This window comes from Janthinobacterium sp. 64, from assembly GCF_002813325.1.
Taxonomy (GTDB): domain Bacteria; phylum Pseudomonadota; class Gammaproteobacteria; order Burkholderiales; family Burkholderiaceae_D; genus Janthinobacterium.
In genome coordinates, this window is record NZ_PHUG01000001.1 from 1,310,134 (window position 1) to 1,540,819 (window position 230,686).

Here is a 230,686-nt window from a genome sequence, read left to right on the forward strand (position 1 = left end):
ACCGCCAGCACTGCACCCACGCAAGCCGGATGCTCGGCCATCACGGCCTGGAAACCCTCGGCGCGCATCAGGCGCGAGCTGACGCCCGTCAAGGGCGGCGCGACGAAGGCGATGGCGTCGAACCCCTGCTCGATCAGATGCGCCGTGGCCAGCCGGCCCGCCTGCACATTGTCCAGCCCCACCAGGTCGAAATCGGCGCCCTCGATGCGGCGGTCGACGAGCACGATGGGCATGTCCGCCTGCTGCAAATCGGACGATTCAATATTGCGCCCTTGCGTGTTGACGATCAGCCCTTCCACGCTGTACGAGCGCAGCGCGGCCAGCGACTGGCGTTCGCGCTGTTCGTCATTGCCGGTATTACACAGAATCAAGGTATAGCCATGTTGCTGGCAAGCCGCTTCCACGCCTTGCAGCACGGCCACCGTGTAAGGGTTCAGCATATCGGCCACGACCATGCCGATCAGGCGCGTGCGGCCCCGCTTGAGGCCGCGCGCCATCTGGTTCGGCTGGTAGCCGAGGCGCGCGATGGTGCTGGTGATCTGCTGGCGGATGTTCTCGGACAAAGCGTCGAGCTCGCCGCCGAGAAAGCGCGACACGCTGGTCTTCGACACGCCCGCCTCGCGCGCCACCTGGGCGATGGTCACGGGCCGGGCCGGCTCGCCGGAGAGGTTTTTTTTGCTGCCGCGTACTGAATCCAAGGTCTATCTCCACTACCTGTTGATCTGCATATTTTTATTTTGGAACCGGTTCCAAAGATAGCACCCACGCATCGATGACGCAAGCGATTTGATTGCCTGTGGCGGCGAAGGAACACGATGGGGGCATCAATGAAAAAACGCCGCCCGCCCCCGGCAAATGCTGAGGGCGGGCGGCGCTGGCTGAAAAGTTACTGGATTACTGTATAGCAAGGCACGTACGCCGTGCCCGCCAGTTTCATGCGGTGCTGCGCCACGAACGAGGCCAGCAGCGCATCCATGGGGCCGGCGATGGATTTGTCGCCGTGGATCTCGAAGTTGCCGTGCTCCTCGATCGAACGGATGCCGTCATCCTTGACGTTGCCCGCCACCACGCCGGAAAACGCGCGGCGCAGCTGGGCTGCCAGCAAGTGCGTGGGCTGGTTCTTGTGCAGGCTCAAGTTGCGCATGTTTTCATGCGTGGGCTGGAACGGCTTCTGGAATTCGTGGTCGATCTTCAGCAGCCAATTGAAGTAATACGCATCGCTGTGCGCCTTGCGGAATTCGCGCACCTGGCGTATGCCTTCGAGCATTTCGCGCGCCACCAGTTCCGGGTCGTCGATGATGATTTTATAGCGCTGCTGCGCTTCCGGGCCCAGCGTGTCGCTGATGAACTGGTTGATCTGCACGAAATACTCGCGCGACGTTTCCGGCCCCGTGAAGATCAGCGGGAACGGGATGTCGGCATTGTCCGGATGCAGCAGGATGCCGAGGATATATAAAATCTCTTCGGCCGTGCCTGCGCCACCGGGGAAGACGACGATGCCGTGGCCGGCGCGCACGAACGCTTCCAGGCGTTTTTCGATGTCCGGCATGATGACGAGGTCATTGACGATGGGGTTCGGCGACTCGGCAGCGATGATGCCCGGCTCTGTGATGCCCAGGTAGCGGCCATTGTGCAGGCGCTGCTTGGCGTGGCCGATGGTAGCGCCCTTCATGGGGCCTTTCATGGCGCCGGGGCCGCAACCGGTGCAGATGTCGAGGCCGCGCAAGCCCAGCTGGTAGCCCACTTCCTTCGAATAATTGTATTCGGCGCGGTTGATCGAATGGCCGCCCCAGCAGACGACCAGGTTCGGGTTGAGCTGGGTTTGCAGCACGTTGGCGTTGCGCAGGATGTGGAAGACGGCGTCCGTCACGCCTTCCGTGCTCTGCAAGTCGAATTTCGGGTTGCCCGTCACTTCATCGCTGACGAAGATGATGTCGCGCAGCACGGCAAACAGGTGCTCGTGGATGCCCTTGATCATCTTGCCGTCGACAAAGGCGATGGCCGGCGCGCCCTTGATGTCGAGCTTGATGCCGCGCTCGCGCTGGATGATGGAGATTTCAAACGATTGGTAGCGCTCCAGCAGGGCGCGGCCATCGTCGATGGTGCTGCCGCAATTCAAGACCGCCAGCGCGCAGCGGCGGAAAGTGTTGTACAGGCCGCCCTGGCTGGTGTCGAGCAGTTTGTTGACTTCAGTCTTGGAGAGCACGTCCAGGCGGCCTTCCGGTGAAACCAGAGTATCGATAACGTCGTGTTCCATAATGCGAAAAATCCCTTTAAAAATCGATGCTCGAAGGTCTTGCAGCCTTAATATACGACAAGTCGGGCAAGTTGTGCTGTGCCGCCACAAAATCACCGGGGCCGCCCTTGCCTGCAAACCGGTTTGATTAATATGAAACAGTCATTCTTGCTAATGCGAATGGAAACCTTCGCTCAGCGCAATTTGTAGATTAGAATGCCAGCCTATTGGAATTCCCGTGCGTGAGGTTCTTCATGAGAGTCCCCGCCGCCCGCAGGCTTCCATAAGTTCGTTGTATCGATTGACTATAATAATTTTTCAGGAGGAACCGCATGAGCGGTGCGACTACGCCCAACAAGGAAGCCGTTATTCCCGAGTTCAAGCAGATTATGGGCCATCCAAGCCCATTGTGGATGTTGTTCATGACTGAATTCTGGGAACGCTTCGCGTTCTACGGAGTTCGCTGGGCGCTGGTACTGTACATCGTGGCCCAGTTCCATGCTGGCGACGGTTCGGGACAGGCAGCGGCCAACCTGACCTACGGTTCCTTCCTCGCGCTGGTGTATGCCGGCGCCCTGTTCGGCGGCTACATCGCCGACCGGGTCATCGGTTACCAGCGTTCGATCCTGCTGGGCGCCATCTTCATGGCAGCCGGCCTGTTCTGCATCTCGGTGCCGAACCAGGACATCTTCAACCTGGGCCTGGCCACCATGATCGTCGGTAACGGCATGTTCAAGCCGAACATCTCGACCATGGTCGGCAAGCTGTACACGACAGCCGATCCGCGCCGCGACAGCGGTTTCACGATCTTCTACATGGGCATCAACATGGGCGCCATGGTCGCGCCCGTCTTCACCCAGTGGCTGGCCGAGTCGATCTTCGGCACCAGCGCCATGCCTTCGTACAAGATGGTCTTCATGGCGTCCGGTTTCGGCATGCTGATCAGCCTGGTATGGTTCTTCATCGGCCGCCGCGCCCTGAAGGGCATCGGCGCACCGGAAGCCGGCGCCGGCAACCCGATGCGCGTCGTCTGGGTCGCCCTGGGCTGCCTGTGCGTGATCCCGCTGATGTACTTCCTCTTGACCGTCGGCGCTGAAAAGCTGCAAATCGTCCTGACCGTGCTGTTCGTCGGCCTGGCCGTGATGCTGATGATCGAAGGCATCCGCAACGGCAAAGTGGCGCGCGACCGCGTCATCGCCATGCTGCTGATCTTTGTCTTCAACATCCTGTTCTGGATGTTCTTCGAACAGGCTGGCAGCTCGTTTACCTTCCTGGCCGACAAGATCGTCAACCGCGACCTGGGCTTCTGGATCTTCCCGACCGCCTACTTCCAGACCGTCAATTCGGTCGCCATCATCGTCTTCGCGCCGATCATCGCCGCCGTCTGGGTCTACCTGGCACGCCACAACGTCAATCCGTCGATCCCGCGCAAATTCGGCCTGGGCTTGCTGGGCAATGCGCTGGCCTTCGGCCTGCTGATCTTCGCTCTGTCGAGCCTGGTTGGCGCAGACAACAAGATCCCGTTCTGGACCCTGACTACCGTCTACGTGCTGCAATCGATCGGCGAGCTGTGCCTGTCGCCTATCGGCCTGTCGATGGTCACCAAGCTGGCGCCAGTGCGCCTGGTGGGCCTGGGCATGGGCGGCTGGTTCCTGTCGACCGGTATCGGCAACAACCTGTCGGGCATCTTCGCCAGCCACGTCAGCGGCGAAAGCGGCATGTCGGTACAGTCGGCCCTGTCCGGCTACACCTTCGGCTTCTGGTCCCTGCTGGGCGCCGGCGTGATCCTGTTCCTGATCGCACCGCTGATCAACAAACTGATGCACGGCGTGAAGTAAGCGTCTTGCTGTAGATCGGAACGGCGGCCTGCGGGCCGCCGTTTTGCATTCCGGCGCCGGCTTTCCCCTTGCCGGGCGGTACAATACGGCCAGGGCCACCGGCCACTCCACCCACATCACCAAAGAATATTATGTCCAGCATCTCCACCACCTCGCCCCTCTCCGACGACGAATACGCCGAACTTGACACCTTGCTGGCCGCGCCCGCGCTGGCCGGCCGTGCCATGGACGTGTCGATGCTGGAAGGTTTCCTCACGGCCGTCGCCCTGAGCCCGAAACAGATCGCGCCGGAGCAATGGTTGCCATGGGTGTGGGACAAGGCTGCCGGCGCCACGGCACCCGCACAAGACGAGGCCAGCGAACGGGCCGCCAGCCTGGCGCAGCGCCACCACGCCTACATGGTCGAATGGCTGGCGAAGGACCCGGACAGCTTCGAGCCCATCTACGTCTGCGGCCCCGAATGGAGCGTACCCGCCTGGTGCGCCGGTTTTGTCCTTGGCACCAGCCTGGACAAGCCCCAGTGGGCGGCCCTGGCCGTCAGCCATCCGCAATACCTGGCGCCGTTCCAGCACCTGGCCACAGCCAGCGAACTCGATGACGATGCAGCCGAAACGGCCATGGATGGCGTGATTCCCGCCGTCATCGCCATCAACGCGGCCTGGGCGCGCCAGCGCCACCTGAAAAGCCAGGCGCAAAGCCAGTCCGGCGCCACGGTCTTGCGCGACCTGCCGAAAACGGGCCGCAATGACCCGTGCCACTGCGGCAGCGGCAAGAAGTACAAGAAATGCTGTGCCGACGCCGATAGCGCGGCGACCTAAGGCGATTCCTCCTTGCGCCAGCTGCTGACGGCCATCCTGCGCTTCCTGCTGCGCCACTTGCTGCAGTTCGCGCTGTTCATCGTCATCCTGCTGGCCGGACGCCTGCTGCTGGCCGAATGGCGCGCCTACAGCGCCGGCAGCGAGGCCATCGCCGCACTGCGCCAGGCGTCCGACAGCGCCGGCAGCCATGGCGCCGGCCTGGCGGATGCCGCCACAGCCAGGGTCAACGCCTTGCAAAAAACCTCGCAAACAGCCATCGCCGCGCGCCTGGCGCAAGTCCAGGCGCAATTGACGGCCTTGCACGCGCGGCAGCAAGCGTCGCTGTTTACCCTCCCCCTGCCCGACACGCACACGCTGGCCCTGCACGCGCAGGAAGAAGCGGCGCGCCGCGTGGAAATCGAAGTGCTGGCGCAGGAAGCCCGCTATCTGACGGCCCTGCAGGCGGCGATCAGTGGCGAAGATGCGCGGCACACGCTGGCGCGCATGCATGCGGAACATGTGCGCGCGTATGCGGCACTGCAAAATAATCTGCGCCAGCGTCGGGAACTGGAAGCGCAGCACCCGCTGGCGGCGCACCTGCCTGGCAGCGACGCTTACGCGCAGCTGTCGCGCCTCGAAGCCGAGGGGCAGCGCTGGCGCGAGATCAACCTGCAAGCGTATCGCGCCTGGGCAGCGCAGCGCGCGCGCACCAACAATGCGGCCCGCCCCGCGCCATTCGCCATCGATGGCGCGGCGCTGGCCGGCGCGCTGGCGCCCGTGCAGGCGGCCATCGCCACGAGCGAGGCGCAGCTGGCGCGCAACTGGATCGCCCGCTGGCGCGCGCCCGTCATGGACGTGGCGCCCACGGCCGCCCTGCTGGTGCTGTCGGCCATGCTGCTGCCCGTCGCCATCAAGGCCTGCTTTTACTTCCTGCTGGCGCCCGTCGCTTCGCGCCTGAAACCCTTGTCCATCGCGCACGAACTGCAGCTGTCGGGCAGCGCCCTGCCTCTCCCGCCGCTTGGCAAATCGCGCATTTCCGCCGTCTCGCAAGCATTGCTGCTGCAGCCGGGCCAGCAGATGCTGATCCACCCCGCATACCTGCAGTCGTCGCCCGTCAGCAGCACCAAGCGCACGCAGTGGCTGCTGGACTGGCGCTTTCCCTTCACGAGCCTGGCGGCCGGCATGGTGGCGCTGACGCGGCTGGAAAGCAGCGAGCCGGCATCCGTGACGATATCGGCCAGCGACGATCCGCTGCTGGAAGTGGCCGTCGTGCACCTGCCGGCCGGCAGCGCATTGGTATTCCAGCCACGGGGATTGGTCGGCCTGGTCTGCGACGCGGACCAGCCGCTGGCGATATCGAGCCACTGGCGCCTGGGCAGTCTGCACGCCTGGCTCACCCTGCAGCTGCGCTTCATCGTCTTTCGCGGTCCCGTCACGCTGATCGTGCGCGGCTGCCGTGGCGTGCGCCTGGAACGGGCTGGCCAGGGGCGCTCCATCAGCCAATCCGCCACCCTGGGTTTCAGCACCGACGTGCTGTATTCGACCCTGCGCAGCGAAACCTTCATTCCCTACCTGCGCGGCCGGCAGGCGCTGCTCAACGACCGCTTCGATGGCGACAACGGCGTCTACCTGTACGAAGAAACCCCGCGCCACGGCAAGCAGCCGGGCAAGGTGGGCAGCTGGTTCGAGGGGTTCACCGACGCGATATTGAAAGTGTTCGGCATCTAGCCGGAGCAACCCTATGAACAATTTCCTGTTTGCCGATTTTCTCGAAGACCAGGCCATGTATGCGGCACTGCAAGCGTACTGGCAGGCACGCCTGGCCTTCCTCGATGACCAATGTGCGCCGTATCTGCGCACCGCGTTTGCCAATGGCCAGCCGTTTTATGACGGCAATCCCATCGTCAACCTGGCCGACCGCAACGCCGGCAAGGCGGCGCGCATCGTGCAGCAATGCCCGCGTGAATTCGGCCACGACTACACGAGTTTCGAGCAAGCCATCGAACTGGCCGACGGCGATGGGCATCGCCCGGCACAGGAAAAGATCATCGTGCTGACCTTGACGCAGGCAACGGCGCAAAGGGCCGAGGATGAACTGCGGGCCTGGTTCATGCCTGACTAAAGGCCACATCCTCCGGCACAAAATCAGGTTGCAGCAAACCAAAGATGTGCAGGTCGACAAACACGCCATTTAACAGCTCCCCCTGCCGCAGCACGCCTTCGTGCACAAACCCCAGCCGCTCGGCCAGCGCCATGCTGGCGTGATTACCGGCCGCGCACTGCAATTCGATGCGGTGCAACTGCAGCGCGCCAAATGCATGCGCGAGGACGGCCCGTACCGCGGCGCTGGCGATGCCCCGGCCCTGGTACTGGTGCCCGAGGTAATAGCCAATTTTCGCTTTCCGGTCCTCTGTGTCGATGTCTTTCAGGCGAATGCTGCCGCACAAGACCGTGCCGGAGAAAACATGCCATTCCAGGACTTCGCCGCTGGCCGCGCGTGCGGCAGCGGCCTGCAGATAGGCCTGCGCCTCGCCGAACGAGTCCAGCTGCACCACGGCGGGCAAATAAGCTTGCAGGTGCTCACGGTTTTGCGACACCAGGGTGGCCAGCGCTTGCGCGTGTTCAGGCAAGGTTGGAACAATGGAAATATCAGGAAATGCTGAAAGATTCGGATGCATAGATCCCTGGCGGGCCGGTAAAGTTAAGGTAGAAACACACAGCCGTATCGCTACGCCGCAACCGAATGCGACACCGTCAGCCACTCGCCCAGCTGCAGATTCGCCGCCGCCTCGCGGGCGGCCAGCACGCTGTCGGGGTCCAGGTCCGAGCGGTTCAGCTTGTAGGAATAGGCGAAATCGTCAGCATCGAATGCCTGCCCCGCCTTGACGTAATACTTGAAGCCGACAAAGGAGTCGGGATTGGTGACGACCGAATACTCAAGCGTGACATTGTTCATGGCGGGCCTCGTCGACGACGGTGAAGTAGCCATTATGCGTCAATTCCGGCGGCAGCGAATCCTTGCGGCAAGTCAATAGCCGTGCGGGCTGCCAGCGCTAGAGTAGCCTGAGCCAATCACCAAATGGAATGCCATGCGCACCTTGCTCACGAAGATCCGCAACACACTGGCGCCGCAGGCGAGCCTGCCGGCCGCGGCGCGCATGGAGCGGCTATCGGACCGGCGCGGCCTGCCCGCCTTTGACCCCGGCCCGCAAGCCGTCGTCCAGGCCTGCACGGCCTGGCTGTGCGCGGCGCAAGACCATTCCAGCTCACACGACGGCGGCGTCGCGCGCGACTACAATTTGCTGACGGGCTGGTCGAGCTCCTACCCGGAGACCACCGGCTACATCATCCCCACCATGATCGCCCTGGCGCAGCGCACGGGCGACCATGGTGAAGATGATGCCCTGCACGCACGGGCGCGGCGCATGCTCGATTGGTGCGTGGCCATCCAGTTCCCGCAAGGCGGTTTCCAGGGCGGGAAGATCGATTCCACGCCGCGCGTGCCCGTTACCTTCAACACGGGCCAGATTTTGCTTGGCCTGGCCGCCGGCGTGGCAGCGTATGGCGAAGCCTACGAGGACGCCATGCACCGCGCGGCAAGATGGCTGCGCGACAGCCAGGATGCCGACGGCTGCTGGCGCCGCCATCCGACGCCGTTCGCCGGCCCCGGCGACAAGGCTTATGAGACGCATGTGGCATGGGGCCTGTTCGAAGCGGACCGCATCGCACCGGGCCACAGTTATGGCGCGGCCGGCTTGCGCCAGGTCGACTGGGCGTTGACCAAACAGCGCCCCAACGGCTGGTTCGCTTCCAACTGCCTCGACAACCCGCTCCTGCCTTTGACCCACACCATCGGCTACGCCTTGCGCGGCGTGCTTGAAGCGCACCGCTTTTCGGCGCGCGCCGACCTGCTGGACGCCGCCGTGCGTACCGGCACGAGCGTCGCCAACGCCGTGGCGGCCGATGGCTACCTGGCGGGCCGCCTCGGCCCGGACTTCCAGCCGGGAGCCAGCTACGCCTGCCTCACGGGTTCCGCGCAAAATGCGCATTGCCTGTTCCTGTTGTACCGGCTCACGGGCGAGCGGCGCTACCTCGACGCGGGGCGCCGCCTGAACCGTTACGTGCGGCGCTCGATCAGCATCGACGGTCCCGCACATGCACGCGGCGGCGTCAAGGGCTCGTTTCCCGTCGATGGCGACTACGGCACCTGGGCTTACCTGAACTGGGCCGCCAAGTTCTGCATCGATGCGAACCTGCTGGAACTGGAACTGGCACGGGAGGCCGGCGATGCTTGAGCGAGCCAAAGACGCCGCCAGGGCCGCGCTGGAAGCGTGGCGCCGCACCGGCAGCGCCAGGCACATGCGCCACAGCGCCCGCCACGTGACGCGCTCCGGATTGGTCGCCGGCCTGGCGCGGCTGGGCATCGCGCAGGGAGACACGCTATTCATCCATTCTTCGCTGAAAAGCCTCGGCTACGTGGAAGGCGGCGCGCTCGCCGTGGTACAGGCCCTGCAGGACGCCGTCGGCCCGCAAGGCACCGTGCTGCTGCCCACCTACTACCTGCCCGGCGGCACCGTGCGCGCCACCTGTGAAATGAAAGACTATGTGTTCGACCCGCGCCGCCATGGCACGCACATGGGGCGCTTGCCCGAAGCGTTTCTGGCAAGCGGCAATATCCACCGCAGCATCCACCCTACTCACTCCGTGTCCGCGTGGGGCCGCCATGCCGTCGCTCTCACCGAGGCGCACCACCGCGCGCCCTCGATCTTCGGCACGGGCTCGCCCTGGCAGCGCTTCATCGGCTGCGACCAGGCGAAGGTGCTGGGCCTGGGCATTTCCATGGGGCCGGTGACGTTCTATCACGCGCTGGAAGACGCGATGGGCGACGCCTTTCCCGTGCGCGTGTGGGAAGACGATACCAAGCTGCTGGCCTGCCTGGACCACGCCGGCCGGCGCTGGGAGGTGCCCGTGCGCCCGTTCGACCAGGCAGTCGCCCAGCGCCGCATCGACCATGCAAGCCGGGATGATTTGCGCGATTATTTTGCGCGCGAGTTCGATGCAGCCGGCCTGCGCATGAACGGGCAAGTTGGCGATGCGGCATCGTGGGCCATTCCGGCTCAGGCCTTCTTCGAGCACCTGCGCCAGCTGGCGTCCGACAACGTGACGATCTACGCCAGCGCGGAGCAACTGGCGGTGCGGCCCATCGCTCGTGCATAAAAAAACCGCCCGGTTCGTCATGACGCCGGGCGGTTTTCCTTGGGCTGGCTACAACATCAAGCCTGCGGGCTGTTTGCCTTTTTCTCTCTTGCGACGACATACAGCAACACGATGATGACGGCATACGGCAGCAGCGACAGCGCGTCCGAGTGCAAGCCTGCGTAGAACGGATTGCCATGCTCGGCCCAGTCGGCCATCATCTGGTCGAAGTGCGTCAGCACGCCGGCCGTAATCGCAATGATGATGCCGGCCAGCGCGCCGCCGGCGATGTAGCCGGAGGCCAGCAGCACGCCCGAACTGCGGTCGCCCGCCAGCTGGCGTTCTTCCTCGTTCAGTTTGGCGTTGTGTTCCAGCTTGTTGTTGCGGCGGTCCGCCAGCCAGCGCACCAGGCCACCGACGAAGATCGGCAAGGTCGACGACAGCGGCAGGTACACGCCCACGGAAAACGCCAGCGACGGGATGCCGGCCATTTCCAGCACCACGGCGATCATCACGCCGAACAGCACCAGGGTCCACGGCAGCTGCTGGTCGAGGATGCCCTTGATGATGTAGGACATCAGCACGGCCTTCGGCGCATCGTATTTCTTCACTTCCGAACCGTCGGGACGCTTGCTGTAGTGACCATTGATGCCCGGATCGACCAGGTAGGCCAGTTGGCCATCGTCCTTGACGAAGTACTTGCCGGCCGGGCCACCCACGGTGTCCGTCTTTTGCCAGACTTTATACGTATTGTGGTCGGTCTCGGCTTGCGGGCCATGCAGCTCGCCCGTCACCGTCAGCTTCGACGCATCGACCGTCAGGCCAGGCGCCACTTGCGCGGCCGGCACGTAGACGGTGCTCGCTTCGTTCAGTTTCAGCAGAATCGGTCCCAGGATCAGCGCCGACGACAGCGCGCCGGCCAGAATCGCGTACTGCTGCAGCCGTGGCGTGGCGCCCACCAGGTAGCCGGTTTTCAGATCCTGCGACGTGGTGCCCGCATTGCTGGCGGCGATGCACACGATGGCGCCCACCGACAGGGCCGTCACATAATAACGTCCGCCCGTCCAGCCCATGATCAGGAAGATCAGGCAGGTAAACAGCAAGGTGGCCACGGCCATGCCGGAGATCGGGTTCGACGACGAGCCGATTTCACCCGTCAGGCGCGACGACACGGTGGCGAACAAAAAGCCGAAGACGAGGATCAGCAGCGCGCCGAGGAAGTTCATGTGCAGCGGCGTGGCGAAGGTGATCACGGCGATGATGGACAGACAGCCGATGATGACCCATTTCAGGGGGATATCCTGGTCCGTGCGCAAGGTGGAAGTGTTCTTGACGCCCTTGCCGATGCCTTTCAGGCCGGCCGACAGGCTGCGCCAGATCATGGGCATGGCGCGCACCAGCGAAATCAGGCCGCCGGCGGCCACGGCGCCCGCGCCGATGTACAGCACGTAGGCGCTGCGCACGTCGTCGGCGCCCATTTCGCTGATCAATTTGGTGCCCGGCGAGAGCACGGTGGTCAGGCTGTCGCCGAAGAACTTGATCATCGGGATCAGCAGCAAATACGACAGCACGCCGCCGGCCGCCATGGTGGCGGCGATGCGCGGGCCGATGATGTAGCCCACGCCCAGCAATTCAGGCGAGATCTCGGCGCCGATGGAGCCGCCCTTGAGCGGCGCGGCAAATTCCACGCCCGGCGTGTCTCTCCAGCCCTTGAACGAGATATTGAAGACTTTATACAGCAAGCCGACGGCGAAACCGCCGAAGATGATCTTCGCGCGGCGCTTGGCGTCCAGTGCGGCAGCCGAGTCTTTCTCGATGCTTTCACCGGCGGCGATACGCGATTCTTCCGTGGCGGCCGCCTTGAGCACTTCGGCGCACGCCGTGCCTTCGGGGAATTTGAGTTCCTTGTGCTGATCGACGATCATGGTGCGGCGCATGGGGATCATCATCAAAATGCCCAGCAGGCCGCCGAGGATACCGACCAGCATGACACGCGAGATTTCCAGGTCGAAGCCGAGGATCAAAATGGCGGGCATCGTCACGCCCAGGCCGAAGGCCAGCGATTCGCCGGCCGAACCGGCCGTCTGCGTGATGCTGTTTTCCAGGATCGACGAATCCTTGCCGCCGACCTTCTTGGCCAGGCCGAACAGGGTGATGGCGATCACGGCGACGGGGATCGAGGCACTGACGGTCAGGCCGACTTTCAGCACCAGGTACAGCGAGGAGGCGCCAAAGACCATCCCCAGGATGACGCCCATGAACAGCGCGCGGAAGGTCATCTCGGGCAGCTTCGCATCGGCCGGGATGTACGGCTTCACGACGCTCGGTATTGCATCTTTTGCCATGGATATTTCCTTAATTTTTAAAAATAAACAGCCCGGATTGACGCCCGGGCTATTTGATTGAAGCCGAGACTATCGCACAGCCGCGTTTCGATGAAAAGGTTTTTTGAGATCCATGACGCCGCCCCGCCCGCACGGGAGGCGCTGGCGCATTGGTCTATAATCGCTGCCACCGTGCCCTGCACGCTCACGTGAGACTGCCTTGACTGCCAAACGATCCGGATTTCCCTGGCCTTCCCGCCGCGCCACCGTGCGCGCCATCATCATCGCCGGCTGCGCCGCGCTGACCGCCGCCGTGCTGCTGGCCGCTTATCTGTTCCTGTACGTGCGCCCGCGCCTGCCCGAGCTGGACGTCATCACGGACTACCAGCCAAAGATCCCGCTGCGCGTGTACACGGCCGACAATGTGCTGATCGGCGAATTCGGCGAGGAGCACCGCGACTTCGTGCCGATCGCGCAAGTGCCGGAAATGATGAAAAAGGCCTTGCTGGCCATCGAGGATGGCCGCTTCTACGAACACCACGGCATCGACTTCGTGCGCGCCGGCGGCGCCGTGCTGTCGAACCTGCGCCACGGTTTCGGCCATGGCGGCGGCTCCACCATCACCATGCAGGTGGCGCGCAATTTCTTCCTGACGCGCGAAAAAGTCGCCTCGCGCAAGCTCAATGAAATCATGCTGGCCCTGAAAATCGAATCGGCCCTGTCGAAAGAGCAGATTCTCGAGCTGTACATGAACCAGATGTACCTGGGCCAGCGCTCGTTCGGCTTCGGCAGCGCGGCGCAGACGTACTTCGGCAAGCCGTTGTCGGAACTGTCGATCGCGGAAATGGCCATGCTGGCCGGCTTGCCGCAAAACCCCTCGCGCCACAACCCGATCAGCAATCCGAAGAAGGCGCACGCGCGCCAGCAGCTGGTGCTGAAACGCATGCGCGAACTCGATTACATCAGCGAAGGCCAGTACCGGCAAGCGCTGGCGCAGCCGCTGCGTTTCAATACCCGCGGCAAGCAGGGTTTCGACACGCACGCCGAATACGTGGCCGAACTGGCGCGCCAGGCCGTGTTTGCGCAGTTCAAGGAAGACAGCTACACCAAGGGCATCAGCGTCTACACGACGATCCTGAAAGCCGACCAGGACGCGGCCTACGCCTCGACGCGCCGCAACGTCATCGCCTACGACCAGCGCCACGGCTACCGCGGCCCGGAAACCTTCATCGACATGCCGCAAGACCCGGAACAGCGCGACGACGCCATCGACGCCGCGCTGCAAAAACGCCCGGACAGCGACGGCCTGATCGCCGCCGTCGTCACGGACGTTGCCAGCGGCAAGGTGGTGGCCGACACAGGCGACGGCGACGCCAAGGCCATCACGGGTGAGGGCTTGCGCTTTGCCGCCCCTGCGCTGTCCGCCAAGGCCAGCGCCGGCATCAAGCTGCGTCCGGGCGCCGTGATCCGCATCAGCCAGGATGGCAAGGGCAACTGGGCCATCACGCAAGTGCCGCTGGTGGCCGCCGCCTTCGTCTCGCTCGACGCGGACACGGGCGCCTACCACGCCATGGTGGGCGGCTTCGATTACAACCTGCAAAAGTTCAACCACGTCACGCAGGCTTGGCGCCAGCCCGGTTCGGCCATGAAGCCCTTCGTGTATTCGGCAGCGCTGGAAAAAGGCTTTTCGCCGGCCACCCTGATCAACGACGTGCCCCTGGAAATGCAGGCGGGCGGCAAGGTGTGGGCGCCGCAGAATGACGACTTCAAGTTCGACGGCCCCATCACCATGCGCTACGCGCTGGCGCAATCGAAGAACGTGGCTTCGGTGCGCATCCTGCGCGCGCTGGGCGTGTCATACACGCACGACTTCATGGAAAAATTCGGCTTTGATCCGGCCCGCCAGCCGAACAACCTCACCATGGCGCTGGGCACGGGTTCCGTCACGCCCGTGCAGATGGCGGGCGCCTACGCCCTGTTCGCCAACGGCGGCCACCAGGTGGAGCCGTACCTGATCGACCGCATCGTCGACGCCAGGGGTACCATCCTGATGCAGACCAGGCCGCCCGCGCCGAACGACGACAAGACCCTGGCGCTGGACCCGCGCAACGCCTTCGTGATGGACAGCATGCTGCGCGAAGTGGCCCGCACCGGCACGGGCGCGGCGGCGACGAAAAAACTGGGACGCAGCGACATCGCCGGCAAGACGGGCACCACCAGCGACGCCGTCGACGGCTGGTTCGCCGGCTACAGCGGCGGCATCGTGGCGGTGGCGTGGATGGGCTACGACGAACCCAAATCGCTGGGCGGACGCGAATTCGGCGCTACGCTGGCCATGCCGATCTGGATCGACTACATGCGCACGGCCCTGTCGACGCGCCCGCAAATCACGCGCGCCGTGCCGGCGGGACTGAGCCAGGTCGACGGCGAGTGGCTGTACGATGAATTCATCGACATGAACGGGGTCAAGACCCTGGATATGGACGTGGAGACGCCAACGGACCCGGCGGCCGTGCCGGAGACGGTGCCGGTGGAAACCACGAACTGATGAACCCGTAGGTCGGGTTAGCCGGAACGGCGTAACCCGACAAGCCGCCGTTGGCGGCGTTTTTACGCCGCTTTGACCATACTCAAATACCCGCGCACCGTACTGACGACGCTATCGGCGAAATCGTCGACATTGACCTTCGCCGCGCGGTACTTCCAGCGCTTCACGTACCAGTCCTGGAACAGGGCCAGGCAGTGAGCGGACAGCAAGGTAGGATCGCCCTGCGGCTTCGGTTCGATTTCGGCAATCGTGGCGGCGATCAGGGTCTGCACGTACAGTTCCGAATTCTTCGCCATGCTGCGCTGCTCCACCTGCAGCACGCGCGAATCCATGAAGACAAAATAAAACCACGGCTGCAGCACTTCGGACAGGTAGATCGACGAGCGTATCATCGCCTCCAGCCGGTCCAGCGGCGACTTCACGTCCACAAACAGCAGGGGCAAGGCTTGCGTGGCGTGGCGCACCACGTCCTCGATCATTTCGGCCAGTTGGTCCTTGCTGGTGATGTAGCCATACAGGCCGCCCATCGACAGCCCCGTCTCGCGGCACAGGTCGCGCAAGCTCATGGCGCGGAAGCCCACGTCATTGGCCAGGCGGAAGGTGGCGACGAAGATGCGTTCAAGATTTTCCAGCGCCGGCTTGCGGCGTTTGACGCCGATGCGCTCCGCATGGCGGTCGAGAATATATTCCCAGATGTTTTCGCCATTTAAAGGCGTCATCTGCTGAAACTGTTCAAAATTGAAATGGGTCGACAAGTGCATTCCCAAGTAACGGTGTATGAGCAATGTAAGACAGCGCCTGAGCGGCGCTGCAAGACGGCGGGACGGCGGATGCCGGGCCGATTATAGCTCAGGAAAACAACTATTTGACTTTTCAACTATGTAATGAGCGCGTAAGCCACGCCAAATTCCCACAGTTATTGCGCTGCATCATGCAATTCACAGCAATTTACATCCAGCAGTGCTACATTCGAAAAACCGAGCGCTCGCTATTTTTAATGCATCGAAAGAATGTGCAGGGGCGCACGGCACATCGCTACAGCATCGACATTTCCATATTATTCAAATAACGGAGACAAAATGAAGACTCGCTTTTGGCAACTGCTATCCACGCTTCTGCTTTCCCTCGCCATCCTGCCCGGCAGCGCCAGCGCCGCCGGCTACACGCAAACGAAGTACCCGATCGTGCTGGTGCACGGCCTGTTCGGCTTCGACAAACTCGGCCCCGTCGAGTATTTCTATGGCGTGCCCGCCGCCCTGCGCAGCGGCGGCGCGCAAGTGTATGTGACCACCGTGTCGGCCGCCAACAGCACGGAAGTGCGCGGCGAGCAGCTGCTGTCGCAGGTGCGGCAAATCCTCGCTGCCACCGGCGCGGCCAAGGTCAATTTGATCGGCCACAGCCACGGCGGCCCCACGGCACGCTATGTCGCCTCCGTGCGCCCCGACCTGGTGGCGTCCGTCACCAGCGTGGCCGGCGTCAACAAGGGCTCGAAAGTAGCCGACATCCTCAGCGGCGCCATTCCCAACACCAGCGGTGCGCTGGGCAATGCGCTCGCCTCGCTGATCGGTATTTTGTCGGGCAACAAGGGCTTGCCGCAAAACGCGGGCGCTTCGCTGGCGTCGCTGTCCACGGCCGGCTCGCTGGCGTTCAACAGCCGCCATCCGCAAGGCGTGCCCACCTCGGCCTGCGGCGAAGGCGCCTACCAGGTGCAAGGCGTGCACTACTTTTCGTGGAGCGGCGCGCAACCGTACACGAATGTGCTCGACGTGGGCGACCCGCTGCTGGCCGCCATCAGCCTGGCGTTTGGCGGCGTCAAGAACGATGGCCTGGTCAGCAGCTGCTCCAGCCACCTGGGCAAGGTGATCCGCGACGACTACGCCATGAACCACCTCGATGAAGTCAACCAATTCGTCGGCATCGTCAACCTGTTCGAGACGAACCCCGTCACCGTCTACCGCCAGCAAGCCAACCGCCTGCAAGGCCTGGGACTGTAAGGAGAAGCGCATGCACGCGAAATGGATCTTCGGCGCCAGCCTGGCGGCCCTGGCCCTGTACCTGGTGCTGCGGCCGGGCGAACCGCCCGCCCCGCCGCCGGAAAAGCCGGAGCCGGACCTGTTCGCGTTCGTGCGCTCGATGCAAGGCACGCGGCCCGACGGCAACGTGACGGTGGCCGCCGGCGACAAGCTGGTGGTCGACGCGGAACTGGGCCACCTGTTCGACTACTACCTGGCGGGCCTCGGCGAAAAGCCGCTGGCCGCCATCCGCAGCCAGATCGAGGCGGAACTCGACAAGCGCCTGGCGCCCGTCCCCGCCCGCGAAGCGAAGCGCCTGCTGGGCGCGTACCTGGCCTACAAGCAGGCGCTGGCCGGCGCGGAACAAGCCTTGCCGGCACAAACCGATGCGGCCCTGGCCGCGCGCGCGCGCCTGCAAGCGATGCGCGCCCTGCGCGGCAATTATTTTACGCCCGAAGAAAGCGCGGGCCTGTTTGGCGCCAGCGACGCGTATGACGACGATGCCGTGGCGCGCATGGCCATCCTCGGCGATGCGTCGCTCGATGAGGCGCAGCGCCAGGCGCAACTGGCCGCGCTCGATCAGAAAATGTCGCCGTCCCAGCGCGATGCGCGCGATGCACCGGCCAGGGTGGCGCAGCTGGATGAATCCGTGAAGGCGCTGCGGGCCCAGGGCGGTGGCGAGAATGAAGTCTACCGCCTGCGCGCCAGCACCTTCACGCCGGCGGCGGCGGCGCGCCTGGCGGAACTGGACCGCGAGGAATCGCAGTGGCAGCAGCGCATCATCGCCTATCAAGCGCTCAAAGCACAGAAAGCCGCCCTGCCCGGCGGCGCGCAGGATGCGGCAGCGCTGCAGCAGTTGCGCGACGCCAGTTTCACGCCGGAGGAACAGCGCCGGCTGGGCGCCTACGAATAACGCTCAAGCCAGCTGCGCCAGCAAAGCCGCCGCCGCCATCACGTCCGTCGTGTCGTACCCCTGCGCGTAGCCGGCATGGACGGGGGCCAGCACGGCGTGCGCGGCGGCGCGGCAGCCTTGCGCCTGCAGCACGGCTGCCAGGCTGGTGGCGCAGCGCAGCTCCCAGCCGGGCGCCTGCTGGCCCCTGGCCAGCAGCAGCGCCTCTTCCAGCTGCCCCCTTACCACTTCCAGGCCGGCCGCATCGCTTGGTGCCAGCGCGCGCCAGCGGTGATGCGCGTCGCGGCGCAGCACTTCCGGCGCGCTCCACGGCGCCTGACCCGTGCGCGCGCGCCGCAGCGCATGGCTATCGGCGGCCGCGTCGTGCAAGGTGGCCATCAAATCGATCTGTATCGGCCAGCTGCGCACCGAAGGCCAGGGGAACACCGTCAGCGCCTCGCCCGCATCGAGCAGACGCTGGTAGGCGGCGCCCCAGGCGCTCCAGTACAGCAGGCCATAACGGGCCGCATGCTCGCACAGCAGACAAGTCCAGGCATACGCCAGTTCCCGCTGCCCGCACCACAGGGCGACGGGAATGGCATTGATGGCCAGCGCCACGCACAGCGTGACGCCATTGTGTTCGAAGCCCACCGCCACCGCCTCGCGCACCAGGGCCAGCGCGTCGTCGGGACGGCCCTGTACCCACAGGCAGCGCGCCAGCGTGCCGCGCAGGCACACCTGGTGGTCGGCCAGCAAGGCATTGTTGAAACCAAGCTGCAGCGCGCCCTCGGGATGGGCGAGCACCATGCGCGCCAGCGCCGCCGACTGCGCGTACCGCCCGCGCAGAAACTCGCCAGCCGAGCGCATGCGCGCCAGTACCAGCCGCATCGCCGTGTCATCGCGCGCTGCGCACAGGACGGCCAGCTGCTCCACGTAATCGTCGGCGCCCAGGAAATCGGCCAGCTTCAGGCTGCAAACCCACATGCCGCAAATCGCCTCACAGCGGCGGCTGGCGTCGTCCGTGCGCATGGCCAGCGCATAGCCGCGCTGGAACGAACGCAGCATGGTGCCAGTGACGCCCTGCGTATGCAGCAGCAGGTGCGCCAGCGAGGCGTGCAGCCGCATCTCGCTGTCGGGGTCCTCCAGTGCATGCTTCTCCATGCATGCGAGCGCTCGCCCGACGCGCACGCGATACTCATCCATCAGCGACAACTGATAGAACAGGGTTTGCGCGGCCAGGGTCAGGGCCACGCCCAGCGCCACGTCGCCGTCCTCGCCGAAAGCCCAGTCGATGGCGGCGCGCAGGTCATCGACATGGCGGCCGTAGCGCGCGCTCCAGTGCGCCGGCGCCATGCTTTCCCAATCGGCGGCGATGCGTCCCGCCAGGCCCAGGCAATGGCGCGCATGGCGCAGCAGCACGGCGCCGGCGCCACCGCTTGCCGACAGCTGCGCCGCGCCGTAAGCGCGCGTGGTGTCGAGCAGACGGTAATACACGTGCTGGCGGCAAAACTCGATGCTGACGAGGGACTTGGCCGCCAGGTCGGCCAGCGTATCGAACACGTCGCAGCCCGCCACGGCGCTGGCCGACTCGAGGCGAAAACGGCTTTTGAACACGCTCAGCGCCTGCAGTACCTGGCGCTCTTGCGCATCGAGCAAGCCGTAGCTCCAGTCCAGGGTGGCGCGCAGGGTCTGGTGGCGCAACGGCATGTTGCGCGCGCCGCGCGTGAGCAGGCGAAAGCGGTCGTCGAGCTGGCGGCGCAATTCGTGCAGGCCGAAATGGCCGATGCGCCCGGCCGCCAGCTCCAGCGCCAGCGGGATGCCATCGAGGCGCCGGCAGATATCGACCACCACGGGCACGTCGGCGTCGGCCAGCACGAATGCCTCGTCGACGGCCGCGCAGCGTTCGCAAAACAGCTGCACCGCAGCGTAGTGCCGCGCCGCCGCCGCATCGGGCACGGCATCGGCCGGCGGCAATTCCAGCGCGGGCAGGCGCAGCAGCTGCTCGCTGGTGAGGCGCAGCGGCTCGCGGCTGGTGGCCAGCACATGCAGCAGTGGTGCGCCCTTGAGCAAGGCATCGGCCAGCGTGGCGGCAGCGCCGATCACGTGTTCGCAGTTATCGAGCACGATCAGCATGTGGCGCGGGCGCAGGTAGGCCAGCAGGACCGGCATGGCGTCGCCGGCCGGCACCGCCACGCCCAGCGCCGTGGCCAGCGCCAGCGGCACCAGGCTGCCCTCGTCCAGCGGCGCCAGGTCGACGAAACACACGCCATCGGCATAGCGGCGCAGTACGCGCGTGGCCAGGACGACGGCCAGGGTGGTCTTGCCGATGCCGCCCGGACCGGCAATGCACAGCAGGCGCAATTGCAGCAGCTGGTTGGCCATCGTTTGCAGCGTCTCGGCGCGGCCCAGCATGCGCGTCAGCATGACGGGCAGGTTATGCCGCGGCTCCACGCCCGCCATACCGGGCGCCGGCCGGCCCGTGTGCGCCAGCGGCGCCAGGAAGCCGTAGCCGCGCCCGGGAATGGTGGTGATGTAGCGCTGGCCATCGCGGCCATCGCCGAGCGCCTTGCGCAGCGCCGCCAGGTGCACGCGCAAGGTCGCGTCATCGACCACGGCGTGGGGCCAGACGATGGTCACCAGTTCATGCTTGTCGACGATGTCGCCGGCGCGCTCCAGCAGGGCCAGCAGCAAGTCCATGGCCCTGCTGCCCAGGCGCAGCGCGCGGTCGCCCTCGAACAGCACCCGCTCCAGCGGCAAAAGGCGAAACGGGCCAAAGACATAGGCCGGGACGGGACTGTTTATCATTCTTGCGTGGGGGAGTAGGTGTTAAAGCACGCGGCTTGCAGAGGACCTATTTTACTGAGCATCCGCGCCATGCCGCATGGCGCCATGTTGCGGCACTGTTACAAGGCCGGCGGCCAGCAGCGCGGCCACCTCGGCTGCGGGCGCCGGGCGGTGCAGATAAAAACCCTGCACCTGCGGGCAGCCGAGCCGCCGCAGATGCGTCAGCTGTTCCCCGTTTTCCACACCCTCGGCCAACGCTTGCAAGCCCAGGCCGCGCGCCATGGCAAGCGTCGAGGCGACGATGACAGTGTCACAATCTGCGCGGCCACTGCTGCCCAGATCATGGATGAAGGAGCGGTCGATCTTGATGGTGTGAATCGGCAGCAACCTGACATGGCTCAAGCCCGAATGGCCGGTGCCGTAATCGTCGAGTGAAATGGCCAGGCCCAGCGCGCGCAGCTGGCGCAATCCCTGCGCCGCCTGCGCCATGTCGTCGATGCAGCAGCTTTCCGTCACTTCCAGCTCCAGCAGGCCGGCGGGAATGGCGTGGCGCCGCAGGCAGCCCAGCACAAAATCGGGCAACTGCGGCTGGCACAGCTGGCGCGCCGAGATATTCACCGCGACCGGCACCACAGGCAGGCCCGCCGCGCGCCACTGCGCCAACTGGCGGCAAGCCGCACCGATGCCCCAGTTGCCCAGCGCGGCGATGGCGCCAGTCTGCTCGGCCAGGCCGATGAATTCGTTCGGATAGACCAGGCCGTGGCGCGGATGGTTCCAGCGCAGCAGCGCTTCCAGTCCGACCAGGCGCAATTGCGCCGTATCGAACTTGCCCTGGTAGTGAAAGCAGAATTCGCCGTCGTCGATGGCGCTGGCCAGGCGCCTCTGCAACTCGCGGCTGCGCGCCGGCGCCCGGCACAGCCGCGCCAGCGCGCCGTGCCAGAACCTTGCCAGGCGCGCCACTAGGCCAGCAGGCGCGGTACGGCCGGCGCAGTGCGGCCCGCCAGAACCGCCGGCCCCTGGCGCAGGCGAAACACGCTGACCACCAGCAGCAGCCTTGCCGCCTCGCCTTCCAGCGATTGCGATGCGGCCGCCGCCTCTTCCACCAGGGCGGCATTCTGCTGCGTCACTTCGTCCATCTGCACGACCGCCTGGCTGACCTGGCCGATGCCCGTGCTTTGCTCGGCGCTGGCGGCCGTGATGTCGGCCACCATCTGGCTCACGCGCCCCACGGCCGCCACCACGTCCTGCATGGTGGCGCCGGCCTGCGCCACCAATGCCGTCCCCGCATCGACCTGCAAGGTAGAATTGGCGATCAGGGCGCGGATATCGCGCGCCGCCGCCGCGCTGCGCTGCGCCAGGTTGCGCACTTCCGTTGCCACGACGGCAAAGCCGCGCCCCTGCTCGCCCGCGCGCGCCGCTTCCACGGCCGCGTTCAGGGCCAGGATATTCGTCTGGAAGGCCAGCATGTCGATCACGCCGATGATGTCGGCAATCTGCGCCGACGACGCACTGATGGCATCCATCGTATGGATCACCTGGCCCACGGCCTGCCCGCCGGCGCCGGCGATGTTCGCCGCCTCGACGGCCAGCACGCTGGCATGGCGCGCATTGTCCGCGTTCTGCTGCACGGTGGAGCTCAGTTCCTCCATCGCCGACGCCGTCTGTTCCAGCGAGCTGGCCTGCTCTTCGGTGCGCGACGACAGGTCGATATTGCCGGCCGCGATCTGCGACGACGCCGTGGCGATGGTGTCCGTTCCGCTGCGCACCTGCTGCACGATCTCGAGCAGGTTGCCGTTCATGATGCACAGTGCGTCGAGCAGCTTGCCCGTTTCATCGCCACCATGGCGACCGAAGGTCGATGTCAGGTCGCCGGCGGCCACGCTCTGCGCCACGCCCAAGGCATATTGCAGGGGCTTGACGATGCTGCGCGTGACCAGCCAGGCCGTGACGAGCGAAAAGAGCACAGCCAGCGCGCTCAGCGCCAGCAGCATGTTGCGCGCCGTGGCGTGTTCCGCGCGCACTTGGGCACCGGCCTGCTCCATCAGCTCATGCTGGTGCGTGATCAGGCTTTCCAGCGCCGCCATGTAGCGCAGCTGGTCGCCGCGCACGGTGCCGAGCAGCAAATTCGTCGCTTCGTCGCGCGCCCCTTCTTCCAGCAGGGCCAGCACCTTGTCGCGCCCGGCGTTGAAGGTGGCGCGCGCCTGCGTCACGGCCGCCATCTGCTGGCGGCCCTGCGGCGACAGCACCACCTTGTCCAGCTGCGCCAGGCCCTTTTCCGTTTCGGCGCCCGCGCGGGCGATGGTGGCGCGTTCCTGCGCCAGTTGCTGCGGCTCCGTCATCAGGAGCAGGTTGCGCGAGGAGCGCGCGATGATGTTGACATTCTTGATGATGTCGTTGGCCAGCACGGTTTTCGGATATTTGTCATCGATCACGTCGCGCATGCGCAGTTCCAGGCTCGACAAGCGCAGCACGCCCAGCAGGGCAGTTGCCAGCAGCAGCAGGGTCAACAATGCAAAGGCGCAGCGCAAGCGTGTGCCGATTTTCATATTTGCCATCTTTATTCGCATCCTTCAGTGTGGTGCATCGGTCATCGCGCCGGGCTCGCATGCAAGGCTGACGGCAATGGCTGCCGCCTGCCAGGTATGGCCGGACGCAACAGGCGAAGGGGTCAGCCGGGATGTGGCCGAGGCGGGAACAAGGGTGGTACGCCAGGCAGTGTGAGTTATCTCACAAGCAATGTCGCGTTAAGTTTTGAAAAGATTTGCTTAGATGGCAAAACAGCTATTTTTGTAACGCTGTTTTTTTAGTAAGTAGTAACCGCAGTGCACGCATGTGAAAACGGCCGCGCAAGGCGGCCGTCCGGTAGCGCAGGCTGGCGCCGTCACGCCATCAGAACACTTCCCATTCGTCGTCGCGCGGCGCGCTCTGGCGCGAGGACGGTACGGCGTGCAGGGCCGGGCGTCCCGCGGCAGGACGCGGTGCCGGATGCTTCGGCGCGGCGCTGGCCACCGCGCGGCGCGGCGCGGCCGCTTTGGTCTGCGTGGCAGGCGCCTGTGCGCCAGCGAGCTTGAAGACGCTGACCACCCCGGCCAGCTGGCCCGATTGCTCCTGCAGCGATTCGGCCGCGGCGGCCGCCTCTTCCACCAGGGCCGCATTTTGCTGCGTCACCTGATCCATCTGGCCGATGGCCTGGTTGATCTGGTCGATGCCCGAGCTTTGCTCCTGCGTGGCCAGGCTGATTTCCGCCATGATGTCCGTCACGCGCTGCACGCTGGAGACGATTTCGGCCATCGTACTGCCCGCCTCGGCCACCAGCTTGCTGCCTGCGTCCACGGCTTCCACGGAGTCGCCGATCAGGGTCTTGATTTCCTTGGCCGCCGCCGCCGAGCGTTGCGCCAGGTTGCGCACCTCGGTGGCCACCACGGCAAAGCCGCGTCCCTGCTCGCCCGCGCGCGCCGCTTCGACGGCTGCATTCAGGGCCAGGATATTCGTCTGGAAGGCGATGCCGTCGATGACGGAAATGATGTCGACGATCTTGCGCGACGAGTCGTTGATGGCGTCCATGGTCTCGACCACCTTGCCCACCACCTCACCGCCCTTGACGGCGACGCCGGAAGCACTGCGCGCCAGCTGGTTGGCCTGCTGGGCATTGTCGGCGTTCTGCCGCACGGTGGACGTCAGTTCTTCCATCGACGATGCCGTCTCTTCCAGCGAACTGGCCTGCTCTTCCGTGCGCGAGGACAGGTCCAGGTTGCCGCTGGCAATTTCCGACGACGCCGTGGCGATCGTTTCCGTGCCGCTGCGCACCTGGCCGACGATGTTGACCAGGCTGGAATTCATGTCTTTCAGCGCCTGCAGCAGCTGGCCCGTTTCTTCCGTCGTGTGCACCTCGATCTGGCTGGTCAGGTCGCCCGAAGCCACCGTTTGCGCCACTTTCACGGCCGAATTGATCGGCTGGGTGATGGCGCGCGTGATGTAGGCGGCGCAGCCGATGCCCAGCGCGGAGGCCAGCAAGCCGAGGATGACCATCAGGCTTTCCGAGCGGGTCACGGCCGCGCTGCCGTCCTTGATGCTGGCGTCGGCCACGCCGTTATTGAGCTTGATGATCTCGTTGAGCGTGCCTTCGGCCTTGCCGAACAGCGCGCGCGAGTCCTGGTACTGTTTGTAGAAGGCCACGAACAGCTCTTTCTGGCGCGACTCGTCGCGGTTGTCGGCCAGCTGGCGCAGGATGGCGCGCACCTTGTCGTCATCGCCCTTCCAGCCGGCCCATTCCCCCAGGAAGCGCTTCCACAGCACGACTTCCTCGGGCGTTTGCGGCAGCGGCTCGTACAGCTTGCGGCCCGCCTCGATATTGCTCCAGGCCTTGGTGCGCAGCTGCAGCGCTTCCGCGAACTTGTCTTGCGCCTGGTAATTGTTTTCATAGATGGCGGCCGTCAGGGTGGCGGCGGCGACGGCCGTCTGGCCCTCGTTCATCATCATCAAGCCCTGGATCGACGGCAGGCGCACCACGCCGATCTCGTTGACGGCGTTGCCCACGGTGGCGATGCCCGTGTAACCGCAGATGCCGACTACCAGCAGGGCCGCCATCATCACGGCGACGAGGGTCGCCAATTTCCATTTGATCAGTAAATTCTTAAACATGGCTAGGTCCTTTATTAGTCAAAACTGCTGCTGGCAAGGTTGAGGCTGGCATGTTCGGGTAGAACGGCTGACACTTGTATAAAGGTGGCGGGGTTGTGGCGTACGCTTCGTTACAATTGGCGAGAATTCATAAGAGGAAGCATAGTGGAAATTACGCGCGCTGGCTGCTACATACTTGATACAAAACAAGATTTATTTCTTTACTGTGGCGCGTGTTGCACAACGGACAAAAAAAATGGCCTGACGCCCTGCTTTGGTGCAAAATATCGCCACGTGCCACTATTGGCTGCGCAGTTGATAGTCGTATAAGATGGGCAACGAGCAAACAACAGGCAGACCATGGCATATCCTATCGAACACAAACTGGTGATCGGGGTCGCTTCCAGCGCCCTGTTCGACCTGGCTGAATCGCACCAGGTCTACCTCGACAACGGCCCCGAAGAATACCGCAAGTACCAGGAAACGCATATCGACACGGTCTTGCCGCGCGGCGTGGCCTTTCCCTTCATCCGCCGCTTCCTGAACATCAACAAACATTATCCGCGCCAGTCGCCCGTGGAAGTGGTGCTGTTTTCGCGCAATTCGCCGGAGACAGGCTTGCGCGTGATGCACTCGATCGCCCACTACGGCCTCGATATTTCGCGCGCCGCCTTCATGACGGGTAAGTCGCCCTACCCTTACCTGCCCGCCTTCAACGCCTCGCTCTTCCTCAGCGCGAATGAAGGCGACGTGCGCAGCGCGCTGGCCTGCAACTATCCGGCCGGCCTGGTGCTGCCGTCGCGCACGGAAGACGACGAGAACGACGAAGAACTGCGCGTGGCCTTCGATTTCGACGGCGTGATCGCCGACGACGAAGCGGAAACCGTGTTCAAGCGCAACAACGACGTCGATGAATTCCACGCGCATGAAACCCTGAACGTGGGCACGCCGCACCGCCCGGGACCGCTGGCCGGCCTGTTCCAGAAGCTGGCCACCATGCAGCGTCTGGAGGAAAGAGCCCAGCGGCGCGACCCCGGCTATAAAAAGATCCTGCGCATCGCCATCATCACGGCGCGCAATGCGCCTTCGCACGAGCGAGTCGTGACGACCCTGAAAAGCTGGGGCGTGGCGGCCGACGAGACGTTTTTCCTGGGTGGCATGGACAAGTCGCGCGTGCTGGCCGTGTTCAAGCCACATATCTTCTTCGACGACCAGCTGAGCCACCTCAAATCGGCGGGCGGGACCATCCCCATGGTGCACGTCCCCTTCGGCATTGCCAATATCCGTGCGGGCGATGGTCTATAATCTCGCCTGTCAGCGCCGTCACTGGCGGCGCTGCGCGCACCACAGCTGTCCCATTCAACTGCCTCTGCCACTAGTGTCATCGCCTGCATGTCCTTAGACTTAACAAAAGCCCTCCCCAAGCCCGGCAACCGCTATGCGCTGCCCGCCCTGTATGGTTCATCCGACGCCTATGCCCTGGCGCTGGCCGCCCTGGAATTGAAAGCGCGGGGCCAGATGCTGGCCGTGGTGGTGGCGCAGGCCAGCGACGGCCAGCGCCTGCTCGATGAAATCCCTTGGTTTGGCGGCAAGGAACTGCGCTGCCATTTGCTGCCGGACTGGGAAACGCTGCCCTACGACGCCTTTTCGCCGCACCAGGACCTGGTCTCCGAGCGCCTGGCCACCCTGCACGAAATCCAGACGCGCCAGTGCGACGTGCTGATCGTGCCGGCCACCACGGCGCTGGTGCGCCTGGCGCCGCCGTCGTTCCTGGCGGCCTATACCTTCTTCTTCAAGAAGGGCGAAAAGCTCGACGAGGCGCGGCTGAAGTCGCAGCTGACGCTGGCCGGCTACAGCCATGTGTCGCAAGTGATGTCGCCCGGCGAATACTCGGTGCGCGGCGGCCTGCTCGACCTGTTCCCCATGGGCTCGGCCCTGCCCTACCGCCTGGACCTGTTCGGCGACACCATCGAAACCATCCGCACGTTTGACGCCGACACCCAGCGCTCGCTGTATCCCGTGCATGAAGTGCGGCTGCTGCCGGGCCGCGAATTCCCCATGGACGAAGCGGCCCGCACCACCTTCCGCAACCGCTGGCGCGAACAGTTCGAGGGCGACCCTTCGCGCTCGGTCGTCTACAAGGACATCAGCAGCGGCATCGCCTCGGCCGGCATCGAATATTATCTGCCCCTGTTCTTCGAGCAGACGGCCACCCTGTTCGACTACCTGCCGCCCGACGCCTCGCTGGCCCTGGTGGGCGAGATCGACGCTGCCATCGGGCGCTTCTGGACCGATACCCAGTCGCGCTACCGTTTTTTGAAAGCGGACCGCGAGCGGCCTATCCTGCCGCCCGAATCGCTGTTCCTGTCCGACGAGCAGTTCTTCGGCCTGGCCAAGCCGTATGCACGGCTGGCGATTGCGAAGTCTAACGATGCGCTGGCGTCCGAACTGTCGGCGCCCGTGCCGAACATCGCCGTCAACCGCCGCGCCGACGACCCGCTGGCCAACCTGCGCAGCTATCTGCTGCAATCGGGCCGCCGCGTGATGATTTGCGCCGAATCGAACGGCCGCCGCGAAACCTTGCAGCAGTACTTCACCGAGTACGATCTGCAGCTGGCGCCGGTGGAGGGCAGCGACGGTTTTCTGCAATCAAGCGCCAAGCTGATGCTGGGCGTGGCGCCGCTGCACGCCGGCTTCGAGCTGTTCACGCCCGATGGCAACCTGGCCTTCATCACGGAAACGGAGCTGTACGCCGGTTCCGGCCGCCGGGTCGGCAGCAAGAAGCAGGAAGGCGTGACGCAGGTCGAGTCGATGGTGCGCGACCTGTCGGAGCTCAAAATCGGCGACCCCGTCGTGCACATCAACCACGGCATCGGGCGCTACATGGGTCTGACCAGCATGGACCTGGGTGTAGGCGAAACGGAGTTCCTGCACCTCGAATACGCGAAAGACACGAAACTGTACGTGCCCGTGTCGCAGCTGCACGTGATCTCGCGCTATTCGGGCGCTTCGCCGGAAGACGCGCCGCTGCATTCGCTCGGCTCGGGCCAGTGGGAAAAGGCGAAGAAACGCGCGGCCGAACAGGTGCGCGACACGGCCGCCGAGCTGCTCAACCTGTATGCGCGCCGCGCGCTGCGCCAGGGCCATTCGTTCGAATTCTCGTCGCACGACTACCAGCGCTTCGCCGACAGCTTCGGCTTCGACGAAACGCCGGACCAGGCCGAGGCCATCCACAACGTCATCAAGGACATGACTTCCGGTAAACCGATGGACCGCCTCGTGTGCGGCGACGTCGGCTTCGGCAAGACGGAAGTGGCGCTGCGCGCAGCCTTCATCGCCGTGATGGGCGGCAAGCAGGTGGCGATACTGGCGCCCACCACCCTGCTGGCCGAGCAGCATGCGCAGACCTTCGCCGACCGCTTCGCCGACTGGCCCGTGCGCATCGCGGAATTGTCGCGCTTCCGCAGCGGCAAGGAGATCACGCAGGCATTCAAGGGCATGGCCGACGGCACCATCGACATCGTCATCGGCACGCATAAGCTGCTGTCCGACGACGTCAAGTTTACCCGCCTGGGCCTGGTCATCATCGACGAGGAACACAGGTTCGGCGTGCGCCAGAAGGAAGCCTTGAAAGCCTTGCGCGCGGAAGTGGACGTGCTGACCCTGACGGCCACGCCGATCCCGCGTACCCTGGGCATGGCGCTGGAAGGCTTGCGCGATTTTTCCATCATCGCCACGGCGCCGCAAAAGCGCCTGGCCATCAAGACGTTCGTGCGCAGCGAAGGCGAAGCGATCATCCGCGAAGCGTGCTTGCGCGAACTCAAACGCGGTGGCCAGATCTACTTCCTGCACAACGAGGTGGAAACCATCCAGAACCGCCTGGCCATGCTGACGGAACTGCTGCCCGAGGCGCGCATCGCCGTGGCGCACGGCCAGATGCATGAGCGCGACCTGGAAAAGGTCATGCGCGACTTCGTCGCCCAGCGCTTCAACATCCTGCTGTGCACGACGATCATTGAAACGGGTATCGACGTGCCGACGGCGAACACCATCATCATGCACCGCGCCGACAAGTTCGGCCTGGCGCAGCTGCACCAGTTGCGCGGCCGCGTGGGCCGTTCGCATCACCAGGCTTACGCCTATCTGCTGGTGCACGACGTGCAGGGCCTGACCAAACTGGCGCAACGCCGCCTGGACGCCATCCAGCAGATGGAAGAACTGGGCAGCGGCTTTTACCTGGCCATGCACGACCTGGAAATCCGCGGCGCCGGCGAGGTGCTGGGCGAGAGCCAGTCGGGCGAGATGACGGAAATCGGTTTCCAGCTGTATTCGGACATGCTCAACGAAGCGGTGCGCTCGCTGAAGGCCGGCAAGGAGCCGGACCTGGCCGCGCCGCTGGCCTCGACAACGGAAATCAACCTGCACGTGCCGGCCCTGCTGCCGGCGGATTTCTGCGGCGATGTGCACGAGCGCCTGTCGATCTACAAGCGCCTGGCCAACTGCGCCACGCAGGACAAGATCGACGATATCCAGGAAGAGCTGATCGACCGCTTCGGCAAGCTGCCCGACGCCGTCAAGGCCCTGGTCGAAACGCACCGCTTGCGCATCGCCGCGAAAACCGTGGGCATCGTCAAGATCGACGTGCATGGCGAGGCGGCCACCCTGCAATTCATGGCCAAGCCCCCCATCGACCCGATGCGCATCATCGACCTGATCCAGAAGAACCGCCATATCAAGCTGCATGGCCAGGACAAGCTGAAAATCACGGCCGCCATGCCCGACCTGGCCGCGCGCGTGACGCAAATCAAGACCACCATCAAGCAATTGACGGTGTAGACCCTTCATACCATTTACGCAGAGCTGCCCCATGACCAACACGACTTCCATCACCATGAACCTGATCCTGCAGGGCCTGGACGGCGCCAGCGCCCGCCTCGAACGCATCGCCGCGCTGGCCGCGCCTACCTCCATCACGCGCCTGGGGCCAAACGCCGTGCGCTGCGAGCAGATCGCCTACTCGCCCGCGCTGCGCCCCACCATCGAAGTGGCGGCCCAGGCGGCGCAGCTGGACGCCACCTACATGATGGGCCAGCGCGAACTGCGTGAATTCAAGCTCGTGGCGATGGACATGGATTCGACCCTGATCACCATCGAGTGCATCGATGAAATCGCCGACATGCAGGGCTTGAAACCGCAAGTGGCGGCCATCACGGAAGCGGCCATGCGCGGCGAACTCGATTTCGCGGCCAGCCTGAAACAGCGCGTGGCTTTGCTCGAAGGCCTGGACGCATCGGCCCTGCAGCGCGTCTACGACGAACGCTTGAAACTGTCGCCGGGCGCGGAAACCATGCTGGCGGCCGTGCAAAAGGCCGGCCTGAAAACGCTGCTGGTGTCGGGCGGCTTTACGTTCTTTACGGAACGCCTGAAGGAACGCCTGGGCCTCGATTACACGCACGCCAATGAACTGGAAATCGTCGACGGCAAGCTCACGGGCAAGGTGTTAGGGGGCATCGTCGACGCCGAGGAAAAGCAGCGCACGGTGGAGCGCGTGTGCAAGGAGATGGGCATTTCGCCGTCTGAAACCATCGTCATGGGCGACGGCGCCAACGATTTGAAGATGATGGGCATCGCCGGTCTGTCCGTGGCCTTCCGCGCCAAGCCCGTGGTGCGCTCGCAAGCCGACGTGGCGCTGAACTTCGTGGGACTCGATGGCTTGCTGAACGTCTTGAGCTGAGTCGGCGCCTGGCGGTGCGCGCACGATGGCACAAGTTTGCTATATTGCAAACTTGTGACCATCCCGCCAACCCACCGTGAAAGTACACCGCATGCCGCCACCACTGCCAGAAGAGATACAACGCCACCTGGATGTGTTTGTCGCCGCCGCGCAAAGCGCCTTTGGTGACGACCTGGCCGCCGCCGTGCTGTTTGGCTCGGCCGCCGATGGCCAGGTGCGCGCCACTTCCGACGTCAACCTGCTGTTGCTGCTCAAGCGCTTTACGCCGCAGGCAGCCGATGCGCTGCGCGGGCCATTGCGCCTGGCGCATGCCGCCATCGATCTGCAGGTGATGTTCCTGCTCGACAGCGAACTGACGCAGGCCGCCGACGCCTTCGCCGTCAAGTTCGCCGACATCATCGCGCGCCACAGGGTGCTGCATGGCGTCGACCCTTTCGCTAGCCTGCACACGAGCCGCGACGCCGTGCTGCGCCGGCTGCGGCAAGTGCTGCTGAACCAGCAGGTGCGCATGCGCGAACGGTATATGCTTCTCAGCCTGAATGAGGAACAGCTGGCCGGCGCCATCGCCGACGCGGCCGGCCCCCTGCGCGCGGCCGCAGCCTCGCTGGCGCAGCTCGAGGGCAAGCCTGCACTGCCAGGCAAGCAGGCGCTCGAAGCGTTTGTCGACCAGCTGGGCGAGCCGGCCCTGCACTCCGCCCTGCAAGCCATGTCAACGGCGCGCGAAACGGCGCGCCTGGCGCCGGGGCAAGCCCTGCCCGCCTTCACAAGCCTGATGAGCATTACCGAGCGCCTGCGCGAACACGCGGAGCAGATGCGGTGAACGGCGTCAATCCGTTCGACTGGAGCGGGCCGTGGTTCCTGCTGGCCTACCTGATCTTCGGCGTGCTCGTGTACTTCCTCGCGCGCGAGCTGCTGATCCGCCAGGAATTGCGCAATCCGCACGCCCAGCTGTCGCTGGCCGATGATCCCTACCGCATCGCCTTCCTGCGCGCCGGCCCCCTCGAAGCCGCGAAGATCGCCGCCATCGTGCTGGTCGACCGCGGCTTGCTGCGCGCCGATGGCCCGCTGCTGGAGACGGCCAGCGCCGACAGCCTGCGCTTTGCCCGCCATGACATCGAACGCGACGTGCTGCGGCTGTACCTGGGCCGCCAGGGCCACAGCAAGGAACTGGCCGCGCAGGCCGAGATGCTGCCGTCGTGCCGCGCCTACCACGAGACCTTGACGCAGCAGGAATTGCTGGTCGGCCCGCCGCTGCTGCGCCGGCGCGAACGCATCACCTGGGCCGCGCACTGGCTGCTGCTGACGGTGGCTGCCGTCAAGGCCGTCATCGCCATCAGCCGCCAGCACTACAACCTGCTGTTCCTGGCGGTCCTGCTGGTGATTTTTCTCCTGATGCTGCGCGGCTTGCGCACCCAGGCGACCAGCTGGAGCGCGCAGCGGCTGCTGACCGACCTGCGCATGCTGTTTGGCCGCCTGAACATGCGCTCGTCGCGCCTGCACGCAGGCAGCAGCAGCGCCGACATGGCCCTGCTGGCCGCCATCTTCGGCCTCGGCGCCCTGCCCCTGTCCGTGTCCGTGTACGCCTATGTCGCCGAGCTGTACCCTGTGCCCCGGCAAAACACGGGCGGCGACTCCTCGTCCGACGGCACGGGCGACGCGTCATCGGGTGGCGGCGATGGCGGCGGCGGCGATGGCGGCGGCAGCGGCTGCGGCGGTTGCGGCGGTGGCGGCGGCTGTGGCAGCTAGCCAGGGGGCCGCACGCGACCGCGTCGGCCTGGGCTGGCGCGGCGAACTGGCTGCCGGCATCGTGTCCAACCTGGCACAGATCGACGTGCTGGAAGTGATCGCCGACGATTATTACCGCGCCCCGCGCGCTGGCATCGCGGCCCTGTGCAGCCTGGCGCGCCAGGTACCGGTGAGCCTGCACGGCGCGGGCATGGGTCTGGCCTCGACGATTCCCGCCGATCCGCGCCGCCTGCATGCGATGGCGCGCCTGATGCGGCAGGTGCAAGCGGAGTCGTGGTCAGAGCACCTGAGTTTCGTGCGCGCCGGCGGCGTTGAGATCGGCCACCTGGCCGCGCCGCCGCGCACGCCACGCAGCGCCGCCGGGGCGATCGCCAATATCGCACTGGCCACGCGCATCGTCGGCAGCGCGCCGCTGATGGAAAACATCGCTACCCTCGTCCAGCCGCCTGCCAGCACCATGGACGAAGCCGAGTGGGTGGCGCAGATTATCCACGGCGCGCACGTGCCGCTGCTGCTCGACCTGCACAACCTGTATGCGAATGCCGTCAATTTTGGGGACGCGCCGGAACAACTGCTGCTGCGCCTGCCGCTGGACAAGGTCGGCGCCGTGCACCTGAGCGGCGGCCACTGGATAGCGGCGCCGGGCGGCGGCCAGCGCTTGCTGGACGACCATCTGCACGACGTGCCGCCCGAAGTCTTCGATTTATTGACCGTGCTGGCGCGCCACGCGCCCCAGTCCCTGACGGTGATCGTCGAACGCGACGGCAATTACCCGTCGTTCGAGCATGTGCTGGGCCAGCTGGAGCTGGCGCGGGCGGCCTTGCGCGCGGGGCGGAGCGCATGAGCTCTCCCGCACTGGAAACGTTGCTGGCAAGGCTGTACACGGACGACGCCCTGCGTGCCGCCTTCCTGCTCGATCCCCGTGCGCAAGCCTTGCTGCATGGCTTGTCGCCAGAGGAAGCGGAGGCGATGGCGGCGATGGACCGCGTCGGCCTGCAGATGGCGGCGGCCAGCTATCGCGCCAAGCGCACCGCACACGGTACCCGGGCCGCACCGGCGCAACGCTGGTGGCGCCGGCTGATTGCTGGCTGGACCTGACGGCCTACAGCTGCCACATACGCAGCGGCAGCAATCCCCACCAGGCCAGCACCAGCAGCAGTTGCAAAGCCGCCAGCAAGGCCACCCAATCCCATTTCGCCCACGAGCCCGCCTCGGCCGCCGTGCCGCGGCTGCGCCAGCAGCGGGCCAGGCCGAACGCCGTCGCCAGCGGCAGCGCACCCGTCACCAATACCAGCAGCACACTGGCGATGGTGACGTCGCCCAGGCGCAGGTAGGACTGGAAATAGAAAAACGGCAGCGGCAAGAGCAGCGCCAGCATGGCCAGCAAAGGCGCGAACAGATGGTCGCCCCGCTCCAGGCTGCGCAGCGCGGCGCGCCACACGCCCACCACCAGTACGTACAGCAAGCCGGCCGCGCCCAGGGCCAGGCTGCCCCACAGCACCAGCATGCGCAACATCGACGCGCGCTCGTAGCTGCGCAAGCCGTCGCTGAGCACATGCTTGCCATCCTCCTGCAGCAGCACGTGCGATGGCGTGCTGCGGTCGCTGGCGCGGAACAGCAAGCCGCCCACCGGTTCCAGTTCCTTCGGCTCGCCCTGGAACGGGATCAGGAACAGCGACTCGCCATCCCATTTCAGGCGCGTAAAGCCGAAGACGGCGTCGACCCAGGCCATGCTGGCCATGGGGCTCGGTGACGGCACATACACGCCCTGCCAGTTTTCCACCGTGGGCGCGGGCGTGCCCTGCGGGGCTGGCGCGCGCAGCGGCAGCTCCAGGTCGCGCAGCAGCAGGCGGTTGAAGCGTTCATAATCGGCCGCTTCCGCATCCGTGTTGAAGGCCACGAAGAAGGCGCTGTCCTGCTCCGGATAGAGGCACAGCATGGCGCGAAAACCTACGGCCGTGCCAGGGTGGCAGGCGCCCACCACGTTGTGGCGGTCGCGCACGGCCAAGGCCAGTCCATGGCCCGTTGCCAGGCCCGCTTGCGCCGCATCCGTGTCGGCCGGTTCGGACAAGGCGCCCATCAGCGCCGGGTCGATGAAGTGCTTGCCCTGCAGCTTGCCGTCGCCCATCAGGAATTGCGCCAGCTTGCCCATGTCGGCCGCCGTGGTGGTAAATTGCGCGGCCGGACGCAGGTATTGCGGCACGGCCGGCTGCGCCACGCCATGCTCGAAGTGGCCCATTGCCAGGCGCGGGTCCGCCTGCGCTCCCGCCTGACTGACGAAAGCAAACGTGCTGTCCGCCATGCCCAGCGGCTGCAGCAGCTGCGCATCGAGGTAGCGTTCATACGGCTGGCCCGTGACCTTCTCGATCACCATGCCCAGCAAGCCATAGCCCATGTTCGAATACGCATAGCGGCTGCCGGGCCGGGCACGCACGCGCAGCAGATTGCGCCCGCCGTCAAAGGCGGCGGCCAGCGGCGTCTGCGGCGCCGGATGCATGCTGAACGCTTGCCAGAAGCGCACGTTATCGAGGCCGGAGGTATGCGCCAGCAGGTGGCGGATGCGCACGGGGTCGCTGGCCTGCCACGGATTGTTCAGCGCCAGTGCCGGCAGGACCTGCTGCAGAGGCGTGTCGAGCGTAAGCTTGGCTTCGCTGACCAGGCGCAAGACGCCCAGCGCCAGCGCCACCTTGCCCACGGAGCCCACTTGTACGCGCGTGTCGGCCTGCATCGGTAGGTGCTTGGCGGCATCGCGCAGGCCGGACGCACCGACTTTGACTGTGCCATCGGGCAAGACTTCGCTCCAGACGGCGCCCGCCAGGCTCTCTTCCTTCAAGCCGGCGGCAAACTCCGCCTCCAGCGCAGGCGCGGCCGCATGGGCCGCCGTGGCGCACAGCAGCAAGGCCGGCAAAGCCTGGCGCAGCCATGACCTGGCGCGTGCGGCCAAGGTGGGATGTGAATCTGCTTTCAACAATGTATTCTGCCTTTTTGCATGGACTGCGCTCCTGCCCCCGCTTTGCTTGTTACAATTAAAAATTGAGCAACGACGGGAGCTGTCATGTCACAAGATATTATTTTGGATACCCAACTCCAGCAGACCAAAAACCTGGCCTGGTGGTTGTACCTGATACATGGCGCCAGCTTTGTGTTTTCGCTGGGCGCGTTTTCCTTCATTCCGCTCATCATCAATTATGTGAAGCGGGGCGAGGCGGCCGGGACCTTCGTGTACAGCCATCACAGCTGGATGATCCGTTCCTTCTGGTGGTATGCGGCCTGGGTCGTTCTCGGCGCCGTGCTGTGGGTCACCATCATCGGCATTCCGCTGGCCTTCCTCGTGTGGGGCGTGGCCTGGCTGTGGAAAGCGTACCGCCTGCTGCGCGGCTTCATCGACCTGAACAACAACAGCCCCGTGCCCATGTAACGGCTATGCGGGCAAGCCGTCGTGCTTGCCCGCAACCCGTTACATCGCCGCGAACGCCCGTTCTATATCGGCGATCAAGTCCTGCGGATCTTCCAGCCCCACGTTCAGGCGCACGAGCTGGCCCGGCAATGGCCAGCCCTTGCGCATGGCGGCGATGCGGTACGGCATCACCAGGCTGTTCGCGCCGCCCCAGCTGTAGCCTATCTTGAACAATTGCAAGGCATCGACGAAGCGGTCCGTCTGCTGCTCCGTGTAGCGGGCATGGAACAGCACGGAAAACAGGCCGCCCGCGCCCGTGAAATCGCGCTGCCAGATTGCGTGGCCCGGGCAATCGGCGAACGCCGGATGCAGTACCGTGGCGATCTCGCTGCGTCCCTTGAGCCAGGCGGCCACCGCGCGCGCGCCCGCATCGTGCGCGTCGAAGCGCAGCTTCATGGTGGGCAAGCCGCGCAGCACCAGGTAGGCGTCGTCCGCCCCCACGCCCATGCCAAGGCGCATATGCGCCAGCGCCAGACGCTCATGCAGCGCCCTGTCCCGCGTGATCAGCGCGCCCATCAGCACGTCCGAGCCGCCCGACTGGTATTTCGTCAGCGCCTGCATGATGATGTCCACGCCCAGGTCGAAGCCGCGCAGGGCCAGGCCGGCCGACCAGGTGTTATCCAAAGCCACCAATACGCCGCGCGCGTGGGCGGCCGCGCAGATGGCGGGCAAGTCCGGCACTTCCATGGTCACGGAACCGGGCGCCTCCGTCCAGATCAGCTTGGTATTTTCCTGAATCAGCGCGGCGATGCCGGCGCCGATGAGCGGGTCGTAATAGCGGGCCGTGATGCCAAAATCCTGCGCCAGCCAGCGCCCCAGTTCGCGGTTCGGGTTGTAGATATTTTCCGGCAGTAGCACGTCGTCGCCTGTTTTGAGCAGCGCAAAGTCCGCCATGGCGATGGCCGCCAGGCCCGACGGCGCCAGCAGGCAGTACTTGCCCCCTTCGATCTCGGCCAGCCGCGCTTCCAGGGTGAACGTGGTAGGCGTGCCGTGCAAGCCGTAGGTGTAGGCGTTCTTCTCTTTCCAGTCGCCCGAACGCATGGCCGCCACGTCCTTGAACAGCACGGTCGATGCGTGATGGATGGCGTTGGGAAACGCGGCAAAGCCTTGCGGCGCCTGGTAATCGCTGTGGATCAGCGCCGTCTGGGGGGATTTGATTGTGGTCATGGCATCGTCGGCAAAATAAAAAGGCGGGCCAGTCTGTGCTGGTCCGCCTTGATTGTAAGGGCTTATGCCCTTTGCCTGCCGTACGTATGACAGAGTGTTACACCTGCGAAAAATATTTATTCCGCAGCGCCCCACAGGTCGTGCGCATCGGCGGATGTAATGGTCACGTCAACGAATTGCCCCACGGCCAGCTTGCGGTGCGGCTCGAATGGCGGTTTTACGTACACGACGCCATCGATTTCCGGCGCGTCGGCAGACGAGCGGCCCACGCCGCCAGAGCGGGTGACTTCATCGATGAGTACGCGCACGGTCTTGCCGACCTTGGCTTGCAGGCGTTTTTTCGAAATTTCTTCCTGCAGCAGCATCACGCGGCCGCGGCGCTCTTCGCGCAGCTCTTCCGGCACGGGATTTTCGATCGCATTGGCCGTCGCGCCTTCGACGGGCGAATAGGCGAAGCAGCCCAGACGGTCGATCTGCGCTTCCTTGAGGAAGTCGAGCAAGTATTCGAATTCCGCTTCCGTTTCACCAGGGAAACCGGCGATGAAGGTCGAGCGGATGGTGAGATCCGGGTTGATGGCGCGCCAGGCCTGGATGCGGTCGAGGTTTTTCTCGCCGCTGGCAGGACGCTTCATGCGCTTCAAGACATCAGGATGCGCATGCTGCATTGGAATGTCGAGGTAAGGCAAGATGTGGCCGCCGCTCATCATCGGGATGATCTGGTCCACGTGCGGGTACGGATAGACGTAATGCAAGCGTACCCAGGCGCCGTAGGTCTTGGCCAGCTCGCCCAGCGCTTCCGTCAGCTGCGTCATGTGGGTTTTCACGGGACGGCCATTCCAGAAGCCGGAACGGAATTTCACGTCCACGCCATACGCCGAGGTATCTTGCGAAATGACCAGCAATTCCTTGACGCCGGCCTTGAACAGGTTTTCCGCTTCGATCATCAATTCACCGATCGGACGCGAGACGAGGTCGCCGCGCATCGACGGGATGATGCAGAAACTGCAACGGTGGTTGCAGCCTTCGGAAATTTTCAGGTAGGCATAGTGCTTCGGCGTCAGCTTGATGCCTTGCGGCGGCACCAGGTCGAGGAAGGGCGCGTGCGGCTTCGGCAAGTGAAAATGGACGGAATCCATCACTTCGGCCAGCGCGTGCGGACCCGTGACGGACAGCACTTTCGGGTGCACCTTCATGATGATGTCGTCGCCGGCAGCATCTTTCTTGGCGCCCAGGCAACCTGTCACGATGACTTTGCCGTTTTCAGCCAGCGCTTCGCCGATGGCGTCGAGCGACTCTTGCACGGCAGCATCGATAAAACCGCAGGTATTGACGATCACCAGATCGGCGCCAGCATAGGATTTCGCCGTTTCGTAGCCTTCGGCGCGCAGTTGGGTCAGGATTTGTTCGGAGTCGACCAGCGCTTTCGGGCAGCCGAGCGAGACAAAGCCCACTTTCGGAGCAGCCCCTGGAATGATGGCGGCAGGGGTAGATTTGACTTCAGGAATACGGGAGATCGAATGCATGATAGAGTGCCGGGAAAATTTTGACCAATCGAACATTGTACATTATTCTGTGCTCTGTTCCATGCCAATATCCAGATAGCACCTCGCCCAGAACTTCTGCTTGTTGTTTTCACAGCTTTACGCATTGCACTTCATTGAGTCCAAGCAAAAGCAGCCAGTCAGAGCCGCGTCGCCCCCCCTGCCAGTCCCGCAATCCGCCCCCTATGCGCCACGACCTCCATGTGCATGGCGTAAATTAGCGCCCAACAGAAATAAAAGCGGCCCACATCGACGGATGGCGAAGTCGAATATCCTTATCGTGAAGCGACTGCAACATGGCATCACGTAATGCAAATGCGAAAGGCACCCTTGCTCCAGCATTCAGATACGAACGCATGGCACGTATCGTTAATGTCTCAGTTGCCCGGGATTCCACTGGCCATAAGCTGGCGACGACCGTTCTCGATCCAGCATACAAAAATGCACTAGTCAATCCCGAAAATCCTTCTGCGTCAATCGTTCCATCGCTTCCTGATGTGTCGCAGGCGCTCAGATAGACCAGGTCGGCATCAAGATGCAATTCATACACTTCCGTAGCAGACAGAAAGCTCTCCCTAGGTGGACCAGTCCCTCTGGAGAGTAACAGGCTAGGCCCAAGTGCCCCACTAATTTCTCCGCCAAGATAGCCATGTGTACTGAAGACGAGTATTCGATAGTTCTGCAACGGCAAAGCCATCAGCTTCTGTTTGCTAGCCTGCGGGCCGAGCAGAAGCCGCCTTGAACGCGAGGGGAACATATTCGCCAGCGCCTTGAGTTCCCTGGCAAACGCCGTTGATGTGGTGTCGGACTGGAAAGTCTCGTTGACAGTCGTTGAGCCCCGCAATTGAAATTCACGCATGCCATTCAACTCCTGACGAGTAAAAGAACTGCTGCCGACAGGATCACCAATACCCAAGAAGAGGTTTTTCGCATTAGTAGGAGCGCGCTCGCTCAAACTAGCCCACGCCAGGATCGACGGCGCAATGGTAATCGCCACCTTTTCCACAAGCCAGCACCCGCCTGCACTTGGTCTGCAGCTAGCCACTCGCAGTGCAGACCAGGGCAAGCGATCAAAAACAGCAGGGGGAGCCAATATCCAGCGTGTCTTGCCGACGATATTTGATGCAATATTACCGAACAGGGCAGTATGAAGTTGCTCTGCCGCAGCCATCGGGAAAGGCGGAATTTGCTCCGTATACCAGATATTTTTCAGGTTGTTCGCGGCAGACAGCTCAATACTAGCTTTGCGCAGCGCAGCCAAGGATTGGGAGATGACCTCCAGCCGGATACCATCAGTACTAATACAAACGATCATATTACCTGCGGGATGCAGTATCCATTGCCAATATGCATCCGACACAGCCAATGCTGGCGTCAAGCGATCCCAAGAAACAGTGCCAACGCTTGCGATAGCCTGGCCATTGGTCGTGGCTATTTTGTTCAAGTCCCGCTTCAGATCCTTTAACTCGCTCATGACTGATGCGAGGTCTTTTTGCAGCCACTCCCCCTCCTTTCCGTCTTTTTTCTTATCCATACTGACTGTAGCAAGTGCACTTCTTATGCTGATCAGGCTATGCAGCAACGCACCTTCGCGGTCGAGTAAACGCTGAACCACCTCATTACCTGCACTCGACCGTCGCGCTGCATGCTGCACGCCTTGCCCGAAACGTGATGCACTAAAGGTCTGAAGGATCGTCAATATCTCGTCCTTGGGCTGCGGATCGTTTACAGGCTGGGGAACGGTTTCCGCAATACTCTTTAGCAGCCTGGCACTAACTTCCAGAAGTAAACTATCAATCGGTAACCGTACTCGACCAAGCTCGTCAGAGCGCTCCAGCGCCTGCGATGCAATCAGCCTCAAACGCGCTGAGCGCCATAAGGACATTGCCTCGGCGTCCATGCCACGCTTGTAAGCAAAGATGGCCATTTCATTCTCTACCATGGCCATCAGCGTGCTTGCCTCGGCAGGCTCACTCAAGTTTCGCTGCGATCGCTTGTATGCCGATGCCAGTACTGCTTGTGCCTCGGCATTTCGTTCCAGTACGGAATACGCCCGCGCAAGCCGTATCAGCGTAAAGATGTGTTCGCTGCTAACCGTGTCATCTCCGAGCACCTTGATGACTTCTGAATAGTCGTCTAACGCGTTTACTGGATGATGTGACTCACTTATCCCGGCGCCGATCCTGATACTCTTCAAACCATTTTCCGCAAGTTCAAGCGCATATGCTGTGCGACCGGCAACTTGTAGCATGGGGATGAAGTTCATCGCCGTGTTAGCCCAGTAAGTGTCGCCCCAAGCCTTTTTGGCCGCGAGCAATTCGCGCACTTGGCGTTCAAAAAGTGTGAAATCCTGGCGCTGATAAGCGAGCCGTGCCTGAAAAGACAGGCCTTCGTCACGTAATTCAAAGGCACTCATCTGCCGCATAGTTTCCAGGCTACGTGCGAAGTCAGCTTTTTTTGCTTTAAGCAATTCTTGCTGATAATCCCGTTCAAGTTGCACTTTGCGCGCCACATCGTTCTCCGCCTTTCTGGCGGCGTCGAGCTGGCGCAATCGTAAGGCAACAATGCCGGGCTTACTCTCCCTTGCATCATCGAGCGGTGGTAATGCCAGTATCGCGGCGCTCAAACTGATCATGTTCCGCGCAGCCGATTCAGCAAGCATAATATCCCCGGCATTTTCGCTGAGGCGCAATAGCCTCATCCAGCGTCCGCCTTCGTTGATGACGTCGCCCCCACTGCTCGTCGGCCGCCAGCTGCGCATCTCCAACATCAACTGTTCCGCATCGACATAGCGGCCCAAGCCGAAGTAAGCACCAATAAGACAGTCAGCAGCTGCAGTGCGCTCCTCTTGGCTGACGGCGCGCGCAGCCTGATAATGACACAGCCTCATAACCTGCGGGAACTGCCCGAGTGTTGCATACATACCCTTGATCTGCTCAAAGATCAGCGATCTCAACCCTTTCGGGAACGGCTGCCCAGGCATATCCGCTTGCAGAAGAGCGCCAAACGTCTTTAATTCCATCTCTGCCGGCGCCCCCATCGGCGGCAAGGGCTTTGCCACGTCGGCAGCGACAGCTTGAACCAGTTCCTGGGGGCTTGCTTGAACAGGTGTGAGATGCAGGAAAATCAGCTCTGCCAGCAAGATCACGCGACACAGGCTGCGAAGGCAAAAGAAAACCATTATTTCTCTTCGTACGGTAAATGCAGAAATGTCAAGCTTGCCGAAACATCCTCCCCTTGCCTGCTGATCTTATATGCTATGGGTACCTTGCGTGAGACGGCACTGGCGACATTGGATTCATACGCGCCGCGCTTTTGCAATTTCTGCCTCAGACCCACGCTGGCGTTTCCCGGCTGACTGTCAATTTCCTGCCCGCCACTTTCAAGATCCGCTCTCGGGGCAAAAGACGCAAGGACCAACACTCTTTCGGTGCCGGCATGGGCATCGAGTCTCAGCGCCTGCTTCGGGTCGGCAGGAATGCGGAAGGTCTTCGACGGCTGTTCTTGCTTCACTCTCTTGGTAGGATAATAGCGCTCGATTATCCTACGGCTGCCTTCATTGAACACATAGATCCAGCACGGCCTTGTGCTACTGATCTGCAACGCATACATGTCGCCGGAGTATAAGGGCAGATCCATCGGCAATGGGGCACCATTCGGCGTCACTAATGCAATTTTTACATTAAATGGAATGTATTCATCGGCCACCAATTTGCGGATATGCGTGGCAACATATGCATACACATCGTCCGCCCGCGTAGCTGGCTTTACCAGATTGATATGGTCGCGTTCAAACGGCATTGCCGTTTCATCGCATCCGGTCAGGGCCCGGTTGCGCGCGACGATAACCATGTTACCAACTGCATATTTTTCATATGCACAAAAGCTTTTTGGGTACGGTGCCTCCACGGTGCGCCGTCGCAACAGCGCTCCCCAGCTGTCGTCTTCGGCTTGAAGGAATGTGTTCAGCTCAATTGGATTCATGTCATTAAACTGGGGATTGCGGGTTAGTACCGACATGATGCTGGCCACTTCCGCGCCGCCGCTCGGCGTGCCGAAAAAAAAGATCCCTGCAACCTTGGCATAATCTTCGGGATGAGAGATGCTCAGTTGTATCAACATCCGCCTTGCTACCAAGCCGCCCATGCTGTGGCTGACGAAGATTACCTTGTCAGCATGTTCGAACAACTGCTTGGTCCGCAGCCGCTCATTGAGCAGCACGGCGATTTCGTTGATATTGCTGGCGCGCCGCAGTGCTCCGCTTTGATACGCGAGACTGATGACCCGGGGAGCTTCTTTAAACCGCGGATCCGACGCAAGCATTACGGGCCAGCTCTGCTTGGCGGAATCGGCCTTGAAGCTCAATTCAGCATTGCCCATGACACCGTGAATAAAGACAACCGCTACATGCTCGGTGCGAGTACCCGAAATATCCAGGTCAACGCTGGCCGGAGCTTGCGTGACAGGTTCGCAGGCACATATCAGCAGGGTAGCAACAATGGCAACGATACGACGCCTATTTAAGTGCATTGCATACTCCTCTGACACGTTGACCATAGGCCATGCAGGTTCTTGCCATGTACCGGTTTCAACCTGCATCGATACGCCACGTTGCGACCAGCCTCTTATCGCCAAGCTACATGTCTGCACACCCCAGCGGATATTTTCTGATATCTCGCTTGCCGTTGATGTGCACCTCCGCCGGTGAGTGGCTAGCGCGTTCAGCGATACTGGGATGGCCTCCACCAGGCGGCACCACCCGGTCTTCACAATGGCTGAACCAATTCCCCGGCGAGTCTCCGACTGACCAATGCGACATAGCCATCACAGCGGCCCCGGCATCAGATGGAGGCGACCGCAAGGCGTAGTGCTGCTGCAACAACTCGCGCATCCAGCTCAATGTCAACAGCGATAACCGATTGTCATCTTGATAGCCGCCTCCGATATCGCTATGCGAGCCCGGGAACCACTTCTGGCTGATTTCGGTATATTGAGGATTTAACGGTTGACATACCAGTAATGGTGCAAAACGGCTGCGTTTTTCATCTGCGGAAACCGCATGTACGTAGGTCTTGATAGTTGGATAGGAATCGGATTTATACCGGTCGCCGACACGGCGATCCGCCTCCTCCCGACATGGTCCGAAAGTCTTAAACCATGAGCCAGGCACGGTATCCCATAGGCCGACAAACTCGATCCGGGCCGGGCGCATATCCAATTTGAGTTTGGCCAGCAATTCTGAGGCCAGCGGTGGGGCCTGCCCAGGATGCCAGCCTTTCCAGAACGGCAGAAAATCGATATCACTCACGTTGCGGGTAATGTCCAGCACGCTGTCCCATACGGCCATGCGCTGGCCGGCATCGATCGAGAGTGCTGCCGACAACGGCAGACCAGCATATGAGATTAACCCGGCGAGCGCCCGCGCCTCATGTCCGCCTCGACTGAAACCAAACAGGTAGATAGCATCGCCTTGTGCGTAATGGCGCGCGATGAAATCATAGCCCATCAAAATACGCTTTTTCATGCCAATGCCCAACGCCATGCCTATCAACTGGGTATTGGCACCGCCAACTCCCTCAATATATAGGCTCGTGGATTGTAGATCTGCATTGTTCGCTACCAACTCATAGATGCGCTGCACGTTGGTATTTGAAGATAGGTCATTACTGGTGCCGTCCATGAAAACAAAAATGCTCTTGGGCTTACCAGCGTCCCCCTGGAATGTGTGCTCGGCTACCCGTGGCGTCATCCACGAACAACCCCATAGACAGCAACACAGGAGCAATGTGGCACAGCGCTCGATCCACTGACTATTCATGGGAGCACTCCAGTCTCAAAATATCAACGATAGGATGTCTTTTGAGACTAGGACAACTAGCTGGCCATTACAATGGATGACACCATGACCTTTGCGCTAAATCAGCGGCGCGCCATATGTTTGATTTCAAGGATAACGGTTCAATGGCACCGGCAAAATGGCCGCGTTTTTGCCCCACCATGAAAAAACGGCACAGTGAAATTCCACCGTACCGCCTGACATCGGAATCAGCAAGTAACTTACTTTTTGTCGGTCGGCGGAACCGGCGGCACAAACGGGAACGTGCCGAACAGATTCTTGCTCTGGCTCTGCATCTGTTCCTGCATCTGCACGAACAGGCTCTTGCTCTGGTCGATGTAGTTGTTCATCATGCCTTGCATCATCGGGCCCTGGACATTCATGAACTGGGTCCACATTTCCGGGCTAAATGGCTTGCCTTCGAAGCTGCCGGCCGACGTGCCCGTGAATTTGTGCTGGATATCGGTGAACGCTTGCACGTTCTTTTCCAGGTAGGATCCCATCATGCCCTGCATGGCGTGGCCATAGTAGCGGATGATCTGCGACAACACGCTGCTCGAAAACATGGGCGCGCCGTTCGCTTCCTCTTCCAAAATGATTTGCAGCAAGATGCTGCGCGTCAAATCTTCACTGGATTTGGCATCGACGACCGTAAACACCTCATTGTCCAACACCAGCTGCTTGACGTCCGTCAAGGTGATGTAGGAACTGGTTTGCGTGTCGTACAAACGGCGGTTGGGATATTTTTTAATCAGGCGGTCTATACTTTTTTTTGCACTACTCATCACAAGTTCCACTTATTGCGCCGCAGCGCATACTGAGTTAATCCGAAAAAAAAGCGAACGTGGGTCCGCTTTCGCACCTGCCTACCTTTTCCATTATAGAGTGGAAAATGGCTCCATTGCACATCAGGGTAGTAGATTCCCATATTTATTGCAACGCAACTAAAAGTAGATTCCTGACAAGACCGGAGATTACGCCGGTCTTGTCAGGCAAGAAGCTTTTGCAAACTAGTCTGCCCTGACTTTAACATACCGCCCCGGCGCCGGCTCGATAGCCGCGTGGCGCTTGTTGCCCGGCTTGGCTGGCGCCTTCACCTGCGCGCCGCCGTGTTCGGCAAGGAAGGCGGCCCATTCGGGCCACCAGCTGCCCACGTGCTCGGTGGCGCCCTCCATCCACTGCTCGGCAGTCAATGGCTTGGCTTTCGCCGTGCGCGGCTTGTCGTTGCTCCAGTAACTGCGCTTTTTCTTCGAGGCAGGATTGATCACGCCGGCGATATGGCCCGAAGCACCGAGGATAAAGCGGTTGGCTTTCGGCTTTTTCGGGTTCAGCAAGGCCGTGCTGGCATAGGCCGCGCCCCAGGGCACGATATGGTCTTCGCGCGAACCGTAGATGAAGGCGGGCGCGTCGATGCTGCTCAGGTCGACCTTTTCCCCGGCCACCGTCAGCTTGCCCGGCACTTTCAGGCTGTTTTCCAGGTAAGTATTGCGCAGATACCAGCAGAACATGGGGCCCGGCAAGCCCGTACCGTCGCCATTCCAGTACAGCAAGTCGAACGCGGGCGGTTCCTTGCCCTTCAGGTAATTCGATTGCACGTAGTTCCACACGAGATCGTTCGGCCGCAGGCTCGAAAAAGTGCTGCCCAGGTCGCGGCCCGACATCAGGCCGCCCTTGGCCAGGCTTTGCTCGCGCAGCGCCACTTGCGGCTCGTCAATAAAGACGTCGAGCGCGCCCGTGTCGCAGAAATCGAGGAAGGTCGTCAGCAGGGTCAGGCTGGCGGCGGGACTTTCACCCCGTGCCTTGAGCACTGCCAGCGCCGTCGAGACGATGGTGCCGCCCACGCAAAAGCCGAACATATTGAGCTTGTCCTGGCCGGAGATTTCCTGCGTCACCTTGATCGCTTCGATCACGCCTTGCTCGACGTAATCGTCCCACGTCAGGTGCTGCATGCTCAGGTCCGGATTGCGCCAGGACATCAAAAACACGGTATTGCCCTGCTCTACCGCATAGCGCACGAGCGAGTTTTCCGGCTGCAAGTCAAGGATATAGAATTTATTGATGCATGGCGGCACCATCAGCAGGGGACGCTGGTGTACCGTGGGAGTGCTTGGCGTGTACTGGATCAGCTGGAACAGCGCGTTCTCGAACACTACCGTGCCCGGCGTGGTGGCCACGTTGCGCCCCACTTCGAAGGCCGATTCATCGGATTGCGAGATGCGGCCCTTCTGCATGTCGGCCAGCATATTGCTCAAGCCCTTGGTCAGGCTTTCGCCCTTGGTCTCGATCAGGGTTTGCTGAGCATCGGGATTGGTGGCCAGAAAGTTGGCCGGCGACATGGCATCGACGATTTGCTGCACGGCAAACGCAATCTTTTGCTTCTGGTGCGGCGTCGCTTCCACGGCATCGGCCATGGCGCTGAGAAACTCCGCATTGAGCAGGTAGGCGGCCGCATTGAAGGCCGACAGGGGGCTGGCGTGCCAGGCGGGAGCGGCGAAGCGGCGGTCTTTCAGTTCCGGCGCCTTGCCGGCCATAAAGTCGGCCCACAAGCCCGTCAGCTTGGCCACGTAGGCGTTTTTCAGTTGCTCGATCGCTTCGGGCTTGATGCTGGCGCCCGCATCCTGCAAAATGCCGGCAATCGGATTGCCCTGCGGCTGCGGTACCATGTTGAACCACGTCTTCCACTGCTCAGGATTGCTGATCTGCGCCATCCATTCCTTGGTCATCATTTGAGGATCGGGCATATTCATAGATGTAAAAGTCCATTAAGAAATTAAAACGTCGTCAAAAATAAATACTTCTGGATCAAAGCATGCAAACTCTTACTGGCTGCCAATACCAATGATGCTCATGACCGCTGTTGCCTGGATCTATGTCGTCGGCCTCATGGCGCTGACGGAACCGTCCATCGTCGCCGGGGTGATGACCTTCGTGCTGTACTGCGTCATTCCGCTGTCCATCCTATTCTATCTGACGGGCTCGCGGCGACGCAAACGCAAGGCTGAGCGCGTCGCTGAACTGAACGCGCGCGCACTCGCCTCAGCAGACGATAAAACAAAAACGGCAGACACATAAGTGTCTGCCGTGCAGATTATTTGCGCCAGATCAAGCTGGCCTGTCTTCCCGTGACGCCATCGCGCCGGTACGAGTAAAACTGCGCCGCATCACTGACGGTGCAATATTCCCCGCCCGCCACTTGCGCCACGCCATCGCGCAGCAGCATGGTGCGCGCCAGCGAATAGATGTCGGCCAGGTACTTGCCCTGCTTGCCGGCGATGGCGGTGAACGCAGCGCTCATCACTTGCCGCTCGGCAGCGTCGCGCGCGCCGTCGCGGAACGCTTGCAGCACGTCCTGCCCCACTTCGAATTGCTGTGGACCAATGGCCGGCCCCAGCCAGGCGAGGATGTCCGTCGCGCCCTGCGACCGCATGGCTGCCACCGTGCGCTGCAAGACGCCATTGGCCAGGCCGCGCCAGCCCGCGTGGGCCGCGCCGACGACGAGGCCATCGGTCGAACAGAACAGTACGGGCAGGCAATCGGCCGTCATCACCACGCACACGGCGCCGGGCAAGGTGGCGATGCTGGCGTCGGCATCGGGCACGCCACCGTGCAGGCTGGCCGCGTCCACCACGGCCACGCCATGCACCTGCGACAGCCAGGCCGGTTCGGCAGGCAAGATGGCCGCCAGCCGCGCGCGGTTGGCCGCCACGTGGGCAGGATCGTCGCCCACGTGCGTGCCCAGATTCAAGCCACCGCCGCCCTGCCCGTCACCATATGGTTCCTGGCTGACGCCGCCCGCGCGCACGCTCGACAGCGCGCCCACGTTCGCGGGCAAGCCGGGCCAATCGGGTACAAGGCAAGGCAACGGCGACGTCATCAGACCTGTTCCGGCTCGGGAATGCCGGCGGTGGCGATCAGCTCGGCGAAGTCATCTGCCAACGGCACGATCCATTCGCACGCTTCCAGGGTACCCGGATGCACGAGACCCAGGCGGCGCGCCTGCAGCGCCTGGCGCGAGAACACCGACACCAGGTGCTGCTTGCCGTACACGTAGTCGCCGACCAGGGCAAAGCCCAGATGCTGCATGTGCACGCGGATCTGGTGCGTGCGGCCTGTTTCCAGACGGCATTGCATCAGGCTCACGGGACGGCGGTCGAGTTCCCCGCTGCCGATCAATTCATAGTGCGTGATGGCAGGCTTGGCGGTGAAATTTTCAGACACTGCCATCTTGACCCGGTCGCGCGGGTGGCGCGCGATGGAGGCGTCGATGGTGCCCGCCATTTTCGGCGTGCCCCACACGAGCGCAAAGTATTCACGCTTGACGGTGCGCGCCTGCAGCTGGCGCACCAGGTCCGTTTGCGAAGCGAGGGTCTTGCCGACCACCATCAGGCCGCTGGTATCCTTGTCCAGGCGGTGCACGATGCCCGCACGCGGCACGCCCGCCAGTTGCGGACAGTGGTGCAGCAGGCCGTTGAGTAAGGTACCCGACCAGTTGCCAGGGCCCGGATGCACGACCAGTCCGGCCGGTTTGTTGATGACGATGATATGCTCATCTTCGTGCACGATGTTCAATTCCATCGCTTCCGGCTTAAAAGCCTCGTCTTCCGGCGCGCTTTGCGGCAGAATGACGATCTTCTCGTCGCCATAGGCGGTCATGTTGCGTTTGGCAACTTTTCCATCGACGGTCACGAAACCGGCTTCCAGCCACAGTTGCAAGCGGCTGCGCGAGTATTGTGGCACCAGTTGGGCGATGACTTTATCGAGGCGGTGGCCGCAGGCGTCCGGCGTCAGTTCCAATGTAATCGGGGCCATTTCCTCGAAGGCGTCGTCGGCGGCAAAATCGCCGTCAAACGCATCTTCGGCGCCATGGTCAGAAAGGGAGTCAAACGCGGAGTCAGCCAAATTAGGCTTCGGAGTTAATATCACAGCATTCCCATCGGCTATAATCAGCCTATTGTAAAATCTTGGTTAAAACCTTCTTGCAAAACGTCATGCAAAAAAAATTATCGTTGGTAGTCGCTTCAGTCGTTCTGCTCGGCATGTCCGCTTGCAGCTTGTTGCCTGAAAAAGTGGATGAGACCAAAAACTGGTCCGTTACGAAATTATACTCGGAGGCGCGTGAAGAAATGGCCGGGCAGCACTATGAAGCTGCAATCGGCCTGTTCCAGAAGCTGGAGGCTAACTATCCTTTCGGCAACTATGCTCTGCAAGCGCAGATGGAGATCGCTTACGCGTATTATAAGGCGGGAGACCAGGCGCAGGCACTGGCTGCCGTCGAACGCTTCATCAAGTTGCATCCGAACCACGCCAATGTGGACTATATGTACTACTTGCGTGGCCTGATCAGCTTTAACGACCAGATCAGCTTCCTGAACTTCCTGTACGAGCAAGATCCGACCGAGCGCGATCCGAAAGCCACGCGCGAAGCGTTTGCGGCCTTCAAGCAACTGGTCGACAAGTTCCCGAATAGCAAATACGCGCCCGATTCGCTGGCCCGCATGAACTATTTGATCGATGCCATGGCGAAATACGAAGTGCACGTGGCGCGTTATTACTACCGCCGCGGCGCCTACCTGGCTGCCGCCAACCGCGCGCAAACGACGGTCAGCGACTTTGCCGCTTCGCCCGCCATCGAAGAAGCGCTGTTCATCATGTACCGCTCGTATGACAAGCTGGGCTTGACCGACCTGCGCGACGACACCTTGCGCGTGCTGACCAAGAACTACCCGAACACGGCATTCCTCAGCCCGGAAGGGGTGAACAAGGAACGCAAGTGGTGGAAATTCTGGCAGTAAGCTGCAATAAAAAACCGGGCTAGCCCGGTTTTTTCTTAGCCCAACGGCAAAATCCGGGGTCGTACCCTGAGGGTACGACCCCAGCATTTGCTTTAGGGTTATTCTCCGACCTTACGCCGAAACACCCAGTTTTTGTCGTTCGACGCTTCCGGCACGAAACCGTAGCCATCGACATCGAACTGCTTGAGCTGCTCGGGATCGCGGATGGCGTTGACGGCCGCATAGCGGGCCAGCATGCCGCGCGCGCGCTTGGCGTAGAACGAGATGATTTTATACTTGCCGTTCTTCCAGTCCTCGAATACGGGCGCGATGACGGGCACGTGGAGCTGGCGCGGCTTGACGGATTTGAAATATTCTTCGGAAGCAAGATTAACCAGCACTGTCGCGCCCTGCTCTTGTGCCGTGCGGTTCAGGCGATCGGTGATGGTATCGCCCCAGAACGCATACAGATCCTTGCCGCGCGTGGTCGACAGCCGCGTGCCCATTTCCAGGCGGTGCGGGTGGATCAGGTCCAGCGGGCGCAGCAAGCCGTACAGCCCGGATAAAATGCGCACGCGCGACTGTGCGTAGTCGAGCTGCTCGGGCTGCAGGCTGCGCGCGCCGAAGCCCGTGTACACGTCGCCATTGAAGGCCATGATGGCCTGGTGCGCATCGGTCAACTGCGGGGTCCAGGACGCGTAGCGGGCCACGTTGAGGGCCGACAAGGCGTCGGAAATACCCATCAGGCTGCCCACTTCGCTAGGGGAAAACTGGCGCATGCGCTCGATCAGCTGCGCGGAATGGTCGAGAAAATCGGGGGTGCTGTGCAACGTGGTTGTTGGCGGCGTCTCCAGGTCGAGACTCTTGGCGGGCGAAAGCACGATCAACATAAATTATCACTACAGAATAGAATTGCCGACATGATACCTGCTCCACAAAAACTCGTCCTCGACACCAACGTTTGCCTCGACCTGTTCGTCTTCAACGACCCGCGCTGGGCGGGCCTGCTGGCGGCCATGGAAAGCGGCGCCGTGCACGCCATCACGCGCGAAGATTGCCGCGCGGAATATCTGGTCGTGTTGCATTACAAACATCTGCCGCTCGATGAAGCCAGCCGCGCCGTCGCCGCCGCCCGCTTCGACGCCCACATCACGGTCGTGGCGCCTTTCGCTTCCAGTGTGCGCCTGCCCGTCTGCACGGACAAGGATGACCAGAAATTCCTCGAACTGGCGCGCGACGCCAACGCCGACATCCTCATCACCAAGGACAAGGCGCTGCTGAAACTGGCCCGCAAGACGGCCAAGGCCGGCATGTTCAAGATCATGCTGCCGGAAGGCTGGGTCTTGCCAGGCTGAGCCTTTAAAGCCCCGCACGCAACGGGGCGCGCTGCGCTAGAATGGGACACGATTCCACTTTCCGCACCGCGCCCCTACCGTTCATGAACAGCCCGTCCCTGCCCCATCTGACTCCCACCCTGACCTCGCGCCTGCCTCTTGTGGGCACCACCGTGTTTACCCGCATGTCCAGCCTGGCGGCCCAGCATGGCGCCGTCAACCTGGGCCAGGGCTTTCCCGACTTCGATTGCGACCCGGCCTTGGTCGATCTCGTCAGCGATGCCATGCGCGCCGGCCACAACCAGTACCCGCAGATGACGGGCGCGGCCCCCTTGCGCGAGGCGATTGCCGCGAAGATCGCCAGCCTGTACGGCCACGGCTATGATGCCGGCACGGAAATCACCGTCACGGCCGGCGCCACGCAGGCGCTCACCACGGCCATTTTGTGCTGCGTGCATCCGGGCGACGAAGTCATCGTCATCGAACCGGCTTACGACAGCTATCTGCCCGCCATCGCGCTGGCCGGCGGCGTGCCCGTGCTGGTGTCCATGCAGGTGGGTGAACAGGGATACAGCGTGCCGTGGGACAAGCTGGCCGCCGCCGTCAGCGCAAAAACACGCTTGATCATCATCAATACGCCGCATAATCCGACGGGCACCATCCTGCGCCCTGCCGACGTGGCGGCGCTGGCCGACATCGTGCGCGGCACGCAAATTCTGATTTTGTCCGACGAAGTGTATGAGCACATGGTGTACGACGGCGTGCGCCATGAGTCGCTCGCGCGCCACCCGGAACTGGCGGCGCGCAGCTTCATCGTTTCCAGCTTCGGCAAGACGTATCATGTGACGGGCTGGAAAGTGGGCTATGTGGCGGCGCCCGCGGCCCTGACGGCGGAATTTCGCAAGGTGCACCAGTACAACGTGTTTACCGTCAACACGCCGATGCAACACGGCATCGCCAGCTATATGGCCAACCCGCAGCCCTGCCTGGACTTGCCCGCGTTTTACCAGCGCAAGCGCGACCTGTTCCGCGATGGCCTGGCGGGCAGCCGCTTTACCCTGCTGCCGGCCGACGGCACGTATTTCCAGTGCGTGCGCTACGATGCCATGTCGCAAGAGACCGAAGCGCAGTTCGCCGAATGGCTGACGGCCGAGATCAAGGTCGCGGCCATCCCCGTCTCCGCGTTTTATGCGCAGGGCAAGGAGTCCGGCATCGTGCGCTTCTGCTTTGCCAAGAAAGACGAGACCTTGCGCCTGGCGCTCGAGCGCCTGCGCAGCATATAACCGAGCACTGAGCATGGCTTCGCCACGGCGGAGCAAAGGATGACAAGCATGGTACAGCGTCGCATCGGCCCGGCCGACCTGGTTCCCGGCGAACCCCTGCCCTGGGATCTGTTTCTGGCTGACCATAGTGCCGGCCCGCAACTACGCAAGGGGCAGATCATCACGGACGGCGCGCAGCTGGGCCGCTTGCTGCAACTTGGTCTGTACGCGGGCACGCCAGAGCAGCCGTCGGTCTTGCGCTTGCTCAATCAAACGGCGCAACGCCTGGAACGCCTGCTGCTGGACTTGCGCAGCGAAAACAATGCCGAGCGCGACGTGCGCGACATCGCCCGCGACTTGCTGCGCGCGCTCGAACATGACGCCGACATCGCGCTGGCCAGCATCCTGCTCAACCAGATCGCCGCTACCTACGCCGTGCGCCACTGCATCGAAACGGCGCTGCTGGCCATGCTGGTAGGGCGCAGCATGCACAAGTCCCACGATGAACTATTGCTGATCGGCGCGGCCGCCCTGACCATGAACGTGGGCATGCTGCGCCACCACGACAGCTTCCAGGATCGGCGCGGCCCCCTGAATGACGAAGAAATGCGCATCGTGCGTCTGCATCCGCAGGAAAGCACGGAATTGCTGCGCTGCGCCGGCGTCGACGACGAGGAATGGCTCAGCTGCGTGCTCTTGCACCATGAAAACGACGACGGCAGCGGCTACCCGCAGGGGCGCACGGCCGATGAAATCCTGCAAAACGCGAAATTGATCGGCCTGGCCGACCGCTATTGCGCGCGCGTCTCGGCGCGCAACTACCGCCGCTCCATCGTGCCCGACCAGGCGCTGCAGCACATCTTCCTCGACCAGAACCTGCCCATCGACCCGCTGCTGGGGGAACAGTTCGTCAAGCTGCTGGGCAAATATCCGCCCGGAACGTTGGTGCGCCTGCGCAGCGGCGAACTGGGCGTGGTGACGCAGCGGGGCGCCGCCCACGTGCATCCGCTCAGCGACCCGCTGGGCGCGCCGCTGGCCGCCGCCCAGCTGGCGCAGATGACGCCGCGCGACACGACCGACAGCCAGTTCGCCATCGTTTCGTCGCTGCATGAAGATGACGCAGGCGTGCATTTCAGCATGCGCAATGTGTGGGGGGATGAGGCAAGGTTGTAGGCTGCCTGGACAACGCCGGGCGCCAGACCAAATGTCAGCTCACGGTTTCGGTGGGCGGATGCCTGTGTACTGTGCGTTGACCAGTAGCCATTGCTTGTCGACAAGCCGAGCCACATACCCGGCGCGCAGGGCGAAGGTACGGGCAGCCGCGTCCTGATTGACGCGGTAGGACAACCGTGCCGAGATGAGCGCCGTATCGCCAAAAAGACGCACCACCGGCTCATCGACCTGGAGTTGAGGACTCGGCCGTTTCTGCTCTGGCGCATAGAAGGAGAGCATTTTTTCACGCCCGTCCACCTCGCCGACCGGCGATATTTCCACATAATTCTCGGCCGTGGTGGCTTTCAAGGCAACTTGATCAAAATTATTCTGCGCCTGCGCATGGCGCTGCACCAAAGCCAGCAGTTCGGCATCGGCGGGAGCCGCTTGCGCACCACCGATCGCGCCCAAGGTGCCAAGCAGGCAGGTAGAAAGAATATGTGAAAGGGTCAATTTCATGCGTATTTCATCCGGGTCGAGGTCATGGAGAAGCATCCGTTGATGACTGCGGCAGCGCCAGTATCGAACACTCGCTTGCGGCCAACTCATCATGAGGAAGCCCACTGTATGCTATCCGGTTGCCATTTTCTGGCACATGCCAGTGCGACAAACTGCTCAATTGGGGGATTGAAACGCCATTTCGCCACCTCGATTGCACGCTCGCCATTGCGGTATCGGGATGCTCACCGCGATGCTTTCAAATACGCCCGCAAGCCGTGCGTCAGCACAAACGGAAACACGCTCGCATGGTCCTCGTCCTCGAACACGCGCAAGCGCGTTTTCAAATTCGGGAACTTGCGCGATGTCAGTTTTCCATCGAACTCGCGCAAATCGGCCAGCATGTCGGCCTCTTCTTCCGAGCGCGAACGCTTCTTGCCCGCCGCCAGTTTTTCCAGGCCGCCGATGCCGAAGAACACGGACGCGGGCAAGTCCTTGTGGCTGGCGGCATACGCCTGCTCGCGGTCGAACATGATGCCGGCGTCGTACCACAGCGACGGGCTGCCGAGGATGTAATGCTCGAAGGTGCGCGGTTCGGTGAGCAGAAATTGCAGGCCCAGCAGGCTGCCGTACGAGTGGCCGATAAACACCTTGCGCTGCATGTTGACGCGGTAATGTTGCGCGATGAAGGGAAACACCTCGCCCGAGATGAACTGGCCATACGCCTTCGCTTCACCGAACACCGGCTGGCGCCCCGGCATGTCCGAGCGGTAGTCGTGCTTGCGCGGCGTGGTGGGCGTGTAGTCGCGGCGGCGGCTGTACACCCCGCCATCGCCGTTGGCGTACGACAGGCCCACCACCACCACTTCTTCCATCCCAGCATGCTTGTTCAGGCGCTGCGCGATATTGCGCACGATGGCGAACGAGTAATTGGCATCGACGACGAACAGCACCGGATAGCGTTTATTGCCCTGACGGTAGGAATCGGGCAAGGCGACATACACCTGATAGTCGCGCTTCAGGGCTTGCGCGCGGATGTCGCGCACCTCCGTATTTTCCAGTTCGTAGCTGGCGGGCGCGGCAACTGCGCCGCTGGCCAGGCAGCAAAGGACGATGAGCAAACCGAAAGGTTTCAAGCTGGTTTCTTTCATTGAGATCAAAGTTACTTCGTCGCAGCCGCCGTCAGCTGCACCAGCTTGCGCTCGACAAACGCCTGCAGCTGCGGCGACAGGGTTTGCAAGCCCTTGGCCCGCTCGAACGCCTGGCGCGCCTGGGCCGGGTGGTTGTCGGCTTGCAATGCTATCCCCAGGCCCATCCACCAGACGCTGTTGTCGGGCGCTGTCTGCAGGGCCAGCTGATAGTGTTCGGCCGCTTCGCGGTAGCGCTGCTCGCGCTGCAGCACGCCGGCCAGGAAGGCGCGGTAGTCGCCGTTGTCGGCAGCATGCGGCAGGCTGCGCATGAGAGTATCGAGGGCCGCCGCACCGCCGTTGGCTTTGTCCAGCTGCAAGCGGGCCAGCATCATCGCCTGCGCCGGCTGTTTCGGGTCCAATGCCAGACTCAGCTGCAATTGGCGCGCCGCCTCGTCAGGGCGCTGCGCTTCGAGCAGCAGGCGCACCAGGGTTTCGCGCGCGCCCTGGTGGCGCGGGTCCAGCTGCAGGGTGTGCTGCAAGCCGGCCAGCGCTTCCGAGACGCGGCCATCCTGCAACTGGCCCAGCGCGCGCCGGTAGTCATTCTCCACGCGCTGCTGCGGCGTGACTTGTTTGCCGTCAAGGATACGTTCGCTGGCGGCGGGAACGGCCGTCTTTACGACGGGCGCCACGGCAGGCCTGGCGGGTTTTTCCGTGATGCGGCGCATTTCAGCAGCACGCAGCCTGGCTGGCGCGACCGTCTCCTCGGCCTGTAACACCGGCTCGGGTGCCACCGGCGCTGCAGCGACCGGCGCCGGCGCAGCGACTGGCACTGGCACTGGCACTGGTGCAGGCGCAGACACCGGCACGGGTAGCGGCGCCGCCACCGGCAGCGGCGTGTTGGCCACGCTGACCAGCACGGGCGGCACGGCCGGGCGCTTCAGGTAAACCCAGCCCAGGGCGATGGCGGCCGCCGTCAGGCCGGCCGCGCCGCCGAAGACCAGCGCGCGCGGCAGGCCCCGCTCGCGTTCGGGCACGGAGCGGATGCCGGCCGCGTCGCCGCGCCCATCGGGGGTGCCGCGCGCATCGAGGTCTTGCAACATCTTGTTAATCAGGCTCATCTACAGGCTCATCTTCGTCATCGGTTCAATAAGGTCCAGCTCACGCCGCAGGCGGCGGCCAGCACGCCGGTGCCGGCCAGCCACGGCCATGGCCGCTGCCAGAAGCGGCGCGGCTTGCTGGCCAGGGTATCGCTGGCGGCCAGCGCCACGTGGCGGCCGCTGACCTGCTGCCGGCCTTCGCCGTACGCCACCATCAGCGCCTTGTGCGCCATGATGTTGATCAGGCGCGGGATACCGCCGGAAGCCTTGTACAGCTTGCTCACGCCGCCACGGCTGAACAGGCGCGCGCCATCGAAACCGGCCACGCGCAGGCGGTGCGCCACATAAAAATCCACGTCGTCGCGCGACAAGGGGCCCAGGTGATAGTGAAAGGTGATGCGCTGCGTCAGCTGGCGGATCTCCGGCAGGGCCAGCTTGACGTCCAGCTCGGGCTGGCCAAACAACACGATTTGCAACAGCTTGCGCTTTTCCGTTTCCAGGTTCGTCAGCAGGCGCAAGGCTTCCAGGCTGTCGATGGGAATCGCCTGCGCTTCATCCAGGCACAGTAGCACGCGCCTGCCCTGCGCCGCCAGGTTGAGCAGGCGCAAGTTGAGCGACTTGAGCAGCTGATGCTGATCAGCATCTTTCTCCAGCAGTACATCGAGATCGTCCGCCAGCGCCAGGATCAGCGAACGGGGCGGCAAGTTCGGATTCGGGATATAGGCCGTGACGAAATCCGGCCCCAGCGATTGCATGAACTTGCGGCACAAAAAGGTTTTGCCGGTGCCCACTTCGCCAGTGATCTTGATGAAGCCCTCGCCATTGCGCGCCGCCACCAGCAAGGTGTTGAGCGCCTTTTGCGACTGCGGGCCGTTGAAGAAGAAACTGGTATCGGGCGTGAGGCCGAACGGCGCCTCGCGCAAGCCGAAATGGGCCTGGTACATTTAGCGCCGCTCCGATGGGCGGCGTGGGTCGAGCGCCTCGATGCGCTTGCCCGAATCGAGCAAGTCCTCGTTCCAGCTGCTGGCGCCCTCGACGATGGTGGGCTTGATCAGCACCACCAGTTCGCGCTTCTGTATCACCTGTCCCGTGTTGCGGAACAGCGCTCCGAGCACGGGAATGTCGCCCGCACCCGGTACTTGCGAGCGGTCCGAGGTGGTGGCCTGGCGCATCAGGCCGCCGATGGCGACGATACGTCCATCCTGGCTGCGCACCATGCTGTCCATCTCGGACGTGCTGGAGGCGGCCAGCGGCAATTTCAGCGAACCGGCGCTGCCCAGGTCGATTTGCTTGCTGACGGTGGTGACCTGGCTGACGGACGGATGCACGTGCAGGATGATATTGCCCTGCTCGTCGATCTGCGGCGTCACGTCCAGCACCACCCCGGAAAAGAAGGGCTGCAGGGTGACGTTCGGGCTGGAGGTGGTGCCGCCCGCCGTGCCGGTCGACGTCACGGTGGTGCTCACGCCGGTGACGAAGAATTCGTCCGTGCCGATCTTCAGCACGGCCTTCTGGTTGTTCATGGTGGCGATGCGCGGACTCGACAGCACGTGCACGGCGCCTTGCGATTCCAGGAAGGTAATCATGGCGGCAAAGTTGGCGGTCTGGAAAGCCAGGCCAAACATCGAGCCGGCCGCCGTGGCCGCCGAACTCAGGCCAAAACCGCTGCTGGCCGTCAGGCCGCTGCCATTCGTCATGTTCGGCGGCTGGCCGCCGTTGAACGGCAGCGGCGCCAGGGTGCCGCCCGGCTGGATGAAACCCGTCGAGATGCGGTTCGTGTGGCCGCTCTTGATGGAGGCAAACGAGGCCCAGTTGATGCCGGTCTGGAAATTATCGTTCAGTTCCACTTCGAGAATCTTGGCTTCCAGGATCACCTGGCGGTCCACCGACAGCTGCGTCGCCTTCAGGTACAGGTCGACGGCGCGCAATTCGTCGGGCATGCCGCGCACCACGACGACGCCCGACTGCGGGCTGATCACGACCTTGCGGCCATCGGCCGTACCGCCGATGATGGCGCCCAGCGATTCTTTCAATTCCGCCCAGAAATTGCTGTCGGACGTGGTGCTCAGATTGGAACTATCGAGCGCCACCTGGCTACCGGGCTGGCCTGGCTGGCCTGGCTGCTGCGGCTGGTTCTGCGAGCTGGACTGCCCCGACTGGTTATTGCTGGGACCGGCATTACCCACCGATGTCGATGACACGCGCAAATTCGACGTCCCCTTGCGGTTGCCCGTCAGGTAATTGACCTGGAACATGCGGGTTTGCATGGTGAGGGGCCGAATCGCAATGCGCGTGCCATCGACCTTGTAATCATAGCCGTACATCTCGCGCACGGCGTCGAGCGCCTCGAACAGCGTCACATCTTTGAGGTTGGCGGAAATATTGCCCTGCACATCAGGATGCACGAGCATGTTGTAGCGTGTGCCGTTGACCAGCGAGTGAAAGAACTGGCGCGCCGGAACGTTGTTGAACGCAACATTGAAACGCTCGTCGAGCACGCCGCGCGCCTTGGGCAACTGCGCTGCCAGCGCGGACGCCGGCGGCAGCAGCGCGTCTTCCACCGCTGACGACTGCGCCGCCGGGCTGGTGGTGGCCACTGCGCCTGCCACCTGCTCCTTGATCGCATTGTAGGTGTCGCGCTTCACAGGCGCGACGTTGCAGGCGCACAAACCCGCAGCAAGACCCAGGACGCTTGCCCGCTTGCTTATTTCAAATATCTTCCGCATTCCCGCCTTGTGTTTATTGGGTGACATGAACCTGTTTCCTTCGTACATGCATTGCATCATTTGCGTCGACCGTCTGCGGATACAGCCGCAGCGTTTCCAGACTCTTGTCGCGCCGCAGCACCACGCTCGCTTCGCCTATGCTGACGACGACTGCGCCGCCCACCTTGTCACCGGCGCGCACGCTGCGGCCATCGATCACGGCCAGGCGCCGTCCGCCAGGCTGATTGGAAATGAGCACCGATTGCAGCTGCGGCCGCGCCGCACCGGCAGAGGCTGCACTACCCTGGACAGGCGCCGCATCGGGCGGCCGCGTGGGATCGACCAGCGCCTGGGCAAACACCCCCGGCGCCAGGGCCAGCAACGCGCCCGCAAGGAGCAAGCAACGACGGGCGCGCATCACAGCGCGATCCATTTCTCGTCCAGGCTGAGCGTGTACAAGGTCAGGCTCAGCGTGGCATGCGGGTACTGCTCGACTTGCATATTGAGCTTGCCCCAGAACACATGGGACGGCATGGCTTCCACGGCATCCATATAATTCACCATATCCAGATAACTCCCACGCAATACGATTTCCACACCATGACGGTATAGCACGGCCGGCGCCTGCGCCGGCTCGGCGTCCGCTGGCGACTGCCCTGCAGGCGCGGCGGCAGATGCGGACGCCGCCGCCTTGCTGGCGACATGGCCGCCCTGCCCCATGGCGCCGGATGGCAGGGTGGCCAGCGACACCAGGCGCAAGCTGGCCTGCTGTTTCAGCAATTGCTGCAGCATCGGTACGATGCGCTCGGGTGCCACCAGGCCATTTTGCGTCGATTGCAGGGCCTGGCGCATCTGCTGGACTTCTTGCCTGATCCGTTCGAGCCGGACGCGGTCCTGCAAGTTGGGGTCGGCCGCATGCGCGGCCATCCTTTGCGCCATCTCGGCATCGATGGCCGCGACGGCCTGCTGCCGCTGGGCAATCGTGTCGGCCAGCGCCTTGCGCTTGTCCAACTGCGGATTGACGAACAAATACACCACCATGAAAATCAGCAGCGCGGCACTGGCGCCAAAGACCATGAGCCGTTCCCGCACGCTGAGCGCATCAAATTTCAGCGCAAATTGTTGCCATTGCTGTTTCATTGTTTGACCGCCCCTGCGCCGCTGGCGGGTGCCGCCGACGATTGCAAACTGAATTCGATAAAGCGCGGCGCCGATGCTGCACCCGGCAATGCCGGCGCTGGCACGGCGGCCTGGGCAGGAAGCTGCGCGGTCGCCATGTCCAGGCGCGCGAACGATTTGCCCTGCAATGCCGATTCCCTGGACAAGGCGCTGATGTACTGGGGCAGCAAGTCTGCTTGCACGACGCGCCCCTGCAAGCCGATCTCGATTTCCTTGCCGGCGCCGGCGATGCTCGCGCCCGTCAGCCACAAGCCATTGACCCTGGCGCGCGCGAAGGCGCGGAAATAATCGGCATAACCGTGTGTATTGCCCAGTGCGCCGCCCTGCAGAATTTGTCCGGCTTCCAGCAAGGCGCTGCGGTCAGCCTCTGCCTGGCCCAGCGCGCCCGCGATCAGCGGGTCCTTGCCGGGCACGGGAAAGCGCGCGAACACATCCGCGCGCCGCGCCTCGCGTGCATCGAGCACGACCTTGGCGTCGGCCGCCGTCCGCTCCAGCGCGGCCACCTGGCGCGCGCCGAACCAGACCACCGCGGCACTGGCGGCAAGGACCAGCCCCAGGCCCTGCAGCAAGCCCCGCGCCGACAGCGCCTGCTTGCGTTGTTCAAACGCCGGGTTGAACAGATTGATTTGCTGGCTCACGCTGGGATCTCCTCCTGCCGCAGGGCAGCACCCAGGGCCAGGAAAAAGCGCGTCTGGCCGACAGCACTCAACAGGTCAGGCACCCTGGAAAAATCAAACAGGGCCGTCAGATCCAGCGCCTCGACCGGCATGTACAAATTGTCCGCCAGGTAAGCATGCAGGCCGTCGCTGCCGGTCGGCGCCAGGACCAGCCTGGCAACGGAAATAAAATGGAATTGACGGTCGAAATGGTCAAACGAACGCTGCAATTCCAGCGTGATCTTGTCGTAATACTGCTGCCGCTGCTCGTCGCTGGTATCGGCCAGCTGCGCCACGGTCACGTCGATGCGGCGCGCCAGGTACAGTTCGCCATCGAACGTCACGGTCAACAGCCCCCCTTCGCCATCGAAAGACAGCATGGCCAGGCCGCGGCCCGGCGTTTCCATCAAGCCCGCGATATTTCGCTGGGCCATTTCCGGGATATCGATGACCGACAGGCCGATCTTGCATTCGCCATACAGCGCCTGGCGCTGGAGCACGGCATTGTTGCGCGCCGCGACGGCGAACAGCGATTGCGCGCGTCCCGGCCCGTTCTTGTCGGCTGGAATATCGATGACATCGACGGTGGCGTCGGCCGCCGGAAAGTCGAGCATGTCCTTCAGGCGCCAGCGCACGGCGGTCTTGAGCTCTTCCGGCGGCACGTTCGGCGCGTCGAGCGTGAGTATCTGATACTCGCCCGCGCCGAGCAAAGTGGTGTTGCGATACGACTGGGCATGCAGATCGCGATGCATTTTTTCCAGGGTCGCCGCCGCCAGCGGCTTGCGTCCGGGATACATGACCGCCGCCTGCACCAGCGGCTTGTCGTCCGCGCGCCGCTTGACCACGGCAGCACACACACCTTCCGCTGAGAATGAGGTCGCCAGCCAACCCTCGTGTTTTTTTGCTTTTGCGAATAAACCCATGCCACCGATCCAGAGAATGAAATGCGACGACAGCGGTGCCGTCCGAATGATGCATTGAATCAATTTTAATTCATAGCAGGTATGAACAGGCTAAAAAAGAAACAATTGACAACATATTTTCAGGAAAACACCACGATTGTCACGACGCGCCGGAAAATCGCCGCCCCTTCACGCCCCTTCAATATATTTCGCGCATGAAGAACACGGGCTCGCTCTTGAATGCGCCTATGGTTTCGCGCGCCTGTCCCGGCAGGTACGGTATCAGCGACTGTAGCGTGAGCGTCGCTTTTTTCTTCACGGGTGCGGCGGGTTTGGCCATCAGCACGCTGCCGCCGCCATGCAGCAGCAAGCCGCTGTCGAGCGGCAAGGTGCTCGCGGCTGGCAACTGCACATCCGTCAGGTTGAGATAATCCTTCAAGACAAACGTCTTGCGCAACAGGGCCGTGCAATTGTCCAGCGTATTGGCGGCATACGCGCTGCCGTTCCAGTATTGCGCGACCAGGGGCACCAGCAGCGCACGCTGTTCCGAGCCATACATATTGTTGATGCGCAGGCGGCCATGGCGCAGCCGGGTATCGCCGATGGCGACGCTGGCGGCGGGTGCGACCGCCAGGCCATTCACGCTGGAAATGAGCGCGCCGTCGCTGTCGCTGATGCCCACCACCAGCGAAAAATCGTCGTACGGGCCATCCTGGCCGCTGGCCAGACGGTCAAAGCTGTGCAGTACCGTGATGCCGGTCGCGCCGCTGGGAATGGCCTGCAGCAGGCCAGGCGCGGCGAGCGTGATGCTGCCCGCGCCGGCAGTGCCGGCCTGTACCGTGTAGATGGCGCCGTCGCCGCCGAACTTGATCAGTTCACCCGCCGACAGGCCGCCGCTACCGGCCACCACCACTTGCGTGCTGCCGGCGGCATACGCGCCACCATCGGTCGTATAGGAACGCCCGCTGCGCCCCTGGCTCCACACAAAGGCGGGCAAGGCTGGCGCCAGGCGGCCGATGGACAGTGCCGCGCCGGCATTGCCCGCGCCCACGCTGACGCTGGCGAGTCCGGGATAGGCGCTGCCGTAGCGCGCCAGAATCTGGTTGCCCTTGCTCAAGGCCGTCGCGCCCAGCACGACGCCCAGTTCGCGCTGGCCCAGGTAGGTGAAGTCGCCGCAGGCCGCCGTCAGCGCACCCGTGAGCGCGTAGTGGTCAGGAAAAAAGCGGCCAAAGACGGGGGCCGGGGTCTGCGCCTGGTTGGCGATATTGCAGCCGAACTTGCCATTCACGGCCGTCGTGCTGCTGCTGCCGATCACGCAGTCGCCAGGCTGGTCGACGCTGGTGTAGGCATTGTCGAGCACCGCCTCGGGCAGCATGCGGAAGGTGCCGACATCGCCGTACGTCACGCCGCTGTTGCTGGCCAGGCCGCTGGCCAGCACCGCCTGCCCCAGCGGAAACGGGCTGGCATTCGAGGCCGACGCGAGGCGGTCGGTGTAGTCGGTGACACTGAGGAAGCTGGTGATTTTCTGGCCGGCCATGGAATTATCGACCAGCGGCGTGCCGTTATAACCGGCCGCCGCGGCAGCGGCCAGGGTAAACTGGGCGCCCGCCGCCAGGCTGGGCGTACCGCTCAGGGCGCTATTGCTCATGTTCGAACTGAGCGTGAACTGCTGCGGCCGGACGGCAAAGCTGTCGGTCGAGCAGCCCACGTTGGCCGTGCCGCACTCGGCCGCGGTGCAAGTGACGCGCACGCGCACATCGCGGTAGGCGCTGTACCTGGGCGCGACGGCACTGAAGGCGCTGGCAGCGATGCTCACATTCGCGCTCGAATAGCCGCCCGTGAATGCCACCAGGCCCAGCGGAATCACGGCCGTCTGGCTGGCCGGGCAGTTATTCGCCCCCAGCGCCACCCCGGTAGCGGTATTGGCCAGCAAATCCACCGTGGCCTTGCCATTGAAGTTCGTTTCCAGGCTGGCGTCCGTTTTCAGCTTGACCAGGTCGAGCTTGAAGGCCGTGTCGGCCAGCTTGGTATTCAGGCGCGCATAGGTCAGGCTGCTGGTGCTGGGCACGCAACGGGGCGAGGTCGCCTCGCAGGCGTTGAAGCGGGCCACGGCGCACGCCTTGATCACCAGCGACTGGTCTTCCTGCTCCGTGAACTGCCCATCCGTCACATTCACGCTGACGGTGGCGGCCGTGCCGCTGCTCAGACCAAACACGGCCTGGTACTCGCCGTTGAACAGATAGGTCGCCACGCCGTCGTTCAGCGTGCCATTCGACAGCACGCCATAGCCCGCGATCAGGGCCCAGTCGCCGATGCCGTTCGAGGTCGTCAGCAGGATTTGCGTGGTGTTGTTCGGCATCACGATATTGTTGTGATTGACGTCATGCGCCGTGACCGTGACCGTGCTTTGCTGGCACGTCAGGCCCGACCCCGTATTCGTCACCGCGTAATGGCTCAGGCAGCCGGCCTGGCTGAGATTCTGGTCGCGCTGTACCAGCGCCAGGCCGCCCTCGTAATTATAGGCACGCAATTCGTCGATGGCGCCATCGGTGGAATTGCCGCTGCCGCTCTGTCCCGTCACCGCGCTGCGGTTGTCGCCAATGAACAGGCTGCCGATGCGCGGCGAGACCACCGCCGCGGTGGTAAACGCCGACTCCTTTTGCAGCACGCCATCGACGTAGATGCGCAGGCGGTCGCTATTGGCTGCCGCCAGCGCATTGAAGCTCCAGCTCACGGCGATATGCTTCCAGGTGCCGGCGGGCACGCTATTGGCAGCCGTTTCCACCACGCGCACGTTGCCCAGGCTGTCCGTGACGACGAAGCGCAGGGCGCCCGTGCTGCGCCGCACGAGAAAAAACCACTCGTTGTTGATCTGCGTGGCGTCGAGCAGTTGCGCATCGCGCGTGCCGCTGCCGGACCAGGCCGTATTGGCCTTGTACCAGAAGGTGATGGTGCCGGCGCCGCCCATGGTGGCGGGCACCGACAGCCCGCTGTCGACCGCGGCGATGGCGGCGGCGCTGGTATTGAGGGGGAAACTGGCGGCGCGGCAGACGCGGCCGGCAGCGATCGTCTGCGCGCCGCCCAGCACCGTGCCGTCGCGCCCGTTGCCACTGGTATCGGACACCTGCCCGGGTGTATTGTTCCAGCTGGGCTGCTCCATGCGGTACTCGACCACGGGGCGGGGAATGTAGAACTTGATCGCCGAATTGGTGACCGGAAAACCGGTTTGCGGCGTGTCGTAATCGTTGCTGTCGGCTTGCCAGCCGATCTGTCCCAGCTTGGCGGAAGGTCCCGCCACTGCCGTGCCGTACTGGTAGATGAATTCGCCGTTTTCCTGCAAGATCAATTGCAGGCTGTAAGAGCCAGTGGTAGTGGTGCCAGTGGTCCATTCCGGCACATTATTCCAGGTCACCACGAAGCTGCGGTACGGCGCCGTGCCGATGGTGGCGTAGCTGACGTAACAAGTCAGGCGGCTGGCGCAGGCGGTACTGTAGGTGGGCAGTTCCAGTTTCGAGGTGGGATCGAGGTCGTTGCCATAGATGCGCATGGTGTAGTTCAAGCTGCTGTCCGGATACGGCAGCGTCTGCACCGGGCTGCCGTAGCCGCAGGTGACATTGTTATTGAACTGCACCCGGCCATTCGTCATCACGCGCAAGGTGGTGAAGGCCACGCCCGAATACATGAAACTGAACCCGATGGGCAAGGCATCGCTGAGCGTGTCGTCGAGGATGGGCGGCGAGGTACCGCAGCCGGTGGAACCGTTGAATCTGTAGGGCGTGGTGTTATAGCCAAGCTTGGCATGATTGCTGGCGTCGATCCAGCTGTAGGCAAAACTGGTGTTGGCGTAGGTTGCCGCCTGGACCGGCGCGCAAGCAAGCAGGGCCACAACGGCTATCCATACGGCGATGAGTGCCTGCATATTGTTCCTTGAGAGTAGCGTATTTAAAACTCGGCCTGCACGACGCGCTGCACATAATCGGGATGGTTGGTGGCATTGGCAGTGGCGCACACGCCACCCACAGGCTGGTTGCAGGCGGTCGCAATCACCTGGAAACGGGGCAATGCGCCGGCCGCCTGCGTGCAGCGCACGGTCACGCTAAAGCCGCTCAGTGCGCTATTCGCGGGCAAGGCAAAATCGCGGCTGGCTTCGCAACTGCCGTTGACGCGCTGCCGGTACACGCCCCACTCCATGCCGGCGCGGGCCGCCTGGTAGGCGCGCGCGCCCTGCACGTCCAGCGCCGACTCGGCATGCTGCATGGTGGAAATGGAGAGCAGCGCCACGCCCAGCGCGGACAGCACCACCAGCAGGAAGATGGCGGTGACGATGCTGAAGCCGCGCGCCGGACGGCATGGCCGGCACCGCTGCGGCATGGAAGATAGGGATAGTCTCATGGCGAATTATTGACCTGTGCCTGTTGCACCAGCGTGATCTGGCCAGCGTTGCCGCCGGGTGCGCCCAGGGTCAGGCTGACACTGACCAGGCCGCGCTGCAGGTTGGGCAGCGTAGCGAAGGAAAAGTCGCAACGGGCCACCTGATTGGCCATCAGCGCCGCAGACGGCGCGCCGGTCAGCGCCGCTGTGCTCACCGGTTGGGCGGGCTGGATGTCATAGCCGGCATAGCGCGTCAGCGTGCCCGTGCCATTCGCATTCGGCGCGCAATGATAGGTCACGACGGTACTGACCACCTGGAAACGATAGCTGAGGGAAGGCATGGAGGGTGTTTGCGCGACAAAGGGGTTCTTGACCAGCGTGACATCGATGCCGCTGATGGAAGCGACCTGGGCGCGGTTGCACTGCCCGCTGCAATCATAGGCGTCCACAGGAGGCTGATCGCCCAGATTGTTGACGACGATAAAGTCGCCGGGAACGATGGTTTGCACGCCGGACGGCGCAGCGCCGACGATGGTAAATACATCCAGGTTGCCCGGCGTGAGGGGATCGAAGGCCAGCACATTGCCCGGTATCGTGTTCGGGTCGTCTTCCGACAGATAGCGCCCGCCCGTCTTGGTCAGCAGCAGCTCCAGATACTTCCCATCGGGCGTCACGCGCACGCTGTTGGGCAAGGCCAGGCGCACGTCGCGCGTGATGCGCCGCGATGCCAAATCGGCCGCGTCCGCCAGTTCGGCGCGGGCGCTGACATCGAGGTAACTTTGTATGGGGGCACGGATGAACACCGTCACCATGCCGGCGACGATGGCCGTAATGACGATCACCACGATCAGTTCGATCAAGGTGAAACCACACTGCCGGGGGCGTAAAGAAATCATCATGGCACGGCATTGCCTGCGTAGCGCGTGCGGTAGCCGGCCAGCACGAGCTGTTGATTCGCGCCATACGTCACGGTGACCGTGATGCGCAAGACATTCATGTTGACAGGCGGGGCGTCCGAAGGCAGCATGGCGCCGGCCGGCCCCAGTCCCGCGTCGGGGCTGATGGCCACGCTCACCTTATAGCCGTCAGGAAGCAATTTTCCGGCCACGTCCTCCTTGTAGCTCACGGCAGTGTTGAAGGCACGCACATAGTCGCTGACATTGTAATACGGCCGCCCCGTGGCGGGCACCGTCGCGCTGACATTTTGCGGCGTGTTGCAGCCGGTGGGATTGGTGGCACTGTCGAACGGTGCGGCATTCGTCGCCACATCGGCGGCCGGATCGGCGAGCGGGTCGCAAAACGTAAACCGTGCCCCTTCGATCTCATCGAGCATGGCTTCGGCGATGGCCAGCGCCTGCTTGCGCAATTGCGGATCGGCGCTGCTGGCCGTGGTGCGCGTAAAAATTTGCAGCAGGCCCACCACGGCGATGCTGACCACCACGATGAAAATGACAAGCTCGATCAGGGTCACGCCGCGCTGCCCCGGCCCGCGCGCCGCCATGGCGACGCCCTTAGTAGTGGACATAGCCCGTTTCCCCTTCGACGATGATGTTGCGCGTCATGCCGCCGTCCTTGATACCGATGCTGATGCGCGCGGGAAAAGTCGATACGGGTTCGGCGTCGGCCGCCTTGAACGGGCGGCCCAGGGCATTGAAATAAAAAGCGGCGATGTCCAACGGCGAGCTGTAGCTGATCTTGCCGGGTGCCGCTTCGCACAGCCATGCCGTGGTATTGGCGCAAGCGGTCAAGGTGGCTTTGCGGCCGCTGTTGCCGCCCGCAGGCGGCAAGACGCGGTTGGCCGCGTCGCAGGCAGTATTGAAACACAGGGCCATGCGGGTGCCGTCGAGCTGCACGAAGACGGGACGGTTTTGCGCGATCGCCAGTTTTTGCGCATAGCGCAGCATGCTCACGTTTTGATCGGCAAAGCTGCGCGCATCAAAACTGTCTTGCCGGAAGAAACGCGGCATGGCGACGGCTGCCAGCAGGCCTCCCACCACCAGCACGGCAATCAGCTCGACCAGGGTGAAGCCGCGCTGCCGCCGCCCACGGCTGGCAGGCCCGGCAAACATCAAACCTGCTGCAGACAGCATCGTGGACACCTGTGGCAATGAGCGGCATGCCGGAAGAAACATGCCCTGAAGAATGAAAAACGCCTGGCAAGCCAGGCGGATCGCCTGCGGCGCGCATGGCCGCAGCAGGCGGAGCTTACGTCATCAGCAATCTGTCTTGGCAGCGGCAGCGGTCGGCGCGGGACCCACCAACGCGGCCGCAGTGGCCGAGGCGAGCGTATAGGTAAACGCGCATTTGAGATGGTCGGCATCGGCGGCGATCGAGACGGGGCCCGTTCCCGAAAATTCGTAGTCATCCAAACCACCAGCCGCCACTACGATGCCGGCAGCGTCAGGATAGCCATTCGTCATGGTGATGTCCTGGCCTTCCATCTTCACTTTGACGGGCGCGGTGGTGGGTGAGCCATCGACCAGCCATTGTGCGTGAGCCAGGGAAGAAGCGGCCTGTACTGAGGCGCGGGCGCCGTTGACTTTCGCCAGGCGGGCGTCGGACGACAAACTGCTAAAACGGGGAATCGCGGTGGCCGCGAGGATGCCCAGGATGACGATGACGACGACTAACTCGATCAGCGTAAAGCCCGCTTGGCTACCTTGTTGAAAACGACGAATTGACTGCAGTTTCATGCTGATCTCCAAAAAATCAAAAAAACAATGCTGGCAAAATTTGCCGGCAGAATAGAAAAGCTATTTCAGCCCGCCCGCCTCGCCCAACTGTATCAGCGCCACCTGCGGCGCATCAACCGGCGTTGAGGGCTGGGTCCGGGTAGCGGACGCTTGCCGCAAGCTTACCTTGAATCGAAGCAACTCGGAATAGCTGGCACCGAAACTGTTGCTTCGATTTAATATATATATCAATTCTGCATTACTTCTATCAAAAAACCAATGACTTTGGGGAAGTTTTTCCATCTCCGGCGCGCTATAGGCGCCCAAATAATTGGCCGGCTTCTCAGCCAGCCAATCGATGGGGTTTTGCCCCGCCAGCGCCGGTAACTGGTTTTGCCGGTCGGACGCATACAGTTCCAGCACCTGCATGCGCAGCCCCGTGCGCAGCGCCAGCAGCGTTTGCTGCACGGCAACCCGCTCCGCTTCCTGCTGGACTACCTCCATTCGGCCCAGCAGCACGACCGCCAGCACGGCGATGACGGACGCCACGACGGCCAGCTCAAACAAGGTAAAGCCGCGCTGCCTTGCCTTGCCAGCCAAGATGTTGTTTTTTGACGCAATGCGCGGCCTCATTTGTGCAGGGCCACCTTGCCCAGGTCCCACACGGGCAGGAAGATACCCAGCGCCAGCACCAGCACCATGGCGCCAAGAAAAGCGATCAGGATGGGTTCGATCTGCGCGGACAAGGTCTTCAATTCGTAATCGACTTCGCGCTCGTACATCTGGGCGATTTCATCCATCAAGTCATCGAGCGAACCGGACTCTTCACCGACGGCGATCATTTGCAGCACCACCGGCGTGAAGACGCCTGCCGCCACCGAGGTGCGCAAGATGCTGTCGCCGCGCTCGACGCCGTCGCGCATCTGCTCGACGCGGGCGCACAGATAGGCGTTATCCACCGTCTGCGACACCACCGTCAGCGCCTGCACGATGGGCACGCCGCTGGTACTGGACAGGGCGAAGCTGCGCGCGAAACGCGCCATCGTGCCTTTCAGGATGATCTTGCCGGCGATAGGAAATTTCAACTTGTAGCGATCCCACGTATAGCGGCCAGACACGGTGCGCAGCCAGGCCTTGAATCCGGCGATCGCGGCGATCGTCAGTACCAGCAGCAAAGGCCAATACGCCACCATGAACGCCGACGTGCCGATCAGGATGCGCGTCATCAAGGGCAGTTCGGCATTGAAGCTGGCAAACACTTTCACGAACTGGGGAATCACGAACATATTGACGATGACCATGGCGATGATCATCGCCGCGATCACGAAGGTGGGGTAGCGCGTGGCCGACTTCACGCGCGCGCGCATGTCGCGGTCGAACTCCAGGTGGTCGAACAATCGCAGGAAGACTTCATCGAGGCGCCCCGTCATTTCGCCCACGCGCACCATCGACAGGTAAAACGGCGTGAACACCGTGGGGTGGCGCGCCATGGCGGCCGACAGTTCGCGGCCCGCGTCGAGCGATTCGCGCACATCCTTGATGATGCGCCCGAACGCGGGGCTGATGGCGGACTCCTGCAGGCCGGCCAGGCCGCGCATGATGGGCACGCCCGCCTTGAGCAGGGTGTACAACTGGCGGCTGAACAGCTGCACATCCATCGAACTGACTTTTTTCTCCGTCAGTTTTTGCCACCAGCCGATATCGGCGCCGGTAGTGGCGGCTTTTTTGGTCACCAGGATTTCCACCGGCGTCGCGCCGGTGGAAAACAACTGGTCGGCCACGGCGCCGCTGTCGGCGCCTTCCATCACGCCGGTCAGCAGCTCGCCGCTGGCATTGCGTGCCTTGTAGGAGAAAAATGGCACCTCAATCCTCGCTCTGGTTGCTGATGCGCATCGCTTCCATCACCGTCGTGCGTCCCTGTACCACCAGCTGCACGGCGTGGCGGCGCAGGGTGTCGCCTGCCATCTGCGCCGTCGCCACCTTCATGAAGTGGGACGGATCGGCATGGTTGGCGGCATCGGCCACGGCGCGCGTGATTTCCAGCAATTCGTACACGCCCGTGCGGCCCCGATAACCCATGCCATTGCAATGCGAACAGCCCTTGCCATGGAAATACTGGTTGCGCTCGACCAGCTCGCCCAGTTCCAGGCGCAGCCATTCGTACTCGTTCGGCGTGGGCACGTAGGGCGTGCTGCAGCTTTCGCAGATCACGCGCACCAGGCGCTGCGCCAGCACGGCTTGCAGCGAGCTGCCCACCATGTAGCGCGGCACGCCCATGTCCATCAGGCGCAGCGGCGTGCTGATGGCGTCGTTGGTGTGCAGCGTCGACAGCACCAGGTGACCCGTCATGGCGGCGCGCAGGCCAATTTGCGCCGTTTCCTGGTCGCGCATCTCGCCGACGAGCACGATATCGGGATCTTGCCGCAGGGCCGAGCGCAGCACGCGGGCAAAGCTCAGCTCGATCTTCTCGTTCACTTGCACCTGGTTGATGCCGGACAAGCGGTACTCGACCGGGTCTTCCACCGTGATGAGCTTTTTTTCCACGGAATTGAGTTCGGCCAGGGCGCAGTACAAGGTCGTCGTCTTGCCGCTACCGGTCGGCCCCGTCACCAGCACCAGGCCGTTCGGGCGGTTGACGATGGCGCGGAAACGTTCCACCAGCTGGGGCGGCATGCCGATGGCGTCCAGGCGCAAGGTCGTGCCGCCCTGGTTCAACAACCGCATCACCACCGATTCGCCGTATTGCGTCGGCATGGTGGAAATACGCACGTCGATGCGCTGGTTTTTCACGCGGATGGCGAAGCGGCCATCCTGCGGCAAGCGTTTTTCGGAAATATCCAGGTCCGACATCAGTTTTAGCCGCAGCGCCAGCGAACTGGCGATCTTGCTGTCCGCTTCCGTCTGCAGGTGCAGCACGCCGTCGATGCGGAAACGGATCTGCAGCCGGCCTTCCTGCGGTTCGATGTGGATGTCCGAGGCGCGCACCTGCGTGGCATCCTCGAACACCGATTGCAGCAGCTTGACGATGGGCGCCTCTTCCAGGCCCGGATTGGCGGCCAGCGCGCCAAAGTCGACGGACACGTCGCCCAGGTCTTGCTCCAGCTCGCGCGTCAGGGTGGAAATATCCTCCGTGCGGCGGTAGATGCGGTCGATGGCGGCCAGCACTTCCGTTTCATTGACAACAGCGAGCTCGATATGGCGCTTGACCAGGCGCGAGATTTCATCGTACGCGAACAGGTCGGTGGGATCGGACATGCCGACCAGCAAGCCCTCGCGCCGGTCTTCCAGCACCAGTGCGCGGAAGCGCCGCGCCTGGGTTTCCGGCAACAGCCGCACCAGTTCCGGATTGATGTTGAAAAATTTCAGGTTGATGTAGGGAATGTCGAGCTGGCGCGCCAGGGCGCCCGAAATCTGCTCTTCCGTGACAAAACCGTGCTCGACAAAAACGCGGCCCAGCTTGCGCCCCGAGCGCTTCTGTTCCGTCAAGGCCTGTCCCAACTGTTCTTCCGTCAGCAATTTCTGCTGCACCAAAATTTCACCGAGCCGGACTTTCTCTGGCCTTGCCATGCTTGCTCCTCGACAGATGCTTCAGACGATGCACACCAGCGGCGTGCGGGGGTATTTTATTCCAGAACCTGTTGTTTCTTAAAGAAAATACATTCCGTGGCTTGATTTTCGCGCATTTCAACACTCCGAAAGGAAACACTTGCCGCCCGTGCGCGCGCATGGCACTGCCTTTCGGCGAGCACGGGCAGCGTGCTGGCGAACGTACCCGATGGCAATGCCGGTGCTATCATTGCCCGCACCGCCGTGTTTTTCTGATAAGGCAGTCACTTTCAAAGGAATACCATGTCATTGCACCGTCAATTCATCGTCTCCCTGGCCGCCGCCAGCGCCTTGCTGGCCGGCAGCGCGCAAGCCCAATACGTGGGGCCGACGGCCGGCCCTACCGCGCCCAGCAGCGTAGCCGCCATCCTGAAAAATCCCGTCGATGACCAGGCTGTCGTGCTGCGCGGCCATTTGCTGCGCAAAGTGAGCAAGGAAAAATACACCTTCTCCGATGGCACGGCGGAAATCCGCGTGGACATCGACGACAAGGTCTTCATGAACCGCAAGATCGACGCCAAAACCCAGGTGGAAATCCGTGGCGAAGTGGAAAAAGACTTCATGGAAAGCCCGGAAATCGATGTCGACGTGCTGACCGTCGTTCCGTAAGCTGCATTGCCATCCCGCCGCCACGGCGGGATCGGTGTCACCCCTCTTCTGTATACCTTGCACAAGCTTTTTTCCATTCAAGAAGCTAGGCTTGTCAGCGCAATCAATTTCGTCTAGCATCTTTTCATTCAAGGTCAGCCAGCGCCTGCGTGAGCCTGCCTGTCGACTCATCCATTCTGGGAGCTTTCCGGGTGCAAGATTTGCCTTCGATACGCTCAAGAATTTCATGGCTGGTGCTCGCCTGGGTCATGCCGACGGCGCTCGTGTTTCTGCTGCTCGTGGCGCAAAGCTACACACGCGAACGCGAGCATGTCGTCAGCGAAACGGCGCAGGCGGCGCGGGCAGTCGCCGCCGCCGTCGAACGCGACCTGCACGGCGCCCAGATGGCCGCGCGCATCCTCGCCGCCTCGCCCGCCCTGCAGACGGACGACATCGGCGCCCTGCGCACTCTGGCCGACAGCCTGTTGCAGCCAGGCCTGGCCTTCATCGTCTCCGACGCCAGGGGACGCCAGTTGATCAATACGGCCCTGCCCGCCAACCAGGCACCGCCCCCCTTGCCGCAAAAATGGGCCGCCAGCATGGAACGCACGCGCGAGTACGGCAAGCCGCGGCTGACCAGCCTGCTCATGGCGCCGGACGAGGTGCCGCGGCTGGCGCTGAACCTGCCCTTGCCGCGTGCCCAGGGGGCTGCCCATGTGCTGACGGCGCTGTACCCGCCCGACTACCTGCCCGTGCTGCTGCGCGAACTGCACCTGCCTGCCTACCTGGGCGCGGCCATCATCAATGCCGACGGCATCAACGTGGCGCGCACCCTGGCGCCACAGCGCTACGTGGGCCAGCGCAGCGTGGCGCCCCTGCTGGAACAGATACGCCAGGCGCCCGAGGGCGTGCTGCGCCATGCCACCCTGGAAGACCTGGACGTCTACACGGGCTTTCGCCGCGCTCCCGACGACAGCTGGACGGTGGCCGTCACCATGCGCACCAGCACGGTGGCCGAGGCGCTGCTGGGCTCGGTAGTCACGGGTTCCGTCATCCTGGCCCTGCTGCTCGGTGCCGGCTTTGCCCTGGCCTGGCGCGTGGGCGGCCGCCTGGCCCGCACCCTGCAAGAACTGACTTTGCAGATCGACGCGCTGGCGCAGGGCAAACCCTTGCTCTCGAACAAGCACGCGGACCGCGAATCGGCCGACATGGCCAGCGCCCTGGGCGCGCTGGAACGCGACCTGCGGCGCCACCGCACGCAGCTTGAAAGCCTGGTGGCCGAACGCACGCTGGCTCTGGAAAAATCCACGCGCCTGCTGGAAACCGTGTACGCGACGGCACCGATCGGCATGCTGTTCGTGGGCCTGGACTTGCGCATCGTCATGATCAACCACTACCTGGCCGCCCTCCACGGCGCCAGCGTGACGCAGCATCTGGGCCGTCCCGTGGGCGCCATGCTGTGCGACGACGCCGTGCGCGCGGACGTGGAGCGCTGCGTGCGCCAGGTGCTGGCGACGGGCATGCCCATCGTCGACATGGAATTGAACGGCCACAGCGGCCGGCAGCGCGAACAGCTGAGTCATTGGATCATCTCGTATCACCCGATTTTCGGTCCGGAACAGCAGTTGCTGGGCGTGTCGGGCCTGTGGCTGGACGTCAGCGAGCGCAAGCGCAGCGAAGCCGAATTTCGCCACTCGAAACATTTGTTCGGCACCATCATCGAAAACATCCCGGCCATGGTCTTCGTCAAGCGCGCCGACAAGCTGAGCTTTGAAATGGTCAACCGCCACGCGGAACTGACCCTGGGACGCTCGCGCGAGCAATTGCTGGGCAAGACCGACCACGATTTCTTCCCGCCGCAGCAGGCGGCCGCCTTCGTCAGCGCCGACCGCAAGCTGCTGGCCACGGGGCAGATGGTGGAAATCGAACAGGAAGCGATCAATACGGCCGACGGCACCACGCGCCACTTCACCACGCGCAAGGTGGTCTTGCGCGACGATGCGGGGCGCGCCAGCCACGTGCTGGGGGTCTCGATCGACATCACGGAACGCAGGCGCGCCACCGAGGTGCTGCACGCCACCACCTGGCGCCTGGAACAGAACGAGCGCTTCATCCGCACCGTCACCGACAACCTGCCCGGCATGGTGTCGTACTGGGGCGCCGATCTGCGTTGCCGCTTCGCAAATAAATTCTATAACGAATGGTTTGGCCGCAGCAGCGCCGAACTGGCCGGCATCCACATGCGCGAATTGCTGGGGCAGGAACTGTTCGACGTGTATGCACACCATGTCGACGGCGTGCTGGCGGGCCGGCCGCAAAGCTTCGAGCGCGACCTGCTCGATCCCACGGGCCAGGTGTGCCACACGTGGACCAACTACATCCCCGATGTCGACGACGGCGGCGGCGTGCGCGGCTTCTTCGTGCTGGCCTCGGACGTCTCTGAACTCAAGCGCACGCAATTGCGCCTGCATGAACTCAACGAGCAAATGGTGCGCGCGCGCGACAAGGCCGAGGCGGCCAGTATCGCGAAGAGCGAATTCGTCGCCAACATGAGCCATGAAATCCGCACGCCGATGAACGCCATCATCGGCCTGGCGCGCCTGCTGGAAGAGTCGCCGCTGGAACGGCGCGAACGCAGCTATGTCGGCAAGATCCAGATGGCCACGCAGTCGCTGCTCAATATCGTCAACGACGTGCTCGATTTCTCCAAGATCGAGGCGGGACAGATGCTGCTGGAACAGCGCCGTTTCCAGCTCGAACGCATGCTGGGCAGCGTCAGCGTGCTGCTGGCCAACAGCGCCTGGGCGCGCGGCGTGGAGCCCGTCTTCGTGCTCGACCCCGGCGTGCCGGACGAACTGATCGGCGACGCCCTGCGCGTGGAGCAGATCCTCCTCAACCTGGTGGGTAACGCCGTCAAATTCACCGCGCATGGCGAAGTGGTGTTGTCCATCGGCATGCTGGCCGAGGATGCGGCCAGCGCCACGCTGGCGTTTTCCGTGCGCGACACGGGCATCGGCATAGCCGCGGCCGAACAGGAACGCATCTTCGACGCGTTTTCCCAGGGCGACAGCGGCACCAGCCGCAAATACGGCGGCACGGGACTGGGCCTGGCCATCTGCCGGCGCATGGTGGAATTGATGGGCGGCACCCTCAGCGTGACAAGCGCGCTGGGCGAAGGTTCCGACTTCCGCTTCAGCTGCCGCTTCGACAAGGCGGCACCACCGCCCGAGCCGCCCGGCAAGAGTACGCCCAAGGCCCTGTCGCTGCTGATCATCGACGACAACGCCAGCGTGCGCGCCATGCTGGCAGACTGGTGCGCGGCGCAAGGCTGGCACAGCCGCAGCGCCGACAGTGGCGCGGCCGGCCTGGCGCTGCTGCGCGCCAGCGCCAGCGGCCTGGACGGCTTGCCGCCGGCCGATCTTGTGCTGCTCGACGCGGCCATGCCCGGCATGGATGGCATTTCCATGCTCACCGAGGCGCGCGCCGACGAACACCTGGCGCTGCCGCCCGTGCTCATGCTGGTGGCCGACCAGGACAGCGAAAACCTCGAACGCCTGGCCGACAGCCTGATGCTGGCCGGCATCGTGTCGAAACCGGCGACCCCGGCGCGCCTGCTGGCGGCCGTCACCGCCGTGCGGGATGGACGCAATGGCCGTAGCGCCCCGTCCGCGCTGCCCGTGTCCACTCCTCTGTCGGGCTTGCTGGAAGGCATGCGCGTGCTGCTGGTGGAAGACAATGAAATCAACCAGGAAGTGGCGCAGTACATCTTGCTGCACTCGGGTGCGCGCGTGGCCATGGCCGCCAACGGCAGGCTGGCCGTCGACATGCTCACCAGCACGCCGCACGCCTGGGACGTGGTGCTGATGGATTTGCAGATGCCCGTCATGAATGGCTATGACGCCACGCTGGCCATCCGCGCGCTGGGCTTGCCGGACTTGCCCATCATCGCCATGACGGCCAATGCCATGCACGAGGACCGCCTGCGCGCGGTTGCCAGCGGCATGAATGCGCACGTGGCCAAGCCCATCGATGTCGACGACATGATCGAGACCCTGACGCGGCTGGTGCCGGCGCCCTTGGGTGCCGATAGCGCCTTGCAAGCAGCCGATGCAGCCACGCAGACGCCGGACCTGCCGGCCACGGTGCCCGGCATCGACCTGGCGGCGGCCCTGCAGCGCTTCGGCGGCGACTACGGCGCCTTCCTGGCCCTGCTCAAGCGGTTTGAGAATTCGCAAGGCGACGCCGTCGAAGAAACACGGCGCCTGCTGGCCGCTGGCCAGACACAGCAGGCGGCGCAGTTGCTGCACCGCGTCTGCGGCGTGGCGGCCAACCTGGGCGCCACGCACGTCGCCAGCCTGGCCGCCGAGGCGGAAAAGGCGCTGAAAACGGGGCCATCGCACGCCACGGCCGCCTTGCTGGGACAGCTGGAACGGGCGATGGCCGAAGTCATCAACGCGACGCGCACCCTGCCCTCGCCCCTGCGGCGCGGCCAGCCGCCAGCTGCCGCGCCCGGCAGCGCACCGCTCGACCTGCACGCCGGCCTGGCCGAACTGCTTGTATTGATCCGCAACAATAACCTGAAGGCGCTGGCGCACTTCCACGCCCTGCACCCCGCCCTGCAACAGTCAGACCGGGAAGCGGCCCTGGCGATGGCAAACGCGATCGAGACCCTGAATTTTTCCGAAGCGGAAAAACTCGTGCTCGATCAGCTGAAACGAGAGGAAAACAAGTGAGCTGGACCAACCTTGCCATGAACGGGCGCATCCTCATCGTCGATGACGCCATGGAAAACATCCAGATCCTGCACCAGTTACTGCGCGAGGAGCACGAGGTGCTGTTCGCCCTGAGCGGCGAGAAAGCGCTGGAAATTGCGCAGAATCAACTGCCGGACCTGATCCTGCTCGACGCCGTCATGCCCGGCATGGATGGCTATGCCGTGTGCAGCGCCTTGCGCGAATCGGCCCTCCTCTGCGCCATTCCCGTCATCTTCGTCACGGCCCTGAACCAACCCGAAGACGAGACACGGGCGCTGGAAGCGGGTGCCGTCGACTTCATCACGAAGCCGTTCAACGCGGCCGTCGTGCGCGCCCGCGTGCGCAGCCAGCTGACCATCAAGCGGCAAGCCGACGCCATGCGCGAACTGTCGCTGACGGACTCGCTGACGGGCGTGGCCAACCGGCGCAGCTTCAACGAGACCATGGACAGCGAATGGCGGCGCTGCGCGCGCGACGGCGTGCCGATGGCCCTCATCATGGCCGACATCGACCACTTCAAGGATTACAACGACACGTATGGCCACCAGGCGGGCGACCTGTGCCTGCAGCAGGTCAGCGCCGCCCTGCGCCGCTGCGCCGTGCGCCCGCCCGACCTGCTGGCGCGCTACGGCGGCGAGGAATTCATCATCCTGCTACCGCAGGAAACGCGCGAAGGCGCCGAGGTGGTGGCCCAGCGCATCCTCGACGAAGTGCGCGCGCTGGAAATTGCCCACGCCAGGTCCAGCGTCGGCCCCCACGTCACCGTCAGCCTGGGCATGGCCAGCGTCATGCCAACGGAAGGCATGGACCCCAGCGCCCTGATCCGCGCCGCCGACGCCCTGCTGTACCGCGCCAAGCATACGGGGCGGGACAGGTATTGCGCGTCGGAGGGGGCGTGAGATTGATTATTTACGGATAGCAGCGCATCAAAAACTCCGCCACGCACACGGGTTTCGCGTCACCTTCCCGCTCCATGGTGACGGCCCAGTTCACTTGCGCGCCTTCCGGCAAGTCCTCGACGGAAAGAATGTCGAGCCGCGCGCGCAAGCGGCTGCCGACGGGCACGGGGGCGGGAAAGCGCACCTTATTCAAACCGTAGTTGATGGCCATGCGGATGCCGGCCATATGCAAAGCGCCCTGCAGCATGGCGGGCAGCAAAGATAACGTCAGGAAACCGTGCGCCACGGTGCAGCCGTAGGGCGACTCGCGCGCGCAGCGCTCGGCGTCCACATGAATCCACTGGTGGTCGTCCGTGGCGTCGGCGAAGGTGTCGATGCGCTGCTGGGTGATGGTGAGCCAGTCGGAGACGGCCACATGCTGCCCCGCCAATGCCTGGAAACCGGCAATGCCGCCGATATCACGCATGGTGTTCTCCGGCAGGACGGCGGCCGAACATGCCCATGCCTTCGACGGTGGTCACCACCTCGCCGTGCTGGTTGCGCACGCTCCACACGGAAATGACGATACCGCGGTCCGGCTTCGACGTCGATGGGCGCACTTCCTTGACCTGGTAGGTCAGCTGCAAGGTGTCGCCGGCTCGCACGGGTTTGAGCCAGCGGATGCTGTCCAGGCCGGGCGAGCCCATGCTGGACGAGTGCTTGAGCAGATTGTCCACCACCAGGCGCATCATCATGCCGCAGGTGTGCCAGCCGCTGGCGATGACGCCTTTGAAGATGGTTTTTTCCGCCGCCGCATGGTCGACGTGAAACGGTTGCGGGTCGAAATCCGTGGCGAAGGCGATGATTTCCGCCTCCGTCACATGGCGCTGGCCCAGGTCGATTTCCAGGCCCTGCGTAAAGTCTTCGAAATACCAATGCTTGGGTTTGATTTCCGTCAATGCGGTCATGCGGCCTCCGTCGGCAAGAAGCCCGGCTGGGCGATAAAGCGCTCGATATGGTGCTCCACGTCGCCCAGGGTCAGGGCGATCATGGAGAGGCGCTTGAAATGGTGGGCGGCGGGCAATTCGTCCGTCACGCCCATGCCACCATGCAATTGCACGGCTTGCTGGCCGACAAATGTAGCGGCCAGCCCGACTCTCGCCTTGGCGGCGGACACCGTGCGGCGGCGCTCAGACGCATCCTCGCTGTCGACCTTGGCGGCGGCCAGCATGGCCATCGAACGGGCTTGCTCCAGGTGGATGAACATGTCGGCCATGCGGTGCTGCAAGGCCTGGAATTTGCCGATGGGCGCGCCGAACTGCTGGCGCGTTTTCAGGTATTCCAGAGTGGCGGCAAAGATGGCATCCATGGCGCCCACGGCTTCCGCGCACAGCAAGGCGGCGCCATAGTCGAGCGCTGCGTCCAGCACGGCCCAGCCCTGCCCCTTTTGTCCGATCAGGGCGTCCTGCCCCAGCACCACTTGCACCAGGGTCACGGTGGCGGCGCGCTGGCCGTCGATGGTGCGGTAATCGCGCACGGAAACGCCGGGCGCGTCAACGGGCACGAGGAACAGCGAAATGCCGTCCGTGTCAGCCTGGCTGCCGCCGCTGCGCGCCGACACGACGAGCGCGCCCGCCTGCGCGCCATGGATGACGACGGTTTTCTCGCCGTCCAGCACGAAACCGTCGCCGCTGGCGATGGCACTCGTGGCGATGTCGTGCATATCGTGCCGCGACTGGCGCTCGCCCAGCGCGCACGCGAGCTTCAGGCTGCCGCTGGCGACCTGTTCCAGCATGGCATCGTGGCCGCCCGCCAACGTGAGGAAACGCGCGCCCAGCACGGTGGCGAAATACGGTTCGACCACCAGGCCGCGACCCAGTTCCTGCATCACCAGCAGCATGTCGACGGCCGTGCCATCGAAACCGCCCGCGCCGGCCGGCAGCGGCAAGGCCGTCATGCCCAGCTCGGCCAGGGTGGCCCAGGCGGCATCGGACGTGCCCGTGGCCGAATGGATGATTTTTTGCCGCGTTTCAAACGGGTAATCTTTGTCGACCCAGCGCTTGAGCGCGTCGGCAAATTGCTGCTGTTCCTGATTAAAATGGAAGTCCATGTCGTCTCCTTCTGGCTTACAGGCCCAGGATCATCTGCGTGATGATGTTTTTCTGGATTTCATTCGAGCCGCCATAGATCGATGTCTTGCGGTAATTGAAGTAATACGCGGCCAGCGGCGCGGCCAGGTCGTCGCCAGCGCTGCTGTGCGGCGCGCTGCCGTCGAGAAATGCCGGGTCGAAGGGCAAGGCTTGCGGGCCGATGGCTTCCACCATCAGTTCCGTCAGCTGCTGCTGCAGCTCCGAGCCGCGCACCTTCAGCATCGAGGCCTGCGGTCCCGGCCCCTTGCCCTCGTCGCTGATGACGCGCAAGACCGTCATTTCCAACGCCATCAATTCGATTTCCAGGTGGGCCACCTTGGCGGCAAAGGCGGGATCGTGCAGCAGCGGCGCACCGCGCTTGGTTTGCTGCATGGCCAGCTGCTTGAGGAAAGTCAGCTCGCGCTTCGAGCGGCCGACGGCGGCGATGCCCGTGCGTTCATGGCCCAGCAGGTACTTGGCGTAAGTCCAGCCCTTGTTTTCCTGGCCGACCAGGTTGCTGACGGGCACGCGCACGTTGTCAAAAAAGACTTCGTTCACTTCATGTTCTTCATCGAGCATGATGATCGGGCGCACGGTGATGCCCGGCGTTTTCATGTCGATCAGCAAGAAACTGATGCCCTCCTGCTTGCGCACCGTGCTGTCGGTGCGCACCAGGCAAAAGATCATGTCGGCGTGCTGGCCCAGGGTGGTCCAGGTTTTCTGGCCATTCACGATGTAATGGTCGCCGTCGCGCTCGGCCGTGGTTTTCAGCGAGGCCAGGTCGGAACCGGCACCGGGCTCCGAATAGCCCTGGCACCACCAGTCGTCGCAATTCAAAATGCGCGGCAGATAATATGCTTTTTGTTCGGCGTTGGCGAAAGCCATGATGACGGGCGCCACCATATTGACGCCGAAAGGCAGGATGGGCGGCGTGGCGGCGCGCGCGCATTCGTCTTCCCAGATGTGGCGCTGCACGGCCGTCCAGCCCGTGCCGCCATGTTCGACGGGCCAGGCCGGCGCGGCCCAGCCTTGCTGCGCGACAATCTTGTGCCAGCGCACATAATCATCACGGTTCAGGCGCAGATGCTGGCGCACCTTGCGCTGCAAGTCCGCCGGCAGATGGGTGTCGAGGAAGGCGCGCAGCGTATCGCGGAAAGCCGTCTCCTCGGCCGTGTAATGCAGGTCCATGTCTGTCTCCTTGTTCTTATGAGTTGCCGTGATGACTGCACGCAAGGAAGCTCAGCGCACAAAAAAGCACGACCGTTCTCAATGATTGTACAACAGAATGGGAGACGCGCCAGCGGTTTTACGGTGGCTGGCGCGGCAAAGGGGAGCGGGTGGAACTGGCTGACTGCTGCCGTTGGCGGCTTGCGCCCAAAGCGGGCCTTGAATGGATGGAAAGGCTGGCCTCAGAAAAATCAAGACCACCATTCGAGCGGTCATGGAAGGTATCTACGGCGCTCCTGGCTGTATCGGCTACGTCCAGAAGAACTATCGCCATCATTCAGGAAGTCAGATTCATGCATTGTTTCGATGTCTGGCATTGACCGCCATCAGCCATACAGATGCAGCAACACTTGCACGGCAACGATCTTGACGATGGTCATGCTGGGAAAAATCATGGCGTAGCCCAGGTTCGGACGGTCCGACTTGGCCAGGCGGTTGGCGAACACCAGCACGGCCGGGTTGCCCGTGGCGCCGGCAGCAATGCCCAGCAATTCAGGAAACGGCAGGCGCAGGAAGATCTTGCCCAAAATCACCACGAGAGCCACCACCACCAGCACCGTCACGGCGCCGAGCACCAGCATGGGCAAGCCATCGGCGCCCACCTGCTGCACGAACGGCAAACCTGAGGCCATGCCGACGGAGGCGAGGAAAATCGTCAAGCCATAGTTGCGCATGACCAGGTTGGCCGACAGGGGCAAGCGCCAGCTGATCTTGCCGACGCGTCCCAAACGGCCCAAAATCAGCGCCATCACCAGCGGCCCGCCAGCCAGGCCCAGGCTGAACGAGCCTATCCACGGCAACGGGATCGGCACCAGGCCCAGCAGCACACCCAACACCATGCCCATGCCCAGCGAGACATAGCTGAATTCGGCCGTGGCCGTGATGGAATTGCCGAACAGCTTGCGCACGTCGGCCGCATGTTTCGCTGGCGCAATGGCCATCACCCTGTCGCCGAATTCCAGCGTCAGGAACGGGTGCGGCAGGATCATGGCGTCGCCACGGCGGATGAATGCGATCTGCAGCGGGAAGTCTTTTGCCAGGTTCAGCTCGCCCAGCGGCACGCCGACGATTTCCGCGTCCGACACGAACACTTCCGTGCCGTCGAACGCGCTGCGGTCCTTCATCAAGCGGCCCGGATCCAGGTGGCCCAGCGCCGTGCGTGCCGCTTCCACGCCTGCCACCGTGCCCGACACCATCAGCGCGTCGCCCACGCCGAGCACCAGGCCCGGATCAGGCAAGCGGTTCTGGTGGCCCTGGCGCACGCCGATCACTTGCACGCCCGCCAGCGGGCCATCGGCCAGTTCGGACAGGGCAGCGCCCGCCAATTTCGCTTCATCGATGGTAATTTCCGACACGACGATGGGCGCAGGCGGCGGCGTCAGCACGGGTTTTAGTATGCGCCCGGCCAGGTACAGGCCCAGCATGGGGCCGACGACGCCGAACGGATACGCGACGGCATAGCCGACGGCCGCGTCGCCATTGCCGTGCGACGCTTCCAGCGCCGCCTGCAGGGCCGCCGTGCTGGTCATGGCGCCGGCAAACACGCCGCTGGCCATACGCAGCGAGATATCGATCCACTGCCCGCCCCAGACGGACACGGCCAGGCCGCCCATGACGGCGGCAAAGGCGATCAGATTGTGTTTCTGGCCCGCGCCGCGCAAGCCGGCGAAAAATTGCACGCCATACTGCACGCCTATGCCATACAGAAACAGCAGCAAGCCGATGGAACCGACCATGGGCGGCGGCACGGAACCAGGAGCGAAGGCGCCCAGCGCCAGCCCCGCGAACAGCACGCCGCCCACGCCCAGCGAAAAACCGAACACGCTGATACGCCCCAGCGCATAACCGGCGCCAATGACGAGAAACAGGGCGAGGATCGGCGTGGACTCCAGCGTGTGGCGAAATAATTGAAGCATCAGGAACCTTGGTCTGGGGAAGGCCCAGTTTAACATGCACAAAAGCAACACGATGGCGATGACGCCAAGCAAGCGTGCGCAACTTTGCGCCTTCAAAACGGGCAAAAAAAAGCCCGCTGCGGGAGCGGGCTGAATCTAATTCCTGTGAGGAAGTAGAGGAGACAGGTGCAATGATGCCGCATCGCAACATATGAATCCAATTCTATGTTGTGATGATAGAAATATGTTTTATCAATATCTCGCTCAGGCCGTCCCAAAAATGACGAGTTTTCGCTGCGATCCTGGTTCACGCGTCACCATCACGCGGGCTTGCTCCACGCTTGCACAAGCCTGCGGCGCAAACCCCGGCGACACTGTTCCAGCAACTTGCGCGATGCGTTGCGGCTCAGTGATCACGTCATAATCGCCGCGTTTGAAAAACAGCTGCTCGATACCGGCGTCCCCTTCGGCCATCGGTTTGACGACGATCAGCGACCAAAGACCTTCCTCACCCAGAAAATGCTTTTCCTTCAGGAACGCGTTAACGCGATCTGCATGAGGCGCCGATTCGCTCAGTTCGCTCTCATAAAGGCCCAGCGGGCACAGCAGCGTGCCAGCCGGCCACCCCATATCGGGCAGCGCTGTGACCGTGTCCGGACGCAACTGGGCCAAATGGCGGTCGAACGGGTGCTTCTCCGCCGAACAGGCACCGAGCGCCATCAGCGCGAGCATGGCGCCGGCGCGAAACAAAGGCATCATCAACTTGTCTCCTTTATGTTTATGCTAAAACAAGCTTATCTTAAGGCATGCGGCCGTCGAAAAACAGGCAAAAAAAAGCCCGCTACAGGAGCGGGCTGAATCTATTTCCTTGGAGGAAGTAGAGGAGACAGGTGAATGATGCCGCATCGCAGCATCATTATCCAATTGCATGTTGTGATGATAGAAATAGCTATTCCCTATATCTGCCCTCTTCCCCCGGCCAGCCTCAGGCCGCGTTATCGCCGCGCAAGGTTTTCGCGGCCGCCACCATGTTGGCCAGCGCGGGTATGACTTCTTTCCAGCCCCGCGTTTTCAGGCCGCAATCGGGATTGACCCACAGGCGCTGGGCGGGGATGCGCTCGGCCGCCTTGCACATCAGTTTTACCATCTGTTCCTGGGCAGGAATATTCGGCGAGTGGATATCGTAGACGCCAGGGCCGATGTCGTTCGGATAGTTGAAATCATCGAAGGCGTCGAGCAATTCCATGTCGGAGCGCGACGTTTCGATCGTGATCACGTCCGCATCCATGTCGGCGATCTGCGCGATGATGTCGTTAAATTCCGAATAGCACATATGCGTGTGGATCTGCGTTGCGTCGGCCACGCCATTGGCCGTGATGCGGAACGCTTCCACGGCCCAGCGCAGGTACTCGGCCCATTGCGATTTGCGCAGCGGCAAGCCTTCGCGCAATGCCGCCTCGTCGATCTGGATCACGCGGATGCCGGCCTGTTCCAGGTCCAGCACTTCGGCGCGCATGGCCAGCGCCAGCTGGTAGCACGACACGGAACGGGGCTGGTCGTCGCGCACAAAGGACCAGTTCAGGATGGTGACGGGGCCCGTCAGCATGCCTTTCATCGGCTTGTCCGTCAGCGACTGGGCATACGTGCTCCACTCGACCGTCATGGCGCGCGGACGGCTGATGTCGCCAAACAAAATGGGCGGCTTGACGCAGCGCGAACCATACGATTGCACCCAGCCGAACTGGCTGAAGGCGTAGCCATCGAGCTGTTCGCCAAAATACTCCACCATGTCATTGCGTTCCGCTTCGCCGTGCACGAACACGTCCAGCCCCAGCGCCTCTTGTTCCTGGACGCAATGGGCAATTTCCGCCTGCATCAGTTTTTTGTAGCTGGCTGCATCGAGCTGGCCGCTGCGGAACTTGCTGCGGGCCTGCCGGATTTCCACCGTTTGCGGGAAGGAACCGATGGTCGTCGTCGGATACAGCGGCAATTGCAGCAGCGCAGCTTGCTTGGCGGCACGTTCGGCATAGGCTCCGGCGCGCTGGCCCAAAGCCGCATCGATGCGCGCCACGGCCGCTTTCACTTCCGGATTGTGCACGCGGCTCGACTGCCGGCGCGCCTGCACGGCCGCATGATTGGCATCGAGCGCCGCTTGCACGGACGCGCGGCCCTGGTTCAGCGCGCCGGCCAGGGTGTGCACTTCATCAAGTTTTTGACGGGCAAAGGCCAGCCAGGATTTGATATCCGTATCGAGCTGTTGTTCACTGTCCAGGTCGACGGGCACGTGCAGCAGCGAGCACGACGGCGCGATCCACAGGCGCGATTGCAGGCTGGCATGCACGGGTTCCAGCCATGCCAGCACGTCATTCAAATCCGTCTTCCAGATATTGCGGCCATTCACCACACCCAGCGACAAGACGCTGCTGGCGGGCAATTGGGCCATCACCTGCGCCACTTCATCGCGGGCATTGACGGCGTCAAGATGCAAGCCTTGCACGGGCAGCCTGCACGCCAACGCCAGATTGTCTTGCAGCTTGCCGAAATACGTGGCCAGCAGCAGCTTGACGTTCTTGACCTTGCGCAAGGTATCGTAGGCGGTGACCAGCGCTTGCTGCCAGGCGCCGTCCAGTTCCGTGACGAGGATCGGTTCATCGATCTGCACCCATTCCACGCCCTGCGCGGCCAGTTCCTGCAGCAATTGCACGTAGACGGGCAGCAAGCCATGCAGCAGCGCCAGCTTGTCGGAATCATCCTTGGCCTTGCCCAGCCACAAATAGGTGACGGGGCCGATCAGCACGGGCTTGGCTTTCACACCAAGCTGGCGCGCTTGCGCCAATTGCTGCAGCAAACGGCTGCTGTCGAGCTTGAATTGCGTCCCGGCCGAAAATTCCGGCACGATGTAGTGATAATTCGTGTCGAACCATTTCGTCATTTCGCCGGCGTGGACGCAGCTGCAATCGCTGTCGCTGGCCGAACGGCCACGCGCCACACGGAAATAGTTGTCGAGCGCCGCGCCTTCCAGGCCGCGCACACGCTGCGGCAGGTTGCCCAGTGTAAAGCTCAGGTCCAGCACCTGGTCGTAGAAGGAAAAGTCGCCCACGGGCGCCAAATCCAGCGCGTTCTGCTCTTGCCAGTGGCGCTGGCGCAATTGCGCGCCCTGGCCTTCCAGCGCGTCCAGGCTGCTTTGGCCTTTCCAGTAATCTTCCAGGGCGAATTTCAATTCGCGTTTGGCGCCAATGCGCGGGTAACCCAGATTGTGTGTCGTGACGGTCATGACGCTGCTCCTTTTGAAGTATGCACACATCATAGAAGGTTCAATCCATTAAAAATAATGATAATATTTTATATATTCATGAATTATACTCATGTGAAATCACGCTCGAACGCATCTGGCCGTCTTGCGCGGGTCACACCCGCCCCGCTTAAACGGATGACGGCTTAGCCAATCTGCACTGTGTGACGGCGACGGGCAAAAAAAAGCCCGCTACGGGAGCGGGCTGAATCTATTTTCTTGGAGGAAGATAGAGGAGACAGATGCATGATGCCGCGTTGCGGCATATCAATCCAATGACATGTTGTGATAGTGGAGATATGAATTATTCATATCTCGACCAGACAAGGAAAAATGCAGCGCCATCGGCAAAGAAATAGAGGGCAGCGTAGCGATGATTGTTCAATCCTGGGGCGGCGAACAAAACGCAAAGCGTTGCCGATGCATGCGCAGATAATATTTCTGTTCTTCCCTCAAAACGATGCGCAACGGAGCAGGCAAACCGATGAGTTCGCGATGCCGCCCCAGCAGCGAGGGGGAGCACAGCATGGCGCCATCGTCTGCAAAGCTGATCAGGCCCCGATCGAACAAGGCATCCAGGGTCGCGATCAGCGGCAAACCATTATGGGGATCAAGCCGCTGCTGATCAGTGGCTCCTTGCCAGGACAGCGCATGCGAAGCACGCAAAACCGGCTCAAGATCGCAACCCGTTACCGCACATTTCCTGTCCCACAATGCGAGCAATTCATCCCGATACCTGCCTTGGCCCCGCCGGGCCTGGCACAGTATTTCTATCTCCGTTGATCGCCCCTTCCCCCTCGACAGCAAATCATGGATATCATTTTGCTCCACCCTGCTGGCGATCAATGCGAGGATGGCTTCCTTCCCTTTGTTCAAGGCCCCGAAAGCTTGCCGCGGATTGGTGCCGTGAAAAACAACGACTTCGGCCGAGGAAACAGGCGTACTGCGCAGATCCGCATACCAGCGCACCATGCGGTGATACTCTTCTGGTTCATTCGGACTGACCACTCCCCCGCCGCGATACACAATGACTGGCGCGTCATCGAGCACCGTGCCAGCAGCAACAATACCGATCCTGTTTACCCATAACAGCAGGGTATCTCCGCGCTTGGGCCGCTTGATCTTTTCCAGGAACTCGGGGCCGCCACTGGTCACCGCAACGCCCCTGACTAACCATTCGTTATGAAAACTGAACTCATTATTTGACGTTGCATCGCTATTGATGAAAAACGTGTCCGCCTCAGGAACTTTTTGATGTCCTTTGCTGAGATTTTCATGTGCCATGGCGGACTTTCATAGGAGGATAGCCGCGTATTGAAACATGCATTGCCCATCGACGTCCACAAGAGACCCTTCAGACCGATGATGTTGAATTTTCAGACAAAAAAAAGCCCGCTGCGGGAGCGGGCTGAATCTATTTCCTTGGAGGAGATAGAGGAGACAGATGCATGATGCCGCGTCGCAGCATATAAAACCACTTTATATTCGTGATGTCAGAAATACGCGGCAGTGATATTACGGGCAACAGTTCATTCCATGCGGCAACTATTGTGCTGTCGCTTCCGTTTTCGCGTCGCCGGAACGCAACATATTCTTAATGCCCCGCAACGCCTGCCGCACGCGCGCCTCGTTTTCGATCAGGGCGAAGCGCACATATTCATCGCCGTACTCGCCGAAACCGATGCCGGGCGAGACGCTGACCTTGGCTTTTTGCAGCAGCAGCTTGGCAAATTCCAGCGAGCCCAGGTGCCGATACGCTTCCGGGATATGCGCCCAGATGTACATCGACGCCTTTGGCTTTTCCACCATCCAGCCCGCTTCATGCAAGCCTTTCACCAGCACGTCGCGGCGGCGCTGGTACTGGGCGCAGATCTCCGTCACGCAGCTTTGATCGCCTTCCAGCGCGGCAATGGCTGCCACTTGCACGGGCGTAAAACTGCCGTAGTCATGATAGCTCTTGATGCGCGCCAGGGCCGACACCAGTTCCGCGTTGCCGACCATGAAACCGATGCGCCAGCCCGCCATGTTGTAGCTTTTCGACATGGTGAAGAACTCCACGGCCACGTCGCGCGCACCGGGCACCTGCATGATGGACGGCGCCTTCCAGCCATCGAAGGTGATGTCGGCATACGCCAGGTCGTGTACCACCAGAATATTGTGCTGTTTTGCCAGCGCCACGACACGCTCGAAAAACTCCAGTTCCACGCATTGCGCCGTCGGGTTGGATGGAAAACCCAGCACCATCATCTTCGGTTTCGGGTAGCTTTCGCGGATGGCCCGTTCCAGTTCGGCAAAGAAATCCACGCCCGGCCCCATGCGCACGGAACGGATGTCGGCGCCCGCGATCACGGCGCCCCAGATGTGGATCGGGTAGCTGGGATTGGGCACCAGCACCGTGTCGCCACGGTCGAGCGTCGCCAGCATCAAGTGGGCAAGGCCCTCTTTCGAGCCGATGGTGACGATGGCTTCGCTGTCGGGGTCGATGTCGACCTCGTAGCGCTTCTTGTACCAGTGTGCAATGGCGCGGCGCAAGCGCGGAATGCCTTTCGACGCGGAATAGCCGTGCGTGTCGGGGCGTTTCACCGTCTCGACCAGCTTGTCGACGATGTGGGCCGGCGTGGCGCCATCGGGATTGCCCATCGACATGTCGATGATGTCCTCGCCACGGCGGCGCGCGGCCATCTTGAGCTCGGCGGTGATATTGAAAACGTAGGGGGGAAGACGATTGATGCGCGAAAAGCTGCGCGGAGCTTGGCTGTCGGTCATGGTATCTCTATACGTAAGCGCCCGGATCCGTCCGAGCGACGTTGGCGCAATGCGTGCGCCTGCAACGATACTAACCCGGCTTCGCAAGAACTGGCAAGTGTGTAGTCTAGCCGTTACAATGCAGGCTGATCGAAAATGAGCGCACCGGTTGGTAACCCGGTAAGTGCCCGGCACAGTCCGGCATGCTCCCGCCCACGCGGACCCACGGCGCTGACCTCTGACTGTACCACCAGCCGGGGAGGTGTTCTGGTTCGTGCATTTTCCCGCCGCGCCATCCCTCCCCTGTTTTTTACTTTAGGAATGAGACGGATGGCAACACACGACACCGCAGTAACTGGCATGACCCTGGACCGGGCCGGCATGGAGCAGCAACTGGCGCAATCAGTGCATCACTTCATCGATTGCGGCTTCGACGGCGAAGACTTGTCGCGCCTCGATTTGCAAGGTTGCACGTTTGAACGCTGCACCTTTGCCGAAACCAACTTGTTCGCCAGCAAACTGGCGCGCAGCACGTGGCGCCGCTGCCGCGCGGGCAGCGCCGATTTCGAGTCCGTCGATGCCGTCGATTCCACGTTCGAAGGCTGCGACCTGAACAACACGAAATGGCGGCGCGCCAAGCTGGCCTCGGTCACCTACCGCGGCTGCAAGCTGACGGGCGCCGCGTTCGAGGAAGTGGCCCACCTGGGCCTCACCTTCGAAGACAGCCTGCTGGTGGGCGCCGACCTGCGCGGCTTCTCGTTCCGCAAGGCGACATTAAAACAGCTCGATTTTTCCGACGCCTATCTGGCCGGCTGCGACTTCCGCGAAGCCGTCTTCGAAGGGGGCAGCTTGCGCAACGCCACCATCAAACTGGCAAAGTTCCAGGGCGCGGACTTGCGCGGCGCCGATATCGACGGTTTCAAATTGAGCGAAGCGGCGCAGCTGAAAGGCGCCGTCATTACGCATGCGCAGGCGGCCAACTTCATGCGGGCGCTCGACCTGGTGGTGATTTGATCTGAACAGACAAAAAAAAAGCCCGCTACAGGAGCGGGCTGAATCTATTTCCTTGGAGGAGATAGAGGAGACAAGTGCATCTTGCGGCATCGCGGCATATCACGCCACTTTATATTCATGATGATAGAAATAGCTATCAGTGATAATGAGCGGGCATCAGGGTTTCAAGCCGGGCGGCGCGCGGCCAGCGGCACAAATTCTGCCAGCCACACCAGCAGGGCCAGGCCCGGAAACGCCATGCCGGTCAGCAAGGTCGCTGGCCAGCCGTAGCTGGCGTACACCCAGGCGCCGATGGCCGAACCGGCCGCGCCGCCAGCGAAGAACAGCGCGAAATACAGGCCGTTCAGGCGGCCCCGCACTTCCGCGCCCAGGCTGAAGATGGCGCGCTGGCCCAGCACGAGATTGGCCGCCACGCCCATGTCGAGCACGATGGAAGCGAGCACCAGCAGCCCCAGCGCTACATGTTTCGATTCCGGCGCCAACATCGGCAAGGCAAACGCGACGATGCCCAGCGCCAGCGCGGCGGCCGTGGCCGGCAAGGTGTGGCCCGCATCGGCCAGGCGGCCGGCGATGGGCGAGGCAATGGCACCGGCCATGCCCACCAGGGCAAAGATGGCGATGCCCGTTTGCGACAGGCCGAACGCGGGGCTGGCCAGCACCAGCGGCGTGACGGTCCAGAACAGGCTGAAGGCGCCAAACAGGCCCGCATGGTAGGCGGCGCGGCGGCGCAGCACGGGCGTGCCCAGCAGCAGATGCCACAGCGAGGCCATCAGGGCCGGATATTTCATGTTCGACACGGGCTGGCGTACGGGCAAGGCGCGGCGCAACACCAGCGCCAGCAGCAGCATCAGCACGGCGGCGCCGCCAAACACCACGTGCCAGCTGGCGTGCGCGGCTACCAATGACGCCACGGGGCGGGCCAGCATGATGCCCAGCAACAAGCCGCTGACCACCTTGCCCACCGTCTGGCCCCGCGTCGCTTCCTGCGACAGGTGGGCGGCAAACGGCACGATCACTTGCGCCGCCACGGAACCCAAGCCGATGGCCAGCGCGGCGGCCAGGAACACGATGGCGCCCGTGGAAAGGGCCGCCACCACGAGGGCCGTGGCCGTCACCAGCAGGGCCGTGACGATCAGGCGGCGGTTTTCCAGCAAGTCGCCCAAGGGCACGACAAACAGCAGGCCCAGGGTATAGCCGACTTGCGTCAGCGTGACGATCAGTCCGGCCGCCTTGGCCGACAAGCCCGTCGAGGCGCTGATGGGCCCGACGAGGGTTTGCGCGTAATACAGATTGGCCACGATCAGGCCGGAAGCGACGGCCAGCAGCAACACCATGGCGGGCGCAATGTCGTGGGGAGTAATAGATGAGGCCTTGTTCATGTTGTTTCCTCGGTTCGGTAGGGATGTGGCCATTCTAAGCAAAACCGGGCCAAAGATAATCAGCGCATAATCCGTCTATACTTTTCACATAAGATGGACAATAAGATGAACAATTAACCGGAAGCTATCTCATGGACAAGATCAAGGCCATGCAAACCTTCGTGCGCATCGTCGAAGCCAACAGTTTTTCCAAGGCGGCCGAGACATTGAATTTGCCGCGCGCCGCGCTGACGGCCACCCTGCAAAAGCTGGAAGCCTACCTGGGCACGCAATTGCTGCAGCGAACCACGCGCCGTTTGTCCCTGACGCCGGAAGGGGCCGAGTACTTTCGCCACTGCATCGATATTTTGAAAGCCGTCGACACGGCGGAACTGGCGTTTCGCGGCCCCGACGCGAAAAAACCGCGCGGCTTGCTGCGCATCAACCTGCCCAATACCGTGGGCCGGCGCCTGATCATTCCCCATATCGCGCAATTCCACGCCGCCTGGCCGGACGTGCAATTGCAGCTGAGCCTGACGGACCGCCTGGTCGACCTGACGCAGGAAGGCATCGATTGCGCCTTGCGCGTGGGCACTTTGCAAGATTCCGCCTTCATCGGCAAGCAAATCGGCCTGATGCGCTTCGTCACGTGCGCCTCACCCGCCTACCTGGCGCAACATGGCACGCCGCACACCCTGGCCGATCTGGCAGTGCACCGGGGCATCATGCATTACTCGGGCCGCACGGGACGCGCTTTCGACTGGGATTTTCAACAAAGCAAGGAGGTCGTGCGCGTGCAGATGGCCGGCCCCATCGCCGTCAACGATGCGGACGCCAGCGTTGCCTGCGCCTTGCAGGGGCTGGGACTGGCGCAGGCGGCCATGTACCAGGTGCGCGAGTACCTCGACAGCGGCGCGCTGGTCGCCGTGCTGGCCGACCACCCGCCAACGCCCATGCCCATGTCACTACTGACGCCGCAAGGCCGGCTGTCCACACCCAAGCTGCAGGCGTTTGCCGGCTGGATCACGGCCTTGCTGGCCGCCCAGTTCGACGTGCAACTGCCCACGCACAATATCTGAGGCAAAAAAAAAGCCCGCTACGAGAGCGGGCTGAATCTATTTTCTTGGAGGAGAATAGAGGAGACAGATGAATTATGCTGCATCGCGGTATATCAATCCAATTGATTGTTGAAATGATAGAAATACGCGAAACCAATAACTACTGTTTACCCCAAAGCAAAAGCTGGGGTCAGACCCGACGGGTCTGACCCCGCATTCATTACTTCGCTGTCGCCGCCACCGGTGTCGCCTTCACATCGGCAGCATACGGCAAGACCTTGGATGCCAGGCGGGTGTCTGCCTTGATCAGCGCCACTTCGTCGGCCAGGATGCGCGCCGCTTCGTTCAGCAGCACGTCCTTGGCGCTCTTGGCAGCCGTTTCGGCATCGAGCTCGGCACTCAGCGCGCGCTCGTCACCCTGCAAGCCGTCGTCGGTGCGCAAGGCGCCCTTCACGGCGGCGATCTGCCTGGCCGTCTTGCTGGCCGCTTTCGCGCCTTTCAGCACGTCTTTCGGATCAGGAATCACCACCAGGTCGTCGGCAGGATTCGAAATTTGCGCGATCAGGCGTTTTTCACGCGCCTTGGCACGCGCTTCCTGGGCATCGCGCTCCTTGCGGCGCACGGTTTCATTGAGCGAAATCTGGTTTTCCTTGCGCTGCTTGACGACCAGAGCTATGTCATCGAGCAAGTACTGGAAATCCTTGTCCTTGGCCACGCGCGCTTCATGTTTCTTGTCCAGCAGCGGCACGATTTCTTTCAGGTCGCCAGTCGGGATGTAGGGCGCCGGCTTGATGGCCACCCATGGCAGGGCATTGTCATAGCTCGATTCGCCGAAGTTTTCCGTGTCCGACATGGCTGGCAGCTTGATGTCGGGGGTGACGCCGCGCAATTGCGTGGTGCCGCCATTGATGCGGAAGAATTGCGCGATGGTCATTTTCAGCTCGCCGAAACGGGCTTTCTCGCTGCCGCCGAAACGGTCGAGGTTGAACAAGGTCTGTACGGTACCCTTGCCGAAGCTGCCTTCGCCGATGATGACGCCGCGGCCATAGTCCTGCACGGCGGCGGCGAAAATTTCGGAGGCCGATGCGGAGCCGCGGTTGATCAGCACACCCATCGGACCATCCCAGGCCAGGCCCGCATTCGTATCGCTTTCCACGTCGACCTTGCCTTCGGCATTGCGCTGCATCACGACCGGGCCCTTGTCGATGAACAGGCCCGTCAGTTCGACGGCTTCGTTCAGCGAACCGCCGCCGTTGTTGCGCAAGTCGATGAGGACGTTGTCGACCTTATCCTTCTTCAGCTCGGCCAGCAAACGGCTGACGTCGCGCGTGGCGCTTTTAAAATCTTTGTCGCCACGGCGGCGCGCTTCGAAATCCTGGTAGAAGGTCGGCAGCGAAATGACGCCGATGCGGCGCTTGGCGCCGTTTTCACGCACTTCGATGACCGATTTCTTCGCCGCCTGCTCTTCCATGCTGATTTTCTTGCGCACCAGCGGCAACACCACGTGCTTGGCGTCCGGGCCGGCGTCGGCCGGCAGGATGTCGAGGCGCACCACGGAATCCTTGGCGCCGCGGATCAGCTGCACCACGTCGTCGATGCGCATGCCCAGCACTTCGGTGATGGGGCCGCTTTCGCCCTGCCCCACGCCGACGATGCGGTCGCCCACTTTCAGCTTGCCCGACAAGCCTGCCGGGCTGCCCGGCACAACTTCGCGCACCACCGTGTATTCATCGCGCGTCTGCAGCACGGCACCGATGCCTTCAAGCGACAGGCGCATGGCGATGTCGAAGTTGTCCGAAGCGCGCGGGCCCAGGTAATTGGTGTGCGGTTCGATCGACATGGCGTAGGCGTTCATGAAGATCTGGAACACGTCTTCGCTGTTGAGCTTGCGCGAACGGGTCGTGTAGCTTTCATAGCGCTTGTCCAGCGTTTCGCGGATGGCCTTGTCTTCCTTGCCCGCCAGTTTCAGGCGCAGCCAGTCATTCTTGACGCGCTTGCGCCACAGGTCGCGCACTTCTTCGTCGTTCTTCGGCCAGGCAGCCTTTTCGCGGTCGATCTGGTAGCTCTCGTCGGCGGCAAAGTCGAACTTGGTTTTGAGTAAGTCACGCGCATACGCCATGCGCTCGTCGAAACGCTGCTGGTACAGGTTGTAGATGGCGAACGGCGCCGTCAGGTCTTCGTTGATGATGGCATCGTCGAGCCTGGTGCGCAGCGGGGCGAAGCGGTCGATGTCGCCCTGCACGAAAAACAGTTTTTCCGCGTCCAGGGACTTGAAATAGCGGTCGAAGATTTTCTCCGACATGGCGTCGTCGAGCGGCGTGGCCTTGTAATGGACGCGCGTCAGGACGCGCGATGCCCACAAGGCGGCCTGCGTTTGCTGGGCCAGCGGCTTCATGGTGAGCGGAGGAGCGGCGCTCTTGTCCGTCTGGGCTGCGCCAGCGTGGGCTGACAGGGCGAGCACCAGGGTGACCAGCATCATTTGCTTCTTCATCGGCTTCTCCGAAAATTAGTTGAATCAATTCCAGGCGGCGCAGCTATGCATGCGCCAGCCAGCAAGACAGTAAGGGGAATACACGACTGGTCTGCATATTATTCTACAGGATACGGCCTGCACTCTCCCATGGAAGATCAGTTTCTTCCCGGAAGCTTAAACGCGGATTAAAGGCCGCGTCTCATTCATTACAAAGTGAAACATTCGTGACAAAAATCGCATCCCCTGCCAGCGACGAAGATCAACATGCCCCATTGAAATCAAAAAAGTCAATGGGACAGTTTTACAATCCTTGATGCAAGCGATGTTTTTATGCGAAAAAATGATTCCTGCGGGAAACACTTAGTAACAAAAGGCAAGCAACATGCTATCATCGCGGCCTGAAATTTTGCTTGCACGCGCGCAGCTCCCAAGCGGACACGCCTGCGCTTCAAGCGCATCCCCCACCAGATCCCCTCCCCACGTGTCATGTCATGACCAGGAATGGCCGAGCTGATTACCCTTTGCCAGACTCACACTATGCCTACAATTTCCTTCTCCCCCCGCCACTGTAGTGTCGGCGGCAAGATTACCGTTTTTACCGTTGCCCTCGTCAGCCTGATTCTCGCCAGCCTGACGACCTTGATCAGCATCCGCACCTCGACCGTACTGGAACAGCGCGCCGAAGCGGCCGTCACCAGCGAACTCAATAGCGTCATGACGACCACGCAAGTATTCCATACGGCCATGGTCAACGAGGCGGCCAGCTTCGCGCGGCTGTTCGCGGCCGAATTTCCCGGCCCATTCACAGTCGACGCGGGCGCCATGGTGGCCGTGGCCGGCAAGGCCACGCCGGCGCTGGCCAATGGTGGCAAGGTGCTCAACCTCGACACGGCCCTGGTCGACCGCTACACGGCGCAGACGGGCGTGATCGCCACCATTTTTGCTGCCAATGGCGATGAATTCGTGCGCATCAGCACCTCGCTGAAAAAACAGGATGGCGAACGCGCCATCGGCACCCAGCTCGACCACAATCACCCCAGCTTTGCGCCGCTGCGCGCGGGCCAGCGCTTCGTCGGCATGGCCACCTTGTTTGGCAAGCAATACATCACGCAATATGACCCCGTGCGCGATGCGGGCGGCAAGGTGGTGGGCGTGCTGTTCATCGGCCTCGATATCAGCAAGAATCTGGCCATGCTGAAAGAGAAGATTCGCCAGGTCAAGATCGGCCAGACGGGCTATATCTATATCGTCGACACGGCCCCCGGCGCCAGTTACGGCCAGCTGGTGCTGCACCCGAACAGCGAAGGCAAGAGCGCGCTCGACTTCAAGGCCAGCGACGGGCGCCTGTTCATCCAGGACATGCTGGCGCAAAAAGACGGCACCATGCGCTACACGTGGACGGCACCCGGCGAAACGGCTGCCAGCGCGCGCGAAAAGCAGCTGTATTTCCGCCAGTTCAAGGATTGGCAATGGATCATCGCGGGCGGCACGTTCACGGACGAGATCACCCTGGAAGCGCGCCAGATGCGCAAGCAGCTGGCCGTTTCCGGCTTCATCGCCCTGCTCGTCTTCGCCCTGCTGCTGTACTGGCTGGTGCGCACCCTCGTGTCGCGTCCGCTGGCCGCCGCCGAAACGGCCGCCGAGCAAATCGCCGCCGGCGACCTGACGGTGCACCTCGATACGACCAGGCTGGACGAAATCGGCCGCCTGCTGCGGGCCATGAACCGCATCAGCGACAACCTGTCGCAAGTGGTCGGCAACGTGCGCGGCAGCGCCGGGCAAATCGCCACGGCGTCCGGTGAAATCGCCAGCGGCAACCTGGACTTGTCGAGCCGCACGGAACAGCAAGCCAGTTCGCTGGAAGAAACGGCCGCCTCGATGGAAGAACTCAGTTCCACCGTGCGCCAGAACGTCGATCACGCCCAGCAGGCAAGCCGGCTGGCGCGCGACTCGTCGACCCTGGCAGCGACAGGCGGCGCGGCCGTAGCGCAAGTGGCCAGCACCATGGACGCCATCCGCAGCTCATCAAGCAAGATCGCCGACATCATCGGCGTCATCGACGGCATCGCCTTCCAGACGAATATCCTGGCCTTGAACGCGGCCGTGGAAGCGGCCAGGGCCGGCGAGCAGGGACGCGGCTTTGCCGTCGTCGCCACCGAGGTGCGCACCCTGGCGCAGCGCTCGACGGCAGCGGCGAAAGACATCAAGGACCTGATCCAGGCATCCGCCAGCACGGTCGACCTGGGCCACGCACAAGTGAGCCAGGCCAGCGCCACCATGGACACCGTGGTGGCCAGCGTGCAGCAAGTGAGCACCATCATGGCCGAGATCGCGCAGGCGAGCGACGAGCAGCGCAGCGGCATCGAGCAAGTCAACCAGGCCATCGCCCAGATGGACCAGGTGACCCAGCAGAACGCGGCCCTGGTGGAAGAAGCGGCCGCGGCCGCCGACGCCCTGCAAGAGCAGGCGCATGAGCTGAACCAGGTGGTGGGCGTGTTCAAGCTGTAAGAGCAATCCGGGTGCTAAGATGGGGACGAACCCACCTTGCCAGGAGACACGATGCACGACGACTACGTTTTAATAGCCCGGCTGATGATCCCCACGGATGCGCACGTCATCCGCGGCTGCCTGGCAGCGGCCGGCATCGACGTGCTGCTGACGGACGACCAGCACATGCAGGCCGACATGCTGCTGGCAGCCGCCATCGGCGGCGCCCGCGTCATGGTGCGTGAACACGATGTGGCGCGCGCCAATGAAATCCTGGCCGCCTTCGAGCGGGGCGATCTGGCGCTGGCGGACGATGCCGATGTGGGCGCGCCCGTCGCCGATTGATTTACGAGCAGATTTACGCGTAGAAACAGCGCCCGCACGCCTGGCGGTAACTCTCGTTGCCGCCTATGCTGATCTGCTCGCCTTCCTTGATGCGGCGGCCCTGCTCATCCACGCGGATGTTCATCGTGGCCTTCTTGCCGCAGGTACAAATATTCTTCAACTCCTCGATATCGTCGGCCAGCGCCAGCAGATAGGCCGAGCCGGGGAACGGTTCGCCCTTGAAATCCGTGCGCAAGCCGTAGCAGATGACGGGCACGCCCTTCACTTGCGCCAGCTGATGCAGTTGCTGCACCTGGGCCGTGCTGAGAAATTGCGCCTCGTCCACCAGCAAACAGGCCACCTGGGGAATATCGTCGAGGAAATTCGTGTCGGCGTGGAAGATGTCGACCTGGCGCTGCGGGCCCAGGCGCGAGGTGACCCGGCCCACGCCGTAGCGGCTGTCGATGGCGGCCGTGTACAGGCGCACCTGCTGGCCCTGCTCTTCATAATTGTGCGCGACCTGCAACAAGGCCGTCGACTTGCCCGCGTTCATCGCGGAATACCGGAAATAAAGTTTTGCCACTGCCGCCTGCCCTGTCTGTCTGATTATTCTGGATACTGTTCAGCACCTTTTCGAGGCGTGATTATAAATCGCAATGGTGCGCTTGCGGCAGCTTAATAGTCGTGCCTTTGGCGCGGCAAGCGGGTAAAAAACGGCGCATACTCGCATCGCGAACCTTGCCGCCGATATGCGATGAGCGCATATGCAAGCATATAAACATTCGTTCGCCGCACTCGTCCACCCGCCTACACTGCGCGGCACGGAAGGCGGCTCGGGACACAATCCGGAGCCGTTGTTTCTCTGACAGGAGCCACCATGAATGATCGAATGCCATCCCCATCCCAGCCGCCAGCGCTATACAAGCTGATCGGCAATACCCCGCTGATCGAAGTGACCAGGCTCGACACGGGCCTGTGCCAGCTGTTCCTGAAACTGGAATCGCAAAACCCCGGCGGTTCCATCAAGGACCGCATCGGCCTGTCCATCATCGAAGCGGCCGAAGCCGACGGCAGTTTGCAGCCGGGCGGCACCATCGTCGAGGCGACGGCCGGCAATACCGGCATCGGCCTGGCCCTGGTGGGCCGCATCAAGGGCTACCGCGTGATCCTCGTCGTACCCGACAAGATGTCGACGGAAAAAGTGCTGCACCTGAAAGCCCTGGGCGCGGAAGTGCACACCACGCGCTCGGACGTGGGCAAGGGCCATCCCGAGTACTACCAGGATTACGCGGCGCGCCTGGCGCGCGAACTGCCGGGCGCCTTCTTTGCCGACCAGTTCAACAATCCCGCCAATCCGCTGGCCCACGAAACGACGACGGCGCCCGAAATCTGGGAGCAAAGCGGGCATGACGTGGACGCCATCGTCGTCGGCGTCGGTTCGTCCGGCACCCTGACGGGCCTGACCCGCTACTTCCGCAAGGCACAGCCGAAGCTGGAATTCGTGCTGGCCGACCCGCAAGGCTCCATCCTCACCGAATACATCGACACGGGCAAGGTGTCGGACACCAGCGGCTCGTGGGCCGTCGAAGGCATCGGCGAAGATTTTATTCCCTCTATCGCCGACATGGACAGCGTCACGAAGGCCTACACCATCACGGACCAGGAAAGTTTTGACTCCGCGCGCGCCCTCTTGCGCGCCGAAGGCATTTTAGGCGGTTCGTCGACGGGCACCCTGCTGGCGGCCGCCCTCAAATACTGCCGCGAGCAGACGACTCCGAAGCGCGTCGTCACGTTTGTCTGCGACACGGGGACGCGCTATTTATCCAAAGTCTACAACGACGGCTGGATGCGCGACCAGGGCCTGTTGCAGCGGGCCGTGTCGGGCGACTTGCGCGACCTGATCGGGCGCCGCTACGACGAGGGCGACGTCGTCAGCGTGGCACCGAGCGACACCCTGCTCACGGCCTTCAACCGCATGCGCGCCAGCGACCTGGCGCAACTGCCCGTCATCGACGGCGGCCAGCTGGTCGGCATCCTCGACGAGTCGGACTTGCTGCTGCACGTATCAAGCGACGCCGCGCATTTCGCCGGTCTGGTGGGCGCCACGATGACGACGCAACTGGAAACCCTGGCGCCATCGAGCGGCCTGCCCGCCCTGCGCGCCACCCTGGACCGGGGCTTGACGGCCGTCGTCGCCGACGATACCGCCTTTTATGGCCTGATCACCCGCTTCGACCTTCTCAACCACTTACGCAGGACACTATCTTGAGCCAGGAAACCACCCGCAAGAGCCATCTCGCCACGCGCGTCATCCACGCCGGCCAGTCGCCCGACCCGTCGACGGGCGCCATCATGCCGCCCATCTACGCCACCTCCACCTTCGTGCAGGACAGCCCCGGCGTGCACAAGGGCCTCGACTATGGCCGCTCGCACAATCCCACGCGCTGGGCGCTTGAGCGCTGCGTGGCCGACCTGGAAGGCGGCAGCGCGGCGTTCGCCTTCGCCTCTGGCCTGGCCGCTATTTCGTCCGTGCTGGAATTGCTCGATGCCGGCAGCCATATCGTCGCCGGCGACGACATGTATGGCGGCACCTACCGTTTATTCGAGCGCGTGCGCCGCCGCTCGGCCGGGCACGCATTCACGTATGTGGATCTGACCAATCCCGAGAACCTGCTGGCCGCGCTGCGCCCGGAAACGAAGATGGTGTGGGTGGAAACGCCCACGAATCCCATGTTGAAACTGGCCGATTTGCGGGCCATTGCCGACATCTGCCGCGCACGGGGCATCATCGCCGTGGCCGACAACACGTTTGCCAGCCCGCTGGTGCAGCGCCCACTCGAACATGGTTTCGACATCGTCGTGCACTCGACCACCAAGTATCTGAACGGCCACTCGGACATCATCGGCGGCATCGCCATCGTCGGCGCGGAAGCACGCCAGGCCGAATGGCGCGAGCAGCTGGGCTTTTTGCAAAACTCGGTGGGCGCGATTGCCGGGCCGTTCGACAGCTTTTTGGCCTTGCGCGGCGTGAAAACCCTGGCCATCCGCATGCAGCGCCATTGCGCAAGCGCGCTGGCGCTGGCGCAGTGGCTGGAACAGCAAAAGGAAGTGAAAAAAGTCTTCTATCCGGGCCTGGCATCGCACCCGCAGCACGCGCTGGCGCAGCGCCAGATGGATGGTTTCGGCGGCATCATCTCGATCGACCTCGACACGGACCTGGCCGGCGCGCGCCGCTTCCTGGAGCGCTGCGAAGTGTTCGCCCTGGCCGAAAGCTTGGGCGGCGTGGAAAGCCTGATCGAGCACCCGGCCCTGATGACGCATGCCAGCATCCCGCCCGAACAGCGGGCCAAGCTGGGCATCGGCGACGGCTTGATCCGGCTGTCCGTGGGCATCGAGGACATCGAAGACCTGCGGCATGACTTGCGCACGGCGCTTGATGCGATCTGAAGGGGTGATTGTCGGATTACGCTGCGCTAATCCGACCTACGGCATGCCGGAGGGTACGACCCCGGCTCTTGCCGTGGGGCTGCCTCACTCCCCCGGCCGGTACCGGCGCTCCAGGTGCTTCGCGACATCCTCGGGATAAAACAACACTTCCTTGAACTCGCCCCGCGCGTACATGGCCGCCTGGTCCTTGAAGTGCGGCGATGTCGGGTCGCCGCTCTGGCCGCCGGCGAGGATGCTTTTCGCCTTGATGCGCGAACCGAATTCCACGGCCGCGACAAAGCTGTTGCCACGCTCGCCGTAAATCCTGCGCGTGGTGCTCTTGCTGCTCTGTCCATACGCGGCCAGCGCGCCCCAGTTGCCCGAGGCGTAAGGCACGGGCAAGCTCGGTCGCGCATCGTCAAACGGCTGCACCACGTCGCCCGTCAGGCGCTGAAAGCGGTTGATCTCGCCCCACGGTGTTTGCCAGTGGCCGAAATCGCGCTGCAGTTTATCGGCCGCCGTTGCCAGCGCGGCCAGGCGCTGGTCCGCACTGACCTTGTCAGTGGCCATGAAGTCGACCACCGGCACGCCCAGTTCCCGCGCCTGTTTCCCTGTCAGCTCGGCCAGCTCCTGGCCCCAGAACACGGCCAGCGAGGTGGCGGTGGACGTCAGCGCATAGCGCAAGTCCCACGCCCGCAACAAGGCGATTTTATCGGCCAGCGCCAGCTTTTGCGCAGAGTTCTCCGGCAGTGCATCGTATGCGGAAAACAGCGGCGGCAGCAGCGCTTCGAACGCCGTCAGTTCGCTGTCGTAGGACGCGGCGATCAGGCTGTCGAGGGTAAAACCTGTTTTATTTTGAAAGACCTTGACGGCGTGCAGGCCACGCGCGTTTTCGCCGTACACGGACATGTAGGCGGGGTAATCGCCCTGGCGCGGGCTGCAGGCGCCGGCCGCCGAATACGGCCAGTTGTTGGTGTTCTGTATCCAGCCATTCTTCGGATTGAACAGGGTGATGGTCTGCGCCACCGTGTGCAGCCCTTGCCATTCCGTGGCCGCGTCGCTGCCGTCGACGGGCTGCTTCCAGTTGAAGCGCGGGTCGCGCACGGGGATGAAATTGCCGTGGAAGTAGGCGATATTGCCGTCCGCATCTGCATATACCGTGTTGTTCGACGAATTCGTGCGCAGTTCCATGGTCTTGTAAAACGCCGCGTAATCGCGCGCCTTGGTGCGCGTGTACGACTGCGTGAGCGCCTTCAACGGTTCATGCATCAGGCGCACGGCCACCCATTTACCGTCCTGCGCGCGCACGACGGGGCCGTGATGGCTGTAATAGACGGTGATGGTTTTCGATCCCATGGCGCCGTTCGCCAGTTTATATGGCAAGGTCATCGCCACGGTCTTCAAGGGGCGCAGGCCGCCGTCATAGCGGTAGAACCAGGCGCCGTCCTTGTCGACGATGCTTTCCAGGTATTCGTCGATGACGTCGCCGCCGCCCGACGTATGCATCCAGCCGAGGCGCTCGTTGAAACCCTGGTAGACGAAGAACTGGCCCCAGGTGACGGCGCCATACGCGTTCAAGCCTTCGCCGCTGGTCATCTGTACTTCGGGACGGAAGTAAAAGGACGTGTGCGGATTGATCATCAAGAGCGCATGGCCGTTTTTCGTGATGGCGGGCGCGATGGCGAAGCCGTTCGAGCCGCTCGGTTCAGGTTCCAGTCCAGTCTCCACGCTGGCCAGCGCTACAGGTGCCGTTTGCTGGCCATAAAACGCTTCGAGCTGCGCCAGGTTGATCGATTCGATATCGCCGCCGATGCTGCCCTCGCTGAAACTCAAGGCCATCCACGGCTCGAAATGCGCGATCAGCCTGGGTTTGACCTGCGGGTGCGTGGCCAGGTAAAAATTGAGGCCATCGGCAAAGGCATCCATCAATTTGCGCAGCCACGCCGGGCTGGCGCGGTACTGCGCCTGCAGCGCAAGCGGGTCGATGAAGAGCTTCATGCGCAGATCGCGGTACAGCTCCCGTTCGCCCTCCACTTCCGCCAGGCGCCCCATGGCGTTGATGTAATTGAGTTCCACGCGCGGGAAATCGTCCTCGGCCTGCGCATACATCAAGCCAAAGACGGCATCGGCATCGCTCTTGCCCGTCACATGGGGGATGCCCCACGTGTCGCGCGCGATGCTGACGTTGGCGGCCTGCGCCTGCCAGCGGGCCATGTCCGTGACAGAAGCGGCGGGCGCCGCCAGCACAGGGGGAACTGCGACGGCGCCGCAGGCGATGGCGGCAAACAGGGTGCGGCGAGCCAGCATGCACTACTCCAGTAATCAGGATGCGTCGATCAGCGTGGCGATGCGCTGGTTGAGTTCCACATTTTCCGCCTGCAGCTGCGCCACCTTCTGTTTCAGGCTGGCGATCTCGCCGCGCAGGCGCTCCGCCTCAGCAGGCGCCTGGGCCGCGTTGTCCGCCCATGGCTCATTGCCCGTTTCCGGCGTGTCCTGCGACACGTGAGGCGCTTTCGGCTCGCGCGGCGTGCGTGTGGCAGCGCGCTGTTCGCGGATTTCCTTGGCCGCCTGGCGCAGCAATTTTTTGCCGCCGGCGACGGCCGCCACCTGCTCTTCCGGCGGCAAGGAAGCCACGGTGGCTGCCGCGTTGATGGAAATCGTGCCCGAACGGACGGCTTCCACCAGTTCCGGCGAGGCCGCCTTCTGGATTTTTTCGATCTGGCTGATCTGGTTGCTGCTCAGGCGCGCCGCCTTGGCGACTTCCTCGCGCGTGCTCATGGGGGGCTTCGGCGCGTTTTCGCCGTCCGGCGCGTCAGCCGCGCTGACGGGCGCCGGGCTGCGCGCGGCAACGATTTCCTTCTTGCGCAGGGCCAGCACGCCGCGCTGGAAGTCCGACACGCTGCGGCGCGCCAGGTGATTGTCGATCATCCACAGCATGACGTCGTCGAGCGAGGTAAAGCTGGTGTTCTGGATGGTCTTGAATTCGATGCCGTGCTGGCGGCAGATGGCGTAGCGGTTATGCCCGTCGATCAGCACGTCGTTCCACAGCACCAGCGCGTCGCGGCAGCCTTCGGCCAGCAGGCTGCGTTCGAGCGCCGCGTACTCGCTGGCGGTGAGCGGGTCGATATACGACTGCAGCACCTGATTGATAGTGATATTCATGGTTGTCCTCAATAGTGCGGCGCGATGGTCCGCGCCGGCACGAATGCTACACCATCCACCGCCCCTGGCCGGGTAAAATCACGGCGGCACAGCTCATACAAAAATACGGACCATGAAAAGAAAGTACGCCACCGCGATCATTTTTAGCGTCGCCGCCATCGGCTTCACCTGGGTCAGCCCCTACATCGCCATGTACCGCATCAGCATCGCGGCGAAATCCGTGCGCCTGGAAACCCTGGCGCAGCAAGCCGACCTGCCCGCCGTACGTGCCAGCGTGGCGCGCCAGTTGCGGGCGGCCGGCGAAACGGCCAATGACGAGGATTTCAAGGAAATGCTCGACACCATCGTCTCGCCGCCCGGCATCACGATATTGATCTTGCACGGCAAGCAGGGGGCGGATGGCAAGCGCCACGACTTCGGCATGGCGTACCGCTCGTGGACCGAAGTGGTGCTGCGGCGCAGCGGCGCAGGCCCCGCCGCCAGCCAGTTTTTGCTGCGCCGGCATGGCATCTGGGACTGGAAATTGACGGATATTACCTTGCCGCCGGAATTACTCTGACGAAACTTGATCTAAAACAACACTTACCTGAACCGCCATATTGAATTTAGGAAATATTATGTAGAATGCTAGCACTTCAGGCCCACCGGGTCGCCAGGTATCCGAGAGATTGCACGATGAAAAGAATGTTGCTTCTCGCCCTAGTGGCATTGGTCGCGCTGGCCGGCGCCTTCTATGGCAGCCCATATTTCACCATGAACAAAATCCGTACGGCGACCATGGACGAGGATACCCAGGCCCTGGCTGCGCAAATCGACCTGGCGCAGCTGCGCGGCAGCCTGGGGCAGCAACTGCATGCCCTGTTCTCGGCGCCGGAAGTGGCCGACGACATCAGCCCCGACGTCATCGACCCCTTGCTCGATACCATGCTGATGCCTGAAGGCATCGTTGCCTTGATGAAGCTCAATGACCGCTACGAAAAGCCGATCGCCAAGGTCAGCGACATCAGCGGCCGCAAGCGCAATGCCAAGCCCGACTACAAGCTGCGCTACACTTCCTGGGACAAGGTCGTGGTGCAGCGCGCCCACAGCAAAAGCCATATCGGCGAGCTGACCCTGACGCGCGACGGCCTGTGGCGCTGGAAACTGGTGTCGGTGGCGCTGCCCAGGAATCTGCTGGCCGACGCGTAACACGCCGGCCCGGCGTATCGGCAAACAGCGGCTATCCGAAACCTTACACTGCTATCATCGGGTTTTGATTTCCATCGGAGGCAGCATGTCAGACCTGGTACAACACGCACTGGCCCACGCGGGCAAACCGGCCACCACGCCCTGGGTGGTGACCCTGGTCAGCGGCGAAAAACTCACCGGCCCCATTTCTCCGCTCAGCGACGGCTGCTACGCCATCGGCCTGGGACAAATCAAGTATTTTTCCAGCGACAAGGTCGCCTGCCTGAATGTATCGGGCGCGGGCGCATTTCCCATCTGATCACGCACCGCCAGGGCCTGCGACCTGCAAGCCCTTTGCCGCTTGACCGTCTCGCCGGCCAGTGCCTCCCCGGCATTGGCCATCCATGCCAGATAGTTGTTTTTTGGCACGCAAAATCTGATTGATTTACGAAAATTTGTGTGCCACAATGATTTCAACAAATAAAACAAATACCAAATTTTATTATTAAAATTGGTTTTTACATAGCACGATCCTCACACCACGAATCCGTGTTCTGGATAGAGAAGCACTGCGCAGGGCGCCACACGTTGCCAGGCAAGCGCCTGCCACTGGTCCCACGCCAGCCCCCTTTCTAAACATCACCACGTATCTTGGGAGAGACATCATGGATAAATTCACCGTACGCACCCAACTGACCCTGGCTTTCGGCCTGCTGGTCTTCTTCCTCATCGGCATCTCAAGTCTGTCCGTGCGGAGTTTTTCTACCTTCAACACGGGCTTTGACCAGTATGTCAACGGCATCACGGCGCGCGCCAATACGGCGCACCGCGTGCGTGACGCGATCGACATGCGCGCCGTGGCGGCCAGGAACCTGGTGCTCGTCACCAAGCCGGAAGACCTGGAAACCGAACGCAAACAAGTCTTGCAGGCGCAGGCCGATGTCGTCAAGAACATGCAGCATCTGCTGCAGCTGGCACAGCAACCGGGGGTGTCCGACGAGGTGCGCGCCATCGTCAACAAGATCGACAACATCGAAAAACGCTACTCCCCCGTGGCGCTGGCCATCGTGGACCTGGCGCTGCAAAAGAAAAACGAGGAAGCCATCGTCAAGATGAACGAGGAATGCCGTCCGCTGCTGGCCGCCCTGGTTGCCGCCAGCAATGAATATTTCGCCCTGACGGACCAGCGCTCCGCCATCATCCTGCAGGAAGACAACGAGCGCTACATCCTCAACAGGAATATCCTCATCGGCGCCAGCTTGCTGTCCATCGTGCTGGCGGCCCTGGCAGGCTGGCTCATCACACGCAGCCTGCTCAAGGCGCTGGGCGCCGAACCGAAACAGCTGTGCGACGCCGTCAGCCTGCTTGCCGCCGGCGACCTGACAGGCCCACTCAACGTCGCACAGAACGATAGCGTCAGCGTGCTGTCGGCGCTGCAGCGCATGCAGGTGTCGCTGACTGCCGTGGTGTCCTCCGTGCGCCAGGATTCGGACACTGTGGCCCTTGCCGCTGCAGAAATTTCCAGCGGCAATAGCGATCTGTCGCTGCGCACGGAACAGCAAGCCAGTTCACTGGAAGAAACCGCATCTTCGATGGAAGAGCTCACCAGCACCGTGCGCAAGAATGCGGACAATGCCCGCGAAGCCAATGTGCTGGCCAGCACCGCAGCGGACGTCGCCAGCAAGGGCGGCGCCGTCGTAGGGCAAGTGATGGGCACCATGGACCTGATCAGCGAATCGTCGCGCAAGATTGTCGACATCATCAGCGTCATCGACGGCATCGCCTTCCAGACCAATATCCTGGCACTGAATGCCGCCGTGGAAGCGGCGCGTGCCGGCGAACAGGGCCGCGGCTTCGCCGTCGTGGCGACCGAGGTGCGCGGCCTGGCCCAGCGCAGCGCCAGCGCTGCCAAGGAAATCAAGACGCTGATCGACGATTCCGTGAGCCGCGTCGATGCGGGCGCCAGACTGGCGGCACAAGCGGGCACGACCATGTCCGAGGTGGTCGCCAGTGTCGCCCGCGTCAGCAACATCATCGCTGAAATCACGATGGCCAGCCAGGAACAATCCACCGGCATCGAGCAGATCAATCAGGCGGTGACACAGATGGATAGCGTCACGCAGCAAAATGCGTCGCTGGTGGAAGAAGCGGCGGCAGCGGCCGAATCCCTGCGCAACCAGGCCAGCCACCTGGTGCAAACCGTGAGCATCTTCAAGACGCACGACGCCCATGTGGCGGCACCTGCGCCAGTATCAGCACCGGCGCGCGCCAGCCACAAACCGCTGCGCCTGGTACCGGCTGCGGCCAGCAGCACCGTCAAGCGCCAGGCCGCACCGGCAAAACCCCGTGCGGCGCAAGCGCAAGCCGTGACGGCCGGCGATTGGGAAGAGTTTTAAACAGGTCGCACGCACAGGGGAGAGCCGTAATCGGTACCGCCCCTGTCGCGTTGCAATAACACACCCCTGACGAAAAAAATCCACGGCAACTGTTGTATATCCTGCCCCTGATCCGTGCACTACCACAAAATGCACCCGGCTTTTGTGCGCTACTGCAGGGAACCCCACTCTTAGGCCGCCAGCCCCCCGGAGCCCTGCTGCGTGAGTTCCGGCAAGCCGGCCAGCGCCACTTTCAAGGCGGCAAAACATTGCGCGTCGATGGCTGTGCCCACGGTCTCGGCCATGATCTCGAGCGCTTTCGGAATGGGAATTGGCCCCCGATATGGCCGGTCGGCCGTGATGGCGTCGAAAATATCGGCGGTGGTGATGATGCGCGTTTCCAGGCTGATGTCGTCGGCCGTCAAGCCGCGCGGATAGCCCTTGCCATCGAGCCGCTCATGGTGCGCAGCTGCCACGACAGCCAGTTCGGCGAACGCATCAATGCGTGACAAAATCGTTTCCGTATAGTGCGCGTGCTGCTGCACGGCCAGCCACTCATCCGCGTCGAGTTTGCCGGCCTTGTCCAGCACGCTATTGCTGACGCCAAGTTTCCCGACGTCATGCAGCAAAGCACCTCGCTTGAGCCAGCGACGCCGCTCCGGCGTCACGCCCAAGGTTTCGGCGATCATGTCCGCATACAAGGCGACCCGGGCGCTGTGCCCGCTCGTGTACGGGCTTTTCGAATCGACCACCTGACCGAACGCGGCAGCGATGTCGTCGAGATAGTCTTCATCCACCGGTACGGAGCGGTTGGCCGGCTCCAGCGCCGCCACCGCAGCCGTCAGGTCCTGCGAGCGCAACATGGACCAGAAGCCGGCCGACTGCGCCATCCGCTCGAACGCCTGCACCAGTTGCGGGTCAAACCAGCTGCCCGCGCGCTGGCGCACCTCGGCCTGGGCGGCGCGCGCGCCATCGGCCGTATGAAACACGTCGATCACCTGTGCCAGCAAGGCAATGCGCGAAAACAAGGGAATCGCCTGCCCTGCCAGTTTGTCCGGCTTGCCCTGGCCATTGTGGTGTTCGTCGAGGCTGTAGATGCCCTGCGCCACGGATTCCGGAAAGCGCAGCAGGCGCGCAATGTCGGCGCCGCGCTGGCAGCGCGTGGCGATCAGCTCCTGCGCGATGTGCGCGCCGTCGCGCAAGATCGTCATCACGGCGCGGAAGCGCTCGGCCAGGCCCGCCTTCAGGCCCGTGTGCTTGAGGACGAATTTGAGCACTTGCGGCAGGCTGTCGCCCACCGTCTTGAAGCCTTGTTTGAAAGACAGATCGTCCGTCAGATAGAGCTCGCAGATGCGCGCTGCATTGCTGCTGCAGCCCAGGTCCTTGAGCAGCAGCGTGTAATACAGATTCCACAGGTCTTCATCCGCCATGCCCAGTTCGCGTCCCACGTGCATGCCGATCCAGCAACAGCGGATGCAATGGCCTTCTGGCTGCCCCTCCGTGATATCCAGGGCCTGGCTCAGGGCGGCGATCAGTTCGGAAAGCCGGATGCCGTCAACGGGCGGCGTACTTGCGGATAAGATTAACATGGTAGAAATGTAAGTTTCTAATTTGCAATAAACTATATTCTACGCGAGATCTTGCCTGTAGATACCTTGTGACAACATCATTGTCCATGCATGCGCCGCGCCCAGCGGCTGGCAGGCAAGATGCCGTCAAACATGATTTTTCGTCTAGCGGACTTGCGCCTGCCTGGACCTTGCGAACAACCTTGGCCGACAAAAGCCGCGTCATGATGACACCGCATGCCAGCACAGTACGCCACACCTGAATTGCCCTGGCGATCACCGCCCAGCGGCGCGCGAAAAACATCAAGGACGTGCCCATGTCCCTCGCCCACCGGCACGGCGCAGGCACAAGATGGCGTGATGCGCATCACCTGTGCTAGAATCTCGCCGCGCTGCCCGGATGGTGAAACTGGTAGACACTGGAGACTTAAAATCTCCCGCCTGTAAGGGCGTGCCGGTTCGATTCCGGCTCCGGGCACCAAGAACAAAAATCGCATAGTAGTACAAAACCTGCTTTTCTCTATTTTCATAGGGGAAAGCGGGTTTTTTTTCGTCTGTAGAAAACGAAAAATGAAGCATTGCCCTTGGAATGCTGCGGCCAGTTGCCAAAATTTGCCAAAGAATTTACCAAAATGGCAACTCTAATTATGGATGGCAAGATCTGGCGATATCGCCTCATGCTCAAGGCCATTCGAGACCATGGTCGAGGCAGCGGCCTAAACGTCGGAACTCGAAATCGAAACCCGGGGCGGTGCCGATGGCGACATAGTCATCGGGAAAAACTATCGAGACGCATTTGACAGGTGTACGGAAGAAGTCTCAATCCACAAGCGCAGTGAGCGCTGGGAAAGGCTGCGCCTCAACGCCATCGGTGAAGTGCTCATTGGCGGCCAGAAAATCAAAGATATCAAACTGGCCAACGTGACACCTGAACTGCTCGGCGCCTGGCGCGATCAGCGCATGACAGGGGAAAGCAAGGTCAGTGGCGCCACCGTGAATCGTGAGCTGAACTTGCTATCCCACGTTTTTACGACTGCGCGTAGGGAGTGGAAATGGCTTGCGGCCAGTCCGACCAGCGACGTGCGCCGCCCCAAGCCTGCCGCCTCGCGCGAACGCATTCCTACCGAGGATGAAATCGAGCGCCTGTGCAACGCACTTGGCTTCACCGAGGAGCCTGTGACGACGAAGAGCCAGGCTGTGGCGGTCGCCTACCTCTTCGCCATCGAGACGGCAATGCGAGCCGGGGAAATTTGCGGACTGACGCCCGTCTGGGTTGACGGCGCCGTCGCCCGCCTCCCCGCCTCGATCAATAAAAACGGCGTGCGGCGAGACGTACCGCTATCGACGTGCGCGCTGGAACTCCTGTCGCTATTGCCAGACTCGGCGAGGCCCCATCGTTCGGCATTTCCACGGCCTCGCTCGATGCCCTGTTCCGCAAAGCGCGCGAACGATCGTGCATCGAGGGCCTGACCTTCCATGACAGCCGGCACGCGGCCATCACGCGATTGGCAAAAAAATTGAACGTGCTCGACCTCGCGCGCATGGTCGGCCACAGGGATTTGCGTATGCTCCAGGTCTATTACAACGAGAGCGCCGAGGATATAGCGGCTAAGCTCAGGTAGGCTCGACAGTGATCAAGCAATAAAAAACCGCCTTCGGGCGGTTTTTTATTGCTTGATGAAAGCGGTGCAATGCGAACAACTAGTTTTTATGCGGCCTTTACGAACAATTCAACAATCGTACCTACTAAACTACCTACGCACAAACATCGCTAGCAAAAAGTCCTCGTACCGCCCTCATGCACGATAGTTGCTAACGGCTTATGCAGGGCATGCGTACGATGTCGATTAGATACTGATAAAGTTATGCGTCGACAGCGGCCCGAAGGGCAGTGAGGCCAGCGGTCCACCGACGTCCAGCGCGCCGAGGTCAATCGGGAAGAATCCGGCAACTTCCATGATACCGCGCACCTCGGCCTTTGCGGCAGCGTCATCGCCAGAGTAAAACAATACGCGCTTGCCACCTGCCGTCTCCGGCTCCTTCAGCACATTGACGTCGTTATGATTGAATGCTTTGACGACCCGTGCACCAGGAACGAATTGCTGGATGATCTGGCTTGAATGCTTTCCGCCAAGATCGACCGCCTTGATCCCATATGCGGCGAGAGGATTGCTTATGTCGTTCGCATCCGGCAACGTTGCTGGATCGAAGAACTCCACAGGGTTAGTGCCGTCGATCACGATGCGACCGCTCCACGCCGGCAGGCTGCCCAGTACTTTCTCTGCATCGACCCAGCGGACCGCAACTAGCACCATATCGGCGCTTGCGGCCTCTTCCACTGTGCCGGCCTTGATGGATGGCCCCAGTTCTTCAACCAAGTCAGCCAGCGAGGCTGCTCCACGGCTGTTGGAGATGGTGGCCGATATCCCTTTTTTTGCAAGAATGCGAGCGAAGTTGGAGCCGAGGGCGCCCGAGCCAATGATGCCGATAGTCATGATTTTTTCCTTTGAAATTAAGTGAATAAACTGTTTGCTGAGTTGAATTTTAGGGCCTTGGTGTTTATTGCGTTAGTATCAATCAACTATAATCAGTTTCAATTATTACTTGAAGGTGAAATCGTGGAAACTCTCGCCAATCTGGAGTCATTCGTCCGCAGTGCCGAGAGCGGCAGCTTTTCTGCTGCAGCACGTCGGCTGGGCCTGACGCCAGCAGCAGTGAGTCGGAACGTCGCGCTTCTTGAACGGAACCTTGGCGTACGACTTTTCCAGCGTAGCACCCGTGGCCTGACGCTAAGTGAAGCGGGTGAACGTTTTCGGCAATCAGTACAGATTGGTCTCGACAGCATCCAGGGCGCAATTGCCGACATCAAGGTCAATGCCGGGCAACCGACCGGCGTGTTGAAGTTGAGCGCGGCACCTGGATTTGGCATGGATTATCTGTTACCTCTCATGCCGGCGTTTCTCGAAAGATATCCGGGAGTAACTCCCGATTGGGTTTTCGATAGCCGTCCGCTGGACCTGATCGCAGGCGGCTTTGATGCGGCGGTCGGCGCTGGTTTTGAGCTACCGCCCGGTATGGTGGCGCGCGAATTGGCGCGAATACATTTGATTGCAGTGGCATCGCCAGCGCTATTACAGGGCAAGCGTCGTCCCAAAGATCCAGCCGGACTTGCCGAATTACCCAGTGTTGTGATGCGCTCTCCATTGACTGGTCGCGTGCGGATTCAGGTCATGCGCAATAACGCAGGAGTCGAAGTCACAGCAAAACAGCAGGCGGTTATGCTGGTTAACGATCCGGATGCACTCAGCCGAGCCGTGGTGCTGGGCCTTGGCGTCGGATTGATACCAGTTCCCCACGCTGCTCCACATCTGGAAAGTGGTGCGCTGGTACGATTGCTGCCGAACTGGTATGGTGATGTGGGGGCGATCTCGTTGTATTTCACCAGTCAGAAACTGTTGCCGGCGAAGACGCGCGCCTTTGTCGATTTTGTTGTCGAGGCATTTCGTGTCCAGAAGCTGCCGCAAGTCCTCTCTGCTAAATAGCGCACCTTTGATATCAGACCACTGTCGTCGAACCGAAGCCTGGTTACCTACACAGACATCGAGGCATACCCAAGAACGCGCCAAAGTGCAGCATAGCGCGAAAACAACGCCGTTCCCATGTCGCAACACCACTCGCACGAAAGGCGCAAGAAAGGCGCAATGGTCAGGTCTGACATTTGGACACGGCCTCAGCTTTTATAGAGCTGACGTCGTGAAATTTACCCTGATTTCAAGCCCAAAGCTGCTAAAGCACCGCGCTACCACGTGCGTCCACACGCGCATTTTGGCATCATGCATTGCGTGAACGCAGGCCTATCCGGCCAAGCCATCACCATGGCCGTGGCCGTAAAACAAGCAAGCGTCGCACGCGCCCCCATCGACCTGACCAGTTGCCGGTACCCTGCGTGGAGGAAGTGCCGGACTTCGAAACCATCGCCGCAGCGAGCAAGAAACATCCAAGTAATCCTCGGGAAATTAGTGTGAACTTATGACGAACAGAACCGGATGCTATGCAAGGCGCTCGCTGCGACGCAGTGCGAGCACTGCTAGCAGTGAGCAAGCCTCGTCGGCCACCTTGCAGAGCGCCGGATATGGAAGTCAGAAATCACAATAATTTATTGGGGGTTACTTCGTCAGCCTGCTGCGTGAAGCCCGGCACGCGGCCGTCATAGCCCTGCCGGCTTTTATACAACACCACCGTGCCCCGCGCTCACTCCACGGCCCCCTGCTGATATAATACTTGCAACGAAGTAAGACTTCGAATTGTGCGCCTCAAGGCTCCCGCAACCGTCCGTGTACCGCTACAGCCCATGCGCTCCCTTTTCGACCACGAGATCATCCAACAGCTGCACAGCGGTGACCGCTCGCGGGTGTATCGCGCCAGGGCCGCCGATGGCACCGCGCTGATCGTCAAGAAGCCCAATCAGCAGTTCCCCTCCTTTCAGCAACTGGCACAATTCAAGCGCGAGTATGCGATCGCGCGCCGCTGCCGCCATCCAGGCGTAGTCCATCCGCTGGCGCTGCAGCTGCACGGCGGGTGCTGGACGATGCTGCTGAAAGACAGCGGCGGCCAGGCGCTCGACCAGGTGCTGCGCACGCAGCTGGCGGCGCGCAGGACGCCGGCGCAGCCTGCGTTGGCGCTGGACGATTTTTTCGACATCGCGCTGCAACTGTGCGCGGCGCTGGAAGCGGTCCATCGCCATGGCGTGATCCACAAGGACATCAATCCCTCCAATCTGGTGTGGAACGCCGACCGGCGTCTGCTGCAGCTGACCGATTTCGGCATCGCCTGTGAGCTGCCCTACGAAAGCCATGGCATCGTCAATCTCCAGGCCCTGGAAGGCACCTTGCGTTACATGGCGCCGGAACAGACGGGGCGCATGAATCGGCGGGTCGACTGGCGCGCCGATTTCTATGCGCTCGGCGCCACCTTCTACGAACTGCTGGCCGGCCAGGCGCCGTTCGAGGCGGGCGACGCGATGGAACTCGTGCATTGCCACATTGCCCGCAGTCCCGACTGGTCGCACCCGGCACTCGCACACTTGCCGGGCCAGCTGCTGCCGATCATCCAGCGCCTGCTGGAAAAAAATGCCGATCAGCGCTATCAGAGCTTGCAAGGCCTGCGCAGCGACCTCGATGCCTGCCGCGCGGACCAGCCGGCGCAGGCGCTCAAGCTGTCCGACCACAATGGCCGCTTCCTGGTGCCGCAGACGCTGCATGGGCGCGAAGATGCCATCGCCGTGCTGCTGGCGGCGTTCGAACGCAGTGCCGCGGGCCGCTGCGAGATGCTGCTGCTGGCCGGCCATTCAGGCATCGGCAAGTCGGCGGTCGTCAACGAGGTGCAGAAACCGATCGTCGCCCGGCGCGGCTGTTTCCTGTCCGGCAAGTTTGACCAGCTCCAGCGCGATGTACCGTATGCCTCGCTGATCCAGGCCTTCCAGGGGCTGGTGCGCCAGTTGCTGGGCCAGCCCGAAGCAACGCTGCGGCAGTGGTCCGGAAAACTGCACGGCGCCCTGGGCGATGGCATGGGCGTGCTGGTCGAACTGATTCCCCAGCTGGCGTTGATCGTCGGTCCCACCGAAGCCTTGCCCGCGTCGGCGCCGGCACAGGCCCAGCTGCGCCTGGACCGCCTGTTCCCCCGCTTCGTCGAAGTCTTCGCCTGCGCCGGGCATCCGCTGGTGCTGTTCCTGGACGACCTGCAATGGGCCGATGCGGCCACCTTGCGGATGATCGAACTGCTCATGCTCTCATGCGACCAGTGCTGCCTGCTGTTCATCGGCGCGTACCGCGACAACGAAGTGAGCGCCGCACCCCCCCTCATCGCGCTGCGCGACAAGCTGCTCGCACGCGAGGTGCGCCTGTCCACGCTGTTATTGAGCCCCCTGAGCGAGCCGCAGGTTGCGCAAATGGTCGCGGCTACCGTGCGCGTGGCGGCACCTGACTGCGCGCCACTGACCCGCATTTGCTACACCAAGACGGCCGGCAATCCATTTTTCCTCAACCAGTTCCTCGCTTCGCTCAATGAGACGGGCCACCTGCGCTACCGGGCCGAAGGCGATTGCTGGGACTGGGACCTGCGCGCGATACAACAGGTCAAATATACGGACAACGTGGTCGAGGTGCTGCTGGAGAAAATCCACCGCCTGCCCACGGCAACGCAGCACCTGCTGCAACTGGCCGCCTCCTGCGGCAACCGCTTCACGCTCGACACGCTTGCGCTGACAACGGACCGCTCGCCCCGGCACACGCAGCAAGCCTTGTGGCCTGCGCTGCATGCAGGACTGGTCCAGCCGCTCGACGAATGCTATAAATACGTCGATGGCGATACCCGCGCCGGCCACAGCGGCGTCCATTACCGCTTCCTGCACGACCGGGTGCAGCAGGCAGCCTACCTGGTCGCCGATACCGCTACCCGCGCGGCCAACCATCTTCGCATCGGCCGCCTGCTGCTGCGGCATGCCACGCCGGGGCAGCAGGACGAGACACTGTTCGAGACCGTCGAACAGCTCAACGCCGGCCGTGCGCTGCTCGACGATGCAGACGAGCGCGTGCAGCTGGCGGCGCTCAATCTGCAGGCCGGCGTCAAGGCACGGCGTTCGGCCGCGTTCCAGGCCACGCTGGAGCACATGCGAATTGGTCTAGGCTTGCTGCCCGCAGAGGCGTGGAGCGTCCACGCCGGCCTCTGGCTCGACCTGCAGCTGGGCGCGGCCGAAGCGGCCTACCTGTGCGGCCAGTTCGATGCCGCCGAGGCGATCTATGCGCTGGTGCGCGCCCGCAGCTTGCGCCCCTTGCAGCAGTTGCGCTGCATCGCCATCCAGGCGCACCAGTATCAATTGCAGGGCCGCCTGCTCGACGCCATCGCCGTGCAGCGCGATGGCCTGGCGCTGCTGCACATCGACATTCCACACGACGTGGCGCAGATGAAGGCACGCTTCGACGACATCCTTGCCGATATCGGGCGGCAGCCTGGCGCGCAGGCGCCCACCACCTTGCTGGCAGCCGATGACATGTGCGCGCCGGACGCGGTGGCCGCCATGCAAATGATGCAGGGCCTGTGGATGGCCAGCTATTACGCCGGCCAGCAGGATCTCAGCGCGCTGATGGTGGCATCGATGACGCGGCTGTCCATGCAACGGGGGAACAGCGATTTCAGCGCCGTCGCCTATGTCGGCTACGCGCTGATGCTGGCGCTGTACGACGGCGACGTGGCGCGCAGCTACGACTTCGGCGCGATGGCGATGGCGCTGGCCAGGCGGCGTGCCAATCTGCAGACGCGCACACTCACGGGCCTGATGTTCGGTGCGCTCATCAGCCACTGGACGCAGCCGCTGCGCAGCTCCGACGCCCTGTACCAGGAAGCCTTTGGCTGGGCACTGGAAATCGCCGATTTCGTGCAGGTCGGCGTGGTGGCGGCCGTGCGCGCCACCGAACGGATGATCCTCGGCGACTATCTGCCGCACCTGCTGCACGACATCGAGCACGATCTGGCGCTGATGCGCGCCAACGGCCAGCAGGCGATGGCCGATTGCTGCGTCGCCGCCGCGGTCCAGCCGATCAAATGCCTGATGGGCCGCCTGCCCCGGCACGACAGCTACGATGATGCGACGTTCAGCGAGGCGCGCTTCCTCGAACAGTATGGCGATTCGCAGCTGTACCGCGCCTACTATTTGCAAGGCAAGATCCGCAACGCCTACCTGTTCAACGGCGCCGATGCCGAGCTGCTGGCCGGCCAGCTCGGCATCGTCACCCAGATCATGCGCGGCCAGGCCAAGGTTGCCGAGTCGAGCTTCTACGCCGCGCTGATATGGCTGCGTGCCTTGCGGCGCGACCCGGCGCGAGCCGATGCGGGCGCTGTGCTGAGCGTGATCGACGCACTGCAGGCGAGCCTCACCGAGTGGGCCAGGCAAGGCTCGGACAATAGCGCGGCCAAACATCTGCTGGTGATGGCCGAGATGGCGCGCTACCGGGAAGACCTGCAGCTGGCCACGCGCCATTACCGGCAGGCGATCGACGCCGCCGGCCTGGCAGGCTACGTCAACGTGCAAGCGCTGGGCAATGAGCTGTGCGGCGAATACTGGTCCGAGCAGGGCCATGCGCGCGTGGCCGGCGTCTTCATCCAGGACGCCATCGCGCACTACGGCCAGTGGGGCGCAGAGGGCAAGGTGACGCAACTGCGGGCGCGCCACGCCGCGCTGCTGTCAAGGATGGATGGCCGCGCCACGCTGTCGCATGTGGGCCCCCACACGCACGGCAGTTCCGCGCTCGACCTGGTGTCGCTGCTGAAAGCGGCACAGATCCTGTCGAACGAAGTGGGCCTGCGCAACGTGCTGACACGCCTCATTGCCATCGTCTGCGAAAACGCCGGTGCGCAGGTGGCGCGCCTGCTGCTGCAGTCCGACGGCAGCTATCAGCTGGAGGCCAATATCGATGGCGACGGCATCACCGTGCTGCAAGCGCGGCGGCTCGACCTGAACGCCGCCAGCGACCCGCAGTTCCCGCTGTCGCTGCTGCGCTATGTGATCCGCACTGGCGCGGAGGTGATCGAAGACAGCATCACGGGCGTCTCGCGCTTTGTCGCCGACCCGTACGTGCAGTTGCGGCGGCCGCGTGCCGTCATGTGCCTGCCGATCCGGCACGGCGGCCAGATCGACGGCATCCTGTACTTCGAGAACCGGCTTGCAGACGCCTCGTTCACGCAGGAGCGCGTCGCCTTCCTGCGCATGCTCGGTGTCCAGGCGATGATCTCGATCTCCAGCGCCAGGCTGCATGACGGCCTGGAGCGGCGCGTTGCCGAACGCACGCAGCAGCTGGAAGACGCCAACCGCAAGCTGGCAACCCTGTCGATCACCGACGGCCTGACGGGCCTGTCAAACCGGCGCCATTTCGACGACGTGCTGCGCGCCGAATGTGCGCGCGCCGCGCGCGTCGGCCAGCCGCTGGCCGTCATCATGCTCGATGTCGATTACTTCAAGCGCTTCAACGACCGTCACGGCCACCAGGCCGGCGACGCATGCCTGATCCGTGTCGCGCAGGCGCTGGCGGCCGGCATGCGGCGCGCAGGCGACCTGACGGCGCGCTACGGCGGCGAAGAGTTTTCGATCGTGCTGCCGAACACGGGCGCGGACGAGGCGCGCCAGATCGGCGAAGCGCTGCGGCGCGCCATCGAAGAGCTGGCCATCCCCCTTGCGGGTGCGGATGCGGCACAGGTGACGATCAGCGTCGGCATCGCGGTCCAGTCGCCACCGGGCGCCGCCGATCCCGACGCCCTGCTGCGCCTGGCCGACGCCGCGCTGTACCACGCCAAGGATGCGGGGCGCAATTGCGTGGTGCTGAAGATGCTGCCGTCCGGCTGATCCGCATTCACGCTACAGGGCGGCGCCTCAATCGCTGCCGTGACTGTTTTCGCGCGCCTGCTCCCTCGCTTTTTCGCTTGACGCCAGGCCGTTGAAGAACAGATTGAGCAGCACGGCAACGATGGCGGCCAGCAGGATGCCGCTGTGCAGCAACGGCGACAGGGCCTTCGGCATGTGCTGCGCGTACTGTTCCGCCACCAGCGGCAGCATGCCGAAGCCGATCGACAGGGCCACGATGAACAGGTTGTTGCGGTTGCTCTTGTAGTCGACGCCGGCCAGGATGCGGATGCCGGTGGCGGCCACCATGCCGAACATCACCAGCCCTGCCCCGCCCAGCACGAACGCCGGCACGGCTTCGGCCGTCTGCGCGATCTTCGGTATCACGCCCATGACCAGCAGGATGATGCCGGCCGCTACGCAGACCCAGCGGCTGCGCACGCCCGTCACCCCGACCAGGCCCACGTTTTGCGAGAACGAGGTGTACGGGAAGGTATTGAAGATGCCGCCGATCAGGGTGCCCAGGCCATCGACGCGCAAGCCGCGGCTGATGTCGGCCTGCGTGATGCGCTTGTCCGTCATTTCGCCCAGCGCCAGAAACATACCCAGCGACTCGATCATGACGACGATCATCACCAGGCTCATGGCCACGATGGCGACCACGTCGAAAGTCGGCATGCCGAACTGGAACGGCGTGACGATGGCAAAGGCCTTGGCGCTGGCCACCTTGGCAAAATCGGCCTTGCCCAAGGCAAACGACAAGGCCGTGCCGGCGATGATGCCGATCAATACCGCGATATTCGACAGGAAACCGCGGCCATACTTGGCCACCAGCAAGATAACGGCCAGCACGAAAAAGGCGATGCCCATGTTGTCCAGCGCGCCATAGCCGGGATTGGCGATCAGCGGCACGGGGCCTAGCGGCGCAGGCAAGCCGGCCGCCGTGGCGGCAGCGGCCATCTTGAGGAAGGCGGGATCGGCGATCTGCGCCATGGCGGGCGGCCCGCCCATGGCCCAGTTCACGCCCACGCGCATCAGCGACACGCCGATCACGGCGATGATGCTGCCCGTGACCACGGGCGGAAACAGGGCCAGCAGGCGGCTGATGCAGGGAGCGATCAGCATGGAAACGACGCCGGCGCCGATCACGGCGCCGAAGATGCCCGTGATGCCCAAGGTGGGATTGTTCGCCATCGCCAGCATGGGACTGACGGCGGCAAAGGTCACGCCCATCATGACGGGCAGGCGGATGCCGAAGTACTTGCCTATTCCCAGGGACTGGATCAGCGTCACCAGGCCGCAGCAGAACAGGTCCGCACTGATCAGCGCCGCTACCTGCTCGGGCGGCAGCTTGAGGGCGCGCCCGACGATCAGCGGCACGGCGATGGCGCCCGCATACATGACGAGCACATGCTGCAAACCCAGGGTAAACAGCTTGCCGGCTGGCAGGATTTCATCGACGGGCGATGGCGCGGCAGGCGTGCTGCCCGGAGCGCTGCGGTGGATGGATTTCAAGCGGGGAGAGGCCATTTACGCTCCATTTCCTGGGTTACCGCAGCCCGGATGGGCGCAGGTGAAAGGGAAAAGCAAGAGAGAAACGGGACGACAGGAACACACTGGCGGTGGATGAGGCATGCGAAGCTCCTTGGATGGGATGACCAAGGTATGCCATGCACGCTTCGTGCCAGGTGGATTGTATACAGTTTGTGGCGACAAACCAGCATAACGGCGCATGCTGCCCTCCCCCTTCGCACCGATTTCAGGCGCGCCGCCATGAGCATGCACTAAAAGGGGACGCGCGCGCCGTCAGCGCCGCGTCCGCACTTCCTTGACGGCAGCGGCCGCATCGGCCGCCAGTTCACCGATATCCTTGTCGCGGCGCCGGTCGAACCAGCGCACGCTGGCACTCACCAGCCACCACGCCGGCAAGCCGACGAGCGCCATCAGCGGTGCGGCAATGAACAGGAAGCCCGTGGCCGGATCACAGCCATACAGCGCCGCCACCGTCTGCGCGCTGTCAAACAAGCCAGGCCACCACGCCAGCACCGCCGACACCAGGACGGGACCGGCAAAGGTGGCAATGATGATGCTGGAGCAAATACGGATGAGCGCCTCCTTGCAGTTGCGTGGCCACATGACCATGAAGCTGAGCAAGGTGGCAAAGAAGGCGGCCAGCAAGGGGACGCCCAGCAGCTTGATCCAGGCAGCCCCTGCGGCGGTGATATCGATATGCATGATGTACTTTCAGTTGCGGCAAAAAAAGCTGCGCCTGGCAGCTTGCTTGCTGTCATTCATTTGAGAAATTGCTTGCTGCCCTGCCCTTGCGCCGGTCCGAACAAGGCCGCCACCAGCGGATCGCGGCGCGCCGCACCGCGTGGCCAGCACGCCGTGCGGCGCACCTGCGGCGGCAGTTCGGCCCAGCCGTCGACCTCGTCGTCCGGTTCGCCCAGCGCGTACAGTGCGGGCCGCTGGCGCCCCGGCTCCGTGCAATGGCGCTGCGCCAGATGGATCTGCCCCATGCCGCACATGTGGCGCAAATAGCGGCTCATGGTGCCCGCATCGAGTCCCAGCAAGGCGGACAATTGCGCCGCGCTGGCCTGGCCCTGCTCGCGGATGTACTGCGCGATGCGGGCGATGTGCAGCTGCGACTTCTTGCTGCGTCCCTGTAACTGGCGCCCCTGGCGAGGCGCCGCCCTGCTTTCCACCAACTGACTGCTGTTCAACATCTGCCTGACCTCCCGTGGTGTCGCCAACCGGCAGACGCTGTAGTGCGTTTGCGACAGGCAACGAGTGGACTTTATCAATCGCTAATGTTAAAGTCAAGCATTTGGTAATTTATCAAACGGTAAATTTCGGGTTTAATGTGGAGATGAATATGTATCAATACAGACGCGACCGCCTGCTGGCCCTGATCCGCGAGCACTACGACAACACGCGCAAGAAAATTTCCGACGTCAGCGGCTGGAGCGAGGCGCGCATCTCGCAAATCCTCTCGCCCAGCTACCGCGAGGGACGCGCCTTCAGCGAAAAGATCGCGCGCAAGCTGGAAGCGGACCTGCAGCTCGATAGCATGTACTTCGACCAGGGCGCGGCGCCCGACCAGGCGGCCATGGCCGCGCGCGCGCTGGCCGGCGCGCAGCCCGTGGTCGTGGAAGATGGCGAGGATGAACGCTTTTATCCGATCCGCAAGGTGAAACTGCGCCTGTCGGCCGGCATCACGGGCTTTGCCATCGAACCGGAAACGCACGACGGCAGCACCATCAGCGTGCCGCGCAGCTGGGTCGATCGCAATGGCTACCACCCTGAAAAACTGGTGGCCATCAAGGTCAAGGGCGAGAGCATGGAGCCGGCCCTGTACGAGGACGACGTGGTGATCATCAATACGGCCGACAGCCGGCCGGCCGATGGCGTGGTATTCGCGATCAATTATGAAGGCGAACCGGTGGTCAAGCGCATGGCGCGCGATATCGGCGAATGGTGGCTGACGTCGGACAACCCGGACCAGCGCAAATACCACCGCAAACTGTGCCGCGGCAATGAATGCCTGATCGTGGGCAGGGTCGTGCGCAAGGAAAGCGACCGCATTTGAGAATGCAGTTTATCGTTTGATAAACTGCATTCTCGTCATGGCGCTTAAGCCAGCGCTGCCTGGATCTGCTGCAGCGATGCCGGGTCGTCCATCGACGTCAGGTCGCCCGGGCTGCGCCCTTCGCAGATGGCCTGGATCGAGCGGCGCAGCAGCTTGCCCGAACGCGTCTTCGGCAGCTGTGGCACGAACAGCACGCGCGCGGGCCGCGCCACGGCGCCCAGCTGGCGGTCGACCACCGCCATCACTTCGCGTTCCAGTGCCGCTTTTGCTTCCACGCTGTCGACACCCTGCGGGTTTTTCAAGATCACGAACGCCATCGCCACCTGGCCTTTGAGCTTGTCTTCCACGCCCACCACGGCCACTTCCGACACGTTCGGATGGCTGCTGATGCTTTCCTCGATTTCGCGCGTGCCCAGGCGGTGGCCGGCCACGTTGATCACGTCATCGGTGCGACCCAGAATAAAATAATAGCCGTCCGCATCGCGCACGCCCCAGTCGAACGTCGAATACACTTGCCGGTCGCTGAAGGTGGACCAGTAGGTCTCGACGAAACGCTCGTCGTCGCCGTAGACCGTCTGCATGCAGCCTGGCGGCAGCGGGCCTTCCAGCACCAGCACGCCCTTCTCGTTGGCGCCGCACTCCTCGCCCGTCGCTTCGTTGAGCAGCCTGACCTGGTAGCCATACATGGCCAGGCCAGGGCTGCCCAGGCGCGTCGGCGTATCAGCCACGCCTTTTGCCACCGAGAGGATCGGCCAGCCCGTCTCCGTCTGCCAGTAGTTGTCGATGATGTCCACTTTGAGTTCGTCGGCGATCCATTGGGACGTGGTTTCATCGAGCGGCTCGCCCGCCAGGTACAGCGCCTTCAGGGAAGACAGGTCGTACTTGCGCATCAGTTCCACCGGATGCTTGCGCAGCACGCGGATGGCCGTCGGCGCCGAGAACATGCGCGTGACCTTGTATTTTTCAACGATGCTCCACCAGATGCCCGCATCGGGACAGATCGGCAAGCCTTCGTACAGGATGGTGGCCATGCCGGCGATCAGCGGGCCATACACGATGTAGGAATGGCCCACCACCCAGCCGATGTCCGAGGTGGCAAAGAAGGTTTCGCCGGGCTTGCCGCAGAAGTTGTACTGCATCGACGACGTCAGCGCCACTGCGTAGCCGCCCACGTCGCGCTGCACGCCCTTCGGTTTGCCCGTCGTGCCCGAGGTGTACAGCACGTAGGACGGCTCGTTCGATTCGAGCCAGGTGACGGGAACCTGCGCATCCAGGTGCCGCTCGCGCAGGGCCGCGTAATCGACGTCGCGGCCCGGCGTCAGTTGCATCGGCACCAGATGGCGGTCGACCAGCAGCACTTGCTGCGGCTTGTGCGCGGCGATACGGATGGCTTCGTCGAGCAGCGGCTTGTAGGCGATCGCCTTGCCGTTGCGCGAACCGGCATCGGCGGAGAACACCAGTTTTGGCTGCGCATCGTCGATGCGGCTGGCCAGGCTGTTGGCGGCAAAACCGCCGAACACCACGGAATGCACGGCGCCGATGCGGGCGCACGCCAGCATGGCAAAGGCCGCCTCGGCGATCATCGGCATGTAGATCAGGACGCGGTCGCCCTTGACCACGCCCAGCGACAGCAACATGGCGGCGCAGCGCTCCACTTCGCGCTGCAGCTCGCGAAAACTGTAGCTGCGCTCGGTGTTCGTTTCGGTGGAAATGGCGATCAGCGCGGCGGCATCGCCCTGGCTGTCCACCCAGCGGTCGACGGCGTTGTGGCACAAATTGGTGGTGCCGCCGACGAACCATTTGGCGAACGGCGGGCGGGAATAATCAAGCACTTGCGAAAACGGGGTATGCCAGTCGATCTTTTCCGCTTCCTCGCGCCAAAAGGCGTCAGGCGTGTCGATCGAGCGTTGATAAAATGCTGCGAAATTCATGTCTCCTCCGGTAGGCGTGCAATCTGTGTCAGGCCTGGGCCAACTGGCCTGGCCGCCGCATTATGTGTACGATCTGTGTAGCATCTGCCTGCGTATTTCTGCCTAAAACGCGTCGCAGGGAATGCGCACGATACCTTCCATCAGTACGCGCGCGCTGCGGCTCATGATGGCCTTGGTGACGCTCCATGCGCCATCTACCTGGGCCGCTTCCGCGCCCACCATCAGGGTGCCGGACGGGTGGCCGAAGCGTACCGAGTTGCGAGGGCCGCCGCCCGCCGCCAGGTTCACCAGCGTGCCGGGAATGGCCGCCGCCGTGCCGATGGCAACTGCGGCCGTGCCCATCATGGCGTGGTGCAGCTTGCCCATGGACAGTGCGCGCACCAGCAGGTCGATATCGCCCGCTGCCACCTGCTTGCCGCTGGACGAGACATAGCCGGCCGGCTTGGCGACAAAGGCCACTTTCGGCGTGTGCTGGCGCTTCGCCGCTTCATCCAGTTGGGAAATCAAACCCATGCGCAGCGCGCCATGCGCGCGGATGGTCTCGAAACGGGCCAGCGCGGCCGGGTCGCGATTGATGGCGTCCTGCAGTTCCGTGCCCGTGTAGCCGATGGCGTCGGCGTCGACAAAAATCGTCGGGATGCCGGCGTTGATCATCGTGACTTTCAACACGCCAACGCCGGGCACGTCGAGGTCATCGACGAGGTTACCGGTCGGGAACATGGCAGAGCTGCTACCGTCGCCGCCTTCTTCGTCCGCGGCCGGATCGAGGAATTCCAGCTTCACTTCGGCGGCCGGGAAGGTCACGCCATCGAGCTCGAAGTCGCCCGTTTCCTGCACTTCGCCGTTGGTCATGGGCACGTGGGCGATGATGGTCTTGCCGATATTGGCTTGCCAGATGCGCACCGTGGCGATGCCGTTTGCCGGCACGCGCGCGGCGTCCACCAGGCCGCTGGCGATGGCGAACGAGCCGACTGCCGCCGACAGATTGCCGCAATTGCCGCTCCAGTCGACGAAAGGCTTGTCGATGGAGACCTGGCCGAACAGGTAGTCGACGTCGTGCTCAGGCTTGCTGCTTTTCGCCAGGATCACCGTCTTGCTGGTGCTCGAGGTGGCGCCGCCCATGCCGTCGATCTGCTTGCCGTACGGGTCGGGGCTGCCGATCACGCGCAGCAGCAGCGCATCGCGCGCGGCGCCCGGCACTTGCGCGCTGGCGGGCAAATCCTGCAGGCGGAAGAACACGCCCTTGCTGGTGCCGCCACGCATGTAGGTGGCAGGGATCTTGATTTGGGGGGTGTGGGTCATTAGAGTTCCTGCGTTGAATTGCTGATTAAACCCAGAGGCAAAGAGCTGGGGTCAGACGGGGACGCCGAGTTCCGGCGGGTCTGACCCCTGGTTTACGCTGCTTTCGACGACTCGAGGAAGTCCTGCGCAAAGCGTTGCAGAACGCCGCCCGCCTCGTAAATCGACACCTCTTCCGCCGTATCGAGGCGGCAGGTGACGGGCACTTCGAGCGTTTCGCCGTTCTTGCGGTGGACGAGCAGGGTCAAAGTGGAGCGCGGCGTGCGCTCGCCCACGACGTCGTAGGTTTCGCTGCCATCGAGGCCCAGGGTCTTGCGGTTCACGCCAGGCAGGAACTCCAGCGGCAAGACGCCCATGCCCACCAGGTTGGTGCGGTGGATGCGCTCGAAGCCTTCGGCCACGATGGCTTCCACGCCGGCCAGGCGCACGCCCTTGGCGGCCCAGTCGCGCGAGGAACCCTGGCCATAGTCGGCGCCGGCGATGATGATCAATGGCTGCTTGCGCTCCATGTACACCTCGATGGCTTCCCACATGCGCGAGATCGTGCCTTCCGGCTCGATGCGCGTGAGCGAACCGGCTTTGACTTTGCCATCCTCGATGACCATCTCGTTTTTCAGGGTCGGGTTGGCAAACGTGGCGCGCTGCGCCGTCAGATGGTCGCCCCGGTGCGTGGCGTAGGAATTGAAGTCTTCTTCCGGCAAACCCATTTTCGCCAGATATTCGCCGGCCGCGCTATCGAGCATGATGGCGTTCGATGGCGACAAATGGTCGGTGGTGATGTTGTCGCCCAAAACGGCCAGCGGACGCATGCCTTTCAATGGGCGTGCGCCAGCCAGCGCGCCTTCCCAGTACGGCGGACGGCGAATATACGTCGTCTGCGGACGCCAGTCGTACAGCGGGCTGACCTTGATGCCATCGTCCACCTGCGCGGCAAACATCGGGATGTACACCTTGCGGAACTGCTCCGGCTTGACGCTGGAAGCGACGATGGCGTCGATTTCCTCGTCGGACGGCCAGATATCCTTCAGCAGAATCGCCTTGCCATCGGCATCATGGCCCAGCACATCCTTCTCGATATCGAAGCGGATGGTACCGGCGATCGCATACGCCACCACCAGCGGCGGCGAGGCGAGGAAAGCCTGTTTCGCGTACGGGTGGATGCGGCCGTCGAAGTTGCGGTTGCCCGACAAAACGGCCGTGGCGTACAGGTCGCGCGACACCACTTCATCCTGGATCACGGGGTCGAGCGCGCCCGACATGCCGTTGCACGAGGTGCAGGCGAAAGCCACGACGCCAAAGCCCAGTGTTTCGAGCTCGGTCATCAGGCCCGCTTCCTGCAGATACAGTTCCACGGTTTTCGAGCCGGGCGCCAACGACGATTTCACCCAAGGCTTGCGGGTCAGGCCGAGGCGGTTCGCATTGCGCGCGATCAGGCCGGCGGCGATCATGTTGCGCGGGTTGTTCGTGTTGGTGCAGCTGGTAATGGCCGCGATGATGACGGCGCCGTCCGGCATCTTGCCCGGCTCGTTTTCCACCACGCCGGAAATGCCGCGTGCAGCCAGTTCGGACGTCGGCACACGGTTGTGCGGATTCGACGGTCCGGCGATGTTGCGCACCACAGACGACAGGTCAAACGTCAATACGCGCTCGTACTCGGCGTCGACCAGGCTGTCGGCCCACAGGCCAGTCTCTTTGGCGTACAGCTCCACCAGTTTCACCAGTTCGTCGTCGCGGCCCGTCAGTTTCAGATACTTGATGGTTTGCGCATCGATGTAGAACATGGCGGCCGTGGCGCCAAATTCCGGCGCCATATTGGAAATCGTGGCGCGGTCGCCCAGGGTCAGGTGCGACGCGCCCTCGCCAAAGAATTCCAGGTAGGACGAGACGACCTTTTGCTTGCGCAAAAATTCCGTCAGCGCCAGCACGGTATCGGTGGCCGTGATGCCCGGCTGCGGTTTACCCGTCAGCTTGACGCCGATGATGTCGGGCAAACGCATCCACGAAGCGCGGCCCAGCATCACGCTTTCCGCTTCCAGGCCGCCCACGCCGATGGCGATCACGCCCAGCGCATCGACCATCGGCGTATGCGAATCCGTGCCGACCAGGGTATCGGGATAGGCCACGCCATTTTGCACCTGGATCACGGGCGACATGCGCTCGAGGTTAATCTGGTGCAGGATGCCGTTGCCCGGCGGGATCACGTCGACGTTTTTAAACGCCTTCTTGGTCCAGTCGATGAAGTCGAAACGGTCTTCATTGCGGCGGTCTTCGATGGCGCGGTTCTTGGCGAAGGCATCGGGGTCGAAACCGCCGCATTCGACGGCCAGCGAATGGTCGACCACCAACTGCGTCGGCACGACGGGGTTGACGAGGGCCGGGTCGCCGCCCTGGGCAGCGATGGCGTCGCGCAAGCCGGCCAGGTCGACCAGGGCCGTCTGGCCCAGGATGTCATGGCAGACGACGCGGGCGGGGAACCACGGAAAATCGAGGTCGCGCCGGCGTTCGATGAACTGGCTCAGCGAAGCATTCAACGTCGCCGGGTCGCAGCGGCGCACGAGGTTTTCGGCCAGCACGCGCGAGGTATAGGGCAAGGTGGCGTAGGCGCCTGGCTGGATCGCATCGACGGCGGCGCGCGTGTCGAAATAGTCCAGCCCTGTTCCCGGCAAGGCCTTGCGGTGCAGTGTGTTCATATTAGGGGTCATTATTTGCGGTCCTTGATCGGCACGAATTCCAGGTCTTCCGGGCCCACGTAGTTGGCGCTCGGGCGGATGATCTTGTTGTCGATGCGCTGCTCGATGATGTGGGCGGCCCAGCCCGAGGTGCGCGAGATGACGAACAGCGGCGTAAACATCGCCGTCGGCACGCCCATCATGTGGTAGGACACGGCCGAGAACCAGTCCAGGTTCGGGAACATGTTCTTGATTTCCCACATGACCGATTCCAGGCGCTCGGCGATGTCGAACATTTTCGTGGAACCGGCTTCCTGCGACAGCGAACGGGCCACTTCCTTGATGACGACGTTGCGCGGATCGGAAATCGTGTAGACGGGGTGGCCGAAGCCGATCACCACTTCCTTGTTGGCGACGCGCTCGCGGATATCGGCTTCCGCTTCGTCCGGGTTGTCGTAGCGTTTCTGGATGTCCAGCGCCACTTCGTTCGCGCCGCCGTGTTTCGGGCCGCGCAGCGCGCCGATGGCGCCCGTGATGGCCGAGTGGATGTCCGACCCCGTGCCGGCGATGACGCGGCTGGTGAAGGTCGAAGCATTGAATTCGTGTTCTGCGTACAGGATCAAGGACGTGTGCATGGCCTTTTCCCACGACGCCGACGGTTTTTCGCCATGCAGCAGGTGCAGGAAGTGGCCGCCGATCGAGTCGTCGTCCGTTTCCACTTCGATGCGCTTGCCGTTATGGCTGTAGTGGTACCAGTACAGCAGCATGGAGCCGAACGACGCCATCAGGCGGTCGGCGATGTCCCGCGCGCCGGGCGCGTTATGATCGTCTTTTTCCGGCAGGGTGCAGCCCAGCACGGACACGCCCGTGCGCATCACGTCCATCGGGTGGGCCGCGGCCGGCAGCGCTTCCAGCGCCAGCTTCACGGCCGACGGCAAGCCGCGCAAGGATTTCAGTTTGGCCTTGTAGCCTTTCAGTTCGGCGGACGTCGGCAGCTTGCCGTGCACCAGCAGGTAGGCGATTTCCTCGAACTCGCAGCTGTCGGCCACGTCCAGGATGTCATAGCCGCGATAGTGCAAATCGTTGCCGGTCTTGCCGACCGAGCACAGCGCCGTATTGCCGGCGGTGACGCCGGACAGGGCGACGGATTTTTTAGGCTTGAAAGTGGCGGCTTGCGGTGCGTTCATTGATTTCTCCAAAAATTGACTAGTCTCGGTTGCATCACTGCGGGGCCGGCATGCGGCCCCTGCGTCTGTTTATTTCTTTTGCGCGGCGAACAGCGCGTCGAGCTTTTGCTCGAAGTCGTGGTAATTGATCGATTCATACAGCTCCATGCGCGTCTGCATGGTGTCGACGACGTTCTTTTGCGTGCCGTCGCGGCGCAGCGCCTGGTAGACGTTCTCCGCCGCCTTGTTCATGGCGCGGAAAGCGGACAGCGGATACAGGGCCAGGCCCACGTGGGCGCTGCGTAATTCGTCCAGCGTGAACAGCGGCGTGGAACCGAATTCCGTGATGTTGGCCAGGATAGGCACGTTGACGGCCTTGGCGAAGGTGGCGTACATGTCCAGATCCGTGATGGCTTCCGGGAAGATCATGTCGGCGCCCGCTTCGACGCAGGCGACGGCGCGTTCCAAAGCCGATTCCAGGCCATCGACGGCCAGCGCATCGGTGCGCGCCATGATGACGAAGTTCGGGTCCGTGCGCGCATCGACGGCCGCCTTGATGCGGTCGACCATTTCTTCCTTGCTCACGATTTCCTTGCCAGGACGGTGACCGCAGCGCTTGGCGCCCACCTGGTCTTCGATATGCAGGCCGGCCGCGCCGAACTTGATCATCGATTTCACGGTGCGCGCCACGTTGAAGGCGGACGAACCGAAACCCGTGTCGGCATCGACCAGCAGCGGCAGGTCGCACACGTCGGTGATGCGGCGGATATCGGTCAGCACGTCGTCCAGGCTGGAAATGCCCAGGTCGGGCAAGCCCAGCGAGCCGGCCGCGACACCGCCGCCGGACAAATAAATGGCTTTGTAACCGGCGCGCTTGGCCAGCAAGGCGTGGTTGGCGTTGATGGCGCCGACGACTTGCAACGGGGATTCTTCCTGGACGGCCTTGCGGAATGCGGCACCTGCGGAGTATTGAGTCATGTGTTCACCTTATGGGTTTCGGATGGTCCCGAATGTTTCACGGAGTGGCTATGAGCATCACTATTGCAAATGCCGTGCCAGCACCGCACACCCCGGCCGGAAAATGCGCTACGACACAGTGAAAACCAGGGAAAATGGCCATGCAGCAGCGCTGCACGCGCTGTCACGCACGGGAACAGCGATGTCACGATTGAGATCAGAAATGTTTCAAATATGTTTCAATCATTCCATTTGAAACACTGAAACATGAAACAGGTGAGACTGCCGCCGGGCGCGCACATAAAAAAACAGCCGGCGGGCGCCGGCTGAGAGTGATGTTACGAGCTAAAACTAGGCCAGCCGCACCAGCGGATTGGCGATGATGTTGTCGATCTGGCGCACGGCTTCTTCGCAGGCGGCGGCAATGGCGCCGTCCTCGTCGTCGCGCACGAATTGCATGGTCGAGCCTTCGAATACTTCCAGGCCTTCCGCGGTGGCGCGTTCGATGTCGCAACTCGCCGACCATTTGCCATCGGTGGTGGGCACGGCCAGGGGAACGATTTCCCAGCCTTTATAGTGAATTTTAGAACTGCTATCCATGGGGTGCCTCCTTGGTGACTGACTCAATAGTGGAAATCGTAGCATGAAGCGCGACTGGCAGCGACGTGTTTCACGCGCCAGTGGTAGTCAGGCTCACTTTCGGGCTAAACGATTTACGCTCGCTCAAGGGCGCAGCAGATTATCCACTTCCGTCTTCGCTACTTCCAGGCCAGCCGTGCAAGCCGTCTCGGGCGCCGCATAGCCGCCCAGGGTGCGGCTGCGCGTGATCGCCTGCGCCTCGGGTTCACCTTCGCGCTGCAGGCGGTAGGTAAAATCCCATAAATCGTCGTTGTCCTTTTGCGGGGTCACGGAAATCGTAAAACCGCGGTACTGTTCGCTGCGTGCAGTGATATCGTTCATGAATTCCTCCTTGGAAGAATGAGGTTACCATGCTGCAAGCGCCAGGGTGCGCACGACTGCCGCGCACTCCTTATCTGTTTTTCGCATGTTCAATGTCAATTCTCAGCATTTTTTTAGCGTACTCTGGCGATATAATGCCTTTCCCTGTCCGCCCTTTGCCGCCGTGATGACTCCACAAATCCAAGCTTTCTTCGACCCCGCCACCGCCACCGTCACCTATGTTGTCTACGAGGCCGATGGCCGTGACTGCGCCATCATCGATTCCGTGCTCGACTACGATCCGAAGGCGGGCCGCACCTCGACCGCCTCGGCCGACAAGGTGATCGCCTTCGTGCGCGAACACGGCTTGCAGTGCCGCTGGCTGCTGGAAACCCACGCGCATGCCGACCACTTGTCCGCCGCGCCCTACCTGCAGCAGCAGCTGGGCGGCGACGTGGCCATCGGCGCCGCCATCCAGACGGTGCAGCAGGCGTTCGCGGCCGTCTACCATCAGGACGGCGCCAGGGCCGACGGCTCGCAGTTCGACCAGCTGTTCGCGCCCGACCAGGTGTTTCATATTGGCAAGCTGGAAGTGCGCGCCCTGCACGTGCCCGGCCATACGCCGGCCGACCTGGCTTACCAGATCGGCGACGCCGTTTTCGTCGGCGACACCCTGTTCATGCCGGACGTGGGCTCGGCCCGCTGCGATTTCCCCGGCGGCTCCGCCTCCCTGCTGTACCGCTCCGTGCAGCGCCTGCTGGCGCTGCCGCCGCAAACGCGGCTGTTCATGTGCCACGACTACCCGCCCAACGGCCGCGCGCCGCGCTGGGAAGTGACGGTGGCCGAACAACGGGCCAGCAATATCCACTTGCGCGACGGCATTACGGAAGTACAGTTCGTGGCCATGCGCACGGGACGCGACGCCACGCTCGACATGCCGACATTGATCCTGCCCGCCATCCAGGTCAACATCAATGCGGGCAAGCTGCCCGAACCGGAAGACAACGGCGTGCGCTACCTCAAAATACCGCTGAACGCGATCTGATTGCCCTGGGCACTCCCCGCCCCTCGCACCTCCTTTCTTGATACCACGCAAGTTTCACCCCGGGCAATCCGCATACAGTGCAGATTGCCCGGGCTTGCTTGGGCGCCGCCTTTTCCTGCTTGACGCTGACGGAGCGCCCGCATGTCGCCCGACCCTACGCTCGATACCAATTGCATGCTGCTCGCCGAAGCCGAAGGCACGACCTTGTTCAGCCATGCGCTGCTCAAGGCCGTCACGCGCCTGCCGCGTCCCGGCATCATCATCTTTGTGCACGGCGTCAATTCCGACGGTGAATGGTATGAGCAGGCGGAACAAGGCCTGTGTGAAGGTCTGAATGCCCGCCTGAAACGCCGCGATGAGGACCTGGTAATCCCCGGCCCGGCCGCCGGGCAGATGAAGGCTGCGACATACGCGCGCGAATTGACGGATGACGGCTTCCTCAATCCCAAGCGCAATGCCACCACCTTCCTGCAAGCGGACGACGCCAATTCGCCCGTGATTCGCTTTCGCTGGGGCTACAAGGCCAACGGCGAGGAATTGCAGGCGTTTGGCGACGGCATCTATCTCAACGAAAAGAATTACTGGGGCGGCGGGCCGTTCGCCAACGGCTGCAGCGCCCTGCCTGACCTGTGGGGCCAGGGTTTGTCGGAAGAACTGTTCCTGTGGATGCATATCCAGCACATGAACCCGACGAATGACCGGCAAGTGTATGCCTGTCCGCCGCGCCCGTATTTTGTGTTCGCCGCGTGGCGCCTGGCGCGGCTCGTGCAATCGATCAGGGCGTGCCAGCACGACGCGCCCGTCACCATCGTCTGCCATAGCCAGGGCAATATGGTGGCCATGGCGGCCGCCTTTCTCGGCGAGACGCTGGGCGCTTCCGCCGTGGCCGACTGTTACGTACTGTGCAACCCGCCCTACAGCCTGCTCGATAGCAATTTCACGGAAAACTGGATCAGCGGCCATTTGACGGATGAGCACGGCAACACGGGCCGGCAAAAGTATGAGGCGCGCACGCAAACCTTGAAAGCGTTTTTCAACATCCTGCGCACCCGCTCGGCGATGCAGCAGGATGCCGCATTTGTCGACGAGTGCAGCGCCAATCGCAAGCCTGAACGCAAGGACAGCTACACGGCCGCGTTCGACCGCGCAGACTACGGCTTGCAGGGCTCTACCTATGGCAGGGTCACCCTGTATTTCAATCCGCACGACCAGGTGATTTCCGCCACCCCCGTGCAAGGCATAGGCTGGCGCGGCATGTCGGCGCAGGAAATTGCCGATACGGCCGGCGACGGCGTCTTCACGCAGCGCGTGTTTGCGCAAAACCACCTTGTCGGCCAGGAAAATGAAAAGGACTATGATATCTGGCAGCGCAATGGCCAGCCATTGAGGCCGGACAGCCTCGATTTCTGGCACCCGCGTTCACTTGTCGCCGAGTACTCGATCAAAAAGGGCATGCGGGCCAGCAAAGGCATCGGGCGCAAGATACTGACCTTTTTGTTCGCGCCCATCGCCATCGTGCTTTCCAAAGCAGCCGGCACGCGCATCAACGCCCTGCCGCCCAAGTCCTGGCGGCTGCCGATGAAGGCGCCCAGGCTGCCCGAGGCATTCCTGCCGCACTCGAAGCGCTTTGCCGACATCAGCGAACAATTTGACGAAGGCTGCGATCCCCCGGCCGACTCCCTGCACAAGGACCGCGCCGCCGAAGCCGATGGCGCGTATGCGCCCTACCGCTCCCAGGGCAAGGGAGATGCGCAAACCGAGGCGGCGCTGCGCTACGAACAGAACGCCATGCTGCGCATGCAGGCCAGGCGCGACGGCTTGGTCGAAAAAGGCAAGCCTGTGACGGCGGTGGACAAGCCGGAGGAGGCTAGCAAGGAATTCAATGCCTGGCGCAAGAACGAAATTCAGAACTACCTGGCTGCCAACATCGACACCCACGCCACCGATCACTCGACCATCATGACCAATTCCGAGCATGCGCAGAAGGCGCTGGCGTATGACGTGGCGGTGGGCGTGTGCACGATCAGGCAGGAGGCGCTGCGCGAATTAAGGGTCGCGGCGGATTGGAGCCTGTTGAAAGGCTCATCTTTCGAGTCTGGAGAGTTCTTTGAATACTACGACAATGGGACATTTAAAAATGTATCTTTATTTACATGGGCAAATGACAAAGACAGCCCTGCCAGAAAACCAGAAAGCATCGTTGACGAGCGCCAGAATGCAAGGCCTGCCGACCCTTCCACCAACTTTGCGCTGAGGACTGACGGTGCGTAAATTCATTGCCACGCCGCACCAGCGACTGGCCTGGGCGCTCGCCGCATCTTTCATAGTCATTTGCCTTGCGCTCTGGCTCAACTGGCCAAGCTATGCAGGTCACCAGACTATCCATTCACCTGGAGAACTCATGAAACAGTTCCTTGCGCTGCCCATGCTCGCCGCTTTTTCCCTATTTGCGCTATTGACGGCCTGCGCCGTGCAGCCTGCGCAGAAGGAAGACGATCTCCCAACAATCACGGACCACGTTCCCTTCCGGGCACAAGTGGTGGGCCTGCAGTGGCTCAATCCGCTGCAGCGGCTCGACTATCCGACCGAATGGCAGCTGCTATGGACGTTAGGATTGGCCAAGCCCAACGAAAATGACGATATGGTCAGGACGGATCCCAGGGGGTTCAGCACCTTGCAGGCCGTCGCCCCCATTGCTCACGATATCAATGGCAGGGAAACGTTCAAGGGTTATCACCATAAGTATCTGCGCGAGCTGATGAGCAATTTCCACGACATTTACTATTCCAGCCCCACCTACTTCTACCACGTCTATCCCAAGGATAAAAAACAGAACTGGCGCGAACTGGCCGGCATACGCGTGGAGTATGCCCTGCCTGAAGGAAAATTCGATTTGGCAGAAGTACACCAATTCACACAACAAACCATCACCGACACCTTCAGCATAGGTAACATCCACTTCCCCACCCTCTGGACCCGCGCCACCCCACCCGACGTGCGCATCAGCCTGGGCGGCAACAATGCGGGCTTCGTCTCCCTGCAAGCCGCGCTGGCCTATCTGGAAGCGCATCCACAGCAAACCGTATGGGTCATGAACCGGGATGCGCCGAGCCGGCCGAAAACCATGCAGATCAATGAAAACCTGGTGCTGCTGGTGCTGGCCGGCCCCGATTATAAAACGGAGCGGGCGGCGCTGGCGTGGATAGGCTATCCGGCCACGAAAAACGTGGCCGATTTTGAACTGAGCAAGGACCAGCCGCCGCGCGCCGTGCAGGCCTGGCAGGCCGTACTTGCCGACGCGGCGCGCCAGGGCGGCAAGACGGAGACCGATATCGGCTACGTCATCCACGACGCCAGCCAGACCCTGCCCACCTCCTCCGACCGTCTGGGCCAGCTGGCGCATGCGCTGACCCTGGAAGTGCCGGGCTTCGACTTCCTGCCGCAGACTTTCAATACACCGGCCCTGCTGGGCGAAATGGGCGCCGGCACGGCGCTGACCAACGTGGCCCCGGCCATCGCCCATGCGAACCACGTCGGCAAACCCGTGCTGGTGGCGGGCACCAGCGATCCTGCCAGCGTCACGGGGGTGCTGGTGTCGCCGCCGGCCACGGTGCGGCCCATCAATCACAACAAGCCGTGGTTCCGCGCCCGCGGCGAAAACCATGCGTATCTGCCGTGGTGGGGCATCCGCCACGATGCGGCGGACGATCTGCAGGGCTACTCAGATTAAAGTCCGAAGGCACCGCTCCTCACATGGCGTCAAACGCAATAACACAATGCAAATGATGCGTCTTCCGCCATGCCAGATCCCTCAGTACCATGTGGTGACCCTATTCGAGGATCCACCACGCCATGCAAGCACCTTCAAAACCCAGTCCACCCGACCAGCAGGCCACAGAAGCCGGTAGCGCCATGCGCCCCGTGCGCGGCGCGCTTGCCAGCCTGTCCCTGGCGATGCTGCTGCCCGCGCTGGGTACCAGTATCGCCAACGTGGGCTTGCCCGACATGGCCAGGGCCCTGCACGCGCCGTTCCAGGATGTGCAATGGATCGTGCTGGCCTATCTGCTGGCCATCACCGCGCTGATCGTCAGCGTGGGCCGCCTTGGCGACATGGTCGGCCGGCGCCGCCTGCTGCTGGCCGGCATCGCGCTGTTTGCCGTCGCTTCCATCCTGTGCGCCCTGGCGCCCACCTTGTGGCTGCTGGTTGCCGCGCGCGCCCTGCAGGGCCTGGGCGCGTCCGTCATGATGGCGCTGACCATGGCCTTTGTCGGCAGCACCGTGCCCAAGGCCAGAACGGGCAGCGCCATGGGCCTGCTCGGCACCATGTCGGCCGTCGGCACCACGCTTGGCCCCGCGCTGGGCGGCCTGCTGATCGCGCACTTCGGCTGGCAAGCCATTTTCCTCGTCAACGTGCCGCTGGCCGGCGTGGCGCTGCTGATGGCCTGGCGCTTCCTGCCGGCCGACCAGCGCGGCGCCAACGCCAAGCGTCCCGTCTTCGACCACCGCGGCACCGTGCTGCTGGCCCTGACCTTGTGCGCCTATGCGCTGGCGATGACCGTGGGCCGCGGCCATTTCGGCGCGCGCAACGTGGCGCTGCTGCTGGCCGCCTGCGTCGGCGCCATCCTGTTCGTCCGCGTCGAACTGAAGGCGCCGGCGCCGCTGATACGCCTGGCCATGCTGCGCGCGCCCGTGCTCAGCGCCGGCCTGGCGACCAGCATGCTGGTGTCGACTGTGATGATGTCCACCCTGGTGGTCGGCCCCTTCTACCTGGCGCGCGGCCTGGGCCTGGGCACGGCCGTCACCGGCATGGTGCTGGCGGCCGGGCCGCTGGTGGTGGCGTTCTGCGGCGTGCCGTCCGGCTGGCTGGTGGACCGCTACGGCGCGCAGCGCATGGGCGGCGCGGGCCTGTGCGGCGCGGCCTTCGCCTGCCTGGCGCTGGCCCTGCTGCCCGCCAGCCTGGGCATTGCCGGCTACGTCGTCCCGATCATGCTGCTGACGGCCAGCTATGCGCTGTTCCAGGCAGCCAACAATACGGCCGTGATGGTCGATATCGCTGCCGAGCAGCGCGGCGTCATCTCCGGCATGCTCAATCTGTCGCGCAATCTGGGCCTCGTCACGGGCGCCTCCGTGATGGGCGCCGTCTTCGCTGCCGGCACCAGCGATATCGCCAGTGCTCCGCCAGTCGCCATGATCGGCGGCATGCACGCCACCTTTGCCGTCGCCAGCGCGCTGATACTCGCCGCGCTGGCCATTTTCGCGCTCGGCCGCGCCCTGGCCAAGCCACCCACGCCTTCCGGAGACCCCGCATGATGCGCCCCCGTCCGATCCCGTCCCTGCCCGTCCCGCTGTTACTGCTGCTTGCCCTGGCCTGCAACGCCACGTTATCCGGCTGCGGCCGTTCCCAGGCCGCGCCTGGCGGCCCGCCGCCCAAGCCCACCGTGTCCGTGGCGCTGCCCGAATCGTCGATGGTGCAGGCGACCCTCGACTACACGGGCCGCATCGAAGCGTCGCAGCGCGTGGAAGTGCGCTCGCGCGTCTCCGGCTATTTGCAGCAGATCGCCTTTCGCGACGGCCAGCAGGTCAAGGCCGGCGATGCGCTGTTCGTCATCGACCCGCGCCCCTTCGCCGCGGCGCGCGACCGTGCCCGGGCCAGCCTGGCCCAGGCCGATGCGCGCAGCAAGCTGGCCAAGGCCCAGTTCGAGCGCAGCAACCGGCTGCAGCAAACGGGCGCGGCCAGCACCGAGGAGCTGGAACGGGCGCGCGGCGAACTGGAAGGCGCGCAGGCAGCCGTCATGCTGAGCCAGGCGGAATTGCTCAGCGCCGAACTGGAACTGTCTTTTACCACCATGCGCGCGCCCATCGCCGGCACCGTGTCGGACCGCCGCGTCGATGTCGGCAACTACGTGGCCGGCGGCGCGGCGCAAAGCGGCGTGCTGACCACCATCGTCGCGCACAGCCCCGTGCGCGCCATGGTCGACCTGTCGGAGGCGGATTTCCAGCGCCTGCGCCAGCAAAGCAAACTGCCATCGAAGGTGCAACTGGCATTCGACGGCGGCGGCCCCGCGCAGGATGCCAGCGTCGACTTTGTCGACAACGAAATCAGCGCCCGCTCGGGCACCGTGCGCCTGCGCGCCAGCCTGGCCAACGCTAACCGCGCCATCATGCCGGGCAGCTTTGCGCGCGTGCGCATCCCCGTCGGCGCGGCGCAGCAGCGCCTGCTGGTGCCCGACGCCGCCATCCTCAGCGACCAGAACACAAAAATGGTGTTCGTCGTGGACGCGGCGGGCAAGGTGGCGCCGCGCAAGCTGGAACTGGGCGGCCTGCGGGGCGACAAGCAGATCGTGCTGTCCGGCCTCGGACCGCACGAAAAAGTCATCGTCTCCGGCGCGGCCAAGGTGCGCCCGGGCGACCAGGTGCTGGTGGCCGCTGCGCGCGCCAACGGCGCATAAGGAGAGAGCATGCGTTTTTCCCGATTTTTCATCCGCCGTCCCGTGTTTGCCATCGTGCTGTCGATCCTGATCACGCTGGTCGGTGCGGTGTCGGCCATGCGTCTGCCGATCTCGGAATTTCCCGAGATCGTGCCACCCACGGTGACCGTGAAGGCCAGCTACCCGGGCGCCTCGGCGCAGGAAATCGCCGATACCGTCGCCGCGCCGATCGAACAGGAGATCAACGGCGTCGACGGCATGCTCTACCTGTCCTCGCAATCGGTGGGCGACGGCAAGCTGACCATCAGCGTGGTGTTCAAGGCGGGCACCAACGTCGAACAGGCCCAGTCGCTGGTGCAGAACCGCGTGGCGGTGGCCGAAGCGCGCCTGCCCGATGCCGTGCGCCGGCTGGGCCTGGCCGTCAAGAAGGCATCGCCCGACCAGCTGATGGTGGTGCTGTTCGATTCGCCCAAAGGCACGCGCGACCAGCAATACATTTCCAACTTCATCGGCACGGCCATCAAGGACAAGCTGGCCCGCGTCGAAGGCGTGGGCGACATCTACACGCGCGGCGCGCGCGACTTCTCGATGCGCATCTGGCTCGACCCGGCGCGCGTGGCCTCGCTGGGATTGACGGCGCCGGAAGTGATCGCGGCCGTGCGGCAAGCCAATTCCCAGGTCGCCGCCGGCGTATTGAACCAGCCGCCCGGCGGCAGCGACGGCGCCTTCCAGGTACAGGTGCAGGCGCAAAGCCGCCTGCGCGACGTGGCCGAATTCGAAGCCATCGTCGTGGCCGCCCATGCCGGCGGCGGCGTGGTGCGCCTGCGCGACGTGGCGCGCGTCGAGATGGGAGCACAGGATTACACGGAAAGCGGCTTCGTCGACAATCGCACGGCCATCGCGCTGAGCATCAGCCTGCTGCCCGGCTCGAACGCGCTGGCCACGGGCGAGCGCGTGCTGGACCTGCTGGCAAAAATGCAAGCCGACTTCCCGCAGGACATCGCCTACCACAGCTATTACAATCCGACTGAATTCATCCGCTCCTCGATCGACAAGGTGCGCGACACCATCTTCGAAGCGGCCCTGCTGGTGTGCCTGGCCATGCTGCTGTTCCTCGGCTCGTGGCGCGCCGCCATCATTCCCATCCTGGCCATTCCCGTGTCCCTCGTCGGCACCTTCAGCGTGCTGGCCGCGATGGGCTATAGCCTCAATACCCTGTCGTTGTTCGGCCTGGTGCTGGCGATCGGCATCGTCGTCGATGACGCCATCGTGGTGGTGGAAAACGTCGAGCGGCACATGGAGGACGGCATGAGTCCCGTCGCCGCGGCGCAGCGCAGCATGGATGAAGTGGGCTTCGCCCTGGTCGCCATCGCGCTGGTGCTGGTGGCGGTCTTCGTGCCGACGGCCTTCATCGACGGCATCTCCGGCATGTTCTACCGCCAGTTCGCCGTCACCATCGCCGCCTCCACCGTGATCTCGGCGCTGGTCTCGCTGACGCTGTCGCCGGCCCTGGCCGCGCTGCTGCTCAAGCCGCAGCACGATGCCAACAGCCTGGGCGCGCGCTGGATGCGCATTTTCAACCGCGGCTTTTCCCGCCTGACGGGCGGCTACGTGCGGCTGACGGGGCGCATCCTCTCGCGGCGCTGGCTGATGCTGCCCGTGTACCTGCTGCTGGCGGGCCTGACCCTGTGGCGCCTGGACGCGACGCCGCGCGGTTTCGTGCCGCAGCTGGACCGCGGCTACGCCATCGTCTCGATCCAGCTGCCGGCCGGTTCGACCCTGGCGCGCACCAGCGAAGTGGTGCAGGATGCCACGGCCCGGCTGATGAGCCATCCCGGCGTGGCCCACACGGCCGCCTTCGTCGGCACCGATGGCGCCACGTTTACGTCGGCGCCCAACACGGCCGTCATCTTCACCATGTTCAAGGACTTCGGCGCGCGCGCCAGCGATGGCCTGGATGGCCCGGCCATGCTGGGCGCCATGCGCGCCAGGCTGGCGCCCATCAGCGCGGCGCGCGTGATGGTGATACCGCCGCCTTCCGTGCGCGGCATCGGCACGGGTGGCGGCTTCAAGCTGATGCTGCGCGACACGGGCGGCCATGGACCGCAAGCCTTGCAGGCGGCCGCGCGCGCCATCGTCGAGGAAGCGGGCAAGCTGCCCTCGGTGACGGGCGCCTTCACGCCGTTCAACGCCATGAGCCCGCAGATCAAAGTTGAACTGGACCGTACCAAGGCCGAATACCTGGGCGTGCCGCTGCTGCGCCTCAACGAAACACTGCAAAGCTACATGGCGCCCGTGTTCGTCAACGACATGAACCTGATGGGCCGGGTGTGGCGCGTCACCGCCCAGGCGGACGCGCCCTACCGGCGCGGCGTGGCCGACCTGGCAGCCCTGAAGACGCGCGCCGCCAACGGCGACATGGTCCCGCTGGGCAGCGTGGCCGCCTTCAGCGAAGGCACGGCGCCATTCCGCGTGCCGCGCTACAACCTGTATCCCGCGGCCGAAATCCAGGGCAGCACCAGGCCTGGCTACTCGACGGGGCAAACCATCGCCGCGATGGAAGAACTGCTCAAGGCGCGCCTGCCGGACGGCTTCGACTACGAGTGGACGGAACTGGCGCTGCAGGAAAAACACGCGGGCGGCAGCACCGGCATGGTGCTGGGCCTGGCCGTGCTGCTCGTGTATCTGCTGCTGGCGGCCCTGTTTGAAAGCTGGCTGCTGCCCCTGTCCGTCGTGCTGATCGTGCCCAGCTGCGTGCTGGCCACGCTGGTCGGCGTGTCGTGGCGCGGCCTGGACAACAACGTGCTGACGCAGATCAGCATCGTGGTGCTGATCGGCCTGGCGGCCAAGAATGCCATCCTGATCGTCGAATTCGCGCGCCAGGCGATGGCGGCCGGCGCCGATGCGCGCGAGGCGGCCATCGCCGCCGCCCGCACGCGCCTGCGGCCCATTCTCATGACGTCGCTGGCCTTTTTGCTGGGCGCGATACCGCTGATGCTGTCTTCCGGCGCGGGCGCGGAAATGCGCCAGTCGATGGGCACGGCCGTCTTCGCCGGCATGCTGGGCGTGACCGTGTCCGGCCTGTTGTTTACACCGTTGTTTTTCACCTTGCTGAGCCGGCGCCGCGCGGCGCCGCTGCTGGCGGCCACGCTGCTGGCCCTGGCCGGCTGCAGCGTCGGCACGCCCACGGCGACGCGGGGGTTCGATACTGCGCGGCTGCCGGTCCTGCCCTCGGCCGCCGGCGCACCGGAGCTGCAGGCCGGCGCGCCGCCGGCGCTATGGTGGCAGGCACTAGGCGACGCCAGGCTGGAGCAATTAGTGCAACGCGCCTGGCACGACAATGACGACGTGCGCATCGCCGCCGCGCGCCTGGCCAGCGCCAGCGAATTTGCGCAAGCGGCGCGCGGCGCCCGCCTGCCCACGGCGGATCTCGATGCGCAGGCCGGGCGCGCGCGCCTGGCGGCGATCGGGAGCCGCGACGGCCAGCCGCACATCGCCTCGCCGGTACAGTGGAACGCCGCCTTCAGCTGGGAACTCGACCTGTTCGGCCGCGTACGCCACAGCATCGCCGCAGCCGAGGCCACGGCGGACGAACGCGCCGCCGTGCGCGACGACGTGCGGCGCCTGATCCTGGCGCAAGTGGTGGACGCTTACCTGGTGCTGCGCGGCGCGCAGCAGATGCGCGCCAGCCTGGAAGAACAATTAGCCAACCAGTCCGGCACCTTGCGGCTGGTGCGCGAGCGCGAGAACGCGGGCCGCGCCGCGCCGGCCGAACGCATGCGCGCCGAAGCGCAGATGCGCCTGGCCAGCGCCCGCCTGCCCAGCCTCAACTTTGATGAGCGCGCGGCGCGCAACCGCCTGGCGACCCTCACGGGGCAGCGGCTCGATGCGCCGGAACTGGCCGCGCTCGACCAGCCGATGCCGCTGGCGCTGCCGCAAACCCTGCTGACGGATGAACCGGCCCATTTGCTGCTGCGCCGGCCCGACGTGCGCGCGGCCGAACGCGCGCTGGCGGCGGCCAGCGCCCGCGAAGGCGCGGCCATCGCCGAGCGCTTCCCGCGCATCAGCCTGGGCGCGCTGTTCGGCGCCTCCGGCGTGGCCGGCGACTGGCATGGTGGCGACGCGGCGCGCTGGCATGCGGGCGCCGCCTTTACTCTGCCGCTGTTCGATGGCGGCACGCGCCGCGCCCGCGCCCGCGCGGCCGGCGCCGACGTGCTGGCCGCGCAGGCCGGCTTCGACAAGGCGCTGGCGCTGGCGTTGGAGGAAGCCGACAGCGCCATCGCGCAATGGGTGCAGCTGCGCAGCCGCCATGCGGCACTGCGCGAGGCGCACCAGCTGGCGCAGGACAGCGCGCGCCTGGCCAGGGTGCGCTACCAGGAAGGCGCGGAAAGCCTGCTGGGCGTGCTCGAAGCGGAGCGCATCGCGCTGGCCACGCAGGAGCAGCTGGTGACGGCCCACCGCGACGTGGCCATCGCCACGGCCCGTGGCTACACGGCCATGGCAGGCGGCTTCGACGGACCGGTGCCCCGCTAGAAGACAGGCGCCGGCGGCGTCAAACGGCGCCGATCTGGCCGGCGCAGGCGTCGACCACGCAGCCGCGCAGCCAGCGGTGGGCGGGGTCGGCATCCATGCGCGGATGCCACATCAGCGACACGGTCAGCTCGGGCATGCGCAGCGGCAGCGCAAAGCTGAACATGCCGGCACGCAGATTGCCCGTATGCCGTTCCGGCACGGTGGCGATCAGGTCGGAGCCGGCGGCCAGCGCCAGCGCCGCCGTGAAGCCGCCGACGATGCTGGCGATCGTGCGCTGCAGTCCCAGGGCGGCCAGCGCGTCGTCCATCGGACCCGTATCCTGGTCGCGCCGCGCCACCAGCACGTGCTCGCCGGCCGCATAGCGCCCGGCGCTGATCGCTCCTTGCGCCAGCGCATGGCCGCTGCGCACCACGCCGACGAAACGGTCGCCGAACAGCCTGCGCGTGCGCACTTCCGGGCTGGTGAGACTGCCGATCACGCCCGTTTCCAGGTCGATGCTGCCCTCGCGCAGTTGCACGCTTTCACGGTCGACCTTTTGCACGAAGCGCAGACGCACGCCAGGCGCCTGCGCGCCGATATGCGCGAGCAGCGCCGGGCCGAAATTTTCCACGAAGCCGTCGCTCGCACGCAGCGTGAAAGTCTGCTCCAGCTGGCGCGGATCGAGCTGCTGCGCCGGTCCCAACACGGCCAGCGCCTCGCCCACCAGCTGCCCCACCCGTTCGCGCAATTCCAGCGCGCGCGGCGTGGGCACCAGTTCACGGCCGGCGCGCACCAGCAGCGGATCGCCGGTCGTCTCGCGCAGGCGCGCCAGGGCGCGGCTCATGGCCGATGGACTCAACCTCAAGCGCCGCGCCGCGCGCGTGACGCTGCCTTCGGCCAACAGCACGTCAAGGGTGATCAACAGGTTCAGGTCGGGTAGCGACATGGGCGCTTACTCGTCCTGCTCCGGCGCACGGCCGATCTCGCCGTCGATATTGGCCAGGAACCAGGCCAGCGACGCCATCAGCGCCACGTTGCGCTTGAGGTTATCCGGGTCGACCTTGTCCAGCGTGTCGGCCGGCGTGTGGTGGTAGTGGAAGTAACTGTGGCTGTCGACCAGCGGCTCGAAGCTGGGCACGCCGCCCGTTTCCAGCCGGTGCAAGTCGCCCGTGCCCAGCGCGTCGCGGCGCGTGAACGCCTGCGCGCCCATCGGCTGCAGCGCGGCCAGCAACGGCGCAAACAGTTTTTCCGCCTTCGCTCCCACGCTGGCCTTGATGCCGAACGGGCGGCCGGCGCCGCTGTCCATCTCGATGGCCGCGTATTGCTTGCCGAGCGCCTGCTTGTGGGCCTCGAAATAGGCCTGGCCGCCACGCCCGCCATTCTCCTCGTTCATCCAGGCGATCACGCGGATGGTGCGGCGCGGGCGGTAGTCGAGCTTTTTCAGGGTTTCCACCACGCCCATGGCCGCCACCACGCCGGCGCCGTCGTCGTGCGCGCCCGTCGCTAGGTCCCAGGAATCGAGGTGGCCCGAGACCACCACCACTTCGTCGGCCTTGTCCGTGCCCGGCCAGTCGGCGATGACGTTGTAGCTGTCCGCTTCCGGCAGGTTTTGCGGCGTCAGGGTCAAATGCATTTTCATCGGGCCGCGCGCGGCCAGGCGGCCGATCAGCAAGGCGTCTTCCACGGTGACGGCGGCGGCCGGAATGCGTTTATTGTCATCGAGGCCCGTGGCGCCCGCATGCGGGATGCGGAAGTTCGCGCCGCCCACCGAGCGCACCAGCGCGGCGGCCGCGCCCAGGTCGGCCGCCGCCTTCGGACCATTGAAACGGAAGCGCGAACCCTGGCCGTAGGTGACGCCGGCCAGGCCCCGCTCGGCCATCTCCTGGTCGAACGGCGTGTCGATCAGCACGATGGCGCCCTTCACTTGCGCCGCGCGGGCCTTGAGCTCCTCGAAGCTTTTGACGATGATGAGGGGCGCCGTCAGGCCGGCGGCCGGCGTGGCGCCCGAACCGCCCAGGGCGGTCAGCACCACGCGCTGCGATACGCCTTGCGGACGGCCCGCGTAATCGACGATGTCCGCCGTTTCCACGCCGCGCACCCAGTGCGGCACTTTCACGGGCTGCAAGGTGACGGTGGCACCCAGCTGGCGCATGGTCTCGGCCACTTGCTGCACGGCGGCGGCCGCGCCGGCGGAACCGGACAGGCGCGGGCCGATCAGATCCGTCATGTCGGCCAGGCGCGCATACGCCCAGTCGCTTTGCAGCGCCGTGTCGCGCACCTGCGCCAGCGCTTGCGGCGCATTGCCTGGCGCGGCGGCAAAGGCGCCGGCGCTGACCGCGCAGCCAAGGGCGATGAATAAAGCGGAACGGCGCAGCGGCGCGCCAGTCAGGATGGTATGCATGTAATGTCAATTCCAGTCAACGAGGTCGAAGCGGGTACGCCGTGGCCAGGGGGGCAAGGCGCGGCTTTCTACGATAGCGTATTTATTCTGTCATTGCAGCAACTTTTACGGGATCGATTGCCTCTCCCCCCCGGAGTCGATTACCATCAAGATTCGTGATCGCTACCGGAAACCGCCATGCTCAAGGGAACCCTCTGCACCATCCGGCACTTGCAGGCCGCCGACCTGAATACCTATATCGCGCTCGTCAACGACCTGCCCTCGCGCGGCGAGTTTTTCTCGATGCAATTCAAGTCGCCCGAGGCCATGCGGCGCGACTTCCTGCAAACGGGATTTGTCACCGAGGACAGCGAACTGTTCCTCATCGAAGACCACTCACAGCACATCATCGGCACGATCACGCACTTCAAAAGCCGCACGCCAGCCTCGCGCGAGATCGGCTACCGCTTGTTCGACCGGCAGCGGGACGGACGCGGCTACATCAGCGAAGCGGCGCACCTGGTGGTCGATTACCTGTTCAACGCCTATTCGTACCACCGGCTGGAGCTGCTGATGGACCCGCTGAACATCGGTTCCGAGCGCATCGCGCAAAAGAACGGATTTACCGAGGAAGGCTTGCTGCGCCAGGCCTTCTTTATCAATGGCGTGATGCGCGATGTCAAAATGTACAGCCTGCTGCGTCCCGAATGGCAGGCGCGCCGCAGCTGACTTGTTACGGCCGGGGGGCGATTGTAATAAGTTGTATTAGACGTGGAACAAGCTTGCGGCAGCAGATATAGTCCACTTCATGCAGATCATTGTGATCTCGCCGGAATGGAAGGAAATGCCATGTTGAACAAGAAACTCCTGGGTGCGGTAATGGTCGCTGCAGTGGCTGTGTCTTCGGCCGCAGTCGCCGGTGACCGCGACTTCAATACCGTTGCAGGCGCCGTTGTCGGGGCGGCCATTGGCAACAGCACCGGCGGACGCAATGGCGCGATCGTCGGTGGCGTGCTGGGCGCCGCCGTCGGCAACAGCATCAGCACGAATGACCGCTACTACGACCGTGGCGGCTATCGCGGCGGCTACCGCGAAACCTATTATGCGCCTGCGCCGCAACCGGTGTACTACGCGCCGGCCCCGCAGCCCGTGTATTACGCGCCGCCACCACGCTACTACGGCCCGCCGGCCGTCGTCTACGTGCAACCGGGCCGCGGCTACTACCGCGACCATGGCCGCCGCGACTACTATGACCGCGGCCACGGTCACGGTCACGGCTGGGGCCATCGCCGCTAAGCAGCACCCTGTACCCGCACCATGAAAAACCTGCGCCAGCCTGCTGCCGCAGGTTTTTTTTGTTAGATAAGCAAGGTATCGCCCCTGCACAATTTCGGCTAAGCTGTATCCTATGATCAACATTGCTGGCCGCATGGACCGCTCAACCGATGCATTTAATCAAAGACGCGCTTGACTTCGGCCCCTGGCTCGATGCCGCCGCCGGCAGCAGCGTGGGCGCCGGCCCCCTGCCGCGGCGCGAGAACCAGGACAACTTCCTGCTGATCGATGCCAGCGGCCACGCCGTCTGCCTGTCGCGGCAGGCGCCCTTCCACTGCCAGGTGCCAGGCTGGCCGCGCGGCCATGTACGTGCAGCCGTGCTCGACGGCATGGGCGGCCATGGCCAGGGGCGCGAAGCGGCGGAAGCGGCCGTGCAAGGCTTGCTGGCCGTGCCCGCCTGCCTCGACCCGGCCAGCCTGGCAGCCAGGCTCGACCAGTTGCACACGCGCTTGCAGAACACCTTCGCCAGGACCGCGCCTGCCCAGGCGCGTCCGCCCGGCACCACCCTGACCTTGCTGGAAGTGCCGCCCGGCGAAGCGCCGCTGCTGTATCACGTGGGCGATTCGCGCCTGTATGAAATTGCCGATGGCGTGGCCAGCATCCTCACCGTCGACCACGTGCCGGCCACCGTGTACGCCATGCGCGGCGCGCTCGACGAAACGCGCTGGCGCGCCACCGTGCACGGCGAGCACCATCCGCAAATCTCGCAGGCCTTTATTTTAGGCAACGCCCTCAGCGACAGCTTGCAGCTCGACAAGCCCTTGATCGGCCTCGATGCGACCGCCTTGCCGCCCTTCCTCGCGCACCTGGGCGACCGCCGCGTGCTGCGCGTGCGCCCCGGTGCCCACTATCTGCTGGCCAGCGACGGTTTCTGGGCTTGCGAGGATCCGCTGGCGCTCACGGCCCGCTGGCCCGCCCTGTGCGCCGGCAAGAGTGCTGCCCAGGCCGTCAGCGCCCTGTTCCACGACTTCCTCTCCGATCCGCCAACAGGTTTACATAGCGACAACATTACCATGGTGGTACTGCGCTTCGATGCGGCGTTCAGCGGCCCGAGCGGCTAGCGGCCAGTCGCCCGCGGTGACGCCATACGCAATGACGAGCTGGAGCGGGCGTTGGACAGGCATGATCGTCTCTCGATTCAAGCGTTGGGGGAGCGGCCAGCATAGTGCAAAACGCCCGTGGCCCGCATCGCGGGTGTAAAAATACCCGCGAGGCGACTCCATGCAATATCAAAATAACATATCCAGAAAGACATAAAATGTGTTTTTGAGCAATAGTTTCCATGACATACATGGCGAGGTGTGGCCAGGGACATGAATTTGGGCAAAAAGAGCGCATTCCGGTGCAGTGAAAGTTGCCAAGCGGGCGCAAAAGCGCGTAAGCTCTCATGTAGAACAGAGGGCGCAATGTCCCCACTCGATTCGAGTCAGAATGTCATGAAAAAATGCAGCAACCCGGAGCACCCGCACTGTACGTTCTGGGTCTTGCCTGGGGAAACAGTCTGCGCGGGCAACCACCCGCAAGCGACGACCGCCCCCAGCAGCTACGACCTGTTGACCGCACAGCGCAGCGCCCGTTCCGAGCCATCGGCAACGGCGCTTCCGCACGCCCCTGCACATGATTCTGGCATTCGCGATGCCGTTATCCGCGATGCGGCCATTCAAACGGCAAGCCGCCGCGTGCCGGCCGCCGCCCCGGCGTTTACGCCAGCGCCCGTTGCTCCACCGACGGTGCGGCCGGCCTACCAGCCCGTGCAAGCCCACCTGCACATCAGCGGCTTCGATCCCCGTGCGGCGGGCGGACGGCAAACATTAAAAATGGAATTGCGCGGCATGAGCGCCGCCTGCGCGCCGCAGCTGACCTTGCGCCTGCGCTCGGACCTGATCCCGCGCGGCCACGTGCAGCATGATTTCGTGCGCACCACGCGCGGCGATTGGCGCCCCGTGTTTGTCGAGTTTTCCTCGCGCAACAAGGAACACGGGCAATACCAGATCGAAGTGGAAGTCCACAGCCACGTCGATGGCGCCGTGGCGCAAAAATGGGTCTGCACGTTTGTCATCCTCGTGCCGCGCCGCGACGCCACCCTGACGGAAATCCACCAGATCTTCCTCAGCACGCACAAGAACGTGCGCGTGATGGCAGACGACGCCTCGATCGCCCGCGTGACGGGCGGCGACGGCTGCAACCTCGACGTGACGGCGCGCAATGCCGGCATCGCCCACGTGGATCTGTCTGCGCCGCAAGGCAAGATCGACATGGGCTTTACCACCATCGCCTGGGACGAGGAATTGATCGAAGTCGACCTGCCCGCCGCCAGCCACTGCCATCCGCACCCGAGCCAGGCCGCCTGCCTCGTCAATGCGGCGCCGGAAGCGGGCGAACAGCGCCAGATCCGCCTGTTCGCGCTGGAAGAATGCATGCTGGGCCGCTTCGAGCTGGTGGACCCGGAAGCCGATGTGCTACTCAGCCATTTCAGCCCCGACGGCCAGGACAACAATGGCTTGACGCGCCGCCTGTCGGGCCGCCATGCCATCATCCGGCGCGGCCAGCAAGGCTTTGAAATCGAGGATGTATCGCGCTACGGCCTGCTGCTCGACGGCGTGTGGCCCGGCAAGCACAAGCCCGTCGCCCTGCGCCTGGGCATGCGCATCGAATTGTCTGCCAGCATCAAGGGCATCGTCGTGCTCAGCGTCACGGCCCTGCTCGCGCACGGCGTAATCTTGCACCGCATCGACCACGGCGCCCGCGCCGAATGTTTTTACCTGCTGCTGCCGGACACCCAGCCCACACCGGCCAGCCACCTTGCCACGCCGCAGGCCAGCAGCCTGCCCGTGCTGTTCCACCGCAACGGCGGTTTCTGGCACATCGATACGGCCAGTGGCAAGGAAACGGCGCTGGCCCCCGCCACTGCCCTGGATAAACTCAGCGGCTTCGCGCGGCACAACCGCTTCGCCAGCGAACCGTATCCGGAATGCTGGATCATCCGTACCGAAGGCGCGGCGCTGTGCGATACCAGCGTGCTAACCGCCTGATACAACACCTCTCAGGTATTCGCTAGCGCGGCACCAGTACGAGAAAAATCATCGACAGCCCAATAATGAACACCGCTTCCAGCGAAAACACGAGGGCGGGAATCTGCAATTCGCGCGGGATTTTCATGGCGACACCTCTTTAAAACACAGGACTGCTTTCAGCATAGCGCGCCCTGCGCCAATTACATTATCAGCCGCACAACACAATTAACCGGACGGCATGACTTGCCGAGTCCGCTGATCAAGCTCTCGCGACACACAATTTAACAAATTATCAGCAGATATTCTGCAAATAGCACCCCTCCACGCCCTTGCATACTGTATATTCATCCAGTTAATATCCCCTGCATTTCACACAACGCCACGCATGGCGTTTTACATTTTCTATGGCTTCCAACAAAGCGCATCATGCGACCGGTTGGGCTGCCGGCGTGATCGCCGCGGCCCTGGTCGCGCACGCTGGCGCCGGTGGCCCCTACCAAGTGCTGAGCATGCTCGCCTTTGTGATGGGTGCGCTGGGCGGCACGGCGCCGGACTGGCTGGAAGTGGCCTGGTGGGCGCGCACGCACCGGCTGTGGATCACGCACCGCACGTGGACGCACTGGGGCCTGGCCTGGATCGCCCTGCTCGTCTACACCTATCAGCAATTGCCGCACCATCTGTGGGCGCCGCCCCTGTTCGGCTTTGCCGCCGGCGGCATCATGCATTTGCTGGCCGACTGGCCCAATCCGCTGGGCGTGCCGTGGATCTTCCGCCGCCACTCGCTGCGCTGGTGGAAGAGCGGCCGCCACGACATCATCGTCATCATCGCCGCCTGGCTGGCCGCCACCATCGTGGCCGACCACGTGTTTTTCGACGGCATCCACTGGCAGCGCAGCGTGCTGGCGTTCGATAGCCTGCTGCACTGGTCCGCCGCTGCCCTGCAGCAAGCTTGGGCAAATCTGCAACAATGGCAGTTGCGCTGGCGCCTGGGCGGCGACGCCAATTGACGCCGGCCGTGTGGCAATGTGATAATGAGTATCATTCTCAAACAGCCCAGCCAGCCGGCACCCCGCGTTCCGTCAGCCCAGCTCTTTCCTTGCCTGGAGAACGCAGTGAGCACCGTCAGTCCCACCCATGCCATCCCCCTGAGCACCCTGTACAGCGAGCACCACGGCTGGCTGTATGGCTGGCTGCGCGGCAAGCTGGGCAACCGGGCCGAGGCGGCCGACCTGGCGCAGGACACATTCTTGCGCCTGCTGGGCAAGCGCGACGCTGCACCGCTGCGCGAACCGCGCGGCTACCTGGCGACGATTGCGCGCGGCCTGCTGATCGACCGCTACCGGCGCCAGGCGCTGGAGCAAGCCTACCTGGAAGCGCTGGCGCAGCAAGCCGAGCCGGTATCGATGTGCGCCGAAACACATGCCATCATCATCGAAACCCTGCTCGCCGTCGACCGCCTGCTCGACCGCCTGGGGGCACGCACGCGGACCATCTTCCTGCTGGCGCAAATCGAAGAACTGAGTTACGTGGACATCAGCCGGCGCCTCGGCGTCTCCCTGCCCACCGTCAAGAAGCATCTGGTGCGCGCCTACACGGAATGCCTGCTGCTGGCGGCCGCCTGATGTTCGGCCCATCCCCATCCATTCCCATCGCGCGCAAGGTGCTGGCCGCCGCCGCCCACTGGCATGTGGAACGCCAGTGCGGCAGCGCCGACCCGGCTGCCCTGCAGGCATGGCGCGACGCCAGCGCCGAGCATGAACGGGCCTGGGAACTGCTGCAGCGCATGGACGGCCAGCTGGGCGCGATACCGTCAGCGCTGGCGATTCCCGCACTGCAGGCGGCGCAGCAGCGCCGGCGCGCGGCCGCGAAAATACTCGCCCTGCTGGTGGCGGCCGGCGGCGGCATCGCGCTGGGCCAGGCGGGCCTGCAATCGGGCCCATGGCAAGCCCTGACGGCGTCCTTGCGCACGGCGCCGGGCCAGCGCCGCCACGTCACCCTGGCCGATGGCGGGCGCCTGGAAGTGAATACGGATAGCGCCCTGGATGTCGCTTACAGTGCCACGCACCGCCGCATCCGCCTGCATCACGGCGAAATCATGATCACGACGGCGCCCGACCGGCGCCCCTTCCTCGTCGACACGCCGCACGGCGTGATCCGCGCGCTCGGCACGCGCTTCGGCGTGCGCTGCGACGGCGATGGCAGCACGGTCAGTGTCTACGAACACGCCGTGGAAGTGCGCTGCGCGGCGCGCACGGACGCCTTGCGCCGCCTGGAAGCGGGACAGCAGCTGCGTTTCAGCGCAACCGGCGCGGATGACGTGCAGATCATGCCTGCGCACCAGGACAGCTGGCTGCGCGGCATGCTGGTGGCCGCCGACTGGCCGCTGCAACAACTGGTGCGGGAACTGGCGCGCTACCGGCGCGGGCGTCTCGTCTGCGATGCCGCAGTGGCGCGGCGCCCCGTCACGGGCACCTACCGCCTCGACGACATCGACGCCGTGCTGGAAAGCCTGTGCGCCTCGCACGGCTTGCAAGTGACGTACTTCACGCGCTACTGGGCCACGGTGTCGGCCCGCGCCACATAATTATTTTCAGTTTTTTTGCGCCAGGGGTTGGTGTTTCGCTGCGCTGCTTCGGCTTCATAGATAAGTAGCCGATTCATCCTCCATTGACCATACCCTGAACAGAAAGACCGAGCATGCAGCTGACCACCCCCGCCCTCCATCCCGCCGCGCGCGCCATCCGCCTGGCCGTCCTCGCCATGGCGTGCGCCGCCCCCGCCGCCTTTGTCGCCGCGCCTGCGCTGGCGCAAGGCCAGGCCGTCGCGTCACAAAGCTACGCCATCAGCGCCGGCCCGCTGGCCACCGCCTTGAATGACTTTGCCGTGGCCGCCGGCGTCAGCCTGTCGACCGACCCGGCGCAGACGCGCGGACTGCGCTCGCCGGGCGTGCGCGGCAGCTTCAATGTCGGCCAGGGCTTTGCCCAGGTGCTGGCCGGCAGCGGCCTGGAAGCCGTGCAACTGCCAAACGGCGCCTACGTGCTGCGCCAGGCGGCGCCAGCGTCCGCAGCGGCGGCCGGCACGGAAAAGACCATGGCGCCCGTGACGGTCAGCGCCAGCATGGAGCGCGACCCCGTCAGTGAACACAGCAACTCGTATGCGGCGCGCGCCGTCACCGTCGGCAAGGGCGTGCAAACCCTGCGCGAAATTCCGCAATCCGTCAGCGTCGTCACGCGCCAGAAAATGGACGACCAGAACCTCAACACCATCGACGCCGTGCTGGCCAACACCACCGGCATCACCATGTACGACAGCCCCATGGGCGGACGCTATGTGTATTCGCGCGGCTTCATGGTCGACACTTACCAGTTCGACGGCGTCAACCGCGCCATGTACTACCCGCAGGCGAACAGCTTTACCAGCAATACGGCCGTGCTGGACAGGGTCGAAATCGTGCGCGGCGCTACGGGCTTGCTGCAGGGCACGGGCTCGCCGGGCGCCGCCATCAACATGGTGCGCAAGCGCCCGCTGGCGGAAAAGCAGGTGCAACTGGCGCTCAGCGCGGGCCGCTGGAACGACGTGCGCGGCGAGGTCGACGTCACCGGCCCCCTGAACGAGTCGGGCAGCATCCGCGGCCGCGCCGTGGCCGCGCATGAGCAGCGCGATTATTTCTATGACGTGGCCGACAGCCGCACCGACGTGCTGTACGGCGTGCTGGAATTCGACCTGGCGCCGGGCAGCAAGCTGACGACGGGCGCCAGCTACGAAAAACTGCATTCGACGCCGTTCTTTTCCGGCATGGCCCGCTACCGCGATGGCAGCGACCCGAAACTGCCGCGCGAAACCTTCCTCGGCGCCGACTGGAACCGCTGGAACAGCCGCCAGACGGCCGTCTTCGCCGAATTCGAGCACCGCTTCGACGCCGAGTGGTCGTTGAAAGCCAGCGCCAACTACACGCGCGAGCGGCATGACGTGAAATACATGTTCAGCCAGGGCGCGCTCGATCCCGCCACCATGGCCGGCATGATGATGTATGGCGGCGTGTTCGATTACGGCAGCACCAACAAGGGACTCGACCTGTCGCTCGACGGCAAATTCAACGCTTTCGGCCGCCGCCACGGCTTCAGCGCCGGCATCAACACGAACCGCCTGGAAAGCGACAGCGATTTCAGCCTGGCCTTGCTGCAGCAGCCGAACAATCCGCTGCGACCGAATCACGGCGTGGCCGAACCGAGCGACGCCTGGTTCCGCGAAAACAGCTACCGGGGCGATCCCAGCTTGACGAAAATGACGCAGACGGGCGCCTATGGCGTGGCCCGCTTCAGCGTCAGCGATCCGCTCACCGTGGTGGCGGGCGCGCGCGTATCGAACTACAAATGGAGCAGCGTGTACCGCGACACGGGCGAGGTATACATCGACCCCTACCGCGAAAACGGCGTCGTCACGCCCTATGGCGGCGTGATCTACGCGTTCGACAAGCGCTGGTCCGGCTACGCCAGCGTGTCCGACATCTTCCAGCCGCAAAACCAGCGCACGGCCGAAGGCGCGCTGCTCGACCCGCTCAAGGGGCGCAACCTGGAAGTGGGCGTGAAAGGTGAACTGTTCGACGGCAAGGTGAACACCTCGCTGGCGCTGTTCCGCATCGAGCAGCGCAACCGCGCCGAACTCGACCTGGTCAATACCTGCTCCAGCGGCACCGAGTGCTATTTCTCGGCGGGCAAGGTGCGCAGTGCAGGCCTCGACGCGGAAATCAGCGGCGAAGTGGCGCCGGGCTGGCAGCTGTTTGCCGGCTACACCCTGAACAACTTCAAATACCTGGAGCAGACGTCGAATGCGGGCGTGATGTTCGCCAGCACCTACTCGCCGCGCCACATGCTGCGCGCGTGGAGCGACTACCGCCTGCCCGGCGCCTTGCAGAAGTGGAGCGTGGGCGGCGGCGTAAACTTCCAGACGGAGAGCTCGCGCGTGACGCAGAACGTCACGGTGGCGCAAGGCGCGTATGCCTTGTTCAGCGCGCGCGGCGCCTACCAGATCGACCGCAACTGGACGGCGTCGCTGTCCGTGACGAACTTGCTCGACAAGCGCTATTACCAGACGGTGGGCGCGCCGGCGTGGGGCAATTTCTATGGCGAGCCGCGCAAGGCACAACTGACCTTGCGCGCGCGTTTCTAGACGAAACGCTTATGCCGGAGGACGCAATGGCGCCTTCGGCAGCGGAATGAATTCCGTCTCGCCCGGCACTTGTCCCATGCGCTGGGCGGTCCAGTCGTCGGCCGCCTGCGACAATCGCTCCTTGCTCGACGAGACGAAGTTCCAGAACAGGAAGCGGTGGCCGTCCAGCGGCTCGCCGCCGATCACGACGAACTGCACCGGGCCGCCGCTCGCCGTCACCACGGGCACGGCCCCGGCTTCCAGCAAGGCCATGGTGTGCGGCACGAGCGCCACGCCATCGAGCAGCACCTCACCGCTGATCGGATAAATCGCCGCTTCTGCCGGCAAGCCTTCCAGGCGCAGCTCGCGCCCCACCTGCAGCGCCACGTCCAGGTACACCGTCTGCATATAGGTACGCACGGGCGAGGTCTGGCCAAAGGCCGTGCCGATCAAGACTTTGACGACGGCGCCATCGAGCGCCACGACGGGAATGTCGGCTTGCGGCGTATGCGTGAAACTCGGCGCATCCTCTTCGTGCGCTTTCGGCAGGGCGGCCCACAGCTGCAAGCCGTGCGTGCGGTGCGGCTGGCCCGCCAGATCCTGCGGCGTGCGTTCCGAATGCACGATGCCGCGCCCGGCCGTCATCCAGTTGATGGCGCCCGGTTCGATGCGCTGGTACGAGCCGATGCTGTCGCGGTGGTCGATCGCGCCTTCGAACAGATAGGTGACGGTGGCCAGGCCGATATGCGGATGGGGGCGCACGTCGTGGTTGGCGTCGGGCGCCACGTCGATGGGGCCGAAATGGTCAAAGAAAATGAAGGGGCCGACGGCCTGTTTGACGGCGGAAGGCAGCAAACGGCGCACGACGAAGCCGCCGCCCAGGTCCTTTTCGTGGCTTTTCAGGATGGCCGCGCTCATGCCAGCACCGTGGTGATTTCCGTGGTGACGGCCGTCATCAGCTTGTGGATCGGGCATTTACCGGCCGCGGCCAGCAATTCCTGGCGCTGCGCCTGCGTCAGCTCGCCCGTCAGGTGCAAGGTGGTGGCCAGGCGGTACACGCCCTTGCGCTCTTCGCTGGCATCGCGCTCGGTCGACACTTCGACATGCTCCAGGGGGATGCCCTTGTGCTTGGCGTACCAGACGACGGTGAGCGCCTTGCAGGCCGACAGGGCCGCGTCGTACAGGTCGTGCGGCGACGGGCCGGCATCGCCGCCGCCCTCCTCCACCGAGGCGTCGGCGGAAATGATGTGATCGCGCACGTGCACGATGTGGCGCATGGCTTGCGACTGGTCGCGGATGGCTTTGATGGTCATGGCGTTCCTGGGTGCGTTTGGAAAGCCACAATTTACACCGTTTGCCCGCTTTGCGCAGCCGGTAGCCCCGCTACCTGCTCATTTGATACGGAACAGGGCGTCGACCGTCTGCGCCATCTTGAGGCTGGTGACCATCAGCATGTCGTCGGGATTCTGGCGCTGGCGGCTGTTGGCGCGCTGGTAGCGGTCGGACGGCACCAGGCCCACCGCATTGCCCAGGTTTTTCAGCTGGTCCGACGAGATGCCGGCCACGGCGCCCGCGCGCTTGCCGAAGCCGCGCGCCATGGCATCGGCCTTGCGCTGCGCATCCTTGACGGCTTCGCCCATCAATTCCTCTTCCAGGCGGATGCGCTGCGTGGCGCCGAAGGTGACGGCAAACGCATCGAGGTTGGGCATGGCCAGCAGCGGGCGCATGACGGCGGGCCATTTCGACAGGTCCGCCACATTGATATGCACGCTGGCCTTGATCAGGTACTGCGGGTTGGCCGGGTCCTGTTCCGCGCCCTTGCGGATTTCCTTGCGCACGTCGCGCACCTCGATGCCGTCCGCCGCCTCGGGTAAGCCCTGCTCCACCAGCAGCGCCTTGACTTCCGTGATGCGCGTCTGCATGAGGAGCGTTGCCGCTTCGGGAGAGGGGTCGAAGACGCTGACGTCGAAATCGATCTCGCCCAAGTCCGGCATGACGAAGCTGTAGGCCGTGCCCGTCGCATGGATGAAGGGATAGGAAGGCAAGTCGCCGGCCAGGGCGGAGACGGGCAGGCAGGCGAACACGAGGGACAGCAGGCGGCGCTTGAACACGGACACTCCGGCATGGTTAAGATGCATGAAGTATCCGTCAAGATGACATATTTGACAATGGATTAATCGAGGCTGCGCGCCACCCTGAAGCCCACGATGTCGTTCGACAGCACGGTGGAAAAGCCATTGCGCAGGGCCGAGCGCAAATAGCGCGGATGATACAGCCAGGAGCCGCCGCGCAGGATGCGCCGGCTGCTGTCGCTGCCCTCTTCCCACGCGCTGCCATCGGCGGGCGCGCCGTCGTAATTGTCGTGCACGACGTCCTGCACCCATTCCCACACATTGCCATGCATGTCGAACAGGCCCCAGGAATTCGGCGCGAAGCTGCCCAGCGGCGTGGTGCCGCCCCGGTACACGCCGCGCGGGCCGCCGTTGTAGACATACAGGCCGTCGTAGTTGGCTTGCTCGGTGCTGATCGTGTCGCCCACGTTGAAGGCCGTGCGCGTGCCGGCGCGGCAGGCGTATTCCCACTCCGCTTCGCTGGGCAGGCGGTACCGCCGCCCGGTGCGCTCGCTGAGCCAGGCCAGGTACAGCTGCGCGTCATTCCAGCTCACGCCGACCACCGGGTGCAGGTCGGTTTGCACGAAGCCGGGATTGTCCCAGTCCGTCTCGGAACCACCCGCCCAGCCGGTCGCCTTGACGAAGGCGCGCCATTCGCCCACGCTGACGGGGTGGCGCGCCAGCGCGAACGGGCGCTCGATGCCGACCCAGTGCTGCGGCATCTCGCGTTCGAGCCAGGACTGCTGCGAACCGGCCTGGATGGCGGCCTTGTGTTCCGCCTCGTGCGCGCCCATCTGGAAGCGGCCGCTGGGAATGAGCACCAGTTCCGGCCCCTGCCCCGCGCCATCGAGAAAGTCATCGCGCAAGATGCCTTCGGCATTGGCCACCGGTGCCGCGTGCTCGGTTTCCGGCGCCGGCGCGGATGCCAGCGCAGGGACGGATGCGGTCGCGGCGCGGCTGGCCTGCTCCTTGCGCGCGCGTTCCTGCTCGGCGCGGTAGGCCGCTTCTGCCTTGGCGACGATGGCCTTGCGCTGCAATTCCTGATGCTCCTGCAAGGCCGTGGCGGCATCGGCCTCACGGCGCGCGCGCAACTGGCCGCGCAGCGCTTCCTTGCGCAGCTTGCGCGCCTCTTCCGCTTCGAAATGGCGCTGCGCCTCCTGTTCGCGGCGCAGTTTGTCCTGCCGCTGCTTTTCCAGCGCGGCGGCATGGATTTCCGCCTTGCGGCGCTGGTCCAGCTCTTCCTGGCGTATCCGGGCCCGCTTGATCTCTTCCTCGCGCGCCTGTTCGGCGGCCAGCGCCGCCGCCTTTTGTTGCTGTGCCAGGCGCGCCTGCTGCTGGCGCGCCTGTTCCGCCAGTTCTTCGGGCGACGGCCCGGCCGCGCGCTCCAGGCTTTCCAGCAAGGCTTGCACCGATTGGGGCCGCAATTCCGGCGTCAGCGAAAAACCGTTCTGCAGCACCTGCCACTGCTGCGCGTTGAGCGCTTGCGGCGCGGACGGCAAATGGCTGGCGCTGCGCGCATCGTCGAACGGCATGCGCCCTTCGAGCATCTGGTAAATCATCACGGCAACCGCATACACGTCCAGGCGCGGGCTGGGCTGGCGCTGGTTGGCGCCGGCCTCGGGCGCCCGGTAACCGTGCGTGCCCGCGTTCGGCATGTCCAGCGCCAGGCTGCTGTCCGCATTGCGCACGCGCGTCGCGATGCCGTAATCGAGCAATTTGACGTCGCCTTTCGCCGTCAGGAAGACATTGCCAGGCTTGATGTCGCGGTGCACCAGCTTGTGCTTTTCCCAAGCATACGACAGGGCCTCGGCCACCGGCTGCAGCAATTCCTGCACTCTGGAGAGCGGCAGCGCGCCCTGGCGGGCCAGGTAGTGCTCGAGGTCCTCGCCATCGAGGCATTCCATGATGATGAAATAGCTGGCCGTGGCCGGGTCCTGCGCCCACTCGTAGACGCGCACGATGTTTTCATGCGCGAGTTTTCTCGCCTGGGTCGCTTCCTCGATCAGCAGCTTGGCGTGCGTGGCGCTTTGCGTCAGCTGCGGCGGCAAGATCTTCAGCGCCACCATTTCGCTGCTGCCCAGCTCCGCGTGCGTGGCCAGGTCGGTCGCTTGCCACACCTGCCCCATGCCGCCCGTGCCGATCAGCCGTTCGAGCCGGTAGCGGCGGTTTTGCGGGCCGATTTCCTGGCCCGTCATGAAGCCCAGTTCCGTACCCTGGCGCACCGGCAGCGGCGCGGCCACCGGCGCGGCGCCGGGCGGCGCGTACTCGGCGTCGAGGATGGCGTTCTTGCGGCGTTCAAATTCCTGCTCGCTGAGCAGCCCGTCGTCATGGAGGGCGCGCAGTTCCCGCAGCTTGTCTCGTGCTTTTTGCATCATCTGGGGTGAAACGCTTCCATCAAGGCTGCAGGGCGACGCCGCAGGCGGCGCAGAATTTATCTTCCGGATGGCCCGCGCGCTGCGCATGGCCGTTCTTGCAGCGGGCCGGCGCCGCTGCTGCAGCGGCGCCCGGCTGCAGCGCCTGCGCCACGGCCACGCCCAGCTGCGCCTGTGCCGACAGGCCATGTGCATGCGCCGCGTTCTGCAAGTTGATCAGATCGAGCTGCTGGCGCCGTTCGCGTTCCGCCTGGCCTTCCAGGTAGCTGCGCTCCTGCGCCACGCTGTCCTGCGCCATGCGCATGGCATCGAGCGGCGCGACAGAATTCTCGGCCGCCGCCAGCGCCGCCAGCGCGTGGATCTGCTCGGCGCTCATGCCCGCCTGCAGCTGCACCTTGAGCACTTGCGCCAGCGCGCTTGCATTCTGCCCGGCGGCCATGGCCAGCTTGCCCGTGTCGCTCAAGCTTCCGATTTTCTCGATGCGGTCGATATCGATGCGCGCCAGTTCGGCCGCATGCGCCTGCTGCGCCAGCAAGGCTTCATATTCGCCCTTCCAGCGCGCGTAATCGCTTTCGCGCTGCTGCGCCATGGCCAGCAAGTCGCGCTGCCATTGCGCTTCCTGTTCCAGCTGGCGCAGCTGCTGGCGCTGTTCCTCGATGGCCAGCGCGTCGAGCTGTGCCAGCTGCGTTTGCTGCTGCAGCTGGCGCGCGTGCACGCCGTCGGCCTCGATGGTGCGCAACAGCTTTTCCTGCTGCGCGATGGCGTCTTCGCGCGCGCCGCCACGCCGCAGCGCCGCGACTTTTTCCGCGATTTCCGCCGCCTGCATCTGCGCCGCTTCATCCTTGTGCGCCTCGGCGCGCAGCAGTTCGCGCTGGCGCGCCAGCTGCATCTGGTCTTCCCACTCCTGCACCCGCTCGGCCTCGCGCTTGCGCGCCGCATTCGCCAGCATCAGGCCCTGCCAGGCGGCCTGGTGCTGCTCGGCCTCCAGCTGCGCCTCGCGCTGGGCCGCATCCGCCTGCGCCTGGCGCAGGCGCGCCAGCTGGGTGCGGCGAGCCGTCTCGTCGTCGATCAGCAGCGCGCTTTCCACTTGCTGCGCGATCGACTGCAGGTGCACCTGATGCGTAAAGCGCTGCTGCGCCAGCTGGATCTGTTCGCGCCCGTGCAGCTGCGACAGTTCCAGCTCGCTGCGCATCTTGATGGCGGCCAGCGCGCGCACGTGCTCCCAGTTGGCCGTTTCATCGGCGCGCTGTGCCCCTTTTTGCGCCAGTTCCTGTTCCAGCTCGCCCAGCGCCAGCGCGACGCCGTGGTCGAGCGCCTGGCGCCGCGATTTCGCTTCCAGGATGCGGCCATACAGGTCGATCTGGCGCCCGCGCAGCGCTTGCAGGCGCTCCGCTTCCTGGTGCTTCAGTTCCGCCTGTTCCAGCGTCGCATCCTGCCGCAGCTCTGCGCGCCGCTGCGCATGGCGCGCCGCCAGTTCCTCGCGGCGGATGCGCTGCCACTCTTCCTCGTCATACAGCTGGTCGAGCTGCTTCATGCGCTCCAGGCTGTGCTGCTCCAGTTCCTGCGCCGGCAAGCCGCCCAGCCACAGGGTGCCGATGCTGGTGCCGGCATCTCCTTCGCGCTTGTCATGGCGTAGCGCCAGCGTCTCCACGCGCGCCACGGCCAGGCCGGACGGCGCCAGGCGCTGCGTCAGCGCAGATTGCAGGCGCTCGTTCAATTCGGGGCGCAGATCGGCATTCGCATCCATCTCGCGCAGCGCGCGGCTGCCGATGAATTCCAGCGCAATCTGGCGTACGGACGGCAGCAGCAAGGCGTGCAGGTGGGCGCGCGTGACGGCGCCCGGCGCGCGCATGAACTGGCGCGCGAACGCATCGGGCTGCCCCAGCGCGATGTCCACGCGCAGCGACGCGGCCACGTTCAGCAGTTCCGTGCTGGCCAGGCCGGGCAAGTCGAATTCGAGATGCACGGCGTCGGCGCGCGCGATCAGCACTTCAGCCGGACGCGCCGGCAGCAGCGCGGGCAGGCGCGCAAAGAAGGCGGCGCTGTCGTAGTCGCCGGCCGGTATCAAGGTGAAAGCGTCCGACTGCACGATCCAGGCGCGTGACTCGGCCGGCACCTGCAGGCGGCGCGCGGCGCTGCCGAACAGCGAGGACAGCTCGCGCACGCCGAAGAACAGGGCCAGTTGCCCATCAGCAAGACGCCATTGGTTGGCATGCAGCACCGCGTCGCTGTCGGGTGCCCCCAGCGACAAGCCGCATTGCGCGCAATAGCCGGCGGCAGCGCCGTTCTTGTGCTCGCAACGCGGGCAGCGGGCGCCGCCAAAACCAAACAATTGGAACATATGTGACTCCTGATGAGAATGATTGTGCGCGCAGCTGTCCGCAACCCGTCTGCCATGCCGATTCTAGCAGGACAACTGGCGCAGCACTTGCCGCGCACAGCCTGGGCACGGCAAGTGCAGCATCAAATAATGCCATGCGGCAAGTGCATTCATATGCACGGATACAGGGCGAAATAGGCCTCAATTCATGCGGTCGCCCGCCAGCCCCGTGCTGAGTCGTTTCAGCGCCGTTTTTTTGCAGGCCATCCCGCCAAAACCACGGCTGGTCGCATCTGCATGGCGCGCTGGCGCGCCCTTGGCTACAGTGCATGCATACCCACCCGCCACCCGAAAGGAACGATCATGAAAACGTTAAACAACATGGAAGCCATCTTTACCGTCGCCGTCGCCATCGCCTGCGGCGCCAGCTACGTCAGCTTCATGCAGCCATCAGCCACCAAAGCGGCGGATGTGGCGCAAGCGAACCCCATCCCCGTCGTGGTGGTCAGCGCCAAGCGCCTGACGGAACAGGAAAAGAAAATCTCGCTGATCGAGGAACGCCAAGCCTTGCTGGGCAACGCCACCGCCAGCACCCTGTGAGCCAACGATGCTGACACCACGCCGCCTGGCGCCAATGTGAATTCCGCCGCGCCAGGCCGCCATTTGTATCGGCCACGGATACACGGACACACAGCATTGTGTCAATTGTAATAAGTTGAATCAAAGGCGATCCGCCCGCCTGCAAGCGCCTATAGTCCATTTCAAGCAATCACCGAAATGGAGCACACCATGAAACCCATCGCACTTTACGCAGCAGCCATGCTTGCCATCAGCACCGCGGCCTTTTTGCCGGCGCAGGCGATGGCACAGAATCAGCTCGGCGTGAGCATTGTCGTCGGCAACGCCCCGCCTCCGCCACGCTTTGAAAGCGCCCCCGCACCGCGCGCCGGCTATGTGTGGGCACCGGGCTACTGGAACTGGGACGGCCAGCGCCACGTCTGGACCGGCGGCGAATGGCTGCGCGAACGCGGCGGCAACCAGTATCGCCGCGCCGCCTGGATACAAGAGAACAACCGCTGGCGCCTGGACCGTGGCGGCTGGGTCGCCGCGCAAGTGCAGCCCGTGCGCTATGACGAGATTCGCATCGCCCCGCCGCCACCGCGCCGCGAAGCCATACCGCGCGCGCGCCACGGCTACGTCTGGGCACCCGGCCACTGGGAATGGCGCGGCCAGCGCTACGCCTGGACGCCAGGTGTATGGATCGCCGAACGCCGCGGCTATGTGTATGCGCCGCCCGCCTGGAACCAGCGCGACGGCCGCTGGCAGATGGAGCAAGGCCGCTGGTCGCCACGCGGCCCGAACGGCGACCGCGACCGCGACGGCATCCCCAACCGCTATGACCGCGACAATGGCAACCGCCACGACCGCGACGGCGATGGCGTGCCGAACCGCGACGACCGGCGTCCGGATAACCCCCGCCGCAATTAATACGCATCTGCAGTCCGGACAAGGCCACCCATCGCGGTGGCCTTGTCATTTTCCGGACATATCCATGTATTAAAATCGCGCGACGATCAATCACACTGCGCGAGAAAGATTCACGATGGCGATGGAAACTGCCGGTTTTACCTACGGCTCGGACACCTCAGGCCTGGTCTGGGGCTTCCTGCTTGGCCGCGAAGCCCAGCCGCTGGCGCTCGACTCGACGGCCGCGCTGGCCTGGCTGGCCGATGGCGCGGCGCGCCCAGCGCAGGAATTCGTCTGGCTGCATTTCAATTTATCGCATGCGGCCAGCGAAAAATGGCTGATGACGCATACGCAGCTGGCCGACGAATTCTATGAAACCCTGCACCAGGGTTCCCGCTCGACGCGCATCGAACAGGCGGAAAACACCCTGATCGCCGTGGTCAACGACGTGGTGCACAATTTCTCGTTCGAAGCGTCCGACATTTCCACCATGTGGGCCAGCGTGGCGCAAGACCTCGTCATCACGGCGCGCCGCGCGCCGCTGCAGTCGATCGAGCGCTTGCGCCAGGCCGTCATCAAGAACCACGAGCCGATCCGCTCGTCGGTGGAGCTGCTGATCCATCTGCTGCGCGACCAGGCCGACGTGCTGGTCAACATCGTGCGCGATGCCGTGGCGCGGGTCGACGATATCGAAGACCACTTGCTGGCCGGGCGCCTGGTGCCGAAACGCGAAGACCTGGGCGCCATGCGGCGCGTGCTGGTGCGGCTGCAGCGCCTGCTGGCGCCGGAACCGGCCGCCCTGTTCCGCCTGCTGCAACGCCCACCGGCATGGGTGTCGGAGCTCGACAGCCTGGAATTGCGCCAGTCGACGGAAGAGTTTTCAGTGGTGCTCAGCGATATGTCTTCGCTGCAGGAACGCATCAAGCTGCTGCAAGAAGAAATCGCCGCCAGGGTCAACGAGGAAAACAGCCGCAGCCTGTTCGTGCTGACCATCGTCACCGTGCTGGCCTTGCCGATCAATATCATCGCCGGCATGCTGGGCATGAATGTGGGGGGCATTCCGCTGGCCCAGCACCCGCAGGGCTTCTGGATCATCGTTGCCATCATCGTCACATTTACCGTCGTGGCGGGATGGCTGGTGGTGCGCGTGCAGAGAAACAGTTAACTCCGGTCCCGGCACGGCCTGGCAGGCGAACGGCAGGCGCCGTCCGCCGTCAACGCTTACCGATGGTATTCGCCAGCCCGTTCAGGCTGATACACGATTTCCTCGATCTTCACCTTCACCACGCCACCGGGCATGGGCCAGGCGATGCTGTCGCCGACGGACAGGCCCAGCAGCGCGCTGCCGACGGGCGCCAGCACGGAAATGCGGTCGGCCTGGCCTTCCACATCCTTCGGGTACACGAGCGTCAGGCAGAATTCCTCCTTGTTTTCCACCGTGAAGCGCACGGTGGAATTCATCGTCACGACGGTGGGCGGTATTTCTTGCGGCTCGAGCACCTCGGCACGGCCCAGCTCATCGAGCAAGGCGGCCTTGTCCGGCGACAAGTTATTTCCCAAGGCATACAACAACGCTTCCAGTCGTTCCAGGTCTTGTGACGACAAAATAATTTTTGGTTTTTTTTCCAAGATATCCTCACTATTGATCATTAGGGCGACGTCCGGTTTTGCTGGCGGCAGTTTACTTGGCCGCGGCAGACAAAATAAACAGCATCAGAACGTCCATCATCAGCGGATTATGGACGAACTCGCGGAGCAAGGCCATAGCGTTCTCGCATTCTTCATTAAAATTTATTAAAATCAATGACTTGCACTGGCCGATACCGGCAAAAAATTAATCCCTGCCGTGACGGCTGCAGGCATGCAAGTTACTCTGCATGACATTTTGTTTACCAGCAGCATGTTTTTAGCAAAAAACCACCGGCAAAAAAAAGATTAAAATTCAGTTTGCATTATTATTAGAAAGATATGCCCCCGCATTTCCCGCCAGACTTGTCGTCTTGCATGCGCCCAACGGCCTACGGCATGACCATTAAATTGCCGCACGCCCTGTACTTTCGCGCTGCAAAATGACAATATATCGGCCTTAACAACACGTTGAGAGTTCCGGCTCACTTCGGTTTTCATCAGACTGGAACGTAAAGTATGGCAGGGCGAGGCGGGATCACACGGGGCGGCGGCAAGCGTGGCCGGCAGGAGAATGCGTCATGATGGTGCCATTGATGCTGCCCTCGGTGCAGTTGCGCGGTGACCGCATAGCCAGGCTGAACTTGCTGGCCGCAGCAGCCATGCTGGCCACGGCCAGCCTGCTGCTGATCCTCTTCCAGTTGTTTTCCCTCCAGGCATCACTGCAGCGCGACCTGCGCATCCAGGCCGACATGCTGGCGCCAGCCGCCGCCCAGGCCATGCGCCACGATGATCGCCTTGCGGCGCAACAAGTCCTCGCGCCCCTCGCCGCCGCGCCGCATGTGCGGCAAGCACTGCTCTACAGTCCGTATGGCACGCCATTCGCCCGCTACGCGCGCAGCGCCAGCGATGCAGCGCCCGCGGCGCCGCGCAGCGGCCTGCAGATCGATTACCTGGACGGCAGCGCCGCCCTGCTCCAGAACCTGCCCGGCGGCGGCGCACTGTATCTGCGCGCCAGCCTGGCGCCGCTGTTCGGCAGCCTGGCGCAATTTGCCGCCTTCACCCTGCTGGTCTGCCTGTGCGCGTTCGGCCTGACGGTCCTGATGGTGCGCCGCACGCGCACCGCCGCCCAGCATGCGGAAAGCCATTTGCACTACCTGGCCCACGTCGACCCCGTCACGCAGCTGCCGAACCGCCATGAATTCAACGGCGCCCTGGCCTACGCGCTGGCGCGCGCCGACCGCCAGGACAGCAGCGTGGGACTGCTGCTGCTGGACCTGGACAACTTCAAGGTGGTCAACGATACGCTGGGCCACCATTGCGGCGACCAGCTGCTCAAACTCGTCGCCGAGCGCCTGGTGGCGATCCTGCGCGGCACCGACATCATCTGCCGCATCGGCGGCGACGAATTCGTCGTCATCGTCGAACCGGCCGACGACGCCTCGGAAATGGCCAGCGTGGCGCGCAAGATCCTCGCCGTGCTGGCCGCGCCGTTCGCGCTCGAAGGCCACCAGCTGTATGTCAGCGCCAGCATCGGCGTGAGCCTGTATCCGTTCGATGCGCAGGACGTGGCCACCCTGACGCGCAATGCCGACACGGCCATGTACCACGCCAAGCACCAGGGCAAGAACCGCTATGCCGTGTTCAAGGCCGAAATGGAATTGCGCGCCCAGCGCCGCCTGCGCATGGAGGCGAACCTGCGCCGCGCGCTGCAAAACGAGGAACTGTATCTGCACTACCAGCCGCAAATCGACTTGCGCAGCGGGCGCATCGTCGGCGTGGAAGCGCTGGTACGCTGGAACTGCCGCGAGATGGGCCAGCTGAGCCCCAGCGAATTCATTCCCGTGGCAGAGGAAAGCGGCATCATCGTAGAACTGGGACGCTGGGTGCTGCAAAGCGCCTGCCGCCAGGCGGCCAGCTGGTGCAAGGCCGGCCTGCTCGATTCGCTCGAACACGTGGCCGTCAACCTGTCGGCCTGCCAGGCGCGCGACCCGGGCCTGATGGACGATATCCGCGCCATCCTGGACGAGACGCAGCTGCCGCATGGCTTGCTGGAGCTGGAAATCACGGAAGGCGTATTGATGGACAATATCCACGCCAACGTGGAACTGATGCGGCGCCTGCAGGACACGGGCATTCACCTGTCGATCGACGATTTCGGCACCGGCTATTCCTCGATGTCCTACCTGAAGCGCCTGCCGATCGACCAATTGAAGATCGACCGCAGCTTCGTGCACGACCTGCCCGGCGAGGGAGAAGCCATCGTCACGGCCATCATCGCCATGGCGCACAGCCTGCATCTGAAAGTGGTGGCCGAAGGCGTGGAAACCTTGCAGCAGGTGGAGTTCTTGAGAAAAGCCGGCTGCGACAACGTGCAGGGCTTTTTCTTCGCGCGCCCGATGACGGCGGCGCAGTTGACGGCATTGCTGCTGGAGCGGCGCGACTGGAGTACGCGCACCGTCATGCCGGCTTGAATTGCGCCAACGATGGTGTCGGATTACGCGGCGTGCCGCCGATAATCCGACCTACACAATGAACAGGCAGGTCGGCGTAGGTCGGGTTAGCGCGCAGCGCGTAACCCGACGCCACCTCTACATCAAGCCAGCTTGGCCGAATGCTCGCGCGTCGCGTGGAACGTCAGCTTCGGCCAGCGTTCTTCCGTCAAACGCAGGTTCACGCCCGATGTGGCCAGGTAAGCCATGTTGCCGGCGGCATCGTAGGCCACGTTGTGGCCCAGCGCGTTTTCGAAGTCCTGCAGGATACGCTTATCGTCGCAGCTGACCCAGCGCGCGCTGCTGATGCTGGTGCCTTCGAACACGGCGTCGACGCCATACTCGTTGAGCAAGCGGCTGGCCACCACTTCGAACTGCAGCACGCCGACGGCGCCCAGTACCAGTTCGCCGCCCTGCACCGGCTTGAAGACCTGCACCGCTCCCTCTTCGCCCAGCTGCTGCAAGCCCTTGTGCAACTGCTTGATTTTCAAGGGATTACGGATGCGCACGGAGCGGAAGAAGTCCGGCGCGAAGTACGGGATGCCCGTAAACGTCAGCATCTCGCCTTCGGAAAAACTGTCGCCGATCTGCATGTTGCCATGGTTCGGCAAGCCGATGATGTCGCCCGCGTACGCTTCTTCCACCTGCTCGCGCGACGATGCCATGAAGGTCACCACGTTCGACACCTTGATCTCGCGCCCCAGGCGCAAGTGCTTGACCTTCATGCCGCGCTCGAAACGTCCCGAGCACACGCGCAAGAAGGCGATGCGGTCGCGGTGGGCCGGATCCATGTTGGCCTGGATCTTGAAGACGAAACCGGTAAACGGCTGCTCGGACGGGGCCACCGAACGCACGGTGGCGTCGCGCTCGCGCGGCGCCGGCGCCCAGTCGACCAGCGCGGACAGAATCTCGCGCACGCCGAAGTTGTTGATGGCCGAGCCGAAGAACACGGGCGTCTGCACGCCGGAGAGGAATTCTTCGAGGTTGAACGGATTCGACGCGCCGTGCACCAGTTCCACTTCCATGCGCAGCTGGTCCATCTCGAGCGGGAACATCTCCTGCAGGCGCGGGTTGTCGATGCCCTTGATGATTTCGAAGGCGCCATCGGCCTTTTCTTCGCCGGCCTTGAACAGCATGATCTCGTCGTTCAGCAGGTGGTACACGCCGCGGAAGTTTTTGCCCATGCCGATAGGCCAGGTGACGGGCGCGCACTGGATCTTCAGCACCGATTCGAGTTCGTCGAGCAGGTCCAGCGGATCGCGCGTCTCGCGGTCCATCTTGTTCATGAAGGTGACGATCGGCGTATTGCGCATGCGGCACACAGCCAGCAGCTTGATCGTCTGCGCTTCCACACCCTTGGCCGCATCGATCACCATCAGCGCCGAGTCGACCGCCGTCAGCACGCGGTAGGTATCTTCCGAGAAGTCCTGGTGACCCGGGGTGTCGAGCAGGTTGACGACGTGGTCGCGGAATTCGAACTGCATCACCGAGGAAGCGACGGAAATGCCGCGCTGCTTCTCGATCTCCATCCAGTCCGACGTCGCGTGGCGGCCCGATTTACGCGCCTTGACGGTACCGGCCATCTGGATCGCGCCCGAGAACAGCAGCAGTTTTTCCGTCAAGGTGGTTTTACCGGCATCCGGGTGGGAAATGATGCCGAAGGTGCGGCGGCGCGCCACTTCGCGCGCGATCACGGCCGGCGCCTTGCTGCTCGCTGGCGCTGCGGCGTTGTCCGCATTGTCGCTGGAATCGGGGGTAGTGATGTCGTTCTCGTTGGCCATATTGGTGACCATAATATGGCCCTCGCAAAAAACCCTCGATTTTACAGAAGGATCGCACTTCCGTGTGAACTGCTTCACTCTGGCGAACGGCAAAATTGGCCACTTCATCAAGGGGTCACAATCGGCGGGCAACATTGCACTGCAGAAATGTTGCCACTCTTCCTTGGAAAACCGATGAAAATCCTCCTCACTCCCGCCATCCGACTCATGCAGCGCTTGCGCCTGCTGCCCAAATTCATGCTTGTCTGTCTGGTCTTCTTGCTGCCTTTGGTGCTGGCGACCACCCTGCTGATCTCGGAGCTGGGCAAGTCGCTGGCCCAGGCGCAGGATGCGCAGCGGGGCGTGACCTATGTGCGCCAGCTGCAGGAAGGCACGCGCCTGCTGCAGCAGCGGCGCGGCCTGGAACACTTGCGCCTGAGCGGCAAGGCGAGCATGGACAACACGGCCGTCAATGCGCGCATCACGGCCACGCTGGCCGCCCTGGCGCGCTTGCCGGCTGGCGCCGGCCTGCCGCAGGCGGCCGAGCTGAGCAAGCAGTGGCAAGCCCTGCTGGGCCGCCAGACGGGCCTCGCGGCGCGCGACAGCTACGCGGCGCACACGGCGCTGCTGCGCCAGGCGGCCAAACTGGGCCAGCTGGTGGCCGACCGTTCGCACCTGAGCCTCGACCCCGACGCGGGCGCCAACCACCTGAGCGCCGCATTTACCGCCACCGTGCCCGACCTGGCCGAAAGCCTGTCCGACATCGCCGGGCGCGGCGCCGCCTACATCGACACGGGCCTGTTCGAAGCGAATGAAGATCAACTCGTCAACGCCAACGCCCTGATCGCGCGCCACGAACTGGAACGCCTGCCGGCCCGCTTTGACGAAATCATCGCCGCCAGGCCGGAACTGCGCGCCAGCCTGCAGCCGGCCCTGAAAGCCGTGCCGGTCGCGCTGGCCTTCCTCGAACGCACGAAAAATGAAGTGACCAATTCCTACGACCAGACCTCGGGCGCGCAATTCCACGCGGCCGGCATGCAAGCGATCGACGCCTTGCACGCGCTCTCGGGCGCCTCGGCCAGCGCCCTGGACGGCGTGCTGACGCAGCGCATCGCCCGCGACGAGGCGCGCCGCGCCCTGATCCTGGCGGCCATGCTGCTGGTGCTGCTGGCCGCCGCCTACCTGTGCGCGGGCTTCTATGCAGCGTTTGCGCGCGACGTGACGCAATTGCGCGTGGCCGTCGGCGCGGCGGCGGCGGGCGACCTGTCGCTGCGCATCACCTCGCAGGCGCATGATGAAATCGGCGACCTGGTGCGCGACTTCGGCGCCATGACGCACGGCCTAGCCACCCTGGTGCAGGAAATCCGCGGCGGCGCAGCCGTCATCGCGGCCGCCGGCGCCGATATCGCCCAGGGCAACGCGGCCCTGTCCGGCCACACGGCCACGCAAGCGGACGCGCTGGGCGCCACGGTGGACTCGATGCGCGAGCTGACGGCCACCGTGGGCCGCAACGAAGTCCACGTAGGACAGGGACGCACGCTGGTGGCGACGGCGGCCGACGTGGCCCTGCGCGGCGGGCAAACGGTGGGCGCCGTGGTCGAGACGATGGCCTCGATCAAGGCCAGCTCGCACAAGATCGTCGACATCATCGGCGTCATCAACGGCATCGCCTTCCAGACGAATATCCTGGCCCTGAACGCGGCCGTGGAAGCGGCGCGCGCGGGCGAGCAGGGACGCGGCTTTGCCGTCGTCGCCGCCGAAGTGCGCAGCCTGGCGCAGCGCTCGAACGACGCAGCGCTGGAAATCAAGCGCCTGATCGGCGATTCGGTGGCCACCGTCGATGCGGGCGGCGACCTGGTCAATGCGGCCGGCAACACCATGCGGCAAGTCGTCGATGCGGTGCAGCAGGTGGCCGTGGTGATCGGGCGCATCAGCAGCGCCGGCGCCGAGCAGAATGGCGAGATCGCCCGCATCAACGGCGCGCTGGCGCAAATCGACGACATGACGCGCCAGAACGCGGGCCTGGTCGACGAGGCGCGCGCCGGTTCGCAGCGCCTGCACCAGGAAGCCGAGGCGCTGACGCAGGCCGTCAGCCGCTTCCGCCTGGGCGAACACGAGGCATCAGCCACGCGCCTGCCACCCGCCACGCCCATGCGCGATGGCTTGCCCAGCGTGCGTCCGGCCGGCCTGTGGAGCGCCAATAAGCCGCGCGTCATATCACAAAATCGCGCGGAACGGCGCAAGGCTAGCTAGGCTAAAGTGTGCGTGTAGGACAAGGACTACAATTTCGCCTCAGAAGAGACTACAAAGTGGCGACTGCTAATCTTATGTTCGCCACTTACATAAGCTTTTAAAGTAGCTACATCGCGATCTGCAGCGCGCGGTCGAAAAAAAACGCCGTTATCCGATGGATGCGGCACAGCTTTCGACCAGCAACGCGGCAGTCGCACTCCGATGTAAAAAGCCTGTGAGGAATACTATGAGCCATACTCAACTTATCACCCCGGTCCAGAAGAACCAGCTGCTGCCGCGCGCCATGCCGGCGGCTGGACGGGAAATCAAGCTTGCGTCGCGGGTTAGCCTCAGCAGTGCCCAACAAAATGAATTGCTGGCCGCCCTGCCACGCGCCGCGCTCGAATCGCTGTTCGAAGACCTGGAACTGGTGGAACTGCCTTTCGGCAAGGAACTGTATGCCTACGGTAACAACCTGGAATACAGCTACTTCCCCACCACCGCCATCATTTCGCTGCTGTACGTAATGGAAGATGGCGCGACGACGGAAATCGCCGTCGTCGGCCATGAAGGCGTGGCCGGCGCTTCGCTGCTGGCCGGCGAACGCGCCATGTGCACGGCTGTCGTGCAAAGCGCCGGCTACGGCTACCGCCTGAAAACGCAAAGCTTGCGCGACGCGTTCAATCAAGGCGGCGCCCTGCCCCAGTTGCTGATGCGCTACACCAACGCCCTGTTTGCGCAAATGGCGCAGAACGCCGTCGGCGGCCGCCACAGCTCGATCGAGCAAAAGCTGTGCCGCTGGCTGCTGGACCGCCTGGACCGTTCGCCATCGAACGAATTGAAAGTCACGCAAGAGCTGATCTCGATCATGCTGGGCGTGCGCCGCGAAAGCATCACGGCCGCCGCCGGTAAATTGCAGGAAGAAGGCTTGATTCACTATCGCCGCGGCAATATCACGGTGCTGGACCGCGCCGGCCTGGAATGCTATGCGGGCGAATGCTACAAGGTCGCCAAGACGGAATACGACCGCTTGCTGCGCGACGTGTCGCGCTGCTGAACCGCTGCTGAGCTGAACAGATAAAAAAATGGCCGGGCTGCATGCCCGGCCATTTTTTTGCATCCAGAAACACTCACACGCTGGCGTCTTCGCTGAGCTCTTCCGGCTCCGGCGTCAGCGGCAGCGGAATCACGGCTTCCACGCAAGTCCCCTTGCCTTCCGGCCCCTGGCGCACGGTGAGGGTGCCTCCCAGCAGCAAGGCCCGCTCGCGCATGCCCAGCAAGCCGTGCGACATGGGTTTTTGCAGCGCGTCTTCGGTGATGCCGATGCCGTCGTCGATCACGCGCAGCACCAGGCCGTGTTCATTGCGTTTCAATGTCACGCTGACCATGCCGGCACGCGCATACTTGAGGATATTCGTCAGCGATTCCTGCACGATACGGAACAGGGCAATCGTCAGGGTGGCTTCGCGGTTGTCGATATTGATGGCCACGTCCGTTTCGCAGCGCACCGAACTCATGCGCGAAAAATCCTCGCAATAGCTTTCGATGGCGGCGCACAGGCCCAGATTGTCCAGCAGGCTGGGGCGCAGGTCTTCCACGATGCGGCGCTTCAGTTCCACCGTCTCCAGCAAGGTGGCCTTGGCGCGGCGCAACTGCGTGGCCAGTTCCGGCTGCGTGTGGGCCAGTTGCTGCGTGACGGCGCCCAGGTCCATGCTGATCGAGGTCAGGTTGGCGCCCAGCTCATCGTGCAGCTCGCGCGCCAGGCGCGCTTTTTCCACTTCATTGACGCTGATCAAATGGCGCGACAGCACGGATAATTGCTCAGTACGCTTGCTGACCGTCGATTCCAAGGTATCGTTGGCATTTTGCAATGCATATTCGACGGCCGCGCGGTTCTGGAAGCTGCGCCGCACCAGCTGGTAAAACATGATCAGCACGAGGATGGCCAGGGCATTGATGCCGATGCCGAGCAGCACGGCTTTCTGGTACTCATGATAAAAGGCGGCGCTGCCGGACGACAGCGCTTCATTCTGTTCGCGCGTCATGATCACCACCTGCAGGCGGATTTCGTCCATGGTGGCACGGTCATCGGTCACGCGCGAGATATTGACGATTTCAGCCAGCCCGCCCTGCTTGTAGACCTCGATCGACTCTTGCAGCATCGACATCTTGCGACGGATTAAACTCTTTAATTGCGCCAGGTTTTTCAGCTGGGTGGGACTGCCCGCGAGCAAGCTTTGCAGCTCATTCAATTCGTTGTCGATTTCCGTGGCAGCCGTCTTCGACGGTCCCAGGTAGGTTTCTGAGCCGGAAATGAAATAGCCGCGCAAGCTGCTTTCCGCATCGAGCACGAGCACGTTCAAGTACTGCAGACGGTCCGCCACGCGGGCGCTCTGGCTGAGCAAGGCGTTCGTGCCCTTCAGCGACTGCAGGTTGTGATAGAGACTGAAACCATTGAGTACAAGCAGCAAGGCGCACGTCACGCACAGGATCGTCTTGTAGAGGGGCAGGCGGTGATTCGGGGCCGGTTCAGCGGTGAAATACATCCTGATGTGCATCCTTAGCAAGGTTCGGCGCGGGAAAAAAACGCCGGCGCCGGCCAATTATAGTCCTCGCCACAAACTGCTGCACTGCACAAGTCGTGCTGGCTGGCTGGCTGAGCGATCATGTTTCCATGATCGCACCGCAGCGCTAGTCAAGCAAATTGTTTTTCATTGCGTAATAGGTCAAGTCGCTGTTCGATTGCAAGCCCATTTTTTCCATGATGCGCGTACGGTAAGTACTCACCGTCTTGATGCTCAGCGACAAGGCCACGCCGATATCGGACACGGTGGCGCCGCGCGCCAGGCGCAGGAAGACCTGGAACTCGCGGTCCGACAATTCCGTATGCAGGGCGGCATTCGTGTCGCGGTCAAACGACTGCGCCAGCAATTCACCGACGGTGGAACTGACATAGCGGCGCCCCTGGAACACGGTGCGCACGGCCGTCATCAGCTCATCGGCTTCGCATTCCTTGTTCAGATAGCCATTCGCTCCCATCTTGAACAGGTTCAGCGCATATTGCTGCGCAGGATAGCCGCTGAGGATCAGCACGGGCAATTCCGGCTGGCCCTGGCGGATCGTGCGCAAGGTATCGATGCCGCTCTGATCGGGCATGGCGATATCGAGCAGCAATACATCGCATATTTCGCGGCGGGCGATATCGAGCGCTTCGCGCCCCGTACCGGCTTCCGCCACCACACTGAAATCGCTTGACGACGAAAAAATCTGCTTGAATCCAGCTCGTACTATTTGGTGATCATCACAAATGGCAACGCGTATCATTGTTTCCCCTTAAATTTTCCTGGCCTGGGAAAGACTACCGGAACCTGCACGCTGCTCCGGCTTAGCGTCACTAACAAAAACGCAACATTAACATTATATTCAAAATATGGCATGCTGTACGGTAGCGTCAACGCCAAGGCGGAGCGCCCATGCAGTATAGTCAACTTGCTCAACTGCGACCGGACAACCCCACCTATATTGGTACAAATCTTATTTTAGCAAGTTTAAAATCGCCATTAATTCATTGCGTATCCACACGCGGTCCAACGGCGCTTCCTGCGGCACGACGGGCATGGCCGGCAGCACAGGCAATTCGTCGAGGACGGCATGCGAGGCGCCACGGCTGTCGAGCTTGTTGCGCGCGCCGCTGATGGTAAAGCCCTGCTCATACAGCAATTCGCGGATGCGGCGTATCAGCAGCACCTCATGGTGCTGATAATAACGGCGGTTGCCACGTCGTTTGACCGGCTTGAGCTGGGAAAACTCCTGCTCCCAGTAGCGCAGTACGTGCGGTTTGACGCCGCACAACTCGCTCACCTCGCCAATCGTGAAATAGCGTTTCGCCGGAATGGGTGGCAAGGCGATCAACTCGGTTTTACTGATGCGCTCGTTCATCGCCACTCACTCAGGCAGCACGTGCCAGCGGACTGGTCTCTTCGACCATGCTTTTCAGCTTCTGGCTCGCATGAAAAGTCACGACACGGCGTGCCGTGATGGGAATCTCTTCGCCCGTCTTCGGATTGCGGCCCGGCCGCTGCGGCTTGTCGCGCAACTGGAAATTGCCGAAACCGGACAACTTGACGGCTTCGCCACGCTCAAGCGCATTGCGGATCTCGTCAAAAAAGGTCTCGACCATATCCTTCGCTTCGCGCTTGTTCAGGCCCACTTGCTCGAACAACAGTTCGGCCAGCTCCGCCTTGGTCAAGGTGGGTAAATCTTTTTCCGCTTCCTGGCGCACCTTGGCAACCAGCATGGCCCGATGCAAATCGGCGGCCAGTGCGGATTGCAGTACGGCGGAATCAACGTCGCTGTTATTAATTTTCCTGCCCTGCCTTTTCTGTGCGCCCGAGCCCGCCACATGGCAAGCTCATCTACGGTTGACGACGGAAAGGCCGTCACACAAGGCGACGGCCAGTCCGGTAATTACGAACGCAGTTTCGCGTCGTGGCCCTGCTTTGCCGCATCGATCAGGACGGCCATCAGGCCATCGACGACATCGTCTTGCAGGGTGTTTTGAGTATCTTGCAAGCTAATCCGGAAAGCAAGGCTTTTTTCATCCGTTTCCAGCCCTTTTCCACGATATTCATCAAATAAAACAATGGCTTGCACGATACGCGCGGCAGGGCTTGCCTTGGCGGCGGCGTGGAAGCTGTCGAGCAGATCCTGCACCGCTACCGATTGCTTGACGACCACGGCCAGGTCGCGGCTGGCGCCAGGGAATTTCGAGATTTCCTGGTACGCGGGCACGACTCTTTGCGTCAGGGCAGCGGCGTCCACTTCGAACAGCACGGGCGCCAGCGGCAAGTCGTACTTTTGCATCCAGCGCGGGTGCAATTCGCCGATGAAACCGATGACCTTGCCGTCGAGTTCCACGTTGGCCGAACGGCCCGGATGCAGGGCCGGGTGCTCCGCCTTGGTGAAACGCAAGACCAGCGGCGCGAACAGCGCTTCCAGGTCCGCCTTCACGTCGAAGAAGTCGACCGTGCGGGCTGGCTGGCCCCACTGCTCGTCGGCTACCGCGCCGTAGGCCATGGCCGCCACGCGCTTCGGCTGGGCGTAGCCAGCCACCGACAACGGACCGTTTTGCACGCTGTCGTCGCGCTGGTAGATGGCGCCCACTTCGAAGATGCGCACGCGGTTCGTCTTGCGGTTCAGGTTATAGCGCACGTTGGCGATCAGGCTGCCGATCAGCGAGGAACGCATCACGCTCATCTGGCTGGCGATCGGGTTCTGCAATTTGATCGGGTTCGTGTTGCCCGAGAAATCGCGCTCCCATGCCGTATCGACAAAGCTCATGTTAACCACTTCCTGGAAGCCCAGGTCGGCCAGCTCATGACGTACCGCAAACAAGGAGCGGGTATTTTCTGGTGCAATCTGCATCACGTTCGCGGCCACGGGCGGCAAGGTCGGGATGTTTTCAAAGCCGTACACGCGCGCCACTTCCTCGATCAGGTCTTCCTCGATCTCGATGTCGAAACGGTAGCTGGGCGACGTCACGGAAAACACGCCATCAAGCAAAGTGAATGGCAGGGCCAGGCGCGTGAAGATATCGGCGATCAGCTCATCATTGAGCGGCACGCCGATGACTTTTTGCGCGCGCGCCGTGCGCATCGATACGGGCTGGCGCTGCGGCAAATTCACCACGTGGTCGTCGACGGGGCCGACGGTCGTTGCTGGCGTGCCGCAGATTTCCACGATCAGGGCCGTGATGCGCTCGATGTGCTCGACGGTGGTGGCGAAATCGACGCCGCGCTCGAAGCGGTGTGCCGCATCGGTCGAGAAATTCAGACGACGCGCGCGGCCTTGAATGGCGTTCGGCCACCAGAATGCCGCTTCCAGATAGATGCTGTCCGTATCGTCCGACACGGAGCTGGCGTCGCCGCCCATGATGCCGGCCAGCGATTCGATTTCTTTATCATCAGCAATGACGCCGATCCACTCGTCGACGGCGATGGTGTTGCCATTCAACAGCTTGACGGATTCGCCCGCCTTGCCCCAACGCACGTCGAGGCTGCCGTGGATCTTCGCCAGGTCAAACACGTGGCTGGGACGGCCCAGTTCCAGCATGACATAGTTGGAAATATCGACCAGGGCCGACAGCGGACGCTGGCCGCTGCGCTCGAGGCGCTGCTTCATCCAGTCCGGCGTGGCCGCCTTGGCGTTCAAACCGCGGATGACGCGGCCCGTGAAACGGCCGCACAGGTCCGGTGCGCTCACTTTCACGGGCAGGATTTCGTCGCTGGAAACCGGCACGGTGCGGAACTGCGGCGCATTCAGGGGCACGCCCGTGAGGGCCGACACTTCGCGCGCCACACCGAGCACGGACAGGCAGTCAGCCTTGTTCGGCGTCAACTTGATGGTGAATTTCAAGTCGTTCAAAGCAAAGTAATCGCGGAAATTCTGGCCGATCGGCGCGTCGTCCGGCAACTCCATCAAGCCGGCGTTTTCTTCCGACAATTTCAATTCGCACGCGGAGCACAGCATGCCTTGCGACTCGACGCCGCGCAGCTGGCCCACCTTGATTTCAAATGGCTTGCCATCGGCGCCAGGCGGCAGCACGGCGCCAGCCATTGCGCAGACGACTTTCAAGCCAGGACGCACGTTGGGTGCGCCGCAGACGATGTTGAGCATGGTGCCCGTGCCGACGTCGACCTGGCACACATTCAGGCGGTCCGCATTCGGATGTTTTTCCATCTCCAGGACCAGGCCCACCACCACGTTCGAGAACGGGGGAGCGACAGGATCGACGTCCTCGACTTCGAGACCGGACATGGTCAGCAGATGGGCCAGTTCGTCCGAAGTCATCTTCGGATCGACCATGGTACGGAGCCAGTTTTCGGAAAATTGCATAATCAAGCCTTCAAATGGTCAAAGCTCACAGCGCGAGCGCACAGGCGCTCAAGCGCCATGAATCAAACGGAACAACGCTTAGTTGAATTGCTTCAAGAAACGCAAGTCGCCTTCATAGAACAGGCGCAGGTCATTGATGCCGTAACGCAGCATCGTCAAGCGTTCCAGGCCGGAGCCGAAAGCAAAACCGATGAATTTCTCGGGATCGAGGCCGAAGTTCTTCACTACGGTCGGATGCACCTGGCCGGCGCCCGACACTTCCAGCCAGCGGCCTTTCAACGGGCCGGAGCCAAAGGCGATGTCGATCTCGGCCGACGGTTCCGTGAACGGGAAGTACGACGGGCGGAAGCGCACCTGCAGGTCGTCCGTTTCAAAGAAGGCCTTGACGAAATTCAGATACACGCCCTTCAGGTCGGCAAAGCTGATGTCTTCGGCAATCCACAGGCCTTCGACCTGGTGGAACATCGGCGAATGGGTGGCGTCGCTGTCGACGCGGTAGGTGCGGCCCGGCGCGATGACCTTGATCGGCGGCGTATGCGTGCGCGCATAGCGCACCTGCATCGGGCTCGTGTGCGTGCGCAACAGCAAGGGCTTGCCATCGGTGTCATTGCCATCGATGTAGAACGTGTCTTGCATGGAACGGGCTGGATGGTTTTCCGGGCTGTTGAGCGCCGTGAAGTTAGTCCAGTCGTTTTCGATTTCGGGACCGTCGGCCACGTCGAAACCGATGGAGCGGAAGATTTCCTCGACCCGCTCCCATGTGCGCATCACGGGATGGATGCCGCCGGGCATGCGGCCACGGCCTGGCAGGGTCACGTCGATCGCTTCGGCGTTCAGACGGCCTTGCATCTGGGCATCGGCCAGTGCATCACGGCGCGCCGTCAGCGCGTCCTCGATCTGTACTTTGACGGCGTTGATCAGGGCGCCCTGCGCCTTGCGCGCGTCCGGGTCCAGTTTGCCCAGGCCCTTCATCATTTCAGTAATCTGGCCAGTCTTGCCCAGGTAGCGGGCTTTGGCGTTTTCAAGTGCGGCAGCGTCTGCGGCGGCGATAAAGTCAGCCTGGGCCGAGACGACGAGTTCTTCTAGGGAGTTCATGCGGCATTTCCTGTTTTGGACATCAATTCTGGACTCAGTGATCAAAAGTCCAACAATCAAAAACGGAAACGGGGCATAAGGTGTTAAAACCCCTGCCCCGCTCTTTATAACGTCACCCTGTGGATGACGTTGTGCAATGACCGATGCTTACGCAGCGATTTTTGCTTTAACTGCGTTGACAATCGCAGCGAATGCTGGCTTGTCCATCACAGCCATATCGGCCAGGACTTTACGGTCCAGTTCGATATTTGCTTTTTTCAAGCCGTTCATGAATACGCTGTACGTTACGCCATGCTCACGGGAAGCGGCGTTGATACGAGCGATCCACAGGCGGCGGAAAACGCGTTTCTTGTTGCGGCGATCGCGGTAAGCGTATTGGCCAGCGCGCATAACTGCTTGCTTGGCAACACGGTATACACGGCTGCGGCGACCACGGTAGCCTTTAGCTTGAACAAGAATCTTTTTATGACGGGCACGAGCTGTAACCCCACGTTTTACTCTAGGCATAGTAACTCCTTATATTGAGTGTGAGATTAAGCAGTCGGCATCATGCGGTAGACGGATTTCACGTCAGACGCAGCGACATTGGTGGTACCGCGCAGAGCGCGTTTCAGCTTGGTGGTTTTCTTGGTCAAGATGTGGCGTTTGAACGCATGACCACATTTAACAGTACCACCCGGACGCACGCGAAAACGTTTTTTCGCAGAGCTTTTGGTCTTCATTTTAGGCATAGCAATCTGTCCTCTTACGGACAGCTCCATTTATAACAGGATTGCAGGTGGCAACACGACGCTGCGCTTAGATGCCTGCTTTCACATGCTGTGCAGCGGATGCGAGTCCGCTACAGTTCGCGCGGCCCGGACATTGCTGCCCGGGCCGCGCAAATTCTGCCTGGGGTTTGACGCCGCGCCAATGCTGGCACGCGCAGTTTCCACCCACAGTAAAACGCTATTGTAACTTACTTCTTCTTCTTAGGCGAAAGAACCATGATCATTTGGCGGCCTTCCATCTTCGGGAACTGCTCGACCTGGCCGTACGGCTCCAGATCGGCTTTCAGACGTTCCAGCATGCGGAAGCCAATATCCTGATGCGCCATCTCACGACCGCGGAAACGCAAGGTGATCTTGGTTTTATCGCCGTCCTCAAGGAACTTGATGAGATTACGCAACTTGATATTGTAGTCACCATCATCAGTCCCCGGACGGAATTTGACTTCCTTCACGAGGATGATCTTTTGCTTCAATTTGGCTTCGTGAGCTTTCTTTTGCTCCGAATACTTAAATTTGCCGTAGTCCATCAAACGGCACACCGGTGGCTGCGCGGTAGGCGCAATTTCCACCAGGTCGACGTTTGCCTCTTCCGCCAGGCGGAAGGCTTCAGCCAAACTTACGATACCGAGTGGCTCGTTATCGACCCCGCTTAAACGCATTTCAGGGGCAGTGATTTCGCCATTGATGCGATGTGACTTGTCAGTAGCTATTGTAATTTCCTTTAAAAATCTTGTAAGACGGTCGTGCAGCGAGTTTCCTCGTCAGGCCTTGGTGTCGACTTCATGTTTGAGTCGCTCAATCAGGGCATCGACGGACATGACGCCCAGATCGATATTGCCCCGCGCCCGCACGGCCACTGTATTTGCATCCCGCTCTTTGTCGCCAATTACTAAGATGTAAGGCAATTTTTGTACGGAATGTTCACGTATTTTATAGGTAATTTTCTCGTTACGCAAATCAGCCTGTACGCGCAGCCCCGCTTTGCGCAGTTTTGTTGTAACTTCCTGTACATAGTCGGCTTGAGCGTCGGAAATATTCAACACCGACACTTGCACTGGCGACAACCACAACGGCATGGCGCCCGCATAGTGTTCGATCAGGATGCCGATGAAACGTTCCAGCGAACCGACGATCGCGCGGTGCAGCATGATCGGCACCTGGCGCGTGTTGTCCACCGCCACGTATTCGGCGCCCAGGCGGCCCGGCATCGATGGGTCGATCTGCACGGTACCCACTTGCCATGCGCGGCCCAGGCTATCCTTCAGGTGATACTCGATCTTCGGACCGTAAAACGCGCCCTCACCCGGCAATTCCGTCCATTCCACGCCACAGGCGCGCAGGGCCGAACGCAAGGATTCCTCGGCGAAATCCCACGACTCTTCCGTGCCGATGCGGTTATCGGGGCGCAAGGCCAGTTTCACGTCGATATTCGTGAAGCCGAACGCCGTGTACACATCCATCGCCTGCTGGTGGAAGGCCGTCACTTCGCCGGCGATCTGCTCTTCCAGGCAGAAGATGTGGCCATCATCTTGCGTAAAGCCGCGCACGCGCATCATGCCGTGCAAGGCGCCCGATGGCTCGTTGCGGTGGCATTGGCCGAATTCGCCGTAGCGCAGTGGCAAGTCGCGGTAGCTGCGCATGCCATTGTTGAAAATCTGGATATGGCCAGGGCAATTCATCGGTTTCAGCGCATAGGCGCGGTTTTCCGATTCCGTGATGAACATGTTTTCACGGTAGTTGTCCCAGTGGCCGGTTTTTTCCCACAGGCCACGGTCGAGAATTTGCGGCGCCTTGACTTCCTGGTAGCCGTTGACCTGGTACACATTGCGCATGTATTGCTCGACCTGCTGCCAGATCGACCAGCCTTTCGGGTGCCAGAAGATCAGGCCCGGCGCTTCTTCCTGGAAATGGAAGAAATCGAGCTGCTTGCCCAGCTTGCGGTGATCGCGCTTTTCCGCCTCTTCCAGGTTGTGCAAATACAGCTCCTGGTCTTCCTTCTTGGCCCAGGCCGTGCCATAGATACGCTGCAGCATCTCGTTTTTCGAGTCGCCGCGCCAGTAGGCGCCGGCCAGCTTCATCAGCTTGAACACTTTCAGCTTGCCCGTCGATGGCACGTGGGGGCCGCGGCACAAGTCCGTGAACTTGCCTTCGGAATACAGCGACACTTCCTGGTCGGCCGGGATCGAGCCGATCAGTTCAGCCTTGTACGCTTCGCCGATACCCTTGAAGTACTCGATGGCTTCGTCGCGCGCGACAACCTTGCGCGTGACTTGCTCGTCCTTCTTGGCCAGCTCCGTCATTTTCTTTTCGATCGCCAGCAGATCTTCCGGCGTGAACGGACGCTTGTAGGCGAAGTCATAGTAAAAGCCGTTGTCGATCACGGGACCGATGGTCACTTGTGCATCCGGGAACAATTCCTTGACGGCATACGCCAGCAAGTGGGCCGTCGAGTGGCGGATCACTTCCAGGCCATCGGCATCCTTGTCCGTGACGATCGCCAGTTCCGCGTCTTGCTCGATCAGATAGGAAGTGTCGACCAGTTTGCCGTCGACCTTGCCGGCCAGGGCAGCCTTGGCCAGGCCGGTACCAATATTGGCCGCAACCTGGGCCACGGTGACCGGGCCGTCAAATTGACGGGCGGAACCATCGGGAAGTCGGATTGTAAGCATATTGATCTCCATATCGGCGCTGGCGCCAGGTAAAACTGCAATGTGATGGGTAAAATAACTGAAAGGAAAACGCAGACGCAAAAAAACGCGGACTAGCCGCGTTTTTCACTTTCTTGAGACAAAGGAAACCCGTTCGACTAGCGTCACTCCCAAAGCTTGGTAGTAGTTCGCGGTGTCATAACCGGTTTACCCTTTCTCTCTAACTGCATTCTGGTGGGCGGTGAGGAATTCGAATCCCCGACCCCTTGGATGTCGACCAAGTATTCTAACCAGCTGAACTAACCGCCCGTAAAACTTTTTTATCGATTACTGCATCAGCAATCGTCTTTAAAACCATCTACTGCCAAATTCTGGTGGGCGGTGAGGAATTCGAATCCCCGACCCCTTGGATGTCGACCAAGTATTCTAACCAGCTGAACTAACCGCCCCGAAGACCAGCATTATAGAGAGGCTTTCCCAGAATGACAAGGGCTGTTTTACAGGAAACTTTAATCAGTTCTCCGGGCGTCAGCTCCCTTTATATAGAGGGAGCCCGCAGCGCCTGGAATGCCGCTAGAATCGCGGCATGAACTCCACCATATTAGCCTGGCTGAAAACCCTGAGCCGCATCTGCGGTTTTGAAACGGCCGACTCCTTCCCGCCCGGCCACCCGTATGCACGCACGCGCTGGGACGCCGCGTATTTCGATATCGCCTCCGACGTGAAGCCCGACGAGATCGAGCGGCGCATCTGCGCGGCCATCGCCAACACGCCGAGCGTCTTCGCCTATATCAGCAATCCCACGCCGCGCATGCAGCGCGCGCTGCTGAACGTGATCCACGACCGGCTGCGGCGCCAGCCCGGCGCGGGCGCCACGGACCTCGTCTTGTTATTGATCAACGCCTATGCCAGCGATCACATCGCGGAAGCCGTGCCCGGCCTGCGCGCCCTGATCTATAACACGGAACACGAAGACACGAATCTGCGCGTGCATGCGATTCTGGAATTGCTGGTGGGCACGCCACGGGGACTGGACGTGATCGATATGTAATTTGCTCCTGCGAACTTGCCGGTCAGATGCGCCACGTCAATTTCGTCGTAGCAGCTTCCTGTACATTCCAAAAACAATGATGCCGGCCTACAACACCGACAGCACGCCATTTGAAATGACCATCAGACCAGGAGAGACAATGAAGAAACTTTCAACCAAGATCGCCATGTCGCTGCAATGTGCCCTCTTGATTGGCGCCACGGCTGGTCCAGGCGTAGCTGGCGCAGAAGATGTGCAGACACCTGCGAGCCAGCGTATCGTAGAGGCATTGCCGCAAGATTGCAGCACTGAATCACACACACTCGTCAAGACGCGCGCCGACAGCGGCGATACGCAGGCTCAGCACTTGATGGGTATGAAGGCGTACCTCGGCGCTTGCGAGGACCGTGACCTCGACACTGCGGTGTTCTACCTATCAAAATCCGCGGCGAAATTTTTCCCGCCATCCATGTTCCACCTTGCCACCGTCTTGCAGCTCCGCGGAGGCGCGCGCGATGCGGACTTGCTGCAATTATTTCGCGGCGCTGCGGAGCGGGGATTTGCAAAGGCAGAGATGAACGTCCTCCTGTACTACGTGGACAAAAAGTCCAAGGTTTACGATATTGCCGAGGCCTATGCATGGCACTCTTTTTGCGCGCCACATGACACATTTTGCGATTGGCCACAAATCAATGAGGCACTATCTCACATGAGCAAAAGTGAGAAAGAAAAGGGAGAAATACTCAAGACCAGCTTGTTTGAAAAAATGAAATCCGTTGAAAGATTCGACGATATATTTTGCTGTGCCGGCACGAGGGCTGGCTCCAGCTCGGGCTTTGGCTGGCGTTAAACAGGCATGTGCAGCCTTAGTAAAGTCCACTGCGGGAAACGCCGTACCTCAGCGGTGATTAGCCGGCACATAGCGCGCCCGCAAGCGCATGAACGGCGTTTCCACCAATGCATATAAAAGCCAGCCCGTGGCAATGCTGAGAATAATCATCACCAGCATGGCACCCAGGCTATCCGGCCCGTAACCGATATCCTGCAAGAGCGGGCGCAGCAGGATGCACAGCTGCTTGTGCAGCAAATAAATCGCATACGACCACAGCGCCAGGCTGGCCGCGCCCGGCACGCGCAGTTGATACAAGGCACTGGCGGGACTGAGCGCCGCGATCAGCAATAAAGTAAAACTGGCCGCCAGGGCCGGATAGCCGAGCACGGTCACCCAATAAGCATAGTGATCGGTAAGAAACACATAAAACATCAGTGCCGTGGCAGCGATTCCCGCCAGCAAGGTGCGGTTGCCGTAGGACGTGAGGCGCGACCAGGCGATGGGGTGGTAATTCTTCAGCAGCGCCAGCGCCACGCCCGCCACCAGCTCGTCAAAGCGGCACCACGACGCGTAATAAATATACTTGTAATAGCCGAGGCCGCCATGCGGCACTTGCACATATTCATCCCACAAATACGCGCGCAGCAACATGCCGACGATCAAGCTGGCGACCACGGCCAGCCACGCCCACAGCTGCGACTTGCGGCAAGCGGCGATCAGCAGCGCCACGGCCGGCAGCAACACATAGAACTGTTCTTCCACGCACAGCGACCACGCATGCGAAAACGCCGTGCCCGGCGTCAGGTTGATGTTTTGCGTAAAGGTCAGGAATTTCCACAGCGGCAGCAGCGCACTCTCGCCGCGAAACGCGGGCCACAGATAGTACAGCGCCAGCACGGCATAGAAACTGGGCAAGGTGCGCAGGAAGCGCCGCGCATAGAAACGCGGCAAGGAAAAGCCGTGCTCGCTGCGCAAGGCCGCAAAAATCTGGTTGCCGATCAGATAGCCACTGAGGGCAAAGAACAGGTCCACGCCGACCCAGCCGATTTCTCCCCAGAAACCAAACGCCCCGCCCTCGCTGACGAACAGCAGATAATGGTTCATGAAGACGAGCACGATGGCCAGCGCGCGCAAGGTATCGAGGCCATACAGGCGCGAAGAAGGTGAAGAGGACGGCATGAAATCGGCAAGGGAAAACAACGGTGGCGCCGATCATGCCACGCCGCACCTTGCCATGGCCAACTTTTTGCAAGCGTGCACGACGAATCCCGCTAAAATATGCCGACCCCGCTTTCCCTTCCCGCAACAGCATAGGATATGTCCAGCATGAGCAGCGCACTCCACTTCAAGTCCATCAACTACACGGGCCAGGGCAGCGGCCCGCGCCTGATCGTCACCGGCGCCGTGCACGGCAATGAAACCTGCGGCACCAAGGGCATCCACCGCGTGATGGCTGAACTCGACAGCGGCGCCCTCTCCATCGTGGCCGGCAGCGTCACTTTCGTGCCCATCACCAACCCGCTGGCCTACGCCAAGGGTGTGCGCAGCGGCGACCGCAACCTGAACCGCAACCTGTTCCCGAACGACCATCCGCAAGATTTCGAAGACCGCATCGCCAACTGGCTGTGCCCGCTGCTGGGCCAGCACGACGTGCTGCTCGACTTGCACTCGTTCAATGCCGACAGCCAGCCCTTCGTCATGGTGGGGCCACGCAACAACGATGGCCCGCTGCAACCGTTTCAACATGAAGACAAGGAACGCGCGCTGGCGCGCCGCCTGGGCGTGCGCCGCTTCGTCGACGGCTGGCTGCAAACGTATGGCGCCGGCGTACAGCGCCGCCTGGGCAGCAGCGACCAAGTAGGCATGGTCTTGCGCTATGGCGTGGGCACGACGGAATACATGCGCTCGACGGGCGGCTACGCCCTGACCCTGGAATGCGGCCAGCACGCGGACCCGGCCGCGCCGGACGTGGCCTACCGCGCCATCATGAACACGCTGGCCTTCCTCGGTTTCATCGACGCGCCACAGCCGGAAGCCATCGCCGACGCCGACATGGAAGCGCTGAACATGGTCGTCGTGCACGACAAGCTCGATGCGGGCGACCGCTTCATCAAGACCTGGTCCAGCTTTGACAAGGTGAAACAGGGCGAGCAGATCGGCGTGCGCGCGGACGGCACGCCCGTGAGGGCCGAATTCGACGCCTACATCCTGTTCCCGGACGTCAACGCGCAAGCCAATGCCGAGTGGTATTACCTGGCGCGGGTCGCCAGCAGTTTTTGATTAGAGCCTATTCCAGTAGGGAGCGTCATCTGCTGGTAGTTCATCAGGAGCGCGGACAAGGCGTGAGGAGGACGCGTGGCGAGCCACGCGACGACGATCAACGCAGTCCCCGCTTCTGAGGGGCGCCAGCAGGGGATGTATTCATCTACTGGGATAGGCTCCTAGTGCCCGACGGATTTTGAAAACAGGTTAATCACCAGCACGCCGGCAATGATCAGCCCCAGGCCGATCAAGGCCGGCGTGTCGAGGCTTTGCTTGAACCAGAACCAGCCCACGGCGGAAATGAGCACGATGCCCACGCCGGACCAGATCGCATACACGATACCGGTAGGAATGACCTTCAAGGTCAGCGACAAACACCAGAAGGCGATGCTGTAGCCGACCACGGTGATGACACTGGGCCACAAACGGCTGAAGCCCTCGGACGCCTTCAAGGCGCTGGTGGCGATCACTTCGGCGATGATGGCGATGCCCAGGTAGAAATACGTCATGGCAAGACTCATGCTGGCAACCTTTATTGAGGGCTGAGCAATTTCAAGCCCAGGATCCCGGACACGATCAGGGCGATGCAGGCAATGCGCGCGGCGCTGGCCGGTTCGCCCAGCACCATGATGCCGAAGATGGCCGTGCCGACGGTACCGATGCCCGTCCAGATGGCGTAGGCCGTGCCCAGAGGCAAGGTGCGCAAGGCCAGACCCAGCATCACCACGCTGCCCAGCATGGAAATGGCGGTCAATACGGACGGCACGAGGCGGGTAAACCCCGCGCTGTATTTGAGGCCGATGGCCCAGCCGATTTCCAGCAAGCCCGCCAATACCAGAATGATCCACGCCATCTATTTCTCCTGAGGCGGCAGGGTCGTCCCCGCCATGCAGCCCCCACATCGAGCGGGGTCGTCCCCACAGGAGCAAAAGGAAAAGTATACCATTGGGTAAAAACTCTTGCCGCTAGAACATTTTTTCTGGTGATGTTGCCAAAAAACAGGCTGATGGCAGCATAATTGCTGCATCCAATCACTCTCGGGAACAATGATGCTACTTCTGGCCCAAATCCTTACCGCCCTCATCCTGCTGCTGCACGTTTACATCGTGCTGCTGGAAACCGTGCTGTTCGATGTGCGCGGACGCAAGGTGTTTGGCCTGTCCAAGGAAAAGGCGGAGATCGTGCGTCCCGCCATGTCGAACCAGGGTTGCTACAACGGTTTTCTCGTCGCGGCGCTGGCGCTGGGCTTTTTTCACCCGGACGCGGCCATCGCCCATGCGTTCACCGTCTTCGGCCTGGCTTGCATCGCCGTGGCTGGCGTGTGGGGCGCAGTGACTGTCATGACGCGCATCCTCTACCTGCAAACGGTGCCCGCCGTCATCGCCCTGCTGTTGTTCCACTTCGCCTGATCCCTGCCGGGCGGCCCTGCTTGAAAAATCCACGCCGCCAGCACGTTTTTTATTTATATCGTAATATGGCGATATTGAAATTCACAAAAAGCGATATACATATCGCCTACAGACGAACATCAATCAGGAGAAACACCATGGACATCGACGCCATCCACAAGGCGCTGGCCAATCCCGTGCGGCGACAGATCCTGCAATGGCTGAAGGAGCCGGAGCAGCATTTCGCGCAGCAAGAGCATCCGCTCGACTTCGGCGTCTGTGCCGGGCTGATCGACCGCAAGCTGGGTCTGTCGCAATCGACGGTCTCGGCTCACCTGGCCACCTTGCAAAAGGCCGATTTGATTTCAGCAAGAAAAGTTGGCCAATGGAGCTTTTTTAAACGCCACGAAGCCACCATCGAGGCCTTTCTCGACCACATGCAGCAAGGTTTGTAACAGCAATCCCATCCACATCGCCGCGCGCGGCACTCTCGACAGGAAAGATAGCAACCATGGCAACCTTATTCGACCCCATCACCATCGGCAGCCTGCAACTGAAAAACCGCATCATCATGGCGCCGCTGACGCGCTCGCGCGCCGGCAACCCGGGCCGCGTGCCCAACGCCCTGATGGCCGAGTACTACACGCAGCGCGCCTCGGCCGGCATGATCATCTCGGAAGCGACGGCCGTCACGCCGCAAGGCGTGGGCTATGCCGATACGCCAGGCATCTGGTCCGATGAACAGGTGGAAGGCTGGAAACACATCACGAAGGCAGTGCACGATGCCGGCGGCCTGATCGTGCTGCAACTGTGGCATGTGGGCCGCATTTCCGCGCCCCTGTTCCTCGACGGCGACTTGCCCGTGGCACCCAGCGCCATCAGGCCGGCCGGCCACGTCAGCTTGGTGCGCCCGCAACAGGAATTCGTCACGCCACGCGCACTGGACACCGAAGAAATTCCCGGCATCGTGGCCGCTTACCGCCTGGGCGCCGAGAATGCGAAAAAAGCGGGCTTTGACGGCGTGGAAATCCACGGCGCCAACGGCTATTTGCTCGACCAGTTCCTGCAAGACAGCACCAACTTGCGCACCGACAACTACGGCGGTTCGATAGAAAACCGCGCCCGCTTGATGCTGGAAGTGACGGATGCCTGCATAGCCGTGTGGGGTGCGGACAAGGTGGGCATGCATCTGGCGCCGCGCCGTGACGCGCACGACATGGGCGATTCCGATCCGCGCGCCACCTTTGGCTACGTGGCGCGCGAACTGGGCAAGCGCGGCATCGCTTTCATTTGCGCACGCGAAGCGCTCGGTGACGACCGTCTGGGCCCGTACCTGAAGCAGGAATTCGGCGGCGTGTATATTGCTAACGAGAAAATGGACAAGGCGGCGGCAGAAGCTCTGCTCGCCAAGGGCGAAGCCGATGCCGTGGCCTTTGGCCTGTGGTTCATCGCCAACCCCGACCTGCCCATCCGCCTGCACAGCGGCGCGCCCTTGAATCCCCTGAACCCGGATACGCTGTACGCACCCGATGCGAGCGGCTACACGGACTACCCGGCACTGGCGGCACTGGCTTAAACAACAGCACTCCGGGCGCAGCGGCGGCACTTAGTCGCTGTCGCCTGCCCTTCAGCGCCATCGGCGCCGTGCCGGCCGGGCCGGACGGCGCGCCTGCACGCTGCTGAAAACGCGGCGTATCACCTCGGCCGGCACAGCGTGCTCGCGCAAGTAGGCTGTCGCCACCGTCCGGCCCAGCGCGTGATGAAACGCCACGCCACGCTCGACGAGCTCGGCCATCGCTGTGTCCGTTCGGACATTCTCTCCAGCTAGTTCCTCAATACTGTTTTTCATGCCATCGCTCCCTGTCGGGTGGATCAATGCTGCATCAAGTTTTGACCACATTGTGTGCATTTAGTGCCCGCCACAATGGCAAAGCATCGTTAAAATAGCAGCAACAGCCAGCCCGACACCGCATGAATAGCGGCCTCGGCTGCTTGTCGCCACCGCCAGCCCCGTATAAAATGCCTGCGCAGAATTTTTGCTTCAAGGAAAATGGCCAGCAGCGCCATCCGATCAAGAACAGTGTCACTGAAGGGTATCAATGGACGATTTATTTGTACAAGCGGGCGACTTGCCGACCTGGCGCCAGCGCTGCGCGCTGCGCGTGCTGCAGCTGTTTGGCTGGCGCCTGCGCTTCCGCCCCTTGCCGGGGCCGCGCGGCATCGTCGTCGTCTACCCGCACACATCGAACTGGGATTTCATGGTGGGCCTGTTCGGCAAATGGGCGCTGTCGCTGCCGTTCCGCTGGCTGGCCAAGGATTCGCTGTTCCGCGGCCCGATGGGCAAGGTGCTGCGCTACCTCGGTGGCGAACCGGTCGACCGCAGCACCACCAGCGGCACGATTGGCCGTCAGGCCGAGCGCATGCTGGCCGCCGACTGGTACTGGCTGGCCATCACGCCGGAAGCGACGCGCAGCTACCGTCCGAACTGGAAAAGCGGCTTTTATCACCTGGCCCTGGCGGCCAAGGTGCCGCTGTTGCTGGTGTATATCGACTACCCGAACAAGGTGCTGGGCGTCGTCGACCATTTGTACTTGACGGGCGACAAGGAGGCCGACATGGCGGCGATTGCCGCCGTGTATGCGGGCCATCAGGGCTTGCACCCGGAAAAGGCGGCGCCCATCGTGCTGTCCGACAAGCGCCCCGGCGCTTAAGCGATTAAGCAACGCCCATCAACACCACGCCGGCGGCCGTCAAGGCCATGCCGGCCACGCGCAGCATGCGCTCGGCCAGTACCTGGCCAATAAAACGTCCCGCGCACAGCAGAATAGCCGAGGCCAGCAGGAAGCCGCACGCGGCCGAGGCAGTCGGCAATTCCTGGCCATGCGCATTGCCATGCGCCAGCGCAAACACGCCCACGAGCAGCATGCCGAGCCAGTTCGGCAAGGCCAGCGCCAGCGCGATGGCCAACCCTGCCAGCGCCACCGTGGCAGCGATGCCCGTTTCCAGCCCCGGCACCGTCAATCCGGCCATGCCGGCCAGCGCGCCGAGCAGCATCATGCCGAGAAACATGGCGCTCAGGCCCAGCCCGCGGCGCTGCTGGCCGCCCCAGATACCCACGCCCAGCATGGCCAGCAAATGGTCGATGCCCGTGAACGGATGGGCGAAGCCGGCCAGAAAACCCACGCTGTCGCCATGGCCGGGGTGGGCCATCGCCGGCAAAGCCAGCAGGCATAGCACCGCCACGGCGGCCGTTTTTGTCATCAGTCTTGCGCTCATTGCAGCTCCTTGCCGGGTTGATCGAGCAAACCTTGCTCGCGGATAAAATCGATGACCACCTGCACGCCGTCGCCGCTGCGCAAGTTGGTAAACACAAACGGGCGCTCGCCGCGCATGCGCCTGGCGTCCTGCGCCATCACATCGAGGTTGGCGCCCACATACGGCGCCAGGTCCGTCTTGTTGATAATGAGTAAATCGGAGCGCGTAATGCCGGGCCCGCCCTTGCGCGGGATCTTTTCGCCACCTGCCACGTCGATCACATAAATCGTCAGATCCGACAGTTCCGGACTGAAGGTGGCAGCCAGATTGTCTCCGCCCGATTCGACGAGGATCAAGTCGAGATGCGGAAAATCTGCCTGCATGCGCGCGATCGCTTCCAGGTTGATCGACGCGTCTTCGCGGATGGCCGTGTGCGGGCAGCCGCCCGTCTCCACGCCCATCAAACGCTCGGCCGGCAAGGCGTCGGCGCGCAGCAGGATTTCCATGTCTTCCTTGGTATAGATGTCGTTCGTGATGACGGCCATGTCGTAGCGTTCGCGCATGCCCTTGCACAGCATTTCGCACAGGGCCGTCTTGCCCGAGCCGACGGGCCCGCCGATGCCCACGCGCAGCGGATTGGAGGTGATCGATGTCATGTTTGCTCTCTCATAGAATGATTCAGGAACGGTACAGGCGGCTGTACTGCACTTCGTGGCGCATCGACAGCAGCGACAGGCCGGGCGCCCAGTTGCCCATCTCGTCGTCTGGTAACGTTTGCGCCGTGAGCGCCGCCGCTTCCAGTTCCGGCCGCAGCGACAGCAGCAAACGCTGGCCCGCCACCTGCCCCAGCGGCACGGATTTCACGCAGACGAGCACCTGGTTTTCCGCCCAGGCAAACAGCATGGCCAGCAGCGCCTCTTCGCGCGGAATGGCCAGCGCCGCCACGGCGCAGGCATACGCGGTCGGCAGGGCCACTTCCGGCAGGCCCTGCAGCATGTCGATCAGCACGCCGTCGGCCACTCCCAGCTCGGCCAGCAATTTGGTCAAGGAATAGCCCATCTGGATGGTTTCGGCGCGAAATTCCGCCGTGTCGCGCGAGGCGATGAAACGCTCGCTCCAGCACTGCACGGCGCACAGATCCTGTTCTTCAAATGCCTGCATCAAGCGCCAGCACAGCGGCGCTTCCCAGCGCGCCACCACCAATTTCAGATGCTCGGCGATCCATGCGCGCGCCGTGGCCGCGTCGTGCACCAGGCCGGATTCGAGCGCCGCTTCCAGCCCCTGCGAATAGCTGTAGGCGCCAATCGGCAGGGCCGGGCTGGCGAACTGCAGCAAGTGCAGCAGGGCCGAGGCCTGCATCATGCAGCGCCTGGCACATCGCCGGGACGGTGGATCTTCTGCCGCAGCGGCACGGGTGCCAGCAAGTGCTGGCCGTGGCCGTCGTGGTGGCCATGGCCGCCGCCGTAGGCGCCCGCCTCCGGCTCGAACGGCGCGCTTTCTTCCGTCACGCTCGCCTGCAAGCCTTGCAGCATCTCTTTTAAAACGGGGTCTTTGCGGATGCGCAAAAAGCCGTCGCCCACCTGCGCCTGCGTGTGGCGGTTCCCCAAATGAAAAGCGCAGCGCAGCAGGGTGTGCGCATCGGCGCACTGCACCAGGTAGGTCGGTTCGCGCGCGGCGACGATCCGCACCACCTGCCCTTCCGGCCCCGTCATGTGCTCGCCGTCGCGCAGCACCGTGCCGCGCACGGTGAACACGGCCACCTCGTCGCCATTCGACAGCACGGCGCGCAACCGGCATTTTTCGCGCTGGTCATAGGGCAGCACGAGTTGCGCGAACGGCGCGCGGTCATCGTCCGCTCCCAGTTTAGTATGCAATGTGAGCATGCTTGTCTCCCGCTTAAAATAGAAAATAACGCTGCGCCATGGGCAGCACGGCGGCCGCTTCGCACACGAGCAGCTGGCCGTCGGCGCGCACGGCGTAGGTTTCCGGGTCCACTTCCATGTGCGGCGTGGCGCTGTTGTGGATCATGTCGTGCTTGCGCAAGCTGCGCATGTTCTTCACGGCGATGACGGATTTGTTCAGTTTCAGCTGATGCCCGATATCGAGGTCATAGGCCGCCTGCGAGACAAACGTAAACGACTTTTTCAGGCCGCCGCCGAAGGCGCCGAACATCATGCGGTAGTGCACGGGCTGCGGCGTGGGAATCGAGGCGTTCGGGTCGCCCATCTGCGCGGCCGCGATCATGCCGCCTTTTAAAATCATCGACGGCTTGACGCCGAAGAAGGCCGGTTTCCACAGCACGATATCGGCGATCTTGCCCGCCTCGATGGAGCCCACCACGTGCGAAATCCCGTGCGTGATGGCCGGGTTGATCGTGTACTTGGCGATGTAGCGCTTGGCGCGGAAGTTGTCGCTGCGCGCCGTGTCGGGCGCCAGCGGTCCCCGCTGCACCTTCATCTTGTGCGCCGTCTGCCAGGTGCGCATGATCACTTCGCCCACTCTCCCCATGGCTTGCGAGTCGGACGACATCATCGAGATGGCGCCGATGTCGTGCAAAATATCTTCCGCCGCGATGGTTTCGCGGCGGATGCGCGACTCGGCAAACGCCACGTCTTCGGCAATCGCCGGATCCAGGTGGTGGCATACCATCAGCATGTCCAGGTGCTCGTCGAGCGTGTTGACGGTGAACGGGCGTGTGGGATTTGTCGACGAAGGCAGCACGTTGGACTGGCCGACGGCGGCGATGATGTCGGGCGCATGGCCGCCGCCCGCGCCCTCCGTATGAAAAGTGTGGATGGTGCGGTCCTTGAAGGCGGCCAGCGTGTGTTCGAGGAAGCCGCCTTCGTTGAGGGTATCGCTGTGCAGCGCCACCTGGATATCCATGCGGTCGGCCACCGACAGGCAATTGTCGATGGCGGCCGGCGTGCTGCCCCAGTCTTCGTGCAGTTTCAGGCCGATGGCGCCCGCGCGCACCTGCTCCTCCAGCGGCAGCGGCAAGCTGACGTTACCTTTGCCCATGAAGCCCAGGTTCATCGGGAAGGCGTCGGCCGCCGCAAGCATGGCGTGCAAATGCCACGGTCCCGGCGTGCAGGTGGTGGCGGCCGTGCCCACGGCCGGCCCCGTGCCGCCGCCCAGCATGGTGGTCACGCCGCTCATCAAGGCTTCCTCGATCTGCTGCGGGCAGATGAAGTGGATGTGCGTGTCGACGCCGCCGGCCGTGACGATCAGGCCCTCGCCGGCGATGATCTCGGTGGCGCCGCCAATGGCCAGGGTCACGCCAGGCTGGATGTCCGGGTTTCCCGCCTTGCCGATGCCGAAGATCATCCCGTTTTTCAGGCCGATGTCGGCTTTCACGATGCCCCAGTGATCGAGGATGACGGCATTCGTGATGACGGTATCCATCACCTCGGCCGCGCAGCGCTGCGACTGGCCCATGCCGTCGCGGATCACCTTGCCGCCGCCGAATTTCACTTCTTCGCCGTAGATCGCATAGTCATGCTCGATCTCGATGAACAGTTCCGTGTCGGCCAGGCGGATGCGGTCGCCCTTGGTGGGGCCGAACATCTCGGCATACGCGCTGCGGGGAATGCTGGCCATCTCAATCCTTTCCCGGTGGTGTGTCTTGCAGTTCGCCCATCACTGCGCCATTGAAGCCGTAGACCTTGCGCTCGCCCGCCAGCGCCACCAGTTCCACCGTGCGCTGCTGGCCCGGCTCGAAACGCACGGCGGTGCCGGCAGTGATGTTCAGGCGCATGCCGTAGGCGCGCCAGCGCTCGAAGGCCAGCGCCGGGTTGACTTCAAAAAAGTGGAAGTGCGAGCCGACCTGTATCGGCCGGTCGCCCCGGTTGGCCACCACCACGGTGGCCGTGGCGCGCCCGGCATTCAAGCTGATTTCGCCTTCTTCCAATTGGTATTCGCCTGGGGTCATGCGGGGCTCCTTCTCAAAAGACTACGGTATCGGGTGGTGCACGGTCACCAGCTTGCTGCCATCGGGGAAGGTCGCTTCCACCTGAATGTCGGGGATCATCTCGGCGATGCCATCCATGACGTCGGCGCGCGAGAGAATTTTTGTCCCGTCCGACATCAGCTGCGCCACCGACTTGCCATCGCGCGCGCCTTCCATGATGGCCGCGCTGATCAGGGCCACCGCTTCCGGATAGTTCAACTTCAAGCCGCGCGCCAGGCGACGTTCGGCCAGCAGCGCGGCCGTAAAAATGAGCAGCTTGTCTTTTTCGCGGGGAGTCAGGTCCATGTTTTTCCTTGTGCTTCTTTCCTGATTAAGTGTTCCAGATGCTAAGTGTTCCAGATGCGGGGCACGACGGCGTCGCGTCCCAGCATGGCGGGGCGCAGCAGCTGCCAGGCGACCAGCATGACGCGGCACGCCGCCTCGCTGTCGCCGCACAGCAGGCGCACCACCACCAGCGATTTCATGTGCGTGGCGCCAAACACGGCGCCGGCCGGCACGCCGATCTCGCGCACGGCCGCCAGCACGGAGGGAGAAACGGGTGCGCCGACGGCGATCAGGGTGGCGCACACCGTGTGCCCCCCAAGGCCCAGCGGGCTGGCCATCAGCGCGCCGCCGGCCGCCAGTACGCCCTGCTCCCACCACAGCAGCTTGCCGCCGCGGCGGATCTGCACCTGCTGGCTGATGCTGCCCGTATTGAAAATTTCTCCCGAGGCGCTGCGCCCCAGGCAGACGATGTCACAGCCGATGTAGCTGGCGTCGACCGCCAGTTCCACCTCGTGGCGCAGGCGCACGCACGCCTGGTCGAAGAAGATGCTTTCCTGCGGCAGCCACTCGATGGCAGCGCCCCTGCCTGCGCGCAGCACGATGTGCTGGCCCGAGACGTGGCCATTCGCGCGGTACCACTTGGCCGCGCCCGGCGACGTGAGCAAGGCATGCGCGCCTGCGCCCACGGTGGCGTCGACGGCCAGCTGGTCGCCACCGACCACGCCGCCGGGTGGATGAATGATGATGGCGTGGCAGACGGCCTCACCTTCCGGATACAGCGGCTTTTGCACGCGCAAGGGGCCGCTGTGCGTACGCTCGACGAGGCGGCTGACGCCATCGTGCAGCGCAAAACCCAGGCGCAAATGCGCCTGCCAGGCGCCGTGCGCGCTGGGCTGTGAAGGCATGGCTGGATGGGGTCTGTCTGGCATGCGGGGCAATCGCGTAAATAAGCGATTACCTAAGCAGGATATGTGCCAGCGTCAGGGGAAGAAAAAGTGAGAATCGTGCACCGCGCAGCAGCGGACGCACCGGCATGGTGCATCTGCCGCACCGCAGCGTTTATGTTGAGGCCACGGCCAGCGTACGCCGTTCGCGCAGCAAGGCCGTGAAGGCTTCGGCGGCCAGGGGGCGGCTGAAAAAATATCCCTGCATTTCATCGCAGCCGTGTTCCGTCAGGAAGTCGACCTGCGCGCGCGTTTCCACACCTTCGGCGATGACGCGCATGTCGAGATTGTGTGCCAGCGAGATGACGGAGCGGGCGATGGCCGCGTCGCTGCTGCTGGTGGTGACGTCGTCGACGAAGGATTTGTCGATCTTCAGCACGTCGATGGGGAAACGCTTCAGGTAGCCCAGGCTGGAATAGCCGGTGCCGAAGTCGTCGAGCGAAATGCCCACGCCGATATCCTTCAGGCGCGTGAGGGCCGCCACGGCCTTGTCCGGATCGCCCATCACCGTGCTTTCCGTGATTTCGATGCCGAGGCAGGCGGGCGCGATGGCGTATTTGCGCAAGACCGCCTCGACGAACGGCACCGTGCGGTCCTGCGCGAACTGTTTGCCGGACAGGTTGACGGCCACCTTGATGCTGCCCAGGCCCGCGTCGTGCCAGGCGCGGATCTGCGCGCAGACGCCTTCGAGCACCCATTCGCCGATGGCCGTGATCAAGCCGTATTCCTCGGCCAGCGCGATGAACAGGCCCGGCGGCACCTTGCCCAGCACCGGATTATCCCAGCGCAGCAAGGCTTCCGCGCCCAGCAGGGCGCCCGTGCGCAAGCACATCTGCGGCTGGTAATGCACTGCGAATTCGTCGCGGCAGATGGCGCCGCGCAGCTGCTGCTGCATCGCCAGGCGGGCGCGGATATCGCTGCCCATGCGCTCCGTGAAGAAGGCGTAATGGTCGCGCCCCATTTCCTTGGCCCGCACCAGGGCCGTGTCGGCGTGGCGCAGCACGTCGTCGAGGCTGTCGCCGTCGGCCGGGCACATGGCGATGCCGATGCTGGTCGTCAGGGCCAGGCGCTCGCCATCGACATTGAGCTCTTCGCGCAAGCCGGCCAGGATGGTTTGCGCCAGCGCCAAGGTCCGGCCCAGCAGGGCATCGTCCTGCAGCAGGATCTGGAATTCGTCGCCGCCCTGGCGCACCACGGTGTCGCCCTCGCGCACGCAGCCGGAGAGGAAACGCGCCACCACTTGCAGCGCCTTGTCGCCCACGGCCTGGCCGTGCGAATCGTTGATGTTCTTGAAGCGGTCCAGGTCCAGGCACATCAGCACCACTTGCTGGCCGTCGCGCACGGCGTTGGCGCGCGCCTGTTCGAAACGCTCGCGCAGCAGCACGCGGTTCGGCAAGCCCGTCAGCGCGTCGTGGTAGGACAGGAAATCGATCAGGTGCTGCTCGGCCTTGCGCTCGCTGATGTCGAGGAACACGCCCACGTAGTTGACGACGGCGCCGTCCGGGCCATGCACGGTGGACACGCTGAGCAGACAGGGGTAGGTGTCGCCGCTCTTGCGCCGCGTCTGCACCTCGCCCGACCAGCAGCCGCTGCTGCGCAAGCCCTGGCGCAGGGCCAGCAGCACCGCTTCGCCCGTGTATTCGGCGTGCAGGCGCATGATGTCCGTGCCCACCACTTCCTGCGCCGCGTAGCCGGTGATGCGTGTAAAAGCGGGATTGGCGGTGACGATGACGCCAGCCGCATCGGTGATCAAAATGGCGTCCTGGGTCGCTTCGAAGACCTGGCCCGACAGGCGCAGCAATTCTTCATTGGCGCGGCGGATCTGCACTTCGCGCGCCAGGGTGCTGGCCACCTGCTCCAGTTCCGCCGTGCGTTCGGCCACTCTGCGCTCCAGGTTGGCGCGCTCCTGCGCCAGCTGCAGCTGCGCCCGCGCCAGGCGCACGTGCGCATCGGTACGGGCGAGGATTTCCTCGGCCTGGAAGGGCTTGGCGATGAAGTCGACGGCGCCCAGCGCAAAGCCGCGCACCTTGTCGTCCGTATCGTACTGGGCCGACAGGAAGATCACCGGCACCTGGCGCAGGGACGGTATCTCCTTCAGACGGCGACAGACTTCAAAGCCGTCGAGACCCGGCATGCGCACGTCGAGCAGGATCAGCTCGGGCGGACGCGCCTGGGCCGTCCACAGGGCCAGTTCACCGTTCGGCGCCTGGCGCACGGCATAACCGGCGCCGCCCAGCAAGTCGCTCAACAGCTTCAGCGAAGCCGGCGTATCTTCAACGATCAGTACTTCGCCCTTCGAATTCACTTCCGAAAAATCGCGGTGCATGTAGCAGTTCTCTCAGCTTTGGATGAGGCGCGGCGGTCGGTTGCCACGCTGGACAAGACATTTCTTTTGCGATGAACTACGTACTATCATCATAATCTTTATTGCAATTTAGCACCATCCATCCACGGCACTTAGTCCGTCTTTTCAGCGAATCCGATGTTGTCAGCCCACACTTTCAAGTATGCGCCAGCGCGCCCTCGCTCTCCAGCAAGACGCACAGCTGACGGTACTGGTGCTGGTCTAGCATGGCCTGCAGCGGCACCAGCAACGGCGCCGCTGCCGCCGGCAGGGCCGCCAGCAGCTGCGCCACCCTGGCCAGGTTCAATTCGCGCAGCGCCACCAGCAAGGCGGCGCGCTCTTCTCCCGTCAGCAGCAGCAAGTCTTGCGCCTGCAGTGCCGGCAGCACTGCCGCCTGCGCCGGCATGGCCGGCGGCGCGGGAGCCTGCAGTGGCGCCTGCGCCGCCTGCGCGGGTATGCTGAAACGGAAGGTGGCGCCCTGCCCCGGCGTCGATTCGACCGTCAGTTCGCCTTTCATCAACTGCACGAACTCGCGCGAAATGGCCAGACCCAGGCCCGTGCCATCCTTCGGTCCCGCGCTGTCGGCCTGCACGAAGGGCTCAAAAATGCGCTGCTGGTCTTCCGGCGCGATGCCGATGCCCGTATCGCTGACGGCGAACGACAGCATCCATAGCCCGCCATCGCGCCGCTCGCCGCGCACGCGCAGGGTGACCTCGCCGCCGCCGGCGAACTTGACGGCATTCGACATCAGATTCAGCAGTACCTGGCGCAGGCGCGTCGCGTCGAGCAGCACCGCCGCCGGCAGGTCCGCACAATCGAGGCGCAGGGCCAGCCCCTGCTGCTCAGCGCGCATGCCCAGCATGTCCATCACCTCCTGCAACAGGGGCGCCAGCGCCACCACGGCCGTCTGCGCCTGCAGGTGCCCCGCCTCGCCCTTCGACAGTTCGAGGATTTCATTGATCAGGGTGAGCAAATGATTGCCGGAGCGGTGGATGATGGCCAGGTTGCGCTTTTCATCGTCCTGCATGTTGGGCGAGGCGGCCATCAGGCGCGAAAAACCGATCACGGAATTCAAGGGCGTGCGCAGTTCATGGCTCATGTTCGCCAGGAAGGTGCTCTTGGCGCGGTTCGCGGCCTGCGCCTGGCTGACGGCCACCGACAGGGCGCTCGTGCGCTCGGCCACCAGTTCTTCCAGGTGGTGGCGGTGGCGCAGCAGTTCCAGTTCGGCCTCGCGGTGCGCCGTGATGTCGTAGTTCGAGCCCACCAGGCGCATCGGCAAGCCGCGCCCGTCGCGGAAGATCACGGCATCGGCCTTGATGTAGCGGATGGCGCCATCGGGCCACAGGATGCGGTACTCGTGCGTGAAGGCCTGGCCGGCGCCCAGCGCGGCGCGCAGGGCCTCCTTGGCCGCCGGCACGTCGTCCGGCACCAGCGCCGCGCGCCAGATCGCCGCCGGCGACATGCTGCTGGCCGCATCGGCCTTGAACTGCGCGTACATCTGTTCATCCCATTGCAATGCGTCGCTGCTGACGCTCCAGTCCCAGATGCCGATGCTGGCCGCGCCCGTCGCCATCTGCACGCGCTCCTCGCTGCGCTGCAGGGCGCGGTAGCGGCTGTCGAGCAGCGCCACCATGTCGCGGATGGAGCGGTACAAGGTGCGCAGTTCGCCCAGGAACCACGCTTTCGGCTGCGTGCCGAATGCTTCTCCCTGCCCCGCCTCGACACCGGCCGCATACTGGCCGATGGCCTTCAACGGCTTGAGCATCAGGCACCACATGAGCAGCCAGATGCTGGCCACCAGGATGACGTCGAGCGCCACGATCATGGCGCCGATGCCCAGCGCGCGCTGCCGCAGCTGCGCGTGCAGCAGGGCCGGCGTGGCATACACGGCCACGCTGCCGATGACTTGTCCGCCCATCGTCACGGGGCGCCGCTGCACCAGCCAGCCCGGCTCCGCGACAAGCGAGGAAAAGCTCTCGATGGCGCCGGCCGCCGTGCGGCGCAGGACCAGCGCTTCCTTGCCGATGCCCGGCGTGAGGGAGCTGGCCACCAGGTCGCGCTTGCCCAGCATGCTGCGCATGATGGCCTGCATCTGCTTTTCATCGAGATTCCACAAGGGCAGTTCGATGGCCACGGCCAGCTGGTCCGCGCTGACGGCCAGACTGCGATGCAGCTGCTGCCAGCGCTGCTCGCGTTCGGACTGGTAAAACAGCACGGCAAACACCAGCAGCAGCGCGGTGACGACGCAGGTCAGCGCCACGCTGACGGCCAGCACGATGGACACGCTGCCCAGGCGCGCGCCTTTGGGTGCGTGAAACGTCATGCGTCTTCGCCCAGCGGTTCGCTGGCCAGCTGCGTCAGCAAGGCGCACAGCGGCTGGTACTGGTGCTGTTCCAGCATGGCGGCGATGTGCGCGGCCAGCTGCGGCAGGCCCGTCGCCACGCCAGCCAGCACGATGGCGCTGCGCCGCAAATCGAGGGCTTGCACGGATTCGAGCAGCGCCTGCCGCTCGGCTGCGCCCAGCTGGCCCAGCGCCTGCTGCAAATCAAAGGCCGGCGCCGGTACGCGCGGCGGCGCGCCGGCGGTGCGCTGAAAGCGCACACCCAGTTGCTGCTCCAGCATGGCGAACAGGTGTTCCTGCTCGATCGGCTTGCGCAGGAAGCCGTCGGCGCCGGCCGCCAGCGCCTCCTGCTTTTCTTCTTCGAAGGCGGAAGCGGTCATGATCACCAGGCGCGGCTGCACCAGCGCCGGCTGCGCGCGCAGCCAGCGCGTCAGCGCCAGTCCATCCATGTCGGGCATGCGCCAGTCGCTCAGCACGATGTCGTAGCGCTGCGCCGCCAGCATGGCTTGCGCCTGCACGCCGCCCGCCGCTTCGCGCAGCTGGAAGCCCAGCGGCGCCAGCAAGCCGGCCAGCAGCTTGCGGCAGTTGTCATCATCATCGACCAGCAGCACCATGCGCCCGCGCTGGCCCGGCGGCAGGCGCGCCACGCGGCCCGGCGCCAGCGGCGCGGCGGCAGGGCATTGCACGCAGGGCGCGCGCAAATCGAAGTGGAACACGGAGCCGGCCCCCAGGGTCGATTCGACGCGCAGCTCGCCGCCCATCAGGCGCACGAATTCGCGCGAAATGGTCAGCCCCAGTCCCGTGCCGGCTTGCGCCACGGCGCTGTCGGCCTGCACGAACGGTTCAAAGATGCGTTCCAGATCCGCTTGCGCAATGCCGCTGCCCGTATCGCGCACGGCAAACGCCAGCGCCACCTGCCCGCCTTCTGCCGTCTGGCACGCCAGCGACAGGGTCACGCTGCCCTGCTCGATGAACTTGAGCGCGTTCGACAGCAAATTGAGCAGCACCTGGCGCAGCTTGGCGCCGTCGAGGCGCACCAGCGGCGGCACGCCGGAACGTTCGATCTGCAGCGCGATGCCCTGGTCGCTCGATCGCATGCGCACCATCTCGAGCACCTCGTCGAGCAAGCCATTCAAGTCCACGGGTCCCGTTTGCAGCTGCATGCGGCCCGCTTCGATTTTCGACAATTCAAGGATGTCGTTGATCAAGGTGAGCAAATGGTGGCCGGCGCGGTTGATGATGGCCAGGTTATGCTTTTCTTCCTCAAACATGCTGCTCGAATCGGCCATCATCTGCGAAAAACCGATCACGGAATTCAAGGGCGTGCGCAGTTCGTGGCTCATGTTGGCCAGGAAGACGCTTTTCGCGCGATTCGCCGATTCGGCCTCGGTGACGGCCACCGATAAGGCCGCCGTGCGCTGCTGCACCAGTTCTTCCAGGTGGTCGCGGTAGCCGAGCAATTCCTGCTCGCTGTGCTTGCGCTCGGAAATGTCGACGATGCCGCTGCGCACCAGGCGCCGCCCTTCCATGGGCAACTTGACCAGCCGCACCTCGCAGGGAAAAATGCTGCCGTCCGCGCGCCGCACATTGCGCTCCACCAGGACAGGCTCGCCCAGCATGGCGCGGCGCAGATGCTCTTCCATCATCAGCCCCAGCGGCAAGCCATCGGGCTGCTTGCCCGTATACAGGTCGAACGGCCCGCGCGCCAGCAGCGCTGCACGCGACAGGCCCAGCATGCGCTGCGCGCTGCTGTTGGCGTCGACGAAGCGGTCCAGGTCCAGGTCGTACACCAGGATGGCTTCCGGCGCATGCTCGACCAGGATGCGGAAGCGCTGCTCGCTCTCGCGCGCCTCGCTCTCGGCGCGGCGCAGGCGCCGCCGCTGCAGCAGCAAGGCGCTCAGCAAGCCGGCCATCACGATGAAAACGCCGCCCACCAGCAGCACGGCAACGCGGTGTTCGTGCCACAGTTGCGGCGGCCGGTTGAAGAACAGCGTGTGCGGCGGCAGGCGGCTGATGTCGGCATCCCAGCGCTGCAGCTGTTCCCAGTCATACATGGGTACCGGGCGGACCGGCGGCAGCAAGGCGCCCGGCGCGGCGGGCGCCTTGCCCGCCAGCACAGCCAGCGACAGCTGCGCCACCTGCTGCGCGGCCTGTTCGATGTGCAGGATGGAGCCACCGAGGATGCCCTTGCCGACCGTCGCGTTATACATGCCAAAGGCAGGTACATTCGCCAGCCGTGCCAGTTCCCCGGCAAACTGCACCGGCGTGGCGATGGCGCCGTCGACGTCGCGGTTGACAGTGCCCGCCACCAGCACGCTATCGGCGGGCAGGCGCGCCACCGCCGCGCGCATCTGCGCCAGGGTCAGGTCATCGAGGTAGCGCATGGCCACCTTGCCCTGCCACGCCAACGCCGCCTGCTGCATGCTGCGCTTCAATGCCTGGTCGGCCTCGCTGGTGCCAACGGCCATGACGATGGTTTTGGTCTCCGGGAACAGCGCCATGGCCTGCGCCAGCGTGCCGGGAAAATCGACATTCGCCTTTTGCTGCCAGATGGATGCCGGGCTGCCCGCCGGCAAGGCCCTGCCCGAGGTGTTAATCGCCAGCACGGGCACGCCGCGCGCCAGCGGCGCCAGGTCCGACAGCAAAAAATCGAGCGCGGGCTGCTGCATGGCGATGATGAGGTCGGCCTTGCGCCCCATCATCTGGGTGTATCTCAAAAGCAACAAATCACGCATCTCGTTGCGCAGCGCCGGGTCGCCCTGGGTATTGAGGTTCAGGTGCTCGACCATGATGTCTTCGCTGGCCAGGCCCGCGGCGGCCATGGCGGCCACATAGGTGCGCGTGTACGATTCCACGCCGGCGCGGCCATAGTCGTAGGCGTTGAGGAACAGCACGCGCTGGCCCTGGTGCGGCGGTGCGACGGTGGGCGCTGCTGCCGGCAAGGCGGCGCAGGGGGCGGCGACACAGAACGCCAGCAGCAATGCGCAGCAGCAGCGGCGCACCGCTGCCCTGCCCTGCCCACCGCCCGGCACATCACGCATCATTCGCCATGCCCATGCTCACTCCCGCCTGTCACCATGTTTCACCCATGCGCTGGCTGATCAGCCACCGACACTTACAAAAACATGATAACGTCAACTGCAGGGACAAGTCCATTCCTTAGGGCAATCTTTTGACAATCCGCCCGCTCGTTACGCCGCGGTGCCGCTAATACCGAACAATTCCAGCTTCAGCCCTTTTATGCCGGACGGCACATAAATCGCAATCGCCTGGGCCTTGATCATGCTGTCATAAATACTGCCCTTGCCATCGATGGAAAAATAATATGTGTTCGGCCGCACCGGCACTTCAGCAGGAACCTGGGCCATATGACGCAACTCGGCACCCGGAAGTGCCCGGCCCAGTAACAGGTCGATATTGTCCGGAGATGAAATCTTGAACTGCAGCGGCACCGTGGCGACCAGTTCCAGCGCCGGCATATCGGCGTTTACCGCAAGACAGAGTTCGGTCTGACGGTCAATCCGCTTGGCGTCGAGCAAGCCGTGATAGTGGGTGTTTTGTTGCGCGTCGTTGGACAGCGCAATCGGGAAGTAACGCGACAGGAGCACCGTATCGATCAAGTCGCGAATGATGCCATCGAGCTTGCCGAAACCGGGAGCCGCGTCATCATGAGAATAAGCCGGCAGGTCGCTCAGTGTGTATTTTTTCGAAAACGTCATCAAGCCACCGGCCAATGCCATCAATTTTTCAAACAAATACACGGGATGGTGGCGCCGGTAACTGGCGCAATGACTGAGCGTGGCGCTGGCCGTGCTCAAGGTATTGAGCATCCAGAACGAGGAAACATCGCCGCCATGAAATTCCACCGTATGGTTACCGGGCTGGCGGTGGCGGCTGTACAGCGCTTCAATTTTCGCGCCCATGCGGTCGATCAGCGACTCGAGCATTTTCTGCAGCGAAGACTCGGCGCTGATGGTCAGGCCGGGTGGAATGAAGGAAGTATCGACTTCGAAGCCGCCGTTGCCGGCGCGGTACAGACGAATCACCGGGATGGCAAGGTAATCATTCAGGGGCTCCAGTTGCGACAGCAGATACACGCGCTTCTTCAAATAAGCCACCTCGATGCTGACTGCCTCGCTGTACAGATCCGGGGTTTCGACATCCGCCTGGACATAGCGCGCGCCTGCGGAGCTCACATTGCCGCCATGTGCCTGCAGCGCCGGTAGCGCGGCATAAAAAGTAAAGCTATGTTCGCTGGACGGCAGCTTGGACAGGTCAACGGCACTGGGCAATACATCGCCAAGCGGCGCCTCAAACAGCTCGCCATCCTGAAAGACCAGCGACATGGCGTCCGCCCGCAGGCTATTGTTGGCCAGTGCATCCGCATTCCAGCTGACGCCATGCACGCCCCATAAATGGGGATTAATCAACGAGGCCAGTCGTTGCAGGCGCGCTTCATGGTAGCGGTCCAGCTGCTGGAATTGCTGGGGACCGATGGCCAGGCCTTCGGACCACAGTAATTTGGATGGCAATGTCATGGCGTTCTCCATGGTGAGCGTTGGAATCTTGCTGCCTTGCCAGTCTGATGTTGTTAGCTTGAAAGCCCTTGATGTTGCGCAGCACCCTGTTCAATTATTTGCGCAAACGCAATTTGCCTTTTAGAAAACGCTCGGATACTGGCCATTCCGCCGCAAAGACACAGGAAAAGAGATGGAGGATTTGCTGCCGTATTTCGAGCGCGAGCTGGTGATGCTGCGGCGACATTGCCGTGAGTTTGCCGAACGTTATCCGAGAGTCGCCGGAAAACTGCACATGTCCGGCGAGTCTTGCGAAGATCCGCACGTCGAACACCTGATCGAATCGGTGGCCATGCTGGCGGCACGCATCTCGAAGCGTCTCGATGACGACTATCCGCAATTTACCGAAGCCTTGTTCGAAGCCCTGTTCCCGCATTATCTGCGGCCCTTTCCATCGTGCAGCATCGTGCACCAGCCCGCCCCGGCGGCCGGAGCGGGCAGATTGCACCTGCCGGCCGGCAGTGAAATGGACGCAACGCCCGTGCGCGGCGTGCGCTGTCGCTTCAAGACGGTCTACGCCCTGACGACAGGCGCATCGGCACTCGACAGCGCGGCTTTTGACGCCATGATCAAGGCGCCGCCAGGCGTACGCCTGCCTGCATCAGCGACTTCCTCGCTGAACATCGGCATCCGGCATCTCGACGCGGCGCCCGCATCGCTGCGCGTTTTCATCGATGGCGAAGCGTCTTTTTCCGCCGCATTGCGCGATGCCTTGTTCATGCAGACAGTCTGCGCTTTCGTGTCGATCGACGCGCTGGAATGGATGGCCTTGCCCGCCGTGCCTGTGACGCCCGTCGGCTTCGCCGACACGGATGCCTTGCTACCTTTCGGTGCGCGTTCGCAGCCCGCCTACCGCGTGCTGAGCGAGTATTTTGCGTATCCGGAAAAATTCAATTTCTTTGACATCGATATGGCGGCGCTGAGTGCGGCCCTGCCGCCTGCTTGCCGGCGCTTTACCCTGCATCTGTGCATGGCGGGTTTGCGGCCCGATTCCGCGACGGCGCGCATGTTGTCCAGCATTTCCAGCGACAACTTGCGGCTGGGCTGCAGTCCGGCGGTCAATCTCTTCCGCCAGGAAGGCGTGCCGATCACCGTCACCCGGCAGAAAACCGACTACTCCGTGCTGGCCCATGCTACCCATGCGCATGGCTATGAAGTCGTCTCCGTCGATGCGGTGCGTTTGTTGCGCCAACGGGGAGGCGAAAGCACGCTGAGCGAATTTCGCCCGCTGTACAGCCTGCGCCATGGCGAAGGCACGGCGCAACAAGGCCATTACTGGGTCATGCGCCACGATACGGCATTGGCCATCAAAAGCCCGGGTCACGAAAAGAAAATCACGCTGGTCGATAGCGACTTCAATCCCTTGATCAACGAAAAAGCCAGCTTGTCGCTGTCGCTGACCTGCAGCAACCGCGATCTTCCGCTGTCGCTCAAGTACGGCCAGCCGCAAGGAGACTTGCAACCGTGCGGCGGCGGACCCGCGCTGCACATGCTGCGACGCCCCAGCCAGCCGCGCCGCTTTTCGCCGGGTGCGGGCCTGCACTGGCGCCTCATTTCGCACCTGGTGCTGAATCATCACGCGCTGGTCCAGGAGGGCCTGCCGGCGCTGCGCGAAATGCTGACGCTGTACGACCTGTCCCAATCGGCAAGCTCGCAACGCCAGATCGGCGGCATCGTCGCGCTGGCGCATTCGCCGACCACGGCATGGCTGCGGCACAAGCGCGGCACCTCGCTGGCGCATGGCGTGGAAGTGCGCATCACGCTGGACGAGGAAGCGTTCGTCGGCAGCGGCATGCACTTGTTTGTGCAGGTGATCGATCACTTCCTTGGGCTGTATGTGCAAATCAACAGTTTCATCGAACTGGTGGTGCTGTCAGGGCAAAGCGGAGAGGAGCTGATCCGATGCAAACCAAGAAGCGGACTGCAGAATCTGGTGTGATGCACGACTTGCTGGCCGAGCCCTACCGCTACCAGTTCATCCAGGCGGTGCGTATTCTGCTGTGCTGGCTACGTCGGCAGAACGTGTCCCATGCGCAAGCCTTCGGCCAGGTATTGCGCTTCAAGAACAGCTTGTCCTTGAGTTTTCCCGCCAGTGAAATCGAACAGCTCTCGCTGGCCGACAATGAACAGCTGACCCTGACGCCGACTTTCATGCGTTTTCTGGGCGTCGGCGGCACTTTGCCCTTGCACCACTCGGACCGCATCGCCGCCTACCGCTTGTCGAGCAAGGATGCCGGCGTCTCGGCCTTTCTCGATATCTTTTCGCACCGCATGCTCACGCTGTATTACCAGGCGTGGGAAAAGTATCGGCTGGAATCGACGCTGCAGACCCAGGCAACAGACGCACAATTGCCTTTGCTGCTGGCACTGGCCGGCGTGCGGCGCACTGCACTGCCGCCGAGGGCCGAACCGGATGCCGTGACGCAGGACGTCGCGGCCTGGTACGCGGGTCTGCTGCGCTGCCGCCCCGTCTCCGCGCAAGCGATTGGCCCCGTGCTGGCCGAATACTGCGGCGTCCCCGTCACCGTGCAACAATTTGTCGGCGGCTGGGACTATCTGGAAAAAAACCGGCGCAGCCTGCTAGGCGGCGTCAACTTTACCCTGGCGCGCGGCGCAACGCTGGGCCTGCGGCTGTGGCGCCACGACATGCGCCTCTGCCTGCATATCGGGCCGCTCGATCCCGCTGGCCTGCAACGTTTCCTGCCGCGCAGCGCAGGTGCGGCGGCCCTGGCAAAGATGCTGGCGCTGTTTGGCGTGCAGGACTTGCAATATGAAGTGCGGCTGATACTGAGTCCGCCATGCATTACGCCCCTGCTCCTGAGCGCCAACCCGTCAGAAAGACAGCGCCTTGGCTGGACGACGTTCTTGCAAACCGCACAAGGCAAGGCAGGCGGCGCCGAAGTGCCTTATCTGCTGCCACTGGCTTGAGCAATTCTTCCCTGGAAAGCGAGGCAAACATGAAACATGCGGGACGCGGCGTCATCCGGCTTGGAGACGCAACCGATCACGGCGGCAAGGTCACCAGCGCATCGTCCGGCACTACCGTGATGGGGAAGACGGCGGCGCTGGCCGATGACACCACCTTCTGCCCCAAGTGCAAGGGCAGCTTTCCCATCACGCCGGACGGCGCCGGCGCAAAACACAGCGGCAAGGCCTACGCCTATGACGGCGATGCCACCGCCTGCGGCGCCCACCTGATCACATCGCTATAACGGAGGCAGGCCATGCATGCAAGCACCCAGGCGGCACTCTCGGCCTTCGACCTCGCCGCACAAGAGCGGCGCCTGCTGAAGATCGAGTTCCCCCATGAAGATGGGCCAGCCGGCGCCATCCTGCTGGTCAATTCGCTCACCGCCAGGGAAGAGGTATCGCGCGACTTCCATTTCGAAGCCGAATTGCTGTCCGATGACGCGCATATTGCGCTCAAGGCCATGATGGGCCGCATGGTGAGCATTTCCATGCTGCGCGACGATGGCACGCTGCGCTACTTTAACGGCTATGTGGGCGAGTTTTGCCTGCTGCGCGCCGATGGCGGCTTTGCGTGGTACCGCATGGTGCTGCAACCGTGGCTGGCCTTCGCCCGGCTGCGCCAGGACAATGTGTCGTTTCATGGCCAAAGCGTGATGCAGCTGACCGAAACAACGTTTGCGCACTACGGGCAGCGCGACTGGAAAACCAGCATCCATGGCGACGACCCGCAAATCACCTGCGCCAATCAGCACAATGAAACCGACTACAACCACCTGCACCGGCGCTGGGAGGCGCTGGGCTGGCATTACTGGTACGAACACCGCGCCGATGGCCATACGCTGTGGCTCGCAGACAACAGCACCCTGGCGGACATGGTCGCCACGGCATCCGGCGACGGCGCCATGCGTTTCCACTCCGAGTCGGGTTCCATGGAAGACGATGGCCTGCAACAGTGGCAAGCCGTGCGCCGGATCGGCTCCGGGCAGCTGACCTTGGCCAGTTTCGACTATAAAAATCCGCAGCCACGCCTTGCCAGCGGCTACTCCCTGAATCGCCAGGGCGATGTATTTGCCCACGAACTGTACGAAAACACGGGCGCCTATGGCTACAAGAATGTCGATGAGGGGAAAGCTCTGGCGCAGCGCCGCATGGAAGAAAGCGACCATCTGCGCCAGTATTTCGAGGCGGCCGGCAATCACCGTGGCGCACAGCCTGGCCTTTGCTTCCGGCTCGATGGGCATTTCAGCGCCGAGGAAAAACGCTATCAGCCTGGCGAGGAGCGCCCTGACAGTATTGCCGAACGCGAGTACCTGATCCTGTCAGTCGAGCATAGCGCCAGCAATAATTATCAGGTCGGCCCGAACGCACCTTCCCACTATGTCAACAATATGCTGTGCGTACGCAGGGATATCCGCTGGCGCCCGGGCCGCAGCTACAACAGCACGCCATGCATCGTTGCCGGCGTGCAGACGGCGCTGGTGGTCGGGCCGGCCGGGGAGGAAATCCATACCGATGCCCTGGGACGCATCCGCCTGCAATTTCACTGGGACCGCCTGGGGACATTCGATGAGCGCAGCTCGCCATGGATACGAGTCATGATGCCGATGGCAGGCCCGCAAATGGGACAGATCGCCTTGCCCCGTGTAGGCCAGGAAGTCGTCGTGCAATTCCAGGACGGCAATATCGACCATCCCATCGTCATCGGCGTGGTCTACAACAGCGCCAATCCGCCGCCATGGCAATTGCCGCAGCAGCGTGCCCTGTCCGGCTTGCGCAGCCGCGAACTGGGCGCCCGCAGCGCCAACCATCTCGTGCTCGACGATACCAAGGGGGCGATCCAGGCACAGTTGCGCAGCGAGCACCAGGATAGCCGGCTTTCGTTGGGCAACATCACCCGCATCGACGACCATGCAGGCCGCAAGGAAGCGCGCGGTGTGGGCTTTGAATTGGCCAGCAATGCCTGGGGCGCCCTGCGCGCAGCCAAGGGCATGCTGATCACCACCGAAACGCCTGCAGGCGGTGGCTCCGTCAAGCAACTCGACGAAACACAGGCCCGCCTGGCGCAGGCACGCCAACTGCAGCAAGGCTTGGCCGGCATGGCCGTCGACGCGGGTGCGCAAGACAGCGCCGCACAACAGGGCGCCGTGGCCGCTTCCATCCAGCGGCAAAACACTGCCATCAAGGGCGCCGGCGGCGATTTCCCGGAACTGTCCGAAGCGCATCTGCTGCTGGCCAGTCCGGCAGGCATCGAGCTGAGCACTGCCCAGTCCATCCACCTGGCCGCCAGCGAGCATGTGGCGCTCAGCAGCAGCAAGCATATTTCACTCGCCAGCGGCGACAGCATGTTTGCCAGCATTGCCAAAACCTTCAGCCTGTTCGTGCACAAGGCCGGCATGAAACTGATCGCCGCCAGCGGCAAGGTGTCCATCGAGGCCCACAGCGACGAGGTAGAAATCCTCGCCCGGAAAGTGCTGTCGCTGATCAGCGAAGCGGACTGGGTCAACATCAAGGGCAAGAAAGGCATACGCCTGCACGGCGCCAACCACATGCTGGAAATCAGCGACAAGGTGCAGTTCTTCACCTCATCCCCCGTACTCTTCAACGGCAACCTGGAAACCCTGGCGCCGAAGAGCGTGTCGCAGGAATTTAATGAGAGGCCAGTAGCGCGTTTTGATCAGGCCGTCCGCTTGCTGGATGTGGACGGAAAACCTGCACCCGATATCGCCTTTGAACTCATACGTGACGACGGCAACATTATTAGCGAAAAAAGCGGTGCTGACGGGCTGACGCCATTACAAAAAGGAGATGGCATGGACAGCTATACGATACGTTACAAGGGAGAACTGCCATGAGTGATGATAACGACTTGAATGAACACGGCAATCACCAAGGCGAGTTTCGGCAGACTGTTGGTGGGTGGGCTGAATACACGGTTCATATGACGGAAATAGAAGATACGATTCGTCATGACGTCACGATTCCACCCAGAAAAATCATACCGATTATATTTTTACCCGGCGTTATGGGTAGCAATTTAAGAATGACAAAACAACGTCAAGACGATCTGAAGCGACCGGATAACAGATCATGGAGACCAGATGACATGGTCGACAAATCTGGTAATTTGGCGGTTGCAACCGGTAGTGGTTTAGGTGGTTGGTTTAAGGGAGCATCCCCCAGAGATCGACAATTGGTCTTTGATCCAAATGAAACTGAAGTTGAGTACTATCAATATTCTATCGAAAATGAGCGCTTCTTCCCTGGTGGAGACGTAACCAAAGGATCTGACGCCCGTCATAACAACGTCCCTGACGATTTTCTTGGTGTTCCTCCATTGATTTCTATTAGTCCTAAAAAAAATTCTCAGGTAGATGCAATTCAGAAACCTGGTGTAGCGGGAAAATTCATTCCCCGTGAAATACGTGAAACGCCAGCACATATTGCACGGTGGCGTGGATGGAGTGAAGTTCTTTTCGCCGGCGCGTATGGCGAAATGCTTCAAAAAACAGAATTTTTCATGAACAATATAACAAAAAAAGGGCAAGTTTTACCTCACTGGAAAATTGACCCGTCCGATCAATTCACTGGCAGATATTCATATGGCCAACAAGCCTATCCGTCTGTGGCCAAGCTTCTTATAAAAGATCCAAAAGAATTTGGTGGCTCCTCCGGAATACCAATTAACAATTCTGACATGGTCAAGATTTCTCCATGCTGGTATCCGGTCCATGCATTGGGATACAACTTTTTACAGAGCAATGCCATTACCGCTATTACTATTGCCAAACGCATACGCGGCATAGTAATAGGCTATCAGAAATGCGGCTTCAAATGCAGTGAGGTCATTCTCGTCACACATAGCATGGGAGGTCTGCTCGCCCGAGCCTTAATGCATCCGAGATATGGAAATATGCTTAATGATAAAAGTGTAAAAATACTTGGAATATATCATAATGTGATGCCTACCTTAGGGGCTGCCAGTGCATACAAACGCATGCGTTTCGGCTTTAAGGAAAAGAGTGGCCCAATTAATACTCTCGAAGCCAAAATTTTTGGCATTGATGGCCAACACGCCACCGCAATTCTCGCAAATGCACCTGCACCATTAGAAATGTTGCCAAGCATGGCATATGGTCAAGAATGGATCAAGGTTGTTGATGCAACAGATAAATTACTTTGGAGCTGGCCACGAGGTAAGGATAGTGCGCTAGAAAGTATCTACTTACAACCTGCGAATGCTTGGTGGAGGATGATAAATCCTTCCTGGGTGAACCCTGCAAATATTCCGCCAAAAAAAGGGGGCGGCATCAACAATGTCATGCGACGATTGAAAGATGCATCAGAATTATTAAAAGAAATAGAAAAAATATTTCATCCAAATACATATGCAAGCTATTGTGCCTCAAAAGAATTCTTAAGCTATGGAGAAATCACTTTCAAAGTTACCGAGGGTTTGGAAATTAAAAACTCATCCGACTCGGAAAAAATTATACCATCACCAAATAAGTGGCAGCTATTGACTGACGATGCAAAAGGCAACCTTACTGTACAAGCTGGAACACGTGTTTTGAAACTAAAATTACAACCACCAAATTCTACTGGCGATGAAACTGTCCCATCGGATCGCTCAGCAAAACACATACCTGGGGAAAAATTTTCCCATGGCGCCAAATCTGAAAATGGATATGAACATCAAAATAGCTACTCTCATCCACATGTCCTGGCATCTATGCTCTATTCAATTGTGCAAATTGCCAAAAAAGCAGAATGGGAATGAACATGTTAAATTATAAAAAAATTCTCATTATTGCGATAATTGCACTACCGTCAAGGATAATGGCAAATGAAACAATTTTAAGTAAAAAACATGAGGAAAATAAAATGCATACAAACACAATACCAATAAAAAAAATAGAAAATTTATTTCAAAAAACAAAAAAACTTTGCTTTGGAAGATATTTATTAAATCTACCAAACGAGGCAGAGTTAATAATCGGAAATTCTGAAGTTGAACTATTTAAAGGAGGACCTGAATCTCTAAAACATCAAGCAGAAATTGACTTAAAAAAAATACGATCTTTAAATATTTCCCCTGAAATTATTTATAATGGAAATGGACCAATAGAAAACAGTTGGCAACTTCGATATTACAATAGCAGATCAGCCAAAGAAGACAATTTCATAATTTATCGAACCTTAGTTAACAAAGGGAATTTCATATTTGCCATAGGCGACGCAGTAGATAATGGTGACACCGAAAGAGCAACAGCGGAAAGACAATTCCTTCAAGCAAAAAATCTGCGTTTGCGTGCTACTGAAGAAATTCCGGTCACGCCTGGCCTTTGCGTAGAGCATGGATTCATAAGTGAAAATCAGTATAAATATCAAGAAATAGACGACGTAGGTATTTTTTTACCCAGCTTGCCAGATGTTACTTTCTCCATCAGTTCAAATAAGGATGCATACGGTGACTACCCGCCGACAGAATTTGAATCAAGGTTGCGTGGAGAACTATCACTACTCAGTCGCATACAAGACGCAAAAAAAATGCAAGGCAATCACTATCCCAAGCGCACCTTGCTGCGCGAGGGCAAACGCAACGTCCAGCACTGGAAAGGCGAGGAATCGTTGATACGGCGTACCGATGGCGTCCATGATTTTGAATGGGCATTTGTAGGCAAACCGAAAGACATCGCGAATCCATCTGTGCTGGAGGCGCATATGTACACCAAAGTCGCCCACAACATGGTCGGCGCCGCCGAAGCCGCGTCGCTGACGGACGAAGAGGCCATCGCCTTGTGGGACAAGCTGCTGTCCGGCTTGAAGTTCCGGGTGAAAGTGCCGGGTGCGCCGCCGGGCTCGTACTACATCGATCCGGACAAGCCGGTGCAGTGACGGCTGGATAAGCTCAGGCTGGCGCCATGCCAGCCATTGCGCTAGCATGCTCCTTTTGCCTGGAAAGCCTCCATGCCCATCACCCTGCGCCCCGCCCTGCTCCTTGACATCGACGCCCTGTGGGCCCTGCGCACGGTGGCCGTGCGCGTCGGTTGCGCAACGCATTATGCGCCGGAGCAAATTACTGTGTGGACGGCCTCGCCTGTACCGCCAGCGTATGCCGCCATGCTGGCTGCCGGTGGCGGCATCGTGGCGATGCAGGACGAGGCCATTGCCGGCTACGCCATGCTGGATATAGATAAACACGAAGTCGATGCCGTGTTCGTCGATCCGGCCCGTGCGGGCCTGGGCATCGGCAAGCGGCTGCTGGCGGCGCTGGAGCAGCTGGCACGCGGGCGCAGCATTGCTCGCCTGCACCTGTCCGCGTCGCTCAATGCCGTGCCGTTTTACGCGGCGGCCGGCTTTACGGCCTTGCGCGAGGAAACGTATGCGCATCCCAGCGGCATCAGCCTGGCCAGCGTAGCGATGGAAAAGGTGCTGGCGGCCGCCTGAGCCGTCAATCGTCTGTCGCAGCAGCTTCGGACTCGGCCAGGCATTGCTGCAGTTTCGCGATCAGGGCGCGCACTTCATCGTCGCCCAGGTCCAGCGGGTCGCCCTGCGCGCCGACGGCGATCAGGCAGATGGCCGAGCCGTCGTACCAGGCATCGAGGCGTTCTTCCTGATTATTCATATTATTCATATAGTCTGGTTTCCTCTCGCAGGTCGGCAAGCAGGTCGGCAGGCGCCGCGACGCTGGCGCTGCTGCGCCGGCAACTGGGTCACCTGTTTGATTTTTTCAGGATGCACGGTTTTCCCCTACCCCGTCCCAGACCCGTAACTCCGGCCCGCACCAGCCCGTCACCATGTGATGGTTTGCGTGGTTTGCAGCATCTCAATCCGCTTCCCACGCGATGCCGGCCGGCCGCGCGCCGCCTGTTTTGAAAAACGCGATGCAAGCCTGCTGGCATTGTTCCACATCCACGCACCACGCTTCCGGATACACATCCACCTGGCCATTGGACAGCAGGTAGCTGCATTCCCCCGTTTCCTCCTCGTCGCCCAAAGAGTGAAAGCTCAGCTCGTCCTGACCCGACAGATACATGAGCCAGGCGTTGCCGCCATTGCGCAGCATGCACAGGGCCGGGCCCTGCTCCGCCTCCGTCGCCAGGGTCAGCCACAGCTCGCACTGGGCCAGCGCACGCGCGTCCAGCAGCGTCTGCTCCAGCGCGGGCACGCTATCGACCACACGCGGCTCGCCATGCAGATTCAGTTCCATCGTCATGCTTTTTCTCCGCTCAAATCATCCATGGCCAGCGCCGTGCTCAGGTAGAGCTTGCCGCTGAGGTCTTGCAGCAGGCTGCTCTGGCGCAGGCGGTCCATCACGGGGCCCTTCACTTCGGCCAGGTTCAGGCTGATGCCGCGCTTGCTCAGCGTGCTGTTGAGCTCGATCAAGCCCAGCAAGGCCGTGCTGTCGATCTGGTTGACGGCCGACAACACCAGCACCAGGTGGCGCGCCGTCGGATGGCCGCGCAATTCGTCTTCCACGCGCTCGGTGACGGCTTCGACGTTGCCGAAGAACAGGCCCGCATCGATGCGCAGCAGCAAGACGTCCGGCAAGGTTTGTGCTTCATAGCGCTCCACGTTGCGGAAGTGCTCGCTATTCGGGATACGGCCCAGCACGGCGATATGCGGGCGGCTGGCGCGCCAGATCAGGGTGCCCATCGACAGCAGCACGCCGATCACCACGCCCGCTTCCACGCCCAGCACCAGCACGCCGGCCGTGGTCGCCAGCAGGGCCAGCGCATCGCTGCGGTCGTAGCGCCACGACAGTTTCAGGGTATCCCAGTCCAGCAGGCTGGACACTGCAAAGATGATGGTGGCCGCCAGGACCGGCAGCGGCAGCAGGGCCAGCCAGCCCGTGGGCGCCACCAGCGCCAGCGCCAGCAAGCCCGCCGTGATGATGCTGGCCAAGGGGGTATTGGCGCCCGCCTGGAAATTGACGGCCGAGCGCGAGATGGAACCGGTGACGGGAAAGCCGCCCGACAGCGCGCTGGCCACGTTGGCGGCACCCAGGCCCAGCAATTCGCGGTTCGTGTGCAGCTTTTCACCGCGTTTTTGCGCCAGGGTCTGGGCGGCGGACATGCTCATCAAAAAGATGATGAAGGCGATCAAGAGCGCCGGCGACAGCAAGGTGCGCCAATGGGCGCCGGAGGTAGCCAGGTTCAGGCCCGGCAAACCGCTGGGCACATGGCCCGTCGTCTGCACGCCCATCGCTTCCAGGCCACCATAGGCGACGAGCGCGATGCCGGCCAGCACCAGCGCCATCGGCGCCAGGCGCGCGCCCACATCGGCCGCCACCTTGTTCAGGCCGCAGCGCTGCAACAAGCGCGACAGATAGCGCTTGGCCAGCCACAGGAACAGCAGGCCGGACAGTCCCAACACGAGGCTGGGCGTGTGCCAGTGGGGCCAGGTGGCGCCCAGCAGCGGCGTGATCTGCCCCCAGATGATCAGGATCGCGGCGCCATTGCTGAAGCCGCTGATCACGGGACGCGACAAAAAACTGGCCATGAAGCCCAGCCGCAGCACGCCGCACAGCAGCAGGACCAGGCCGCTGATGAAAGCCAGCTGGGCGGCCAGGACGATATACAGGGAGGAGCCAGGATCGGCCAGCGGCGCCAGGGCGGCGGCCGTCATCAGGGAAACGATGGCCATCGGGCCCACCGATTGAGTCATGCTGCTGCCGAACAAGGCGTACAACACGGGCGGCAAGATGCTGGCATAGATGCCCACCACGGGCGGCAAGCCGGCCACCAGCGCGTAAGCCATGCCTTGCGGCACCATCATCATGGCGACGACGATACCGGCAGTGATGTCTCCGGCCAACAGAGGACGCCGGTATTGCCTGAGCCAGAGCAGCATGGATGATCCCGAAATCTGAAACCCGAAGCCTATCATGCGACGCGGCCGGCTGACAGAGGGATTGCTCAGTCTGGCAACAATTGCGCCTTCACGGCGTCGAGGATTTCCGCCGACAGGGCTTCGTCATCGACGGAACGGGCCAGCACGATGGCACCCACCATGGCGGCAAACGTGGCGATCGCCTGCTGGCGCTGCTCTTCCGGTGCGCCGTCGGGCAGCAATCCCTGCAGCAAGGCGAACTGCTGCTGCGTGGCCTGCGTAAACGCGGGACGCGCGCCAGGCGACATGCGCGCCACGTCGACGCCCATGGCCGCCGCCGGGCAGCCGCCGCCGGGCTGGTCGCGGTGCCGGGTGGTCAGATAGTTCTCGATAATGGCCGGCAGCGCCCGCTGCGGATCGCTGGCAACTTTCGCCCGCCAGCCGTCCAGCGACTTGTTCAAGGCATGCTGGCACGCCTCGATCATCAAGTCTTCCTTGGACGCGAAATGGCCATAGAAGCCGCCATGCGTGAGGCCCGCGTTTTTCATCAGGTCGGCCACGCCGATGCCGTCATAACCTTTTTCGCGGAACAATCTGGCCGCCACGTCAACGATGCGCTCGCGGTTCAGCGCCGCCTGCTCCCTGCTTACCTTCATGCTGCCCTCCCACTATGATGTCAATCATCATATAATTTTACACCTGTTTGCGCCACTCTGTTAGCAAGCGCACCGTTTGATGCCGGTGCCGCGCCGATACTGAACCTTCGTTTCCACGGAGGCCAGCATGAACGAGAACAAGGACCAGTCCGCCGGCAACTTGCAGCGCAGCATCCAGCAAGAGCAGGATCAACGTGATACCGCCAAACCCGCCGAGCAGAAAAGCCAGCAGCCCGTGCAGACGGGCCACCGCAGCCAGCCGGCTCCTCCCCTGCCCGCCCAGCATCTGGACAAGCCGGGCATCGAAGGGCAAATGCAGTTGCAACCGCGCTTCCTGGCGCCAGACTATTGCGGCAGCGGCAAGCTGGCCGGCATGGTGGCCATCATCACGGGCGGCGATTCCGGCATCGGCCGCGCCGTGGCCGTGCTGTACGCGCGCGAAGGGGCCGATGTCGCCATCATTTATCTGAATGAACACGCGGACGCCAACGAAACCAAGCGCTATGTGGAAGCGGAAGGCCAGAGCTGCCTCTTGATTGCCGGCGATGTGCGCGAGCAAGGCTTTTGCCAGCAAGCCGTCAGCCAGGTATTGGAGAAATTCACGCACATCGACGTGCTGGTCAACAATGCCGCCTTCCAGGAACATGCGGAGTCCTTGCTGGACCTGAGCGAGGAGCGCTTCGACCTCACCATGAAAACCAATGTCTACGGTTACTTTCACATGGCCAAGGCCGTGCTGCCCCACTTGCAGCGCGGCGCGGCCATCATCAACACGGGTTCCGTGACGGGCTTGCAAGGCTCGAAGCATTTGGTCGACTATTCCACCACCAAGGGCGCCATCCATGCGTTCACCATGGCGCTGGCCGGCAACTTGCTCGACAAGGGCATCCGCGTCAACGCCATCGCACCGGGGCCCGTCTGGACGCCCCTCAACCCGGCCGACAAGTCGCCCGAGGAAATCGCGAAATTCGGCGCCGACACGGACATGCGCCGCCCGGCCCAGCCGGAAGAACTGTCGCCCGCCTACGTCTTCCTGGCCTCGCCCGCCTGTTCCAGCTACATCAGCGGCATCGTCCTGCCCGTCACCGGCAGCGTGGGGAACTAGGCCATGGCGCGCGCATTGTGGAAAGGCGCCATCAGCTTCGGCCTCGTGCACATCCCCGTCGAGCTGATTTCAGCCAGTCTCGACCATGAACTGGATCTATCCATGCTGGACCGGCGCGACTTCGCTCCCATCGGCTACAAGCGCTACAACAAGCGCACGGGCAAGGAAGTCGCATGGGACGACATCATCAAGGGCTATGAATACAAGACGGATGAGTACGTGGTGCTGTCCGAAGAGGACTTGAAACAGGCGAACGTGAAGGCCACGCAAACCATCGCCATCGACACCTTTGTCGATGCGCTCGAGGTGCCGCTGACCTTTTACGCACATCCGTATTATTTGCTGCCCGCCAAGGGCGGCGAGAAAGTCTATGCACTGCTGCGTGAAACCTTGCGCAAGGCAAATAAGGTGGGTATCGCCAGCGTAGTCATGCGCACCAAGCAGCATTTGTGCGCGCTCGTCTGCGTGGGCGACGCCATCGTGCTCAACACCCTGCGCTACGCCGATGAAATCCGCCCCACGGATGACCTGGACTTGCCCGGCAGTACCCTGAAGGCGGCGGGCATTTCCGACAAGGAACTCAAGATGGCCCTGTCGCTGGTGGAAGGCATGAGCGAGGCGTGGCAGCCGGAGCAATACCACGACAGCTATCGTGAAGACGTGCTGGCGCTGGTGAAGAAAAAAATCAAGGCGAAACAGACCAAGACCATCACCGCGCCCGCGCCCGAGCCAGAAGCAGAGCACGGCAGCAATGTGGTCGACCTGGTCGCCCTGCTGCAGCAAAGTCTGGGCAAGAAGGTGCCCGCCAGGCGTAAGACGGCCTGATGCTTGCAGCCCACCCGGGATGCTCTTCAATCATATAAATGCATTGACTTTAATCAAGCTTCTCGCTAGCGTATGTACACAGCCTGCCGTCCGGCAAGCCCTGTCATGCGTGCGGGAAAACAATGGATGCCGAGTTAGATCAGCTTATCCTCAGCGGCGCCCCTGGCGGCGTTGTCATCATGAATGAAGAGCATGTCGTCGTGCGCTGGACGATCGGCGCGCAGCGCATCTTCGGCTATGCCAGCGATGAGGCGCTGGGCCGCACGCTGTGGGAACTGATCTCGCTGCCGGGACAGGCCGAAGCGGCCCCGCTGATCGACGAGAAACTCACGTTGCATGGCAGTTATGACCGCGAATCGCTGCGGCGGCGCAAGGATGGCGAACTCATCTACGTCGATGTGGCCTGCCAGGCCGCACGCGCCACACCGGATGCCCCCTGCTACCTGATTTCCACCATGAAGGACACGACCGTGCTGAAGGCGGCGCGCGACGCCCAGTTTGTCGACGTGCGCTACCGGGTGCTGTTCGAATCGACGCCGGACAGCGTCATCATGGTCAATGCCACGGGCGCCATCGTGCTGGCCAACCAGCAGGCGCAGCGCCTGTTCGGCTATGCGGAAGGCGAATTGAGCGGCAGGCAAATCGATACCCTGTTGCCGCAACGCCTGCGCCACGCGCACGTGGGACACCGCGCGCGCTATTTCGACCAGCCCCGTACGCGCACCATGGGCGCCGACCTGGAATTGCTGGGTTTGCGCAAGGACAACGTCGAATTCCCCGTCGAAATCAGCCTCTCGCCGATCCAGACGGAGATCGGCACCTTCGTCATCAGCGCCATCCGCGACGTCAGCGACCGGCGCCGGGCCGAGCAGAAGTTCCGCGGCTTGCTCGAATCGGCGCCGGACGCCATCGTCATCGTCAACGGCGATGGCGAGATCGTGCTCGTCAACTCGCAAACGGAACGCCTGTTCGGCTATTCGCGCGCGGAGCTGCTGGGACGCAATGTGGAAGTGCTGATCCCGGCCCGCTACGCACATGATCATCCGCAACACCGGCAATCGTTTTCCGCGGCGCCGCGCGCCCGTTCCATGGGCGCCGGCCTGGAACTGTATGGCTTGCGCCGCGACGGCACCGAGTTTCCCGTCGAAATCAGCCTGTCGCCGCTGGAAACGGACGAAGGCGTGCTGGTGTCGTCCGCCATCCGCGACATCACGGAACGCAAGCGCATCGAACACACGCTCAATGAACAGAAAATCGAACTGGAGCGGGCCAGCCAGGCAAAGGACCGCTTTCTCACCAGCATGTCGCACGAATTGCGCACGCCGCTCAATGCCATCCTCGGCTTTGCCCAGCTGCTGGCCAACGAATCGCTGCCCGCGACCGTGCTGCAAAAGCGCACCTTCGTGCAAAACATCGTCACCTCGGGCCGCCACCTGCTCACCTTGATCAATGAAATCCTCGACCTGGCGAAGATCGAGTCAGGCAGCCTGAGCCTGTCTATCGAGGCGGTGGCGCTGCCCGCGCTGATCGAGGAAGTGCGCGTGATGGTGGAAGAGCAGGCGCAGCAGCGCCAGCTCGAGATGGTCTTTTCGGTCTGCGAGCCGCTGACGGTCAAGGCCGACCATACGCGCCTCAAGCAAGTACTGCTGAACCTGCTTTCGAACGCCATCAAGTACAACCGCCCGGCCGGCAAGGTGGAACTGGAAATTTCGCAGCCCGCGCCGCAGCGCGTGCGCATCGCCATCCGCGACACGGGCAAGGGCCTGGACGATGCGCAGATGGCGGAACTGTTTCAGCCATTTAACCGGCTGGGCCAGGAGGCGGGCAGCGAGGAAGGCACGGGCATCGGCCTCGTCGTCACCAAGCGCCTGATCGAGCTGATGGGCGGCGCCATGGGCGTGCACAGCTGCGTCGGCGTGGGCAGCGTCTTCTGGATCGAACTCGACACCATGGCCGCGCCGCCCGCCAGGATGCCGCTGGACACGGAGGGGCTGGCCGAACCGGCTGGCGACGCTGCGGACGATGCCGGCGGCCAGGCCCTGCTGCTGTACGTGGAAGACAATCCGGCCAGCCTGCGCCTGGTGGAAGACATCATCAGCTTCCTGCCCCATCTGCGCATGATCTCGGCCACCGACGCGCGCCATGGCATTGCGCTGGCACTGGAGCGCCGCCCCGATGTGATCTTGATGGATATCAACCTGCCCGGCATGAATGGCAACCAGGCGCAGCGCATCCTGCGCAACGATCCGCGCACGGCGCACATCCCCGTCATCGCGCTGACGGCCAATGCCATGAAGGGCGACATCCACCACGGCCTGGCCGCAGGCTTTTTCCGCTACCTGACCAAACCCGTCGAGATTCCCCTGCTCAACCTTGCCATCGACGAAGCCCTGCAACTGGGGCGCGCCAGCCTGCCGCTCAGTGCGCCGCAGTGAAGCCCAGTTTTTGCATGGCCCCATCGATGCCCCTGGCGCTGCGCGCATAGCCAGCCCAGGGCGCATTGCCCACGTCGAGACGGCTGTGGACGTTGCTCACCGTCCATTGATCGCCCGCCTTCAGCTTGTCGAGCTCTTCCCAGGCCAGCGGTACGGAAATGCCCAGCCCGGAGCGCGTGCGGGCCGACCACGCGCACACGGTGGTGGCGCCTCGTCCATTACGCAAATAATCGATGAAGATCTTGCCGACGCGGTTGGCGGGACCGCTCTTGACGACAAAACGCGCCGGTATATGCTGCGCCATGTGCGCCACGATGGCTTGCGAAAACGCCTTGACCGTGTCCCAGTCGTATTTCGGGCGGATCGGCACCACCACGTGCAAGCCCTTGCCGCCGCTGGTTTTCAGCCAGGCGGGCAGCCCCAGCTCCGTCAGGAAGGCGCGCAGCAGCACGGCCGCTTCGCGAATGGCGGGCCAGGCCACGCCCTTGCCCGGGTCCAGGTCGAACACCAGACGGTTCGGCGTGTCGTAGGCGCTGGCCAGCGCGTTTTGCGTGTGAAATTCGACCACATTCCACTGCGCGGCCGACAACAAGCCCTGTACGCTGGCCACTTCCAGCATGGCGGCATGCTCGGGATCGAGGCCGGGATCGAGCTGCTTGACGCCGGGCATGGTCGACGCATCGGCATGCTTCTGGAAAAACAGCTCGCCGCCCACGCCGGCCGGCGCGCGCACCAGCGACACGGGCCGGCCCCGCAAATGCACGAGCATCAGCTTGCCCACCAGCGCGTAATAGCGCACCAGATCGATCTTGCGCGCGCCGCTGTCCTTGTCGATCACCCGGTCCGCATGGCTGACCTTGAAACTGGCCGGCAGGACGCTGTCCGGCGTGGCTTGGTTCTGCATCGTCTTCTCCCTGTCGATCCGCTGTGCCCGCTCGCGCACGATGGCGGCCGGTTTTTTATCTTCGCGCAAGCCGTGAAACACGGCATGGCGCACGGCGCCGCCACTGGTCCATTGCGCAAAACTCACTTCGGCCACCAACTGCGGCTTGACCCAGATGGGCTGGCGCACGCCGCCCGCCTTGCCCGCGAACGGACTCGCATCAGTGGCCAAGGCGTCGAGACGGCGCCGCAAGTCGCGCAAGGCCGCATCGTCAAAGCCGCTGCCCACATTGCCCGCGTAGCGCAGCTTGCCCTGTGCATCGTGCACGCCCAGCAGCAGCGAACCGATGCCTTCGCGCGCGCCCTGCGGCGCCGTGTAGCCGCCGATGACGAATTCCTGGCGCAGCCCGCATTTGAGCTTGATCCAGTCGCCCGAGCGGCGCGTGACGTAGGGCGAGCCACGCCGCTTGCCGATCACCCCTTCCAGCCCCAAGCGGCAAGCATGGGCGAGCAACTGCTGCGGCGCAGCATCGAGCGCCTCGCTGAAGCGCACCAGCGGCGACGCGGGCAATTGTTCCAGCAGCCCCTGCAGCAGCGCCTTGCGCGCCTCGACGGGCTGCTCCCGTATGTCGTGGCCATCGAAATACGGCACGTCGAACAGGTAATACACGATGGCGCTGCTCGTTTGCGCGTCGAAGGCGCGCTGCAAGGCGCCGAAATCCGGATGGCCGCTGGCGTCGTTGACGACGATTTCACCGTCATACCAGCCTGGCGGCAAGCCCAGCTGTTCCAGCGCCTGCCGCAGCTTCGGCAGTTTCGCCGTCCAGTCATTGCCATTGCGCGTCATCAGGCTGAGCTGTTCGCCATCGCAACGCGCAAGGATGCGGTAGCCGTCGAATTTCGCCTCGAAGATCCAGTCTTGCGCATCTGGCGGCGGCGCATCGACCAAGGTGGCCAGCTGCGGCGACAAGGTAGCGGGTAAATCGGCATCCGGCGGCGCGGCGGTCACCTTGCGCTTGGGCATGGCCTTGTTTCTGACGCTGTCGGGCAATTCGTCCACGACGGAAAATTCCAGTGCCGGCCGGGCATAGCCGTCTTTTTCCTTGATCAGCAGCCAGGCTGGCTGCTTTTCGCTGTGCTTGTCTCCTTTACCCTTCATGCGCACCAGCACCCAGTTGCCCTGCATCTTGTGGCCATGCAGGGTGAATTTCAGTTCGCCGGCTGCCAGCGCCTTGCGCGCATCGGGTGTGGCTGGCTGCGGCTGCCACGTTCCTTTATCCCAGACGATGACCTTGCCCGCGCCATACTGTTTTTCCGGGATCGTGCCTTCAAAACTGGCGTAAGCGAGGGGATGGTCTTCCACCTGCACCGCCATGCGCTTGTCGCGCGGGTCGTAGCTGGGCCCTTTCGGCACGGCCCAGCTTTTCAGCGTGCCATCGAGTTCCAGGCGAAAATCATAGTGCAGACGGCTGGCCCAGTGCTTCTGGATGACGAAGGTGAGCGCCTCGCCCGCGTCCTCGCCGCCGCCTGCCGGCTCGGGCGTGACGGCGAAATTGCGCTTGGCTTGATAGGTTTTCAAGGCGGCTTTCATGGCGGGCCCATGCGGTGAGGATGGCCTTGAGTCTAGGCCGCCAGTGGCGGGCGCGCGGTACGCCAGCTAACAGAGTGCCTGCCCCGGCAAATGTAAGTGTTTGTAATTAGCTCGAATCGCTGTCAACGCTATTGCCGCACGGCGCGTTTTTGCCTCAGTGACAGGGGAAATGCATCTCCTGAACTACAACCCCACTTCTCGAGGAACTGCACCATGAAAAAAGTAATCGCTACTCTGATCGCCGGCTTGTTCGCTACCGCAGCCTTTGCTCAAACCCCGGCACCAGCAGCACCGGCCAAGGCCGAAGCCAAGCACACCAAGGAAGTGGCCAAAGCAGAAGCGAAAGAAACCAAGGCCGTCGTGAAAGCCGACGCCAAAGAAGCCGCCGTCGCCGCCGATGCGAAAGCCGAAGTCGCCAGCGCCAAGGCTGACGCCAAAGCCACCAAGGCCAAAGCCCATCACAAAGCGAAAAAAGCCAAGGCCAAGGCTGACGAAGCCAAAACTGAAGCGACCGCAGCAGCAGCCAAATAATCCCCCCAGCGCGTTTTTTGCGCCACTCAAAAAGACAGCTTCGGCTGTCTTTTTGTGCATGGACGACGCTGTCGCTACATCTGCCGGAACTGGCGCGCAAACGCTTCACTGACAGAGAGTGAGCCATGTCCGCCCTTCAGACGGATATACATCGCCGTACCATCTTTGTCGATGCGTTCGATCGCATGCAGGTTGACGATGCTGCTGCGATGGATCTGCACAAACTGCGCCGGGTCCAGTTGCTCCAGCAATTCCTTCAGGCTCAGACGGATCAAGCTTGCGCCGCCAGCGCTGGCCACGCGCGTGTATTTTCCTTCGGATTGGAAAAAATCGATCTCGCTCACCAGCAGCAGGCGCAAGGTATTGCCGGCCGACGCCTTGATCCATTTCAGGTAAGACGGCGGCGGCGGCGCAAACACTTGCTGCCACACTGAGGCCGGCGGCGGTGCTGCCGTGCCGCGCGCCTGCAAACGCTGTATCATCTGCAGCAGCCGTGCCGTCGCCAGCGGTTTAACCAGATAATCAACTGCCCCCGCATCGAACGCCGACAGCGCGTATTCCGCATACGCGGTAACAAAAACCACCTGGCTGCGGGCGGGCAGATGCTGTGCCACCTCCAGGCCATTCAAGCCTGGCATCTGTATATCGAGAAAAACGATGTCCGGCTGCTGCTCCGTGATCAGGGCCAGGGCCGCGATACCGTCGCCTGCCTCGCCCGCAATCTGCAAGGATGGCCACAGCAACTGCAACTGGTCGCGCAGCTCCGCGCGCAGCAGCGGCTCATCTTCAACGATCAAGGCGCGCGGCATCAGATAGCTCCTGACGAAACCGGCAAGCGCACGATGGCCGTCACTCCGCGCGGCTGTGCCTGCAGCACCTGCAGCGTGGCCGCATCGCCATACAATAATGCCAGCCGGGCGTGGATATTCGACAGCCCCACCCCATGGCCATGTCCCGTACTACCACCCAGACCAGCGCCGTCATCGTGGACAGTCACTTCCAGCGTGCCACTTTGCAGCACGGCGCCAATACGCAGCGAACCTGGATGCGGCAATCCCTGCAATCCATGCCGCAGCGCATTCTCCACCAGCGAAATGAGCATGGCCGGCGGCATCGGCAAGGCGCGCAGACCTTCCGGCACGTCGATGAAAAAGCGTAGACGCTGGCCCATGCGTATCTGCATGAGCGACAGGTAGGCGCGCGCCAAATCGATTTCGCGACCCAGGGTCGACGATATCGAGCGCATGTCGGGCAAGGCATTCTGCAGATAGCCGATCAGATGGTCGAGCATCTCCAGTGCCGCGGACGTGTCCGTGCGCATCAGGTATTTCAAATTGGCCAGGGTATTGAACAGGAAATGCGGCTCCACTTGCGCCTGCAGGGCAGACAGGCGTGCCTGCAAAGCTTCGCGTTCGGCCGCCTGTTCGCGCAACACGGCATCCTGAGCACGCCGACGCCGCGCAAGGCTGGCTTGCAATTGTGTTGTTACCGCTTCCACGGCGCGCAATGCGCTACCGGTCTGCATGCACAGGCATTGCGCACTCAGGATGCGCCGCACGCGGATGCGCACGCCTTGCCCTTCTTCGGCACATAGGCGCACCTCCGTGGCGCCGAAAATAAAAAATGGGCGCGATCTTCCCAGCACGATGATGCGTTTGAACGGATCGTGCGCAAAGGCCGGCGGCCCCGCCAGACCCAGCGCCTGGCCCGTGGCCAAACCGGAAAGCGCTTCCGCGCACAGGTCGAAACTGGTGAAGATATCGAAGGGCGAGGCCAGCTCGCGCGAGACGCGGGCCGAGATCAGCTCCTCGCTGAGGGTAACGCCTTCTTCGCTGAACTTGCGCAACTGCTGAAGCACCGTGGAGCGGGCGCCGATCGCAGGTAACAGCAGCATGTAAACACCACTCATCAGTTGCACCCAGCTGACCGTTCCGCCTTTCGGCAAGTACATCAACAACAGCATCATCATCACCATTACTGGCGCCAGCGGCAACAGTATTGCGCCGTAAAAACGCAGCAGGGTCTGCCGCATGTACAGGCGTACCAGGCGCGGATCGTGGCGTACGGGCGGCGCGGCAAAGGAAGGGAAAGAAGGCTTGGACATGGCAGGCGTTTGAGTGAATTTATCGTCATTCTAGCGCCCATCTCCCGGCGCCAGGGAGGCATGCGACGGGCGGGCGCCGGTACGGCATGAAGTCCCCTCTACGGAGCATCAGTGCCACCTGCATGGATGGGAGTGTAAGCGATTGTAAGGTCCGTCAACGCAAGCGTTCCGGGACGCGTTTTATGCTGAGTGACACGGGAATCATCCCGCCACCAACAGAGATACCAGACAAACCACCACCGAGGACTGCACCATGAAAAAAGCAATTGTTACCCTGATCGCCGGCCTGTTCGCTACCGCTGCCTTTGCCCAAACGCCAGCAGCTCCTGCCACCCCGGCAGCCTCGGTACCCGCCAAAGTGGCAGCGGCCCACACCAAGGCCGTCGTGAAAGCCGACGCCAAGGAAGCGCAAGCCGTCGTCGCCGCGAAAGCGGACGTGGCCAGCGCCAAAACGGAAGCAACGGCCACCAAAGCCAAGGCCCACCACAAGGCCAAGCACACCAAGGCCAAGGCCGATGCAAAACTGGCTTCGGCCACCGCTGCAGCATCTACACCTGCTCCAGCACCGGTAGCCGCACCAGCAGCAGCCAAGTAATCCTCGATACCATCCCTTACCACTTGCCAGGAAACTACAATGAAAAAAGTTATCGCCACCCTCGTCGCCAGCCTGTTCGCTACCGCAGCCTTCGCCCAAACCCCAGCCACCCCGGCAGCCTCGGCTCCGGCCAAGGCGGAAGCGGCCCACACGAAAGCCGTGGCCAAGGCTGAAGCCAAGGAAACCAAGGCAGTCGTGAAAGCCGACGCGAAAGAAGCGGTTGTCGCCGCCGATGCGAAAGCCGATGTCGCCAGCGCCAAGGCCGACGCCAAAGCCACCAAGGCCAAGGCCCATCACAAGGCCAGCAAAGCCAAAGTGAAAGCGGACGCCGCCAAAGCAGACGCAGCAGTTGCTGCCACACCGGCAAAGTAAGCGCCAATGTAGCC

Annotated in this window: 187 protein-coding genes and 3 tRNA genes (1 of these 190 cut by a window edge); 81 read left to right on the plus strand and 109 right to left on the minus strand. The window is 62.9% G+C overall.

From position 1 onward, the window contains the following. A protein-coding gene (locus CLU91_RS05760) for a LacI family DNA-binding transcriptional regulator (protein ID WP_100873387.1) crosses the window boundary here: on the minus strand, positions 1–698 show its 5' portion. It extends 352 nt beyond the left edge of the window; only the first 698 of its 1,050 coding nucleotides appear in the window; it begins with the start codon at positions 696–698; its stop codon lies beyond the left edge, outside the window. Positions 699–886: 188 nt separating this feature from the next. Further along, positions 887–2,257: a nucleotide 5'-monophosphate nucleosidase PpnN gene (gene ppnN / locus CLU91_RS05765; RefSeq protein WP_100873388.1), complete on the minus strand. Its 1,371-nt coding sequence runs from the start codon at positions 2,255–2,257 to the stop codon at positions 887–889. A gap of 368 nt (positions 2,258–2,625) precedes the next feature. On the opposite strand from ppnN, the gene CLU91_RS05770 reads away from it, so the two are divergent. The 4 genes from CLU91_RS05770 to CLU91_RS05785 all read left to right on the plus strand — a co-directional run bounded on the left by CLU91_RS05770 (position 2,626) and on the right by CLU91_RS05785 (position 6,993). After that, on the plus strand, positions 2,626–4,074 hold the full coding sequence (locus CLU91_RS05770; protein ID WP_442906595.1) for a peptide MFS transporter: 1,449 nt from the start codon (positions 2,626–2,628) through the stop codon (positions 4,072–4,074). A 131-nt stretch (positions 4,075–4,205) separates the two neighbouring features. Further along, the gene (locus CLU91_RS05775) at positions 4,206–4,892 is read left to right on the plus strand and encodes a UPF0149 family protein (protein ID WP_100873390.1); all 687 of its coding nucleotides are present in this window, start codon (positions 4,206–4,208) and stop codon (positions 4,890–4,892) included. 12 nt (positions 4,893–4,904) lie between these two features. Next, a complete protein-coding gene (locus tag CLU91_RS05780; protein ID WP_100873391.1) occupies positions 4,905–6,599 on the plus strand; it encodes a hypothetical protein in 1,695 nt (564 codons plus the stop codon). 13 nt (positions 6,600–6,612) lie between these two features. Further along, positions 6,613–6,993, plus strand: a complete 381-nt coding sequence (locus tag CLU91_RS05785; RefSeq protein ID WP_100873392.1) for a hypothetical protein — start codon at positions 6,613–6,615, stop codon at positions 6,991–6,993. Here the strand turns inward: CLU91_RS05785 and CLU91_RS05790 are convergent. Together CLU91_RS05790 and CLU91_RS05795 are read right to left on the minus strand one after the other, a co-directional pair. Continuing rightward, on the minus strand, positions 6,980–7,549 hold the full coding sequence (locus CLU91_RS05790) for a GNAT family N-acetyltransferase (protein ID WP_100873393.1): 570 nt from the start codon (positions 7,547–7,549) through the stop codon (positions 6,980–6,982). The genes CLU91_RS05785 and CLU91_RS05790 overlap by 14 nt on opposite strands. A 50-nt stretch (positions 7,550–7,599) precedes the next feature. Beyond that, a complete protein-coding gene (locus tag CLU91_RS05795) occupies positions 7,600–7,827 on the minus strand; it encodes a hypothetical protein (protein WP_100873394.1) in 228 nt (75 codons plus the stop codon). A gap of 133 nt (positions 7,828–7,960) precedes the next feature. Between CLU91_RS05795 and CLU91_RS05800 the strand changes: the two genes are divergently transcribed. Both CLU91_RS05800 and CLU91_RS05805 read left to right on the plus strand, forming a co-directional pair. Continuing rightward, entirely contained in the window at positions 7,961–9,166 is a 1,206-nt protein-coding gene (locus CLU91_RS05800; protein WP_100873395.1) for a hypothetical protein, read from the plus strand. Further along, on the plus strand, positions 9,159–10,088 hold the full coding sequence (locus CLU91_RS05805) for an AAC(3) family N-acetyltransferase (RefSeq protein WP_157814614.1): 930 nt from the start codon (positions 9,159–9,161) through the stop codon (positions 10,086–10,088). The genes CLU91_RS05800 and CLU91_RS05805 overlap by 8 nt, the downstream gene beginning before the upstream one ends. A gap of 56 nt (positions 10,089–10,144) precedes the next feature. Here CLU91_RS05805 and CLU91_RS05810 read toward each other — a convergent pair whose 3' ends face one another. Further along, the gene (locus CLU91_RS05810) at positions 10,145–12,412 is read right to left on the minus strand and encodes an OPT family oligopeptide transporter (RefSeq protein WP_100873397.1); all 2,268 of its coding nucleotides are present in this window, start codon (positions 12,410–12,412) and stop codon (positions 10,145–10,147) included. 199 nt (positions 12,413–12,611) lie between these two features. On the opposite strand from CLU91_RS05810, the gene CLU91_RS05815 reads away from it, so the two are divergent. Beyond that, positions 12,612–14,939: a penicillin-binding protein 1A gene (locus tag CLU91_RS05815; protein WP_232730636.1), complete on the plus strand. Its 2,328-nt coding sequence runs from the start codon at positions 12,612–12,614 to the stop codon at positions 14,937–14,939. A gap of 62 nt (positions 14,940–15,001) precedes the next feature. Here CLU91_RS05815 and CLU91_RS05820 read toward each other — a convergent pair whose 3' ends face one another. After that, positions 15,002–15,658, minus strand: a complete 657-nt coding sequence (locus tag CLU91_RS05820) for a TetR/AcrR family transcriptional regulator (RefSeq protein ID WP_232730637.1) — start codon at positions 15,656–15,658, stop codon at positions 15,002–15,004. A 360-nt stretch (positions 15,659–16,018) separates the two neighbouring features. Here CLU91_RS05820 and CLU91_RS05825 point away from each other — a divergent pair, with 360 nt between their 5' ends. Then, positions 16,019–16,933: a lipase family alpha/beta hydrolase gene (locus CLU91_RS05825; protein WP_100873400.1), complete on the plus strand. Its 915-nt coding sequence runs from the start codon at positions 16,019–16,021 to the stop codon at positions 16,931–16,933. A gap of 10 nt (positions 16,934–16,943) precedes the next feature. Further along, on the plus strand, positions 16,944–17,864 hold the full coding sequence (locus tag CLU91_RS05830; RefSeq protein WP_100873401.1) for a lipase secretion chaperone: 921 nt from the start codon (positions 16,944–16,946) through the stop codon (positions 17,862–17,864). Positions 17,865–17,867: 3 nt separating this feature from the next. On the opposite strand, the gene CLU91_RS05835 is transcribed toward CLU91_RS05830, so the two are convergent. From CLU91_RS05835 to CLU91_RS05850, 4 genes are all read right to left on the minus strand, one after another. After that, positions 17,868–20,645, minus strand: coding sequence for an ATP-binding protein (locus CLU91_RS05835; protein WP_100873402.1), 2,778 nt, complete (start codon positions 20,643–20,645; stop codon positions 17,868–17,870). Positions 20,646–20,696: 51 nt separating this feature from the next. Next, positions 20,697–21,584, minus strand: coding sequence for a putative bifunctional diguanylate cyclase/phosphodiesterase (locus CLU91_RS05840; RefSeq protein ID WP_100873403.1), 888 nt, complete (start codon positions 21,582–21,584; stop codon positions 20,697–20,699). Continuing rightward, complete coding sequence (locus CLU91_RS28675; protein ID WP_269800624.1) at positions 21,584–23,170, minus strand: methyl-accepting chemotaxis protein; 1,587 nt, start codon at positions 23,168–23,170, stop codon at positions 21,584–21,586. Before CLU91_RS28675 ends, CLU91_RS05840 begins: the two co-directional genes overlap by 1 nt. 343 nt (positions 23,171–23,513) lie before the next feature. Next, positions 23,514–25,265 carry a methyl-accepting chemotaxis protein gene (locus tag CLU91_RS05850; protein ID WP_100873404.1) on the minus strand — a complete coding sequence of 584 codons (1,752 nt, stop codon included), beginning with the start codon at positions 25,263–25,265 and terminating at the stop codon, positions 23,514–23,516. 339 nt (positions 25,266–25,604) lie between these two features. Between CLU91_RS05850 and CLU91_RS05855 the strand changes: the two genes are divergently transcribed. The 7 genes from CLU91_RS05855 (at position 25,605) to CLU91_RS05880 (ending at position 33,822) form a co-directional block, all read left to right on the plus strand. Beyond that, positions 25,605–26,549, plus strand: a complete 945-nt coding sequence (locus tag CLU91_RS05855) for a 5'-nucleotidase (protein WP_100873405.1) — start codon at positions 25,605–25,607, stop codon at positions 26,547–26,549. An 87-nt stretch (positions 26,550–26,636) separates the two neighbouring features. Next, on the plus strand, positions 26,637–30,080 hold the full coding sequence (mfd, locus tag CLU91_RS05860) for a transcription-repair coupling factor (RefSeq protein WP_100873406.1): 3,444 nt from the start codon (positions 26,637–26,639) through the stop codon (positions 30,078–30,080). 55 nt (positions 30,081–30,135) lie between these two features. After that, on the plus strand, positions 30,136–30,978 hold the full coding sequence (serB, locus tag CLU91_RS05865) for a phosphoserine phosphatase SerB (RefSeq protein WP_100876597.1): 843 nt from the start codon (positions 30,136–30,138) through the stop codon (positions 30,976–30,978). A gap of 91 nt (positions 30,979–31,069) precedes the next feature. Continuing rightward, positions 31,070–31,798 carry a nucleotidyltransferase domain-containing protein gene (locus CLU91_RS28680; protein ID WP_100873407.1) on the plus strand — a complete coding sequence of 243 codons (729 nt, stop codon included), beginning with the start codon at positions 31,070–31,072 and terminating at the stop codon, positions 31,796–31,798. Then, positions 31,795–32,724 (plus strand): TIGR04222 domain-containing membrane protein, encoded by a 930-nt coding sequence (locus tag CLU91_RS28205; RefSeq protein ID WP_198521256.1) that lies wholly within the window; start codon positions 31,795–31,797, stop codon positions 32,722–32,724. Before CLU91_RS28680 ends, CLU91_RS28205 begins: the two co-directional genes overlap by 4 nt. Continuing rightward, entirely contained in the window at positions 32,714–33,568 is an 855-nt protein-coding gene (locus tag CLU91_RS27800) for a DUF692 domain-containing protein (protein ID WP_157814615.1), read from the plus strand. Before CLU91_RS28205 ends, CLU91_RS27800 begins: the two co-directional genes overlap by 11 nt. Next, complete coding sequence (locus CLU91_RS05880) at positions 33,565–33,822, plus strand: hypothetical protein (protein WP_157814616.1); 258 nt, start codon at positions 33,565–33,567, stop codon at positions 33,820–33,822. Before CLU91_RS27800 ends, CLU91_RS05880 begins: the two co-directional genes overlap by 4 nt. Before the next feature lie 4 nt (positions 33,823–33,826). On the opposite strand, the gene CLU91_RS05885 is transcribed toward CLU91_RS05880, so the two are convergent. After that, positions 33,827–35,692 (minus strand): serine hydrolase domain-containing protein, encoded by a 1,866-nt coding sequence (locus CLU91_RS05885; protein WP_157814617.1) that lies wholly within the window; start codon positions 35,690–35,692, stop codon positions 33,827–33,829. A gap of 87 nt (positions 35,693–35,779) precedes the next feature. Here CLU91_RS05885 and CLU91_RS05890 point away from each other — a divergent pair, with 87 nt between their 5' ends. After that, positions 35,780–36,142, plus strand: coding sequence for a DUF4870 family protein (locus CLU91_RS05890; RefSeq protein WP_100873410.1), 363 nt, complete (start codon positions 35,780–35,782; stop codon positions 36,140–36,142). 39 nt (positions 36,143–36,181) lie between these two features. On the opposite strand, the gene CLU91_RS05895 is transcribed toward CLU91_RS05890, so the two are convergent. From CLU91_RS05895 to phaC, 7 genes are all read right to left on the minus strand, one after another. Further along, entirely contained in the window at positions 36,182–37,348 is a 1,167-nt protein-coding gene (locus tag CLU91_RS05895) for a cystathionine beta-lyase (RefSeq protein WP_100873411.1), read from the minus strand. Between the two features lie 116 nt (positions 37,349–37,464). Further along, positions 37,465–38,871 carry a 30S ribosomal protein S12 methylthiotransferase RimO gene (gene rimO / locus CLU91_RS05900; protein ID WP_232730638.1) on the minus strand — a complete coding sequence of 469 codons (1,407 nt, stop codon included), beginning with the start codon at positions 38,869–38,871 and terminating at the stop codon, positions 37,465–37,467. Positions 38,872–39,106: 235 nt separating this feature from the next. Further along, complete coding sequence (locus tag CLU91_RS05905; protein WP_100873412.1) at positions 39,107–42,070, minus strand: CHAT domain-containing protein; 2,964 nt, start codon at positions 42,068–42,070, stop codon at positions 39,107–39,109. Further along, positions 42,070–43,488 carry a DUF4384 domain-containing protein gene (locus CLU91_RS05910; RefSeq protein WP_157814618.1) on the minus strand — a complete coding sequence of 473 codons (1,419 nt, stop codon included), beginning with the start codon at positions 43,486–43,488 and terminating at the stop codon, positions 42,070–42,072. Before CLU91_RS05910 ends, CLU91_RS05905 begins: the two co-directional genes overlap by 1 nt. A 37-nt stretch (positions 43,489–43,525) precedes the next feature. Further along, a complete protein-coding gene (locus CLU91_RS05915) occupies positions 43,526–44,707 on the minus strand; it encodes a phospholipase effector Tle1 domain-containing protein (RefSeq protein ID WP_100873414.1) in 1,182 nt (393 codons plus the stop codon). Between the two features lie 239 nt (positions 44,708–44,946). Continuing rightward, positions 44,947–45,510 (minus strand): polyhydroxyalkanoate synthesis repressor PhaR, encoded by a 564-nt coding sequence (gene phaR, locus CLU91_RS05920; RefSeq protein WP_071076767.1) that lies wholly within the window; start codon positions 45,508–45,510, stop codon positions 44,947–44,949. Between the two features lie 225 nt (positions 45,511–45,735). Beyond that, positions 45,736–47,451: a class I poly(R)-hydroxyalkanoic acid synthase gene (gene phaC / locus CLU91_RS05925; RefSeq protein WP_100873415.1), complete on the minus strand. Its 1,716-nt coding sequence runs from the start codon at positions 47,449–47,451 to the stop codon at positions 45,736–45,738. A 112-nt stretch (positions 47,452–47,563) separates the two neighbouring features. On the opposite strand from phaC, the gene CLU91_RS05930 reads away from it, so the two are divergent. Beyond that, complete coding sequence (locus CLU91_RS05930) at positions 47,564–47,797, plus strand: hypothetical protein (protein WP_232730639.1); 234 nt, start codon at positions 47,564–47,566, stop codon at positions 47,795–47,797. A 16-nt stretch (positions 47,798–47,813) separates the two neighbouring features. Here CLU91_RS05930 and pgeF read toward each other — a convergent pair whose 3' ends face one another. Then, the gene (gene pgeF, locus CLU91_RS05935; RefSeq protein WP_100873416.1) at positions 47,814–48,599 is read right to left on the minus strand and encodes a peptidoglycan editing factor PgeF; all 786 of its coding nucleotides are present in this window, start codon (positions 48,597–48,599) and stop codon (positions 47,814–47,816) included. Beyond that, entirely contained in the window at positions 48,599–49,624 is a 1,026-nt protein-coding gene (locus CLU91_RS05940) for an RluA family pseudouridine synthase (protein ID WP_100873417.1), read from the minus strand. Before CLU91_RS05940 ends, pgeF begins: the two co-directional genes overlap by 1 nt. A gap of 89 nt (positions 49,625–49,713) precedes the next feature. Here CLU91_RS05940 and CLU91_RS05945 point away from each other — a divergent pair, with 89 nt between their 5' ends. Beyond that, positions 49,714–50,517 (plus strand): outer membrane protein assembly factor BamD, encoded by an 804-nt coding sequence (locus tag CLU91_RS05945; protein ID WP_071076763.1) that lies wholly within the window; start codon positions 49,714–49,716, stop codon positions 50,515–50,517. Between the two features lie 98 nt (positions 50,518–50,615). Here the strand turns inward: CLU91_RS05945 and yaaA are convergent, their stop codons facing one another. After that, entirely contained in the window at positions 50,616–51,386 is a 771-nt protein-coding gene (gene yaaA / locus CLU91_RS05950; RefSeq protein WP_100873418.1) for a peroxide stress protein YaaA, read from the minus strand. Positions 51,387–51,416: 30 nt separating this feature from the next. Between yaaA and CLU91_RS05955 the strand changes: the two genes are divergently transcribed. The 3 genes from CLU91_RS05955 to CLU91_RS05965 all read left to right on the plus strand — a co-directional run bounded on the left by CLU91_RS05955 (position 51,417) and on the right by CLU91_RS05965 (position 54,265). Continuing rightward, the gene (locus tag CLU91_RS05955; RefSeq protein ID WP_100873419.1) at positions 51,417–51,851 is read left to right on the plus strand and encodes a putative toxin-antitoxin system toxin component, PIN family; all 435 of its coding nucleotides are present in this window, start codon (positions 51,417–51,419) and stop codon (positions 51,849–51,851) included. Positions 51,852–51,934: 83 nt separating this feature from the next. Then, positions 51,935–53,113, plus strand: a complete 1,179-nt coding sequence (locus tag CLU91_RS05960) for a pyridoxal phosphate-dependent aminotransferase (protein ID WP_100873420.1) — start codon at positions 51,935–51,937, stop codon at positions 53,111–53,113. A 48-nt stretch (positions 53,114–53,161) separates the two neighbouring features. Further along, complete coding sequence (locus CLU91_RS05965; protein WP_100873421.1) at positions 53,162–54,265, plus strand: HD-GYP domain-containing protein; 1,104 nt, start codon at positions 53,162–53,164, stop codon at positions 54,263–54,265. Positions 54,266–54,304: 39 nt separating this feature from the next. Here the strand turns inward: CLU91_RS05965 and CLU91_RS05970 are convergent, their stop codons facing one another. The 18 genes from CLU91_RS05970 to CLU91_RS06055 all read right to left on the minus strand — a co-directional run bounded on the left by CLU91_RS05970 (position 54,305) and on the right by CLU91_RS06055 (position 73,021). Beyond that, positions 54,305–54,763, minus strand: coding sequence for a nuclear transport factor 2 family protein (locus CLU91_RS05970; protein ID WP_157814620.1), 459 nt, complete (start codon positions 54,761–54,763; stop codon positions 54,305–54,307). A gap of 224 nt (positions 54,764–54,987) precedes the next feature. After that, positions 54,988–55,878 (minus strand): alpha/beta hydrolase, encoded by an 891-nt coding sequence (locus CLU91_RS05975; protein ID WP_232730640.1) that lies wholly within the window; start codon positions 55,876–55,878, stop codon positions 54,988–54,990. Positions 55,879–55,904: 26 nt separating this feature from the next. Next, positions 55,905–56,990 carry a tetratricopeptide repeat protein gene (locus CLU91_RS05980; protein WP_100873424.1) on the minus strand — a complete coding sequence of 362 codons (1,086 nt, stop codon included), beginning with the start codon at positions 56,988–56,990 and terminating at the stop codon, positions 55,905–55,907. Between the two features lie 17 nt (positions 56,991–57,007). Further along, the gene (locus CLU91_RS05985; RefSeq protein WP_100873425.1) at positions 57,008–57,913 is read right to left on the minus strand and encodes an ExeA family protein; all 906 of its coding nucleotides are present in this window, start codon (positions 57,911–57,913) and stop codon (positions 57,008–57,010) included. Then, positions 57,914–59,695, minus strand: a complete 1,782-nt coding sequence (gene mshL, locus CLU91_RS05990) for a pilus (MSHA type) biogenesis protein MshL (protein WP_100873426.1) — start codon at positions 59,693–59,695, stop codon at positions 57,914–57,916. It abuts the gene before it with no gap. A gap of 13 nt (positions 59,696–59,708) precedes the next feature. Further along, on the minus strand, positions 59,709–60,092 hold the full coding sequence (locus CLU91_RS05995) for an MSHA biogenesis protein MshK (RefSeq protein ID WP_100873427.1): 384 nt from the start codon (positions 60,090–60,092) through the stop codon (positions 59,709–59,711). After that, entirely contained in the window at positions 60,092–60,814 is a 723-nt protein-coding gene (locus CLU91_RS06000; RefSeq protein ID WP_100873428.1) for a type II secretion system protein M, read from the minus strand. The genes CLU91_RS05995 and CLU91_RS06000 overlap by 1 nt, the downstream gene beginning before the upstream one ends. Next, the gene (locus CLU91_RS06005; protein WP_100873429.1) at positions 60,811–61,491 is read right to left on the minus strand and encodes an MSHA biogenesis protein MshA; all 681 of its coding nucleotides are present in this window, start codon (positions 61,489–61,491) and stop codon (positions 60,811–60,813) included. Before CLU91_RS06005 ends, CLU91_RS06000 begins: the two co-directional genes overlap by 4 nt. Continuing rightward, positions 61,488–62,432: a type IV pilus biogenesis protein PilM gene (gene pilM, locus CLU91_RS06010; RefSeq protein ID WP_100876600.1), complete on the minus strand. Its 945-nt coding sequence runs from the start codon at positions 62,430–62,432 to the stop codon at positions 61,488–61,490. Before pilM ends, CLU91_RS06005 begins: the two co-directional genes overlap by 4 nt. Before the next feature lie 178 nt (positions 62,433–62,610). Continuing rightward, positions 62,611–66,330 (minus strand): LamG domain-containing protein, encoded by a 3,720-nt coding sequence (locus CLU91_RS06015; RefSeq protein ID WP_100873430.1) that lies wholly within the window; start codon positions 66,328–66,330, stop codon positions 62,611–62,613. A gap of 23 nt (positions 66,331–66,353) precedes the next feature. Continuing rightward, positions 66,354–66,803 carry an agglutinin biogenesis protein MshP gene (locus tag CLU91_RS06020; RefSeq protein ID WP_100873431.1) on the minus strand — a complete coding sequence of 150 codons (450 nt, stop codon included), beginning with the start codon at positions 66,801–66,803 and terminating at the stop codon, positions 66,354–66,356. Then, positions 66,800–67,681, minus strand: a complete 882-nt coding sequence (locus CLU91_RS06025; protein ID WP_100873432.1) for a prepilin-type N-terminal cleavage/methylation domain-containing protein — start codon at positions 67,679–67,681, stop codon at positions 66,800–66,802. Before CLU91_RS06025 ends, CLU91_RS06020 begins: the two co-directional genes overlap by 4 nt. Next, positions 67,678–68,307 carry a prepilin-type N-terminal cleavage/methylation domain-containing protein gene (locus CLU91_RS06030; RefSeq protein ID WP_232730641.1) on the minus strand — a complete coding sequence of 210 codons (630 nt, stop codon included), beginning with the start codon at positions 68,305–68,307 and terminating at the stop codon, positions 67,678–67,680. The genes CLU91_RS06025 and CLU91_RS06030 overlap by 4 nt, the downstream gene beginning before the upstream one ends. Next, on the minus strand, positions 68,294–68,872 hold the full coding sequence (locus CLU91_RS06035; RefSeq protein ID WP_100873434.1) for a pilus assembly FimT family protein: 579 nt from the start codon (positions 68,870–68,872) through the stop codon (positions 68,294–68,296). Before CLU91_RS06035 ends, CLU91_RS06030 begins: the two co-directional genes overlap by 14 nt. 123 nt (positions 68,873–68,995) lie before the next feature. Then, on the minus strand, positions 68,996–69,475 hold the full coding sequence (locus CLU91_RS28685; protein ID WP_100873435.1) for a type II secretion system protein: 480 nt from the start codon (positions 69,473–69,475) through the stop codon (positions 68,996–68,998). Positions 69,476–69,535: 60 nt separating this feature from the next. Continuing rightward, on the minus strand, positions 69,536–70,087 hold the full coding sequence (locus CLU91_RS06045; protein ID WP_100873436.1) for a type II secretion system protein: 552 nt from the start codon (positions 70,085–70,087) through the stop codon (positions 69,536–69,538). Further along, a complete protein-coding gene (locus CLU91_RS06050; protein WP_100873437.1) occupies positions 70,084–71,316 on the minus strand; it encodes a type II secretion system F family protein in 1,233 nt (410 codons plus the stop codon). Before CLU91_RS06050 ends, CLU91_RS06045 begins: the two co-directional genes overlap by 4 nt. 1 nt (position 71,317) lies before the next feature. Next, a complete protein-coding gene (locus CLU91_RS06055; protein WP_099763383.1) occupies positions 71,318–73,021 on the minus strand; it encodes a GspE/PulE family protein in 1,704 nt (567 codons plus the stop codon). 282 nt (positions 73,022–73,303) lie between these two features. Here CLU91_RS06055 and CLU91_RS06065 point away from each other — a divergent pair, with 282 nt between their 5' ends. From CLU91_RS06065 to CLU91_RS06075, 3 genes are all read left to right on the plus strand, one after another. Then, positions 73,304–73,669: a YgiW/YdeI family stress tolerance OB fold protein gene (locus tag CLU91_RS06065; protein ID WP_100873438.1), complete on the plus strand. Its 366-nt coding sequence runs from the start codon at positions 73,304–73,306 to the stop codon at positions 73,667–73,669. Positions 73,670–73,902: 233 nt separating this feature from the next. Further along, a complete protein-coding gene (locus CLU91_RS06070) occupies positions 73,903–78,381 on the plus strand; it encodes a PAS domain-containing protein (protein WP_157814622.1) in 4,479 nt (1,492 codons plus the stop codon). Beyond that, a complete protein-coding gene (locus CLU91_RS06075; protein ID WP_100873440.1) occupies positions 78,378–79,301 on the plus strand; it encodes a diguanylate cyclase domain-containing protein in 924 nt (307 codons plus the stop codon). Before CLU91_RS06070 ends, CLU91_RS06075 begins: the two co-directional genes overlap by 4 nt. Before the next feature lie 10 nt (positions 79,302–79,311). On the opposite strand, the gene CLU91_RS06080 is transcribed toward CLU91_RS06075, so the two are convergent. The 9 genes from CLU91_RS06080 to alaC form a co-directional block, all read right to left on the minus strand. After that, the gene (locus CLU91_RS06080; RefSeq protein ID WP_100873441.1) at positions 79,312–79,767 is read right to left on the minus strand and encodes a MaoC family dehydratase; all 456 of its coding nucleotides are present in this window, start codon (positions 79,765–79,767) and stop codon (positions 79,312–79,314) included. Next, complete coding sequence (locus tag CLU91_RS06085) at positions 79,760–80,248, minus strand: MaoC family dehydratase (RefSeq protein WP_100873442.1); 489 nt, start codon at positions 80,246–80,248, stop codon at positions 79,760–79,762. Before CLU91_RS06085 ends, CLU91_RS06080 begins: the two co-directional genes overlap by 8 nt. After that, on the minus strand, positions 80,245–81,390 hold the full coding sequence (locus tag CLU91_RS06090) for an acyl-CoA dehydrogenase family protein (RefSeq protein WP_100873443.1): 1,146 nt from the start codon (positions 81,388–81,390) through the stop codon (positions 80,245–80,247). Before CLU91_RS06090 ends, CLU91_RS06085 begins: the two co-directional genes overlap by 4 nt. A 16-nt stretch (positions 81,391–81,406) precedes the next feature. Next, positions 81,407–82,597 (minus strand): acyl-CoA dehydrogenase family protein, encoded by a 1,191-nt coding sequence (locus CLU91_RS06095; protein WP_100873444.1) that lies wholly within the window; start codon positions 82,595–82,597, stop codon positions 81,407–81,409. A gap of 365 nt (positions 82,598–82,962) precedes the next feature. Then, the gene (locus CLU91_RS06100; protein WP_100873445.1) at positions 82,963–84,552 is read right to left on the minus strand and encodes an aspartate:alanine exchanger family transporter; all 1,590 of its coding nucleotides are present in this window, start codon (positions 84,550–84,552) and stop codon (positions 82,963–82,965) included. Between the two features lie 243 nt (positions 84,553–84,795). Next, a complete protein-coding gene (locus CLU91_RS06105) occupies positions 84,796–85,290 on the minus strand; it encodes a hypothetical protein (protein WP_100873446.1) in 495 nt (164 codons plus the stop codon). A gap of 226 nt (positions 85,291–85,516) precedes the next feature. Continuing rightward, positions 85,517–87,805 (minus strand): 5-methyltetrahydropteroyltriglutamate--homocysteine S-methyltransferase, encoded by a 2,289-nt coding sequence (metE, locus tag CLU91_RS06110; RefSeq protein ID WP_100873447.1) that lies wholly within the window; start codon positions 87,803–87,805, stop codon positions 85,517–85,519. 399 nt (positions 87,806–88,204) lie between these two features. Further along, positions 88,205–89,107 (minus strand): HNH endonuclease, encoded by a 903-nt coding sequence (locus CLU91_RS06115; RefSeq protein ID WP_100873448.1) that lies wholly within the window; start codon positions 89,105–89,107, stop codon positions 88,205–88,207. A gap of 261 nt (positions 89,108–89,368) precedes the next feature. After that, entirely contained in the window at positions 89,369–90,589 is a 1,221-nt protein-coding gene (gene alaC, locus CLU91_RS06120; RefSeq protein WP_100873449.1) for an alanine transaminase, read from the minus strand. Positions 90,590–90,898: 309 nt separating this feature from the next. On the opposite strand from alaC, the gene CLU91_RS06125 reads away from it, so the two are divergent. Further along, complete coding sequence (locus CLU91_RS06125) at positions 90,899–91,582, plus strand: pentapeptide repeat-containing protein (RefSeq protein ID WP_232730642.1); 684 nt, start codon at positions 90,899–90,901, stop codon at positions 91,580–91,582. Between the two features lie 164 nt (positions 91,583–91,746). Here the strand turns inward: CLU91_RS06125 and CLU91_RS06130 are convergent, their stop codons facing one another. Next, entirely contained in the window at positions 91,747–92,961 is a 1,215-nt protein-coding gene (locus tag CLU91_RS06130; protein ID WP_100873451.1) for an MFS transporter, read from the minus strand. 131 nt (positions 92,962–93,092) lie between these two features. Between CLU91_RS06130 and CLU91_RS06135 the strand changes: the two genes are divergently transcribed. After that, entirely contained in the window at positions 93,093–94,019 is a 927-nt protein-coding gene (locus tag CLU91_RS06135) for a LysR family transcriptional regulator (protein ID WP_100873452.1), read from the plus strand. Positions 94,020–94,218: 199 nt separating this feature from the next. On the opposite strand, the gene CLU91_RS06140 is transcribed toward CLU91_RS06135, so the two are convergent. Continuing rightward, the gene (locus CLU91_RS06140) at positions 94,219–96,489 is read right to left on the minus strand and encodes a carboxy terminal-processing peptidase (RefSeq protein ID WP_100873453.1); all 2,271 of its coding nucleotides are present in this window, start codon (positions 96,487–96,489) and stop codon (positions 94,219–94,221) included. Between the two features lie 519 nt (positions 96,490–97,008). On the opposite strand from CLU91_RS06140, the gene CLU91_RS06145 reads away from it, so the two are divergent. Both CLU91_RS06145 and CLU91_RS06150 read left to right on the plus strand, forming a co-directional pair. Further along, positions 97,009–98,979 (plus strand): methyl-accepting chemotaxis protein, encoded by a 1,971-nt coding sequence (locus tag CLU91_RS06145; RefSeq protein WP_198521259.1) that lies wholly within the window; start codon positions 97,009–97,011, stop codon positions 98,977–98,979. A gap of 51 nt (positions 98,980–99,030) precedes the next feature. Then, positions 99,031–99,303, plus strand: a complete 273-nt coding sequence (locus tag CLU91_RS06150) for a putative signal transducing protein (RefSeq protein ID WP_100873454.1) — start codon at positions 99,031–99,033, stop codon at positions 99,301–99,303. 13 nt (positions 99,304–99,316) lie between these two features. On the opposite strand, the gene CLU91_RS06155 is transcribed toward CLU91_RS06150, so the two are convergent. Then, positions 99,317–99,865 carry a thymidine kinase gene (locus tag CLU91_RS06155; RefSeq protein WP_072453233.1) on the minus strand — a complete coding sequence of 183 codons (549 nt, stop codon included), beginning with the start codon at positions 99,863–99,865 and terminating at the stop codon, positions 99,317–99,319. A gap of 294 nt (positions 99,866–100,159) precedes the next feature. Between CLU91_RS06155 and CLU91_RS06160 the strand changes: the two genes are divergently transcribed. Both CLU91_RS06160 and CLU91_RS06165 read left to right on the plus strand, forming a co-directional pair. Continuing rightward, a complete protein-coding gene (locus CLU91_RS06160; protein ID WP_442906412.1) occupies positions 100,160–101,551 on the plus strand; it encodes a pyridoxal-phosphate dependent enzyme in 1,392 nt (463 codons plus the stop codon). After that, on the plus strand, positions 101,548–102,729 hold the full coding sequence (locus tag CLU91_RS06165) for a trans-sulfuration enzyme family protein (RefSeq protein ID WP_100873456.1): 1,182 nt from the start codon (positions 101,548–101,550) through the stop codon (positions 102,727–102,729). The genes CLU91_RS06160 and CLU91_RS06165 overlap by 4 nt, the downstream gene beginning before the upstream one ends. An 84-nt stretch (positions 102,730–102,813) precedes the next feature. On the opposite strand, the gene CLU91_RS06170 is transcribed toward CLU91_RS06165, so the two are convergent. Further along, complete coding sequence (locus CLU91_RS06170; protein ID WP_100873457.1) at positions 102,814–105,015, minus strand: penicillin acylase family protein; 2,202 nt, start codon at positions 105,013–105,015, stop codon at positions 102,814–102,816. A 15-nt stretch (positions 105,016–105,030) separates the two neighbouring features. Further along, positions 105,031–105,870 (minus strand): hypothetical protein, encoded by an 840-nt coding sequence (locus CLU91_RS06175; RefSeq protein WP_100873458.1) that lies wholly within the window; start codon positions 105,868–105,870, stop codon positions 105,031–105,033. Positions 105,871–105,982: 112 nt separating this feature from the next. Between CLU91_RS06175 and CLU91_RS06180 the strand changes: the two genes are divergently transcribed. The 4 genes from CLU91_RS06180 (at position 105,983) to CLU91_RS06195 (ending at position 109,433) form a co-directional block, all read left to right on the plus strand. Further along, entirely contained in the window at positions 105,983–106,429 is a 447-nt protein-coding gene (locus CLU91_RS06180) for a DUF2939 domain-containing protein (RefSeq protein ID WP_100873459.1), read from the plus strand. A gap of 125 nt (positions 106,430–106,554) precedes the next feature. Further along, entirely contained in the window at positions 106,555–107,058 is a 504-nt protein-coding gene (locus CLU91_RS06185) for a DUF2939 domain-containing protein (protein WP_157814623.1), read from the plus strand. A gap of 85 nt (positions 107,059–107,143) precedes the next feature. Beyond that, positions 107,144–107,356 (plus strand): hypothetical protein, encoded by a 213-nt coding sequence (locus tag CLU91_RS06190; RefSeq protein ID WP_099763360.1) that lies wholly within the window; start codon positions 107,144–107,146, stop codon positions 107,354–107,356. 346 nt (positions 107,357–107,702) lie between these two features. Then, positions 107,703–109,433: a methyl-accepting chemotaxis protein gene (locus tag CLU91_RS06195; RefSeq protein WP_100873461.1), complete on the plus strand. Its 1,731-nt coding sequence runs from the start codon at positions 107,703–107,705 to the stop codon at positions 109,431–109,433. 170 nt (positions 109,434–109,603) lie between these two features. On the opposite strand, the gene CLU91_RS06200 is transcribed toward CLU91_RS06195, so the two are convergent. After that, the gene (locus tag CLU91_RS06200) at positions 109,604–111,001 is read right to left on the minus strand and encodes an HD-GYP domain-containing protein (protein ID WP_100873462.1); all 1,398 of its coding nucleotides are present in this window, start codon (positions 110,999–111,001) and stop codon (positions 109,604–109,606) included. A 373-nt stretch (positions 111,002–111,374) separates the two neighbouring features. Between CLU91_RS06200 and CLU91_RS06205 the strand changes: the two genes are divergently transcribed. From CLU91_RS06205 to CLU91_RS28800, 3 genes are all read left to right on the plus strand, one after another. After that, positions 111,375–111,461: transfer RNA gene (locus CLU91_RS06205), tRNA-Leu, on the plus strand. A gap of 395 nt (positions 111,462–111,856) precedes the next feature. Continuing rightward, on the plus strand, positions 111,857–112,450 hold the full coding sequence (locus CLU91_RS28420) for a tyrosine-type recombinase/integrase (protein ID WP_157814624.1): 594 nt from the start codon (positions 111,857–111,859) through the stop codon (positions 112,448–112,450). Next, the gene (locus CLU91_RS28800; RefSeq protein WP_442906596.1) at positions 112,438–112,602 is read left to right on the plus strand and encodes a tyrosine-type recombinase/integrase; all 165 of its coding nucleotides are present in this window, start codon (positions 112,438–112,440) and stop codon (positions 112,600–112,602) included. The genes CLU91_RS28420 and CLU91_RS28800 overlap by 13 nt, the downstream gene beginning before the upstream one ends. A gap of 225 nt (positions 112,603–112,827) precedes the next feature. Here CLU91_RS28800 and CLU91_RS06215 read toward each other — a convergent pair whose 3' ends face one another. Next, a complete protein-coding gene (locus CLU91_RS06215; protein ID WP_100873464.1) occupies positions 112,828–113,475 on the minus strand; it encodes an NADPH-dependent F420 reductase in 648 nt (215 codons plus the stop codon). 123 nt (positions 113,476–113,598) lie between these two features. Between CLU91_RS06215 and CLU91_RS06220 the strand changes: the two genes are divergently transcribed. Further along, positions 113,599–114,522, plus strand: a complete 924-nt coding sequence (locus tag CLU91_RS06220; protein ID WP_034785878.1) for a LysR family transcriptional regulator — start codon at positions 113,599–113,601, stop codon at positions 114,520–114,522. Positions 114,523–115,331: 809 nt separating this feature from the next. Next, positions 115,332–120,374 (plus strand): diguanylate cyclase domain-containing protein, encoded by a 5,043-nt coding sequence (locus CLU91_RS06225; protein ID WP_100873465.1) that lies wholly within the window; start codon positions 115,332–115,334, stop codon positions 120,372–120,374. Positions 120,375–120,401: 27 nt separating this feature from the next. Here CLU91_RS06225 and CLU91_RS06230 read toward each other — a convergent pair whose 3' ends face one another. From CLU91_RS06230 to CLU91_RS06240, 3 genes are all read right to left on the minus strand, one after another. After that, a complete protein-coding gene (locus tag CLU91_RS06230) occupies positions 120,402–121,901 on the minus strand; it encodes a nucleobase:cation symporter-2 family protein (RefSeq protein ID WP_232730644.1) in 1,500 nt (499 codons plus the stop codon). A 276-nt stretch (positions 121,902–122,177) separates the two neighbouring features. Continuing rightward, positions 122,178–122,606 carry a hypothetical protein gene (locus CLU91_RS06235; protein WP_071076698.1) on the minus strand — a complete coding sequence of 143 codons (429 nt, stop codon included), beginning with the start codon at positions 122,604–122,606 and terminating at the stop codon, positions 122,178–122,180. A gap of 56 nt (positions 122,607–122,662) precedes the next feature. After that, entirely contained in the window at positions 122,663–123,097 is a 435-nt protein-coding gene (locus CLU91_RS06240) for a FeoC-like transcriptional regulator (RefSeq protein WP_100873466.1), read from the minus strand. A gap of 149 nt (positions 123,098–123,246) precedes the next feature. Here CLU91_RS06240 and CLU91_RS06245 point away from each other — a divergent pair, with 149 nt between their 5' ends. Continuing rightward, entirely contained in the window at positions 123,247–123,960 is a 714-nt protein-coding gene (locus CLU91_RS06245) for a S24 family peptidase (protein ID WP_100873467.1), read from the plus strand. 44 nt (positions 123,961–124,004) lie between these two features. Here CLU91_RS06245 and CLU91_RS06250 read toward each other — a convergent pair whose 3' ends face one another. From CLU91_RS06250 to CLU91_RS06280, 7 genes are all read right to left on the minus strand, one after another. Beyond that, positions 124,005–125,891, minus strand: coding sequence for a propionate--CoA ligase (locus tag CLU91_RS06250; protein ID WP_100873468.1), 1,887 nt, complete (start codon positions 125,889–125,891; stop codon positions 124,005–124,007). A 102-nt stretch (positions 125,892–125,993) separates the two neighbouring features. Next, positions 125,994–127,193: a 2-methylaconitate cis-trans isomerase PrpF gene (gene prpF / locus CLU91_RS06255; protein WP_100873469.1), complete on the minus strand. Its 1,200-nt coding sequence runs from the start codon at positions 127,191–127,193 to the stop codon at positions 125,994–125,996. 92 nt (positions 127,194–127,285) lie between these two features. Further along, positions 127,286–129,880: a Fe/S-dependent 2-methylisocitrate dehydratase AcnD gene (gene acnD / locus CLU91_RS06260; protein WP_100873470.1), complete on the minus strand. Its 2,595-nt coding sequence runs from the start codon at positions 129,878–129,880 to the stop codon at positions 127,286–127,288. A gap of 11 nt (positions 129,881–129,891) precedes the next feature. Next, on the minus strand, positions 129,892–131,046 hold the full coding sequence (gene prpC, locus CLU91_RS06265) for a bifunctional 2-methylcitrate synthase/citrate synthase (RefSeq protein ID WP_100873471.1): 1,155 nt from the start codon (positions 131,044–131,046) through the stop codon (positions 129,892–129,894). A gap of 69 nt (positions 131,047–131,115) precedes the next feature. After that, positions 131,116–132,003, minus strand: a complete 888-nt coding sequence (prpB, locus tag CLU91_RS06270; protein ID WP_035819901.1) for a methylisocitrate lyase — start codon at positions 132,001–132,003, stop codon at positions 131,116–131,118. 330 nt (positions 132,004–132,333) lie between these two features. Next, positions 132,334–132,582 (minus strand): hypothetical protein, encoded by a 249-nt coding sequence (locus tag CLU91_RS06275; RefSeq protein WP_100873472.1) that lies wholly within the window; start codon positions 132,580–132,582, stop codon positions 132,334–132,336. A 123-nt stretch (positions 132,583–132,705) separates the two neighbouring features. Continuing rightward, complete coding sequence (locus tag CLU91_RS06280; protein WP_100873473.1) at positions 132,706–132,942, minus strand: hypothetical protein; 237 nt, start codon at positions 132,940–132,942, stop codon at positions 132,706–132,708. A gap of 166 nt (positions 132,943–133,108) precedes the next feature. Between CLU91_RS06280 and CLU91_RS06285 the strand changes: the two genes are divergently transcribed. The 6 genes from CLU91_RS06285 (at position 133,109) to CLU91_RS06310 (ending at position 144,927) form a co-directional block, all read left to right on the plus strand. Continuing rightward, positions 133,109–133,966 (plus strand): MBL fold metallo-hydrolase, encoded by an 858-nt coding sequence (locus CLU91_RS06285; protein WP_100873474.1) that lies wholly within the window; start codon positions 133,109–133,111, stop codon positions 133,964–133,966. A gap of 141 nt (positions 133,967–134,107) precedes the next feature. Continuing rightward, complete coding sequence (locus CLU91_RS06290; RefSeq protein WP_100873475.1) at positions 134,108–136,237, plus strand: T6SS effector phospholipase Tle3 domain-containing protein; 2,130 nt, start codon at positions 134,108–134,110, stop codon at positions 136,235–136,237. A 130-nt stretch (positions 136,238–136,367) separates the two neighbouring features. Further along, entirely contained in the window at positions 136,368–137,696 is a 1,329-nt protein-coding gene (locus CLU91_RS06295; RefSeq protein ID WP_100873476.1) for a hypothetical protein, read from the plus strand. A 122-nt stretch (positions 137,697–137,818) separates the two neighbouring features. Continuing rightward, positions 137,819–139,276 (plus strand): MFS transporter, encoded by a 1,458-nt coding sequence (locus CLU91_RS06300; protein WP_100873477.1) that lies wholly within the window; start codon positions 137,819–137,821, stop codon positions 139,274–139,276. Then, on the plus strand, positions 139,273–140,415 hold the full coding sequence (locus tag CLU91_RS06305; protein ID WP_100873478.1) for an efflux RND transporter periplasmic adaptor subunit: 1,143 nt from the start codon (positions 139,273–139,275) through the stop codon (positions 140,413–140,415). Before CLU91_RS06300 ends, CLU91_RS06305 begins: the two co-directional genes overlap by 4 nt. 9 nt (positions 140,416–140,424) lie before the next feature. Further along, the gene (locus CLU91_RS06310) at positions 140,425–144,927 is read left to right on the plus strand and encodes a multidrug efflux RND transporter permease subunit (protein WP_157814626.1); all 4,503 of its coding nucleotides are present in this window, start codon (positions 140,425–140,427) and stop codon (positions 144,925–144,927) included. 19 nt (positions 144,928–144,946) lie between these two features. On the opposite strand, the gene CLU91_RS06315 is transcribed toward CLU91_RS06310, so the two are convergent. Beyond that, entirely contained in the window at positions 144,947–145,852 is a 906-nt protein-coding gene (locus CLU91_RS06315; RefSeq protein WP_100873479.1) for a LysR family transcriptional regulator, read from the minus strand. Positions 145,853–145,858: 6 nt separating this feature from the next. After that, positions 145,859–147,307, minus strand: coding sequence for a M20/M25/M40 family metallo-hydrolase (locus CLU91_RS06320; protein ID WP_100873480.1), 1,449 nt, complete (start codon positions 147,305–147,307; stop codon positions 145,859–145,861). 177 nt (positions 147,308–147,484) lie between these two features. Here CLU91_RS06320 and CLU91_RS06325 point away from each other — a divergent pair, with 177 nt between their 5' ends. The 8 genes from CLU91_RS06325 to CLU91_RS06360 all read left to right on the plus strand — a co-directional run bounded on the left by CLU91_RS06325 (position 147,485) and on the right by CLU91_RS06360 (position 156,804). Continuing rightward, entirely contained in the window at positions 147,485–148,015 is a 531-nt protein-coding gene (locus CLU91_RS06325; protein ID WP_100873481.1) for a GNAT family N-acetyltransferase, read from the plus strand. A 120-nt stretch (positions 148,016–148,135) separates the two neighbouring features. Further along, on the plus strand, positions 148,136–148,582 hold the full coding sequence (locus CLU91_RS06330) for a glycine zipper 2TM domain-containing protein (RefSeq protein WP_034751896.1): 447 nt from the start codon (positions 148,136–148,138) through the stop codon (positions 148,580–148,582). A gap of 149 nt (positions 148,583–148,731) precedes the next feature. Further along, positions 148,732–149,682 carry a PP2C family protein-serine/threonine phosphatase gene (locus CLU91_RS06335; protein WP_100873482.1) on the plus strand — a complete coding sequence of 317 codons (951 nt, stop codon included), beginning with the start codon at positions 148,732–148,734 and terminating at the stop codon, positions 149,680–149,682. A 375-nt stretch (positions 149,683–150,057) separates the two neighbouring features. After that, entirely contained in the window at positions 150,058–151,653 is a 1,596-nt protein-coding gene (locus CLU91_RS06340; protein ID WP_232730645.1) for an FHA domain-containing protein, read from the plus strand. Positions 151,654–152,039: 386 nt separating this feature from the next. Further along, on the plus strand, positions 152,040–152,642 hold the full coding sequence (locus CLU91_RS06345) for a metal-dependent hydrolase (protein ID WP_100873483.1): 603 nt from the start codon (positions 152,040–152,042) through the stop codon (positions 152,640–152,642). A 105-nt stretch (positions 152,643–152,747) separates the two neighbouring features. Beyond that, on the plus strand, positions 152,748–153,257 hold the full coding sequence (locus tag CLU91_RS06350; protein WP_232730646.1) for a sigma-70 family RNA polymerase sigma factor: 510 nt from the start codon (positions 152,748–152,750) through the stop codon (positions 153,255–153,257). Next, complete coding sequence (locus CLU91_RS06355) at positions 153,257–154,219, plus strand: FecR domain-containing protein (RefSeq protein WP_198521260.1); 963 nt, start codon at positions 153,257–153,259, stop codon at positions 154,217–154,219. The genes CLU91_RS06350 and CLU91_RS06355 overlap by 1 nt, the downstream gene beginning before the upstream one ends. A 113-nt stretch (positions 154,220–154,332) precedes the next feature. Further along, entirely contained in the window at positions 154,333–156,804 is a 2,472-nt protein-coding gene (locus CLU91_RS06360) for a TonB-dependent siderophore receptor (RefSeq protein WP_100873486.1), read from the plus strand. A gap of 9 nt (positions 156,805–156,813) precedes the next feature. Here CLU91_RS06360 and CLU91_RS06365 read toward each other — a convergent pair whose 3' ends face one another. From CLU91_RS06365 to CLU91_RS06385, 5 genes are all read right to left on the minus strand, one after another. Continuing rightward, the gene (locus tag CLU91_RS06365; RefSeq protein WP_100873487.1) at positions 156,814–157,701 is read right to left on the minus strand and encodes a pirin family protein; all 888 of its coding nucleotides are present in this window, start codon (positions 157,699–157,701) and stop codon (positions 156,814–156,816) included. Further along, positions 157,698–158,096, minus strand: a complete 399-nt coding sequence (locus CLU91_RS06370) for an OsmC family protein (RefSeq protein WP_100873488.1) — start codon at positions 158,094–158,096, stop codon at positions 157,698–157,700. The genes CLU91_RS06365 and CLU91_RS06370 overlap by 4 nt, the downstream gene beginning before the upstream one ends. Positions 158,097–158,174: 78 nt before the next feature. After that, positions 158,175–158,921: an SIMPL domain-containing protein gene (locus CLU91_RS06375; RefSeq protein ID WP_100873489.1), complete on the minus strand. Its 747-nt coding sequence runs from the start codon at positions 158,919–158,921 to the stop codon at positions 158,175–158,177. A 35-nt stretch (positions 158,922–158,956) separates the two neighbouring features. Further along, positions 158,957–161,269: an SUMF1/EgtB/PvdO family nonheme iron enzyme gene (locus CLU91_RS06380; RefSeq protein WP_198521261.1), complete on the minus strand. Its 2,313-nt coding sequence runs from the start codon at positions 161,267–161,269 to the stop codon at positions 158,957–158,959. A gap of 19 nt (positions 161,270–161,288) precedes the next feature. After that, positions 161,289–163,607, minus strand: coding sequence for a hypothetical protein (locus tag CLU91_RS06385; RefSeq protein ID WP_100873491.1), 2,319 nt, complete (start codon positions 163,605–163,607; stop codon positions 161,289–161,291). A gap of 342 nt (positions 163,608–163,949) precedes the next feature. On the opposite strand from CLU91_RS06385, the gene CLU91_RS06390 reads away from it, so the two are divergent. From CLU91_RS06390 to CLU91_RS06400, 3 genes are all read left to right on the plus strand, one after another. Next, positions 163,950–164,186 carry a hypothetical protein gene (locus tag CLU91_RS06390; protein ID WP_157814627.1) on the plus strand — a complete coding sequence of 79 codons (237 nt, stop codon included), beginning with the start codon at positions 163,950–163,952 and terminating at the stop codon, positions 164,184–164,186. A gap of 189 nt (positions 164,187–164,375) precedes the next feature. Then, positions 164,376–165,074 carry a YXWGXW repeat-containing protein gene (locus tag CLU91_RS28755; RefSeq protein ID WP_332870882.1) on the plus strand — a complete coding sequence of 233 codons (699 nt, stop codon included), beginning with the start codon at positions 164,376–164,378 and terminating at the stop codon, positions 165,072–165,074. Positions 165,075–165,189: 115 nt separating this feature from the next. After that, the gene (locus CLU91_RS06400) at positions 165,190–166,218 is read left to right on the plus strand and encodes a transporter (RefSeq protein WP_198521262.1); all 1,029 of its coding nucleotides are present in this window, start codon (positions 165,190–165,192) and stop codon (positions 166,216–166,218) included. Positions 166,219–166,274: 56 nt separating this feature from the next. Here the strand turns inward: CLU91_RS06400 and rnk are convergent, their stop codons facing one another. Further along, a complete protein-coding gene (gene rnk / locus CLU91_RS06405) occupies positions 166,275–166,682 on the minus strand; it encodes a nucleoside diphosphate kinase regulator (RefSeq protein ID WP_162835757.1) in 408 nt (135 codons plus the stop codon). A gap of 578 nt (positions 166,683–167,260) precedes the next feature. On the opposite strand from rnk, the gene CLU91_RS06410 reads away from it, so the two are divergent. After that, positions 167,261–169,153: a putative bifunctional diguanylate cyclase/phosphodiesterase gene (locus tag CLU91_RS06410; RefSeq protein WP_100873494.1), complete on the plus strand. Its 1,893-nt coding sequence runs from the start codon at positions 167,261–167,263 to the stop codon at positions 169,151–169,153. A 122-nt stretch (positions 169,154–169,275) separates the two neighbouring features. Here the strand turns inward: CLU91_RS06410 and CLU91_RS06415 are convergent, their stop codons facing one another. Beyond that, positions 169,276–170,964: a peptide chain release factor 3 gene (locus CLU91_RS06415; protein WP_442906415.1), complete on the minus strand. Its 1,689-nt coding sequence runs from the start codon at positions 170,962–170,964 to the stop codon at positions 169,276–169,278. Between the two features lie 162 nt (positions 170,965–171,126). Between CLU91_RS06415 and CLU91_RS06420 the strand changes: the two genes are divergently transcribed. Both CLU91_RS06420 and CLU91_RS06425 read left to right on the plus strand, forming a co-directional pair. Beyond that, positions 171,127–173,184, plus strand: a complete 2,058-nt coding sequence (locus tag CLU91_RS06420; RefSeq protein ID WP_100873495.1) for a methyl-accepting chemotaxis protein — start codon at positions 171,127–171,129, stop codon at positions 173,182–173,184. A gap of 226 nt (positions 173,185–173,410) precedes the next feature. After that, on the plus strand, positions 173,411–174,220 hold the full coding sequence (locus CLU91_RS06425) for a Crp/Fnr family transcriptional regulator (RefSeq protein ID WP_077406202.1): 810 nt from the start codon (positions 173,411–173,413) through the stop codon (positions 174,218–174,220). Positions 174,221–174,293: 73 nt separating this feature from the next. Here CLU91_RS06425 and CLU91_RS06430 read toward each other — a convergent pair whose 3' ends face one another. From CLU91_RS06430 to CLU91_RS06485, 12 genes are all read right to left on the minus strand, one after another. After that, entirely contained in the window at positions 174,294–175,709 is a 1,416-nt protein-coding gene (locus tag CLU91_RS06430; protein WP_100873496.1) for a sensor histidine kinase, read from the minus strand. A gap of 145 nt (positions 175,710–175,854) precedes the next feature. After that, the gene (locus CLU91_RS06435; protein ID WP_034783185.1) at positions 175,855–176,487 is read right to left on the minus strand and encodes a response regulator; all 633 of its coding nucleotides are present in this window, start codon (positions 176,485–176,487) and stop codon (positions 175,855–175,857) included. Positions 176,488–176,697: 210 nt separating this feature from the next. After that, a complete protein-coding gene (locus CLU91_RS06440; protein WP_100873497.1) occupies positions 176,698–177,102 on the minus strand; it encodes a MerR family transcriptional regulator in 405 nt (134 codons plus the stop codon). Between the two features lie 10 nt (positions 177,103–177,112). Further along, on the minus strand, positions 177,113–177,460 hold the full coding sequence (locus CLU91_RS06445; RefSeq protein WP_010399205.1) for an integration host factor subunit alpha: 348 nt from the start codon (positions 177,458–177,460) through the stop codon (positions 177,113–177,115). A gap of 170 nt (positions 177,461–177,630) precedes the next feature. Continuing rightward, positions 177,631–180,057, minus strand: a complete 2,427-nt coding sequence (gene pheT, locus CLU91_RS06450) for a phenylalanine--tRNA ligase subunit beta (protein ID WP_100873498.1) — start codon at positions 180,055–180,057, stop codon at positions 177,631–177,633. Between the two features lie 78 nt (positions 180,058–180,135). Further along, positions 180,136–181,152 (minus strand): phenylalanine--tRNA ligase subunit alpha, encoded by a 1,017-nt coding sequence (pheS, locus tag CLU91_RS06455; RefSeq protein ID WP_034751917.1) that lies wholly within the window; start codon positions 181,150–181,152, stop codon positions 180,136–180,138. 147 nt (positions 181,153–181,299) lie between these two features. Next, on the minus strand, positions 181,300–181,659 hold the full coding sequence (gene rplT, locus CLU91_RS06460; RefSeq protein ID WP_010399214.1) for a 50S ribosomal protein L20: 360 nt from the start codon (positions 181,657–181,659) through the stop codon (positions 181,300–181,302). Positions 181,660–181,685: 26 nt separating this feature from the next. Further along, positions 181,686–181,883, minus strand: coding sequence for a 50S ribosomal protein L35 (gene rpmI, locus CLU91_RS06465; protein ID WP_010399216.1), 198 nt, complete (start codon positions 181,881–181,883; stop codon positions 181,686–181,688). A gap of 227 nt (positions 181,884–182,110) precedes the next feature. After that, positions 182,111–182,671 (minus strand): translation initiation factor IF-3, encoded by a 561-nt coding sequence (gene infC / locus CLU91_RS06470; protein ID WP_205711303.1) that lies wholly within the window; start codon positions 182,669–182,671, stop codon positions 182,111–182,113. Positions 182,672–182,683: 12 nt separating this feature from the next. Beyond that, on the minus strand, positions 182,684–184,591 hold the full coding sequence (gene thrS / locus CLU91_RS06475) for a threonine--tRNA ligase (RefSeq protein ID WP_100873499.1): 1,908 nt from the start codon (positions 184,589–184,591) through the stop codon (positions 182,684–182,686). Between the two features lie 211 nt (positions 184,592–184,802). After that, a tRNA-Val gene (locus tag CLU91_RS06480) sits at positions 184,803–184,879 on the minus strand. 63 nt (positions 184,880–184,942) lie between these two features. Continuing rightward, positions 184,943–185,019, minus strand: a tRNA-Val gene (locus tag CLU91_RS06485). A 137-nt stretch (positions 185,020–185,156) separates the two neighbouring features. Between CLU91_RS06485 and CLU91_RS06490 the strand changes: the two genes are divergently transcribed. Then, entirely contained in the window at positions 185,157–185,621 is a 465-nt protein-coding gene (locus tag CLU91_RS06490; protein ID WP_100873500.1) for a hypothetical protein, read from the plus strand. Positions 185,622–185,760: 139 nt separating this feature from the next. After that, positions 185,761–186,450: a tetratricopeptide repeat protein gene (locus tag CLU91_RS06495; protein ID WP_157814628.1), complete on the plus strand. Its 690-nt coding sequence runs from the start codon at positions 185,761–185,763 to the stop codon at positions 186,448–186,450. Positions 186,451–186,498: 48 nt separating this feature from the next. Here CLU91_RS06495 and CLU91_RS06500 read toward each other — a convergent pair whose 3' ends face one another. Next, a complete protein-coding gene (locus CLU91_RS06500) occupies positions 186,499–187,611 on the minus strand; it encodes an acyltransferase family protein (protein WP_100876606.1) in 1,113 nt (370 codons plus the stop codon). Between the two features lie 138 nt (positions 187,612–187,749). Between CLU91_RS06500 and CLU91_RS06505 the strand changes: the two genes are divergently transcribed. Continuing rightward, complete coding sequence (locus CLU91_RS06505) at positions 187,750–188,712, plus strand: succinylglutamate desuccinylase/aspartoacylase domain-containing protein (protein WP_100873502.1); 963 nt, start codon at positions 187,750–187,752, stop codon at positions 188,710–188,712. 161 nt (positions 188,713–188,873) lie between these two features. Here CLU91_RS06505 and CLU91_RS06510 read toward each other — a convergent pair whose 3' ends face one another. Then, the gene (locus tag CLU91_RS06510) at positions 188,874–189,203 is read right to left on the minus strand and encodes an SMR family transporter (protein ID WP_099400615.1); all 330 of its coding nucleotides are present in this window, start codon (positions 189,201–189,203) and stop codon (positions 188,874–188,876) included. Positions 189,204–189,226: 23 nt separating this feature from the next. Next, entirely contained in the window at positions 189,227–189,547 is a 321-nt protein-coding gene (gene sugE, locus CLU91_RS06515; protein ID WP_034783172.1) for a quaternary ammonium compound efflux SMR transporter SugE, read from the minus strand. 193 nt (positions 189,548–189,740) lie between these two features. Here sugE and CLU91_RS06520 point away from each other — a divergent pair, with 193 nt between their 5' ends. The 3 genes from CLU91_RS06520 (at position 189,741) to CLU91_RS06530 (ending at position 191,658) form a co-directional block, all read left to right on the plus strand. Continuing rightward, entirely contained in the window at positions 189,741–190,103 is a 363-nt protein-coding gene (locus CLU91_RS06520) for a DUF1304 domain-containing protein (protein WP_442906416.1), read from the plus strand. Between the two features lie 137 nt (positions 190,104–190,240). Then, the gene (locus CLU91_RS06525) at positions 190,241–190,537 is read left to right on the plus strand and encodes an ArsR/SmtB family transcription factor (protein ID WP_100873503.1); all 297 of its coding nucleotides are present in this window, start codon (positions 190,241–190,243) and stop codon (positions 190,535–190,537) included. 56 nt (positions 190,538–190,593) lie between these two features. After that, complete coding sequence (locus CLU91_RS06530) at positions 190,594–191,658, plus strand: alkene reductase (RefSeq protein ID WP_100873504.1); 1,065 nt, start codon at positions 190,594–190,596, stop codon at positions 191,656–191,658. Between the two features lie 51 nt (positions 191,659–191,709). Here the strand turns inward: CLU91_RS06530 and CLU91_RS06535 are convergent, their stop codons facing one another. Further along, positions 191,710–191,931 carry a hypothetical protein gene (locus CLU91_RS06535; protein ID WP_157814629.1) on the minus strand — a complete coding sequence of 74 codons (222 nt, stop codon included), beginning with the start codon at positions 191,929–191,931 and terminating at the stop codon, positions 191,710–191,712. Positions 191,932–192,181: 250 nt separating this feature from the next. On the opposite strand from CLU91_RS06535, the gene CLU91_RS06540 reads away from it, so the two are divergent. Beyond that, positions 192,182–192,793 carry a 1-acyl-sn-glycerol-3-phosphate acyltransferase gene (locus tag CLU91_RS06540; RefSeq protein ID WP_100873506.1) on the plus strand — a complete coding sequence of 204 codons (612 nt, stop codon included), beginning with the start codon at positions 192,182–192,184 and terminating at the stop codon, positions 192,791–192,793. 4 nt (positions 192,794–192,797) lie between these two features. Here the strand turns inward: CLU91_RS06540 and CLU91_RS06545 are convergent, their stop codons facing one another. From CLU91_RS06545 to tssK, 12 genes are all read right to left on the minus strand, one after another. Continuing rightward, entirely contained in the window at positions 192,798–193,358 is a 561-nt protein-coding gene (locus tag CLU91_RS06545; protein ID WP_232730648.1) for a HupE/UreJ family protein, read from the minus strand. Then, positions 193,355–193,993: an urease accessory protein UreG gene (gene ureG, locus CLU91_RS06550; protein ID WP_100873508.1), complete on the minus strand. Its 639-nt coding sequence runs from the start codon at positions 193,991–193,993 to the stop codon at positions 193,355–193,357. The genes CLU91_RS06545 and ureG overlap by 4 nt, the downstream gene beginning before the upstream one ends. 22 nt (positions 193,994–194,015) lie before the next feature. Next, positions 194,016–194,696, minus strand: coding sequence for an urease accessory protein UreF (locus CLU91_RS06555; protein ID WP_100876608.1), 681 nt, complete (start codon positions 194,694–194,696; stop codon positions 194,016–194,018). Beyond that, on the minus strand, positions 194,696–195,220 hold the full coding sequence (gene ureE / locus CLU91_RS06560) for an urease accessory protein UreE (RefSeq protein WP_100873509.1): 525 nt from the start codon (positions 195,218–195,220) through the stop codon (positions 194,696–194,698). Before ureE ends, CLU91_RS06555 begins: the two co-directional genes overlap by 1 nt. 13 nt (positions 195,221–195,233) lie before the next feature. After that, complete coding sequence (gene ureC, locus CLU91_RS06565; RefSeq protein ID WP_100873510.1) at positions 195,234–196,934, minus strand: urease subunit alpha; 1,701 nt, start codon at positions 196,932–196,934, stop codon at positions 195,234–195,236. A 1-nt stretch (position 196,935) separates the two neighbouring features. Then, positions 196,936–197,265, minus strand: coding sequence for an urease subunit beta (locus CLU91_RS06570; protein ID WP_035819980.1), 330 nt, complete (start codon positions 197,263–197,265; stop codon positions 196,936–196,938). Positions 197,266–197,286: 21 nt separating this feature from the next. Continuing rightward, the gene (locus tag CLU91_RS06575) at positions 197,287–197,589 is read right to left on the minus strand and encodes an urease subunit gamma (protein ID WP_034751936.1); all 303 of its coding nucleotides are present in this window, start codon (positions 197,587–197,589) and stop codon (positions 197,287–197,289) included. 41 nt (positions 197,590–197,630) lie between these two features. Then, a complete protein-coding gene (locus CLU91_RS06580) occupies positions 197,631–198,473 on the minus strand; it encodes an urease accessory protein UreD (RefSeq protein ID WP_100873511.1) in 843 nt (280 codons plus the stop codon). A gap of 154 nt (positions 198,474–198,627) precedes the next feature. Beyond that, entirely contained in the window at positions 198,628–200,838 is a 2,211-nt protein-coding gene (locus tag CLU91_RS06585) for a two-component system response regulator (RefSeq protein WP_100873512.1), read from the minus strand. 175 nt (positions 200,839–201,013) lie between these two features. Next, complete coding sequence (locus CLU91_RS06590; RefSeq protein ID WP_100873513.1) at positions 201,014–203,179, minus strand: sensor histidine kinase; 2,166 nt, start codon at positions 203,177–203,179, stop codon at positions 201,014–201,016. After that, positions 203,176–206,241, minus strand: a complete 3,066-nt coding sequence (locus tag CLU91_RS06595) for a sensor histidine kinase (protein ID WP_100873514.1) — start codon at positions 206,239–206,241, stop codon at positions 203,176–203,178. Before CLU91_RS06595 ends, CLU91_RS06590 begins: the two co-directional genes overlap by 4 nt. Before the next feature lie 147 nt (positions 206,242–206,388). Then, the gene (gene tssK / locus CLU91_RS06600; RefSeq protein ID WP_232730649.1) at positions 206,389–207,747 is read right to left on the minus strand and encodes a type VI secretion system baseplate subunit TssK; all 1,359 of its coding nucleotides are present in this window, start codon (positions 207,745–207,747) and stop codon (positions 206,389–206,391) included. 160 nt (positions 207,748–207,907) lie between these two features. Between tssK and tssF the strand changes: the two genes are divergently transcribed. The 7 genes from tssF (at position 207,908) to CLU91_RS06640 (ending at position 217,191) form a co-directional block, all read left to right on the plus strand. Continuing rightward, the gene (tssF, locus tag CLU91_RS06605) at positions 207,908–209,713 is read left to right on the plus strand and encodes a type VI secretion system baseplate subunit TssF (RefSeq protein ID WP_100873516.1); all 1,806 of its coding nucleotides are present in this window, start codon (positions 207,908–207,910) and stop codon (positions 209,711–209,713) included. Next, a complete protein-coding gene (tssG, locus tag CLU91_RS06610; RefSeq protein WP_157814630.1) occupies positions 209,713–210,702 on the plus strand; it encodes a type VI secretion system baseplate subunit TssG in 990 nt (329 codons plus the stop codon). The genes tssF and tssG overlap by 1 nt, the downstream gene beginning before the upstream one ends. Then, positions 210,699–210,986: a PAAR domain-containing protein gene (locus tag CLU91_RS06615; protein ID WP_442906417.1), complete on the plus strand. Its 288-nt coding sequence runs from the start codon at positions 210,699–210,701 to the stop codon at positions 210,984–210,986. The genes tssG and CLU91_RS06615 overlap by 4 nt, the downstream gene beginning before the upstream one ends. Before the next feature lie 12 nt (positions 210,987–210,998). Next, on the plus strand, positions 210,999–213,596 hold the full coding sequence (locus CLU91_RS06620; protein WP_100873519.1) for a type VI secretion system Vgr family protein: 2,598 nt from the start codon (positions 210,999–211,001) through the stop codon (positions 213,594–213,596). Beyond that, the gene (locus CLU91_RS06625) at positions 213,593–215,521 is read left to right on the plus strand and encodes an esterase/lipase family protein (RefSeq protein ID WP_100873520.1); all 1,929 of its coding nucleotides are present in this window, start codon (positions 213,593–213,595) and stop codon (positions 215,519–215,521) included. The genes CLU91_RS06620 and CLU91_RS06625 overlap by 4 nt, the downstream gene beginning before the upstream one ends. A gap of 2 nt (positions 215,522–215,523) precedes the next feature. After that, positions 215,524–216,639 (plus strand): T6SS immunity protein Tli4 family protein, encoded by a 1,116-nt coding sequence (locus CLU91_RS28430; RefSeq protein WP_232730650.1) that lies wholly within the window; start codon positions 215,524–215,526, stop codon positions 216,637–216,639. Between the two features lie 72 nt (positions 216,640–216,711). Next, on the plus strand, positions 216,712–217,191 hold the full coding sequence (locus CLU91_RS06640) for a GNAT family N-acetyltransferase (RefSeq protein ID WP_100873523.1): 480 nt from the start codon (positions 216,712–216,714) through the stop codon (positions 217,189–217,191). Between the two features lie 4 nt (positions 217,192–217,195). Here the strand turns inward: CLU91_RS06640 and CLU91_RS06645 are convergent, their stop codons facing one another. The 4 genes from CLU91_RS06645 to CLU91_RS06660 all read right to left on the minus strand — a co-directional run bounded on the left by CLU91_RS06645 (position 217,196) and on the right by CLU91_RS06660 (position 220,232). Further along, entirely contained in the window at positions 217,196–217,378 is a 183-nt protein-coding gene (locus CLU91_RS06645) for a hypothetical protein (protein WP_100873524.1), read from the minus strand. 192 nt (positions 217,379–217,570) lie between these two features. Then, a complete protein-coding gene (locus CLU91_RS06650) occupies positions 217,571–217,960 on the minus strand; it encodes an Imm1 family immunity protein (protein ID WP_100873525.1) in 390 nt (129 codons plus the stop codon). Then, positions 217,957–219,597, minus strand: a complete 1,641-nt coding sequence (locus CLU91_RS06655) for a SulP family inorganic anion transporter (protein ID WP_100873526.1) — start codon at positions 219,595–219,597, stop codon at positions 217,957–217,959. The genes CLU91_RS06650 and CLU91_RS06655 overlap by 4 nt, the downstream gene beginning before the upstream one ends. A 65-nt stretch (positions 219,598–219,662) precedes the next feature. Then, positions 219,663–220,232, minus strand: coding sequence for a TetR/AcrR family transcriptional regulator (locus CLU91_RS06660; RefSeq protein ID WP_100873527.1), 570 nt, complete (start codon positions 220,230–220,232; stop codon positions 219,663–219,665). Between the two features lie 127 nt (positions 220,233–220,359). Here CLU91_RS06660 and CLU91_RS06665 point away from each other — a divergent pair, with 127 nt between their 5' ends. The 3 genes from CLU91_RS06665 (at position 220,360) to CLU91_RS06675 (ending at position 224,597) form a co-directional block, all read left to right on the plus strand. Continuing rightward, the gene (locus tag CLU91_RS06665; RefSeq protein WP_100873528.1) at positions 220,360–221,337 is read left to right on the plus strand and encodes an SDR family oxidoreductase; all 978 of its coding nucleotides are present in this window, start codon (positions 220,360–220,362) and stop codon (positions 221,335–221,337) included. Between the two features lie 3 nt (positions 221,338–221,340). After that, a complete protein-coding gene (gene ku / locus CLU91_RS06670; protein ID WP_100873529.1) occupies positions 221,341–222,162 on the plus strand; it encodes a non-homologous end joining protein Ku in 822 nt (273 codons plus the stop codon). 122 nt (positions 222,163–222,284) lie between these two features. Further along, a complete protein-coding gene (locus tag CLU91_RS06675) occupies positions 222,285–224,597 on the plus strand; it encodes a PAS domain S-box protein (RefSeq protein WP_157814631.1) in 2,313 nt (770 codons plus the stop codon). On the opposite strand, the gene ligD is transcribed toward CLU91_RS06675, so the two are convergent. Beyond that, positions 224,581–227,070, minus strand: a complete 2,490-nt coding sequence (gene ligD / locus CLU91_RS06680; protein WP_100873530.1) for a DNA ligase D — start codon at positions 227,068–227,070, stop codon at positions 224,581–224,583. The two genes, CLU91_RS06675 and ligD, sit on opposite strands and share 17 nt — an antisense overlap. Before the next feature lie 213 nt (positions 227,071–227,283). Between ligD and CLU91_RS06685 the strand changes: the two genes are divergently transcribed. After that, a complete protein-coding gene (locus CLU91_RS06685; protein ID WP_100873531.1) occupies positions 227,284–227,601 on the plus strand; it encodes a hypothetical protein in 318 nt (105 codons plus the stop codon). A gap of 74 nt (positions 227,602–227,675) precedes the next feature. Here CLU91_RS06685 and CLU91_RS06690 read toward each other — a convergent pair whose 3' ends face one another. Together CLU91_RS06690 and CLU91_RS06695 are read right to left on the minus strand one after the other, a co-directional pair. Continuing rightward, entirely contained in the window at positions 227,676–228,410 is a 735-nt protein-coding gene (locus CLU91_RS06690) for a LytR/AlgR family response regulator transcription factor (protein ID WP_100873532.1), read from the minus strand. Further along, positions 228,410–229,705: a sensor histidine kinase gene (locus CLU91_RS06695; RefSeq protein ID WP_100873533.1), complete on the minus strand. Its 1,296-nt coding sequence runs from the start codon at positions 229,703–229,705 to the stop codon at positions 228,410–228,412. Before CLU91_RS06695 ends, CLU91_RS06690 begins: the two co-directional genes overlap by 1 nt. A 253-nt stretch (positions 229,706–229,958) precedes the next feature. Between CLU91_RS06695 and CLU91_RS06700 the strand changes: the two genes are divergently transcribed. Both CLU91_RS06700 and CLU91_RS06705 read left to right on the plus strand, forming a co-directional pair. Further along, positions 229,959–230,300: a hypothetical protein gene (locus CLU91_RS06700; RefSeq protein WP_100873534.1), complete on the plus strand. Its 342-nt coding sequence runs from the start codon at positions 229,959–229,961 to the stop codon at positions 230,298–230,300. Positions 230,301–230,339: 39 nt separating this feature from the next. Further along, on the plus strand, positions 230,340–230,672 hold the full coding sequence (locus CLU91_RS06705) for a hypothetical protein (RefSeq protein WP_100873535.1): 333 nt from the start codon (positions 230,340–230,342) through the stop codon (positions 230,670–230,672). Positions 230,673–230,686 lie beyond the last annotated feature (14 nt).

What these genes read in the sequence shown, in the direction of transcription:
- pheS (WP_034751917.1), bottom strand. Translation starts at nt 181,152, where the DNA reads ATGAACTCCCTAGAAGAACTCGTCGTCTCGGCCCAGGCTGACTTTATC.
- CLU91_RS06000 (WP_100873428.1), bottom strand. Translation starts at nt 60,814, where the DNA reads ATGAAACAGCAATGGCAACAATTTGCGCTGAAATTTGATGCGCTCAGC.
- tssG (WP_157814630.1), top strand. Translation starts at nt 209,713, where the DNA reads ATGCACGACTTGCTGGCCGAGCCCTACCGCTACCAGTTCATCCAGGCG.
- rplT (WP_010399214.1), bottom strand. Translation starts at nt 181,659, where the DNA reads ATGCCTAGAGTAAAACGTGGGGTTACAGCTCGTGCCCGTCATAAAAAG.
- CLU91_RS06570 (WP_035819980.1), bottom strand. Translation starts at nt 197,265, where the DNA reads ATGACCCCAGGCGAATACCAATTGGAAGAAGGCGAAATCAGCTTGAAT.
- CLU91_RS06665 (WP_100873528.1), top strand. Translation starts at nt 220,360, where the DNA reads ATGAACGAGAACAAGGACCAGTCCGCCGGCAACTTGCAGCGCAGCATC.
- CLU91_RS06500 (WP_100876606.1), bottom strand. Translation starts at nt 187,611, where the DNA reads ATGCCGTCCTCTTCACCTTCTTCGCGCCTGTATGGCCTCGATACCTTG.
- CLU91_RS28680 (WP_100873407.1), top strand. Translation starts at nt 31,070, where the DNA reads ATGCCGCCACCACTGCCAGAAGAGATACAACGCCACCTGGATGTGTTT.
- CLU91_RS06240 (WP_100873466.1), bottom strand. Translation starts at nt 123,097, where the DNA reads ATGTTGAACAGCAGTCAGTTGGTGGAAAGCAGGGCGGCGCCTCGCCAG.
- CLU91_RS28675 (WP_269800624.1), bottom strand. Translation starts at nt 23,170, where the DNA reads ATGAAAATCGGCACACGCTTGCGCTGCGCCTTTGCATTGTTGACCCTG.
- CLU91_RS06245 (WP_100873467.1), top strand. Translation starts at nt 123,247, where the DNA reads ATGTATCAATACAGACGCGACCGCCTGCTGGCCCTGATCCGCGAGCAC.
- CLU91_RS06625 (WP_100873520.1), top strand. Translation starts at nt 213,593, where the DNA reads ATGAGTGATGATAACGACTTGAATGAACACGGCAATCACCAAGGCGAG.
- CLU91_RS06540 (WP_100873506.1), top strand. Translation starts at nt 192,182, where the DNA reads ATGGACGATTTATTTGTACAAGCGGGCGACTTGCCGACCTGGCGCCAG.
- CLU91_RS06225 (WP_100873465.1), top strand. Translation starts at nt 115,332, where the DNA reads ATGCGCTCCCTTTTCGACCACGAGATCATCCAACAGCTGCACAGCGGT.
- CLU91_RS06355 (WP_198521260.1), top strand. Translation starts at nt 153,257, where the DNA reads ATGTTCGGCCCATCCCCATCCATTCCCATCGCGCGCAAGGTGCTGGCC.
- CLU91_RS06420 (WP_100873495.1), top strand. Translation starts at nt 171,127, where the DNA reads ATGAAAATCCTCCTCACTCCCGCCATCCGACTCATGCAGCGCTTGCGC.
- CLU91_RS05820 (WP_232730637.1), bottom strand. Translation starts at nt 15,658, where the DNA reads ATGACGCCTTTAAATGGCGAAAACATCTGGGAATATATTCTCGACCGC.
- CLU91_RS05895 (WP_100873411.1), bottom strand. Translation starts at nt 37,348, where the DNA reads ATGACCACAATCAAATCCCCCCAGACGGCGCTGATCCACAGCGATTAC.
- rpmI (WP_010399216.1), bottom strand. Translation starts at nt 181,883, where the DNA reads ATGCCTAAAATGAAGACCAAAAGCTCTGCGAAAAAACGTTTTCGCGTG.
- CLU91_RS06115 (WP_100873448.1), bottom strand. Translation starts at nt 89,107, where the DNA reads ATGGCACATGAAAATCTCAGCAAAGGACATCAAAAAGTTCCTGAGGCG.
- CLU91_RS05805 (WP_157814614.1), top strand. Translation starts at nt 9,159, where the DNA reads ATGCTTGAGCGAGCCAAAGACGCCGCCAGGGCCGCGCTGGAAGCGTGG.
- phaR (WP_071076767.1), bottom strand. Translation starts at nt 45,510, where the DNA reads ATGAGTAGTGCAAAAAAAAGTATAGACCGCCTGATTAAAAAATATCCC.
- CLU91_RS06150 (WP_100873454.1), top strand. Translation starts at nt 99,031, where the DNA reads ATGCACGACGACTACGTTTTAATAGCCCGGCTGATGATCCCCACGGAT.
- CLU91_RS06530 (WP_100873504.1), top strand. Translation starts at nt 190,594, where the DNA reads ATGGCAACCTTATTCGACCCCATCACCATCGGCAGCCTGCAACTGAAA.
- CLU91_RS05965 (WP_100873421.1), top strand. Translation starts at nt 53,162, where the DNA reads ATGGTACAGCGTCGCATCGGCCCGGCCGACCTGGTTCCCGGCGAACCC.
- prpF (WP_100873469.1), bottom strand. Translation starts at nt 127,193, where the DNA reads ATGACCCACACCCCCCAAATCAAGATCCCTGCCACCTACATGCGTGGC.
- acnD (WP_100873470.1), bottom strand. Translation starts at nt 129,880, where the DNA reads ATGAACACACTGCACCGCAAGGCCTTGCCGGGAACAGGGCTGGACTAT.
- rimO (WP_232730638.1), bottom strand. Translation starts at nt 38,871, where the DNA reads ATGCATTCGATCTCCCGTATTCCTGAAGTCAAATCTACCCCTGCCGCC.
- sugE (WP_034783172.1), bottom strand. Translation starts at nt 189,547, where the DNA reads ATGGCGTGGATCATTCTGGTATTGGCGGGCTTGCTGGAAATCGGCTGG.
- CLU91_RS05985 (WP_100873425.1), bottom strand. Translation starts at nt 57,913, where the DNA reads ATGTACCAGGCCCATTTCGGCTTGCGCGAGGCGCCGTTCGGCCTCACG.
- CLU91_RS06660 (WP_100873527.1), bottom strand. Translation starts at nt 220,232, where the DNA reads ATGAAGGTAAGCAGGGAGCAGGCGGCGCTGAACCGCGAGCGCATCGTT.
- CLU91_RS06160 (WP_442906412.1), top strand. Translation starts at nt 100,160, where the DNA reads ATGAATGATCGAATGCCATCCCCATCCCAGCCGCCAGCGCTATACAAG.
- ppnN (WP_100873388.1), bottom strand. Translation starts at nt 2,257, where the DNA reads ATGGAACACGACGTTATCGATACTCTGGTTTCACCGGAAGGCCGCCTG.
- CLU91_RS06105 (WP_100873446.1), bottom strand. Translation starts at nt 85,290, where the DNA reads ATGATGCCTTTGTTTCGCGCCGGCGCCATGCTCGCGCTGATGGCGCTC.
- CLU91_RS05880 (WP_157814616.1), top strand. Translation starts at nt 33,565, where the DNA reads ATGAGCTCTCCCGCACTGGAAACGTTGCTGGCAAGGCTGTACACGGAC.
- CLU91_RS06505 (WP_100873502.1), top strand. Translation starts at nt 187,750, where the DNA reads ATGTCCAGCATGAGCAGCGCACTCCACTTCAAGTCCATCAACTACACG.
- CLU91_RS06280 (WP_100873473.1), bottom strand. Translation starts at nt 132,942, where the DNA reads ATGAACGATATCACTGCACGCAGCGAACAGTACCGCGGTTTTACGATT.
- CLU91_RS06520 (WP_442906416.1), top strand. Translation starts at nt 189,741, where the DNA reads ATGATGCTACTTCTGGCCCAAATCCTTACCGCCCTCATCCTGCTGCTG.
- CLU91_RS05830 (WP_100873401.1), top strand. Translation starts at nt 16,944, where the DNA reads ATGCACGCGAAATGGATCTTCGGCGCCAGCCTGGCGGCCCTGGCCCTG.
- CLU91_RS06430 (WP_100873496.1), bottom strand. Translation starts at nt 175,709, where the DNA reads ATGTATTTCACCGCTGAACCGGCCCCGAATCACCGCCTGCCCCTCTAC.
- CLU91_RS06290 (WP_100873475.1), top strand. Translation starts at nt 134,108, where the DNA reads ATGTCGCCCGACCCTACGCTCGATACCAATTGCATGCTGCTCGCCGAA.
- CLU91_RS06390 (WP_157814627.1), top strand. Translation starts at nt 163,950, where the DNA reads ATGAAAACGTTAAACAACATGGAAGCCATCTTTACCGTCGCCGTCGCC.
- ku (WP_100873529.1), top strand. Translation starts at nt 221,341, where the DNA reads ATGGCGCGCGCATTGTGGAAAGGCGCCATCAGCTTCGGCCTCGTGCAC.
- CLU91_RS05905 (WP_100873412.1), bottom strand. Translation starts at nt 42,070, where the DNA reads ATGGTTTTCTTTTGCCTTCGCAGCCTGTGTCGCGTGATCTTGCTGGCA.
- ureG (WP_100873508.1), bottom strand. Translation starts at nt 193,993, where the DNA reads ATGACATCGATCACCTCCAATCCGCTGCGCGTGGGCATCGGCGGGCCC.
- CLU91_RS06415 (WP_442906415.1), bottom strand. Translation starts at nt 170,964, where the DNA reads ATGGTCACCAATATGGCCAACGAGAACGACATCACTACCCCCGATTCC.
- CLU91_RS06440 (WP_100873497.1), bottom strand. Translation starts at nt 177,102, where the DNA reads ATGAACGAGCGCATCAGTAAAACCGAGTTGATCGCCTTGCCACCCATT.
- serB (WP_100876597.1), top strand. Translation starts at nt 30,136, where the DNA reads ATGAACCTGATCCTGCAGGGCCTGGACGGCGCCAGCGCCCGCCTCGAA.
- CLU91_RS06305 (WP_100873478.1), top strand. Translation starts at nt 139,273, where the DNA reads ATGATGCGCCCCCGTCCGATCCCGTCCCTGCCCGTCCCGCTGTTACTG.
- CLU91_RS05970 (WP_157814620.1), bottom strand. Translation starts at nt 54,763, where the DNA reads ATGAAATTGACCCTTTCACATATTCTTTCTACCTGCCTGCTTGGCACC.
- CLU91_RS28685 (WP_100873435.1), bottom strand. Translation starts at nt 69,475, where the DNA reads ATGAAACTGCAGTCAATTCGTCGTTTTCAACAAGGTAGCCAAGCGGGC.
- CLU91_RS06145 (WP_198521259.1), top strand. Translation starts at nt 97,009, where the DNA reads ATGCCTACAATTTCCTTCTCCCCCCGCCACTGTAGTGTCGGCGGCAAG.
- CLU91_RS06545 (WP_232730648.1), bottom strand. Translation starts at nt 193,358, where the DNA reads ATGAGCGCAAGACTGATGACAAAAACGGCCGCCGTGGCGGTGCTATGC.
- tssF (WP_100873516.1), top strand. Translation starts at nt 207,908, where the DNA reads ATGGAGGATTTGCTGCCGTATTTCGAGCGCGAGCTGGTGATGCTGCGG.
- CLU91_RS06495 (WP_157814628.1), top strand. Translation starts at nt 185,761, where the DNA reads ATGAAGAAACTTTCAACCAAGATCGCCATGTCGCTGCAATGTGCCCTC.
- CLU91_RS06435 (WP_034783185.1), bottom strand. Translation starts at nt 176,487, where the DNA reads ATGATACGCGTTGCCATTTGTGATGATCACCAAATAGTACGAGCTGGA.
- CLU91_RS06425 (WP_077406202.1), top strand. Translation starts at nt 173,411, where the DNA reads ATGAGCCATACTCAACTTATCACCCCGGTCCAGAAGAACCAGCTGCTG.
- CLU91_RS06175 (WP_100873458.1), bottom strand. Translation starts at nt 105,870, where the DNA reads ATGAATATCACTATCAATCAGGTGCTGCAGTCGTATATCGACCCGCTC.
- CLU91_RS06180 (WP_100873459.1), top strand. Translation starts at nt 105,983, where the DNA reads ATGAAAAGAAAGTACGCCACCGCGATCATTTTTAGCGTCGCCGCCATC.
- mfd (WP_100873406.1), top strand. Translation starts at nt 26,637, where the DNA reads ATGTCCTTAGACTTAACAAAAGCCCTCCCCAAGCCCGGCAACCGCTAT.
- CLU91_RS06385 (WP_100873491.1), bottom strand. Translation starts at nt 163,607, where the DNA reads ATGTTCCAATTGTTTGGTTTTGGCGGCGCCCGCTGCCCGCGTTGCGAG.
- CLU91_RS06085 (WP_100873442.1), bottom strand. Translation starts at nt 80,248, where the DNA reads ATGACCGCATTGACGGAAATCAAACCCAAGCATTGGTATTTCGAAGAC.
- CLU91_RS05915 (WP_100873414.1), bottom strand. Translation starts at nt 44,707, where the DNA reads ATGAATAGTCAGTGGATCGAGCGCTGTGCCACATTGCTCCTGTGTTGC.
- pgeF (WP_100873416.1), bottom strand. Translation starts at nt 48,599, where the DNA reads ATGACGTCGCCGTTGCCTTGCCTTGTACCCGATTGGCCCGGCTTGCCC.
- CLU91_RS06235 (WP_071076698.1), bottom strand. Translation starts at nt 122,606, where the DNA reads ATGCATATCGATATCACCGCCGCAGGGGCTGCCTGGATCAAGCTGCTG.
- CLU91_RS05960 (WP_100873420.1), top strand. Translation starts at nt 51,935, where the DNA reads ATGAACAGCCCGTCCCTGCCCCATCTGACTCCCACCCTGACCTCGCGC.
- CLU91_RS06410 (WP_100873494.1), top strand. Translation starts at nt 167,261, where the DNA reads ATGATGGTGCCATTGATGCTGCCCTCGGTGCAGTTGCGCGGTGACCGC.
- CLU91_RS05910 (WP_157814618.1), bottom strand. Translation starts at nt 43,488, where the DNA reads ATGCAGGTTGAAACCGGTACATGGCAAGAACCTGCATGGCCTATGGTC.
- CLU91_RS06035 (WP_100873434.1), bottom strand. Translation starts at nt 68,872, where the DNA reads ATGCTGTCTGCAGCAGGTTTGATGTTTGCCGGGCCTGCCAGCCGTGGG.
- CLU91_RS28755 (WP_332870882.1), top strand. Translation starts at nt 164,376, where the DNA reads ATGAAACCCATCGCACTTTACGCAGCAGCCATGCTTGCCATCAGCACC.
- CLU91_RS06125 (WP_232730642.1), top strand. Translation starts at nt 90,899, where the DNA reads ATGGCAACACACGACACCGCAGTAACTGGCATGACCCTGGACCGGGCC.
- pilM (WP_100876600.1), bottom strand. Translation starts at nt 62,432, where the DNA reads ATGGGTTTATTCGCAAAAGCAAAAAAACACGAGGGTTGGCTGGCGACC.
- CLU91_RS06275 (WP_100873472.1), bottom strand. Translation starts at nt 132,582, where the DNA reads ATGGATAGCAGTTCTAAAATTCACTATAAAGGCTGGGAAATCGTTCCC.
- CLU91_RS06575 (WP_034751936.1), bottom strand. Translation starts at nt 197,589, where the DNA reads ATGGACCTGACTCCCCGCGAAAAAGACAAGCTGCTCATTTTTACGGCC.
- CLU91_RS05850 (WP_100873404.1), bottom strand. Translation starts at nt 25,265, where the DNA reads ATGTTTAAGAATTTACTGATCAAATGGAAATTGGCGACCCTCGTCGCC.
- CLU91_RS06200 (WP_100873462.1), bottom strand. Translation starts at nt 111,001, where the DNA reads ATGTTAATCTTATCCGCAAGTACGCCGCCCGTTGACGGCATCCGGCTT.
- CLU91_RS06445 (WP_010399205.1), bottom strand. Translation starts at nt 177,460, where the DNA reads ATGCTGGTTGCCAAGGTGCGCCAGGAAGCGGAAAAAGATTTACCCACC.
- CLU91_RS06675 (WP_157814631.1), top strand. Translation starts at nt 222,285, where the DNA reads ATGGATGCCGAGTTAGATCAGCTTATCCTCAGCGGCGCCCCTGGCGGC.
- CLU91_RS06325 (WP_100873481.1), top strand. Translation starts at nt 147,485, where the DNA reads ATGCTCAAGGGAACCCTCTGCACCATCCGGCACTTGCAGGCCGCCGAC.
- ureC (WP_100873510.1), bottom strand. Translation starts at nt 196,934, where the DNA reads ATGGCCAGCATTCCCCGCAGCGCGTATGCCGAGATGTTCGGCCCCACC.
- CLU91_RS06100 (WP_100873445.1), bottom strand. Translation starts at nt 84,552, where the DNA reads ATGCTTCAATTATTTCGCCACACGCTGGAGTCCACGCCGATCCTCGCC.
- CLU91_RS06595 (WP_100873514.1), bottom strand. Translation starts at nt 206,241, where the DNA reads ATGATGCGTGATGTGCCGGGCGGTGGGCAGGGCAGGGCAGCGGTGCGC.
- CLU91_RS06080 (WP_100873441.1), bottom strand. Translation starts at nt 79,767, where the DNA reads ATGCGTGATATCGGCGGCATTGCCGGTTTCCAGGCATTGGCGGGGCAG.
- CLU91_RS05785 (WP_100873392.1), top strand. Translation starts at nt 6,613, where the DNA reads ATGAACAATTTCCTGTTTGCCGATTTTCTCGAAGACCAGGCCATGTAT.
- CLU91_RS06285 (WP_100873474.1), top strand. Translation starts at nt 133,109, where the DNA reads ATGACTCCACAAATCCAAGCTTTCTTCGACCCCGCCACCGCCACCGTC.
- CLU91_RS06360 (WP_100873486.1), top strand. Translation starts at nt 154,333, where the DNA reads ATGCAGCTGACCACCCCCGCCCTCCATCCCGCCGCGCGCGCCATCCGC.
- CLU91_RS06300 (WP_100873477.1), top strand. Translation starts at nt 137,819, where the DNA reads ATGCAAGCACCTTCAAAACCCAGTCCACCCGACCAGCAGGCCACAGAA.
- CLU91_RS06185 (WP_157814623.1), top strand. Translation starts at nt 106,555, where the DNA reads ATGTTGCTTCTCGCCCTAGTGGCATTGGTCGCGCTGGCCGGCGCCTTC.
- ligD (WP_100873530.1), bottom strand. Translation starts at nt 227,070, where the DNA reads ATGAAAGCCGCCTTGAAAACCTATCAAGCCAAGCGCAATTTCGCCGTC.
- CLU91_RS06020 (WP_100873431.1), bottom strand. Translation starts at nt 66,803, where the DNA reads ATGAGACTATCCCTATCTTCCATGCCGCAGCGGTGCCGGCCATGCCGT.
- CLU91_RS05835 (WP_100873402.1), bottom strand. Translation starts at nt 20,645, where the DNA reads ATGATAAACAGTCCCGTCCCGGCCTATGTCTTTGGCCCGTTTCGCCTT.
- CLU91_RS05955 (WP_100873419.1), top strand. Translation starts at nt 51,417, where the DNA reads ATGATACCTGCTCCACAAAAACTCGTCCTCGACACCAACGTTTGCCTC.
- CLU91_RS05995 (WP_100873427.1), bottom strand. Translation starts at nt 60,092, where the DNA reads ATGCGCGCCCGTCGTTGCTTGCTCCTTGCGGGCGCGTTGCTGGCCCTG.
- CLU91_RS05795 (WP_100873394.1), bottom strand. Translation starts at nt 7,827, where the DNA reads ATGAACAATGTCACGCTTGAGTATTCGGTCGTCACCAATCCCGACTCC.
- CLU91_RS06590 (WP_100873513.1), bottom strand. Translation starts at nt 203,179, where the DNA reads ATGACGTTTCACGCACCCAAAGGCGCGCGCCTGGGCAGCGTGTCCATC.
- CLU91_RS06025 (WP_100873432.1), bottom strand. Translation starts at nt 67,681, where the DNA reads ATGATGATTTCTTTACGCCCCCGGCAGTGTGGTTTCACCTTGATCGAA.
- CLU91_RS06170 (WP_100873457.1), bottom strand. Translation starts at nt 105,015, where the DNA reads ATGCTGGCTCGCCGCACCCTGTTTGCCGCCATCGCCTGCGGCGCCGTC.
- CLU91_RS05800 (WP_100873395.1), top strand. Translation starts at nt 7,961, where the DNA reads ATGCGCACCTTGCTCACGAAGATCCGCAACACACTGGCGCCGCAGGCG.
- CLU91_RS06365 (WP_100873487.1), bottom strand. Translation starts at nt 157,701, where the DNA reads ATGAGCGCGGCCATCCTGAAAAGCCACGAAAAGGACCTGGGCGGCGGC.
- prpC (WP_100873471.1), bottom strand. Translation starts at nt 131,046, where the DNA reads ATGAACGCACCGCAAGCCGCCACTTTCAAGCCTAAAAAATCCGTCGCC.
- CLU91_RS06645 (WP_100873524.1), bottom strand. Translation starts at nt 217,378, where the DNA reads ATGAATAATATGAATAATCAGGAAGAACGCCTCGATGCCTGGTACGAC.
- CLU91_RS06065 (WP_100873438.1), top strand. Translation starts at nt 73,304, where the DNA reads ATGTCATTGCACCGTCAATTCATCGTCTCCCTGGCCGCCGCCAGCGCC.
- thrS (WP_100873499.1), bottom strand. Translation starts at nt 184,591, where the DNA reads ATGCTTACAATCCGACTTCCCGATGGTTCCGCCCGTCAATTTGACGGC.
- CLU91_RS06400 (WP_198521262.1), top strand. Translation starts at nt 165,190, where the DNA reads ATGGCGATGGAAACTGCCGGTTTTACCTACGGCTCGGACACCTCAGGC.
- pheT (WP_100873498.1), bottom strand. Translation starts at nt 180,057, where the DNA reads ATGCAATTTTCCGAAAACTGGCTCCGTACCATGGTCGATCCGAAGATG.
- CLU91_RS06700 (WP_100873534.1), top strand. Translation starts at nt 229,959, where the DNA reads ATGAAAAAAGCAATTGTTACCCTGATCGCCGGCCTGTTCGCTACCGCT.
- CLU91_RS05825 (WP_100873400.1), top strand. Translation starts at nt 16,019, where the DNA reads ATGAAGACTCGCTTTTGGCAACTGCTATCCACGCTTCTGCTTTCCCTC.
- CLU91_RS06640 (WP_100873523.1), top strand. Translation starts at nt 216,712, where the DNA reads ATGCCCATCACCCTGCGCCCCGCCCTGCTCCTTGACATCGACGCCCTG.
- CLU91_RS05810 (WP_100873397.1), bottom strand. Translation starts at nt 12,412, where the DNA reads ATGGCAAAAGATGCAATACCGAGCGTCGTGAAGCCGTACATCCCGGCC.
- CLU91_RS05945 (WP_071076763.1), top strand. Translation starts at nt 49,714, where the DNA reads ATGCAAAAAAAATTATCGTTGGTAGTCGCTTCAGTCGTTCTGCTCGGC.
- tssK (WP_232730649.1), bottom strand. Translation starts at nt 207,747, where the DNA reads ATGGAGAACGCCATGACATTGCCATCCAAATTACTGTGGTCCGAAGGC.
- CLU91_RS06380 (WP_198521261.1), bottom strand. Translation starts at nt 161,269, where the DNA reads ATGATGCAAAAAGCACGAGACAAGCTGCGGGAACTGCGCGCCCTCCAT.
- CLU91_RS06685 (WP_100873531.1), top strand. Translation starts at nt 227,284, where the DNA reads ATGAAAAAAGTAATCGCTACTCTGATCGCCGGCTTGTTCGCTACCGCA.
- CLU91_RS06295 (WP_100873476.1), top strand. Translation starts at nt 136,368, where the DNA reads ATGAAACAGTTCCTTGCGCTGCCCATGCTCGCCGCTTTTTCCCTATTT.
- CLU91_RS06215 (WP_100873464.1), bottom strand. Translation starts at nt 113,475, where the DNA reads ATGACTATCGGCATCATTGGCTCGGGCGCCCTCGGCTCCAACTTCGCT.
- CLU91_RS06525 (WP_100873503.1), top strand. Translation starts at nt 190,241, where the DNA reads ATGGACATCGACGCCATCCACAAGGCGCTGGCCAATCCCGTGCGGCGA.
- CLU91_RS06030 (WP_232730641.1), bottom strand. Translation starts at nt 68,307, where the DNA reads ATGTCCACTACTAAGGGCGTCGCCATGGCGGCGCGCGGGCCGGGGCAG.
- CLU91_RS28430 (WP_232730650.1), top strand. Translation starts at nt 215,524, where the DNA reads ATGTTAAATTATAAAAAAATTCTCATTATTGCGATAATTGCACTACCG.
- CLU91_RS06655 (WP_100873526.1), bottom strand. Translation starts at nt 219,597, where the DNA reads ATGCTGCTCTGGCTCAGGCAATACCGGCGTCCTCTGTTGGCCGGAGAC.
- CLU91_RS06055 (WP_099763383.1), bottom strand. Translation starts at nt 73,021, where the DNA reads ATGGCAAGGCCAGAGAAAGTCCGGCTCGGTGAAATTTTGGTGCAGCAG.
- ureE (WP_100873509.1), bottom strand. Translation starts at nt 195,220, where the DNA reads ATGCTCACATTGCATACTAAACTGGGAGCGGACGATGACCGCGCGCCG.
- CLU91_RS06510 (WP_099400615.1), bottom strand. Translation starts at nt 189,203, where the DNA reads ATGACGTATTTCTACCTGGGCATCGCCATCATCGCCGAAGTGATCGCC.
- CLU91_RS05775 (WP_100873390.1), top strand. Translation starts at nt 4,206, where the DNA reads ATGTCCAGCATCTCCACCACCTCGCCCCTCTCCGACGACGAATACGCC.
- CLU91_RS06345 (WP_100873483.1), top strand. Translation starts at nt 152,040, where the DNA reads ATGGCTTCCAACAAAGCGCATCATGCGACCGGTTGGGCTGCCGGCGTG.
- CLU91_RS06095 (WP_100873444.1), bottom strand. Translation starts at nt 82,597, where the DNA reads ATGGACCTGCATTACACGGCCGAGGAGACGGCTTTCCGCGATACGCTG.
- CLU91_RS06340 (WP_232730645.1), top strand. Translation starts at nt 150,058, where the DNA reads ATGAAAAAATGCAGCAACCCGGAGCACCCGCACTGTACGTTCTGGGTC.
- CLU91_RS06195 (WP_100873461.1), top strand. Translation starts at nt 107,703, where the DNA reads ATGGATAAATTCACCGTACGCACCCAACTGACCCTGGCTTTCGGCCTG.
- metE (WP_100873447.1), bottom strand. Translation starts at nt 87,805, where the DNA reads ATGACCGTCACGACACACAATCTGGGTTACCCGCGCATTGGCGCCAAA.
- CLU91_RS06335 (WP_100873482.1), top strand. Translation starts at nt 148,732, where the DNA reads ATGCATTTAATCAAAGACGCGCTTGACTTCGGCCCCTGGCTCGATGCC.
- CLU91_RS06015 (WP_100873430.1), bottom strand. Translation starts at nt 66,330, where the DNA reads ATGCAGGCACTCATCGCCGTATGGATAGCCGTTGTGGCCCTGCTTGCT.
- CLU91_RS06580 (WP_100873511.1), bottom strand. Translation starts at nt 198,473, where the DNA reads ATGCCTTCACAGCCCAGCGCGCACGGCGCCTGGCAGGCGCATTTGCGC.
- CLU91_RS06555 (WP_100876608.1), bottom strand. Translation starts at nt 194,696, where the DNA reads ATGCAGGCCTCGGCCCTGCTGCACTTGCTGCAGTTCGCCAGCCCGGCC.
- CLU91_RS06230 (WP_232730644.1), bottom strand. Translation starts at nt 121,901, where the DNA reads ATGGCCTCTCCCCGCTTGAAATCCATCCACCGCAGCGCTCCGGGCAGC.
- CLU91_RS05770 (WP_442906595.1), top strand. Translation starts at nt 2,626, where the DNA reads ATGGGCCATCCAAGCCCATTGTGGATGTTGTTCATGACTGAATTCTGG.
- prpB (WP_035819901.1), bottom strand. Translation starts at nt 132,003, where the DNA reads ATGACTCAATACTCCGCAGGTGCCGCATTCCGCAAGGCCGTCCAGGAA.
- CLU91_RS06135 (WP_100873452.1), top strand. Translation starts at nt 93,093, where the DNA reads ATGGACAAGATCAAGGCCATGCAAACCTTCGTGCGCATCGTCGAAGCC.
- CLU91_RS06375 (WP_100873489.1), bottom strand. Translation starts at nt 158,921, where the DNA reads ATGCATCTTAACCATGCCGGAGTGTCCGTGTTCAAGCGCCGCCTGCTG.
- CLU91_RS05980 (WP_100873424.1), bottom strand. Translation starts at nt 56,990, where the DNA reads ATGAGCCTGATTAACAAGATGTTGCAAGACCTCGATGCGCGCGGCACC.
- CLU91_RS06250 (WP_100873468.1), bottom strand. Translation starts at nt 125,891, where the DNA reads ATGAATTTCGCAGCATTTTATCAACGCTCGATCGACACGCCTGACGCC.
- CLU91_RS05790 (WP_100873393.1), bottom strand. Translation starts at nt 7,549, where the DNA reads ATGCATCCGAATCTTTCAGCATTTCCTGATATTTCCATTGTTCCAACC.
- CLU91_RS06535 (WP_157814629.1), bottom strand. Translation starts at nt 191,931, where the DNA reads ATGAAAAACAGTATTGAGGAACTAGCTGGAGAGAATGTCCGAACGGAC.
- CLU91_RS06315 (WP_100873479.1), bottom strand. Translation starts at nt 145,852, where the DNA reads ATGTCGCTACCCGACCTGAACCTGTTGATCACCCTTGACGTGCTGTTG.
- CLU91_RS06705 (WP_100873535.1), top strand. Translation starts at nt 230,340, where the DNA reads ATGAAAAAAGTTATCGCCACCCTCGTCGCCAGCCTGTTCGCTACCGCA.
- CLU91_RS06620 (WP_100873519.1), top strand. Translation starts at nt 210,999, where the DNA reads ATGCATGCAAGCACCCAGGCGGCACTCTCGGCCTTCGACCTCGCCGCA.
- CLU91_RS06490 (WP_100873500.1), top strand. Translation starts at nt 185,157, where the DNA reads ATGAACTCCACCATATTAGCCTGGCTGAAAACCCTGAGCCGCATCTGC.
- CLU91_RS06585 (WP_100873512.1), bottom strand. Translation starts at nt 200,838, where the DNA reads ATGCACCGCGATTTTTCGGAAGTGAATTCGAAGGGCGAAGTACTGATC.
- phaC (WP_100873415.1), bottom strand. Translation starts at nt 47,451, where the DNA reads ATGATGACCAAGGAATGGATGGCGCAGATCAGCAATCCTGAGCAGTGG.
- CLU91_RS06695 (WP_100873533.1), bottom strand. Translation starts at nt 229,705, where the DNA reads ATGTCCAAGCCTTCTTTCCCTTCCTTTGCCGCGCCGCCCGTACGCCAC.
- CLU91_RS06330 (WP_034751896.1), top strand. Translation starts at nt 148,136, where the DNA reads ATGTTGAACAAGAAACTCCTGGGTGCGGTAATGGTCGCTGCAGTGGCT.
- CLU91_RS05930 (WP_232730639.1), top strand. Translation starts at nt 47,564, where the DNA reads ATGATGCTCATGACCGCTGTTGCCTGGATCTATGTCGTCGGCCTCATG.
- CLU91_RS06310 (WP_157814626.1), top strand. Translation starts at nt 140,425, where the DNA reads ATGCGTTTTTCCCGATTTTTCATCCGCCGTCCCGTGTTTGCCATCGTG.
- CLU91_RS06140 (WP_100873453.1), bottom strand. Translation starts at nt 96,489, where the DNA reads ATGAAGAAGCAAATGATGCTGGTCACCCTGGTGCTCGCCCTGTCAGCC.
- alaC (WP_100873449.1), bottom strand. Translation starts at nt 90,589, where the DNA reads ATGACCGACAGCCAAGCTCCGCGCAGCTTTTCGCGCATCAATCGTCTT.
- CLU91_RS05855 (WP_100873405.1), top strand. Translation starts at nt 25,605, where the DNA reads ATGGCATATCCTATCGAACACAAACTGGTGATCGGGGTCGCTTCCAGC.
- CLU91_RS06320 (WP_100873480.1), bottom strand. Translation starts at nt 147,307, where the DNA reads ATGCATACCATCCTGACTGGCGCGCCGCTGCGCCGTTCCGCTTTATTC.
- CLU91_RS05890 (WP_100873410.1), top strand. Translation starts at nt 35,780, where the DNA reads ATGTCACAAGATATTATTTTGGATACCCAACTCCAGCAGACCAAAAAC.
- CLU91_RS06130 (WP_100873451.1), bottom strand. Translation starts at nt 92,961, where the DNA reads ATGAACAAGGCCTCATCTATTACTCCCCACGACATTGCGCCCGCCATG.
- yaaA (WP_100873418.1), bottom strand. Translation starts at nt 51,386, where the DNA reads ATGTTGATCGTGCTTTCGCCCGCCAAGAGTCTCGACCTGGAGACGCCG.
- CLU91_RS06650 (WP_100873525.1), bottom strand. Translation starts at nt 217,960, where the DNA reads ATGACGATGGAACTGAATCTGCATGGCGAGCCGCGTGTGGTCGATAGC.
- CLU91_RS06190 (WP_099763360.1), top strand. Translation starts at nt 107,144, where the DNA reads ATGTCAGACCTGGTACAACACGCACTGGCCCACGCGGGCAAACCGGCC.
- mshL (WP_100873426.1), bottom strand. Translation starts at nt 59,695, where the DNA reads ATGCGGAAGATATTTGAAATAAGCAAGCGGGCAAGCGTCCTGGGTCTT.
- CLU91_RS06370 (WP_100873488.1), bottom strand. Translation starts at nt 158,096, where the DNA reads ATGACCATCAAAGCCATCCGCGACCAGTCGCAAGCCATGCGCCACATC.
- CLU91_RS06690 (WP_100873532.1), bottom strand. Translation starts at nt 228,410, where the DNA reads ATGCCGCGCGCCTTGATCGTTGAAGATGAGCCGCTGCTGCGCGCGGAG.
- CLU91_RS06045 (WP_100873436.1), bottom strand. Translation starts at nt 70,087, where the DNA reads ATGAGGCCGCGCATTGCGTCAAAAAACAACATCTTGGCTGGCAAGGCA.
- CLU91_RS06090 (WP_100873443.1), bottom strand. Translation starts at nt 81,390, where the DNA reads ATGGACTTCCATTTTAATCAGGAACAGCAGCAATTTGCCGACGCGCTC.